General features: G+C 72.6%; 144 protein-coding genes and 3 pseudogenes (1 of these 147 cut by a window edge). 62 read left to right on the top strand and 85 right to left on the bottom strand.

Features of this window, described 5'->3' with window-relative positions:
* From ACFZCY_RS25560 to ACFZCY_RS25545, 4 genes are all read left to right on the top strand, one after another.
* A protein-coding gene (locus ACFZCY_RS25560; protein WP_391177627.1) for a glycosyl hydrolase family 28 protein crosses the window boundary here: on the top strand, positions 1 to 996 show its 3' portion. 540 nt of this gene lie to the left of the window's left edge; 996 of the gene's 1536 nt are visible here — the last part of the coding sequence; the start codon falls outside the window, past its left edge; the stop codon is at positions 994 to 996.
* Entirely contained in the window at positions 993 to 4334 is a 3342-nt protein-coding gene (locus ACFZCY_RS25555; RefSeq protein WP_391177625.1) for an alginate lyase family protein, read from the top strand. The genes ACFZCY_RS25560 and ACFZCY_RS25555 overlap by 4 nt, the downstream gene beginning before the upstream one ends.
* Entirely contained in the window at positions 4331 to 5587 is a 1257-nt protein-coding gene (locus ACFZCY_RS25550) for an alginate lyase family protein (protein WP_391177623.1), read from the top strand. The genes ACFZCY_RS25555 and ACFZCY_RS25550 overlap by 4 nt, the downstream gene beginning before the upstream one ends.
* A gap of 144 nt (positions 5588 to 5731) precedes the next feature.
* Positions 5732 to 6937, top strand: a complete 1206-nt coding sequence (locus ACFZCY_RS25545; protein ID WP_391177620.1) for an alpha/beta hydrolase fold domain-containing protein — start codon at positions 5732 to 5734, stop codon at positions 6935 to 6937.
* 36 nt (positions 6938 to 6973) lie between these two features.
* On the opposite strand, the gene ACFZCY_RS25540 is transcribed toward ACFZCY_RS25545, so the two are convergent.
* A complete protein-coding gene (locus tag ACFZCY_RS25540) occupies positions 6974 to 7948 on the bottom strand; it encodes a LysR substrate-binding domain-containing protein (RefSeq protein WP_391177618.1) in 975 nt (324 codons plus the stop codon).
* Positions 7949 to 8058: 110 nt separating this feature from the next.
* Between ACFZCY_RS25540 and ACFZCY_RS25535 the strand changes: the two genes are divergently transcribed.
* Entirely contained in the window at positions 8059 to 8685 is a 627-nt protein-coding gene (locus ACFZCY_RS25535; protein ID WP_391177614.1) for a LysE family transporter, read from the top strand.
* Positions 8686 to 8737: 52 nt separating this feature from the next.
* Positions 8738 to 9526 carry an alpha/beta fold hydrolase gene (locus ACFZCY_RS25530; protein ID WP_391177612.1) on the top strand — a complete coding sequence of 263 codons (789 nt, stop codon included), beginning with the start codon at positions 8738 to 8740 and terminating at the stop codon, positions 9524 to 9526.
* Positions 9527 to 9668: 142 nt separating this feature from the next.
* Here ACFZCY_RS25530 and ACFZCY_RS25525 read toward each other — a convergent pair whose 3' ends face one another.
* Complete coding sequence (locus ACFZCY_RS25525) at positions 9669 to 11177, bottom strand: cryptochrome/photolyase family protein (RefSeq protein ID WP_391177609.1); 1509 nt, start codon at positions 11175 to 11177, stop codon at positions 9669 to 9671.
* 217 nt (positions 11178 to 11394) lie between these two features.
* On the opposite strand from ACFZCY_RS25525, the gene ACFZCY_RS25520 reads away from it, so the two are divergent.
* On the top strand, positions 11395 to 12414 hold the full coding sequence (locus ACFZCY_RS25520) for a DUF5954 family protein (protein WP_391177606.1): 1020 nt from the start codon (positions 11395 to 11397) through the stop codon (positions 12412 to 12414).
* A 12-nt stretch (positions 12415 to 12426) separates the two neighbouring features.
* Here ACFZCY_RS25520 and ACFZCY_RS25515 read toward each other — a convergent pair whose 3' ends face one another.
* From ACFZCY_RS25515 to ACFZCY_RS25495, 5 genes are all read right to left on the bottom strand, one after another.
* Positions 12427 to 13305, bottom strand: a complete 879-nt coding sequence (locus tag ACFZCY_RS25515; RefSeq protein ID WP_391177603.1) for a short-chain dehydrogenase/reductase — start codon at positions 13303 to 13305, stop codon at positions 12427 to 12429.
* Between the two features lie 261 nt (positions 13306 to 13566).
* Positions 13567 to 14865: an MFS transporter gene (locus ACFZCY_RS25510; protein WP_391177600.1), complete on the bottom strand. Its 1299-nt coding sequence runs from the start codon at positions 14863 to 14865 to the stop codon at positions 13567 to 13569.
* Positions 14862 to 16001, bottom strand: a complete 1140-nt coding sequence (locus tag ACFZCY_RS25505) for a pyridoxal-phosphate dependent enzyme (RefSeq protein WP_391177594.1) — start codon at positions 15999 to 16001, stop codon at positions 14862 to 14864. The genes ACFZCY_RS25510 and ACFZCY_RS25505 overlap by 4 nt, the downstream gene beginning before the upstream one ends.
* 131 nt (positions 16002 to 16132) lie before the next feature.
* A complete protein-coding gene (locus ACFZCY_RS25500) occupies positions 16133 to 16558 on the bottom strand; it encodes a hypothetical protein (RefSeq protein ID WP_391177590.1) in 426 nt (141 codons plus the stop codon).
* A gap of 90 nt (positions 16559 to 16648) precedes the next feature.
* Positions 16649 to 17071 (bottom strand): DUF6153 family protein, encoded by a 423-nt coding sequence (locus ACFZCY_RS25495; protein ID WP_391177587.1) that lies wholly within the window; start codon positions 17069 to 17071, stop codon positions 16649 to 16651.
* Between the two features lie 241 nt (positions 17072 to 17312).
* Between ACFZCY_RS25495 and ACFZCY_RS25490 the strand changes: the two genes are divergently transcribed.
* Positions 17313 to 20012, top strand: coding sequence for a SpoIIE family protein phosphatase (locus ACFZCY_RS25490; protein ID WP_391177584.1), 2700 nt, complete (start codon positions 17313 to 17315; stop codon positions 20010 to 20012).
* Between the two features lie 33 nt (positions 20013 to 20045).
* Here ACFZCY_RS25490 and ACFZCY_RS25485 read toward each other — a convergent pair whose 3' ends face one another.
* On the bottom strand, positions 20046 to 21611 hold the full coding sequence (locus ACFZCY_RS25485; protein WP_391177581.1) for a GMC family oxidoreductase N-terminal domain-containing protein: 1566 nt from the start codon (positions 21609 to 21611) through the stop codon (positions 20046 to 20048).
* A gap of 399 nt (positions 21612 to 22010) precedes the next feature.
* Here ACFZCY_RS25485 and ACFZCY_RS25480 point away from each other — a divergent pair, with 399 nt between their 5' ends.
* From ACFZCY_RS25480 to ACFZCY_RS25465, 4 genes are all read left to right on the top strand, one after another.
* Positions 22011 to 23543, top strand: coding sequence for a family 43 glycosylhydrolase (locus ACFZCY_RS25480; RefSeq protein WP_391178310.1), 1533 nt, complete (start codon positions 22011 to 22013; stop codon positions 23541 to 23543).
* A 207-nt stretch (positions 23544 to 23750) separates the two neighbouring features.
* Positions 23751 to 24740 carry an FkbM family methyltransferase gene (locus ACFZCY_RS25475; protein WP_391177577.1) on the top strand — a complete coding sequence of 330 codons (990 nt, stop codon included), beginning with the start codon at positions 23751 to 23753 and terminating at the stop codon, positions 24738 to 24740.
* 109 nt (positions 24741 to 24849) lie between these two features.
* Complete coding sequence (locus ACFZCY_RS25470; RefSeq protein WP_391177574.1) at positions 24850 to 25401, top strand: hypothetical protein; 552 nt, start codon at positions 24850 to 24852, stop codon at positions 25399 to 25401.
* A 39-nt stretch (positions 25402 to 25440) separates the two neighbouring features.
* On the top strand, positions 25441 to 26721 hold the full coding sequence (locus tag ACFZCY_RS25465; RefSeq protein WP_391177571.1) for a DUF1266 domain-containing protein: 1281 nt from the start codon (positions 25441 to 25443) through the stop codon (positions 26719 to 26721).
* 22 nt (positions 26722 to 26743) lie between these two features.
* On the opposite strand, the gene ACFZCY_RS25460 is transcribed toward ACFZCY_RS25465, so the two are convergent.
* The 7 genes from ACFZCY_RS25460 to ACFZCY_RS25430 all read right to left on the bottom strand — a co-directional run bounded on the left by ACFZCY_RS25460 (position 26744) and on the right by ACFZCY_RS25430 (position 35109).
* Positions 26744 to 27472 carry an FCD domain-containing protein gene (locus ACFZCY_RS25460; protein ID WP_391177568.1) on the bottom strand — a complete coding sequence of 243 codons (729 nt, stop codon included), beginning with the start codon at positions 27470 to 27472 and terminating at the stop codon, positions 26744 to 26746.
* 52 nt (positions 27473 to 27524) lie between these two features.
* The gene (locus tag ACFZCY_RS25455) at positions 27525 to 29405 is read right to left on the bottom strand and encodes a TIM barrel protein (RefSeq protein ID WP_391177565.1); all 1881 of its coding nucleotides are present in this window, start codon (positions 29403 to 29405) and stop codon (positions 27525 to 27527) included.
* The gene (locus ACFZCY_RS25450) at positions 29402 to 30421 is read right to left on the bottom strand and encodes an NAD(P)-dependent oxidoreductase (protein ID WP_391177562.1); all 1020 of its coding nucleotides are present in this window, start codon (positions 30419 to 30421) and stop codon (positions 29402 to 29404) included. The genes ACFZCY_RS25455 and ACFZCY_RS25450 overlap by 4 nt, the downstream gene beginning before the upstream one ends.
* Positions 30422 to 30429: 8 nt before the next feature.
* Positions 30430 to 31290 carry an isocitrate lyase/phosphoenolpyruvate mutase family protein gene (locus tag ACFZCY_RS25445; protein WP_391177559.1) on the bottom strand — a complete coding sequence of 287 codons (861 nt, stop codon included), beginning with the start codon at positions 31288 to 31290 and terminating at the stop codon, positions 30430 to 30432.
* A 50-nt stretch (positions 31291 to 31340) separates the two neighbouring features.
* Positions 31341 to 32708: an MFS transporter gene (locus ACFZCY_RS25440; protein ID WP_391177556.1), complete on the bottom strand. Its 1368-nt coding sequence runs from the start codon at positions 32706 to 32708 to the stop codon at positions 31341 to 31343.
* 33 nt (positions 32709 to 32741) lie between these two features.
* Complete coding sequence (locus tag ACFZCY_RS25435) at positions 32742 to 33551, bottom strand: glucose 1-dehydrogenase (protein WP_391177553.1); 810 nt, start codon at positions 33549 to 33551, stop codon at positions 32742 to 32744.
* A 187-nt stretch (positions 33552 to 33738) separates the two neighbouring features.
* Positions 33739 to 35109 carry a hypothetical protein gene (locus ACFZCY_RS25430; protein ID WP_391177550.1) on the bottom strand — a complete coding sequence of 457 codons (1371 nt, stop codon included), beginning with the start codon at positions 35107 to 35109 and terminating at the stop codon, positions 33739 to 33741.
* Positions 35110 to 35278: 169 nt separating this feature from the next.
* On the opposite strand from ACFZCY_RS25430, the gene ACFZCY_RS25425 reads away from it, so the two are divergent.
* The 3 genes from ACFZCY_RS25425 to ACFZCY_RS25415 all read left to right on the top strand — a co-directional run bounded on the left by ACFZCY_RS25425 (position 35279) and on the right by ACFZCY_RS25415 (position 38365).
* Positions 35279 to 36637, top strand: a complete 1359-nt coding sequence (locus tag ACFZCY_RS25425) for an FAD-linked oxidase C-terminal domain-containing protein (RefSeq protein WP_391178306.1) — start codon at positions 35279 to 35281, stop codon at positions 36635 to 36637.
* A gap of 89 nt (positions 36638 to 36726) precedes the next feature.
* Entirely contained in the window at positions 36727 to 36807 is an 81-nt protein-coding gene (locus ACFZCY_RS25420; RefSeq protein WP_391178303.1) for a putative leader peptide, read from the top strand.
* 208 nt (positions 36808 to 37015) lie between these two features.
* The gene (locus tag ACFZCY_RS25415; RefSeq protein ID WP_391177546.1) at positions 37016 to 38365 is read left to right on the top strand and encodes an MFS transporter; all 1350 of its coding nucleotides are present in this window, start codon (positions 37016 to 37018) and stop codon (positions 38363 to 38365) included.
* Between the two features lie 28 nt (positions 38366 to 38393).
* Here the strand turns inward: ACFZCY_RS25415 and ACFZCY_RS25410 are convergent, their stop codons facing one another.
* The 11 genes from ACFZCY_RS25410 to ACFZCY_RS25360 form a co-directional block, all read right to left on the bottom strand.
* The gene (locus ACFZCY_RS25410) at positions 38394 to 40361 is read right to left on the bottom strand and encodes a ricin-type beta-trefoil lectin domain protein (protein ID WP_391177544.1); all 1968 of its coding nucleotides are present in this window, start codon (positions 40359 to 40361) and stop codon (positions 38394 to 38396) included.
* A gap of 218 nt (positions 40362 to 40579) precedes the next feature.
* The gene (locus ACFZCY_RS25405; protein WP_391177542.1) at positions 40580 to 41692 is read right to left on the bottom strand and encodes a methyltransferase domain-containing protein; all 1113 of its coding nucleotides are present in this window, start codon (positions 41690 to 41692) and stop codon (positions 40580 to 40582) included.
* Positions 41689 to 42954: a nucleotide disphospho-sugar-binding domain-containing protein gene (locus ACFZCY_RS25400; RefSeq protein WP_391177540.1), complete on the bottom strand. Its 1266-nt coding sequence runs from the start codon at positions 42952 to 42954 to the stop codon at positions 41689 to 41691. Before ACFZCY_RS25400 ends, ACFZCY_RS25405 begins: the two co-directional genes overlap by 4 nt.
* Positions 42951 to 43817, bottom strand: a complete 867-nt coding sequence (locus tag ACFZCY_RS25395; protein ID WP_391177537.1) for an alpha/beta fold hydrolase — start codon at positions 43815 to 43817, stop codon at positions 42951 to 42953. Before ACFZCY_RS25395 ends, ACFZCY_RS25400 begins: the two co-directional genes overlap by 4 nt.
* 3 nt (positions 43818 to 43820) lie before the next feature.
* A complete protein-coding gene (locus tag ACFZCY_RS25390) occupies positions 43821 to 44156 on the bottom strand; it encodes a phosphopantetheine-binding protein (RefSeq protein WP_391177535.1) in 336 nt (111 codons plus the stop codon).
* On the bottom strand, positions 44153 to 49216 hold the full coding sequence (locus ACFZCY_RS25385; RefSeq protein WP_391177532.1) for a beta-ketoacyl synthase N-terminal-like domain-containing protein: 5064 nt from the start codon (positions 49214 to 49216) through the stop codon (positions 44153 to 44155). The genes ACFZCY_RS25390 and ACFZCY_RS25385 overlap by 4 nt, the downstream gene beginning before the upstream one ends.
* A 2-nt stretch (positions 49217 to 49218) precedes the next feature.
* Entirely contained in the window at positions 49219 to 56175 is a 6957-nt protein-coding gene (locus ACFZCY_RS25380) for an SDR family NAD(P)-dependent oxidoreductase (protein WP_391177529.1), read from the bottom strand.
* A 445-nt stretch (positions 56176 to 56620) separates the two neighbouring features.
* The gene (locus ACFZCY_RS25375) at positions 56621 to 57370 is read right to left on the bottom strand and encodes a DUF1275 family protein (protein WP_391177527.1); all 750 of its coding nucleotides are present in this window, start codon (positions 57368 to 57370) and stop codon (positions 56621 to 56623) included.
* Between the two features lie 72 nt (positions 57371 to 57442).
* On the bottom strand, positions 57443 to 58105 hold the full coding sequence (locus ACFZCY_RS25370) for an isochorismatase family protein (protein WP_391177524.1): 663 nt from the start codon (positions 58103 to 58105) through the stop codon (positions 57443 to 57445).
* A gap of 88 nt (positions 58106 to 58193) precedes the next feature.
* Positions 58194 to 60077, bottom strand: coding sequence for an amidohydrolase family protein (locus ACFZCY_RS25365; RefSeq protein WP_391178301.1), 1884 nt, complete (start codon positions 60075 to 60077; stop codon positions 58194 to 58196).
* Positions 60078 to 60235: 158 nt separating this feature from the next.
* The gene (locus tag ACFZCY_RS25360; RefSeq protein ID WP_391177521.1) at positions 60236 to 63097 is read right to left on the bottom strand and encodes a BTAD domain-containing putative transcriptional regulator; all 2862 of its coding nucleotides are present in this window, start codon (positions 63095 to 63097) and stop codon (positions 60236 to 60238) included.
* A 205-nt stretch (positions 63098 to 63302) separates the two neighbouring features.
* Here ACFZCY_RS25360 and ACFZCY_RS25355 point away from each other — a divergent pair.
* The 3 genes and pseudogenes from ACFZCY_RS25355 to ACFZCY_RS25345 all read left to right on the top strand — a co-directional run.
* Positions 63303 to 63797 (top strand): annotated as a pseudogene (locus tag ACFZCY_RS25355) (hypothetical protein); the annotation flags it as partial.
* A 218-nt stretch (positions 63798 to 64015) separates the two neighbouring features.
* A complete protein-coding gene (locus ACFZCY_RS25350; protein ID WP_391177518.1) occupies positions 64016 to 64372 on the top strand; it encodes a helix-turn-helix domain-containing protein in 357 nt (118 codons plus the stop codon).
* A gap of 118 nt (positions 64373 to 64490) precedes the next feature.
* Positions 64491 to 65459: an alpha/beta hydrolase fold domain-containing protein gene (locus ACFZCY_RS25345; RefSeq protein ID WP_391177516.1), complete on the top strand. Its 969-nt coding sequence runs from the start codon at positions 64491 to 64493 to the stop codon at positions 65457 to 65459.
* Positions 65460 to 65501: 42 nt separating this feature from the next.
* Here the strand turns inward: ACFZCY_RS25345 and ACFZCY_RS25340 are convergent, their stop codons facing one another.
* Both ACFZCY_RS25340 and ACFZCY_RS25335 read right to left on the bottom strand, forming a co-directional pair.
* Complete coding sequence (locus tag ACFZCY_RS25340) at positions 65502 to 65828, bottom strand: AzlD domain-containing protein (protein WP_391177513.1); 327 nt, start codon at positions 65826 to 65828, stop codon at positions 65502 to 65504.
* Positions 65821 to 66582, bottom strand: coding sequence for an AzlC family ABC transporter permease (locus tag ACFZCY_RS25335; RefSeq protein WP_391177510.1), 762 nt, complete (start codon positions 66580 to 66582; stop codon positions 65821 to 65823). Before ACFZCY_RS25335 ends, ACFZCY_RS25340 begins: the two co-directional genes overlap by 8 nt.
* Before the next feature lie 80 nt (positions 66583 to 66662).
* On the opposite strand from ACFZCY_RS25335, the gene ACFZCY_RS25330 reads away from it, so the two are divergent.
* Complete coding sequence (locus ACFZCY_RS25330; RefSeq protein ID WP_391177506.1) at positions 66663 to 67103, top strand: winged helix-turn-helix transcriptional regulator; 441 nt, start codon at positions 66663 to 66665, stop codon at positions 67101 to 67103.
* 8 nt (positions 67104 to 67111) lie between these two features.
* Here ACFZCY_RS25330 and ACFZCY_RS25325 read toward each other — a convergent pair whose 3' ends face one another.
* The 4 genes from ACFZCY_RS25325 to ACFZCY_RS25310 form a co-directional block, all read right to left on the bottom strand.
* Entirely contained in the window at positions 67112 to 67738 is a 627-nt protein-coding gene (locus ACFZCY_RS25325) for an alpha-ketoglutarate-dependent dioxygenase AlkB (protein ID WP_391177503.1), read from the bottom strand.
* 46 nt (positions 67739 to 67784) lie between these two features.
* Positions 67785 to 68888, bottom strand: coding sequence for a glycosyl hydrolase 53 family protein (locus ACFZCY_RS25320; RefSeq protein ID WP_391178298.1), 1104 nt, complete (start codon positions 68886 to 68888; stop codon positions 67785 to 67787).
* A 26-nt stretch (positions 68889 to 68914) separates the two neighbouring features.
* Positions 68915 to 71320 (bottom strand): glycoside hydrolase family 44 protein, encoded by a 2406-nt coding sequence (locus ACFZCY_RS25315; protein WP_391177501.1) that lies wholly within the window; start codon positions 71318 to 71320, stop codon positions 68915 to 68917.
* 237 nt (positions 71321 to 71557) lie between these two features.
* Entirely contained in the window at positions 71558 to 71779 is a 222-nt protein-coding gene (locus ACFZCY_RS25310; RefSeq protein ID WP_391177498.1) for a hypothetical protein, read from the bottom strand.
* 66 nt (positions 71780 to 71845) lie between these two features.
* Here ACFZCY_RS25310 and ACFZCY_RS25305 point away from each other — a divergent pair, with 66 nt between their 5' ends.
* The gene (locus ACFZCY_RS25305; protein ID WP_391177496.1) at positions 71846 to 72964 is read left to right on the top strand and encodes a beta-propeller fold lactonase family protein; all 1119 of its coding nucleotides are present in this window, start codon (positions 71846 to 71848) and stop codon (positions 72962 to 72964) included.
* 60 nt (positions 72965 to 73024) lie between these two features.
* Positions 73025 to 73915, top strand: a complete 891-nt coding sequence (locus ACFZCY_RS25300) for an FCD domain-containing protein (RefSeq protein WP_391177494.1) — start codon at positions 73025 to 73027, stop codon at positions 73913 to 73915.
* Positions 73916 to 73937: 22 nt separating this feature from the next.
* On the opposite strand, the gene ACFZCY_RS25295 is transcribed toward ACFZCY_RS25300, so the two are convergent.
* On the bottom strand, positions 73938 to 74915 hold the full coding sequence (locus ACFZCY_RS25295) for an MFS transporter (protein WP_391177491.1): 978 nt from the start codon (positions 74913 to 74915) through the stop codon (positions 73938 to 73940).
* Positions 74916 to 75089: 174 nt separating this feature from the next.
* On the opposite strand from ACFZCY_RS25295, the gene ACFZCY_RS25290 reads away from it, so the two are divergent.
* Genes ACFZCY_RS25290 through ACFZCY_RS25280 form a run of 3 tightly spaced genes read left to right on the top strand, consistent with a single transcriptional unit; the run spans position 75090 to position 78461 of the window.
* On the top strand, positions 75090 to 76553 hold the full coding sequence (locus tag ACFZCY_RS25290; protein WP_391177488.1) for an aconitase family protein: 1464 nt from the start codon (positions 75090 to 75092) through the stop codon (positions 76551 to 76553).
* Positions 76484 to 77740 carry an aconitase family protein gene (locus ACFZCY_RS25285; protein ID WP_391178295.1) on the top strand — a complete coding sequence of 419 codons (1257 nt, stop codon included), beginning with the start codon at positions 76484 to 76486 and terminating at the stop codon, positions 77738 to 77740. Before ACFZCY_RS25290 ends, ACFZCY_RS25285 begins: the two co-directional genes overlap by 70 nt.
* A 37-nt stretch (positions 77741 to 77777) precedes the next feature.
* Positions 77778 to 78461 (top strand): ANTAR domain-containing protein, encoded by a 684-nt coding sequence (locus ACFZCY_RS25280; protein ID WP_391177485.1) that lies wholly within the window; start codon positions 77778 to 77780, stop codon positions 78459 to 78461.
* A gap of 179 nt (positions 78462 to 78640) precedes the next feature.
* Here ACFZCY_RS25280 and ACFZCY_RS25275 read toward each other — a convergent pair whose 3' ends face one another.
* Positions 78641 to 80617 carry an aconitate hydratase gene (locus tag ACFZCY_RS25275; protein WP_391177482.1) on the bottom strand — a complete coding sequence of 659 codons (1977 nt, stop codon included), beginning with the start codon at positions 80615 to 80617 and terminating at the stop codon, positions 78641 to 78643.
* 138 nt (positions 80618 to 80755) lie between these two features.
* A complete protein-coding gene (locus ACFZCY_RS25270; RefSeq protein WP_391177478.1) occupies positions 80756 to 81688 on the bottom strand; it encodes an EamA family transporter in 933 nt (310 codons plus the stop codon).
* Between the two features lie 68 nt (positions 81689 to 81756).
* Between ACFZCY_RS25270 and ACFZCY_RS25265 the strand changes: the two genes are divergently transcribed.
* A complete protein-coding gene (locus ACFZCY_RS25265) occupies positions 81757 to 82611 on the top strand; it encodes a LysR substrate-binding domain-containing protein (RefSeq protein ID WP_391177475.1) in 855 nt (284 codons plus the stop codon).
* A gap of 98 nt (positions 82612 to 82709) precedes the next feature.
* Positions 82710 to 84260, top strand: a complete 1551-nt coding sequence (locus ACFZCY_RS25260; RefSeq protein ID WP_391177472.1) for a carboxylesterase family protein — start codon at positions 82710 to 82712, stop codon at positions 84258 to 84260.
* Here the strand turns inward: ACFZCY_RS25260 and ACFZCY_RS25255 are convergent.
* On the bottom strand, positions 84253 to 84747 hold the full coding sequence (locus ACFZCY_RS25255) for a MarR family winged helix-turn-helix transcriptional regulator (protein ID WP_391177469.1): 495 nt from the start codon (positions 84745 to 84747) through the stop codon (positions 84253 to 84255). The genes ACFZCY_RS25260 and ACFZCY_RS25255 overlap by 8 nt on opposite strands.
* Positions 84748 to 84861: 114 nt before the next feature.
* Between ACFZCY_RS25255 and ACFZCY_RS25250 the strand changes: the two genes are divergently transcribed.
* Positions 84862 to 85326: a low molecular weight protein-tyrosine-phosphatase gene (locus ACFZCY_RS25250; protein ID WP_391177466.1), complete on the top strand. Its 465-nt coding sequence runs from the start codon at positions 84862 to 84864 to the stop codon at positions 85324 to 85326.
* Positions 85323 to 86183: a fructosamine kinase family protein gene (locus tag ACFZCY_RS25245; protein WP_391177464.1), complete on the top strand. Its 861-nt coding sequence runs from the start codon at positions 85323 to 85325 to the stop codon at positions 86181 to 86183. The genes ACFZCY_RS25250 and ACFZCY_RS25245 overlap by 4 nt, the downstream gene beginning before the upstream one ends.
* Positions 86184 to 86190: 7 nt before the next feature.
* On the opposite strand, the gene ACFZCY_RS25240 is transcribed toward ACFZCY_RS25245, so the two are convergent.
* Positions 86191 to 87183: a WYL domain-containing protein gene (locus ACFZCY_RS25240; protein WP_391177461.1), complete on the bottom strand. Its 993-nt coding sequence runs from the start codon at positions 87181 to 87183 to the stop codon at positions 86191 to 86193.
* A gap of 95 nt (positions 87184 to 87278) precedes the next feature.
* Here ACFZCY_RS25240 and ACFZCY_RS25235 point away from each other — a divergent pair, with 95 nt between their 5' ends.
* On the top strand, positions 87279 to 87659 hold the full coding sequence (locus tag ACFZCY_RS25235) for a VOC family protein (RefSeq protein ID WP_391177458.1): 381 nt from the start codon (positions 87279 to 87281) through the stop codon (positions 87657 to 87659).
* Between the two features lie 2 nt (positions 87660 to 87661).
* Here the strand turns inward: ACFZCY_RS25235 and ACFZCY_RS25230 are convergent, their stop codons facing one another.
* Genes ACFZCY_RS25230 through ACFZCY_RS25220 form a run of 3 tightly spaced genes read right to left on the bottom strand, consistent with a single transcriptional unit; the run spans position 87662 to position 91796 of the window.
* On the bottom strand, positions 87662 to 89191 hold the full coding sequence (locus ACFZCY_RS25230; protein WP_391177455.1) for an aldehyde dehydrogenase family protein: 1530 nt from the start codon (positions 89189 to 89191) through the stop codon (positions 87662 to 87664).
* Positions 89192 to 89237: 46 nt separating this feature from the next.
* The gene (locus tag ACFZCY_RS25225) at positions 89238 to 90641 is read right to left on the bottom strand and encodes a 2-oxoadipate dioxygenase/decarboxylase family protein (RefSeq protein WP_391177452.1); all 1404 of its coding nucleotides are present in this window, start codon (positions 90639 to 90641) and stop codon (positions 89238 to 89240) included.
* A 27-nt stretch (positions 90642 to 90668) separates the two neighbouring features.
* Complete coding sequence (locus tag ACFZCY_RS25220; protein ID WP_391178293.1) at positions 90669 to 91796, bottom strand: FAD-dependent oxidoreductase; 1128 nt, start codon at positions 91794 to 91796, stop codon at positions 90669 to 90671.
* 249 nt (positions 91797 to 92045) lie between these two features.
* Between ACFZCY_RS25220 and ACFZCY_RS25215 the strand changes: the two genes are divergently transcribed.
* From ACFZCY_RS25215 to ACFZCY_RS25200, 4 genes are all read left to right on the top strand, one after another.
* Complete coding sequence (locus ACFZCY_RS25215; protein WP_391177450.1) at positions 92046 to 92960, top strand: LysR substrate-binding domain-containing protein; 915 nt, start codon at positions 92046 to 92048, stop codon at positions 92958 to 92960.
* 118 nt (positions 92961 to 93078) lie between these two features.
* A complete protein-coding gene (locus ACFZCY_RS25210; protein ID WP_391177447.1) occupies positions 93079 to 94224 on the top strand; it encodes a Glu/Leu/Phe/Val dehydrogenase dimerization domain-containing protein in 1146 nt (381 codons plus the stop codon).
* Between the two features lie 353 nt (positions 94225 to 94577).
* Positions 94578 to 95216, top strand: coding sequence for a YceI family protein (locus ACFZCY_RS25205; RefSeq protein ID WP_391177443.1), 639 nt, complete (start codon positions 94578 to 94580; stop codon positions 95214 to 95216).
* Between the two features lie 124 nt (positions 95217 to 95340).
* Entirely contained in the window at positions 95341 to 97299 is a 1959-nt protein-coding gene (locus tag ACFZCY_RS25200; protein WP_391177440.1) for a phosphatase PAP2 family protein, read from the top strand.
* A 9-nt stretch (positions 97300 to 97308) separates the two neighbouring features.
* On the opposite strand, the gene ACFZCY_RS25195 is transcribed toward ACFZCY_RS25200, so the two are convergent.
* The 7 genes from ACFZCY_RS25195 to ACFZCY_RS25165 form a co-directional block, all read right to left on the bottom strand.
* On the bottom strand, positions 97309 to 98652 hold the full coding sequence (locus tag ACFZCY_RS25195) for an NAD-binding protein (protein WP_391177437.1): 1344 nt from the start codon (positions 98650 to 98652) through the stop codon (positions 97309 to 97311).
* A 90-nt stretch (positions 98653 to 98742) separates the two neighbouring features.
* Complete coding sequence (locus ACFZCY_RS25190) at positions 98743 to 100629, bottom strand: glycoside hydrolase family 9 protein (RefSeq protein WP_391177434.1); 1887 nt, start codon at positions 100627 to 100629, stop codon at positions 98743 to 98745.
* A gap of 119 nt (positions 100630 to 100748) precedes the next feature.
* Complete coding sequence (locus ACFZCY_RS25185) at positions 100749 to 102794, bottom strand: RICIN domain-containing protein (protein ID WP_391177431.1); 2046 nt, start codon at positions 102792 to 102794, stop codon at positions 100749 to 100751.
* Between the two features lie 127 nt (positions 102795 to 102921).
* On the bottom strand, positions 102922 to 104985 hold the full coding sequence (locus tag ACFZCY_RS25180; protein WP_391177428.1) for a beta-galactosidase: 2064 nt from the start codon (positions 104983 to 104985) through the stop codon (positions 102922 to 102924).
* A 42-nt stretch (positions 104986 to 105027) separates the two neighbouring features.
* Entirely contained in the window at positions 105028 to 106368 is a 1341-nt protein-coding gene (locus tag ACFZCY_RS25175; RefSeq protein WP_391177424.1) for an extracellular solute-binding protein, read from the bottom strand.
* 40 nt (positions 106369 to 106408) lie between these two features.
* Positions 106409 to 107356 carry an ABC transporter permease subunit gene (locus ACFZCY_RS25170; RefSeq protein ID WP_391177421.1) on the bottom strand — a complete coding sequence of 316 codons (948 nt, stop codon included), beginning with the start codon at positions 107354 to 107356 and terminating at the stop codon, positions 106409 to 106411.
* Positions 107357 to 107360: 4 nt separating this feature from the next.
* Complete coding sequence (locus ACFZCY_RS25165) at positions 107361 to 108287, bottom strand: ABC transporter permease subunit (RefSeq protein ID WP_391177418.1); 927 nt, start codon at positions 108285 to 108287, stop codon at positions 107361 to 107363.
* Positions 108288 to 108572: 285 nt separating this feature from the next.
* Here ACFZCY_RS25165 and ACFZCY_RS25160 point away from each other — a divergent pair, with 285 nt between their 5' ends.
* Entirely contained in the window at positions 108573 to 109562 is a 990-nt protein-coding gene (locus ACFZCY_RS25160; RefSeq protein WP_391178290.1) for a substrate-binding domain-containing protein, read from the top strand.
* Between the two features lie 115 nt (positions 109563 to 109677).
* Here the strand turns inward: ACFZCY_RS25160 and ACFZCY_RS25155 are convergent, their stop codons facing one another.
* Both ACFZCY_RS25155 and ACFZCY_RS25150 read right to left on the bottom strand, forming a co-directional pair.
* Positions 109678 to 111273 carry a cation acetate symporter gene (locus tag ACFZCY_RS25155; protein WP_391177415.1) on the bottom strand — a complete coding sequence of 532 codons (1596 nt, stop codon included), beginning with the start codon at positions 111271 to 111273 and terminating at the stop codon, positions 109678 to 109680.
* Complete coding sequence (locus ACFZCY_RS25150; RefSeq protein ID WP_391177412.1) at positions 111270 to 111665, bottom strand: DUF485 domain-containing protein; 396 nt, start codon at positions 111663 to 111665, stop codon at positions 111270 to 111272. The genes ACFZCY_RS25155 and ACFZCY_RS25150 overlap by 4 nt, the downstream gene beginning before the upstream one ends.
* A gap of 556 nt (positions 111666 to 112221) precedes the next feature.
* Between ACFZCY_RS25150 and ACFZCY_RS25145 the strand changes: the two genes are divergently transcribed.
* The 5 genes from ACFZCY_RS25145 to ACFZCY_RS25125 all read left to right on the top strand — a co-directional run bounded on the left by ACFZCY_RS25145 (position 112222) and on the right by ACFZCY_RS25125 (position 117950).
* Positions 112222 to 113637: an MFS transporter gene (locus tag ACFZCY_RS25145; RefSeq protein ID WP_391177409.1), complete on the top strand. Its 1416-nt coding sequence runs from the start codon at positions 112222 to 112224 to the stop codon at positions 113635 to 113637.
* A complete protein-coding gene (locus ACFZCY_RS25140; protein ID WP_391177406.1) occupies positions 113637 to 113780 on the top strand; it encodes a hypothetical protein in 144 nt (47 codons plus the stop codon). The genes ACFZCY_RS25145 and ACFZCY_RS25140 overlap by 1 nt, the downstream gene beginning before the upstream one ends.
* Before the next feature lie 228 nt (positions 113781 to 114008).
* A complete protein-coding gene (locus ACFZCY_RS25135) occupies positions 114009 to 116837 on the top strand; it encodes a nitrate- and nitrite sensing domain-containing protein (RefSeq protein ID WP_391177404.1) in 2829 nt (942 codons plus the stop codon).
* 32 nt (positions 116838 to 116869) lie between these two features.
* A complete protein-coding gene (locus ACFZCY_RS25130; RefSeq protein WP_391177400.1) occupies positions 116870 to 117313 on the top strand; it encodes a roadblock/LC7 domain-containing protein in 444 nt (147 codons plus the stop codon).
* Between the two features lie 7 nt (positions 117314 to 117320).
* Positions 117321 to 117950 carry a DUF742 domain-containing protein gene (locus ACFZCY_RS25125; RefSeq protein WP_391177397.1) on the top strand — a complete coding sequence of 210 codons (630 nt, stop codon included), beginning with the start codon at positions 117321 to 117323 and terminating at the stop codon, positions 117948 to 117950.
* Here ACFZCY_RS25125 and ACFZCY_RS25120 read toward each other — a convergent pair.
* From ACFZCY_RS25120 to ACFZCY_RS25105, 4 genes are all read right to left on the bottom strand, one after another.
* Positions 117947 to 119341: an alpha/beta hydrolase family protein gene (locus ACFZCY_RS25120; RefSeq protein ID WP_391177394.1), complete on the bottom strand. Its 1395-nt coding sequence runs from the start codon at positions 119339 to 119341 to the stop codon at positions 117947 to 117949. The two genes, ACFZCY_RS25125 and ACFZCY_RS25120, sit on opposite strands and share 4 nt — an antisense overlap.
* Positions 119338 to 120723, bottom strand: coding sequence for an MFS transporter (locus ACFZCY_RS25115; RefSeq protein ID WP_391177391.1), 1386 nt, complete (start codon positions 120721 to 120723; stop codon positions 119338 to 119340). Before ACFZCY_RS25115 ends, ACFZCY_RS25120 begins: the two co-directional genes overlap by 4 nt.
* Before the next feature lie 207 nt (positions 120724 to 120930).
* Entirely contained in the window at positions 120931 to 121713 is a 783-nt protein-coding gene (locus tag ACFZCY_RS25110) for a PaaX family transcriptional regulator C-terminal domain-containing protein (RefSeq protein ID WP_391178288.1), read from the bottom strand.
* 125 nt (positions 121714 to 121838) lie between these two features.
* Complete coding sequence (locus tag ACFZCY_RS25105) at positions 121839 to 122822, bottom strand: zinc-binding dehydrogenase (protein WP_391177388.1); 984 nt, start codon at positions 122820 to 122822, stop codon at positions 121839 to 121841.
* A 236-nt stretch (positions 122823 to 123058) separates the two neighbouring features.
* Between ACFZCY_RS25105 and ACFZCY_RS25100 the strand changes: the two genes are divergently transcribed.
* Positions 123059 to 125284: a family 43 glycosylhydrolase gene (locus tag ACFZCY_RS25100; RefSeq protein ID WP_391177384.1), complete on the top strand. Its 2226-nt coding sequence runs from the start codon at positions 123059 to 123061 to the stop codon at positions 125282 to 125284.
* 87 nt (positions 125285 to 125371) lie between these two features.
* A complete protein-coding gene (locus ACFZCY_RS25095; RefSeq protein ID WP_391177382.1) occupies positions 125372 to 128479 on the top strand; it encodes a glycoside hydrolase family 2 TIM barrel-domain containing protein in 3108 nt (1035 codons plus the stop codon).
* 15 nt (positions 128480 to 128494) lie between these two features.
* Here ACFZCY_RS25095 and ACFZCY_RS25090 read toward each other — a convergent pair whose 3' ends face one another.
* Positions 128495 to 129949, bottom strand: coding sequence for a glyceraldehyde-3-phosphate dehydrogenase (locus ACFZCY_RS25090; RefSeq protein WP_391177379.1), 1455 nt, complete (start codon positions 129947 to 129949; stop codon positions 128495 to 128497).
* A 206-nt stretch (positions 129950 to 130155) separates the two neighbouring features.
* Between ACFZCY_RS25090 and ACFZCY_RS25085 the strand changes: the two genes are divergently transcribed.
* A complete protein-coding gene (locus ACFZCY_RS25085; protein ID WP_391177376.1) occupies positions 130156 to 130488 on the top strand; it encodes a YciI family protein in 333 nt (110 codons plus the stop codon).
* A 126-nt stretch (positions 130489 to 130614) separates the two neighbouring features.
* Here ACFZCY_RS25085 and ACFZCY_RS25080 read toward each other — a convergent pair whose 3' ends face one another.
* The gene (locus tag ACFZCY_RS25080) at positions 130615 to 131079 is read right to left on the bottom strand and encodes a DUF6194 family protein (protein ID WP_391177374.1); all 465 of its coding nucleotides are present in this window, start codon (positions 131077 to 131079) and stop codon (positions 130615 to 130617) included.
* A gap of 87 nt (positions 131080 to 131166) precedes the next feature.
* Here ACFZCY_RS25080 and ACFZCY_RS25075 point away from each other — a divergent pair, with 87 nt between their 5' ends.
* The gene (locus ACFZCY_RS25075) at positions 131167 to 131868 is read left to right on the top strand and encodes a MerR family transcriptional regulator (protein ID WP_391177371.1); all 702 of its coding nucleotides are present in this window, start codon (positions 131167 to 131169) and stop codon (positions 131866 to 131868) included.
* Positions 131869 to 131938: 70 nt separating this feature from the next.
* Here the strand turns inward: ACFZCY_RS25075 and ACFZCY_RS25070 are convergent, their stop codons facing one another.
* Together ACFZCY_RS25070 and ACFZCY_RS25065 are read right to left on the bottom strand one after the other, a co-directional pair.
* Complete coding sequence (locus ACFZCY_RS25070; RefSeq protein WP_391177369.1) at positions 131939 to 133108, bottom strand: M20/M25/M40 family metallo-hydrolase; 1170 nt, start codon at positions 133106 to 133108, stop codon at positions 131939 to 131941.
* Between the two features lie 32 nt (positions 133109 to 133140).
* The gene (locus ACFZCY_RS25065) at positions 133141 to 134703 is read right to left on the bottom strand and encodes an AbgT family transporter (protein WP_391177366.1); all 1563 of its coding nucleotides are present in this window, start codon (positions 134701 to 134703) and stop codon (positions 133141 to 133143) included.
* A 141-nt stretch (positions 134704 to 134844) separates the two neighbouring features.
* Here ACFZCY_RS25065 and ACFZCY_RS25060 point away from each other — a divergent pair, with 141 nt between their 5' ends.
* A complete protein-coding gene (locus ACFZCY_RS25060; protein WP_391177363.1) occupies positions 134845 to 135909 on the top strand; it encodes an AsnC family transcriptional regulator in 1065 nt (354 codons plus the stop codon).
* Between the two features lie 107 nt (positions 135910 to 136016).
* Here the strand turns inward: ACFZCY_RS25060 and ACFZCY_RS25055 are convergent, their stop codons facing one another.
* The 4 genes from ACFZCY_RS25055 to ACFZCY_RS25040 all read right to left on the bottom strand — a co-directional run bounded on the left by ACFZCY_RS25055 (position 136017) and on the right by ACFZCY_RS25040 (position 151135).
* Positions 136017 to 136583 (bottom strand): cupin domain-containing protein, encoded by a 567-nt coding sequence (locus tag ACFZCY_RS25055; RefSeq protein ID WP_391177361.1) that lies wholly within the window; start codon positions 136581 to 136583, stop codon positions 136017 to 136019.
* A gap of 1 nt (position 136584) precedes the next feature.
* Complete coding sequence (locus ACFZCY_RS25050) at positions 136585 to 138552, bottom strand: AMP-binding protein (RefSeq protein WP_391177358.1); 1968 nt, start codon at positions 138550 to 138552, stop codon at positions 136585 to 136587.
* Positions 138549 to 150233, bottom strand: a complete 11685-nt coding sequence (locus ACFZCY_RS25045) for an amino acid adenylation domain-containing protein (RefSeq protein WP_391177355.1) — start codon at positions 150231 to 150233, stop codon at positions 138549 to 138551. The genes ACFZCY_RS25050 and ACFZCY_RS25045 overlap by 4 nt, the downstream gene beginning before the upstream one ends.
* A gap of 419 nt (positions 150234 to 150652) precedes the next feature.
* A complete protein-coding gene (locus ACFZCY_RS25040; protein WP_391177352.1) occupies positions 150653 to 151135 on the bottom strand; it encodes a hypothetical protein in 483 nt (160 codons plus the stop codon).
* Positions 151136 to 151366: 231 nt separating this feature from the next.
* On the opposite strand from ACFZCY_RS25040, the gene ACFZCY_RS25035 reads away from it, so the two are divergent.
* Positions 151367 to 151900, top strand: coding sequence for an EF-hand domain-containing protein (locus tag ACFZCY_RS25035; RefSeq protein WP_391177349.1), 534 nt, complete (start codon positions 151367 to 151369; stop codon positions 151898 to 151900).
* A gap of 51 nt (positions 151901 to 151951) precedes the next feature.
* Positions 151952 to 152857, top strand: a complete 906-nt coding sequence (locus ACFZCY_RS25030; RefSeq protein ID WP_391177346.1) for an SAM-dependent methyltransferase — start codon at positions 151952 to 151954, stop codon at positions 152855 to 152857.
* 29 nt (positions 152858 to 152886) lie between these two features.
* On the opposite strand, the gene ACFZCY_RS25025 is transcribed toward ACFZCY_RS25030, so the two are convergent.
* The 5 genes from ACFZCY_RS25025 to ACFZCY_RS25005 are packed head-to-tail and all read right to left on the bottom strand — an operon-like array spanning position 152887 to position 155703.
* Positions 152887 to 153753 (bottom strand): GyrI-like domain-containing protein, encoded by an 867-nt coding sequence (locus tag ACFZCY_RS25025; protein ID WP_391177344.1) that lies wholly within the window; start codon positions 153751 to 153753, stop codon positions 152887 to 152889.
* A gap of 29 nt (positions 153754 to 153782) precedes the next feature.
* Positions 153783 to 154229, bottom strand: coding sequence for a DUF6010 family protein (locus ACFZCY_RS25020; protein ID WP_391178286.1), 447 nt, complete (start codon positions 154227 to 154229; stop codon positions 153783 to 153785).
* Positions 154229 to 154531: a hypothetical protein gene (locus ACFZCY_RS25015; protein WP_391177341.1), complete on the bottom strand. Its 303-nt coding sequence runs from the start codon at positions 154529 to 154531 to the stop codon at positions 154229 to 154231. Before ACFZCY_RS25015 ends, ACFZCY_RS25020 begins: the two co-directional genes overlap by 1 nt.
* On the bottom strand, positions 154528 to 154989 hold the full coding sequence (locus ACFZCY_RS25010) for a hypothetical protein (protein WP_391177339.1): 462 nt from the start codon (positions 154987 to 154989) through the stop codon (positions 154528 to 154530). The genes ACFZCY_RS25015 and ACFZCY_RS25010 overlap by 4 nt, the downstream gene beginning before the upstream one ends.
* A 24-nt stretch (positions 154990 to 155013) precedes the next feature.
* Positions 155014 to 155703: a DJ-1/PfpI family protein gene (locus ACFZCY_RS25005; RefSeq protein WP_391177336.1), complete on the bottom strand. Its 690-nt coding sequence runs from the start codon at positions 155701 to 155703 to the stop codon at positions 155014 to 155016.
* Positions 155704 to 155924: 221 nt separating this feature from the next.
* On the opposite strand from ACFZCY_RS25005, the gene ACFZCY_RS25000 reads away from it, so the two are divergent.
* The 3 genes from ACFZCY_RS25000 to ACFZCY_RS24990 all read left to right on the top strand — a co-directional run bounded on the left by ACFZCY_RS25000 (position 155925) and on the right by ACFZCY_RS24990 (position 158078).
* Positions 155925 to 156863 carry a helix-turn-helix domain-containing protein gene (locus tag ACFZCY_RS25000; RefSeq protein ID WP_391177333.1) on the top strand — a complete coding sequence of 313 codons (939 nt, stop codon included), beginning with the start codon at positions 155925 to 155927 and terminating at the stop codon, positions 156861 to 156863.
* 292 nt (positions 156864 to 157155) lie between these two features.
* Positions 157156 to 157500: a helix-turn-helix domain-containing protein gene (locus ACFZCY_RS24995; protein ID WP_391178283.1), complete on the top strand. Its 345-nt coding sequence runs from the start codon at positions 157156 to 157158 to the stop codon at positions 157498 to 157500.
* Positions 157497 to 158078, top strand: coding sequence for a toxin (locus ACFZCY_RS24990; protein WP_391177330.1), 582 nt, complete (start codon positions 157497 to 157499; stop codon positions 158076 to 158078). The genes ACFZCY_RS24995 and ACFZCY_RS24990 overlap by 4 nt, the downstream gene beginning before the upstream one ends.
* A gap of 33 nt (positions 158079 to 158111) precedes the next feature.
* On the opposite strand, the gene ACFZCY_RS24985 is transcribed toward ACFZCY_RS24990, so the two are convergent.
* Entirely contained in the window at positions 158112 to 159392 is a 1281-nt protein-coding gene (locus tag ACFZCY_RS24985; protein ID WP_391177327.1) for a YeeE/YedE thiosulfate transporter family protein, read from the bottom strand.
* Positions 159393 to 159765: 373 nt separating this feature from the next.
* Between ACFZCY_RS24985 and ACFZCY_RS24980 the strand changes: the two genes are divergently transcribed.
* On the top strand, positions 159766 to 161322 hold the full coding sequence (locus tag ACFZCY_RS24980) for an amidase (RefSeq protein WP_391178281.1): 1557 nt from the start codon (positions 159766 to 159768) through the stop codon (positions 161320 to 161322).
* A 16-nt stretch (positions 161323 to 161338) separates the two neighbouring features.
* Here the strand turns inward: ACFZCY_RS24980 and ACFZCY_RS24975 are convergent, their stop codons facing one another.
* The 5 genes from ACFZCY_RS24975 to ACFZCY_RS24955 are packed head-to-tail and all read right to left on the bottom strand — an operon-like array spanning position 161339 to position 166773.
* The gene (locus tag ACFZCY_RS24975; protein ID WP_391177325.1) at positions 161339 to 161803 is read right to left on the bottom strand and encodes a ribose-5-phosphate isomerase; all 465 of its coding nucleotides are present in this window, start codon (positions 161801 to 161803) and stop codon (positions 161339 to 161341) included.
* Positions 161800 to 163575, bottom strand: a complete 1776-nt coding sequence (locus tag ACFZCY_RS24970; RefSeq protein WP_391177322.1) for a dihydroxyacetone kinase family protein — start codon at positions 163573 to 163575, stop codon at positions 161800 to 161802. The genes ACFZCY_RS24975 and ACFZCY_RS24970 overlap by 4 nt, the downstream gene beginning before the upstream one ends.
* Positions 163572 to 165032 carry an FGGY family carbohydrate kinase gene (locus ACFZCY_RS24965; RefSeq protein ID WP_391177319.1) on the bottom strand — a complete coding sequence of 487 codons (1461 nt, stop codon included), beginning with the start codon at positions 165030 to 165032 and terminating at the stop codon, positions 163572 to 163574. Before ACFZCY_RS24965 ends, ACFZCY_RS24970 begins: the two co-directional genes overlap by 4 nt.
* Complete coding sequence (locus ACFZCY_RS24960; RefSeq protein WP_391177317.1) at positions 165029 to 166099, bottom strand: NAD(P)-dependent oxidoreductase; 1071 nt, start codon at positions 166097 to 166099, stop codon at positions 165029 to 165031. The genes ACFZCY_RS24965 and ACFZCY_RS24960 overlap by 4 nt, the downstream gene beginning before the upstream one ends.
* A gap of 5 nt (positions 166100 to 166104) precedes the next feature.
* The gene (locus ACFZCY_RS24955; RefSeq protein ID WP_391177314.1) at positions 166105 to 166773 is read right to left on the bottom strand and encodes an HAD-IA family hydrolase; all 669 of its coding nucleotides are present in this window, start codon (positions 166771 to 166773) and stop codon (positions 166105 to 166107) included.
* Between the two features lie 107 nt (positions 166774 to 166880).
* Between ACFZCY_RS24955 and ACFZCY_RS24950 the strand changes: the two genes are divergently transcribed.
* Both ACFZCY_RS24950 and ACFZCY_RS24945 read left to right on the top strand, forming a co-directional pair.
* On the top strand, positions 166881 to 167666 hold the full coding sequence (locus tag ACFZCY_RS24950; protein ID WP_391177312.1) for a DeoR family transcriptional regulator: 786 nt from the start codon (positions 166881 to 166883) through the stop codon (positions 167664 to 167666).
* 114 nt (positions 167667 to 167780) lie between these two features.
* Positions 167781 to 169043, top strand: coding sequence for an RbtT/DalT/CsbX family MFS transporter (locus ACFZCY_RS24945; protein ID WP_391177311.1), 1263 nt, complete (start codon positions 167781 to 167783; stop codon positions 169041 to 169043).
* Positions 169044 to 169126: 83 nt separating this feature from the next.
* Here the strand turns inward: ACFZCY_RS24945 and ACFZCY_RS24940 are convergent, their stop codons facing one another.
* Entirely contained in the window at positions 169127 to 170062 is a 936-nt protein-coding gene (locus ACFZCY_RS24940) for a serine hydrolase (RefSeq protein ID WP_391177308.1), read from the bottom strand.
* Positions 170063 to 170252: 190 nt separating this feature from the next.
* Between ACFZCY_RS24940 and ACFZCY_RS24935 the strand changes: the two genes are divergently transcribed.
* Entirely contained in the window at positions 170253 to 171125 is an 873-nt protein-coding gene (locus ACFZCY_RS24935) for an SAM-dependent methyltransferase (protein ID WP_391177305.1), read from the top strand.
* 5 nt (positions 171126 to 171130) lie between these two features.
* On the opposite strand, the gene ACFZCY_RS24930 is transcribed toward ACFZCY_RS24935, so the two are convergent.
* Positions 171131 to 172000 (bottom strand): 4Fe-4S domain-containing protein, encoded by an 870-nt coding sequence (locus tag ACFZCY_RS24930; protein ID WP_391177302.1) that lies wholly within the window; start codon positions 171998 to 172000, stop codon positions 171131 to 171133.
* A gap of 231 nt (positions 172001 to 172231) precedes the next feature.
* Between ACFZCY_RS24930 and ACFZCY_RS24925 the strand changes: the two genes are divergently transcribed.
* Positions 172232 to 172924 carry a haloacid dehalogenase type II gene (locus ACFZCY_RS24925; RefSeq protein WP_391177298.1) on the top strand — a complete coding sequence of 231 codons (693 nt, stop codon included), beginning with the start codon at positions 172232 to 172234 and terminating at the stop codon, positions 172922 to 172924.
* An 8-nt stretch (positions 172925 to 172932) separates the two neighbouring features.
* Here the strand turns inward: ACFZCY_RS24925 and ACFZCY_RS24920 are convergent, their stop codons facing one another.
* Entirely contained in the window at positions 172933 to 173925 is a 993-nt protein-coding gene (locus ACFZCY_RS24920; RefSeq protein ID WP_391178278.1) for a substrate-binding domain-containing protein, read from the bottom strand.
* A 221-nt stretch (positions 173926 to 174146) separates the two neighbouring features.
* On the opposite strand from ACFZCY_RS24920, the gene ACFZCY_RS24915 reads away from it, so the two are divergent.
* The gene (locus ACFZCY_RS24915; RefSeq protein WP_391177295.1) at positions 174147 to 175601 is read left to right on the top strand and encodes a sugar porter family MFS transporter; all 1455 of its coding nucleotides are present in this window, start codon (positions 174147 to 174149) and stop codon (positions 175599 to 175601) included.
* Here the strand turns inward: ACFZCY_RS24915 and ACFZCY_RS24910 are convergent.
* Positions 175586 to 177991, bottom strand: a complete 2406-nt coding sequence (locus ACFZCY_RS24910) for an ATP-binding cassette domain-containing protein (protein ID WP_391177292.1) — start codon at positions 177989 to 177991, stop codon at positions 175586 to 175588. The two genes, ACFZCY_RS24915 and ACFZCY_RS24910, sit on opposite strands and share 16 nt — an antisense overlap.
* Positions 177992 to 178291: 300 nt before the next feature.
* Between ACFZCY_RS24910 and ACFZCY_RS24905 the strand changes: the two genes are divergently transcribed.
* The 4 genes and pseudogenes from ACFZCY_RS24905 to ACFZCY_RS24890 form a co-directional block, all read left to right on the top strand.
* Positions 178292 to 179164 carry a calcium-binding protein gene (locus tag ACFZCY_RS24905; RefSeq protein WP_391177290.1) on the top strand — a complete coding sequence of 291 codons (873 nt, stop codon included), beginning with the start codon at positions 178292 to 178294 and terminating at the stop codon, positions 179162 to 179164.
* Positions 179165 to 179578: 414 nt separating this feature from the next.
* Positions 179579 to 182377, top strand: coding sequence for an AAA family ATPase (locus ACFZCY_RS24900; protein WP_391177287.1), 2799 nt, complete (start codon positions 179579 to 179581; stop codon positions 182375 to 182377).
* A gap of 224 nt (positions 182378 to 182601) precedes the next feature.
* The gene (locus ACFZCY_RS24895; RefSeq protein WP_391177283.1) at positions 182602 to 201627 is read left to right on the top strand and encodes an SDR family NAD(P)-dependent oxidoreductase; all 19026 of its coding nucleotides are present in this window, start codon (positions 182602 to 182604) and stop codon (positions 201625 to 201627) included.
* Between the two features lie 70 nt (positions 201628 to 201697).
* Positions 201698 to 204805: pseudogene (locus tag ACFZCY_RS24890) on the top strand (type I polyketide synthase); the annotation flags it as partial.
* 58 nt (positions 204806 to 204863) lie between these two features.
* Here ACFZCY_RS24890 and thiO read toward each other — a convergent pair.
* The 5 genes and pseudogenes from thiO to ACFZCY_RS24865 form a co-directional block, all read right to left on the bottom strand.
* Positions 204864 to 205952, bottom strand: a complete 1089-nt coding sequence (thiO, locus tag ACFZCY_RS24885) for a glycine oxidase ThiO (protein WP_391177281.1) — start codon at positions 205950 to 205952, stop codon at positions 204864 to 204866.
* Positions 205949 to 208045, bottom strand: coding sequence for an SDR family NAD(P)-dependent oxidoreductase (locus ACFZCY_RS24880; RefSeq protein WP_391177279.1), 2097 nt, complete (start codon positions 208043 to 208045; stop codon positions 205949 to 205951). The genes thiO and ACFZCY_RS24880 overlap by 4 nt, the downstream gene beginning before the upstream one ends.
* A gap of 28 nt (positions 208046 to 208073) precedes the next feature.
* Positions 208074 to 208649, bottom strand: coding sequence for an FcoT family thioesterase (locus tag ACFZCY_RS24875; RefSeq protein WP_391177277.1), 576 nt, complete (start codon positions 208647 to 208649; stop codon positions 208074 to 208076).
* Positions 208646 to 219265: pseudogene (locus ACFZCY_RS24870) on the bottom strand (SDR family NAD(P)-dependent oxidoreductase); the annotation flags it as partial. The gene ACFZCY_RS24875 and the pseudogene ACFZCY_RS24870, both read right to left, overlap by 4 nt.
* A gap of 56 nt (positions 219266 to 219321) precedes the next feature.
* A complete protein-coding gene (locus ACFZCY_RS24865) occupies positions 219322 to 220920 on the bottom strand; it encodes an AMP-binding protein (protein WP_391177274.1) in 1599 nt (532 codons plus the stop codon).
* Between the two features lie 249 nt (positions 220921 to 221169).
* On the opposite strand from ACFZCY_RS24865, the gene ACFZCY_RS24860 reads away from it, so the two are divergent.
* Positions 221170 to 222111, top strand: coding sequence for an ACP S-malonyltransferase (locus ACFZCY_RS24860; RefSeq protein WP_391177272.1), 942 nt, complete (start codon positions 221170 to 221172; stop codon positions 222109 to 222111).
* 57 nt (positions 222112 to 222168) lie between these two features.
* On the opposite strand, the gene ACFZCY_RS24855 is transcribed toward ACFZCY_RS24860, so the two are convergent.
* Positions 222169 to 222405: a phosphopantetheine-binding protein gene (locus ACFZCY_RS24855; RefSeq protein ID WP_391177268.1), complete on the bottom strand. Its 237-nt coding sequence runs from the start codon at positions 222403 to 222405 to the stop codon at positions 222169 to 222171.
* Positions 222406 to 222549: 144 nt separating this feature from the next.
* Between ACFZCY_RS24855 and ACFZCY_RS24850 the strand changes: the two genes are divergently transcribed.
* Entirely contained in the window at positions 222550 to 224073 is a 1524-nt protein-coding gene (locus tag ACFZCY_RS24850; protein ID WP_391177265.1) for an AMP-binding protein, read from the top strand.
* A gap of 8 nt (positions 224074 to 224081) precedes the next feature.
* Here ACFZCY_RS24850 and ACFZCY_RS24845 read toward each other — a convergent pair whose 3' ends face one another.
* Positions 224082 to 224678, bottom strand: coding sequence for a TetR family transcriptional regulator (locus ACFZCY_RS24845; protein WP_391177261.1), 597 nt, complete (start codon positions 224676 to 224678; stop codon positions 224082 to 224084).
* Between the two features lie 85 nt (positions 224679 to 224763).
* Between ACFZCY_RS24845 and ACFZCY_RS24840 the strand changes: the two genes are divergently transcribed.
* Positions 224764 to 226356 (top strand): MFS transporter, encoded by a 1593-nt coding sequence (locus ACFZCY_RS24840; RefSeq protein ID WP_391177258.1) that lies wholly within the window; start codon positions 224764 to 224766, stop codon positions 226354 to 226356.
* Between the two features lie 104 nt (positions 226357 to 226460).
* Here ACFZCY_RS24840 and ACFZCY_RS24835 read toward each other — a convergent pair whose 3' ends face one another.
* Positions 226461 to 227699: a cytochrome P450 gene (locus ACFZCY_RS24835; RefSeq protein WP_391177255.1), complete on the bottom strand. Its 1239-nt coding sequence runs from the start codon at positions 227697 to 227699 to the stop codon at positions 226461 to 226463.
* A gap of 80 nt (positions 227700 to 227779) precedes the next feature.
* Positions 227780 to 230686, bottom strand: a 2907-nt coding sequence (locus tag ACFZCY_RS24830; RefSeq protein ID WP_391177252.1) for an SDR family NAD(P)-dependent oxidoreductase, incomplete at its 5' end; no start/stop codon positions are given.

The raw sequence follows: 230686 nt of genomic DNA, 5'->3' as shown, positions 1-230686 counted from the left end.
GATCCGGACGTCCTCCACTTCGGCCCCGGAGTGCACACCACCCCCGGCGGCACCCTGACCGTGCCGTCCGGCAAGACCGTCCATCTGGACGGCGGTGCCGTCCTGAAGTCCCGGGTGATCTTCAAGGACGTCGAGAACGCGGGGCTCACCGGGCGCGGTGTCATCCACGCGGCGCCCGGCGGCGGCGCCACCGTGGAGGGGTCGAAGAACATCACCATCGGCGCCGTGACGATGCTCAACCCGGGCGGATACGCCGTCACCGTCGGCGAGTCCGAGCACATCACCCTCAGCGGCATGGCCGCCTTCAGCTCCAAGGGCAACGGCGACGGCATCGATGTCTTCTCCAGCTCCGACGTCACGATCGACGGGGTCTTCATGCGCAACGCCGACGACTGCGTGGCCATCTACGCCCACCGCTGGGACTACTACGGCGACACCCGGAACATCACCGTCAAGAACTCCACCCTGTGGGCGGACGTCGCCCATCCCATCAACGTGGGCACGCACGGCAACACCGACGCGCCCGAGGTCCTGGAGAACCTGACCTTCAGCAACCTCGACATCTGCGACCACCGCGAACCCCAGACGGGCTACCAGGGCTGTATCGCCCTCAACCCCGGCGACAGCAACCTCATCAGGAACGTGCGCGTCGACGGCGTCCGGGTCGAGGACTTCCGGCAGGGCCAGCTGATCCATATGCGGGTCATGTACAACACGAAGTACAACACCTCGGTCGGCCGCGGCATCGAGAACGTGTACATCAAGGACCTCAGCTACACCGGCACCCACGGCAGCCCGTGTCTGCTGCTCGGTTACGACGCCGAACACGCCATCAAAGACGTGACCTTCGAAAACCTCGTGGTGGGCGGCAGGACAATCGCCGACAGCATGAAGAAACCGGCCTGGTACCTGGCCGCGGACTTCGTTCCCATGCACGTGAACGAGCATGTGACGAACCTCAGGTTCCTCACCACCGCCGAGGCCACCGCGTCATGACCGCGCCGAACCGCCGGGGCTTCCTCGGCGGCGCCGCGGCCCTGGTGCTCGCCTCGGGCGGCCCGGCCATGAGCGGGGTGGCGCGTGCCGCGGGAAACCGCGGCGGCAGCCGGGCCTTCACCCACCCCGGGCTGCTGCACGGCGCCGCCGACCTGGCCCGGATGAAGGCCGCGGTCGCCGCCGGGGAATCCCCCGCCCACGACGGCTATCTGGCGCTCGCGGCAAGCCCCCGCGCGTCGTCCGCGTACACCGTGCGCAACACCGGCCAGATCACCTCCTGGGGCCGCGGTCCGGCACGTTTCATGAACGAGGCCGTCGCCGACTCCGCCGCCGCCTACCAGAACGCCCTCATGTGGTGTGTCACCGGCGACCGCGCCCACGCCGACACCGCCCGCGACATCCTGGACGCCTGGTCGGCGTCGCTCACCGCCGTCACCGGAGCGGACGGACCGCTCGGCGCCGGGCTGCAGGCGTTCCTGTTCGTCAACGCGGCCGAGCTGCTGCGGCACACCGGCTACGACGGCTGGGGCCCGGCGGCCATCGCGCGCTGCGAGGAGTCCTTTCTGCGCGTCTGGTATCCGGCAGTGTCCGGCTACATGCTCTACGCCAACGGCAACTGGGACCTCACGGCGATCCAGACCATCCTGGCCATCGGGGTGTTCTGCGAGGAACCGACGCTCTTCGAGGACGCGCTGCGGTTCGCCGCGGCAGGCGCGGGCAACGGCAGCGTCCGGCACCGCATCGTCACCGATGCGGGCCAGGGCCAGGAGAGCGGCCGTGACCAGGGCCATGAGCAGCTCGCGGTCGGCCTGCTCGGCAACGCCGCCCAGGTGGCCTGGAACCAGGGTGTCGACCTGTGGGGCTTCGACGGCAACCGGATCCTGGCGAACGTCGAGTACGCCGCCCGCTACAACCTCGGCGGCGACGTGCCCTTCTCCCCCGACCTGGACCGCACCGGCAAGTACCTCAGGACATCGGTGTCGGCCAAGGCGCGCGGCGCCCTGCCACCCCTTTACGAGATGGCGTACGCGCACTACGCGGGCGTACGCGGCCTCGACCTCCCGGACGCCCGGCGCGCGGTCTTCCGCGGCACCGGCGGCGCCCGCGCCGTCGAGGGCGGCAACGACGACCTGCCGGGCTGGGGCACGCTCACCTACGCCGGGGCGAAGGCAGCGCCCGCCGCGCCGACGGCGCCCGCCGGGCTCACCGCGACCGGCGCCCGCCACGCCGTCACCATGTCCTGGCTGCCGTCCGCGTGGGCGACCGGCTACACGGTGCGACGTGCCACCAGTCCCGACGGGCCGTACGAGCCGATCGCCTCCGGGATCGGGGCACCCGCGTACACGGACCGCGCCGTGCGCACCGGCCGGACCTACTACTACACGGTCAGCGCCGCCAACCGGCTTGGCATCAGCGGGAGTTCGGGCTGGGTGGCGGCGACGGCCGGGCTGCCCGGGCCCTGGTCGACCCGGGACGTGGGGGCACCGGCGGTCCCCGGCTCCGCCACCTTCGACGGTGAGCGCTTCGTCCTGGAGGCGGGCGGCAGCGCGGACATCTGCCGCCTGGTGCATCTGCCCCTGCACGGCGACGGCACGGTCACCGCGCGGATCGTGTGGCCGCTCAGCTCGCAGTACTCCACGATCGGCGTCACGGTCCGCGGCTCGCTCGCCCCGGACGCCCCGTACGCCGCGATGCTGATCCAGGGGCTGCCGCTGCACACCTGGAGCGGTGTGTGGACCGTACGGCCGTCGGCCGGGGCGCCCGTCTCGGCCACCGGCAGCACCCCCGTGCCACCGTCCCAGCGGCAGGCGATCACCACCGCCGCGGCGTTCCCCCTCTCCGACCTCGGCACCCTGCCCGCGTCGGCCACGCCACTGGAGGCCCCCTACGTCGAGGGCGCGGGCGACGGCTACCGGCTGCGGGCCCCGTGCTGGGTGCGGGTGACCCGCCGGGGCGGCCGCTGCACCGGCGCCATCTCGCCGGACGGCGTCCGGTGGACCGAGGTGGGCTCCACCGAGGTCCGGCTCGGGCGCACCGCGTACGCGGGCCTCGCCCTGACCTCCTGCCTGGGCGCCGGCGAGGCGTACGCCGAGACCGGCACCGGCGCCTTCGACAACGTCACCGTGACCTCCCCGGCCGGACCGCTGTGGACCGTGCCCCGCCCGGTGCGCACCGCCACGGACCTGCGGGCGCGGACCGCGGCCGACGCCGTCGAGCTGGCCTGGACCGATCCGGACCCCGCCGCCCGGTACACGGTGCTGCGGGCCGTACGCGCCCGGGGCCCGTACGAGACGGTCGCCGCCGGTGTCGGCCCGGTCGGCTTCGGCACCCGCGTGCGGTACGCGGACGCCACCGGGACACCCGGGTGGACGTACCACTACGCCGTCGCGAAGACGAACAGCGGCGGGCGCGGGCCGCGTTCATCGCCCGCGAGCGCCCGCATGCCCACGCCTTCGGTGCCTCGACTCACTTCCGCCGACACGGTGTTCGCGAACCGCGGTGTCCCGTTCCGCCATCTCCTGCGCGCCACGCACGAACCGGTGCGGTTCAGCGCGACCGGCCTGCCCGGGGGCTTGCGCATCGACGAGCGCACCGGGTGGATCTCCGGACGGCCGTCGGCGACCGGCACGTTCACGGTCGCCACCGGCGCGGGCAACGCGGCCGGGACCGCCACCGGCACCCTCACGCTCGACGTCGGCACACCGCCGCCCGCGCCCTGGTCGTACGGCGACCTCGGCGATGTGATCCTCGACGAGCGCCCCTTCGGGACGTACGGCGTGGTGGCCGTCCCCACACCCGGGAGCACCGCGTACGACGCGGGGACGTTCACCGTGCGCGGCGCCGGGACCGATCTCACCGTCAACGGCCAGGGGATGACGGGCCAGTTCGTGCGCAGGGACGTCAGCGGGGACTGCGAGATCACCGCCCGGCTGGTGTCGCGGACCGGTGCCACGGCCGCCGACCGGGTCGGGCTGCTGATGGCCAAGTCCCTGTCGCCGTTCGACCAGGCGGCCGGGGCGATCGTCACCGGCGGGACCACCGGGCAGCTCATGCTGCGCCCGGTCGTGGCGGGCGCGTCCGCCTTCACCGGCTCCGCCCACCTCACACTGCCCTGCCTGCTGCGGCTGAGGCGCACCGGGAGCGTCTTCGCCGCGGCCGCGTCCACCGACGACGGCACCACCTGGACGCCGCTGGCCGAGGGCGCCGTCCCCGGCTTCGGTGACGCCCCGTACCACGTGGGCCTCGTGGTCTGCTCCCGCGACCCGCTGGCCCGGACCACCACGCGATTCGACCGCGTGCACCTCACCCCCACCCAGAGCGGAGACCCCCAGCGATGAGCCGCGAACACTCCCCCACGCCACCGCCCGCGCACCGCCCGACCCGCCGCGCCCTGCTGCGGTCCGCGGGCGGCCTCACCGCCGCCCTCGCCACCGGTGCCGGGGTGGCCGCCGCCACCGGCGGCAGCGCGGGCGCCGCGCCCGCCGCCTTCACCCACCCGGGCATGCTGCACGCCTACGGCGAACTCAACCGCGCCAAGGTACGGGTCGCCGCGGGCACCGAACCGTGGCTGTCCGGGTGGAACCGCCTGACCGCCAACCGCCACTCCGCGAGCACCTGGGTTCCCAACCCGCAGAAGACCATCATCCGCGGCGGGACCGGCGAGAACTACGGCATCCTCTACAACGACATCCACGCCGCCTACCAGAACGCCCTGCGCTGGAAGATCGCGGGCACCACCGCGAACGGCGACACCGCCGTCAAGATCCTCAACGCCTGGTCGGCCACCCTCACCACGCTCACCGGCAACGCGGACCGCTTCCTGGCCGCCGGACTCTACGGCTACCAGTTCGCCAACGCCGCCGAACTCATGCGCGGCTACGGCGGATTCGACCTCGGCCGCTTCCAGACGATGATGCGGAACGTGTTCTACCCGCTCAACAACCAGTTCCTCACCGGCCACAACGACGCCTGCGTCACCAACTACTGGGCCAACTGGGACCTGTGCACCATGAACTCGATCCTCGCCATCGGGATCCTGTGCGACGACGCCGCCAAGTACGACCAGGCCGTCACCTACTTCAAGAGCGGCGCGGGCAACGGCTCCATCCGCCACGCCGTCCCGTATCTGTACGACAACGTCGACGGCTACGCCCTCGGCCAGTGGCAGGAGTCCGGCCGGGACCAGGGCCACACCATGATGGGCATGGGCCAGCTGGGCGCCTTCTGCGAAATGGCCTGGTCCCAGGGCGACGACCTGTACGGCTACGACGGCAACCGCTTCATGAAAGCCGCCCAGTACGTCGCCAAGTACAACCTCGGCCACGATGTGCCCTTCACCACCTACACCTGGGGCACCGGCCAGAACTGCGCCCAGCAGTCGCACACCGTGATCTCCGCCGCGAGCCGGGGCCAGGTCCGGCCGGTCTGGGACCTGCTGTACTACCACTACGGCCGCCGGCGCGGCCTGGACGTGCCGTACATCAAGGCCATCGCCGAGAGCGTCCGCCCCGAGGGCGGCGGCGGTGACTACGGCTCGACCAGCGGCGGCTTCGACCAGACCGGCTTCGGCACCCTGCTGTACGCCAAGTAGCCACCTGCGCCGGGACCCGGCCCGGCCACCCTCGTGGCCGGTCCGGTTCACCTCGTGGCTACCCTGAATCCCCGAGCTGGGCCCTCCTCACTGCTGACGGCGCCTGAGCCACACCGACGACAGCGAACAGGAGAACGGCCCGACATGAACGCCCGTGTCCGCATCCCCTCCCCCGGCGCCCTGCCCCGCTGGGCGCGCCGCACGGCGCTCGCCCTGGGGCTGGTGGCCTCGGGGCTGGCGGCGCTCGTCACCCTCGGTGCGATCATCCCGGCCGTTCCCGTGCTCGGGTACTACGCGACCACCTGGGTCGGGCCCCGGCCGCTGTGGTACGTGGTCTTCGGCCTGGTCATCGCCGCGGGCGCGGTGGTGGCGTGGCGGCGCGGGAAGCGCAGAACGACGGTGTGGACGACCGTCACCTCGGCGGTCACCGCCATCGGCGCGGCCACCGTGCTGATCACCCAGCTGCTCTACGCCCACTCCCAGAACGTGCCGCTGTCCGCCGCCGACGTGCTGGCCGTCGACCAGCCCACGGCGCCGCCGGACCATGTGATCGCCTACGACCGGGTCGAGGGCCGCACGCTCAAGGCCGGGCTGTGGGCGCCGCGCGCGGCACACCGCCAAGGGGACAAGCCCATGGTGATATGGATCCACGGCGGCGGATTCGCCACCGGCAGCAGGGACCAGCGGGCGGGCGACTACCGCTGGCTCGCGAACCACGGCTACCCCGTCCTGTCCATCGACTACCGGCTCACACCGCCACCGCGCTGGAAGGACGCCTCCGACGACGTCGTCTGCGCCATGTCCCGGCTGGCCAGGATGGCCCGCCCGTACGGCGTCGACACCTCCCGCACCGTGCTGGTGGGCGGCTCCGCGGGCGGAAGCCTCGCGTTGAACGTCGCGTACGGGCTGAAAAGCGGCCACATCGCCAGTAGCTGCACCGCGCTGCTGCCCGCCCCGCCGGTCGCCGTCGCCGGGTTCTACCCCGCCTCGGACCTCAAGGGCACCTGGCAGGACAACGGCCTCATGGGCTTCGGCCGCGAGATCACCGAGGCCTACACCGGCGGCACCCCGGCCCAGCACCCCGAGCGCTACCGCTACGCCTCCGCCACCAGCCGTGTCCGGCCCGGCCTGATGCCGTCCCTCCTGGTCACCGGCGCCTCCGACCACCTCATCCGGCAGTCCCGGGTCCGCGGGCTCGCCGACCGGCTGCGGCAGGCACACGACCCGGTGCGGTTCAACGCCATCCCCTACAGCGACCACGCCTTCGACGACACGTACCACAGCATCGCCGGCGCGGTCGGCCGCAACCTCCTCCTGCGCTTCCTGAACGGCACGGCACCCGGCGCCTGAGCGCGAGGTCCTGCCGGACCAGTCCGCGGGGGCTTTTCAGGCTCCGTGCGGTGAGTTCGATGAGCGTTGTTCTTCTTGCAGGGGAGCCTCCCAGGTGGCGGTGATGTCGCGGGCGACATCACGTAGGAGGTCGATGAGCATGTCCGCGAGTGGTGTGAGGCCGGCGTCGGTCCTGGTCACGGCGTAGAGCTGGCGGTAGGGCCTGGGGTGGGCCAGTTCGCGATGGGTGGTGCCGGGCGCGTGGGCCAGGGCCAGGCGCGAGACCAGGGCCACGGCGATGCCTGTGCCGACGAGGGCCTGGGCGACGTCGTAGGACTCGGTCTCGAACCGCACCGTGGGAGTGAAGCCGGCCTCGCGGGCAGCGTCGTGGAACTGTTCGCGGGCGGCATGGCCGGCCAGGATGGAAACCCACGACTCGTCGCGCAGTTGTTCCAGGTGAAGTTCGGTGTCCGCGGGCTGCCCGGTGGCCAGTGGATGGTCATCGGGGAGAACCACGACCATCGGGTCCAACAGGAGCGAGTGGGCCCGTACGTGTGGGGGCGGCGCGAGCGGCGTGCCCCAGGACGCGACGATGGCCACGTCCAGGCGCCCCGCGCTGATCTCGTCCGCTCCACGTCCGGACACCACGTCCATGACGGAGACGTCGGCGTCCGGATGGCGGTGTCGCAGAGTCGTCAGGGCCGGTGGCAGCAGGTGCAGGGCAGCCGCCTGGAACGTCCCGATCCGCAGACGGAGCGAGAGGTGGCCGAGCAGTGCGGCCAGTTCCGCCTCGGCCCTGTCCGATGCATCCTCCACAGTGCGGCCGTGGGAGGCGAGCAGCGCACCGGCGGCGGTCAGCGTCGCTCCGCGAGGACCACGGATGACCAGGGGCACCTGCCAGTCGCGCTCGGCCTTGGCCACCTGCTGGGTGACCGCCGCGGGCGTGAGCTGGAGTGCGTGTGCCGCCGCCGTCAGGGAACCGTGCCGCTCGATCAACGCGAGAAGCCGCAGCTGTCCCGGATCCACCACCATTCACCAATCCTAACGCTGCACCCTTCTCTTTTAACTTCTCTTAGGGGCGCGGGGCAGGAAGCCTGGTGGTGCACCCATCGGCCGCCATCCCCGGAAGGGGTTCTTTTCCCATGCCCACGCATGTGCCCGTTTTCATCGTCACCACCTTGCTGCTGGCGATGCTGCCAGGCGCGAGTCAAGCCCTGATGATCCGGCAGGTTCTGGAAGGCGGCCAACGGACGCTCCGAGGCACGCTCGCGGGCAATGCCAGCGGCTTCCTGCTGTGGTCCACGGCCGCCGCGGCCGGGCTGTCCGCCGTCCTGCTGGCCAGCCCCACCGCGTACGCGGTGCTCCGGGTCGCAGGCGGCATCGTGCTGATGATCCTCGGGGTGAAGACGCTACGGACCGCGCTCACCACCACCGTCTCCACCCGCCCGCCCGGCGAGGGCGGGCGCAGCACCGGCTTCGCGGGCGGATATCTCACCGGCCTGATCACCAACCTCGGCAACCCCAAAGCGGGCGTGTTCGCCGTCTCGGTGCTGCCCCAGTTCGTGACCGCGAAAGGCCCGGTGTTCCTGTCAACCGTCGCTCTGGGAGCCCTGTGGGCGCTCGTCAGCGCCTCCTGGTACATGTTGCTCACCTGGGCCGTCAGCCGAGGGCGCGCCCTGGTATCGCAGCCGACCGTCCTGCGGGGACTCAGCGTGACCACCGGCGTCGTCCTGCTGGGGCTGGGGGCCGCGGTGGCAGCAGGTGTCTGAGGGCCGGGGCCCCGCGGGTACTCTGCCCGACGGCACGGGAGCGAGGAAGTTGATGACGTACGCCATGACACCGGACGGAACCCGCATCGCCTACCAGCTCCAGGGCCAGGGGGCGCCGCTGGTCCTGCTGGCGGGCCAGGCCAACAACCACCACTGGTGGGATGCGGTTCGTGCCGACTTCCATCCCGCGCGCAGCACCCTCACGCTCGACTACCGCGGCACCGGCGACAGCGACAAGCCCGACACCCCCTACAGCACCGAACTGTTCGCCCAGGACGTCATCGCCGTCCTCGACGAACTCGGCATCGACCGGGCCGACGTCTACGGCACGTCCATGGGCGGACGAGTGGCCCAGCAGATCGCGGCCCGCCACCCTCACCGGGTAGGCGCCCTGGTTCTCGGCTGCACCTCACCCGGCGGCCCGCACAGCGTCGAACGCGGCAACGACGTCCGCCGAGCCCTGACGCAACCTCAGCCCGGAGCCGCGCGACAGGCCCTGCTGGAGCTGATGTACACCCCTCGATGGCTCGCCTCCCACCCCGGCCCGCACCACACCCTCGGCGACCCTCGCATGCCTGCCCACGCCCGGCGCCACCACCTCGTCGCCAGCAACCAGCACAACGCCTGGGACCTCCTGCCGGACATCAGCGCCCCCACCCTGGTCGTCCACGGAAGCGACGACCTGCTCAACCCCACCGCCAACGCACCCCTGCTCGCCGACCGCATCCCCGACGCCCGACTGCACCTGATCCCCCATGGCCGGCACGCCTACTTCGAGGAGTGCCGCACCCACGCCGGCCCCCTCGTCCTGGACTTCCTCACCACCGCGCACAAGCCGTAAAGGGATCACGCCACCCGCCGGGCCGCGTACGGCGGACTCGACCAGCTCGCGGACGCGCGCGGCGGGGACGGTGACGCCGGGGGCTTGCGCGGCCCAGGCCAACCACTCCGCCGGGGCGCCGGATGCCGGGCGACGGCGGCGCTCAGGGCGCGGCGTCGCCCCGCTCCGTGGCCCGTGCGAGCACTTCCGGCAGATCGTTCAGCCGGTCCAGCCCCCGGATGGCCCGGACCATGCGGTGGTTCCCGGACAGGCGCCCCCGGTGGCGGTGCAGAAAGGACCAGTAGCCGGTGGTGTACGGGCAGGCCCGCTCACCGGCCCGGTCGCCGGGACGGTAGGCGCAGGGTCCGCACAGGTCGCTCATCCTGTTGATGTACGCCCCGCCCGAGGTGTACGGCTTGGTGGTCATGAGCCCGCCGTCGGCGTACTGCGACATGCCGACGACGTTCGGCAGCATCACCCAGTCGTATCCGTCGACGAAGCAGCGGTGGAACCAGTCGGTGACCGCCGCCGGGTCCCAGCCGTCCTGCAGCGCGCGGCTGCCGAGCACCATCAGCCGGGGGATGTGGTGGGTCCACCCGGTGTCCCGGACCTGGGCCAGCACCGTGGACAGGCAGCGCGCGGTCACCGCGTCGGCGTCCAGCTCCAGGAACCAGCCGGGCAGCGGGGCGGTGTGCCCCAGGGCGTTGCGGCCGCGGTAGTCCTCGCCGAAGTGCCAGTACAGATGCCACACGTACTCCCGCCAGCCGGCGATCTGCCGTACGAATCCCTCGACGCCGGCCAGCGGCGCGGCGCCCTCGCGCCACGCGCGCTCCGCGCGGTCCACGCACTCGGCCGGATGCAGCAGCCCGAGGTTCAGCGGAGCCGACAGCCGGCTGTGGCACATGACCGGGTCGGCCGCGAGCATCGCGTCCTCGTACGGCCCGAAGCAGGACAGCCGGTGGGTGACGAAGTGACGCAGTGAGGCCAGCGCCTCACGCCGGGTCGCGGGAAAGCGCCGCGGGCCGTCCCGGCCGACGAAGGAGACCGTGCCCTCGCGTTCCCAGCGGTCCAGGTCATGCCGCACCCGGTCGTCGATCTCGTCCTCGTCGGGGCGCCAGGGCCCGGTGGCGTCGAGGGTCCGGGCCCCGCGCGGCGGCGGTTCGCGGTTCCGGTCGTCGAAGTTCCACCGGCCCCCGGCGGGCTCGTCGCCCTCCATCAGCAGGTCGTGTCCGCGGCGCACCCAGCGGTAGAAGTCCTCCATCAGCAGCCGCCCCCGGGCGTGCTCCCCGGCCCATGAGGCGAAGTCCGCCATCGTCACCAGGAAGCCCTTCGCGGGCAGCACCTCGACCCGGTCGAGCGATCCGGCCAGCTCCAGCGCCCGCCGGGAGGTCGGATGGCACACCGTCACCCGGTCCCGGCCCGCGGCCTCGGCCAGCCCCTCGCGGTAGGTCCGGGCCCGGACGTACCGCACCCGGTCACCGAGTTCGGCCGCCCGGTGCCGCATCGCCGACAGCAGCAGATGCGCCTTGGCCCGGTGGAAGCGGCGGCGGCTCAGCACCGACCGCGCCTCGATCATGATCAGTGGGGCCTGGGCGTCGGGGCCGTGGTGGCGGTGGTCGGCGAAGTGCGGGCCGAGCTGATCGCCGAAGAGCCAGTGCTGATGTGCCGCCATCGTTCGAACGCCTCTCCGCGGACACCGGTATGTCAGGCTATGCGCCGCGGCCGTCCCGCCTGCCCAACGACGCGCCACGCACCGCGCCGCCGAACGCCCGGCGACCGGCGACCGCCCGGCGACCGGTGGACAGACAGTAGTGACATCGGATTTAAGGCTTTTGATCACTTGAGGCGTTCCCGCCCGAATGCTGCCAGGGAGCCTCGACAATGTGCCCATGGCCGAACACTGGAAGCGAAAGCTGGACCGGCTCCACGCGGATCTGGTGCGGCGCGACGACCCCGCCGAATGGGTGACCGAAGCCGACGCCGTGGACGCGTCCTCCCGCTATCCGCATCTCGCACTCCGCGGTCCCGTCTTCGGCCTGGCCATACAGGACCCCGCCGCCGGGGCGCACTGGCGGCTGGTGAAGCCCGTGACCAGCGGCGCGCCCCAGGAGGTCCGGGACGAACTGAACTCGCTCCTGTGGTTCAGGGCCAAGGACGACACCGACGACGCCGCCACCCGTCGCAAGCTGCTGGCGGCGGTCGCCCGGCTCGAGAAGGAGCCGCTCAACGAGATGACCGTGCTCGGCGTCCGCTACCGGATCGTGCGCGGGGACGAGTTCGCCCGCACCGGCGAGCACAATCTGGAGCCGCCGCGGCCCACCGACCCGGAACCGTCCCTCATCTCCTGGGACGGACGGCACGAGGCGCGGTCGCCCGACACCGGGTTCGTCCTGGACCCCGAGCGGGACGGGGCCGGGCTGATGGCGAGCGCCATGAAGCTGGCGCTGGCCACCTTCGCCTACACCGGACCGCGGTTCCCCGCCGTCGTGCGCAAGCACTCCGAGCGGGCCGTCACCACTCATCCCGACATCATCCTGCTGCCCGTCGGCTTCGGCGTGGCCGAGCGCTCCGGGCAGCAGTGGCGGCCGCAGGGCGCCCTGATGCCGACCCCGCACGACGCGCGGCGGCTGCTCTACCAGGGCATGGCCGAAATGTGGCCGCTGCTCTACGAGTACAGCGAGGCCAAGCGAGCGGTGTACGCGCGGGCCGCCGAGGAATTCCGGCGCGCCCGCCGGGCCGACGAAGCCCAGGTGGAGGGCCGCCTGTTCCGGATCTGCCGCATCGAGCGGATGGTGCGCAGCGGCCCCGACGGGCCGGAACCGCCACGCCCCTCGGACCTCGACAACTACGGGCCCATGAAGATGCACCCGACCATGGACGAGCACGGCACCATCCTCGACAGCGGCTGACCCCACCGCGTTTCACCCTTCGGCGGCCGCTTGGTCCGCGCGGCCCCCGGCCCCGAGAAGTCCGGTCGCCTCGAAGCGGGTCCGCTCGGCCAGCCGGGGCAGCTCCCGCGCGGAGAACCAGGTGACCAGCGGCGGCAGCAGCGGGCGGACCGGCTGGGCGATGCGCAGCCAGGGCGGTGCGTAGACGGTGGCGGCGCGGCGCTCGACGGCGGTCACCATGCGTGCGGCCACCGTGGCGGCGGGGTGGACACGTCGGGCCGGTGGCGGCATATGGGCACGCAGTTCCCTCAGCACCCCGTACCGGTCCGCGTCGCGGATCATGTCGGTGGCGGTCCAGCTCAGATAGCCGACGCCCACCGCGACCCCTTGGTGGGCGAGTTCGGCGCGCAGGGACTGGGCGAAGGACTCGGCGCCCGCTTTCGAGGCGCAGTACGCGCTCATCATGGGCGCGGAGCCGAAGGCGGCCGTGGAGGCGATCTGGAGGAAGTAGCCGCGGGTGGCGAGCAGACCGGGCAGAAAGGCGCGGGCGGTGTTGGCGCTGCCGATGAGGTTCACCTCGATGACGCGCCGCCAGGTGGCCGGGGGCGACTCCCCGAAGGGCCCGCCCTCGGCCACGCCCGCGTTGGCGACGACGACCGACGGTGTGCCGACGCGGTCGTGGATCTGCCCGGCCACCCGGGTCATCGCCGCGTCGTCGGCCACGTCCGCCGCGTAGCAGTGGGTTTCCGTGGGCAGCGAGTCGGCCACCCGCGCGAGGGTTTCCTCTTCCCGGCCGAGGAGGACGACGCGTGCGCCGCGCCCGGCGAGTTCCCGGACCATGGCCGCGCCCAGTCCGCGGGCGGCACCGGTCACGACGGCGAGGCGTCCGGTCAGGGGGCTGGGGTTCCGCACGGGGCGCTCCGGGGCAGCTGGTCGTCGAGGCGGGGCTCAGCCGACCGTACGGGCTCGGCCCCGGCCCCGGCCGGACCACCGCCGTGGCCGCCGGGCGGCGGCACCTGTTCGGCGGTGGCCCGTCCCCCGCCGGTGACCCCCGCCGGTGACCCCCGCCGGTGGCCGGGCATGGCCACCGGCGGGGCCCCGTCGGGTGTCGCGCGGTAACCCCCCGGCGGGTCCGGCCCGCCGGGTCAGGCCCACCGGGTCAGGCCCACCGGGTCAGGCCGCCGCGGGGCGGGGTTCCGGCACCACCGGCGCCAGGCGGCCCGTACGGTGCAGCCCGAAGAGCGCCGCCGCGCAGGCCAGGCCGAGCGCGAGCAGCACGATCCACGGAACGGCGGGCATGCCCGCTTCGCGTGCCGCGTCCAGCGCCGCGCCGGTGAGCAGGTTCCCGAGGGTGATGCCGACCCCGCAGATGGTGTTGTACAGCCCGTAGTGGGTGGCGACGAGCCGCTCCCCCGAGAGCCGGACGATGGTGTCCATCTCGAACGGGTAGGCGATCATCGTGCCCAGCGCCAGCAGGAACGCGGCGAGCGCGGGCGGCACGGCCGCGAGGACCCATCGGCCGGGCCCGCCGTCCGGCACCGGCAGCGCGGTCGCCACCAGCAGCGGCAGGAACGCCACCCCCATGAGGACCAGCCCCCAGCCCAGCGCCCGGCCGGGCGCCATGCGCGCCTTGCACCACGCGGTCACCCGGGTCTGCCCGACGATGGTGCTCAGCCCGGAGACGGCGAAGAGCAGCGCCACCGCCGCGGTGCCGAACTCCCCTTCGCCGCCGAGCCGTCGTACCTCCAGCGGCAGGGCCAGATAGACCTGGAAGGACAGCACATACGAGCCGATCATGGCGACGGAGAACAGCAGGAACGGCCGGTTGGCCACGATCCCGCGCCACTGGGTCAGCACCCGCTCATGGCCCTCCCGCCCCGGAGCCGGGCCGTCGTCGGCGCGGCGGGGCGGCAGCGACCGGATCTGCACGACGCTCAGCAGGGCGAAGATCCCGGCCGAGACCAGGCAGGTGACCTGGAAGTCGACGCCCGTCAGCACCATGCCCACCAGCGGGCCGAGCAGGATCCCGGCCTGGTAGAAGATGTTGAACAGGGCGAACGCCTCCACCCGGCGCTCCCCCGCGTCCGCGGCCAGATAGGCCCTGACCGCCGGGTTGAACAGGGCCCCGGCGAGTCCGGTGGCCGCGGAGGCGGCCAGCAGCGCGGGCAGCGACTCCACGAGCCCGAGCGTCGCGAAACCGGCGGTGCGCAGCACACACCCCGCCACGATCAGCGGCTTGTAGCCGAACCGGTCGGCCAGGGCGCCGCCGACCAGGAACATGCCCTGCTGGCTGAAGTTCCGTACGCCCAGGACGAGTCCGACCAGCCACCCGGCGAGCCCGAGCGTCCCGGACAGATGCGCGGCCAGGTAGGGCATGAGCATGTAGAAGCCGAGGTTGATGGTGAACTGGTTCACCATCAGCAGCTGGACGCTGCGCTCGTACGACCGCACCTGGGTGAGTGTCGCCTTCATCGGGCGGCCTCCGGAGCGGCCGGGGCGGCGGGCCGCGACGGCCCGGCGGGGGTGCCCGGCTCGCGCGCGGCGAGCGGGTCGACCACGGCGGTGCAGCGGGTCCAGCGGTCCACTTCCCGCTCGCCGGGGTGTCCCATCATGTCCGGTTCGGGCGCGGGCGGCTGGTCCAGCAGGCCGTTGGCGGCGCAGTAGTCGTCGTTGTACACGGTGTCCAGATAGCGCTGCGGGCCGTCCGGGAACACCGCGACGATCCGGGCGTCCGCGGGGTGGGTACGGGCCAGCCACCCGGCGACCAGCGCGACCGCGCCCACGCTCCAGCCGCCGGTGGCGTAGTGCGACGAGGCCAGCCGGCGGCAGGTCCACACCGCCTCGTGCGGGGCGACCCAGTGCACCTCGCTGAAGTTGTCGTAGGCGACGTTGCGGGGGTAGATGCTCGACCCCAGGCCGCGCATCAGGCGGGTGCGGGCGGGCTGTCCGAAGATGGTCGAGCCGATCGTGTCCACTCCCACCACCGTGATCTCGGGGTAGAGCTGGCGCAGCACCCGGGAGATGCCCGCGGAGTGGCCGCCGGTGCCGACGCTGCACACCAGGATGTCGATGTGGCCGAACCGGGAGGCCAGTTCGAGGGCGAGCGGGGTGTAGGCGGCGGTGTTGTCGGGGTTGTTGTACTGGTCGGGGCACCAGGAACCGGCCTGCCGGGCGAGGAGTTCGGTCACCCGGTCGCGGCGGGCCTGCTGCCACCCGCCCTCCGGATGCGGTTCGGTGACCATGTCGACCCAGGCTCCGTAGGCGGTCAGCAGCCGGGTCATCGACGGCTCGAGGCCGGGGTCGGTGACGAGGGTGACGGGATGGCCGTACACCAGTCCGGCCAGGGCGAGGCCGAGCCCCAGCGTGCCGCTGGTCGACTCGACGATCGCGCCGCCGGGGCGCAGGTCGCCTCGGGCGCGCGCCCGTTCGACCATGTGCAGACCGGGCCGGTCCTTGATGCCGCCGGGGTTGAAGCCCTCCAGCTTGGCCCAGAAGCCGCGGTCGGCGGGGGTCAGGGGTTCGGACACCCGCAGGACGGGCGTGTTGCCGACCAGTCCGGACAGGCCGGGGACGGTGGGGGTGGCGTCGTTGAGGATCAGAGATCGCATCTGTCCGCTTTCGGTGGTTGATGGCTCGTCGAATGCTCATCTCGGGCACGGTGCCGCCGGGTGGGCAGGCACCGATCCGCGACCCGGTCGCCGAGGGGCGGCGGCCGGGGCGCGGGCCACGACGGCCGCCTCTATATGCGCCACCGACTGGTCGAGCAGAGGGTGGATCTGACCGTCGGCGCGCGTGGGGAGAGTGTGCGCGGGCGGTCCGGATCCGCCACGGGGACGACGGCCCGGCAGGCCTCGGCCGCGGCGGAGACGGGCAGGGCACGCACCGACGGATGGACGGCCCGGCCGGATGTTTCCCGGGGCGCCGGGGCGCAGTGCTCGGAGCCCGCCGGGTCGTCGGCGGACGGCTGCCCGGCGGTCTCGGCGGCCGGGGGCTGCCGGGAGTCGTCCGCGATCCGCGGACCCTGGGCGTGTTCCGCACCGGCCGCGTGGCCGAGACAGCTGGGTGCGGTCAGCAGCAGTGCGCACAGGACGAAGGCCAGGAGCCGACGTGGCCGCCATGGGTGGCGAGCGGCCCGGGCAAGAGGGCGTGAGGCAGGGAACGGCACGGTTTCTCCGCACGGCGGCCGCCCTCCCGCCGCGTGGCGCGGGAGGTGGCGGACAGGAATCGGCAAGGACGGGTCCGATACCGGTCCGTACTAGATGCGCAGCACCGCGGTCCGCTGGAGATCCGGCGGTGCGGATCCGGCCGCCGTGGTCGCGGCCGGGTACGAGGACGGCGTGTGCCGCTCGGCGCCGGGCGCGCCCTCGGCCGGGAGAGCCGGGCACGGGGCTGTCAGCTCGGGCCCGTGCTCGGGCTGGGCGAGGACGCATTCGTGCGCGGAATGGGCCGACTCGTCGTCGTGATGCCCGGGCCCCTCGGTCTCTCCCGGGGTCTCACCGTGCGTGGCGGAGGCCACCGGGGAGGACATGCAGCCGGTCAGATGGCCGGATACGGCTTCGGCGCTCACCGCGTGCAGGGACACGAAGCCCAGCAGCAGCGCGGCCAGGCACAGCAGACGCAGCGGGCTCGCCACCGAGCGAGCCCACCGGATGCCGAAACGCGACCGGGCCGTGATCATGCGGTGATCCTAAGCGCTTCGTACGGCTACGCTGCGACACCGCCAGGGAACACGTCGTTAACAAGCCAGACACGGCCCGCGCACGACGCCCGGAGCCCGGCGCGGCGGCCGTGGACCCCGGCGGTGATCCGCCGGATGACCAGGCGGATCGCACTCGGCCCCGGATCGGCCGGAACATGATCCCGCGAGCGCGGCGACCGGCCCTGTCGGCTGGCCGAAAGGAGATGTTATAAATGCCGACATGAGCAATTTTGCTCGTATGGTCCGGGGCCGAATACGGGCGCTGTCACAAGTGCCGAGCGTCGCCGGGCAGGTCTTCATCCTGCAGGTCCTCCTGACACTCGCCCTGGTCGCCATGGCGGTGGCGGCGCTTGCGCTGGAGGCCCGCGGCCACGCCACGGACGAAGCCCGCCACCGGTCCCTGGCCGTCGCCAGGACGTTCGCGCAGGCCCCCGGCATCGCCCGGGCCATGACCGGCGCCCATCCGACGTCGCTGCTCCAGCCCCGCGCCGAGGAGACGAGGAAGCGCACCGGCGTCGACAGCGTCGTGGTCTTCGACCGGCACGGGATGCGCCTCACCCACCCCGAGACGGCGCTGATCGGCAAACGGATCATCGGCCCCGAATCGGTGGTACGGCAGGAACTGGCCGGGAAGACGATCGCGCGGACCTTCCCCGCGAGCCAGGGCCCCTCCGTGATCTCGGCGGTGCCCGTCACCACGGCCGACGGCGCCCTGGTCGGCGGGGTGTCGGTCGGGGTCCGGATCGAGAGCGTGAACAACGCGGTGGACCGCGAGCTGCCGCTGCTGCTCGGGTCCGGCGGCGGGGCCCTCGCCCTGGCGACGGCCGGGACGGCGCTGGCCAGCAGGCGGCTGCGGCGACAGACGCACGGCCTGGGGCCCGCCGAGATGACGCGCATGTACGCCCACCACGACGCGGTGCTGCACTCGGTCCGGGAAGGCGTGCTGATCATGGCCGACGACGGGCGGCTGCTGCTGGTCAACGACGAGGCCCGGCGGCTGCTCCAGCTGGCCTCCGACACCGAGGGGCGGCAGGTCACCGAGCTCGGCCTCGAACCGCCGCTGACCCGGCTGCTGGCCGCGGGGCAGCCCGTCACCGACGAGGTGCACGCCGCCGGGAAGCGGCTGCTGGCCGTCAACATCCGGCCCACCGACCGGGCGGGCGGCCCCGCCGGGAGCGTGGCGACGCTGCGGGACACCACCGAGCTGCGCGCCCTGTCCGGCCGGGCCGAGGCGGCGAGCGAGCGGCTGCGGCTGCTGTACGACGCCGGGGTACGGATCGGCTCGACCCTGGAGCTGACCGGCACCGCCGAGGAACTGGTGGCGGTGGCCGTCCCCCGGTTCGCCGACATCGCCACCGTCGAACTGCTGGAGCCGGTGCTGCGGGGCGAGGAGCCGGCAGCGCCGCACGGCGTACTGCACCGCACGGCGGTCGGCGGCGCACCCCCCGAACACCCCCTCTTCCGCTCGGGCGAGAGGGCCGTCCATCCGCCGTCCTCGCCGCAGCGGCAGACGCTGGAGAGCGGGCAGGCCGTCCTGCGCGCCGATCTGAGCGACACCTCCGCGTGGCCCACCGGGTACGAGGCCGAGGCCGGGCGCCTGCTCGACCAGGGGATCCGCTCGCTGATCAGCGTGCCGCTGCGCTTCCGCGGCGTCACCCTGGGCGTGGCCACCTTCTGCCGGACCCGGCCGAGCGGGCCGTTCGACGACGAGGATCTGGTGATCGCCGGGGAGCTGGCCGCGCGCACCGCTGTGTGCGTCGACAACGCGCGCCGCTACACCCGCGAGCACACCATGGTCACCACCCTGCAGCGCAACCTGCTGCCCGGCGCGCTGCCCGACCAGGACGCCGTGGAGGTGGCCTCCCGCTATCTGCCCGCGCGGGCCGGGGTGGGCGGGGACTGGTTCGACGTGCTCCCGCTCCCCGGGGCCCGGGTCGCCCTGGTCGTCGGCGACGTGGCCGGACAGGGGCTGCACGCGGCGGCCACCATGGGCCGGCTGCGCACCGCGGTCCAGAACTTCTCCGCCCTGGACCTGCCTCCCGACGAGGTGCTCGCCCTCCTGGACGAGCTGGTCGCCCGGCTCGACCTGGAGCGCGAGACGGATGCCGACAGCGCGCGCATCACCGGCGCCACCTGCCTGTACGCGATCTACGACCCGGTCTCCGGCCGGTGCAGTGTGGCCCGGGCCGGTCACCCGGGCCCCGTCCTGGCGTGCCCGGACGGCACCGTACACACCCCCGAGGTGCCGGTCTCCCCGCCGCTGGGCCTGGGAGGGGAACCGTTCGAGGCGGCCGACCTGTCGGTGCCCGAGGGCAGCCGGCTGATCCTGTACACCAACGGACTCGTCGCAAGCCACGACCGGGACCATGACACCGGCCTGGACCTGCTGTGCCGCACCCTCGCCGCCGCCCCGGAGCTCGACCCCGCCGCCACCTGCCAGGAGCTGTTCGCGACCGTTCTCCCGTCCCGTCCGACCGATGACACCGCCCTGCTGGTGGCCCGCACCCGCCTGCTCACCCCGGAGAACGTGGCCCACTGGGAGGTCCCCTCCGACCCCGCGGCGGTCGCCCCGCTCCGCGCCGCCTGCGTCCAGCGGATACGCGACTGGGGGCTGGGCGACACCGCCTACGCCGCCGAGCTGGTCATCAGCGAGCTGGTCACCAACGCGCTGCGGTACGGCGCCCCTCCCGTACGGATACGGCTGCTGCGCGGCCGCAGCCTGATCTGCGAGGTGTCCGACGGCAGCAACACCTCGCCCCATCTGCGGCGGGCCGGGGTGACCGACGAGGGCGGCCGGGGGCTGTTCCTGGTCTCCCAGCTCGCCCGGCACTGGGGCACCCGCTACACCGCGCACGGGAAGGTCATCTGGGCCGAGCAGACCCCGCTCGGCCCCGGACACCAGCCGCAAGGATCACCGTGAGAAACCCGTCCCGCACCCCTTGCGGGAGGGTCGTCAGCGGATGGCCGCGGGATAGCCGCGGATGAGGTCGGCGGCCTTCTCCGCGGCCATGATGACGGGGGCGTTGGTGTTCCCCCTCGGCACCGTCGGGAACACCGACGCGTCGACGACCCGCAGCCCCGCCACGTCGAACACCCGCAGCTCGGGGTCGACCACGGAGCCGATGGCGCAGGTCGACGTCGGGTGGTACAGCGTCTGCCCGACCCGCTGGGAGAAGGCGAGCAGGTCCGCGTCGGAGTCGGAGTCCGGCACGTCGAACGGCCCGGTGGTGATCCCGGCCAACGCGTCGTGTGCCGCGATCCGCAGGGCGATGCGGACCCCCTGGACCATGCAGTGCTGGTCCTCGGCCGTCATCAGATAGTTGTGCGTGATCCGGGGTGCGGCGTCCGGGCGCGCGGAGCCGAGCGTCACCCGGCCGCGGCTGGTCGGGGCCAGCACACAGGGGCCCAGCGCGAAACCGTGCTCGGTGGCGGGGCCCAGCCCCTCCTGGTGGAACAGCACCGGCGCCATGTGGAACTGGACATCCGGGGCGTCCAGTCCGGCCCGGCTGCGGAAGAAGCCACCGGCCTCGCCGATGTTGCACGTCAGCGGGCCGCGCCCCTCGTTCGCCAGCAGCGCGGCGTTCTCCGGGCTCGCCGCGGTCATCAGCGATTCGACATCGGTACGGAAGTTCAGCAGCGCCATGTAGTGGTCCTGCAGGCCCTCCCCCACCGGGAGGTCGCGCACCACATCGACACCGAAGGCCGACAGGGTGGCGGCGGGCCCGACCCCGGAGAGCATCAGCAGCTTCGGGGATTCGTACGCGCCCGCGGAAAGGATCACCTCACGCTCGGCGCGGATCGCCTCCACCGTGCCGTCGCGTTCCACCTCCACCCCTCTCGCCCGGCCGCCCTCGATCAGCACGCGGTGGGCCTGGGCGGAGGAGAGCAGGGTGAGGTTCGGCCGGTCCAGGACGGGGTGCAGATAAGCGACGGCCGCGCTGCAGCGCATGCCACCGCGCTGGGTCAGCTGAAACCGTCCGACGCCGAACTGCGTGGCGCCGTTGAAGTCGTCGTTGCGCGGGTGTCCGGCCTGCTCGGCGGCCTCCAGGTACGCGGTGGCGAGCGGGTGGCGGGACCTGCTGTCGCTGACGGTGAGCGGCCCGCCCACCGAGTGGAACGCGTCCTCGCCGCGCTCGTTGTCCTCCGCGCGCCGGAAGTACGGCAGCACATCGGCGTAACCCCAGCCGGTGGCCCCGGCGGCGGCCCAGCCGTCGTAGTCGGCACGGTTGCCGCGCATGTAGATCATCGCGTTCATCGAGCTGGAGCCACCCAGCACCTTGCCGCGGGGCAGATAGGTCCGCCTGCCGCCGAGCCCCGGTTCCGGGCCCGAGTGGAGATCCCAGTCGACCTCGCTCTTGAACAACTGGGCGAAGGCGGCGGGAACATGGATCTCCTCCGCCGTGTCGGGGCCACCCGCCTCTATCAGCGCCACCCGGACCTCGGGGTCCTCCGACAACCGGGCCGCCAGCACACATCCCGCGGATCCGGCGCCGACGATGACGTAGTCGTAAGTGTTCATCCGATTTCCTTCGACCGAGGCTGCGGCGGACCGTGCGCACCCCATTGTTCCTGGTGGGCATCATGTGCCGGTCAACCAGGTGGATCTGACGCCGAATCAGAACGTCCGGGGTTCTTGCCCATAAAGTCCCCCACTGCCACACTCATGCGCGGTAAGCGCTTACTGGACCGAGTACCTGCACTCATCCCCGTTCGAGATACGGAGAAGACAGTGAGCCGACACAGTCGCAGGCACGTGATACGGACCGGTCTCGGCGCGGCGGCCGCGTCGACGGTCCTGGGCGCGGCCGGTGGCACCGCCCGCGCCGAGGCGGCCGCCCGAGGAGCGGTGGCCACAGGTCCGGAGGCCGCGGGGGCGCAGGCCGCCCCGGGGCGGGGACGGCTGCCGTGGGTGGCCGACCTGGGAGACGGCCGCTACCGGAATCCCGTGCTCAACGCCGACTGGTCCGACCCCGACGCGATCCGGGTGGGCGATCACTTCTATCTGGTCGCCTCCACCTTCAACCGCGTCCCCGGACTGCCCGTCCTGCGCTCCACCGACCTGGTCAACTGGACCATCATCGGACACGCCCTGACCGAACTGCTGCCCAAGGACCACTTCAGCGAGCCGCGGCACGGCCAAGGGGTGTGGGCCCCGGCCCTGCGCCACCACGACGGCAAGTTCTGGATCTTCTATCCGGACCCAGACTTCGGGATCTTCGTGGTGACCGCCACCGATCCGCGTGGCCCGTGGAGCACACCGCATCCACTCAAGCCGGGCAAGGGCCTGATCGATCCGTGTCCGCTGTGGGACGACGACGGGCAGGCGTATCTGATCCACGCCTGGGCGAAGAGCCGCAGCGGCATCAACAACCGGCTGACGCTGCACCGGATGAGCCCGGACGGGACCGCCCTGCTGGATGAGGGCCGTGTCGTCGTCAACGGCGACGAGTTGCCCGGCTACACCACCCTGGAGGGGCCGAAGCTCTATAAGCGGGACGGCTGGTACTGGATCTTCGCCCCGGCCGGAGGCGTCACCAGCGGCTGGCAGTCGGCGTTTCGCTCCCGCTCCGTCCAGGGCCCGTACGAGGACCGCGTCGTGCTCGCCCAGGGCGACAGTCCCGTCAACGGGCCGCACCAGGGAGCGTGGGTGAGCACACCGGGCGGCGAGGACTGGTTCCTGCACTTCCAGGACCGCGGGACCTACGGGCGGGTGGTGCACCTCCAGCCGATGCGGTGGCGCTCCGACGGCTGGCCGGTGATGGGCGAGGACGACGGCAGCGGCCGGGGTACCCCGGTGCTGATGCACACCAAGCCACGGGTCCACGGCCGGACGAGAGTGACGGCGCCCGCCACCGGCGACGAGTTCACCGGGCCGGAGCTGGGGAAACAGTGGAGCTGGCAGGCGAACGCCGACCCGGCCTGGTGGTCCTTCCGCCACTTCCCCCGCCGCCTCGCGCTGGCCTGCCACCCCAGCCCGGTCAGCCACGATCTGCGGCTGCTGCCGAATGTGCTGGGCCAGCGGCTGCCCGCCGAATCCTTCACGGCGACGACCTCCATGACGCTGTCCACCACCACCGCGGAAGCCCGCGCCGGGCTGGTCATGCTGGGCGCGACGTACTGCTGGGCGGGGCTGCGCCACGACGGCGACCGGATCGTCCTGGTGTGCCGCACCGCGCAGGAGGACGCCGCCGAGGTGGACGCCGCCCCGCCGGTGCCGCTGGGGAGGATGCGCGCCGCGGTGCGGCTGCGGGTGGCCGTGGGCCCCGGAGCGGTGTGCCGGTTCGCGGCCGACACGGACGGCCGGGGGTTCGCCCCGCTCGGCCCGCCGTTCACGGCGACCGCGGGCACCTGGATCGGGGCGACCGTGGGACTCTTCGCCACCGGACCGGAGGCGGTGACCCGGCGCGGCGCGGCGGAATTCGACTGGTTCCGGGTGGCCCCGGCGCCCTGACCATCACCATCGGTCACGTCTACCCGGTACCGTCCCTTTTCGGCCACCTCCTGTTCACCCGCGTACGGCCCGGTCGTCTCCGGCGGCCGGGCCGCTTGGCACATTTTTCTTCAAAAAGGAGGGGGTCCGGGCCGAGAGGCGGCAGAGAAGTGCACCAATTGGCCGTAAGGGGGAGCCGAGACGGCCGAGACCTGCGAGGCTGTCTTGATGCAAACCCTTTACAGAAGACTGCTGAGTGTGCTCCCCCGGCTCGGAGTGCAGGTGCTCGACCTCGGCTCGGGTACGGCGGTGCTCTCCCGGCGCGGCAAGCGGAACCGCGTCCCCGTGGGCCGGGAGGCCGACCTGGTGACGCGCGGCAGCAGCCGTTTCGCGGTGACCCGGGTGCGGCCGGACACGTGGGTGGTGGCCCGCGGCCGGGGCGACCCCCCGTCCGACGCGTGGACGAATGTCCGGCTCGGCGACACCGGTGCCCATCTCCTCTACGACGCGAAGGCCTCCGACGAACGCTCGCTCCAGCTGGCGGCCGCCACGTATCTGTGCGGCCACCATGTGGCCGGGCTGCTGGAGAAGTACGAGGTGAACTGCGTTTTCGACGTGGGGGCCAACGCCGGTCAGTACGGCAGGCGGCTGCGCGGGCTCGGCTATACGGGAAGAATCGTTTCCTTCGAACCCACCGAGGAGGCGTTCGCGAAGCTGGAGCGGGCCGCCGAGGACGATCCCGAGTGGTGGGTGTTCCCCTTCGCCCTCGGGCGTGAGGAGGCGACCCGGTCCATGCACGTGGGCTGGGCCACCATGAACTCGCTGCTCCCGGCCAGCGACTACGGCAAGGACCGCTACCGGCGGTTCGCGAAGGACCGTACGGAGGAGATCGAGATCCGCAGGCTGGACAGCGTGATGGACAAGGCGCTGGCCGGTCTCACCGACCCCCGCCCCTATCTGAAGATGGACACCCAGGGATACGACCTGGAGGTGTTCGCGGGCGCCGGGGAACGGATCGAGGAGTTCGTGGGGATGCAGTCGGAGGTCGCGCCTCTGCGGCTCTACGAGGGCAGCCCCGGGATGAGCGAGGCCATCGCCGCGTACGAGAAGAGTGGCTTCGGCATCACGGGCATGTACCCGGTGACCCGCGAGGACACGACGGGCCGCGTGGTGGAGTTCGACTGCGTCATGATGCGCGCGGACGCCGCTCCGCGGTGAAGCGATGCCTCACGGGGCCGGTGGTCCGGCCCCGTGAGGCCACGGCGGCCGTGCGGACGCCACGTCGCATAGGGTGTCGCAAACTGGATCGCTTGGGGTGAGGAAGTCCATGTCGCTGCCGACACTGCCCGGCAACCCGTATGGCGCGGTTCCCGGTACGGGGTACGGAACGGCGCAGCCCGTGGCCGATCGGCCGCCGCTGCCGGGGTATCCCCTTCGCCCCGCTCCGTCGGAGCGCCCAGCCGGGCCGGAGGCCCCGTATGCCGCTCCGTGGCAGCTCGCGTGCCAGATGTGCGGCGGGTCGCCCGCGGCCACGATGGCCCTCCGGCACCACCAAGGGCTGTTCTTCATCATGCTGTTCCGCAAACGGAAGGGCCAGTTCTGCCGGACCTGCGGCACGGCGCTCTTCCGGAAGCACACCGCCATGACGATGTGGCAGGGGTGGTGGCATCCGCTGTCCGCGATCCTGTTCAACCCCGTCACCATCATCCTGAATCTGCGGGCCCACTCGAAGATCGAGCGTCTGCCGGGACCCGGCCCCGACCCCTTCCACAGCCGACTCCCCCTGGGCAAACCCCTCTTGCTCCGGCCGGGCGCCCTCTTCGGGCTGCTGCCCGCCGCGGTCGTCCTGCTCTTCCTCGCCATGCTGATCGCGGGGTAGCGGAAGCCCGACCGGCGGCGCTCGGTAGAGTCCTGTGTCATGGGTTACGGGGAGGGAAACGCGGTCGGCCGTACGGAACTTCAGGCGCCGCCCGCATGGCAGGCGCCGGGTGAGGTCGAGCGGAGGCTGTACGAGGCCAAGGTGCGCGGTGACTGGTCCGCGTTCTTCGATGTGCTGGCCGAGGAAGATCTCTTCTTCGCCGACTCCGTGGCCCGGATCGAGGCCGATCCGGGGACGTTTCTGTGCACGCCCTACTGGTACTCCCAGGTCCGGGCCAACTGCCTGCCCCTCCTCACCGATGGCATGCTGCCCCCTCCCGACGCGGAGACCGCCTTCTGCCGCACCGACCTGGACTGGCTCGCGGACGGGTGGCGGGACAGCGACACCTCATGGATCGTGATCAACCCGGGGAGCCCCTGTGAGGTGTTCTTCCCCGCGACACCGGCCCATCGCGCGCTGTGGCAGCAGCATGTGCGGCGCCTCGAGCAACGCGACCGCGGGCGGCCCCACTACCTCATGCGGCTGCGCGCGCTGGAGGGAAGCGGGGCGGCGGCGGGGGCGGTGGCCCACGGCCTGGGGCTGATCGCGCTGCTGTCCGTCAGCAACGGGGATCTGTGGAACGCCATCGACTATCACGGCACGGGCTACAAGGGTGAGAAGAACCGCCTCAAGGAGTGGTGGGGCATCACCAGCCGCGAGGAGTGGCGGCATCACCAGGAGCAGTTGCTCGAAGCGGACCAGGTCGGCGGTGGCGCCTGGGAGTTCGTCCTCGGGATCAGGCGGTCGCTGTCCCGGGAGTTCGGCGGCCCCGTCGAGGTGGGCCAGTGGCGGCAGGCGGCCGAGAAGGTGCTGCGGCGGGGCACCGAGGCCACCGAGTACCGGCTGAGCGCCGACGGGGTGACCAAGGTCGGCCCCCTCGACGGCGCCGAGGTGGCGGCGCAGATCGCGGGAGTGCAGCGGCTCATCGGGCGCATCGCCCGCTACGAGAAGCGTTTCCGCGCCGACGGGCTGCTGGCGGAGGGGAAGTTCGTCCCGTCCGTGGAGGCGTGGGATTACGGGCGGGCCGCCGGAATGGCCCGCTGGGGGCTGGGCGCCCGCTACTGCGACCGGCGGGAGGCCGAGAACGCGATCGCCCGTGCCAGCAGGCTCGGCAGGCTCAACTACCGCTCCTGGGAGGAGTTTTCCGCGTCCTACATCCTCGGCCGGTGTCTGCACTTCGACGAGGAGGAATTCGGCACCTGGTACCAGGACATGCTGGAAGCACACCGCATCCTCACCACCGACCCCGGCAGCCCCTGGCTCACGATCCCCTGGAAATAGGCGCTCAGCCGGACCCGGGCGCTCAGCTGGACAGGCCCAGCTTGCGGCGCAGGCCCGCCGCCTTGGATTCGGCGTCGCGGGCGGCCCGGGCGCGCAGGGCCAGCAGGTAGTTCTCGCGCGTCCGCATGATGTGCGCCTTCAGGATCTCCTCGAGCTCGTCCGTACGGCCCGCGGCGAAGATCTCTACGACCCGCCGGTGTTCCTCGAAGGAGCGCGCCGGTTCCGTGGTGGCGAGAAAGGTGAGGTGCACGCGGAGCGCCGAGACGCGGGCCAGGCTCATCTGGTGGGCGTCGCTGAGGTAGCGGTTGCCGCAGTGGGCGAAGAACGCCTCGTGGAAGGCGGTGTCGGCGCGTCCGTACGCCTTGGTGTCGTTGCCCGCAAGGGCATCGGTCATGGCCTCGACGGCGCGGCGCATGGCGGCGAGGGCGGCGTCGGGGTTGCGTTCGAGGGCCAGCTGGGCCGCGCGGATCTCCAGGGTGGTGCGGTATTCGCACAGCTCGAAGATCTCGTCCTCGGTGGGCTGGAAGACGTACGTCCCGGACTTGGGCACGATCTCGACCAGGCCCTGGAGGCGCAGCATGCGCAGGGCCTCGCGGACCGGTGTGCGGCTCACTCCGAGGGCGGAGGCGAGACCGTCCTCGGACAGCGCCTCGCCAAGGTCGAACTCGCCGTCCACGATCGCCGCGCGGAGACGGCGTGCCACCTCGGAGGCCAGCGACGAGGACCGTCCGCCACCCGTCGTGCGTGCCATGCCCCTCCGTCCATGGGTGTGTCCAGGGGTATGTCCCCGCTTATCCCGAACGCTACCGTAGCCGCCGTATCGCCGGATCCGGCCCGGCCTGGGTGAGGGCGAGGCGGGCGGTGCGGTGGGCGGCCATGCGGACGGGAGCGTTGGCGGCGCCGTAGCCGGCGTACCGGCCGACGCGCTGGACGAGTTCGAAGAAGACCGCACCGCCCAGGATCTCCGTGTAGCAGTGGAGGAACGCGCCGTCGGCATCGCGGTCGTAGAAGATGCCCAGCTCGCGGAGGTCGGTGAGGAGCGCGGGGTCGGGGCCGAGCCGGGCGTCGAGGTCGTCGTAGTAGTTGTCCGGGACGGCCAGCAGAGGCGCCCCGCGGTCGCGTACGGCACGGGCGGTCGCCACGATGTCGTCGGTGGCGAAGGCGATGTGCTGGGGGCTGGTGACCGGTGGCGCCCAGTCGCCCCGGCGCAGCAGGGTGACCGACAGCGCGATGCGGAGCCGCTCGGCGGGGTCGGTGAAGGCCCGGCTGCGGACCAGGCCGAAGGGGGCGGCGTATTCGGCGGTGGGCTGCGAGGTGAGGCCGAGGACGGCGCGGTAGAAGAGGGTGGCCTCGTCGAAGTGGTCGAACGGCTGGGTGAGCGCGATGTGGTCGACGCGGGTGACGCCCGCGCCGGGCCGGTCCGGTGGGTCGGCGGCGGGTGTGAAGTCGGCGAGCCAGTCGTCGCCGGTGCCGCAGAAGAACACCTCGGTGCCGTCCGGGGCCGCGACGGCTGCGAGGTCGGCCTCGGCCGGGCCCCGGGTGCGCGGCAGGACCGGGGCGAGCAGTGCCTCGGCGCGGGCGGCCGAGGCGGCCGGGTCGGCGGTGTGCAGACCCAGGGCGCTGATCGCGCCGCCGGGGCGGGTCGCACCGGTGTTGAGGAGGAGCCGGGCCTCGCCCTGGGTCCACAGCTGGACGGGTTTGGTGCGGTGGTGTCCGGTGTGGGTGAAGCCGAGCGCGGCCAGCGCCTGAGCGATCAGCGGCCCGGACTCCGTATCGACGGCCACCTCGGCGAACGCGACGCCGCTGGGAGCGGACCCCGTCGGCACAGCCGGTACGGTGGGCACGGCGCCCGCCGATGGGGCGTCCGCGCGGCGGGCGGTGGCGTCGCGCAGCGCCAGCAGCGAGCGGTGGGCGTCGATGGCCGTGCGGCCCGGGTCGGCCTGGCGGAAGACGTCGTTGAAGACTTCCAGCGACAGGGGTCCCCGGTAGCCCGCGGCCAGCACATGGCTGAGGAACGCGGACAGGTCCCAGGCGCCCTGGCCGGGGAAGAGCCGGTGGTGGCGGCTCCACTGGAGTACGTCCATGTCCAGGTGGGGCGCGTCGGCGAGCTGGAGGAAGAACAGCTTCTCGGCGGGGATGTCCCGGATGCCCGCGGGGTCCGAGCCGCGGGAGAGGATGTGGAAGCTGTCCAGGCACAGTCCGAGCGCCGGGTGGCCGGCGCGCTCGACCACGTCGAGGGACGCCTCGTAGGTGTCGATGTGGGCGCCCCAGGCGAGGGCTTCGTAGGCGATGCGTATGCCGTGGGCCGCGGCGCGCTCGGCCGCCGTGTGCAGCTGCCCGGCGAGCAGGTCGGGGTCGGGGACCGCGTCCGGGGAGACCGAGGAGCACACCAGCAGGGTGTCTGCGCCCAGCCGCCGCATCACCTCCAGCTTGCGCTCCAGGCGGGTCAGGTTGGCGGCGAAGCGGTCCGGTGAGGTGGAGTCGAGGTCGCGGAAGGGCTGGTAGAGGTCGATGGACAGGCCGAGGTCGGCGCAGCGGGCCCGGATCGCGGCGGGGGCGAGTGGGGAGGCGACGAGGTCGGGTTCGAAGATCTCGACCCCGGCGAAACCGGCGTCCGCCGCGGCGGTGAGCTTGTCGTCCAGGGTTCCCGACAGGCAGACCGTGGCCACCGCTGTACGGGTCATGTGGTGCGTCCTCCTCCGGGGCGGGCGATGCTGCGGGGGGCGGGGATGACGGTGTGCCGCACGCCGTGGTTGACCAGGTAGGTGGGCAGCCGCCCCTGGGCGACTTCTACCACGTTGCGCGCCGTCTTCGTGCGGATCTCGATCTCGGAGTCCTCCGAGTACCAGGCGGTGTGCGGGGTGAGGACCACGTTCTCGCATCGCGCCAGCGGGCTGTCGGGCCCGATGGGTTCGTGCGCGAAGACGTCCAGGGCGGCGCCGCCGATACGTCCCGAGCGCAGCGCCCCGATGAGCGCGGCCTCGTCCACGACCGGGCCGCGCGCGGTGTTGACCAGGCAGGCGGTCGGCTTCATGACGGCGAACTGCCCGGGCCCGATCATCCCTTCGGTCTCCGGCGTCAGCGGGGCGTGCACGGACACCACATCGGCTTCACGGCAGAGCGTGTCGAGGTCCACGAGCCGGATGCCGAGCGCCGCCGCCCGGGAGGTGTCGGGATGGGGGTCGTGGGCGAGGAGTGTCATCCCGAAGCCGCTCATCTTCTCGGCGAGCCGCTGCGGGATGCGGCCGAAGCCGACGAGCCCGAGTGTGCGTCCGCGCAGCCGCCGCAGCGGTTTCGCGACGGTGTAGTCCCAGGTGCCCCGGCGGATCGCGGCGTCGTAGCGGTGCAGGCCCCGGGCGAGGGTGAGGATCTGCGCGGCGGCGTGGTCGGACACCTCCTCCAGGGAGCCGTCCGGCACGTTGGCGACGGCGATGCCCGCTTCGGTCGCCGCGGGGACGTCGATGGTGTTGAGTCCGATGCCGTAGCGGGAGATGACCTGGCAGCGGGTCAGTTTCCGGATGACTTCGGCGGTGACGGGGGCGTACTGGTTGATCACGGCGTCGGCGTCGGCGCAGACCTCGATCAGCTCGTCCTCGGTGCGGGCCTGGGCGGGTACGAGGGTGAGCCCGGCCGCCTCCAGGACCTGCCGCTCGGGCTCCAGGTCGGCGAATTCGTAGTCGGTGACGACCACGGTGAACATGATGGCGCTCAGCTCCCGAAGCGGTGGTCGAGGTCCTGGTGGAAGCCGAGGTCGACCAGGTCGCAGAACTCGGCGTAGGTGTGCTGGGCCGGGCCGCCCGCGGGGGTTCCGGCGGTGCGCAGGTGGTCCAGTGCGTCGGCGACCGCGCGGGTGGCGGTGAACAGCGCGGTGACCGCGTAGAAGACGATTCGGAACCCCAGGTCGGCGAGGTCGGTCGCGGTGAGCCGGGTGGTCTCGTTCCCGTCCACGATGGAGACGACCTTGGGTCCTTCGACGGCCTTGGCGACGGCCTCCACCTCCTCGACGCGTTTGATGCCGTCGACGAAGACGAGGTCGGCTCCGGCGTCCCGGTAGCGGCGGGCGCGGCGTACCGCCTCCTCGATTCCGGCGGCGGGCAGTGCGTCGGTGCGTCCGATGACGAGCAGGTCGTCGCCGCCCCGGGCCTCGACGGCGCAGGCGATCCGGGCGGCGCTCTCGTCCTCGTCCATCAGCCGGATGCCGCTCATCTGGCCGCACCGCTTGGGCGCCACCTGGTCCTCCAGGTGGATGGCCGCCACCTGGGCCTGGACGTACTCGCGCACGGTGCGGTGGATGTTGGAGGGGCCGCCGTATCCGGTGTCGGCGTCCGCGATGACCGGGATGGTCACCGCGCGGGTCATGTTGCGGGCGTGTTCGGTCATCTCGGTCTGGGTGAGCAGCCCGATGTCGGGGGTGCCCAGCCGGCTGGCCGTGGCCCCGAAGCCGGTCATGTAGACGGCCGGGAACCCGGCGGCCTGGACGAGGCGGGCCGTGGCCGAGTCGGGCGCGCCCGGGGCCTGGACGATGCCGGGGCCGTTCAGGAGGGCGTTGAGCGACGTGGCGGCTGACACGGTCGGCTCCTTTCGGTGAGTCGGTGCCAGTGGGTCGGTGTCGCGGGGCGTCAGCGGGCGGTGGCGGGCGCGTCGGCCACCGGCGCCGGACCGGTTTCGGAGCCGGGCTGCCGCGCGGGGCTGCGCCACAGCAGGATCAGCACGACCGAGACGGCCAGGGACACCACGGGGATGAGCAGGCCCGCCGTCACGGTGTCGCCGTCGGTCTCCTTGCCGACGATGTAGGGGCCGAAGAACCCGCCGAGGTTGCCGATGGAGTTGATGGCGGCGATGCCGACGGCGGCGTGCGTCTTGGACAGGCTGTCGGTGGTGAGCGCCCAGAACGGCGGCAGCCAGGCGAAGGCGCCGATCCCGGTCACCGCGAGCGCGACCACCGCGGGCCCGGGGTGGTGCCGCAGTGCGATCACCGCGGCGAGGCCCACGGCCCCGAGCGCGAGCGGCACGGCGACCAGGTATTTGCGCTCGCGGGCGCGCTTGGACAGCTGGGCGGTGAGCAGCAGCGCGAGCGCGGCGCAGAGGTAGGGGACGGCGGCGGTGAAGCCGATGTTGGTGGCCGAGTAGGCGGGGTTGATCTGCTTGATGATCAGCGGCAGGAAGAGGTTGAACCCGTAGGTGCCGATGGCGAGCGCGAGATGGGTGGCGGCCAGGTGCAGCACCCGGCGGTTCCGCAGGGCGGCGAGTTGCACGCGTACGCCCTCGTCGTGGCCGGTGCCCTGTTCGGCCTCCAGGGAGGTGCGCAGCCACTCGCGGTCGGCGGGGGCGAGCCAGCGCGCGGTCGCCGGGGAGTCCGGGAGGAAGAGGAACGTCACGACGGCCATCAGGATCGCCGGTACGCCGGTCAGGATGAACAGCCAGCGCCAGCCCGCCATGCCGAACCAGCCGGTGTGGTCCAGGATCAGGCCGCCGAGGAGCCCGCCGCAGATGAACGAGACCGGCTGGGCCAGCACCAGCCAGCCGAGCGCGACGGCCCGGTCGCCGGAGCGGAACCACAGGGTGAGGTAGACGATGATGCCGGGGAAGAAACCGGCCTCCGCGATGCCGAGCAGGAAGCGCATCACGTACAGCATCTGCACATTGGTGGTGAACCCGGTGATCACGGTGATGATCCCCCAGGTCGCCATGATGCGGGCGAGCCAGGCGCGGGCGCCGAAGCGGCGCAGCAGCAGGTTGCTCGGCACCTCGAAGAAGAAGTACGCGACGAAGAAGATCGAGGCGGCGAGGCCGTAGGCGGCGGCCTTGATGCCCAGTTCGGTGCCCATGCCCAGCTGGGCGAAGCCGATGTTGGTGCGGTCGACGTACGCGATGACATAGCCGACCGCGATGAGCGGAAGGAGGCGCCAGGTGATGCGCGAGACGGCTGCCCGCTGCCCGGCCTCGTCCAAAGGCGTGGCGGGGGTGCCGCTGGGTGCGTGTGTCATGTGCTTCCTCGGTCGTGCGGGGAGGAGGGCGGCTCAGCTCATGATCAGTCCGCCGTCGATGTTGACGGCCTGGCCGGTCATGTAGTCGGAATCGGGTGAGCAGAGATAGAGGGCGAGGCCCGCGACGTCGTCCGGCGTCTGGGGGCGGCCCATCGGCACGACGGCGGTGCGCCGCGCCCACGCCTCGCCCGCGGTCCACCCCTCGGCGGCGGACCACTCCTGGTCGATCTGGCGCCACATGTCGGTTTCGACCAGGCCGGGGCAGATGGCGTTGACGGTGATGTCCGGCGCCAGCGCGTAGGCCGCGCTCTGGGTGAGGCTGATGACGGACGCCTTGCTGGCCCGGTAGTGGGGCGTGAGGGGTGCCATCGGACCGGCGCCGTACCGTCCGGCGATCGAGGACATCGTGATGATCTTCCCGCGCGGACGGGTGCCGTGCGGGGGTTCCTGGGCGCGCATCCGGGCGGCGGCGGCCTGCATGGTCAGGAACGCGCCCTTGACGTTGACGGCGAACGTGGCGTCCCAGTCCTCCTCGGTGATCTCCAGGAAGGGCTTGACCTGCACGATGCCCGCGTTGCAGACCATGACGTCCAGCCGCCCGAGGCCGTCGGCGGTGCGCCGCACCATCTCGGCGCAGTCGGCGGCGCGGGTCACATCGCCCGCCACGGCGAGCGCCGGGCGGCCGAGGTCGGCCACCTCGGCGCGTACGGCCTCGGCGCGGGAGGCGTCGCGGTCGATGACAGCCAGGTGCGCCCCCGCCGAGGCGAGCCGCAGGGCGATGGTCCGTCCGATGCCGCGCCCGGCACCGGTGACCGCGACGCAGAGACCGCTGAGGTCCGCCACCCTCGTCCCTTTCGTCGGTGCGCCCGGCAGCATGGGTGGGCAGGCCGGGCCGTTGAGACTGGGACACTAGAGTTCGGCAATCTGGGATACAAGACATGTGCACAAGATTGCCGCGCGGATGCGGCAGGCCGCGTTCCGGTCTCTCTGGGCGGCTTACGCCCGATACGGGACGCGGGGCGGCGCGGTGTCACCCTCCGCCGAAGTCTCCCCCGCCGAAGCCGCCACCGAAATCGCCACCGCCGAAATCGCCGCCTCCGAAGTCACCCGGGTCGAAGTCACCGCCCGAGTAGTCGCCGCCGGAGTAGTCGCCCGCCGGACCGGCGCCGTAGTAGTCCCCGTAGGCGTAGGGCGAGGCGAGCGAGGCACCGAGCAGGGTGCCCGTCAGCAGGCCCGGCAGCAGCGCGCCGCCGAAGTAGCCGTACGCCCAGGGCGCGTAGACGGGTCCGGCGTCCCAGTACGGGCGCCGCCCCGCGGAGGTGTCGACCTGCCGGGCCATCGGCTCCTCGCCGTCGTCCAGCCGGGCCGCGTCCGCGGCGCAGACCGGAACGGTCCGCTCGGAGGTGCTGCCCGCCGGGGTCCACTGCCGGTCCTCGACCGAGGGGCCGTGCCGCGGGTCGAAGAAGCACGGGGGCCGGCGCTCCGGCAGCGGCCCGCCCGCCAGCCTGGCCTCCAGGGTGGCGAGCGAGAACCGGCCGTCCGCCAGCGTCTCGCTCACGTCCCGCACCTCCCTGGAGCCCCGCGCCTTCTCCATCGTCGTCTTGGCGCGCTCGTAGGAGTCCAGGGCCCGGGTGTAGTCCTCGCGCATCGCGTCGTCCGCCTTCGGGGACGCCGGGTCGAAGGCGACCCGGGTCAGCTCCTCGCCGAAGGCGGTGATGTCCTCGTCCACCAGCGGGCGGAGTTCTTCCAGCCGGACCCGCTCCTGCCGCTGCCGCCGCCTGGTGACGCGCTTGCTCACCAGGTAGGTGCCGCCGACGCCGACGACGAGCAGGATGGCGAGCGTGATGAGAAGCCCCAGCGCGCCGGTGCTTCCCCTGGGGGTGGCGGCGCCGTTCCAGGTGGCGGGCGCGTCGCCCTTGGCCTGCCGCACGGCGTGACCGGCGAAGTCGGTGAGCATGGCCCCGGAGTCGCCGGGGTGGGCCCGTTGCGCGGCGCCGGTCAGGTTCCGCACGGCGTCCCGGGAGAGGACCGAGCGGTCGGCGCCCGCGTCGAAGCGGTTGCCGAGCGCGACCGCGTACACGCCGGTGACGCCGACCTTCGTCCGCAGATCCCGCAGCAGGGTCGACCGGTCGTGCTTCTCGGCGGCGGGGAGCACGACGGCGAAGACCGGCTTGCCCGCCTTCTCGATCTTGTGCGCCAGGGCGTGGGCCTCGGTCCGGGGCAGGATGTTCCGGGCGCGTGGATCGACATGGACGGCCCCGTTGCGCAGGGAGGCCGCGGCGGTGTCCAGGGAGTCGGCGGCCCGTGCGCCGGGAGCCGCGGCGACGGCGGCGAGAAGCAGTGCCGCGATGACCATCGGAAGCACCAGCGCCGACCGGAAGACGCGTCGTACGGTCTCCATGACTACGACGCTAGCCCATATCGCGTAGTTTGCACGGTTTTCCCCCGACGGGAGCGCTCGCGGTCCGGCCAGGGCGGTGATCATCGCCGCTTTCCATGGTGGGTACCGTGGCGGGGACGCGGTACGGGGACGACGACAGGGTTGGGGGCCGGGCGTGCTGATCGAGGAGCTGCGGCGGGAGCTGCCGGACGGGCGGCTGATCGAGGACGAGCGGATCGCGGCCGGGTTCACGCACGACGAGGCGGAGTGGGCGCCGTACGGGACGCCGCGCGTGGTCGTACGGCCGCGTACGGCGTGGGAGGTGCGGTCCGTGGTGCGCGCCTGTCTGCGGCACGGCGTTCCGCTGGTCACCCGGGGCGCCGGAACCGGCCTCTCCGGCGGCGCCAACGCCGTCGAGGGCTGCGTCGTGCTCTCCACGGAGCACATGAACACCGTCCACGAGATCGACCCCGTGGAGCGGCTCGCGGTCGTCGGCCCCGGTGTGATCAACGACGATCTGCGGGCCGCGTGCGCCGAACACGGGCTCTGGTACCCGCCGGACCCGGCCAGCGCTCCCTGGTCCACCATCGGCGGCAACGTGGCCACCAACGCGGGCGGGCTGTGCTGCGTGAAGTACGGCGTCACCCGCGACTACGTCCTCGGCCTGGAGGCGGTGACCGGCACCGGTGAGCTGGTGCGGCTGGGCCGCAGGACGGCGAAGGGTGTCGCCGGGTACGACCTGGCGGGGCTGATGGTCGGTTCCGAGGGCACCCTCGGGGTGATCACCGAGGTCACGGTGCGGCTGCGCCCCCAGCGGGAGGCGGAGCGTACGGTCGCCGGTTACTTCTCGTCGGTGGTGGCCGCGGGCCGCGCCGTCACCGCGGTCGGGGCCGCGGGGCTCACCCCGTCCGCGCTGGAGCTGATCGACCGGCACTGCCTGGCCGCGGTCGACCGGTGGAAGAACATGGGCCTGTCCGTCGACGCGGACGTGGTGCTGCTGGGGCGTACGGACGCGCCCGGCCCGGCCGGGGCGCAGGAGGCCGAGCGCATGCTCGCCTGCTTCGAGGAGGCCGGGGCGACCTGGGCCGCGCAGTCCACGGACCAGGAGGAGGCCGACGCGCTCTTCGCGGCGCGGCGGCTCGCCTATCCGGCGCTGGAGCGGTTGGGCCCGGTGCTCACCGAGGACGTGTGCGTGCCCCGGGCGGCGGTACCGGAGATGCTGGCGCGGATCGAGCGTGCGGCCACCCGGCACGACACGCTCATCGCCAACATCGCCCACGCCGGTGACGGCAACCTCCATCCGCTGCTGATCACCCAGCCGGGCGACACCGCGGCCCGGGAGCGGGCCCAGGCCGCGTTCCGCGACATCATCGCCGACGCCATCGACCTGGGCGGGACGGTCACCGGCGAGCACGGTGTCGGACTGCTGAAGCGGGACGGTCTGGAGCGGGAACTCGCGCCCGCCGTGCTGGAGATGCACCACGCCGTCAAGGCGGCCCTGGACCCGCGCGGGATCCTGAACCCCGGCAAGGTCATCAGCCGCGGCTGAGCGGACACCGGGCCGCGCCCGTCCCAGTCGGTGAGACCTTTCCGGTGACGCCTTGAGCCGGGCGGCGGGGGCCGACCATACTGTCGGCCATGTCGAATGCTGCCGGCCCGCTCGTGGAACGCCTCCACGTCGACCTGTGCCGCCAGTCCAGCGCCTGCTGTCGCCTCTGACCCCGGCGCCCTCCCCGCGGACCACCACGCCTCCGGCCCCGTAGCGCCGCAGGTGTTCTGACGATTCGTCATCAGGCGTCCGCCCGTGGGGCGTTCACTTCACAGCGCTGTCCTTCCCCTCGCACCCCGCCACTGGGGCCGGTGTGCGCGCCGTCGCGCGCTCCCGTCCGCCTCGGCGCCCCGGCATGCAACGAAACGGTAGTCCCCCATGCCCGAAACGTCCCGACGGCCACTTCGCACCGTGGTGCTGTCCAGCCTCCTGGGCACCACGGTGGAGTGGTACGACTTCTTCCTCTACAGCACCGCCGCCGGCCTCGTCTTCGGCGACCTGTTCTTCCCCACCGGCAACGACACCATCGGAACCATCCTCTCCTTCGCCACCTTCGCGGTCGGCTTCCTGGCACGGCCCATCGGCGGTCTGCTCTTCGGGCACATCGGCGACCGCATCGGCCGCAGACGGACCCTCGCCGTCACCATGAGCGTGATGGGCGGCTCCACCACACTCATCGGCCTGCTGCCCACCTATCAGCAGATCGGCGTCTGGGCCCCCGTCCTCCTGCTCATCCTGCGGGTGGCGCAGGGCGTGGCGCTCGGCGGTGAGTGGGCCGGTGCGGTGCTGCTGTCCGTGGAGCACGGCCCGCGCGGCCGCGAGGGCCGCTACGGCAGCTACCCGCAGATCGGCCTGGCCCTCGGACTGGCGCTGGGGACCGGTGTCTTCGCCCTGCTCAGCAATGTGCTCAGCGACAAGGCCTTCCTCAGCTACGGGTGGCGGGTGGCCTTCCTGGTGAGTCTGCTGCTGGTCGTCCTGGGGATCACCGTGCGGCTCAAGGTGGACGAGACCCCGGCCTTCCGCCGGATCGAGCAGCGGCAGTCGGCGTCCCGGGTCCCGCTGGCGCGGCTGCTGAGGGACCCGGGCACCCGGCGGCACACCGTGCTGGGCATGCTGGCCCGGTGGGGCGAGGGCGCCGCGTTCAACACCTGGGGGGTGTTCGCGATTTCCTACGCCACCTCGACACTGCACCTGCCACGGACCCCGGTCCTGCTCGCCGTCACCTTCGCCGCGCTGGTGATGGCCGTACTGATCCCGCTGTCCGGCTCCCTGGTGGACCGGCACGGCGCGCGCCGGATGTACATCATCGGCATGGCACTGTTCGGGCTGAGCGTGTTCCCCGCGTTCTGGCTGTTCCACGCCACCGGGGTCTGGGGGTTCGCCGCGGCGATCGCGCTGACGCTGGGCGTGGTCCACGCCTCCTTCTACGGGGCCCAGGGCACCCTGTTCGCCTCGCTGTTCCCGGCGGAGGTCCGGTACACCGGCATGTCCGTGGTGTACCAGCTGTCCGGTGTCTACGCCTCCGGTATCACGCCGCTGCTGATGACGACCTTCCTCGCGCTGGGCCACGGCACTCCGTGGATCGCCTGCGGATATCTCGCGGCCACCGCCGTCGTCAGCGTCTGGGCGGCCTCGCGTATCCGGCCGTCCGAGACGTACTTCGCGTCGGGGACCGCCGAACGCCCCGCCCGCCCCACGGCCACCCGGTCGGCGGTGGCCGTGAAGTAGCGTCTTCGCGCGCCCTCGCGTCGCGCCGTCAGCGGTAGCCCCCTCGCCCCCATCCGCCGTCGTGTCCGGCCCAGCCCGAGGCCCAGGGCGCCTGCCCGTACTGCCCGTACCCGCCGTATCCGCCGTACCCGTACTGTCCGTGCCATCCGCGCTGTCCGTACTCTCCGCGCGGGCCCTGCCGGCCGTACCAGGAGCCCGCCTGCCGCGGGGGCGGATCCGCCGCCGGGGGCTTGGAGCGGTGCGGTGCTTTGGACGAGGGGCGCGACGGTGGCGGCGCGGACTTCGGGGGCGCCGAGGGTTCGGGGGTGCGCGCCGGCGGCGCGGTGCGGGCGGGCTTCGGGCGGACGACGGACACCTGACGGGGCGCCGCCTCCCGGTCCGGGCGGCCCGTCTCGGTCCGGTACCGGTTGTCGTCCGCCGCGCCACCCGCAAGCCACCGCTGCGACCTCGCGGAGTCGTCACGTGTTTTCAGGACCAGCCCGGCCCCCTTCTCCGTGGAGTCCGGGGTCAGGGCCAGTTCCTGGTTCCAGCGCGGCACCAGGGTGCCCTGGAGGGTGAAGTCGTACCGCACGTTCGCCGCGGCCCGCCGTGACGTGGTGGCGCAGGAGCCCAGTTGAACGGCGAAGCTCAGGCGGGAGTTGAGGCAGAGGTCGGGGTCGGCGCGGCTGCGCAGCAGGCCGTCGGCCTCGTACGACCACTCCTGGGTGACCGCGGAGGTGCACGGCGTGGCCTCGGTCTCGGCGCCCGCCTCGGGCTTGCCGCCGACGATGTCGAGACACAGTCCGTTCGCGGTGTTGCGCAGCCGTCCGCGCAGTGCGTCGTCCGGGCGGCCGTCGGCGCCGATCCAGGAGGGGTCCGAGCCGGGGGCCGTCGTGTCGCCCGCCCCCGCGCCCGGCTGCGAGGAGGGGGTGTCGCGGTCGTACGCGGCGTTCTCGCCACCGCCGGACGGGAGGACCGAGGCCACCGCCACCGACACCAGGACGCAGCCGCTCACGGTGGCCGCCGTCACCACGAGGAGTCGGCCGCGGGTGAGCCTCGGCCGTCTTCTGCGCGCCGCCGCGCGCGCCTTCCACCAGGGGTTCTTGCCCGCGGAGTGGCGGGGGCCCCCGCCACGTGGCGGGACGGAGGGCATGGGAGGGGGAGCCGCGACCGGGCCCGGTTCGGGGATGCGGCCCGGCCGGGAGTCGAGATAGTCCCGCGCGCCCCACCCCAGGACCGCTTCGGCGAGGAGAACGGCCGTCCGGCCGGTGGAGTGGTCCAACTGGTCGGCGGCATGACGGCAGTGCTCGCACCGGACCAGGTGCTGCCGCAAATCGGGGTCGAGCCGGGTGTCGCCGCGGCGGAGCGAAACGTCCAGCAGCCGGCTGTACTGGCGGCACTCCTCCTCGGGGGCCGTGTCGCGGTGGACCTCCAGACAGGCCTGACGCCAGCGCAGCCGGGCCCGCTCCAGCTCGGCGGGGGCATCGTCGGACAACCCCAACAGCCCTGCCGGTACGGCCAGTCGCTCCGCCTCGACCTCCGTGTGCCACAGCAGACAGCGGGCCGTCTCGGGGAGCCGCTGGAACGCGCGGAACACCAGACGTCTGTTCTCCGGCGGACGGAACCGCCCGTCCTCGCGCCCCCGTTCCCTGGGGACGGCCCGCAGGCCGGGATGGAGCAACGCGGCGCGCGGGCCCGCGTTCCACTCCTCCGCTATGCCCCGCACGGTGGCCAGCACCCGTGGCCGCCACGCGGTGGCCGGCGCGTTGCGCCGCAGCGCCTCCGCGAACAGCCTGGTGAACGCGGCGGAGGTGAGGATCCCCGCCGGGTGGGAGCCCGTGGTGCACAGGCTCGCGTAGGAGAAGGCCGCCTCCCAGTGACGGCCCAGCAGTTCCCCGGCGGGCTGTTGCTCGGACGGTTTCCCCGAACACTTCTTCATTTCGGCCGTGAGCTGTTCGTCCGTCACACCGAAGAGGGGGGTGGGGGTTAAGAAGTGCGCCAGGGCGGCATCGTTCACGTCTTTTCCCTTTCACAGGGCAGGGAGAAAAGTCCGTACCAATGAGGAGTGTCGGCCCTGTTGGCGGCGCCGAAAACACCTGACCCAGCTGGCGACACCTGCACCTTTGCACACGGAACCGATGCGGAACAAGGGAGTTCACATTTTTCGGGTTCGGGCGCTACGAAGGGCCACCGAAGTGTCGGTTGACGTTGCGAAATGCAAAGTGGCGAACGAATTCACCCATTGCGCCGGGCTACCAGACGGTAGGCATTGGACACCTTCCCCAGCCCGGCCAGTGGCTTGAGCAGCAGCCGGTCCAGTGCGGTGGCCACGACGAGCGGAGGAATGGCCACCAGCAGGCCCGCGCAGCGCAGCAGCCAGCGCGCGCGACCGGTCGGCCTGGCCAGCCAGGGGGCGTCGTCGGGCGGCAGGACCGCGTTGGCACCCAGCCACACCGCGCCCAGCAGGTCGACGGTGTCCGACGACTCGCGGTGCTGTTCCAGGACCACGGTGAAGCCGAGCGCTTCCAGTTCCTTCCGCAACGCCGCAACGGGGAGGAAGTACAGATGCTGGGGCTGGAGCCAGGGCAGCCAGAAGCGGCCGAAGAGGCGGGCGAACCAGCACTCGGGGTCCGGCACCTCGATGAGCACATGGCCACCGGGACCGAGGGCGCGGTGGGCCGCGCGCAGTTCCGCGCGGGGGTCCGTACTGTGCTCCAGGTAGTGGAACATGCTCACCACGTCGTAGCGCCCGGCCAGCCGCTCCCCGGCCAGCTCCGGGAAGCTGCCCCGGATCCCGTGGTCGATCCGCCCCTCCCGCTCGGCCAGTTCGACGCCCTCGGTGAAGTCCAGCCCGTCGAAGACCGTGCTGGGGAAGACGGTGCGGGCCACTTCGGGGAAGTGGCCGTGGCCGGTGCCGACGTCGAGCCACTTCGCCGGGGAGCCGGCGGAGGGCTTCAGGGCCTCGGCGCGGCCGAGGTACATCTTCCGCCGGCCGGAGAAGACGTTGCCCATGCCCTCCTCCCCCAGCCCGTCGTAGAAGTCGCGGTAGTAGAACTCCAGTCCGTCGGCGTTGAGCCGGGGGTTCTGGAACACCAGGCGGCAGTCCCGGCAGGTGTCCAGCCGGAAGCCGCCCGGCTTGTTCTGGAACCGGTCCCTGGTGCGCAGGCGGCGCTTCAGCCGGGGTGAGCCGCACCACGGGCAGTCCGTGCGGCGCGGCTCGAAGAACCGCTCGGTGCCCTGTTCCAGGTCGGCCCGGTAGCGCGGCCGGAGGGCGGCCACGGCCTCGGCGCGGGACGGGCGCGGGGCTTCCGCCCCGGGTCTGCTGGAGGTGGCGTTGTCCTGGCTCATCGTTCCCCCTCGGGGGTGGTGGTCGGGTGGGTGGTGGCCGTGGTGGCGGCCAGTCGTTCCAGGTGGACGGCGGCCGCGCGGGCGCCGCCCGCCGCACGGAAGGACGCGCCGACGCGCTCGGCGGCGGCGCGGTGGCCCGGTTCGTCCAGTACGGCGTCGACGGCCTCGCCGAGCGCCGCCGCCCGCACCCTGCCGAACCTGACCCGGACGCCCGCGCCCGCGGCCACCACCTGGGCGGCCACCACGGGCTGGTCGTCCCGGATCGGGGCCACCACGAGCGGGACACCGTGCCACAGGGCCTCGCACACGGTGTTGTGTCCCGCGTGGCACACGACCGCCGCCACTCGCTCCAGCAGGCGCAGCTGGGGGATCCGCGGGACCGTCAGCAGGTTCTTGTCGCTCTCCACGGCCACGGGGCCGAGAGTGCCCGCCGGATCGACGATGACCGTCTGGAAGCGGTCGGCCCGGGCGCGTACGGCCTCCCGGGACGCGGCGAGGAAGCGGGCGCCCGCGTCGGTGTTCGCGGTGCCGAGGGTGACCAGGACGGTGGGGCGGGCGGGGTCCAGCCACTCCCACGGGAAGTCCGGTTCGTCCGGGCGCCCGGCGATGGACGGACCCACGTAGCGGATGTGGTCGGCCGCCTTGACGGGCCGCCCGGCCAGTTCCTCGGTGGTGAACGCCAGCACCAGATCGGGCGAGAAACGGGGGTCGGCCGTGCCGCGCGGGTCGCCGATCCGGTCCCGCACCCCGGCCAGCAGCGCGTCCAGCCAGGCGTCGATCTTGGGCATGCCGTCCAGCGCGCCGGTGAACTCCGCCGAGGTGGTGGCGGAGGTGGCCCACCGTACGCCCAGCCGCTCGGCCACCAGGGGGCCCGCCACGGTCTGCTGGTCGGCCACCACCACATCCGGGCGGAACTCCTCGATGGCCCGGGCCACGTCGGGGGCCATGGCCTCGGCGAGCGGCACCAGGAAGTCCTCCCACAGGAACTTCAGCGCGCCCGGGCCGCGCACCTCGGGCGGGCGCTCCGCCCCGCCCTCGCCGATCACCGGCCCGGCGCAGCGGTGGACCGTGGCGCCGGGGCCGACCAGCCGCTGGACGACCTCCGGCAGCCCGGCCCAGGCCACCTGGTGGCCGCGGGCGGTCAGTTCGGCCGCGACGCCGACGGTGGGGTTGACGTGGCCGACGAGCGGCGGCACGACGAAGAGGAAGCGGTGTCCGGGGGACGCGGGTGGCACGGGTGGCACGGGTGGCACCGCGGTCACGAGACATCAGCTCCTTCGACCCCGGCCGCCACCGGGACGGCGGTTCCCTGTTCGCGGATCCAGGACAGCAGCAGCGCGCGTATCCGCGCGGGTGCCTCGGCCAGCACCGAGTGCCCCTCCCCCGGCAGCATGACCGTGCGGGCGCCGGGCGGCAGTGCCTTCAGCCATTCGTCCTCGGCGGCGAGTTCGGAGTCCGCGCCGTACACGGCCAGCGTCGGGCAGCGCAGCGAGCGGACCCGTTCCTCGCTCACCGTCCGGCTCGCCGCCACGTCGTCGGCGATCGTGGTCGTACGCACCAGCCGGGCCGCCGACTTGGCCAGCCGCGCGGTGTGCGCGCCCCGGTGGGCGGTGACCCAGGCGAGCGACTCGGCCTCGTGTGCGACGAGTTCGACGACGATGCGCCGCATGATTCCGCTGATGTCCGTCAGCCAGCTCTCGGTGGCCGGTTTCGCCTCGATCGTCGCGATACCGGCTATCCGTTCCGGGTGGCGCAGGGCGTAGCCGTACGCCACCGTGCCGCCGAAGCAGTTGCCCACGAGGTGAACGGGCGTGGTGATGTCCAGCTGGTCCAGCAGCCGCTCCAGATCGCTGACGAACGTCTCCAGCCGGTAGCCGGATCCGGGGCGCTCGCTGCGGCCGTGCCCCCGCTGGTCGTACATCACCACGTCCAGCCCGGCGGCGGCCAGGTCCGAGGCCACCGTGAAGTACCAGCTGGCCAGGGAGTCGGTGAGCAGGCCGTGGACGAGCACGACGGTGGCGGTGGGCGGCCGGCCGCCCGGCGGGGACAGCCGCTGTACGTGCAGGCGGATACCGTCCGGCCCGTCGCCGGTGCCGGGCGGGCCACCGAGGTGGATCATCGCCATGGGTCAGCTCCCCTCGGCCACTTGGAGGCACCGCACGATGTACTCCACGAGCTGCCCGACGGTGAGGCCGATGATCTCGTCCAGCTCCAGATCCGCCACGAACTCGGCGAAGTTGACCTCCTGCCCGTACCGGTCCTGAAGGGTGCCCGCCAGGGTCACCAGGTCGATGCTCTCCAGCTCCAGGTCATCGGTGAAGCGGGTGTCCATGGCGACCTCGATGTCGTCGAGGCCGTCCTCGTCGAGCATGTCCCGGAGCATTCCGGCGACGTCCGCGAGCACGGCCGGTGCGGCCGGTGTGTCGGGCGCGGGCGCCGGGGCGGTGGGTTCGACGGTGGTCACTGATCGGTCTCCTCGTCCTGATCCCGGTGGCCCGGACCGGTCGTCCAGGCCACGGCGTACTCCCTGCCCGGCAACCCGGACGGGTTGGCGGTCGTCGTGCAGCACACCCGGTAGCGGCGCGGCCGGTGTCCGGTGGCCGTGGCCACCTCGACCGTGAGCCGCGCGCGTTCCGCGTCCTCCGGCTCCACACCGACCACGGCGGCGTCCCGGCCGGTGCCGTCCGCCTTCGCCACCGCCGCCTTGGCGGCGCGGAAGGCCGTGGCCCACCGGGCCGTGTGGCTGGTGTCCGAGGCGGTGACGGAGGCGAGGAGTTCGCACTCGTCCGGGCCGAACGGCTCGTCACGGTCGGCGACTTCCTCGATGCCGATGCCGATGCCGAGGCCAGTGCCGGTGCCGCGTTGCTCGTCCGGGTGTCGCGGCACCACCAGGGCGACCCCGGCCTCGGCCCGGGCCGCCAGCGTCAGTTCCAGCGGGGGCAGGGTCCGGCCGTGGACGCCGACGGCGTACGGGCGGCCGTGTTCGTCGTCGCACACCCGGATCTCGGCCGGGAAGACCGGCCCCTCCCCCTGCTCCCACAGCCACCGCCGTACCGCGTCCTTGGCCGCGATCCGGCCCAGCAGCCACTGCCTGCGGCCGAGCGGCGGCTGCCGCGCGTACTCGGCGCGTTCGGCGCCGCCCAGGTGATTGCGCATGATCAGATCCCGCGAGGCCAGGTCCGGCCAGCGCTCGTACACCAGTGACCAGCCACCCGGCTGTGGCTGCGACAGCGTGTTGCGCTGCGGGAAGCGCTCCACCGGGCGGGTCTGCGGATGGTTGTCGAACCGGCGGTCGTGCCAACCGCGCAGCTCCGCCCACACCTGCCCGTCGGCCAGCAGCTGCACATCGGCCTCAAGCGCCGCATCGGTCAGCGCCACGATCCTGACCAGGCACTCCACCTCGGTGCCCGGCCGAGGCGGCGGACCGTAGAAGCGCATCAGACGCATCCCGACGGGAAAGACGACGGAGCGCTCGGTGTGCGTCGCCATGATCCAGTACCCGAGGAGCTGCCCGACGTTGTCCAGGAGCGCCCCGGGCGCGGCCGGTGTGGTGATCGTGCCGCGCACATGCGTCTCACCGATCGCGGTGAACCGGGTGAGCCCCTGGAACGCCGGACCGTGGAACATCCAGCGCTCGTCGTAGATCTGCGCCGCGGTGTGCTCGGGCACCCGCTCGGTGGCGGGGTCGACACGCCACGGCGCGGGACGGTCGGCCGGGTAGTGGGGCGCGAGCTGAACGGTGCCACGGGCGCTGCGGCCGAACGTGACGGTGTAGTGGGCGGGGTTGGTGGCGGACGGTGTCACGGTGACCGCGACGGTGCTGGGCGGCGTAGCGGTCACCCACTGATCGAAGCGCGCGCCGTGCACGGCCACGGCCACCCCGCCACCGTCCGCCGTGTGCTCCGCCGCGTCGATGAGGTGCTGGACGATCGTGGTGGCCGGAACCACGGGCCACCGATCGGACTCATCGGGCCAGCCGGCACGCTGCGGGAAGAAGCAGTGATCGCGGAGGTAGGGCATGGCCTCGGTGGAGACCCGCACGTCGTAGCGACGCGCACGGACCGAAGCCCGCCCGGCCCGCCCCGCCGCGACCACCTCGACCGCCACATCGGCCGTCTCCCGAAGGAGCGCGTCAAGCTCGGCAGCCCAGGGCGCGGCGGGGGGCGGTTGCGTGGGATGGACGGCGTGGTGGGTGCTGCCCGGGTGTGGGCGCGGCGGCGCGGGGTGGCGCGGCGCGCCCGTCGCCGGAAGTGGCGGCGCGACATGAGCCGAGTCCGCCGACGCCGCGTGCGGAGGTGTGACCTGGGCGGTGCCCGCCGACGCGTGGTGCGGCGCAGCTTGGGCCTGGTCCGCCATCGCCGGGTACGGCGGCACGGCCCGACCCCTGCCCGCCACCGCCGCGTACGGCGGCGTGACCTGGGCGGCGCCCGCCGTCGCCGCGTGCGACGACGCGGCGTACTGCGAGCCCGACGCCGCCGACTGCGGCGCCTCGGCCTGAACCCTTGCCGCCGCCGCGGGCGGCGGCACGGCGTGGTGGGAGCCAGCCACCGGGTGTTGGCGCGGCGGCGCGGGGTGGCGCGGCGCGCCCGTCGCCGGAAGTGGCGGCGCGGCCCGGTCCGTACTCGCCACGGCTGCCGGCGGCGGAAGTGGCGGCGCGGCCTCAACCGGGCCCGGGGGTGGCCAGGTCTGGTGGGGCGCCGGGGGGCGGAGCCCCTCGGTTTCGGGAAGGGGCGGGGTGGGGAAAGACCCCGCCCCCACAGACCTCAGCGCACCGCGCAGCTCACTCAGCCGCGGCTCGCCGAGCGAGATCAGCGCACCGTCCAGGTTCAGCCGCACCGGAGACGGAGGCCGCGCCGGACGCGCCCTCGCGCCGGGGCGCGGGAGGGCGGGGTCCACGGGCGCGCCCTCCGTCCACAGCGCGGTGGCGACGCGGCGCAGCTGGGCGACACCGTCGCGGTGGGGGGAGTTGGCGGCCACCACGAGGTGGTCGCGGCCCTGCAGCGTGTCGCCGATGAGCGAGGCCAGCTGGCCGGTGCCCATCTGTACGAACGCGCGGAAACCCGCGTCGTGCAGCGCCTGGATCAGCAGCCGGAACCGCACCGGCTCGAGGAGGTGCCGTACGAACAGCCGCCGCACCTCGGCCTCGGTGTCCGGATACGGTGCGGCGGTGGTTCCCGACCAGACGGGGACGCGGGGTGGCAGGAGCAGTTCGAAGCGTTCCGCCAGGGTTCTGATGGGGTCGAGGAAGGGGGCCAGCATGGGCGTGTGGAAACCGGATTGGAAGGGCAGGACCTGGGCGATCACGCCCGTGGCGCGCATCGCCCGGACGAACTCCTCGACGTCGTCCCGGGGCCCGCACACCATCGACTGGCTGGGCGCGTTGTCGTGCGAGAGCACGATCCGGCTGTCCGGCCGCTCGGCGAGCGCGGTGAGGACGCGTTCCGCGTCCGTGCCGAGGACGGCGAAGGTCACCCCGGGGACGCGCAGGGCGTCGGGGTCGAAGGAGTCGAGGAAGGCGTCGACGGCCTCGCCCGCGTAGAGTCCGCCCGCGGCCATCGCGGACCACTCGCCGACGCTGTGTCCGGCCACCGCGTCCGGCACGATTCCCATCCGTCCGAGCGCGGCGTTCAGCAGGCGTCCGATGCCGAAGACACCGACGCCGTGGCGGCCGATGTCGCCCGCTCGGGCCGCCTCGCCGTAGCGCTCGCCCGGGCGGCCGCCGGTGTGACGGGACAGGCCGAAGTATTCGGCGATCCCGTCCGTGCGGGGTTCGAACTCGGCTTCCAGGCCGGGGAAGACGAAGGCCAGCTTCCCGGCGGGGCTGCTCAGCAGGGATTCGGGAGTGAACCAGACGTCGTTGCGGCCACGCCATGGGCGGCCCTTGGCCACCACGCGCCGTGCGAGGGCGAGCCGCTTTGCGGTGGGCTCGACGATGCCCAGCCGGGTACGGGCGCCCCGCCCGGAAACGGGGGCGGGCGCGGTGGCCCGTACGGTCGCGTCGTCGGCGGCGAGCAGTTCGGCCAGCCGCTCCGGGGTGTCCACGGCCAGGGCCAGCACCCGCTCGGGTTCGGTCACGACGGTCGCCGGGCGCCGCTTCACCTCCGCGGTCGACTCCTGTTCCAGCACCACATGCGCGTTGATCCCGCCGAACCCGAAGGCGTTGACCGCGGCGCGCCGTACGGGGGCCTCCCAGGGGGTGGCCGCGTCGAGGGTACGGAAGCGGGTGGACGCCAGCCCCGGGTGCGGGTCGTCGCAGTGCAGGGTGGGCAGCAGCCACCCGTGGTGGACGGCGAGGGCGGCCTTGACCAGCCCCGCGACACCGGCGGCCGGCATGGTGTGGCCGATCATCGACTTCACCGAGCCGATGACGGCGGACCCGTCCGGCGCGCCGCCGGGCCCGAACACCTCGGCCAGCGTGGTGAGTTCGGCCGCGTCCCCGGCGGGGGTGGCCGTGCCGTGCGCCTCCAGCAGCCCGATCGAGCCCGCTTCGCGCGGGTCGAGGCCCGCGGCGCGCCAGGCCTGCCGTACGGCGCGGGTCTGGCCGCCCGGGTCGGGGTTGACCAGGCCGGTGGCGCGGCCGTCCGAGGCCACGCCGGTGCCGCGGATGACGGCGTAGACGCGGTCGCCGTCGCGCCGCGCGTCGGCGAGCCGTTTGAGGACGACCACACCGGTGCCCTCCCCGATCAGCAGGCCGTCGGCGGCGCGGTCGAAGGGCCGGATGCGCTGGCTCGGCGACAGGGCGCGCAGCTGCGCGAAGACGCTCCACAGGGTGATGTCGTGGCAGTGGTGGACACCGCCCGCGAGCATCACGTCGCACCGCCCGGAGGCCAGCTCGCCCACCGCCTGGTCGACGGCGACGAGGGAGGACGCGCAGGCGGCGTCCACGGTGTAGGCGGGTCCGCGCAGGTCGAGCCGGTTGGCGATGCGGGAGGCGGCCAGGTTGGGCACCAGGCCGATGGCCGTCTCGGGGCGGTCCGGGCCGAGCTGTTCGGTGAAGGCGTCCCGGATCCGGTCCAGGTGGCCGGGGCCGAGGCCGGGCAGCAGCTCGCGGAGGGTCCGTACGAGCTGATGCGCGGTGCGGACCCGCTGGTCGAGCCGGACCAGCCCGGGGGTGAGGTAGCCGCCCCGGCCCAGGACGACGCCCACCCGCTCCCGGTCGGGCAGATGGTCGTCGCCGCCCGCGTCGGCGATGGCGGCCGCCGCGACGCCGAGAGCGATGAGCTGGTCGGGCTCGGTGCCGGACACCGAGTTCGGCATGATGCCGAAGCGGGCGGCGTCCACGTGCGCGTACGTGTCGACGAAGCCGCCCCGGCGGCAGTACACCCGGTCGGGCGCGGCCGGTGTGCCGGTGCCGCCGCCCCGCGGGTCGTAGAACCCCGCGTCCCACCGCCCGGCCGGGACGTCGGTGATGGCGTCCACGCCACCGGACAGGTTGCGCCAGTAGGTGTCCAGGTCCGGGGAGCCGGGCAGCAGGACCGACATCCCGACGATGGCCACCGGAGACGGATGCGGACGTGCCGTCATGGTCACCAGCCCGAGGCGGTGTAGACGACGGCCTGGTCCGGCTCATCGCCCCAGGCCAGCTCGCGCAGCAGCGCCAGCGCGCCCTCTTCGGGGTCGATGAGGGAGATGCCGCGCCGGGCGTACTCCCGGCCCAGCTCCGGGGTGACCATGCCGCCGTGGGCGCCGGCCGGGGCCCAGGGCCCCCAGTGCACGGTCAGCGCCCGGCGGCCGGTGCGGGCCCGCCACCGCGCGCCGAGGGTTTCCAGGGCGTCGTTGGCCGCGGCGTAGTCCACCTGGCCGCGGTTGCCGAGGGCGGCGGAGATGCTGCCGAACAGCACCGTGAACGCCGGGGGTTCGGGCAGTTCCGCGAGGGCGTCCAGCAGGGTCCGCGCACCGTCCACCTTGGTGCCGAAGACCCGCCCGAAGGACTCGGCGGACTTCTCCGCGATCAGCCGGTCCTCGATGACACCGGCCGCGTACACGGCGCCGTCCAGCCGCCCGTGGTCGGCGTGGATCTGCTTCACGGCCTGCAGCACCGCCGCGTCGTCCAGGACGTCCACCGAGCGGTAGCGCACCCGGCTGCCCAGCGCGCTCAACTCGGCCAGGGTCGCGGCGACTTCGCGTCCCGCGAGGATCCGGGCGGCCTCCCGCTCGATCCCGGCCGGTGTCGCGCCGCCCCGCGCGGCGAGCGCCGCGCGCAGCGCCGTCTCGTCGCGTGCCGCCGCGGTGTCCGGGTCCTCCGGGCCGGTGGGCTCGGGCGTGCGGCCGAGGAGTTCGATCCGGCAGCGGGCGGCGGACGCGAGGGCGAGGGCGCACCGGGCGGTGATGCCGCGCGCCCCGCCGACCAGGACCACCACGGAGTCGCGGTCCAGGCCGAGCGCGGCGGCCTCCGCCGCGCCGTCCCCGGCGGGCCCGGCGCCCGAGGCGGCGAGCGGCCCGAGCGGGGTGTGCGTCAGGTCCAGCCGGTGGCGGCGTCCGTCGGCGTCACGCAGGACGACGGGCGTACGGTCGGTGGCGGACAGCTCGTCGAGCAGCGCACCGGCCACGTCGTCGGCGGACACGGGCCCGTCGGCGGCCAGCTCCACCAGAGTGGCGGCCACGTCCGGGTATTCCCTGGCCACCGTACGGAACACCCCGCGCAGCCCGGCCGGGCGCGGGTCGAGCGGATCGGCGGTACGCACGGCGAGCAGCCGGCGCGGTGCGCGGCGCAGCGCCGCCTGGAGTACGGCGAACGCCTCTGGCAGCAGGGGCGCACCGGACCCGGCCAGTGGGTCGAGCAGCAGCACGCCGTCCACCGGGCCGTCCTCCTCGGCGAGCAGATGGCCCGCGGCGAGGGTGACGGTCTCGGCGCCGTGCCCGGCGAGCCGGGCGGCGACCGCGCCGGCCACGCCTCCCGTGTCCCCGCCGAGCAGGACGAATCGCCGGCCGGTGAGGTCGAGCGGCCCGGTGCCCTCCGGCTCGTCCAGGGGTACGGGCACCAGCCGCATCCGCCGGGGCGCCACGCCCGGCACGGCGGCGGGCTCGACCACAGGCTCGGCAATAGGCGCGGCGGCGGGTGTGGCGGCGGGGGCGAGACGTGCCGTGAGCCAGTCGGTGACGGCCGCCGTCGTACGGGCCTTGGCCAGCTCCTCCAGCTCCTCGTCGCCCAGCGCGGCGGTTCCGGCGCCCGCGACGCCGAGGCGCCGGGCCAGCTCACCGGCGATCTCGGCGCGCTTGATGGAGTCGATGCTGAGGTCGGCTTCGAGGTCGAGATCGGGTTCGATCATGTCGACGGGGTAGCCCGTGCGTTCGCTGATGATCTCGGAGACCGCGCGCAGGACATCGGCCCCGGTGGCGGGCGCGGCGGCCGGTTCCTCCGGAGCGGGTACGACGGTGGCGGGTACGGAAGCGGCCACGGGCTCGGCAGGCATGGGCAGCGCGGCGGCCGGGGCGGCCACGGGCAGCGGGGCGGTGGCGGCCGGGAGTGGCGCCGCGGGCCGCTCGCCCGGCGCCCCGCCGAAGTAGGTGAGCAGGACGTCGCGCTGGGCGGCGATCATCTCCCGGCTGGTTCTCAGGTATTCGGCGATCAGGGCGTCCCGGTCCCCGTATCCGCCGTCGCCATTGCGGTCCGTCTGGCTCACCGTCGCCTCCACGACACGTCGGGCCGGTGCCAGCGCACCGGGGAGAAGGTCACCGTCCGCGGTGCGGACCAGTTGTCCGTCGACCGTCCATCCGGGCCGCTTCGGCGGCGGGGCGGTCGCCGCGTCCACGGCGTCCCGGCCGCGGAACAGCCAGCCCGTGCGCACCGGGACCCCGGCGATCGCCAGCCGGGCGAGGGCGTCGAGGAAGCCACGCGGCCCCTCGAAGCCGCCCGGCCGCGCCTCGGTGGGGGCCCGTCGCGCGTCGCAGGCGACGGTACGGTGCGGTCGGTCGCCCAGGATCTCGGCCACCAGCCGGGTCAGCACGGTGCCCGGCCCGGCCTCGACGAAGATCCGGGCGCCCGCCGCGTACATGGCCTCGATCTGTTCCTGGAAGCGGACGGGGGCGCCGATCTGGGCGGCGAGTTCGGCGCGGATGGCGTCCGGTTCCGCGCCGTGCGGGGCGGCGGTGCGGTTGGCCCAGACGGGGAACTCCGGTGTTGCCACCGCGTGTCCGGCCAGTGCCTCGGCGAAGCGCGGCCCGGCCCCGGCGACCAGCGGGCTGTGGAAGGCACAGGCCACCGGGAGCCGCCGGACGGTGTGTCCGGCCTCCCGCAGCAGCTTGATCGCGTCCGCCACTTCCCGCTCGGGGCCGGAGATCGCGGTCTGCTGGGGTGCGTTGTGGTTGGCTGCCACCACCTGCTCTGCGAGCCCGGCCTCCCGTAGCAACCGCTCGACGGTGTCGGCCGGAGCGGTCACGGCGGCCATGGTGCCCGGTTCGTGTCCGGCGGCCTCGGCGGCGTCCAGGATGGCGGCCGCCCGCTCGGCGCTGAGCCGGGGCAGGGTGCGCGGATCGAGGGCGCCCGCGGCGCACAGCGCGACCAGCTCGCCGTAGCTGTGCCCGGCCGCCATGTCGGGCCGTACTCCGGCCGAGGTGAGCAGGGTGTGGGCGGCGAGCCCCACGATGCCCAGGGCGGGCTGGGCCACCCGGGTGTCGGTGAGGGCGGCGTGTTGCGCGGCCCTCCCGGCGTCGTCGAAGGCGGCCGGGGGGTACAGCGCACCGGCGTGTCCGGGCTCGTCGAGGAGGTGCCGCCGCAGTTCGGGGAAGGCCACGAACACGTCCGCGAACATCCCGGGCCGCTGGCTGCCCTGCCCGGGGAAGAGGAAAGCCACCTTCCCCACCGGCTCCCCGGGCTCGGTGTCCGGGGCGATATGCAGTCCGTCGTCCCCGCCGCCCGGTCTCGGCGGCCCGGCGAGCGACACATCACCCGACAGCACCCGCCGTAACCGCTCGGCCAGGTCGTCCAGGTCCGTGGCCACCACCGCCACCCGCACCGGTTCGTGGCCGGTGTCGGCCCGTCGGGAGGCGGCCAGCGCGAGGTCGCGCAGCCGCCAGGGCCGCCCCGCCGCGTCGTTGGCCTCGGCCTGCCGCAGCGTCTCCTCGACCGCGCGCAGCGCCGCCGCCCGGTCGGCCCCGCGGAAGAGGAAGAGCTCGCAGGGCCAGGCGTCGAGCGTGTGCGCGGGGGGTGGCGCTCCCTTTCCGTGTGCCGCGAGCACCACATGGAAGTTGGTCCCGCCGAAGCCGAACGCGCTGACCCCGGCGACCCGGTGCGCGGGCGCCGTGGCCCAGGGCCGCGCCTCGGTGTGGAAGACGAAGGGTCCGCGCTCCGCGTCCCACGCCGGGCCCGGCCGCGTCAGGTGCAGGGTCGGCGGCTTGACGCCCGTGTACAGCGCCAGCGTGGTCTTCACCAGCCCGGCCAGCCCGGCGGCGCATTTGGTGTGCCCGATCTGGGACTTGACGGAGCCGAGCGCGCAGCCGCCGGGGGCCGCCCCGGCCTCGGCGAACACCTCGCTGAGAACGGTGAGTTCGGTACGGTCCCCCACGACCGTACCGGTGCCGTGCGCCTCGACCAGGCCGACCTCGGCCGGGGTGACCCCGGCGCTCGCATAGGCGCGCTCCAGCGCGGCCCGCTGGCCCTCGGGGCGCGGGGCGGTCAGCCCGAGCGAGCGGCCGTCGCTGGAGGAGCCGACGCCCTTGATGACGCCGTAGATCCGGTCGCCGTCGCGTTCGGCGTCGGCCAGCCGCTTCAGGACGACGCACGCGACGCCCTCGCCGAGCGCGATGCCGTCGGCCGATGCGTCGAACGCCCGGGAACGGCCGGTCGGGGACAGGGCGTGCACGGAGGAGAAGAGCACATAGTCGTTGATGCCGTTGTGCAGGTCGGCGCCGCCGCACAGGACGAGGTCGCTGGTGCCGGCGGTCAGCTCCTTGCAGGCGACGTCGACGGCGGCCAGCGAGGACGCGCACGCCGCGTCCACGGTGTAGTTGGCGCCGCCGAGGTCGAGCCGGTTGGCGATCCGCCCGGAGATGACGTTGGCGAGCATGCCGGGGAACGAGTCCTCGGTGAGCCTGGGCAGCTGCTCGGCCAGGCCCTCGGGCACCTCGCGGAAGTACGACGGCAGGACGGCACGCAGCGTCTGCGCGTTGGACAGGTCGCTCCCCGCCTCGGCGCCGAACACCACGGACGTGCGCGACCGGTCGAAGGCCCGGCGCCCGCCCCCGGGGTCGCCGTACCCGGCGTCGTCCAGCGCCCGGCGGGCGGCCTCCAGGGCCAGCAGCTGGACGGGTTCGATGCTGCCGAGGGAGGCCGGGGGGATGCCGTAGCGCAGCGGGTCGAAGGGGATGCGCGGCAGGAAGCCGCCCCACCGGGAGGCGGAGGCGCCGTCCTCGTCGCCGGTGTAGTGGACGGCGGGGTCCCAGCGCTCGGCGGGCACCTCGGTGATGGCGTCCACGCCGCCCACCACATTGGCCCAGAACGAGGCGAGGTCGGGCGCCTGCGGGAACATGCAGGCCATGCCGACCACGGCCACGTCCAGCGGCGCGGGCGGCGGTGCCGTCGCGGGGGCCGCGTCCACACCCAGCCGTGCGCGCAGCGCCTCGGCCCGCGCGGTGAGGAAGTCCGTCGCGGCCGGGCCCACCGCGTGGTGCAGGGCGGCGATGGTGGTGGTGGCCGAGCGCAGTACCGCGACCTGCCCGGCCATGAACATGCCGTCGGAGAGCTGGCGCTGCTCGTCTGCCTCGGTCAGATGACCATCGGGGCCGCGCTCCAGGCCCTTGCTGGCGATGCGCAGCCGCCCGACGTTCAGCCGCTCCAGCCGCTCCCACAGCTCCCGGTCGGGAACGCCCTCGTCGCGCAGCCGCTCCTTGAGGGTGCGGTAGCTGTCGGTGAAGGGGCTCGGCACACAGCGCGTGGCGTGGCCGGGGGCGGTCTCCAGCAGCGCGGTGCGCTCGGCGGCCAGCACCTGGCGCTGGAAGAGGGGCTGTACGGCGCCGTGGGCGACGGCCTCCTCGGTGAACAGGTACGCGGTGCCCATCAGCAGCCCCGCGGCGACGCCGCGCCGGGTCAGCGGGGCGGCGAGCGCGGCCACCATCGCGGCGGACCGTTCGTCGTGCACCCCGCCGGCGAAGTAGATCTCGATGCCCTCGCCGCCGGACGGGCGCGCGGGGTCGTCGAGGAAGTCCTCGATGACCGCGAGCTGCGCCTCCCACAGCGGGAAGCTCGCGCGCGGACCCACATGGCCGCCGCATTCGGAGCCCTCGAAGACGAACCGCCGCGCCCCGCCCTCCAGGAACTGGCGCAGCAGTCCGGGCGAGGGCACATGGAGATAGGTGGTGATGCCGTCCCGCTCCAGCGCCGCGGCCTGGGACGGCCGCCCGCCCGCGATGATGGCGTGGCTCGGGCGGATCTCCCGTACGGCCTCCAGCTGGGCGCTTCTGATCTCCTCCGGGGCGAAGCCGAGTACGCCGACCCCCCACGGGCGGCCGGTCAGGGCGGCCGCGGCCTCCTCCAGCAGGGTGCGCGCCTGGTCGCGTCCGGCCAGGGCGAGCGCGATGAACGGCAGCGCGCCGTCCGCCGCGACGGCGGAGGCGAACCCCGCCTGGTCGCTGACCCGCGTCATCGGGCCCTGCGCGACCGGCAGTTGGATCGCGGGGTCGTGTGCCGCATCCCGTACGGCGTCCTCCACGGCGCCGCGGATGGCGTCGGTCATGCCCCGGACGGCCCGGCCGGTGTCCCGCCAGCGCTCCGCGAAACGCGCGGCGAGGAACCCGTCCTGACCCACCGGCAGCGGCGGCCCGGGGTGCGGGGAGCGGGCCCTCGGGCGCAGCGCGCGGTGCCCGTCGACGACGGTGGTCTCCGAACCGTCCATCGGCCGGAGCATCGCGGCACGGTCTTCGGGGAGCCCCGATTCGGCGAGCAGGGCCAGCTGGGTGTCCAGGACGACCCCGGCCGCGCCCCCGATCACCGCAGCGGCGGCGGTGCGGGGGCCGATGCCGCCCCAGGCCCACACCGGTACGGACACCCCGGGCTCGGCCAGGAGCCGCTGGAGCAGGACGAAGGTGCTCAGTTCGCCGACCGGGCCGCCGCATTCAGCGCCCCGGGCGATCAGCCCGTGCGCCCCGGCCCGTACCGCCTCCAGGGCCTGGTCCAGGTCGGTGACCTCGGCCAGGACGCGGTGGCGGGCGGCGACGGCGGCGAGCGGCCAGGGCGCGCCGACGCCGAGGACCACGGTGTGCGGTCCGGGCCCGGCGCCGTTCCCCGGGGGTCCGGTGTCCGGTGGTGCGGCGTACCGCAGATCCGCGGGCGTGAGGAGGCAGCCCGCCGTCACGCGCACCCCGTACCGTCCGTCGGGCACCCAGTCGTCGACGCGTTCCCACGCGTCCAGTGCTGTGCGGCGCGTCGTTCCCAGGTCGAGGACGCCGAGACCGCCCGCGCGGCTGACCGCCGCGGCGAGTCGGGGGTGCGGTTCCCCGAACGGAGTGATACCTATAACAAGATCGCCAAGATACGCAACGGATGACATGTTTTCTCCGGATAAATCGCTGGAGCCGCGAAAGGGAGATAATTCTGACATGCACGTCTAACGTACGGCTTGCGCCTTTTACACAGAACGACGCGGAGGCGAAATTAGCGATCCGGTTACTGAGCCGTCAACAAGTTGCGAGCGCCGCACCTGCCATGACGGGCTGGATCTCGCCATAGGCGGGGAGATCGATCGCGGCGCCTTACCTCTCTTCCTTTGTTAAATATTGATGTACCTTTCGTAAGCCGGGGCGGAAGAGAGCGTGCCACCGGCGTCCCTTGTGCCCCTCGAATACACCATTTACCCAGCGGGAATCCCGCTGGGTAAACGGCTGGAGCAGGTGGGTCGAGCTCAATCGGCGGAGCACATTCCGGATTCCGAATTCCATGCGCCTGCGGTGTGTCGCCGGAAAGTGCGACCGGAATCAGCCCGCGGACGCAACCGCTCAGCTTCCCGGCGGCCGGGCCCAGACCGCGTCGTCGGACGAGAGGCGGTGGGTGGCGACGGCGGCGACGGTGGTGACGGCGAGCAGCGCCAGAGCCGGCCCCAGGGTGGCGGAGAGCCCGTGGCGCGGCAGCAGCCAGGCGCCGGTGAGCGCTCCGAGCGACATCGCCAGGACGGACAGCACGCGACGGGCCGTGCCATCGGTCCCGCCGGGGGCGGCGGAGTCGGCGGCGAGGCCGGTCAGGGTCAGGGTGAGCACGGTGGTGGTCAGATCGGGGACGCCCAGGCGCCGTACGACCGCGTTCTGGAGCCCCATGCTCAGGCCGAGCAGCACGATCAGGGCGTAGCGGACCTCCGTGGCGGCCGGGCCACCGGGGGCGAGCGCCGATACGGCGGTGGCGGCCGCGACCAGCGCCGTCTGGGTGCCGGCGGCGACGGCGAGCAACCGCCCCCGGTGCGCGGGCCGTTGGGCACCGACGCGGCCCCCGGCGAACGCGCCGGTGAGAAAGGAGCCCAGGGACACGAGGGCGGCCGGGGCGGACAGGCCGGGGGTGCCCGCGAGGGCGAAGCCGAGGAAGACCACGTTGCCGGTCATGTTGGCGACGAAGACGTGGCCGAGGCCCAGGTAGCTCACGGCGTCGACCAGCCCCGTCACCACGGTCAGCGTCAGCAGCAGCGGCGGCAGCGGGCCATGGCGGTCCGTCGCGCGCGGCCCCAGGGTCCGGGCGGCGTCCGTCAGCAGTCTGCGCATCCTCAACGTCCGCTCCTCGGCGGTCGGTACACCGATGGCGGCGCCATGGCCGCCATCGGTTCTGAACGGGCCTCAGCCGGCGGCGTGCTCGCCGAGCATGGACTGGGCGTACAGCACCCCGAGCCCGTAGGCCCCCGCGTGGCCCTTCACCACGTCCATGACCGGGCCGTACGTCGCCGTACGCGACCAGTCGCGCTGCAGCTCCAGCAGGACCTGCACCCAGGTGACGGGGGCGGCACCGGCCTGCACCATGCGCTGGACGGCGTGCTCGTGGGCCTGCGGGGTGACGCCGCCGGACGCGTCGGTGACCACGTACACCTCGTAGCCCTGGGCGATGGCGGACAGCACCGGCAGGACCAGGCACACCTCGGTCCACAGCCCGGAGACGACGAGCTTCTTGCGGCCGGTCGCCTTGACGGCCTCGACGAACGCCACGTCCTCCCAGGCGTTCATCGAGGTACGGTCGATGACCTTCTGGTCGGGGAAGACATCCGCGAGCGGCGGGAGGAGCGGGCCCGAGAAGGTCTCGGCGGCGACGGTGCTCAGCACGACGGGCACGTCGAACACCTTGGCCGCCTTCGCCAGGCCCACGGCGGAGTTGATGATCGCGGTGCGGTCGTGGCTGCCGGTGCCGAAGAACATCTGCGGCTGGTGGTCGATGAACAGCATCACCGCGTTGTCCGGGGTGAGCAGGGCGGGGCTGGGGGTGGCGGTGACCTCGGCGATGTCGACCATGGTGGGCCCTTTCTCTCTGTGCGGATGGGTGTGGGGTGGGTACGCGCGGTGTGCGAGGGTGGCGGGCCCCGGGCCGCGCCCGCGCCGCTCACAGCACGAAGCAGCTGTCGAACGCCGGGGAGTGGTCCTCGGGCAGGTCGCCGCGCCGGACGCGCCACTGCCGGTGCTGCTCCGACTCGGCGACCGCCTGGCCGAGCGACTCCGCCTGGCGGGCGCCGGAGCCGCCCCGCGCCCCGGTGGCCTGATAGCCGCCGAAGCGTGCCACCGGGCTCCACTCCGGGCTGACCGCCGGGATGTCCTCGTCCAGGCCCTCGTACTCGGCGGCGGCGTACACGATGCGGCCGCCGACGATCGTCAGCACCGATTCGATGTGCGGGATGTCCCGCTCGGGCACGGTGAAATAGTCGTCGGACAGGATCGCCAGATCGCCGTAGAAGCCCGGCCGCAGCGCGCCCTTGACGCCTTCCTCGCCGGTCAGCCGGGCCCCCGCCCGGGTGTACATCGCGAGCGCGGTCTCCCGGCCGACCCGGTTCTGCGGGGGCCGCAGCGCCAGGTCTCCGGCCGAGCGGCCGGAGACCAGCCAGTGCAGGGCGACCCAGGGGTTGTACGAGGACACCCGGGTGGCATCGGTTCCGGCGCCGACGGTCAGCCCCCGGCCGAGCATCGCCCCAAGGGGCGGCGCCTCGGCCGCCGCGCCCGCTCCGTACCGGTGCAGGAACGCCTCGCCCTGGAACGACAGCCGGTTCTGCACGGACAGCGCCCCGCCGAGCGCGGCGATGCGGTCGAGGCTGTCCCGCGAGACGGTCTCCGCGTGGTCGAGCAGCCACCTGTTCCCGGCCGGGAACAGGCCCTCCGCGGCGAGCTTTTCGAAGACGGCGAGGTCGCGCCGAATGGTCTCGTCGTAGGTGGCGTGCAGCCGGAAACTCCAGCCGTCCTCCATGAGCAGGCGTAACGCCTTCTCGAACGCGGCCTCGTAGTCGCCGGTGAGGTACGGGCGCGGCTGCGCGAAGTTCTCGAAGTCGGCCGCGGCCCAGGTCAGGTTCTCGCCCGCCCCGTTGAGCCGCAGCCACGCGTCCCCGTCCCCGGGGCGCACCATTTCGATCCAGCGCGTCAGGTCCTCGATCTCCTGGCCCGCGGTCTGCGGGAACAGGTGGTAGGCGATGCGCAGGGACAGCAGACCGCTCTCGGCCAGCTCGGTCACCGTGCCGTAATCGCCGGGGAAGTTCTGGAAACCTCCGGCGGCGTCGATCGCCGAGGTCAGCCCGAATCGGTTCAGCTCCCGCAGGAAGTGGCGGGTGGAGGTCTTCTTGTCCTCGCCGTGCAGCGTCGGCGCCTTGGCCAGGGTGGAGTAGAGGATCAGGGCGCTGGGCGCGGCCAGCAGCAGGCCGGTCGGCTCCCCGTCCCGGCCCCGCACGATCTGCCCGCCCTTGGGGTCGGGGGTGTCCTTGGTGAATCCCGCGGCCTTGAGGGCCGCCCGGTTCAGCAGGGCCGACTGATAGAGGTGCAGGACGAACACCGGGGTGTCGGGGGCCGCGGCGTTGAGTTCGGCGACGGTCGGCGTTCTCCGTTCGGCGAACTGCTCGGCGGACCAGCCGCCCACCACCCGCACCCACTGGCCCTTCGGGGTGCGCGCCGCCTGTTCGCGCAGCATGGCCAGGGCCTGGCGCAGCGAGCGGACGCCGTCCCAGCGCAGTTCCAGGACGTAGTTGAGCCCGCCGCGGATGACGTGCAGATGGGTGTCGTTGAGTCCGGGGACGACCCGGCGGCCCAGCGCGTCGACCACGCGCGTCCTCGCGCCCAGGTACGGGGCGATGTCGGCGTCCTCCCCGACCGCCCGCACCACACCGTCGCGGATGGCGACCGCACCGGCCTGTGGCCGTGCCGGGTCCTGGGTGTACACCTTCGCGTTGCGGACGATCACGTCCGCGGCCTCGTCGTCGGTGGCGGCGGGAACGAGCCCGCCGACCGGCATCGTGGACACCTCGGCACCCTCCGGGGAACAGCGTGGCTTCGGTGACCGACTCCCGCGGTCACCAGGTGTCCCGAACGCTAGGGCGGTCTGGCCGCAGCGCGTTGTCCGGCAGCGCACCGGGGGTTTCCCCTGCGCGCACGGTGGTGGCCGTAGGGTCCTCAGGCGAGGCCGCGTTCGCGTGTCCGGTCCCGCATCCGGGCGCGGACCTGTTCGGCCTCGTCGGGCCGTCCCAGCTCGGTGAAGAGCGTCAGGGCCTGCTGCCAGGTGTCCCGGGCGGTGGTGTGGTCCCCCGTCGCGTGGTGGGTGTCGCCGAGGCGGGCCAGGGTGTCGGCTTCCTGGTACGGCACCCTGAGTTCCCGGTACACGGTGAGGGCGTTGTGGAAGCCGATGACCGCCTGTTTGTACTGGCCGAGATGGTGGTGTGCGTGGCCGACGCTGTCCCAGGTGGCGGCCTCGCCGTAGCGGTCGCCGGTTTCCCGCATCATGACGAGGGCCCGCTCGCAGTGGGTGAGGGCCTGGTCGTACCGGCCCAGCAGGGACAGGTACCAGCCCACCGCGTTGAGGACACGGGCCTCGGCGGCGCGGTGGCCCGCCGCCCGGAAGAGGTCCAGGGCCCGCTGGTTGTGGGCGAGGGCCGCGGTGAGATCGCCCTGCTGGTCGGAGGTCCAGCCCAGGCTGCGGTGGGTGTTGGCGAGCCGGACGGTGTCGCCCAGCCGGTCGAACGCCTCGGCGGCCCGGTCCAGGCGGGTCCGCGCCTCGGCGTAGTGGCCGAGCCTGCCGTCGACGCGGGCGAGGGAGCGTGTCGCGAAGGCTTCCCACTCCGGGTCTGCCAGCCGTCGGGCCGCGTCCAGCGCGGCGCGCTGGGCGGTGTGCCAGTCGTGCCAGTGTCCGCGCCGGTCGAAGAACGCCTCCAGGGCCCAGGCCAGCCGGCAGAGGTGGGCGTCGAACCCGGACGCGGCGGCCCGTTCCAGCGCCGGGAGCAGCCCGGTGTACTCGGCGGTGAGCCAGTCCAGGGCCTGCCGGTCGCCGGTGAGGGCTTCGGGCGTGACACCGGGCAGCGCCGGGCCCGGCGGTATGAGGTCGGCGTCCGGGGAGAGCAGCAGTGCGGCCGGGTGGGCGGTGTGGACGTAGTGGTCGAGCATCCGGTGCAGCGCGGAGTGGCGGGTGGCGTCGGTGTCCTGGTCCTCGACGAGTTCGGTGGCGTACGCGCGCACCAGGTCGTGGAAGGCGTAGCGGCCCCAGCTGTGTTCGGTGAGGAGATGGGCCCGGGTGAGTTCGGCCAGCAGGGTGCGGGTGCGGCGCGGGGGCAGGCCGGTGAGGCTCGCCGCCGCGGCGGCGGTGAGGTCAGGGCCGGGGTGCAGGGCCAGCAGCCGGAAGGCGCGGGCCGCATCGGCGGACAGGGCGTCGTAGGACCAGGAGAACGCGGCGCGGGCGTCGATGGCGCTCCCGGTGTCGGCGAAGGCGTCGAGGCTGCCGTGGGTGCGGCGGAGTTCGGTGGCGACGGCGGCCAGCGGGAAGCCGGGGTGGAGGGCGGCACGGGCGGCGACGATGGCGAGCGCCAGCGGGAGCCGGCCGCACAGCTCGACGATGTCCTCCACGGCCCGGGGCTCGGCGGCGGCCCGCTCGTGGCCGATGCGCCGCACCAGCGAGGCGCGGGCGTCGTCGGCGGGCGGCAGGCGCAGCGGCACCGGCACGGCCCCGTCCGAGGCGACCAGGCCCGGCAGCTGGCTGCGGCTGGTGACGAGGGCCAGGCAGCCGGGGCCGCCGGGGAGCAGCGGACGGACCTGGTCGTGGTCGCGGGCGTTGTCCAGCACGACGAGGACGCGCCGGCCGGCGAGCAGGCTGCGGTACAGCGCGGCCTGGGCGTCCAGCCCGGTGGGCAGGTGGCGCGGGGGCACGCCCAGGGCGTGCAGCATTCCGGCGATGGCCTCCGCGGGCTGGGTGGGCGGCCCGCCGGGGTCGAAGCCGCGCAGGTTGAGGTACAGCTGTCCGTCGGGGAACCGGTCGGCGATCCGGTGCGCCCAGTGCACCGCCAGGGTGCTCTTGCCGACCCCCGCCATGCCGCTGATGACGGCGGCGGTGGCGGCGCCGGTGGGGTGTCCGGTGCCGGCGGGCTGTCCGGTGCCCGTGGGCTGTCCGGTGCCGGGCAGCATGGCGAGCAGCTGGTCGAGTTCCGCCCGGCGCCCGGAGAACACCGCGAGGTCGGCGGGGAGTTGGGCGGGCCGTACCCAGGGTGGCTGCCGCTCCCTTGCGGGCCTGGAATTTCGTAACGCTGCGCCGGTCGCCCGCTGGTGGGCCGCGCGCAGTTCAGGGCCCGGCGGGACGTCCAGGTCCTCGGCCAGCCGGGTGCGGATGTCGCCGTAGACGGCCAGGGCCTGGGCACGGTGCCCGGAGGCGGCCAGGGCCAGGACGAGCCGGGCGTGCAGCGGTTCGTCCAGCCGATCGAGGGCGACGGCCTGCCGGAGCGGTCCGACCACGCGCTCCGCCCGGTCGCAGCGCAGCGCCACGTCGGCGGCCCCGGCCACGGTGTCCAGGTACTCGCGGTCGAGACCGGTGAACACCGGATGACGGCGCACCCGCTCCGGGACGCCCGTGGCGACCGGGCCCCGCCAGAGGGCGAGGGCGTCCGTGAACAGCCCCAGTGCCGCTTCGAGTTGACCGCTGTCGGCGGCCTGTCCGGCCCGGTGCGCGAGGTCGCGGTGGCGCAGCAGATCCACCGAGTCCGGCGCCACCAGCAGCCGGTAGCCGCCCGCTTCGCGCGGCAGCAGACTGCCCGCCGCCCGGGGCGGCAGCTCCGGCTCCAGCAGCCGCCGCAGCAGGCCGACGTACCGGTGGACCACGTTCACGGCAGTGGCGGGAGGCCGCTCCGCCCACAGTACGTCGACGATCTCGCTCAGCCGCAGCTGTTCCCCGGCCCGTATCAGCAGCAGGCCCAGCAGGGCCCGTTGCTGCGGAACCCCCAGATCCAGCTCGGCCGTCGACCGCCAGGCGCGCATCGGCCCCAGGATCTCGAACCGCAAGGACTCACCCGCCGGGGGCACCGGGACCGGACGCGCCCCCGTTTTCACTCTTCTTTCACCGCATGAACCTACGCTCTCCACACCGACCGCGAACGGTACCCGAGGAGGACTGCGTGGTGTACAAGAATGCGCCAGAGGGCGGGAATTGAACGGCGAACCGCCTGCCGAGCGCAGGTTATCCGCCGGGCACGCCCTGCATTGTCCGGTGACGCTTCCGCCGGACGACAAACGGGCGCATTGGAGCGGCGCCCTGTCGCGCGCTCTTCTCTCCATCGATACGCACCTGGAGAGGCCGGACCGATGGTCGGCCCGCATCACGACCGAAGAACTCGACCCGGTGCGAATAGCCGCGATCGATTCGGATCCGCTCACGATTTCCCGTAATCCGGCGCACATTGCCGCGGACGGCCGCGACTTCCTGATGGCCCGTCTGCAGGAAGACGGGATCTGCACGGTCCATCAGGACGGCCGCGCGGGATCGCTCATGCCCGGAGCCATGGCCTTCTACGACGCCTCGCGCCCCTTCACCCTGGTCATGCCGGAGGCGTACCGGGCGACGGTCATCGCGGTGCCGCGCGGGGCGCTGGGGCTGCCCGAACCCGAGCTGCGCCGCCTCACCGCGCTGCCCATCGGCGCCGACACGGCGCTGTCGGCCATGCTGTTGCCCATCATCTCCCGTCTCGCGGGCGGCGCCGGTCCCCACCCGTGGCACATCCGGCGGCAGATCGCCCGCACCCTGCTGGATCTGCTGGCCACGCTCGCGACGGGCACACTCGACGCGCTCGGCACGCGCGACATGCAGGACCGGCGCGCCGGGGCGGACCGCGCGCATCTGGCCCGCGTGTACGCGTTCATCAACAAACACCTGGCGGATTCCGGGCTTCGCCGGAAACCATCGCGCGGCAGCACGGAATCTCCGTGCGCTATCTGCACAAGCTTTTCCAGGAACAGCGCACCACGGTCGGCCGGTGGATCCGGCAGCGGCGGCTGGAGGAATGCCGGAAAGAGCTGGCGCGCGGCGGCCGGTCGAGCCGGACGGTCGCCGCCGTGGCCCAGCACTGGGGATTCATCAGCCCGGCCCATTTCAGCCGGGTCTTCCGGGCCGCCTACGGAATGTCCCCCCGCGAATGGCAGGCGCTGTGGCGGGAGCCGGTGGGCGCCCACGACCGCGCGATCGATGGGCGCGACCCCGCGGCCCTCGTGGACCCGGCCGGTGCGCTCATGGACGACAAGGCGTGCGCCCCTGGTCAAGGCGGGGCGCGGCATCGCGCCTAGCGTCCTGCCGACGAGTCTTTGTGCCGGGCGACCGCACGAGCCCCCTCCCCCTTCGCCGCCGGAACCACTCTGTCTGGTTTCCACCGGCGTACGACCCCACAGCTTCAAGGAGTGACACATGTCCGACGGCATCAGGCCGGTCCAGCCGGTCCTGGAACCGGCGGCGGCCGCCTTCGCGGAGGCGACCGCCAACCCGCCGTACCTGTTCGACCTCGACCCGGCCGAGGGCCGCAAGGCCGTCGACGAGGTGCAGTCCGGCGAGATCGGCAAACCGGATGTCGAGGAGGAGTGGATCACCGTCACCGGTGGCCCCACCGGCAGCGTCCGGGTCCGTATCGTCAAGCCGTCCGGCGCCGCCGGGACACTGCCGGTGATCCTCTACATCCACGGCGCGGGCTGGGTGTTCGGCAACGCCCACACCCACGACCGCCTGGTGCGCGAACTCGCCGTCGGCGCGGACGCCGCCGTGGTGTTCCCCGAGTACGACCTCTCCCCCGAGGCCCGCTACCCGGTCGCCATCGAGCAGAACTACGCGGTCGCCCGGTGGATCGTCCGGGACGGCGCGGGCAAGGGCCTGGACGGCACCCGGCTGGCGGTGGCCGGGGACTCGGTCGGCGGCAACATGTCCGCCGCGCTGACCCTGATGGCCAAGGAACGCGGCGATGTGCCCCTGCGCCGGCAGGTGCTGTTCTACCCGGTCACGGACGCGGCCTTCGACACCGACTCGTACCACCAGTTCGCCACGGGCTACTTCCTGCGCCGCGACGGCATGCGCTGGTTCTGGGACCAGTACACCACCGACGAGGGCGAACGCGCCGAGATCACCGCCTCCCCGCTACGGGCCACCACCGAGCAGCTCACCGGGCTGCCCGCCGCCCTCGTCATCACCGCGGAGGCCGATGTCCTGCGCGACGAGGGCGAGGCGTACGCGAACAAGCTGCGCGCGGCCGGTGTCCCCGTCACCGCGGTGCGCTTCCAGGGCGTCATCCACGACTTCGTCATGCTCAACGCGCTGCGCGGGACACCCGCCGCGCAGGCGGCCATCACGCTCGCCGCGGACACGCTGCGCACCGCGCTGCACGGCTAGTTTCGGCGAAGCGCCGGGACGGCCCGGGCAACGCCTCGCGGCTCAGAGGGCGTTGACGAGCGCCACGTAGACGGCGGTGCCGATGCCGACGCTCAGGATCGTGCGGCGGCCGAGGGCGAGGTGGACGCCCGCGGTGGCGGCCACTGCGAGCAGCGCATACGGCGTGGTGTGCGGTTCGGCGGCGACGCTGCCGTGCAGGGCCGTCACCGCGAGGATCGCGAGGATGCCCACCGGCATCCACGCCGACAGCCGCCGCACGATCGGCGAGGTGCGCAGGGTGCGCAGCACCGCGAAGGGCACGGCCCGCAGCGCGAGGGTGATCGTGAAGACGATCGCGAGGACGGCGACCAGGTACGAGGTGCTAGGCATCGGCGGTCTCCTCGGCGGGGCGGCGGACGGTGAACATGTGGCGGGCCAGCAGCAGGGCCACGAACAGCAGCAGCGCGGTGAACAGGGCGACGCCCGGGGTGAGAACGAGCGCCACCGTCACACTGGCTCCGGCCAGCAGTACGGAGGGGACCTCCTGGCGTGAGCGGAACGCGTCCAGCGTGAGCACGGTGAACAGGGCGCACAGCGCGAACTCCAGGCCCTTGATCGGCCCGGGCAGGGCCGCCGCCAGGGCGACACCGATCAGCTCGCCGCCGACCCAGTAGATCTCGCAGGCGATCTGCATCGCCAGCAGGCGGGGTGCGGAGCGTTCCGCCTCGGGCAGGGAGGCGCTGACGGCGTACGCCTCGTCGATCATCGCGTAGACGGAGTACGCCTTCGCGAACGGGTTCCTGACCAGGTGGAGGGGGAACGAGAAGGCGTAGAACACGTGGCGGAAGTTGACCACCAGGACGGTCAGGGCGACCGAGGCCAGTGGCGTGACGGTGGCCACCATGCCCACCAGGAGCAGTTCCAGGGACCCGGCGAACGCGGACAGGGACAGCGCGGGGGCGAGCCACCACGGCAGACCGGCCTGGATGACCAGCAGGCCGAGCGCGATGCCCAGCGGGAAGATTCCGAGCCCGGCGGAGAAGGAATCGCGCACCCCGGCGGCGATGCGTTGCCTCTGGGTGGCGGGGTCCGGGTCCGGCAGGGGGTCCGGCACTGCTATCGGGGTGGAAACGTCGTGTCGCACCTGTCGATGATCTCGCGAAACGCACGCCATGTGGTTGCGAACATTGCCAGGCGGACCCGTGATCGTGCAATCTTTACGTCATGGATGCCATGGATCACGCAATCATCGCCGAGCTGGAGCGGGACGGGCGGCTGACCAACGTCGAGCTGGCCCATCGGGTGGGGCTCACCACCGGCCCGTGTCTGAGGCGTGTCCAGCGGCTGGAGGCCGACGGCGTCATCCGTGGTTACCGGGCCGCCATCGACCCCACCGCCGTGGGGCGGTCCTTCGAGGTGCTGCTCGACGTCACTCTCGACTCCCAGGACGCGGAGACCGTCGAATACTTCGAGCGGACCCTCACCCAGGCCGGGGAGGTCCTCGAACTGCGCCGGCTGTTCGGCAGCCCCGACTACTTCGTACGCGTGGCCGTGGCCGATCTGGCCGCCTACGAGGCCTTCCTCAGCCAGCACGTCATGACCATCCCGCGGGTCAAGAACGTCACCTCGCACTTCACGATGAAGAACATCAAGCCGGCCCCATAGCGCCGATGTCAGCTCACGCCGGTGGGCCGGAACTGGATGCTGATCCGCGGTCCGGTCGTCCGCGAGGTCTTGGGGATGGCGTGCTCCCAGGTCCGCTGGCAGGACCCGCCCATCACGATGAGATCCCCGTGTCCGAGCGGCCGCCGCACGGTGGCCCCGCCGCCACGGGGCCGGAGCAGCAGATCACGTGGCGCGCCCACGGACAGGATGGCGACCATGGTGTCCTCGCTGCCGCCGCGGCCGGTCCGGTCGCCGTGCCAGGCCACGCTGTCGTGGCCGTCGCGGTAGTAGCACAGCCCGGCCGTGGTGAACGGCTCCCCCAGTTCGGTGGCGTAGTACGCGGAGAGCGCGTCCCGGGCCTCGGTGAGGACGGGGTGGGGCAGGACGTCGTCGGCGCCGTAGAAGGCGAGCAGCCGCGGAACGTCCACGGTGCGGTCGTACATCCGCCGCCGCTCGGCCTTCCAGGGGACGTCGGCGGCGAGCCGCACGAACAGGTCGTCGGCTCCCCGCAGCCATCCGGTCAGCAGATCGATCCAGGCGCCGTCCCGCAGCTCGGTCCTGCGCACCCCGCGCAGCGGGCCGAGCACGGCGTCGTCGGCCTGGTCGAAGAGCGAGCCCTGGAGATACGCGCCCATACCGGCAGTGTACCCAGGTAATCGATCGTGTGTGCGACCACCTGCGCTATGCCGTCCATCTGATGGTGGGGTTCAGCCGGCCGGTCCAGTTGAAGACGGCCATGTTGTCCCAGCCGTCCCCGCTGTTGTTCATGTCGGCCGGATCCCAGCCGTTGCCGGGGACCGCGTACCAGGTGGGCTCCCAGTAGAAGACACCGATCGCACCGGCGTTGCGGGCGGTGTTCTGGACGTCGGTGAAGTTGGCGGCCTGGCCCGTCCAGGTGAGCGGATAGCCCGAGCAGCCGGAGGTGACCGAGTTGCCGGTGCTGTCGGCGTTCGCCGTGGTGAAGGGATACGCGGTCTCGGCGATGACCACGTCCTTGCCGTACCGGGACCGCATGTCGGCGACGACGTCGTACAGGGTGGACAGCGAGCCGTGCCACATGCAGTAGTACGACAGCCCGGTGATGTCCCAGCTGACGCCCTTCGCCTTGATCCCGTCGTAGAACCACCGCGCATGCGCGTCGCTGTCCGCGTTCGCGGTGTGGATGATCACCTTGGTGGTGCTGTTGCACGCTTTGGTGGCGTTGTAGCCCGCCTTGAGCAGGAGGCTGAGGTTGGTGAAGTCGTTGCTGACCACCTTGCCGTCGTTCCACAGCATCCCGACGTTGATCTCGTTGCCGATCTGCACGCTGTCCGGGGCGGTGCCCTGGGACTTGAGGCTGTTGCACACGTCGTAGGTGTAGTTGTAGACGTCGGTCTGCAGCTGGCCGATGCCGTGGCTCGCCCAGGCGGCGGGCTTGCGCTGATTCCCCGGGTCGGCCCAGGTGTCCGAGTAGTGGAAGTCGACCAGCAGCTTGAGGCCCTTGGCCTTGACCGTCTTCGCGTAGGCGAGCACCTTGGCCTTGTTGTTGTAGCCGCTGGCGGGGTTGTTCCAGACCCGCAGGCGGACGTAGTTCACCCCGGCGCCCTTGAGGATGTCGAGCGGGTCCGCGGCCTTGCCGTTGGCGTCGTAGTACCTGGCGCCGAGATCGAGGGCCCGCTGCGCGGTCGACACATCGGCACCGCGCATGCTGAGCGCGTTCACGGCGGACGCCTTCGTGGGCACGGCGAGCAGGGCCGCCGCCAGGGCGAATACGGCGGCGAGCAGGGCAACCCCGAGCGTGCGCATGCGCCCGGGGCCGGGCCGGTACACGGTCACCGCGCTCTCCTCCGGTCCGGCACCGCGGCCGCGCCGGGCGCGTGGCCGGCCGGGGCCGCGATGTGGGCGGCGGCCGCGGTGCCCGGGGCGGTGCACGGCTTGCCGTTGAGGGTGAAGTCCCGTGGCGCGGGGTTGCCGCCGGTGTAGGAGCCGTTGAAGCCGACCGTGGTGGAGCCGCCGGTGGCCAGGGTGGCGTTCCAGCCCGCGTCGTCGACGGTGACCGCGGTGGCGTTCTGGCGCCAGGTGCCGTTCCAGCCGTTGGTCACCTTCTGGTCGCCGGTGAAGGAGAAGCCGAGACGCCAGCCGTTCAGCGCGGGGCCCTTGTTGGTGATGGTGGCGGTGGCCGTGAAGCCGGTGCCCCAGTCGTTGCCCACCGCGTAGCCGACCGTGCAGGTGGCCGCCGGGGCCGTGGCGGTGGTCACCCGGACCGGGGCCGATGGCGGGGAGCTGCGGCCCGCGGTGTCCTTGGCCACGACGCGGAAGGTGTAGGCGGTGGCCGGGGACAGTCCGGTGACGGTGGCGCTCGTGGCGGGGGCGTCGACCGTGGCGACCGGGGCGCCCGTGGTGTCGCCGGAGTACACCTGGTAGCTCGCCACCGGGGACGACCCGGCAGTGGACGCGCCCCAGGTGAGGGTGGCCCTGTCGGGACCGACGGCGGTGGCGGCCGGGGTGCCGGGCGCGGTGGGCGGCTTCGCCTCGGAGGATCCGGCGGGCAGGACGTACTCGGTGATGGAGTAGGCCGGGAAGGTGGTGGTGAAACCGCCGTCGGTCAGCGGCTGATCGGCCAGGTGCTTGATCGCGGTGACGTCGTCCTGGCCGTAGCGGTAGACCTGCGCCGCGCCATCCGGGGCGGTACCGCCGGTGACGGACACCGGGGCGGTCAGATCACCGGTGGTCTTGTTGACGACGATCACGGTCAGCGCCTTGTCGCCGCTGCGCTGGGCCGCGTAGACCGCGAGCTTGTCCTGGTCGGCGCTGGCGGCGTGGACCGCGGTGTCGCCGAAGGAGCCGCCGTTGCCGTCGTAGTTGCGGAACATGCGGAAGGCGAAGGCGCCCGGCTCGGTGGATGTGGGCGGATCCCACAGGGTGGCGAGGTCCAGCCCCTCCCGGCCGAAGATGCCGAGCACATCGGCCTGGGCGAGGGCCCCGTTGATGTGGTCCAGCGCGCCCCAGTTGTACTCGGTGATGGCGAGCTTGGTGCCCGGGTAGTTCTCGTCGACCAGGGAGCGCATGCGCGGGATGAACTGGACGGGCTGGTTGATCCAGCTCTCGTCCACGTACGTGGGGTCCCACAGCTGCCGTGTGGAGCGCAGCCGCAGGGCCTGGGTGGCCTCGTCCACGTTGCCGCCGAACACCCCGGTCTGCTGGGGGTAGATGTGCTCGTCGAAGTAGTCCAGGACGCGGCGGTCGTGCGTCTGCTCGTACGCCTTCATCTGCTGGAGGTACCAGGGGGCGAACAGCTGCCCGCCGTGGGCCGCCCGGTCGGGCGGGTTGGACCAGCAGTCGCCGCCCTTCTCGTTGCAGGTCTTCTGGTCCAGGCCGGAGTAGATCAGGGAGTTGAAGCCCCAGCCGACCGGGCCGAGGGTCTTCGCCCCCGGGTCGGCGTCCTTGATGGCGGCGGCGGTGGCGTAGGTGCTGTCGCGCATCTCGTCATAGCCCGTGCCCTGCGGGTGGACGTCCCGGTGGGTGCTCCACCACAAATCGGGCTCGTTGTCGAGGTTGTAGAAGCGGACGCCGCCGTCGTCCGCGGTGCCGTAGGTGCGGTTCAGGTACTGCACCCAGCCCTTGGTGAACTCCGGACCGGCGGGGACGCTGGTTTCGGCCGGGTCGTTGCCGGTGACGTTCGTACCGTCGGTCTTCACACCGTTGCCGCAGTCCGGGCGCCACTGGGCGTCGTTCGCCTTCTGCGGGCCGTACTTGGCGATGCTGAAGCCGCAGGCGGCGTTGCGGGCCGCGGTCGTCCAGCCGCTCATCGGCACGGTCAGCACGGTGTCGGTGCCGGTGCGGCGGTTCTGCTCGACGAACTTGTCGGCCTCCGAGCCGTTCGGCAGGTCGGCGGTGCCGTTCTCGTAGTACAGGTTCTCGAAGTACCAGTCGGCGCCCGCGTTGTACGCGTCGAGCTTGTAGTTGTAGCGGGTGGTGGCGTTGCCGCCCCACCGGCGGACCGGCAGGCGCAGTTCCCGGGCCAGCGCCTCGTCGGCGAAGTTGATCCCGTAGATGTGCGGGTCGATCGCCTTGCGGCCGGTGGTGGTGTCGACGCTGAGGGCGGGGCCTTCCGGGGCGGCGGAGGAGGCGGCGGAGCGCGCTCCCCCGCCCGGTAACGCGCTCGCCTGGCCGGGACCGGCCAGACCGGCGGCGGCCACCAGCAGCACCACGGCCGCCGGCGCGGCTCTCGGAGTCATGCGCCTCGGTCTCGGAGTCACGGGCCTGGGTTTCGGAGTCACGGGCCTGGGTTTCGGAGTCATGCGCGTGGGTCTCCTTCGGGGCGGCCGTGCCGACGACAGGGACAGGACGACGGGAGCAGGAGATGGGAGCGCTCCCATCTTGCGCATGGTCAGCGAGCCGCGCGGGAGTGTCAACCGTCTCGACCGAACCCGGCCGTCACCTTTTGAGACGCGGGAGACATCAACGGAACGCGGTCAGGCGGTCGGCAGCAGGACGACTCCGTCCTCGTCGGCGTGGAGGAGGTCGCCAGGGGTGCGCAGGAGTTCGTGCAGCAGGGCGTTGTCCTCGGGACAGGAGACGGTCCGCACGGGACCGGCGAAGGAGCGGACGGCTCCGTAGGAGATGAACTGCGCGTCGCAGACGCGCAGGCGGTCGCCGTACTGGTCGGCGAGATCGGCGGTGACTGCAGCTTTCACTATTGCATCAAACCGCAGGTTGATACAATCCGCCACGTGGAACACCTCCAGGGACGGGGAGCGGATATGACACGGCCTTCCGGCGAGAACACCGTCGCCTACGTGGGGTCGCGGACGACGCCCGGGCGGAACGGCCGGGGCAAGGGCATCGAGGTCTACGACGTCGGTCCGGGCGCGGACCACTGGACACCGCTGCAAACCGTCGAGCTGGACAATCCGGCCTTCCTGGCCGTCGACCACACCCGGCGGTATCTGTACGCGGTGCACGGCGACCTCACCTACGTCAGCGCCTTCCGCGTCGAGCCCGGCACCGGGCGGCTGAGCGCCCTGGGGCGCCAGGAGACGGGCGGCCGCAATCCGGCACACCTCGCGGTGGCCCCGTCGAACCGCTTCCTGGCGGTGGCCAACCACTCCTCGGGCAGCGTGGCCAGCCTGCCGCTGCGGGAGGACGGCCGGCTCGGGCCGGTCACGGACCTGCTGCTCCTGCCCGGCGAGCCGGGCCCGCACCGGACGGAACAGACCGGTTCCAAGCCGCACCAGGTGCCCTTCACTCCGGACGGGCGTTTCCTCGTCGTGCCGGACAAGGGGCTGGACCGCCTCTTCACGCTGGCCCTGGACGCCACGCCCGGGAAGCTGTCCTTCGGCCCCGTTCCCCACACCGCGACGCGCGAGATGGCCGGTCCGCGCCACATCTGCTTCCACCCCCGCCTGCCGTACGCGTACACGATCGACGAGCTGCGCTCGACGGTGACCACCTACCGGTGGGACGCCGCCCGAGGGGCGCTGGAGAGCGTGCAGACACTGCCCAGTACGGCGCCCTCGGCGACCGGGGACAGCCGCGCCGGCGAGATCGCGGTCACCCCGGACGGGCGGTTCGTCTACGCCTCCAACCGGGGCGGCGCCGGGGACAGCACCCCCGGGGGCCCGGAACCGGACACCATCGGCGTCTTCGCGGTCTCGGCGGCGGAGGGCACGCTGCGGCCGGTGGGCCGGCAGTCGACCGGGGGCGTCCGGCCGCGGTTCTTCTGCTTCGGCCCGGACGGCCGCCGGCTGTTCGCCGCCAACGAGCGCAGCCACACCATCATGGCGTTCGACGTGGACGCGGACACCGGTGCGCTCCGGCCGTCCGGCGAGGCGCTGTCCACGGGATCGCCCGTGTGCGTCGTCTTCTCGCGGACACCGTAAGAGGTCCGGACCTCTTAGGATGAAGTGTCCTCGTCCACCACGTGAAGAGCGCAGGGGCTGATGTCGCGGCCGAACCTGACCACCTCCATCGCCACCCGCCTGGTGGACCTCGTCCGCCACAGCGGCCTCGAGGAAGGGGCCCACGTCACCGAGCAGTGGGCTGCCGACGCGCTGGAGGTCTCGCGCACCCCCGTCCGCAAGGCAATGGTCTTCCTCACCGAGGTCGGCATCCTCACCCGGATCCCGAACCGCGGCTTCTTCCTGTCCCGCAGTGCGGCCACCCTGACCCGGCCCGATCTGTCCGAGGACACGGACATCGAGCAGGAGGCGTATTTCCGGATCGCCGACGACTACGTCGGCGGCCGCTTCACCGGCTCGTTCACCGCCGCCGACATCAGCCGCCGCTACCACCTGACACCGCGCCAGGCCGACCGGGTGCTGGCGCGGATGGACGGTGAGGACCTGGTGCGCCGGCGGGCCGGGGGCCGTGGCTGGGAGTTCCAGCATGTGCTGACCACCGTCGAGGCGCACGACCAGAGTTACCGCTTTCGGATGATCATCGAGCCCGCGGCGCTGCTGGAGCCCGGCTTCGCCGTGGACACCGAGGCGTTCGCGCGGCACCGGCGGCAGCAGGAGGCGCTGCTGCGCGGGGACGTCCTGCTGCTGCCCCGGGCCGAACTGTTCCAGGTCAACGCCTCGTTCCACGAGATGCTGGTGGGCTGCTCGGGGAACCAGTTCCTGCTGGACGCCGTACGGCGGCAGAACCGGCTGCGCCGTCTGATCGAGTACCGCCACCAGGTCGACCGCTCCCGGCTGACCCACCAGGCCCGCGAGCATCTGCGCCTGCTGGACCTGGTGGAGAACGGCGACATCGAGGAGGCCTCGGCGTTCCTGCAGGGCCATCTGGACAAGGTCCGCTCCCTCAAGACCGGGATCGGCGGCGAGGCGTAGCGTCCCTCAGTCGCGCGGTCCCTCAGGCGCGCAGCGTGGGGAGCGCCCAGAAAGGCGACTTGAAGCTGTACATGCCGGTCAGGGAGAGGGCGATCAGAGACATGCCCAGCCAGGGCGAGTGGACGAAGCCCGCGGCGCTGATGAAACCGACAGCCGTGTTGCTGAGGCCGGACGAGAAGTCCTTGACGATCTGGGGCAGCCAGTAGCCCACGCCGAGGCTGCCCGCCTGGTAGACGAAGTACACCACGGCGAGGAGCAGCACCTTGGGGTCGGCCATGACCTTGAGCGTGCCGAGCTTCTTGGCCTGGGAGTTGGCCTGCTGCTCCTTGTCCAGCTCGGCGGTCAGCCACTGCCGCTGCCGCTGGGTGAGCCAGGTGGCGTCGGCCGGGCGCTCGGTCAGTACGAAGAAGCAGGCGATCCCGAGCAGTACGACCGGGGCGCCCTCCAGGATGAACATCCAGCGCCAGCCGCTGAGCCCGAACCAGTCCACATGGTCCATGATCAGCGCGCTGAGCGGGGCGGCGAGGACGTAGGACGCGGGGATCGCGGTCAGGAACAGTGCGGTGGCGGTGGCCACCTCCTTCCTGCGGAACCAGTAGGTCAGATAGACGACGATGCCGGGGAAGAATCCCGCCTCGGCCACCCCGAGCAGGAAGCGCAGCACATACAGCTCGGTGGCGGAGTGGGTGAACGCCATGACGGTGGCGAGGATGCCCCAGCTGACGAGGATGCGGGCGATCCAGCGGCGGGCGCCGAAGCGGGCGAGGGCGAGGTTGCTGGGCACTTCGAAGAGGAAGTAGCCCCAGAAGAACAGCCCGGCGGCCAGGCCGAACGCCTGGCTGCTGAGGCCCAGTTCCTTGTCCATCTCCAGGGCGGCGAAGCCGATGTTCGCGCGGTCGATGTAGTTGACGACGTAGAGCACGAAGAGGAACGGGAGGATGCGCCGGGAAACGGTGCGCATCGTCGCGGCGGCCTCGCGCTGATCGACGTTGATCGCCATAAGGGGCTCCAGACGGCTGAGCGATCGAGCGATTGTATCAATGAGCGGCTTGAGACAATATTGAGCGAGCATTCAGCCGCGTCAAGAGACCGAGGCCATGTTTTGAGTTCCTTGACGTTCCGATGGCATCGCGCCGGTACCGCTCCTGGGGTGCCGCCTACGACAGCAGGGATCATGAACGCTGACCGCACCGCCGTGCTCACCGTGGACGGCCACTCGTACCGCTACCAGCCCCTGGACCGCGTCCTGCCGCGCGCGGAGCGGGACACCCTCACGTACGCGGTGCGGATCCTGCTGGAGAACGTCGCCCGGCGCGCTCCCGCCGCGCTGGCGGAGGTGGCCGACCGGGCCCGGACCGGCGGCGGGACCTGCGAGGTGCCGGTGCACCCGAACCGGATCATGCTGCACGACACGACCTGCCTGCCGGCTCTGGCCGACTTCGCGGCCATGCGGGACAGCGTCGCGGAACTGGGCGGCCACCCGGAGCGGCTGCAGCCCGCCATCCCGGTCGACCTCACCGTGGACCACTCCGTCATCGTCGAGGAGTACGGCCACCCCGACGCCGTCGAGCGCAATCTGCTGATCGACTTCCGTCGCAACCAGGAGCGCTACGAGTTCGTCAAATGGGCCGAGCGCAGCGTGCGGAACTTCCGGGTCGTACCCCCCGGCACCGGCATCATCCACCAGGTCAACATGGAGGCGCTGGCACGGGTCGTCTGGCGGCAGGACGCGGACGACGACGGCCCGCCGTGGCTGTACCCGGACGTGCTCGTCGCGACCGACAGCCACACCCCCATGATCAACGCACTGGGCGTCGTCGGCTGGGGTGTCGGCGGTCTGGAGGGCCAGGCGGCCATGCTGGGCGAGCCGGTCACCATCCCGTACCCGACGGTGGTGGGCGTCCGGCTGACCGGTGGCTTGCGGCCCGGCGTCGGCGCCACCGACCTCGCCCTCACCCTGACCGAGCGCTTGCGGGCCAGGGGTGTGGTGGACGCGTTCGTCGAATTCTGCGGCACCGGTGTCACGACGCTGGGCTGGGCGGAACGCGCCGCGGTCGCCAACATGGCGCCCGAGTACGGGGCCACCTGCGTGTTCTTCCCGTACGACGACGAAACCGCCGCGTATCTGCGGCTCAGCGGGCGGGACGAGGCGCACGTCCGGCTGGTCGACGCCTATCTGACCGCCCAGGGCCTCAAGCGCACCGAGGACCGGCCCGAACCCCGCTACGACGATGTCCTCGACCTCGGCACGGTGGAGCCGAGCATGGCCGGGCCGAACCTCCCCCACCAGCGGCTGTCGCTGTCGCGGGTGCCCGCGTCGTACCGTACGGCGACGGCGGACACCGGCCGGGAGACGGCCGCTGCCGATCCGGCCTTCGGTGAACCGCTCCCCGAGGGCCCGGTGGCCATCGCCTCGATCACCAGCTGCACCAACACCGCCAACCCCGCGCTCATGGTGCAGGCGGGGCTGCTCGCCGAGCGGGCCGTCGAGGCCGGGCTGAGCGCCAAGCCCTGGGTGAAGACGTCCCTCTCCCCCTCTCCCCCGGTTCACGGGTCGTCGAGGAGTATCTGCGGGCGGCCGGGCTGCTGCCCGCGCTGGAGAAGACCGGCTTCCACATCGTCGGTTTCGGCTGCATGACCTGCATCGGCAACTCCGGACCGCTGCACCCGGCGATGGAACACCTCGCCGAGCAGGACGCCATCGAGCCCGTCGCCGTCCTGTCCGGCAACCGCAACTTCCCCGGCCGGGTCAACCCCCGCACCGCGCTCTCCTATCTGGCCTCCCCGCCCCTGGTCGTGGCCTACGCCCTGGCCGGGTCGATCCTGCACGACTTCGGCCGCGACCCCCTGGGCACCACCCCCGACGGCCGTCCCGTCCACTTGGCGGACCTCTGGCCCACCGACGAGGAGGTGAGCGCCCGCATCGCCGAGCACGTCCGCCCCGAGCTGTTCCGGGAGAACGCCGCCCGCCTCCACCACGGCACCGACGCCTGGCGCCGCGTCGAGGCTCCGGGCAGCACCCGCTTCCCGTGGAGCCCCGGGTCGACCTACGTCCGCCGCCCGCCGCATCTGACCGGGCTGCCGGCCACCGCCCCGGACCGCGTCACCCTGGGCCGGGCGAAGGTGCTGCTGCGGCTCGGCGACGACGTCACCACCGACCACATCTCCCCCGCGGGCCGGATCCCCGCCGACAGCGCGGCGGGGCACTGGCCGGCCGAACGCCGGGTCGCCCGCCGCGACCTCAACCAGTACTCCACCCGCCGCAGCAACCACGAGGTCATGCTGCGCGGCGCCTTCACCAACCCGGCGGTGACCAATCTGCTGCCCGGCACCCGGCGGGGAGCGGGCGCCCACGCGTACACCGCCGACCGCGCCCAGGTCCTGCCCGTGTACGAGGCCGCGCCCACCTACCGCGACGCGGGATACGACCTGGTCGTCGTCGCGGGCCGCAACTACGGCGCCGGTTCCAGCCGCGACTGGGCGGCCAAGGCCCAGGCCCTGCTGGGAGTGCGCGCGGTGGTCGCCGAGTCGTACGAGCGCATCCACCGCAGCAACCTGATCGGCATGGGCGTCCTGCCCCTGGAGTTCACCGAGGGCGACAGCGCGTCGGCCCACGCGTTCACCGGAGAGGAGGAACTCTCCTTCGAAGGACTCGGCCATCTGCGCGTCGGCGCCAACCAGGTGATCCTCCACCTCCACGGGGACGACGGCCGCCACACCACGGCGGAACTGCGGCTGCGCGTTCACTCCCGGCAGGAGCTCGCCTACCTCCGCCACGGGGGCATCCTGCCGTACGTGGTCCGCCGCTCCCTTCAGGGCCCATGATGGCCGTGCGGGGACGTTGGCGAGAGAGACGGTGCACATGGACTGGGAGAGCTTCGCGGAGCAAATGGCCGTGATGGCGCGGGACCTGCTGGCGCAGGAGTCGGTGGACTCGACGCTGGACCGGATCACCGAATGCGCCGTGGAGATCGTCGAAGGGTGCGACGCGGCCGGAATCCTGATCCTCCATGGCCGGCGCGTGGAGACCCTGGCCCCGACCGACGGTCTGGTGGTCCGCTCCGATCAGTTGCAGGAGCAGACCGGCGAGGGGCCGTGCTTCGACGCCGCGCTCCACAGCGAGCCCGCCTACCGGATCAGGGACCTCGCCGAGCCGCAGGAGAAGTGGCCCGAGTACGGGCGCCGGGCCCACGAACTGGGCATCGGCAGCATGATGGGATTCCTGCTCTACACGAGGGAAGAGGAACTCGGTTCGCTGAATCTGTATTCACGGAGTACGGGCACCTTCACCAAGGGCAGCGAGACCGCCGGCTGGCTGCTGGCCTCGCACGCCGCCGTCGCGTTCTCCAGCGCCCGCACCGCCGGCCAGCTCCAGCAGGCGCTCTCCACCCGGCACACCATCGGCGAGGCCATGGGCATTCTCATGGAACGCCTCAAGATCGGTGAGGACGATGCCTTCAACGTGCTGCGGCGCGTGTCCCAGGAGCGCAACATCAAGCTGCGGGACATCGCCCGGCAGGTCTGTGAGAGCGGCGGTCTCGACTGACCGCCGAGCCGCCGCGGGGCGGCTCCACCGGCCCGCATTCTGGACCGGAAGAGCCTGGCCGTCGCGTTCCCCCGGGGGATCAGCGGACGGCGTGGCGCGCGAGTACCCGACGCCCGGCCCGGTATGCACGCGCGTCGGGCCCGAATGATGGCCGGTCGGCGGGCGGCCCTGTCGGCCGGTCAGCGGGCGAGGGCCGCGATGATCCCGCCCGCGAGGACCGCCTCGCACTGCCGCGGCGAGAGACGGTGGCGCAGCGGGTATTCCTCGTCCCGGGTGGTGTTGCGTACGCGGAGCGTGGGGTCGTCCGGCCGGGCCAGGGCCTCGTGCAGACCGGACAGCCGCAGCCGGTCGCCGGCCTCGACGCGCTCGTAGTCGCCGGGGTCGTCGAATTCGAGGGCGAGGACGCCGAAGTTGGCGAGGTTCTGCCAGTGGATGCGGGCGTACGACTTGGCGATGACCGCTCGTAGCCCTAGGTAGCGCGGGGTGATGGCGGCGTGTTCGCGCGACGAACCCTGGCCGTAGTTCTCCCCGGCCACGATGAGGTGCCCGGTGTCGTCCCGGACCGACGCGGCGCGCCGGGGGTAGTCGGGGTCCAGCCGGGTGAGGGTGAACTCGGCCAGCTTCGGGATGTTGGACCGGTAGGGCAGGGCTTTCGCCCCGGCCGGGGAGATCTCGTCGGTCGAGACATCGTCACCGGCCTTCAGCAGGACCGGGCCTTCGAGGGTGTCCGGCAGCGGATCGAGATCGGGCAGGGCGGAGATGTTGGGGCCGCGCCGCAGCCGGACGCGGCGGGCCTCGTCCGGCGGCAGCGGTGGCTCCAGCATGGCGGCGTTGACCGACGGCGGTTCGGGGGCGTACGGGGTGGGAGGGGAGGCCGACAGCCGGTCGGCCCAGTCGCGCGGATCCGTGATGACGCCGGTCAGCGCGGAGGCCGCGGCGGTCTCCGGGGAACACAGCCACACCGCGTCGTCCTCGGTGCCGGAGCGGCCGGGGAAGTTGCGCGGGAAGGTACGCAGCGAATTGCGCCCCGCCGCGGGCGCTTGGCCCATGCCGATGCAGCCGAGACAGCCCGACTGGTGGATGCGGCCACCGGCGGCGATCAGGTCGAACGTGGCGCCCGAACGCGTCAGGTCCTGAAGGATCTCGCGGGACGTCGGGTTGATGTCGAGGCTCACCCCCGGCGCCGTCTGCCGCCCCGCCACCATGGCCGCCGGTACGGCGAAGTCCCGGAACCCGGGGTTGGCGGAGGAGCCGATGACCGCCTGCCCGATGGGCTCCCCGGCGGCCTCCCGGACCGGCACGACGTTTCCCGGGGAGGTGGGCCGTGCGATCAGGGGCTCCAGGGACGACAGGTCGATCTCCTCGTCGAGGTCGTACGAGGCGTCCTCGTCGGCGGTGATCGGAACGAAGTCCTCGCCGCGCCCCACCCCCTCCAGGAAGCGGCGCACCGCGTCGTCGGAGGGGAAGACGGTGGTGGTGGCGCCGAGTTCCGCCCCCATGTTCGCGATGACGTGCCGGTCCATGGCGGTGAGGGAGGCCAGGCCGGGCCCGTGGTACTCCAGCACGCGGTGGACGCCGCCCTGCACCCCGTGACGGCGCAGCAGCTCCAGGATCACGTCCTTGGCGCTGACCCATGGTGGCAGTTCCCCGGTCAGCCGGATGCCCCAGATCTTCGGCATGGTGAGGTGGAGCGGCCGTCCGGCCATGGCGAGGGCGACTTCCAGGCCGCCGGTGCCGATCGCCAGCATGCCCAGGGAACCGCCCGCGCAGGTGTGCGAGTCGGACCCGGCGAGTGTTCTGCCGGGAGCGCCGAAGTGCTGCATATGGGTCGGGTGGGAGACCCCGTTGCCGGGTTTGGAGAACCACAGGCCGAAGCGGCGGGCGGCCGAGCGCAGAAACTCATGGTCCTCGGCGTTGCGCTCATCGGCCTGCAGGATGTTGTGGTCGACGTACTGGACGCTGACCTGCGTCCGGACCCGGTCCAGCGCCAGCGCCTCCAGCTCCTGCATCACCAGGGTGCCGGTGGCGTCCTGGGTGAGCGTCTGGTCCACGCGCAGCGCGATCTCCTCCCCCGGCATCATGCGGCCGGACACGAGGTGGTCGCCGATCAGCCGCTGCGTCACGGTGCCGTGTGCGTGGCCATGGGGCAGACCCATAGCGGTACCGCCTTCCCGGTGTGGCGCGGCCGGACCGTCCGGGGCGCCACCATGCGGGTTCCCGTTCCGCGGCCGCCGTACGGGGCCCGCCCCGGCACAGTCACCCGGTCGGGCGTCCCGGCCTCGGGGCCGGGGTCATCAGGCGCGTGAGGTGAGGATGCTGAGCGCGTTGGCCGCGACGATGGCGCCGATGCTCGCCCACTCCGTCCACCCCAGGTTCTGGCCGAGGAGGATCCATCCTACGACGGCGGCGAGGACCGGGTTGACGCTCATGAAGAGCCCGAAGGTCTGGGCGGGCACGCGGCGCAGGGTGAACAGGTCGGCGAGGTAGGGCACGGCGGAGGAGAGGACACCGGCGACGATGGCGTACCCGGCCGCCCCCGGGGTCGGCGGGTGCTGCACGGCGATGACGATTCCGACGGGCAGGAACAGCAGGGCGGAGAGTGCGGCGGCGGCCGCCGACCCCTGCGCTCCGGGGACGCGGCTGCCGACGGTGCGGTTGAGCAGGATGTACGACGCCCAGCAGGCGGCGGCCAGCAGCCCGAGGCCCAGGCCCAGGTAGTCGGTGGAGGGCTGGGGGCGCATCAGGGTGACGACGCCCGCCAGGGCGACCAGCGCACAGCACGCGTCCGTGCGGCGGTGGGAGGCGGACAGGGCGATGGTGAGCGGGCCGAGGAATTCCAGGGTCACCGCCAGCCCGAGGCCGATGCGGTCGATGGCGCTGTACAGGGACAGGTTCATGGCGCCGAAGACCAGGGCCAGCAGCAGCACCGGGCCCCACTGTTCCTTGGTGAAGGTCCGCAAACGGGGGCGGCCGACGGCCAGCAGGACGATGGCGGCGACGTACTGGCGTACCGCGACGACGCCGGTGGCTCCGAGCACGGGGAAGGCGAGGGAGCCGATCGCGGCGCCGGTCTGGTTGGACAGGCCGCTGCCGGCCATGGTGAGCACACCGGCCAGCGGACGCCCGGCCGGTTTCCGGCCCGCCGGGTGCGGCACGTCCGGGCCGGTGTGGTGTGAGGAGGCGATCCGCTGGGCGGGGGCGGAAACGGTGGCGTGGGCTGCGTCCATACCCCGATCGTGCGGTGGCGGGACCGTTGCGCAAAATGCGTTGGACGACGTACCTATACGCTTGGGTTATGGATGTGGAGCTGCGGCAGTTGCGCTGTCTCGTCGCGATCGTGGACGAGGGCACGTTCACCGATGCCGCGATCGCGCTCGGGGTCTCCCAGGCGGCCGTGTCCCGCACCCTGGCCTCGCTCGAACGCGCCCTCGGGGTGCGCCTGTTGCGGCGGACCTCGCGGACCGTGGCCCCGACCGCCACCGGACTGCGGGTGGTGGCGCACGCCCGGCGGGTGCTCGGGGAGGTGGACGGTCTGGTGCGGGAGGCCAGGTCGGGCCACACCCGGCTGCGGATCGGCTACGCCTGGTCGGCGCTGGGCAGCCACACCCCCGCCTTCCAGCGCCACTGGGCCGCCGCACATCCGGAGACCGATCTGCACCTCGTGCGGGTCAACGCGACCACGGCCGGTCTGGCGGAAGGCGCCTGCGATCTGGCCGTGCTGCGCAGACCCCTGGAGGACCGCCGCTTCGACTCCGCCATCGTGGGTCTCGAGCGGCGGCTGTGCGCGATGGCGGCGGACGACCCGCTGGCCTCGCGCCGCTCCATCAGGCTCGCCGACATCGGCGACCGCACGCTGCTGGTCGACCGGCGCACCGGCACCACCACGCCCGAGCTGTGGCCGCCCGGCTCCCGCCCGGCCACCGAGGAGACCCAGGACATCGAGGACTGGCTCAACCTGATCTCCACGGGCCGCTGCGTGGGGATGACGGCCGAGTCCACCGCACACCAGTATCCGCGGCCCGGCGTCGTCTACCGGCCGGTGCGCGATGCCGAGCCGATCGCGGTGCGGCTGGGCTGGTGGCGGGACGATCCGCATCCCGCGGGGCAGGCGGTGATCGAGCTGATCACCGCGCTCTACCGCACGGGGTGACCGGTCACCCCCGCCGGGGCGCGCGGATACGGCCCATGCATCGTGGAGGGACGTTGTCCCCTACGGACGTATTCACCAGGAACCGTGAGGAGTCATCGATGACGACAGCCGAGTCCCGCGAGACGGCGGCCGGGGCCGCCGAGCCCGTGGTGCGCGCCGCCGCCGGTGCGGTGCGTGGCCGCCGGGAGGACGGTCTGGCCGTGTTCCGCGGCATCCCGTTCGCCGAGCCGCCGGTGGGGGACGCGCGGTTCCAGGCGCCGCGCCCGGTGCGCGCCTGGGAGGGGACGCGGGACGCGTTCGTCTTCGGCCCGCCGCCCCCGCAGGAGTCGGGGTTCTTGGGGCGCGCCGGTGTGCTGGAGGCGCCGACGGGCGACGACTGGCTGACGGTCAACGTCTGGACGCCCGAACCGGATCCGGCGGCCCGCCGCCCGGTGATGGTGTGGATCTACGGCGGCGCCTACAAGCTCGGCCACTCCGGCAGCCCCGGCTACGACGCCCGGCACATCGCCCGCGACGGCGACGTCGTCGTGGTCACCCTCAACTACCGGGTCGGCGTCGAGGGCTTCGCCCACCTCGACGGGGCGCCCGCCAACCGGGGTCTGCTCGACCAGGTCGCGGCCCTGGAATGGGTGCGGGAGAACATCGCGGCGTTCGGCGGCGACCCCGGCCGGGTCACCGTGTTCGGGGAGTCGGCCGGAGCCGGATCGGTCGCCTCACTGCTGGCCATGCCGAGCGCGGCGGGGCTGTTCCGGCGCGCCATCGCGCAGAGCGTGCCGGGTACGTACTTCTCCGGCGAGCTGGCCCGGGACATCGCGGGCGCGCTCGCCGCCGAGGCGGGCCTGCGGCCGACCGCCGCCGATCTGTCCACGGTGGATCCACGCCAACTGCCCGCCACGGGTGAGGCGCTGGGTCCCACGATGCGCCGGTACGAGCAGCGGTGGGGGCAGGTCGTCCACACCCTGACCCCCTTCGCGCCCGTCGTGGACGGCGAGGTGCTGCCGACCACCCCGTGGCAGGCGCTGGCGGCGGGGACGGCACGCGATGTGGAGCTGATCGCCGGGCACAACCGGGACGAGTACCGGCTGTTCCTCGCCCTCGGCGGGCAGCTCGGCCGGGCCGGTGAGGAGGAAGCAGCGGCGGCACTGCGCGCGTTCGGGCCGGGGCCGGATGGCGAACGGGCCTATCGCGGCGCCTTCCCCGAAGCCTCGCCCGCCGAACTCCACGAACGGGTCCAGTCCGACTGGCTGTTCCACATGCCCTCGCTGCGGCTGGCCGAGGCCCAGGTGGCCGGGGGCGGCCGTGCGCACCTGTACGAGCTGACCTGGCCCGCCCCGGCGGGCGGCGGCGCCATGGGCGCCTGCCACGGCCTGGACATACCGCTGCTGTTCGGCACCTTCGACGCCGACCTCGGCATGCTCCTGTTCGGCGGCTCCGGCCCCTCGCCGGAGGCCGAGGCGCTGTCGTCCCGGTTCCGCACGGCCTGGACCGCGTTCGCCACGACGGGCGACCCGGGCTGGCCCCCGTACGACCCCGGCCGCCGCCTCACCCAGGTCTTCGACGCGACCCCCGAGGTCACCGCCTACCCGGAGGAGGCCTCCCGCCGCCTCTGGCAGGACCACACCTTCCCGGCCCTGCCGCTGCTCACGTAACGCCTTCGGCGCGCTGGACGTTGGCGACCATCGTGCGCAGCACCTTGAGCGCGGCCACGTACTCCTCGTCGCCGACGCCCTCGTGGACGACGGCGCGCACCCCGGTGACCAGCGCGCGCAGCCGGGCGCGGGCGGCTTCGCCCGCGTCGGTGAGGTGCAGACGCTGCCCGGCGTCGGCCCGCAGCCAGTCGCGGTGCAGCAGCTGGTCGACGACGCGCGGGATCTCGTGCGGCCCGTCCGCGAGGGGTGTCAGCCGCGCGGCCACCTCCGCACGGCTCGGCGCGGCCGGCCAGGAGTGCACGCAGTTGAGCACCCAGTACTGCGCCTGGGTGACGTCGATCCTGGCCATCGCGTCGCGCAGATGCCGGGTGACGGTGGTGTGGGCCAGGCCGGTCCAGTAGCCGACGGGCTGGTTCGCCAGCACGTCGTCGGTGGCGGCGGGATCGGCAGGGGCCTGGTCGGTGAGGCCGTTGCGTAACGGATGCATGATCGCGACGCTACCGCCCGGCGGCGGACGTGAACACGGCCCTGTGCCGGAGGCCGTGGCTCCGGGCGCCCCCGGTGCCATCCGGGCACGGCGGGCGGCCGTACGCTGGGGGCCGTGCACATCTGCTTTGTCTGCAGCGGGAACATCTGCCGCTCGCCGTCCGCCGCACTGGTCTTCGCCGAGCATCTGCGCCGCGCGGGGCTCGACGGTGCGGTGCGGGTCACCAGTGCCGGTATCGGTCCCTGGCACGTCGGCGAGGCCGTCGACGAACGGGCCGGTGAGGTGCTGGCCCGGCGGGGCTATCCGGTCGGGCACGTCGCGGCCCAGGTCGGCGCCGAGCATCTGGACGCCGATCTGTTCCTGGCGATGGACGGCGGCCATGAGCGGGCGCTGCGCCGGCTGGTCGACGATCCGTCCCGGGTCCGGATGCTGCGGTCCTTCGACCCGGACGCGACGGGCGACCTGGATGTGCCCGATCCGTACTACGGCGGCCCGGAGGGATTCGACACGGTGCTGGACATGATCGAAGCCGCGACACCCGGCCTGCTCGCCTGGGCGCGCGAGCGCGTGGGCGCATGACCGGCGAAGGCCCGGGAGCGGCAGCGGGCCGCCTCACCGGCCGCCCGGTGACCGGTGAGCGCCCGATGTCCGGGGCGCTCGCCGAAGTCACCCTCGACGGCGGACAGGTGGTGATGGTCAAGCGCGGTGACGACCCCGGAGCGGTGGAGGCCGAGGCGGCCGGGCTGCGCTGGCTGGCCGACAGCGGCACGGTCCGCGTCCCGGCCGTGCACGGCCACGACCCGCGCTGGCTGGTGACCGACCGGGTTCCGTCCGGTCGCCCGAGTGCCGGGGCAGCGGCCCGGTTCGGGCGCGAGCTGGCCGCGCTGCACGCGTCCGGCGCGCCCGCGTTCGGCGCCCCGCCGCCGGGCGGTCCCGAGGACGCGTACATCGGGCTGGCCCCGATGCGCAACGTCACCGGCGAGGACTGGCCGCGCTGGTACGCCGAGCACCGGGTGCTGCCCTATCTGCGCCGCGCGGTGGACGACGGCACGGTGCGTGCCTCCGAGGCGCCCACGATCGAGCGCGTCTGCGAGCGCCTGCCGGATCTGGCGGGCCCCGCCGAGCCGCCCGCCCGGCTACACGGCGACCTGTGGAACGGCAATGTGCTGTGGGCCGCCGACGGCCAGGCCTGGCTGATCGACCCGGCCGCGCACGGCGGTCACCGGGAAACCGATCTGGCGATGCTGCACCTGTTCGGCTGCCCGCATCTGGACCGGGTGCTGGAGGGCTACCAGGAGGCGGCGCCGCTCGCCGAGGGCTGGGCGGACCGCATCGGACTGCACCAGCTCTTCCCGCTGCTGGTGCACGCGGTGCTGTTCGGACGCGGCTACGCCGAGCAGGCACTCGCGGCGGCCCGGGCCGCACTGGCGAACTAGACACCCCTCATGCGCGGGCCGCGCGGGCGAGCCGGTCGGCGAGGGCCGCGACGAGGTCGCGCAGCTCATCGGGGCGTTCGATGACGAACGGCAGGTCCAGCGACGCGAGCACACCGGGCAGCCAGTCGAGCCGTTCCACGCGCAGTTCGACGCGGGACCAGGGCGGGGACGGGGGCCGGGACGGGATCTCCTCGACGATCGCGACACTGGCCGGCAGCCGGGTGTGGATCTGTTCGGCCGTCCCCTGGATCCGCAGGGTCACCCGATGCCGGTACGGCGCGGTGGCGAGCCCTTCCAGGACGCGCCGCGCCGGGTCGGCCCCGGCGGGCGGTTCGAAGGAGCCGGGCAGGGTCCGCGCCTCGGCGACGCGGTCCAGCCGGAACGTACGGTCCTCGCCGATCGCGGGGTCCGCGCCGGTCACGTACCACTTGCCCGCGTGGGCGACGAGCCCGTACGGGTGCAGCGTGCGGTCGCCGCTCCGGCCGTCGGCGGCGGTGTACCGGATCCGGACCGGCCGGTGATGGCGCACCGCGTCGGCGATCGCCAGCAGGACCGGGGCCTGCGGGGCGGCTGGCGCACCCGGCGGCGGGGCCGTGAAGGCGAGGGAGTCGAGCACGGCGTCGAGTCGGCGGCGGAGCCGTTCCGGCAGTACCCGCCGGATCTTGGCGGCCGCGGTCTCGCCCGCGGTGTCCGCGGCCGCCGTGCCCGTGGCCGCCGTCAGGCCGCCGCGCCGACCGGCGGCCAGGCCGAGCAGCACGGCGAGCGCCTCGTCGTCGGTCAGCATGAGCGGGGGCATGCGGTATCCGGGGGCGAGCCGGTAGCCGCCGTAGCGGCCGCGCACCGACTCGACGGGCACGTCGAGGTCGATGAGGTGGTCGGCGTACCTCCGCACCGTGCGCTCGTCCACGCCGAGCCGGTCGGCGAGTTCGGCGACGGTGCGGAGGCCGCCCGACTGCAGAAGCTCCAGCAGGGTGAGCACACGGGCGATGGGTCGCGGCATACGGGCAAGTCTGCCGCGGATACCGGGCGGGTTCTGCCCGGTATCCGCCGTAGCGTGCGCTCCGAAGCACCGGAACCCATGCCAGGAGAGCACCCATGGACTTCGTCTCGATCCGCGTCATCACGGGCGACATCACCCGCCTCGTCGGCTTCTACGAACGCGTCACCGGTGCGCGGGCGCACTGGTCCACCGAGGACTTCGCCGAGCTGAGGACCGCCTCGGCCACCCTGGCGATCGGCAGCACCCGCACCGTCCCGCTGTTCGCGCCCGGCTCGTCCCACCCGGCCGACAACCGCAGCGTCATCCTGGAGTTCCGGGTGGACGACGTGGACGAGGTGTACCGGAACCTGACCGGCTTCCTGGAGGACGTCGTCAAGGAGCCCACCACGATGCCCTGGGGCAACCGGTCGCTGCTGTTCCGTGACCCGGACGGCAACCTCGTCAACTTCTTCACACCAGCCGTCCAGGGACGCTGACGTCAGAGAAAGCTGACGTTCTGGGCGAGGGCCAACTGGCTGGAGTAGTTGATGGTGTTGGTGGCCGGGCGCATATAGGCGCGCCAGGAGTCGGAGCCGGACTCGCGGCCGCCGCCGGTTTCCTTCTCGCCGCCGAAGGCGCCGCCGATCTCGGCGCCGGAGGTGCCGATGTTGACGTTGGCGATGCCGCAGTCGGAGCCCTCGGCGGAGAGGAAGAGCTCGGCTTCCTGCTGGTCGCGGGTGAAGATGCTGGAGGACAGGCCCTGCGGGACGTCGTTGTGCAGGGCGATGGCCTCCTCGAGGGTGTCGTAGGTCATGACGTACAGGATCGGGGCGAAGGTCTCCTCCCGTACGACCTCGCTCTGCTCGTCCACGCGGACGATGACGGGTTCGGCGTAGGCGGCCCGCGGCAGCGCCTCGGCCAGGCGGCGGTTGCCGCCCGCCAGGATCTTGCCGCCCTCGGCCTGGACGCGGGTGAGGGCGTGTCGCATGCCGTCGAGGGCCGCGGTGGAGATGAGCGGGCCGACGAGGGTGTCCTCGTCGAAGGGGTTGCCGATGGGGAGCTTGGTGTAGGCGGCGGTCAGCCGGGCGATGAGGGTGTCGGCGATGTCCCGGTGGACGATGAGACGGCGCAGCGTCGTACAGCGCTGCCCGGCGGTGCCGGCCGCGGCGAACACGATGCCCTGGACGGCGAGGTCGAGGTCGGCGGAGGGGGCGACGATGGCGGCGTTGTTGCCGCCGAGTTCGAGCAGGCTGCGGCCGAAGCGGGCGGCGACGCGGGGGCCGACCTCGCGGCCCATGCGGGTGGAGCCGGTGGCGCTGACGAGGGCGACCCGGGGGTCGTCCACCAGCTTCTCGCCGATGGCGCGGTCGCCGAGCAGCAGCCGGTGGACGTCGCGGGGCGCGCCGACGTCCTCGGCGGCCCGGGCGAGGAGCCGGTCGCAGGCCAGGGAGATCAGCGGGGTGAGGTCGGACGGCTTCCAGATCACGGTGTCGCCGCAGGCCAGGGCGACGGCGGTGTTCCAGGACCAGACGGCGGCGGGGAAGTTGAACGCGGAGATGACGCCGACGACGCCGAGCGGGTGCCAGGTTTCGGCGAGGCGGTGGCCGGGGCGTTCGGAGGCGATGGTGCGTCCGTAGAGCTGGCGGGACAGGCCGACGGCGAAGTCACAGATGTCGATCATTTCCTGGACCTCGCCCAGCGCCTCTGAGCGGATCTTGCCCGCCTCGATGGTGATGAGGTCGGCCAGCTCGCCCTTGTGGTCGCGCAGCAACTCGCCCAGGCGGCGTACGAGTTCGCCGCGCCGGGGCGCGGGAGTGGTGCGCCAGGTGAGGAAGGCCGCGCGGGAGGCGGCGATGGCCTCCTCGGCGCCGGCCGGGGTCGCGGCGGCCAGGCCGAACAGGTCCTCACCGGTGATCGGGGTGCGGGCGGTGAGGCCGCTGCCCTCCGGGACGCTGACGCCGACGCGCTCCAGGGCGGTGCGGGCCCGGCCGCGCAGGTCCTCGGTGGTGGGAAGAGCGGTGCTGGTCATGGATGCTCCCTGGGGAGGTCGGGGGTGGGCGGGGTGCGTCGCGGTGTCAGCCGAGCGCGCCGTCGAGTTCCAGCGCTCGGGCGGCCTCGGTGATGGAGCGGTTCTGCTGCTGCTCGTAGAGGGCGAAGGGGTCGAGGACTTCGCGGCCGATGGCGCCGGACAGCCAGGCGCTGTCGTACGCGGTGCCCGCGTGGTCGTTGTTGCGCGCGCCTTCGCCGGTGAGGTTGGACTGGAAGATCCCGGCGGCGGAGCGGGGCAGGAAGTCCTCGTAGACGATGGGTTCGGCGCGCAGCCAGCCCTGGGCCACCAGGTCGCCGAGGTCGGCGGGCGGGCGGTTGCCGTCCCGTGGCCGGTCGGGCACGGCGTGGTAGGTGAAGTAGCCCAGTTTCCGGTCGGCGAGCTGCTGTTCGGTGGCGGGGACGTGTGCCGCCCACAGCGCGCGGGCGATGTCGCCGCGGTCCGCCTCGGGGTGGGCGGCGGCCTCCTCGTCGATACGGGTCAGCAGCCGGTCGTAGAGGGCGCGGCCCTCACGGGTGAGGGCGATGCCGCGCGCCTCGACCTCGCCGAACCGCACCCGCAGCGCCCCGCTGGTCACGCCGCCGTCGGCGGTGCGCATGGCGCGGGGTTCGGCGAGGGCGCGGAAGGAGGTCTGGCGCAGCAGCAGATCGGGGCCGTCCCAGCGCGGGGGACCCTGGATGGTGTCGATCATTTCGATGCCGCGGTCGGTCATGCGCCGGTACAGCTCGTCGATGTCCAGGACGCGCGGGGTGAGGTGGTTGATGTGGGTGGAGCGGACGCCGCCGATGTCCGCGGCGACGGCGGAGACCCGCTCCAGGGTCGCGTACCAGCCCTGGTCGATCGGCTCGGTCGACAGCTCGAAGGCCCGCACGGCCAGTTGGAGGAAGCGTTCCGTCTCCGCTTCGGGCAGTTCGCCTGTCGCCTCGGCCCGGTCGGCGAGGGCGAGCAGTTCCGGCGGGAACAGCTCGCGGGCGGCGAGGAAGGTTTCCAGCCGGGCGCGCAGGTCGTCGTCGAAGAACCGCGGGTCGGCGGGGGTGAGCATGGAGGTGAAGACGCGGAACGGGTTGCGCGCCAGCTCCTCGCCGTCGGTGGGGCGGAAGGCGGTGGAGACGACGGGCACCGCGCTGGCGGCGGCCTCGCGCAGGTCGTAGAAGCCGGTCGGGTGCATGCCGAGGGCGCCGAAGACGCGCGCGACCTGGCTCATCTCCTGCGGGGTGCCGACCCGGATCGCGCCGTGGCGCTCCGCGGTGACCCGGCCGATGGAGCCCAGCCGCTCGGCGTCGGCGCCCCGGGCGCGCAGCACGTCGTCGTTGACCTCGCGGGAGACGTCCACAAGGGTGGTGTAGGCGGGGACCTCCCGCCCGTACATGTCCGAGAGCCGGGCGGCGAACGCGGCGCGCAGCTGCCACTGGCTGAGTGTCCGGCTGGTCATCGGAAGTGCTGCCTTTCGGTTGGCGGTTCACACCACATGGGCTTCGGGGCGCGCCTCCGCTCCGGTGGTGAAGCGGTCGGCGCTGAACGGCGTGACGTCGAGGAACGGTGTGCGGTCCAGATACAGGTCACGGACGATCTCGCCGACCGCCGGGGCCTGCAGGAAGCCATGCCCGGAAAACCCGGTCGCGTAAAGCACGTTGCCCAATTCGCCGGAGCGGCCGATCAGGGCGTTGTGGTCCGGCGTGATCTCGTAGAGCCCGGCCCAGCCGCCGACCGTCTCCATGTCGGCCAGGGCCGGGGCCTGACGCCGTGCGGCGGCGCGGAACAGCTCCAGCCACTCCGGGGTCCAGGTGGTGTCGTAGCCGTCGGCCTGACCGGGGTCGGCGAGGCCGAACAGCAGTCCGTCGTCGCTGTTGTGGAAGTAGGCCGTGGAGGAGAAGTCGATGGTGAAGGGGATGCGCGGGGCGGGCGGGGTGAGCGGGGCGGTGAAGGCCACCTGACGGCGTACCGGGCGCACCGGGAGACTGATGCCGAGCATGTCCCCGATCCGCGCCGACCAGGCGCCCGCGGTACAGATGACGGTGGCGCAGGAGATCGGCCCGTGGTCGGTGTGCACGGTGGTGGCCCGGTCCCCGGCGGTGTCGATGGCGGTGACGGCGGTGTGCGTGGCGAACGTGACTCCGGCCCGGGCGGCGGCGCGCGCGTAGCCCTGGATGACCAGGCCGGGGCGGGCGTGGCCGTCGGTGGGCGAGTGGACGGCGGCCACGAGTCCGTCGGTGCTGATGTAGGGGCACAGCCGCTGTGCCTCCTGCGGGCCGATCATGCGGCTGGGCACGTCGAGGCTGTTCTGGGTGCGGACGCAGGCTTCGAAGTCCGTGGCCTGCTGCTCGCTGGTGAGCAGGAAGAGGTAGCCGACGCTGTCGAGCCGGATGTCGGCACCGGGCCGGCGCGGGAAGTCCTGGTAGGCACGCAGGCTGCGGCTGCCCAGCTGGATGTTCAGCGGGTCGGAGAACTGGGCCCGGACCCCGCCGATGGGCTTGCCCGAGCTGCCGCAGCCCAGCTCTCCGCGTTCGACGACGACGATGTTCGCCACTCCGGCCTCGGCCAGGTGGAAGGCGGTGCTGGTGCCCATGACGCCGCCGCCGATGATCACGACGTCGGCGGCCGGCGGAACGGTGCGGAAGGAGGATGAGGGGGACGCGGAGGGCGAAGGGTGCGAGGAGGACAAGTGGCCGATCCCTTCCCGAGGCGGGCGCCGGGCCGGAAGGTTCTCCGGCCCCGGGCGCGGCGCGGCTGTCGCAGTGCAGGACGATGCCGATCAGCTGTCTGCCGGTCATCGTGCAGCACCCCGACCGTTGACGTCCATGAACAGTTATTGCTTGTGATCTATTAGGGTCTCTATATGGACTGGACGAGTGCCCAGCTGCGTTCCCTCGTCGAACTGACCCGGCGCGGCACCATCACCGCGGTGGCGGAGTCGCTGGGGTACACCCCCGGCGGGGTCTCGCAGCAGATCGCCGCGCTGGAGAAGGCCACCGGCATGGAGCTGCTGCGGCGGACCGGACGCAGGGTGGAGCTGACCGACGCGGGGATGACGCTGGCCCGGCACGCCGAGCGGATCCTGACCACGGAGGCCGAGGCAGTGGAGGCCCTGGAGCGCACCCGCAACGACGCCTCGGGCACGCTGCTGGTCGGCCTGTTCACCACGGCCGCCGCCGAGATCCTGCCGCCCGCGCTGCGCAAGGTGCGCGAGGACCATCCGGGGCTGGCGGTCCACAGCCGCGACATGGACGTGGACGAGGTGTACGACGCGGTGGCCTCCGGGGCGGTGGACCTCGCGATCGGCCTCGACTATCCGGACGTGCCGATCCCGCGCGATCCCGCGCTGCGGGTGATGCGGCTGCACCGGGAGCGCTTCTCGCTCGCGGTGCCGACCGGTTCGATGGGCCACCGGGAGACCGTCTCCATGGCGCAGGTCCGGGATCTGAAGTGGATCCTGCCGTCCGCCGAGAGCTACTACGGGCGCGCCGTGCGCACCGCCTTCCGCCGGGCGGGCGTCGAGCCCGAGGTGCTGCACGAGGTGACGGACACCGCGGCGACCCTGGCGCTGGTCGAGGCGGGGGTGGGGGTGAGCACGGTGACGGATCTGATGCTCCGGCTGCGGCCCTCCCGCTTCGATGTGGTGCGGCTGCGCGAGACGATCGAGCGGCACATCGTCGTGGTGTTCCGCTGCGCCGCGGAGCGCAGGCCCACCGTGGTGGCCCTCGTCGACGTCCTGCGCGCCGTGACGCGGTCGGGGCTGGGCGGGCGAGCATAAGCGTTCCTTGCTCCTCGGCATCAATTCTGTCGCCCTGCCGGCCCTTGTGGGGCCGGGTCACCGGCCACATCGTGAGGTGGACCACGGATCCATCGATCTACGGAGAAGGACGGCAGACGTGGCTGACGCACTCTCGCTCGTTGACGACTGGGGTCCCGAGAAGATCGTCGTCGTCTCCCACCGGCGCACCGGCATGAAGGGCGTGCTGGTCGTGGACAACACGGCCCGGGGTACGGCCAAGGGCGGCACCCGTATGAGCCCCACGGTGACGGTCGGGGAAGTCGCCCGGCTGGCCCGGGTCATGACCTGGAAGTGGGCCGGTGTCGACCTCTTCTACGGTGGCGCCAAGGCGGGCGTCGTCGCCGATCCCGCGTCCCCCGACAAGGAGGCGATCCTGCGCGCGTTCGCCCGCGCGCTGTCCAACGAGGTGCCCCGCGAGTATGTGATGGGGCTGGACATGGGGCTGACCGAGAGCGACGCGGCCATCATCCAGGACGAGTTGGGAGACCGTGGCGCGGCCGTCGGCACCCCGGAGCACCTGGGCGGCGTCGCCTACGACAAGCTCGGGGTCACGGGCTTCGGCGTCGCCGAGGCCGCCGACGCCGCCGCACAGCGCCGCGGACTGTCCTTGTCCGGCTGCCGGGTGGCCATCCAGGGGTTCGGCGCCGTGGGCGCCGCGGCGGCGGCGCGGTTCGCCGAACTGGGCGCCACCGTGGTGGCCGTGTCCACGGCACGCGGCGCGCTGCATGACCCCGGCGGGCTGGACGTGCCGTCCCTGCTGGCCGCCCGCGAGGAGCACGGCGACGACTTCGTCGTCCGCCACGCCCGGGGCGAGGCGCTCGCCTCCGGTCAGGAACTCACCGTCGACTGCGACATCCTGGTGCCCGCCGCCCTGCAGGACGTCATCGACGACCGGACGGCCCAGCTGATCAAGGCCGGACTGGTGGTCGAAGGCGCCAATCTGCCCACCTCACCGGGGGCTCAGGAGATCCTCGCCGGGCGCGGTGTCACCGTGCTGCCCGACTTCGTGGCCAACGCGGGCGGTGTCGTCGCCGCCGCGTTCGCCATGGACGCCCGCTACTCCGGGTTCGGGCCGGAGACCCGCACCATCTTCGAGACGATCTCCGGTCGGCTGCGCGCGAACGCCGTCACCGTCCTGGACGAGGCCGAGCGCCGTGGCACCACGCCGCACGCGGCCGGGCTGAGGCTGGCCGAGGAGCGCGTCCGCGCCGCCATGCTCAGCAAGGGACGCCTCTCCCGCTGAGCGGGTCACGGCGGGCCGGGGTCCGCACACGATCCACCACGGCCGCACCCGGCCGTGGAGATTTCTTGAAGAAATAAAAGAGAAAGTGACGACAGGTACGCCAAAGTTAAAGCATCGGTGTCCAAATGCGGCACGAAGCCCGGCCCCCAAAGAGCGTTTCGTCCGCTGATTGACCGTCATCCGGCAGTCCGCGCCCGCCGTTTACATGTGAAGACCCGGTGCCGGTCCCACGACCACGGGGCCGGACTTCGCGAGGGAAACCGCAGACCGGGCGGTAGGGTGACGTCGCAGTCCCGGGCCGGTCCAGAACAGCACTTGCAGCGCTCCTCACTCTTGCAGTAACCAGATGCCCCATGAAACTTTTTACTCGCAACTCTTCGTCCCGCTCCGCGGTGACCCAGGACACCCCGGCCTCTTCCGATCGCGACACCCGGCAGGGTCCCGGGCTTTCGGCCCTCACCGGGGAATGGATTATCGACGCGGCGCACAGCAGGATCGGTTTCTCCGTCCGGCACGCCATGGTGACCACGGTGCGCGGCGCCTTCACCGAATATGAAAGCCGCCTCTACTTCGACGGCCACGACCCGTCCCGCTCCCGGGCCGAGATCGTGCTGTCCAGCGGCAGCGTCGACACCGGCGTCGAGCAGCGCGACGCCCATCTGATGAGCCGCGACTTCCTGGACGCCCGGGCCTACCCGCGCATCAGCTTCCGCAGCACCGAGGTGCGGCTCGCCGGCCAGGACGTGTACCGCATGTCCGGTGACCTCACCCTGAGAGACACCACCCGTCCGGTGGTCCTGGAGCTGACCTACATCGGGCATGTCACCGATCCCTTCGGCGACGAGCGGGTCGGCTTCGACGGCACCACCACCATCAACCGTTCCGACTGGGGCCTGACCTACAGCGCCAAACTGGCCCAGGGCGGTGCCATGGTGAGCGAGAAGGTCCGCCTCCAGTTCGACATCGCGGCCATCCGCACCCCCGGCACCTGACCCCGCGTCGTACGCCCCCCCCTGACAACTGCCGCCTCCCGGCGCCCCCGTGCCGTGGAGGCCTCTACACTTCCTTCGCGTCAACGCATCAGCAAGCGCTTACGACGAGAATCGCGAGGGCAGCATGACGGCGCCTACCTCCCCCGGCCGGTCCGCGAGACCCACCCTGGACCGCAGGGGTTTCCTCCGGCGTTCCGCCTCGGTCCCGGCGGGGCTGATCGCCGTTCCGACGGCATCGGCCCTCCTGTCCGGCCCTCCGGCCCGGGCGGCGGAGAGGACGGCCGGGCGGACCCTCACGTCCTTCGTCGACGACTACCGGACCAACACCACCGCCAACCTCACCCCCGAGACCAACGCGGCCCTGCGCATCCTGAGCGGTGTACGGCGGCTCTGGCACACCGGCACGGCCTGGAACAACGGCGCCCCGCTCGCGGCCGCCGTGCTGCGTGCCAACATGCGCTACTCGATCGCCCTCACCGCGCGGCGCAGCGACGCACAGGCCCGGGAATCCTTCATCTACGACCGGCAGGACCAGAGTTACGCGGCCACCGCCGGTCTCGGCCCGCTCACCGAGGTCTACCGCACCGGCGCCAAGGCCGTCACCAGCATCACCAGCGCCCCGGACACCACCCCGGCCACCACGGTCGGCGACGCCGTACCGCCCGGCGCGCCCGCCGGTTCCGCCATCGGAGCCGGGGCCATCGACTCCGACCTCGGCGAGGTCGTCCGGCTCGTGCAGACGCTGCGCGGCCCGTACGCGTCGAGCAACCCCGCCAAGTACGGCTACCAGTACCCGCGGCCGTGGCGGATGACGGAGCACAGCGAGGTCGTGGACACCGGCGCCACGGACGCCTTCGGCTTCCCCGTCTACGCGTCCGAGGTGACCGTCACCCCTCAGCTGCTGCGTCAGCGCGGCGGCAACCCGGCCGAGGACGGCGGTTTCCCGAGCGGTCACACCAACGCGCTCTACCTGGCCGGGCTGGCGCTGGCGTACGCCATACCCGAACGGTTCCAGGAACTGGTGACCCACGCCTCCGCGGCGTCCCACACCCGGATCGTGTCCGGCATGCACTCCGCCCTCGACGTCGTCGGCGGCCGCGTCCTGGCCACCGCGCTGGCCGCCGCCGCGCTGTACGACCCGGCCAACGCCGGGCTCAAGGCCGCCGCGCGCCGGCAGGCCGCCGACTACCTCCGCTCCCGGACCGGCACCACCGCCGACACGCTCTGGGCCTACGCCCACTCGGCGGGCACGGACACCGATCCGTACGCCGATCGCGCCGCCAACGCACGCGCGTTCACCTCACGGCTGACCTACATCCTGCCCAGAAGCGACCGGCACCGCGAGATGACCGTGCCCAAGGGCGCCGAAGTGCTCATCGAGACCCGGCTGCCCTATCTCACCGCGCACCAGCGCCGGGAGGTGCTGCGCACCACCGCGCTGCCCGGCGGATACGCCCTGCTGGAGGGGCCCGAGCAGTGGGGGCGGCTCAACCTCTTCGCCGCCGCGGACGGTTACGGGGCCTTCGACCGCGACGTACGCGTCGAGATGGACGCGGACGACGGCGGCTTCAGCGCGGCCGACGCCTGGAGCAACGACATCACCGGCGACGGCGGCCTCACCAAACGGGGCACCGGCACCCTGACCCTCACCGGCCGCAACCGCTACACCGGCGGCACCCGTGTCGAGGCGGGAACCCTGGTCGCGGGGTCGCCGGAAGCCCTGGGCGCGGGAGATGTCCAGGTGCACGGCGGCACCCTGCGGCTCGCGACGCCCGGTGGCGTACGGGCGCGGCGCGGTGTCGTCGTGGCCCCCGGTGCCACGCTGGAGCTTGCGGCGGACACCGGGGACGGCGGGAAGCCCGCGCTCACCGTCGCCCGGTCCGCCGTGCTCGGCCGCGGCAGTGTCCTCGACATCCACCTGGACGGCCGCCACTCCCCCGCCCTGCACACCCGTATCAGGGTGCTGCACGCCCGCGGCGGGCTGCACGGGCGGTTCGCCGCCATCAGGGTGCGGCGGGGTGGGCACACGTACACCGCCGTACCGTCGTACTCCCGCGACTCGCTCACCGTACGGCTGACGTAGCCCGCCGGGTCAGCGATCGGGGTGGCCGCAGCGCTCCGGCTGCGGCCACGGGACGAACGCCCCGTCCTCCCGCTCCACCAGGAGCCGCTTGTCATGGGCCAGCACCCCGCGCGGGCGGAGCCCGGTCAGGCTCGCCGTGGTGTACGCGGCGCTCAGGCTGCCCAGATCGTGCACCAGGCCGATCTTGAACAGCGAGCGGGTCTCCGCGATCGCCTCGTGGTCCCCGGCCCGCATCACCACACGCAGCTCGGGCGCGACGGCCAGCGCCGCCACCGAGACGGCGATGTTGTCCAGGTCGTCCGAGGCCACCGCGGCCATCGCCTGCGCACGCCCGAGGCGGAGGGTGCGCAGGACGAACCGGTCCGTGGCGTCGGCGACCACGACGGGCACCCCGAGCGCCCTGGCCAGCCGCAGGTTCGGGGCCGCCGGGTTCCGCTCCACCGCGATCACACCGATGCCCAGGGCCTGCAGCTGGGTGCACAGCCGCAGCCCCACCTGCCCGAGCCCGACGACGACCACATGGCCGCCCCGGGGCAGGGCGCGCGGGCCCAGGATGCCGACAGCTCGCGGGGCCAGCAGGCGGTCGACCACACCGGCCGTGAACACGGCGGTGAAGACGATGGTGATGAGCATCGCGAGACCGGAGAACATCAGATACGCGTGCGAGCCGTGGGCGAGCGCCGGGCCGACGGCGGACACGGTGCGCGCCGCCTCGAAGAACGCCTCGACGGGTGTGCGATGGTGCAGGGCCACCAGCCAGGCCCAGTCCGTCAGCAGCACGGTGAGCAGCCCGCCGAGTCCCATCAGCATGATCCGCGAACTGCCGTCGTGCGGCCGCAGCTGCCCCCGGAACTTCCCCAGCCAGGCCCGGTACCGCAGGGAGCGCGGTGGCCGGTACGGCTGGAGGCGCACGGTGTCCCCGTCCCAGCGGGCACCGGCGTGGCCCGAGGACGTCTTGGTGAGCGCGAGCAGATCGGGCTGGAGGCAGCCCGCCAGGAGCACCGGCGCGGCCACATCGGCCGGCGAGGTGACCTGACAGTTCGGGACCACCCGCACCAGCTGCTCGGCCACGGTCCGGTCGAAGATCGTCACCACGAGGGTGACCCTGGGATGGATGTGTTCCACCGCGAGCGCGTAGCGCAGGGACTCGGCGTCGTCCTCCAGCAGGATCGCGACCCCTGCCACCTCCCGGTCCAGCGCCTGCCGCAGATCCTCGTCGGTGGGCTGGGCGAGGTGGCGCACACGGTGTCCGCCCGCCCGCAGGGAGCCGCAGACCTTGCGCGCCACCTCGCCGCCGATCACGACGAAGTACCGCTCACCGACCGCGTCGGGGGTGTGCTGCGCCTCCCGCATGCGGCTCCTCCTCGACGCGTTCGACCGGGGCATGTGACCGCACACGGTAGGCGCGGGGACACCGCGTCACCATGCGCAGATGCCACACGGTCAGCGCCGCTGGTCAGACATATGCTCAACGTCGCCGAGGTAGGAGGCCACCCAGGCCAGCGGCGCGTTCCAGTTGATGGTGATCTCGTTGGTGGAGAACGCCATGAGGTCGTCGGTGTAGCACATCGCCGGGGCGCAGCCCTTCAGCTTCTTGCGCGAGACGGGGTCCTGCAGTCCGGAGTTCGGGCCGCCGGCCAGGGAACCGCGCGCCGGGCTCGGCAGCCTGGGGTCGAGCTGGTGCGCCCAGAAGCGGTGGTGCTGGTGGTGGGAGTTCCGTTCACCGTAGCCCGTGACATAGGACTGGTTGAGCGGATTGCCGCCCAGCAGATAGTCCATGCCGCGCAGCACCGCGTCGCGGTAGCGGGTCTTGCCGGTCAGCTCGTGCGCGGTGGCGAGCACCACCATGTTGTTCAGCACCTGGCTGTTGGAGCCCCACTCGTACGCGCCGCCCTTGGGCGCGTACGGCACCCCGTAGGCCGACTTCGCGGAGTCCGAGACGTAGCGGTCGGCGGCCTTGATCACCGTCGCGCGCACGGCGGCGCGCCGGGTGTGGTCGAGCTTGCTGGGCACGGTGGCCAGGTCGAGCGCTCCGAGGCCCGCGGTCGCGGACCAGGACAGGGCGCCGCCGCGCGGGAAGAGGGCGTCGACGTCGCCGTTGAGCGGTGAGCCGAGGACCGCCGTGCGGTAGGTGTTCTCGCCGGTGGTGAGGAACAGCTCGGCGGCGGCCCAGTAGAACTCGTCGCCGACGTGGCGGTCGCCGTACGCGCCGCCCCCGATGGAGTCCTTGTCACTGGCGAACATCTTCGGATGCTTCTTGGCCGCGGCCCAGGCGGTCCGGGCCGTGTCCAGGCACCGGGCGGCGAAGTGCGGATCGTAGGGCTTGAAGAGGCGGGCGCACTGCGCCGCGGTGGCCGCGAGGTTGAGGGTGGCCGCGGTGGACGGCGGGCGCAGCACCCGCGGCTGCCGGTCCCGGTCCGGTCGCGTCGGGAAGCCGGTCCAGTGCTTGTCGTGCACCTTATGGAAGGCCATACCGGCATACGGCTTGCCCCGGGGCACCTGCATGCGCAGCAGGAAGTCCATCTCCCAGCGCGCCTCGTCGAGGATGTCGGGGACGCCGTTGCCGCGCTCGGGCACCCGCAGCTTGCCGTCACCCAGCGCGTCGCCGCCCGCACCCGGAGTGGTGCGGGTGCGCTCGTACGCGGACATCAGCTGGGCCACGGAGATGCCGCCGTTGACGACGTATTTGCCCTGGTCACCGGCGTCGTACCAGCCGCCGGAGACATTCCGCCGGTAGTCGGACCCGTAGCCCCGGAAGGGGACGTCGGTGTCGCCACGGTGCGGGGCGGCCTCGTCGTGGCCCGCGGGTCGGGCGTACCGGGCCCCGACCAGATCCTTGTCGATCCTGATGCCGCTGCGGTTATGGTAGAAGTACGCCAGCGAGTCGGTGCGCAGCGTGTCGTAGAGGTGGTCACCGATGGTGAACGGCTCGCTCTTCTTCCCGCCGATGGTGACGGTGTAGCCCTCGCCCGCGTCGGTGACCTTACTGAAGTCGAAGGTCTGGACGCGTTGGCGGGAGCTGGGGTCGACGCCCGCGGGGGTGGTGACGCCGCCGGCCCGTTTCGTGCCGTCGGCGGTCCGCAGCGTCCACGTCAAGGGCCTGGTGGCGCTGGTGACGACGGTGCCCTTCTTGGGGCCGTACGTCGGATAGCCGACCTGGTTCACCCGCACCGGCGAGCCGGTGCCGGGCGTGGGGCCGGGCTTCTCGGCACCCGTCCCGGCCCCGTGGTCCGCGGCTCCGGCGGCGGGGGCGGCCAGGGCGCCCAGCGCCAGGCTCGCGGCGACGGCCGCGCCCAGCACACGCGGGCGTCGTTCGACGTGTATAGCCATGCCGCAGAGCCTAGAAAGACGGGTTGACCTGCGGCTTCGTACGCTTAGCCGAAATCCGGCTACCCACATCGACCGAGTCCCGGCTACCTCAATTGAGGTAGCCGGGACTCGGTAAGGGGTCAGCTCACATCGGAGACCTTCCAGCGCTGGTTCGCGCCGGAATTCGGGGTCCATGTGTCGACGGCGGCGCCGTCGTGTGTGGCCTGGCCGCCCACCTCCAGGAGCCGGCCGGTGGCCGCGTTGACCAGGGTCCAGGTGCCGTCACCGGTGGTCGACATGATCCACTGGGTGGCCTTGTCCCGCTTCCCGTGGTCCGCCTCCAGCACCGGGGCGCCGTCGCGGACGGCCAGCCGCTTGCCCGCCACGGGGTTGGTGAACACATACCGCTGCCGGTTGCCGGTGTCGCCGCTGATCTGGCGCAGCTGCCACCGCTGGCCGGGGGTGGCCGCCTCGGCGCCCTTGATGACGAGCTTGGTGCCGTCGTCCGCGACGGTGAGCGCCTTGCCGCTCTGGACACCGGTCAGCTCGTACGTGTGGCCCTTGCGCAACAGCGCGGCGTCCTTGGCCACCCCGGACACGCCCTTGACGAGGAAGGTCGTCACGGACTGGGCGGGCGCGGTGAAGGTGGCCTTCCGGTCGGTCACCTTGATGGCGTCCTGCCGCTGGAGCTTGCCGTCGGCGCTGGTCACCACGGGGGTGACGGTCGCGTGGCGGCCGATCTTGCCGAACTTGGACAGGTCGAGGGTGACGTTGCGCTCACCCGCGCCGCTGTTGACGTGGACGACGGTGGCCGCGTCGCCCTTCCGGGAGACGGCCGCGGCGCTGGAGGTGTCATCGGTCCTGATGAGCCGGTCGCCGGGCTTGATGTAGTGGGTGAAGTTGCGGGCCGTGTCGAACTTGGTGTTCGTCCGGATGGGGCAGGTGTCGAGCGTGTCCTTGGAGGTGCAGCTGAACGGGAGCTGGATGCTGCCCCAGTTCCCGCCCTTGGCCGACTCCCCGCCGGGCTTCATGTTGTCGTAGTCCTCGACGGGCTGCCAGAACACCCAGGCTCGGGGCTCCAGTTCCCGGAGGTCGTCGACCATCTGCTTGGCCAGGCCGAGGCCGGGCCGCATGTCCGTGAAGCTCTGGCCGTCGCCCCAGTCGCCCTCGACCTCGCTCATCCACAGCGGCTTGTCCGCCGCCTTGGCCAGGTCGCGCACGCTGGTGCGGCCGCCGGTGCCGTAGGTGTGGACGTTCATCTGGCCGACGAGGTCGCGCACCGCTTGCGGGTAGGTGTTCCAGTTCTGCGTGAAGATGCTGGGGTTGGTCTCGTCCATCGCGGAGATCTTGGTGCCGGTCCTCGCCTTCTTCAGGGCGGGGGCCAGGGCGTTGATGACCTTCTGCTGGAGTTCGGGGCCGATGTGGGCCCCTTCCTGCCGTCCGCCGACCGGCTCGCCGTCGGCGCCCAGGCGGGTGCTCCAGTAGTTGGTGTTGGGTTCGTTGAACGGGTCGAGGGTGTCGACCTTGATGCCGTGCGCCTTCTCCAGCCGCTTGGTGGCGCCCGCCAGATAGGCGGCGAAGTCGTCGACGGAGTCCGGCTTGAGCTGGTCGTCGGTGGCGTTGAAGCCGCCGGAGACATAGCCGCTCTTCGTCATGAACCAGGGCGGCGAGTTGCTGAACGTCTCCCAGTGGTCGATGTCGCCTCTGATGCGGTCGACCCACCAGCGCTGGGTGGCGTCGGCGTCGGGGTTCCAGTCGGCCTTGTCGTCCGCGTTCCACCAGTCGGTGTCCTCGCGCGTGGTGCCCGCCGGGGCCTTCCACCAGCCCTCGACCGCTCCCCCGGCGCGGAGGTAGTCCTTGACGTCGGGGGCGTTGCCACCGCCGATGTTGTAGCGGGCGATGTTGAGGGCGAGGCCGTCGTCCCCGAAGAGCAGCTTGGCCAGCTTCTCGCGGATCTCCTTGGGGTAGTCGCCGGTGGCGTTGGCGAACCAGACCAGGCTGGTGCCCCAGCCCTCGAATCCCTCCGCCTTGTACGAGGGGTCGGGTGAGACGGTGACGGCGTCGGCCGTCGCCGTCGCCGGGGCCTGCGCGGTCACCGGCGGGGCGGTGATCAGGGCGGCCCCGGTGGCCAGGGCGGTGACTGAGAGGGTTCCCAGGAGTCGTCGTGTGCGGGTACGGCGTGCCAACGTGTGCTCCCAACTCGTGTGCGGACGCTTCGGTGGACCGGCCGCCGTGCCCGCGAGGGCGACGACGGAGTTTCAGGAGGCTTGAGGAGGCTTCAGGAGGCGGTGACGGACGTGGCGGGTCCCGCCGTCAGGTCGCGGGCTGCCGCAGCACTTCGACGCCCCTGGGGGCCAGGATGAGCGCGCCGTCGTCCGCGCCGCCGCCGATCAGGGGTTCCCCGGCGAGTCCGGTCAGCGGCACCGTGGCGTCGGTGCGGTTGACCAGGAACAGATAGCGGCTGCCGCCGCCGTGGCGCACGGCCAGCTCGACGCTTCCGCGTGCGGCGGCCGGCAGTTCGCTGCCCACACCGGCGGGCGCGAGCAGCCCCGGCAGCAGTCCGGTGAGTCCGTCCGGGCCCAGCCGGGTGGAGACGTACGCGGCCGATCCCCCGCCCACGGCGCGGCGGGTGACGGCGGGGCGGCCCGTGTACGTCCCGCTGCGGTAGTGGGCCAGGACCTCCACCTCGGGGTCGGTGACGGTGATCCGGTCGGTCCACAGGGTGCCGGTGGCCGTGCCGTCGGATGCGGACCGGGCCTCGATCTCGACGGCCTCGCCGTCGAGCAGCGGGCCGAACTCCTCGATGCGGATGCCGAGCAGCTCGCTCAGGGCTCCCGGGTAGCCGCCGAGCCAGATGTGGTCGTTCTCGTCAACGACGCCGGAGAAGTAGGTGGCGATGAGGTGGCCGCCCTGCTCGGCGTACCGGGTGAGGTCCTTGGCCAGCGCCGCGGGGACCATGTGCAGCACGGGCGCGATCAGCACCTCGTAGCGGTCGAGGCCGGTCTGCGCGGTGACGACGTCGGCCCGGATGCCGAGGGCAAGGAGGGCGGAGTACCAGTCCAGCGCCTCCTGGCGGTAGTCGAGACGGGAGGTCGGGTGGGAGTCCTGTTCGCTCGCCCACCACGACTCCCAGTCGAAGACGATCCCGACCCGGGCCGGTTCGCGTGTCGTGCCGGCCACCGGGGCCAGGGCGCGCAGGGTCCGGCCGAGGGCGGCCACCGCGCGGAACACCTCGCTGTCGGGCCCGGCGTGCGGCACCATCGCCGAGTGGTACTTCTCGGCTCCGGCCGCCGACTGCCGCCACTGGAAGTAGCACACGGCGTCGGCGCCGTGCGCGACGTGCAGCAGCGCGTCACGGGCCAGCTCGCCCGGCCGCTTGGCCACGTTGACCGGCTGCCAGTTCACGGCGCTGGTGGAGTGCTCCATGAGGAACCAGGGGCGTCCGCCGGAGATGCCGCTGACGAGGTTCGCGGAGAAGGACAGCTCGTCGCGGTCCTGCGGGCCGGGCCTGACGTAGTGGTCGTTGGAGACGAAGTCGACCTCACCGGCCCAGTCGGCGTAGTTCATGCCCTTGGTCTCGCCCATCACCATGAAGTTCGTGGTGACGGGGATGCCGGGGGTGAGCTCGCGCAGGATGTCCCGCTCCGCGCGCAGGTGCTCCTTCAGCGCGTCGGAGGAGAAGCGCTTGAAGTCCAGCTGCTGGGTGGGGTTCGGATGGGACGCGGCCAGCCGGGGCGGGAGGATCTGCTCCCAGGCGCTGTACCGCTGGGACCAGAACGCGGTGCCCCAGGCGTGGTTGAGGGCATCGAGGGTGGTGTAGCGGGCGCGCAGCCAGTCGCGGAAGGCGCGGGCGGCGTCGTCGGAGTAGTCGTAGATGTTGTGGCAGCCCAGCTCGTTGGAGACGTGCCAGGCCACCAGTGCGGGATGACCGGCGTACCGCTCGGCCATCTTCCGCACCAGGCGCAGCGCGTGGGTGCGGAAGACGGGCGAGGTGGGGCGCCAGTGCTGCCGCGCCCCCGGCCACACCGTCTCACCGGAGGCGGTCACCGGGAGGATCTCCGGGTGCGCCGTGGTGAGCCAGGGTGGCGGGGAGGCGGTGGCGGTGGCCAGGTCGACCGCGATGCCACCGGTGTGCAGCAGGTCCATGATCTCGTCGAGCCAGCCGAAGTCCCACTCGTCCTCGGCCGGCTGGATGCGGGCCCAGGAGAAGATCCCCACGGAGACGATGGTGACACCGGCCTCGCGCATGAGCCGGATGTCGTCCTCCCACACCTCGCGCGGCCACTGCTCGGGGTTGTAGTCCGCGCCGTAGCCGAGGCGTGGGGTGGGGTCACCGTCCGGCCCATGCGGAGGCTGGGACTGGAGGGTGGAGATCATGGTGGTCCTTCCGGTGAACCGTACGGGGCGGCGCGGGGGCTGTTACTTCTGGACGGTGAAGCCCTGCTCTTCGCCGTACTTGACGGACGCGTCCTGCCAGGCCTTCAGACCTGCGGCCAGCTTGGTGTTCGAGACGTAGGCCTTGCCGACGGTGTCGTTGAAGATGTTGTTGGCGTAGACCTGGTAGGGCAGGTACGACCAGCCGCGGCCGACGTTCGCGGCCGACTCGGCGAAGATCTTGTTGGCCTTCTGGCCGCCGAAGTACGGGAACGCGGTGTCCTGGAACGCCTTGGACTCCAGGTCCGCGGTGGTCGCCGGGAAGGCGCCCTCCTTGATCCGGGTCTGTACGCCCTTGCCGGCGTTGGCGTACTCGGTGAAGGCGTAGGCGAGTTCCTTGTGCTTGCCCAGGGTGGGCAGGGCCAGGGAGCTTCCGCCGTTCTCCGCGGTGGTCTTGTCCCCCGCCTTCCACTGCGGCAGGGGTGCCACACGCCAGTCGCCGGAGGCGTCCTTCACGCCGGAGGCGAAGTTGGCGGGCATCCAGGCGCCCGCGTTCAGGGTGGCGATGGTGCCGTCGCCGAGGCCCTTGTACCAGTCGTCGGTCCAGCCGGTGATGGGCGCGATCAGCTTCTCGTCGAGGAGCTTCTGCCAGGTGTCGGTGTACCTCTTGGCGCCCGCGTCGGAGAAGTCGATCTTCACCTTGGTGCCGTCGACCTTGTACGGACGGGAGCCGGCCTGCCACAGCATGCTGGTGGCGGTGCCGCCCTCTCCCGTGTCGGCGGTGATGTACGCCTTGGGGTCGGCCTTGTGCAGCTCGCGCGCGGTCTTGACGTAATCGTCCCAGGTGGTGGGCACCTTGAGCTTGTACTTGTCGAAGACCTTCTTGTTGTAGAACATCGCCATGGGCCCGGAGTCCATGGGCAGGGCGTAGACGTCCTTGCCGGACTTCACGGAGTGCCACGGGCCCGGGGAGTACTTGTCGGCGAGCTTGTCGGCGCCGTACGGGCCCAGCTTGTCGAGGGCCTTGGTCAGCGCGTACTCGCCCAGCGCGTAGTACTCGATCTGGGCGACGTCGGGGACGCCCTTCTTCGCGGCGATGGCGTTCTGCAGGGCCTTGTACTGGTCCTTGTTGGTGCCCGCGTTGACGAGGTTGACCTTGACCTTGGGGTGTTCCTTCTCGAAGTCCTTGGCGACCTTCGTGAGCGTGGGCTCCCAGGCCCACACCGTCAGGGTGCCGCCCTTCTTCAGGGCCGCGTCGATGTCCTTGGCGGACACCGGCTTGCTGTCGGCGGCGCTGTCGTCGGAGCCGCCGCAGGCGGTGGCCCCCAGGGTGAGGGCGGAGACCAGGGCTATGCCGCGCAGCAGGCGGCGGGTGTTCTTGCGCATGGGCGTGCTTTCCACTTCTTCGTGCGGCGGGACGGTGGGGCTATTCCTTGACGCTTCCGGCGGCGAGCCCGGACTGCCAGTACTTCTGGAGCAGGAGGAACGCGGCGATCAGCGGCACGATGGTGATCAGGGAGCCGGTGATGACGAGGTTGAACACGGCCTTGCCACCGGCGGTCGCGGCCTGCAGGTTCCAGCTGTTGAGGCCCACGGTGAGCGGATACCAGTCCGGGTCCTTCAGCATGATCAGCGGAAGGAAGTAGTTGTTCCAGGTGGCGACCATCGTGAACAGCAGGACGGTCACGATGCCGGGGGCGAGCAGCGGCAGGACGACCTGGAAGAAGGTACGCACCTCACTGGCGCCGTCGATGCGGGCGGCCTCCAGTAGTTCCTCCGGTACGGCCTCGGTGGCGAAGACCCACATCAGGTAGAGGCCGAACGGCGAGATGAGGGACGGGATGATCACCGCCCAGGGGGTGTCGGTCAGCCCCATCTTGCTGAACATCAGGAAGGTGGGCACGGCCAGCGCGGTGCCGGGCACCGCGACGGCTCCGATGACGACGGCGAACACGGCACGCTTGCCCGGGAAGGTGAACTTCGCCAGGGCGTAGCCGCCGAGGACCGCCAGCAGGGTGGCGCCACCGGCGCCGACCGCCACGTACAGCAGGGTGTTCAGCAGCCAGCGGACGAAGACGCCGTCGTTGTAGGTGAACGTCTCGCGGATGTTGTCCCACAGGGCGAAGTCGCCGCTGAACCACAGCCCGAACGACCGGGCCAGGCCCTCCTGGGTCTTGGTGGCGCTGATGACCAGCCAGGCGAGCGGCACCAGCGAGTACAGCAGGACCAGCCCGGTGAGGACGGTCAGCAGCACGCTGCGGCGCGGGCGGCGCCCCGCGGCGCGCTTCCGGGGCCCGCGCAGCCGGGGCGCGGAGCCCGGGGATCCGGCCGGGGCGGGGGCGGGCCGGGAGACGGTGGTGGCGGGGGTGGACATCGCTTCACGCTCCCTTGCGCATGCCGCGCAGCTGGACGACATAGGCGATGACCATGGTGATGAGCCCCATGATGATGGCGACCGTCGCGGAGTAGTTGTGCTGCTGGCCCGAGAAGGACAGCGAGTACGTGTAGAAGTTCGGGGTGTAGTCGGTGGTGATGGAGTTCGGTGCCAGCTTCTGCAGGATGTTCGGCTCGTTGAACAGCTGGAACGTGCCGATGATCGAGAAGATGGTGGCGATGACCAGGGCGCCGCGGATCGCGGGGAGCTTGATGGCGGTGATGACGCGGATCTGCCCGGCGCCGTCGATCTCCGCGGCCTCGTACAGGGAGTGCGGGATGACGCGGAGCGCGGAGTAGAAGATCAGCATGTTGTAGCCGACGAACTCCCACGTGACGATGTTGCCGATGGACGTCAGCACCAGATCGGGCGACAGCGGGTTCGGCAGCGACACCCCGAGGGCGTCGTTGATGTCGCTCACCAGGCCGAAGCGGGTGCCGTACATGAACCCCCACATGAGGGTGGCGACCACGGCGGGCACCGCGTACGGCAGGAAGATCGAGATCCGGAAGAAGTCCCGCCCGTACAGCCGCCCGCTGTCCAGGGCGAGGGCCACGAGCAGGGCGATGCCCAGCATGATCGGCACCTGCACCAGCAGGAACAGCGACACCCGGGTCAGGGACGTCCAGAACCGGTCGTCCTGCAGGGCCTGCTGGTAGTTGTCCAGGCCGACGAAGGAGGTGCCGCCGATGAGCTGGTCACGGAAGAGGCTGAGGTAGACCGAGTAGGCGATGGGGGCCAGGAAGACGAAGGCGAAGACCACCACGAAGGGCCCGATGAACCCCCACCCCGTCCAGGAGCGGCGGTCCCCCTTCGCCGGAGGCCGGGCCGGGCGCCGTTTCACGGCGGCGGGGGGTTGCAGCGTCGTCATGTCGTTCCTCGCTCGTCCATCGTGGAACCGGCGCCATGCGCCGTCGCGATGTTTGCGTAAACATTTCGGCGCTCAAAGGGAGCGTGGAGGTGTTATGTTTACGTAAACATCTGATGGCGGAATGTCTACACTGCCCCAATGACGGTGGTCAAGAGGCATCTGGCAAAACCGGGACGCGACGTGGCGAGGGAGAAAGTGGAAGCAGCGGACACCCCCTCGGCGGACGGCCCCCCGGCGGTCGGCGGCGCCCGGACGCGGACCCCCGGGCGCGCGCAGCGCGCGTCGATGGCGGACGTGGCCCGGCTCGCCGGTGTCTCCGCGCAGACCGTCTCCCGGGTCTCCAACGGCTACCCCGGTGTCACCGAGGAGACGCGGCGGGAGGTGCTGGCCGCCATGAAGCAGCTCGGCTACCGGCCCAACAGCGCCGCCCGGGCGCTCAAACGCGGCGAGTTCCGCACCATCGGCGTCATCACCTTCACCCTCTCCACCACGGGCAATGTGCGCACGCTCGAAGCGATCGCCACCTCCGCGGCACACGAGGGCTACGCCGTCACCCTGCTCCCCGTCGCCGTCCCCACCCAGGACGAGGTGCGCGGCGCCTTCTCCCGGCTGGGCGAACTCGCCGTCGACGCCGTCATCGTCATCATGGAGGTCCATCTCCTCGACGCGGCGGCGCTCTCCCTGCCGCCCCACGTCCAGGTCGTCGTGGCCGACTCCGACGCCGGTGACCGCTATACGGTGGTCGACACCGACCAGGCGGGCGGCACCCGCGACGCGGTGGACCATCTGCTCGGCCTCGGCCATCGGACCGTGTGGCATCTCGCCGGACCCGAGGGGTCCTTCGCGGCGCAGCGCCGCGCCGACGCCTGGCAGACGGCGCTCACCGAGGCCGGGCGCGTCCCGCCGCCGCTCGTACGGGGCGACTGGTCGGCCGAGTCCGGCTACCGGGCCGGGCTGGCGCTCGCCGCCGAGGAGGACTGCACGGCGGTGTTCGCCGCCAACGACCAGATGGCGCTCGGCCTGCTGCGGGCGCTGCACGAGAAGGGCCGGACGGTGCCGGACGACGTCAGCGTCATCGGCTTCGACGACATCCCCGAGGCCGGGTCGTTCCTGCCGCCGCTGACCACCGTGCACCAGGACTTCGCCGAGGTCGGACGGCGCTGCGTCGAGGGCGTCCTGCGCCAGATGCGGCCGAGCGCCCCGCGCCGTGGCACCACGCTCGTCCCCACCCGGCTCGTGGTGCGCCACAGCACCGCGGCGCCGCCTCCGCGGTAACCGCCGCCGCGGTAGCCGCGCTCGCGGTAATCGTCCTCGCGGCACAACGGGCGCGGCCGGTACGGGGAGACATCTGCTCCTCGTACCGGCCGCGGCGGCGACTCACGCCCGTCGGCTACACCTTGCTGCCGATTCCGGTCAGCGACCGCACTTCCATCTCCGCCTGCTTGGCGGGGTCCGCGGGCTCCTTGCTGAGGACCGTGCCGAGGAATCCGCAGAGGAAGGAGAACGGGATCGACACGATGCCGGGGTTGCTGAGGGGGAACCAGTGGAAGTCGACGCCCTTGAAGATGGACGTCGAGGTGCCCGATATGGCCGGGGAGAAGATGATGAGGATGAGCCCCGACCCCAGGCCGCCGTAGATGCTCCACAGCGTGCCCGTCGTGTTGAACCGCTTCCAGTACAGGGTGTAGAGGATGGTCGACAGGTTGGCGGACGCGGCGAGCGCCAGGGCCAGCGACACCAGGAAGGCGACGTTCTGGCCGTTGGTGACGATGCCGCCGACGATGGCCAGGACGCCGACCGCGATGGCCGTCAGCCGGGCGACCCGGATCTCGGACGCCGCGTCGGCCTTCCCCTCCTTCATGACGTTGGCGTAGACGTCGTGCGCGAACGAGGCGGACGCGGTCAGGGTCAGACCGGCCACCACCGCGAGGATCGTGGCGAAGGCCACCGCGGAGACGATGCCGAGGAGCACCGCGCCGCCGATCTTGAACGCGAGCAGCGGCGCAGCCGAGTTCTCCCCGCCGGGGGCCGCCAGGATCGCGTCCGGGCCGACCAGCGCGGTGGCGCCGTAGCCCACGACCAGGATGCCCAGGTAGAACAGGAACATCGTCCAGGAGCACCACACCACCGACCGGCGCGCCTCCTTGGCGTCCGGCACGGTGTAGAAGCGCATCAGCACGTGCGGCAGGCTGGAGATGCCGAGGACCAGCGCCAGGGACAGCGAGACGAAGTCGAGCTTGTCCATCGCTCCGTCGCCGTACCAGCCGCCCGGTTCGAGCAGGCTCTGCCCCAGTGGGCTGCGCGCCGCCGCCTGGTCGAGGATCGCCGAGAAGCTGAAGCCGAACTTGCCGATGATGAACACACTGATGAAGGTCACGCAGATCAGGAGCAGACCGGCCTTGATGATCTGCACCCAGGTGGTGCCCTTCATGCCGCCCACCAGGACGTAGAAGACCATCACGAGTCCGACGGCCGTGATGACGAGGGCCTGCCCGCCCTTGCTGTGCACGTTCAGCAGGAGGGCGATCAGTCCGCCGGCGCCGGCCATCTGGGCGAGCATGTAGAAGAACGTGATCACCAAGGTGGCGTTGGCCGCCGCCGCGCGCACCGGGCGCTGCTTCATCCGGTAGGCCATCACGTCGCCCACGGTGAACCGGCCGGTGTTGCGCAGCCGTTCGCCGACGAGCAGGAGGGCGACCAGCCAGGCGACGAGCCATCCCACGGAGTAGAGGAAGCCGTCGTAGCCATGGACGGCGATGGCCCCGGAGATCCCGAGGAAGGACGCCGCCGAGAGGAAGTCGCCGGAGAGGGCGATGCCGTTCTGGACGCCGGTGAAGGCGCTTCCCGCGGCGTAGTAATCGGAGGCCGTCTGGTTCCTGGTGGTGGCCTTGTAGACGATGAACAGCGTAATCAGGACGAAGACGACGAATACGCTGACGTTGATGACCGGGCTGCCGGTCGCCTCACCCGCGATCTGCAATGTCATTCCTTGTCGGCCCCCGCCAACTCGCGCACCTTGTCCACCTGCGGGTCGATTTTCCTGTCGGCGAAACCCCGGTACAGCAGGACGATCGTGATCGTCGACACGAACTGCAGCAGACCGAAGAGAGTCCCCATATTGACCGAGCCGAACACCTTACGGCTCATGAAACCATGACCATACGCCGAGAAGAGCGCGAAGGTCATGTACCAGCAGAAGAAGAGCGCACTCATGGGGAAGACGAACCGGCGCAGCCTCTTGCGAAGCCGGTCGAATTCCGGGCTCTGCTGGATCGCGGCGAAGTCGGGCTCGCCGTTTTCATTGCCGCGGTCGGCGAACCCCTGTCCAGTGGCCCGCTCGGATGAGATGGGCGCGGGAGGCCGCACCGCTTTCGTCATGGCCCTCTCCCGGGAGTTTCGGGCAGGAGAATTCGTACGGATCTGCCTGCAGTGGATGGTGGGGAGGAGGAGCAACCCGCAGCCCCATGGCGGGGTCAGTGTAGTAAGGCGCCGGACGCAGTCAACGGCCGGGGATCCCCTAGAGACCGGCCCGGCCCGGGATGCACCGGGAGCACCTGTTTCCGGATGACAGCACGCCACATATCGGGCTAAGAGATGCTTGTGAGCAACTGTCAGAACTTCTCAGGATGTGCGCTTTTCCCGATCCTTCCTCCTTTCGGTCCGCCTGACCAGGTGTCACGCGATGAACGCGAGCCGGCATCACCGGACTTGCGGATTTTTCGTGAACAGAGGATGCACGCGATGTGTTGATGTTGGTGGATCGCCCCATGTATGCGAACGTGTGGGAGGCTGCTCCACTGCGGGGCCCGTGACGATCTCCGGTCGTTGTTGCCGCTGATCAGGGTGCTCTACACTCACCACCGCCTGAGACGTTTGACGTCTCCAGAAATAGAGCCTGCGGCAATGGGTTCCCGAGGACGGAGGTAGGTAATCGGTGGGTTTTCTCGACCGCTCTCGCATTATCGCAGGGCCGGGGTGGAATCGATGGCTGATTCCTCCGGCGGCACTGGCGATTCACTTCTCCATCGGCCAGGCATACGCCTGGAGCGTCTTCAAGACGCCGCTGGAAAAAGCCCTTGACATCTCGGGGACGGCCAGCGCGCTCCCCTTCCAGATCGCCATTCTCGTCCTCGGCCTCTCCGCCGCCTTCGGCGGCACGCTCGTGGAGCACAAGGGGCCGCGGTGGGCGATGTTCGTGTCGCTCGTGACCTTCTCCTCGGGCTTCCTGATCGCCTCGCTCGGGGTGGCCACGCGCCAGTACTGGCTGGTCATCTTCGGATACGGCGTCGTCGGCGGAGTCGGCCTCGGTATCGGTTACATCTCGCCGGTGTCCACGCTGATGAAGTGGTTCCCGGACCGCCCGGGCATGGCCACCGGCACCGCCATCATGGGCTTCGGCGGCGGCGCGCTGATCGCCTCCCCCTGGTCGTCGCAGATGCTGTCCTCCTTCGGCAGCGACACCAGTGGCATCGCCCAGACCTTCCTGGTGCACGGCCTGGCCTACGCCGCGTTCATGACGCTGGGCGTGCTGCTCATCCGGGTACCGGCCGAGGGCTGGCGCCCGGCCGGCTGGGTCCCCCGCGAGGAGACCGGCAAGCAGCTCGTCACGACCGCGAACGTGTCGGCGAAGAACGCGGTGAAGACCCCGCAGTTCTGGCTGCTGTGGATCGTGCTGTGCATGAACGTCACTGCAGGCATCGGGATCCTGCAGAAGGCCGCCCCGATGATCCAGGACTTCTTCCAGGACACCGACGCCCCGGTGAGCGCGACCGCCGCCGCCGGATTCGTCGCCCTGCTGTCCCTGGCCAACATGACCGGCCGTTTCGTCTGGTCGTCGGTCTCCGACTTGATCGGCAGGAAGAACATCTACCGCCTCTACCTGGGCGCGGGTGCTCTGCTCTACCTGACCATCCTGCTCGGGAAGAACAGCAGCACCGTGCTGTTCGTGGTCGCGGCGATGGTGATCCTGTCGTTCTACGGCGGCGGGTTCGCGACCGTACCGGCCTATCTCAAGGACTTGTTCGGCACCTACGAGGTCGGCGCGATCCACGGTCGGCTGCTGACCGCCTGGTCGGTCGCCGGAGTCGCCGGGCCGATCATCGTGGACGCCGTCGCGGACTCGGGGAAGAAGTCCGGGGACTCCGGACCCGGCCTCTACGCGGTCTCCTTCTACCTCATGATCGCGCTTCTGGTCATCGGCTTCGTCGCGAACGAGCTGGTGCGCCCGGTGAACCCGAAGTTCCACGAGCCGGAGCCGGTGGCCGCGGGCGACCGGGCCGTCCAGGACCAGCAGGGCGAGCAGGGGGAAGAGGGCGGCACCGACCGCATCCCGGCCGAGAGGGGCAACTGATGACCCACCAGGACGAACCTTCGCAGAGCGCGGCCGTGAAGTCCTCGCCCGTTCTGCTGGCCGTGGCGTGGCTGTGGGTGGCCATTCCCTTCGCGTACGGCCTCTATGAGCTCGCCATGACGAGCCGAAAGCTGTTCGAGTAGAGGTGGGCGAGCCGGCACATCACCAGTCCGGCCGTGGGCGTTTCCGCCGCCCCCGGCCAGGCCGGTGTGCCGCCGGTCGTTCGACTTCCTCTTCAGGAGAAATCCCAGGAGAAAGCGCATCGTGATACATCGCTGTGGCCAAGCCGCTCCGGGCGCGGAGCGCGTCTCGTGACCCCGGGAAGGCATGCGGCCGAAGTTGCACGCGGCCCGGGGCTGTGGGCCACCATCGTGCAATGGCGAAACTGGCGGCTGCCGGTGAAGCTGGGCGCCGTGCTGGTGGTGCCCGCGCTGCTGGCCGTCGCCCTGGGCGTCGTACAGATCCAACGCGAAGTCGAACGCGCCAACTCGTACGCGGACATGCAGCGGCTGGTCAAGCTGCGCTCCGGGCTGATGCCGCTGCTCGGTGGCCTGCAGACGGAGCGGACCATGGCCGCCGAACAGCTGCGGGGTGCGGCGGACGGCGATTCCGCCATGCGGCGGCAGGCCCGGTCCACCGACCGCGCCCGGACCGTGCTCGTGGGCAGCACGAAGCGGGCGCCCGAGCTCGACGGCGCCGCGCGGAACCGCTACCAGGACGCGGTCAAGGCCCTGGGCGGGCTGACCGACCTGCGCGATCAGGTGGCGTCCGGCGACATCAGCTCCTGGGACGCGGTGAACAAGTACCGCACCGTCATCAACAGCCTGCTCGACCTGGACCAGGCCCTGGGCAGCCGGTTCGGTGAACCCAAGCTGTCCGGCCCGGCGTCCGCGCTGTACGACCTCGAGGCGGTCCAGGAGGAGGTCACTCTCCAGCATGTGACCCTCCTGGAGGCGATGAAGCCCGGCCGGCCCATGGACACCGAGCTCGTCCGGGCGCTGGAGGAGTCCGACATCCGCCTGAAGGACAAGCTCGGCGACTTCCGGGCCGTGGCCACCCCCGCGGAGCAGCAGCTCTATCAGCGGACGGTCACCGGCGACCTGGTGACCCGGCGCGCGAAACTGGTGCGTACCGCGCTGTCCCAGGCACAGGGCGCCGGAGCCCAGCAGGGTGCCACCACGCCGCCGATCCCCGCTTCCCAGTGGAACCGCAGCTCGGAAACGACCGCGAAGCTCCTCGGGAAGGTCGGGACGAACCTCGCCCACAAGCTGCGCGTGAACTCCGCCCAGCTGCAGGACGACACCAGCAACCGGGCCGGCGCGTACTCCGTGGCCCTGCTCGCGGTGTTGCTGCTCGCCCTCTCCATCGGCTTCGCGATCGGCCGGTATCTGCTGCGCTCGCTGACCATCCTCCGCTCCACCGCGCTCGACGTGGCCGAGCACCGGCTCCCGGACGCGGTCTCCAGCATCCGCGAGGGCGAGAAGGCGGACACCTCGGTCAGCGCCGTGCCGGTGCACACCACGGAGGAGTTCGGGCAGCTCGCCCGGGCCTTCGACGCGGTGCACGGACAGGCCGTGCGCCTGGCGTCGGAACAGGCCGCGCTGCGCGGCGACCTGAGGGACACCCTGGTCAACCTCTCCCGGCGCAGCCAGACCCTGGTGGACCGGCTGCTGCGCCTGATGGAGCAGCTCGAACGGCACGAAGAGGACCCGGACCAGCTGGCGAACCTCTTCCAGATGGACCACCTGGCGACCCGGATGCGGCGCAACAACGAGAACCTGATGGTGCTCTGCGGCAGCACGCTCGTCCGCACCCACGGTCATCGCGTGCCGCTGGAGGACGTCCTGCGGGCCGCGGTCTCCGAGATCGAGCACTACCAGCGCGCGGAGGTGCAGCCCTCCGCCTCGGTGGAGGTGACCGGCTACGTCGCCGGTGACCTGGCGCGGATCATCGCCGAACTGCTCGACAACGCCACCGCGTTCTCCCCGCCCGAGACCCAGGTGTTCATCAGCACCACACCGCGCCGCGACGGCTCCGCCCTGATCGAGGTGCGCGACCAGGGCATCGGGATGAGCGGCGCCGAACTGGCCAAGGCGCACCGGCGCCTGGAGGCGACCTCCTCCGAGGAGGCCTCGTCCTCCCGTCAGATGGGTCTGTTCGTCGTCGGCCGTCTGGCCAACCGGCACGGCATCTCGGTGAACCTCAGCTCGGAGTGGGGCGCGGGCCTGCGGGCCAGTGTGCTCGTCCCGGCCAACCTGGTGCCGGCGAACCGGCCCGACGAGGCGCCCCGGGGGAACGCGCCCCGGCGCCCCGCGCCGACGCCGATCGCCGCCAAGGCGTTCGAACCGGCGCGGCCACGGCAGGAGTCGGGCCCCGCCACTGCGGCCCCCGCCGTGCGCGAGTCCCCCAACGGGGCCCGCCCCGCGGCCGCCGCCGACTCCGGTACGCGGACCCCGGGCCGGGGTGCCGCCGAGCCGGGCCGCCCCGACTCCGCCGGGACCGGCGCGGACTCGCCGCTGCCGCGACGGCTGCCGCGGCGGAACCCCGCCGGAGCCGACGGGGCGAACGGGCCCGGGGCGAACGGGATCGGCCGCCCGGGACCGGGTGCCAAGGGCGCGCCCGAGGAGTCCCGCAACGGAGCGCCGGGGCCGTCCGGGCCCGGCCGGGCACCGGCGGACGGACGGGGCGTCCAGGACGCCCAGGACGCCCGTACCTCCGGGCCCGGCCTGGTGCCGCCGCAGCGGTCCGGACCGGAGCAGCAGCGCGAACCCGGAGCGGACGCCCCGCGCGCGCCCCGCGCGTCGTGGTTCGAGCCGCCCGCCTCGGATGACGCGGCGCCGACGTCGGCGGCCCCCCGCCCCCCGTCGGCGAGTCCGCGGCCCCAGGGCTCCTCGCGCCTCTTCACCCCGCCCGGACAGCAGACGGAGCCCCTGCCGGGCCCTGCCGCTCCCCGCGCCGGGGAGAACGCGCCGGACCGCCGCCCGGGCGGCGCCGCCGAGCCCTCGGACGCCCCGGAGGGCGCCGCCCGCACCCAGTCCGGGCTGCCGAAACGGACTCCGCGTACGCCCCGGCCCGGTGAGCGTGCCGAGCCGCGCACCGCCCCCGGCAAGGCGAAGCCGGCCCAGGACGCGGGCCGTACGCACAGCTTCCTCAGCAACTACCAGTCAGGCATCCGTCGGGCCCGCCCCGACGAGCGATAAGATCCCATCGACGAACGGGCAGGAAAGAAGCCATGACCTCACCCCACCCGCGGGAGGTGAGCCAGTTCGGATGGCTGGTCACCAACTTCACCGAACGTGTTCCCAATGTGGCCCACGCCGTGGTGGTATCAGCCGACGGGATTTTGCTCACCGCCTCCAACCGGCTGGCGGACGACTACGCCGAACACCTCGCCACCATCGCCGCAGGTGCCATCAGCTTGATCCAGGGCGCTGCCCGGTGTCTGGACACCGGTGAGGTGAAGAGCACCGTGATCCAGATGGAGTACGGACATATGCTGCTGATGTCGATCAAGGACGGCTCGTGCCTGGTGACCCTGGCCGCGCCGGACTGCGAGATCGGTCAGGTGGCCTATGAGATGACCGTGCTCGTGGACCAGGTCGGCGAGATGCTGACCCCCGAACTGCGCGCGGAGCTGCAGGGAATCCAGCAGACGGCAGCCCACCAGCCCGGATGAGGAGATCATGAGCACCGGTGAAGGCCCTTCCGGGCACACTCGGAGAAATCAGGGAGCGGAGGACGAACAGACCTTCGCCGACGTGCTCAACGCGTTCAGTTTCGGCAAGGCACGGCGGCCGCGGAAGAGGTCCGGTTCCGACTCCGGTTCCGACTCCGGTTCCGGACCGGAGTCCGCGGACCGCAGCCGGCCGGAGGAGGCGCCGCCCCCCGCTTCCCCGGAGCCGTACGCGTATCCGCCGTCGCAGGACGAGCAGCACGCGGCGTGGGAGGACGGACACGAGCAGCAACAGCAGGGCTCGCCCTCGTTCGTGCGCGCCTATACATGGACGGGCGGCCGCACCAGGTCCCAGCATCACTTCGAGCTGGAGACCCTGGTGACGACCACCGAACTGGGGCACCAGTCCGCCGCCTTCACGCACGCGGACCACGTTCCCGTGATCTCGCTGTGCCAGGAGCCGACGTCGGTGGCCGAGGTGTCGGCACGGCTCTCGGTGCCGCTGGGGGTGGCCAGGGTGCTGCTCGGCGACATGGCGGACCGCGGGCTGATCGCCGTCCACCAGACGGAGACCAGCGAGGGCGAGGCCCCGACCGTCGCGCTGATGGAGCGCGTGCTGACCGGGCTTCGCAGGCTTTAGCGTCCCTGGCCGCGGTGGCGCGGGCCGTCCCGGTGCGCCAGGTCGTAGGGGCGCGGGTAGGTGGTGGGCCGGTAGCCGACGTACCGTGGCTCGGCCGCCGGGTCCTCCGCCTTCGCCGCGGAGTTGAGCGCCTCCGGCGAGGTGTCCCAGCTGCCGGTGGCCAGGCGCCGCTCCAGCGTGTGCAGGGCGGCGAGTTGTTCACCGGTGGTGAAGGCGCAGTGGCCGGGCCCGTCGACGTACGCCTGGCGCAGCAGCCCCGCCGATCCGCCGGCGGTGGCGGCGCGGCGGTAGGCGCTCTCGGCCTGTACGGGGATCAGCCCGTCGCCGGTGGTGTGGATGTTCAGCTGCGGGTCGGTCAGCCTGCCGGTGAAGGCGCTGGTGTTCCGCGTCCAGGCCACGGCCCGCGGGTCGGCGGTGATCCGGGGAGCGCGGCCCAGGGCCCTGAGGTCGTCGCGCAGCGTCAGTCCCGCCTCCTTGTACAGCTCGGTGACCTCCTTGTACACGGAGGAGTGCCGCAGCATCGCCGCGTAGTCGACATCGGTGTTCCAGGACGGGTTGCCGCCCGCGCGGGATTCGGCCTCCTGCCGCCAGGAGAACGCGGCGGTCCGGAGCAGGCCGTTGACCGCCGCGTACTGGTTGGCCTGCTGTCCGGTCCAGTCGACCGGGCCGGGCTTCGGCTGCGACGGGTCGTTGTGGCCGGGGATGTTGTGCAGGGCGGCGGCGAGCGCGATCCGGGCCCGGCCCTGCCGGGTCTGCTGGGCCGCCGTCAGCTTGCCCGTGAGGGCGCTCGCGGCGCTCTTGGCGTCCGCCTGGTCGGTGAAGCCGGTGAGGCGGATGCCGGAGTCCGGCGCGAGGAGGGTCCTCAGCGCGAAGACGGGGTCGAGGGTGCTGTTCCAGTTGGCGACCCCGCCCTGGACCAGTCCGCACATCGACAGCGATCCGTCGATCCGGTCGGCGTGCCGTTCGGCGATCGCCGTGGTGACGAACCCGCCGTACGACTGGCCCCAGGCGAGGGTCTGCCGGGCCGCGCCGAACCGCTGCCGGAACAGGTCCAGCGTGGCCAGCTGGTCGGGCACCGCGTCCGTCACGGCCCAGCCGGTCGTGGCGTAGGAGGAGCCGATCAGTGCGTACCCCTGGTCCAGCAGCCGGGCGCGGGTCTGTGAACTCGGCGCGTTCTGGGCGGGGTTGGGGCTGCCCTGCGGGGCGTAGCCGTGGCTGAACAGCAGCACGGTGCCGTTCCACCGCGCGGGCATGTCCATCATGTACGCGGCCCCGGACGCCAGGTGGCCTTCCAGGTGCTCGCCCTCGGCGCTCGCGGCCCGCGCGGGCAGGGCGGTGGCGGCGAGCACGGCGGTCGCGGCGAGGGCGAGGGCGCGGGCGCGGGGCTTCACGGGCGGGCTCCTTCGGCGGCGGGAACGTCTGCGGGGGTGGTGGCGGTGCGGGCGTCGAGCGTGTCGGTGTGGGTCTCGCGCAGCCGCCACACGGTGAGCGCGGTGATGGCCGCACCGCCGCACAGCAGCAGCGAGAGCGGGGTGCTGCCGCCGCCGTGGGCCGCCAGCAGACTGCTCGCGATCATCGGCGAGAAACCGGCCCCGACCAGGGTCGCGAGCTGGTAGCCGAGGGAGGCGCCGGTGTAGCGGACCCGGGTGCCGAACATCTCGCTGAGCAGGGCCCCGAGCGGTCCGTACATGGTGGACTGCGCCAGGCCGTGGCCCAGCGCCAGGGCCAGGATCAGCAGCCCGGGCGATCCGGAGTCGACGAGCGCCAGGACGGGGAAGGCCAGCGCGGCGGATGCCACGGCCCCGGCGAGCACGACCGGGCGGCGGCCCACCCGGTCCGACAGCGCGGAGGCGGCGGGCAGCGCGGCGAGCGCCACGCAGGAGGCGACGGTCACGGCGGTGAGCACCTGCGGCCGGGTGTACCCGTGATCGACGGCGTAGGAGATCATGAAGCTGGTCAGCAGCGCCTGCGCGGTGAACGCGCCGATGCCGACGCACCCGGCGCGCAGCAGCGGCCCGGGGCGGCGCAGTACCTCGGCGAGCGGCGGCCTGTCCCGCGCGGGCTCGCCCGGCTCGTGCGTCCGGGCCTCGGTGAACAGCGGGCTCTCGACCACCCTCAGCCGTACGAACAGCCCGACGGCGAGCAGCGCCACGCTCAGCAGGAACGGCACCCGCCAGCCCCAGGCCCGGAACTCGTCGTCCGGCAGTGTCGAGACGATCGTGACCACGCCCGCGGAGAGCATCGAGCCGAGCGGGGCGCCGAGCTGGGTGAAGCTCGACCACAGGCCGCGGCGCCGCCGGGCGCCTCCGGTGCGCTCGGCGTGCTCGACGACCATGAGCATGGCGCCGCCCCACTCGCCGCCGATCGCGAGGCCCTGCACGACGCGCAGGGCGACCAGCAGCACCGGCGCCCAGACGCCGATCGCGTCGTAGGTCGGGAGGAGTCCGATGAGGAAGCTGCAGGTGCCCATCAGGAGCATCGTGAGGAGCAGCATCGACTTGCGGCCGAGCCGGTCGCCGAAGTGTCCGAAGACGATGCCGCCGAGCGGCCGCGCCAGGTATCCGGCGGCGAAGGTGCCGAAGGCGGCGATGGTGCCGACCGCGGGGTCGGCCCGGGGGAAGAACAGCTCGCCGAAGACGAGCGCGGCGACCGTGCCGTACACGAGGAAGTCGTAGAACTCGACCGCGGTGCCGAGCAGCCCGGACAGTGCGACGCGGCGCAGCTGCCGGTCGTCCGGGGGCGGCGGGGGAACGGGGACGGGGGCTGGCTGCACGGGAGGCTCCCTGGTGCCGTCGGGGGTGGCATCGAGGCGGTGCCGTCGTTCCCGCGAAGGTAGGCAGATATCCGACTGCGGTCAATGTTCTGCACAACATTTGTGCGCGGAGGACAGCACGACGGGCAGCCCGACGGAGAGCGGGCAGGGCTCAGCGGCGTGTTCGTGGAGAGAAGGCAGGGGGCTCGGGGGCCGGCTACGCCCCGGCTATCGCACCGGCACCAGGTCGAGCAGGCGCTCGGCGGCCGCCCGCGCGCCCGGCGCGAGGCGCTCGTGGACCGCGCGGAACGTCTTCTCGGCCTGCTCGGCGGGCCAGTCGTCGGGCAGATGCTCGACCGGGAGGCGCGGGTCCTGCCGGATGATCCGCAGCCACTCGGTGGACAGCCGCAGCCGCGCCACCAGCGCTTCGTCGTCCCCGGCGGACGTGTGCTCCTGGGGCTGCCAGCGGCGTACGAACTCCTCGTACCGCCCGGCCAGCGCGGGCAGGTCCCAGGTCTCCTCGATCATCGTGCCGATGTCCATGCCCGCGTCGGCGTGGGCGCGGAACACCTTCACATGCGCGGCCAGGCCCAGCTCGGCGAGGAGCGGGCCCACCTCGACCTCGCCCTGCGCGATCCACAGCCCGCTGAACAGCGGCCCGAAGCCGCTCCAGGTGAGCTGCGAGCGCAGGTCGTGGCGCTGGCGCTGCCAGGACTCGGGCAGCGAGAAGCCGAGCAGGGTCCAGGTGCCGTCCCAGTTCCGGTTGACCGCGCCGGTCTGCCAGATGCGGCTTTCGCCGTCCCGCAGCACCGCCTCCGAGCGCTCGGTGAGCCCGAAGTACATGCGCCGACCCTCGCGCTGCCGCCGCAGCAGGCCACGCCCCACCATGCGGGTGAGCGTCGAGCGGGTCGCGTGTTCGCCGACACCGGCGCGGCCGAAGAGGTCGATGACGCTCCCCGAGTACACGCACACGTCCCGGCCCATCACCCAGTCCCCCAGGAACGTGAGCATCAGCGACTGGGGCCGAGGGGCGGCATCAGCAGTGGTCACGCAGCCAACGGTACGCGCAGCCCCCGGATGCCGGTGCCGCGGCTCCCGGCAGGAACTGGGAGAGGGGGGGCGTCACCGCGAGCAGGTCACTCCTGCTCCATCGCCAGCACCAGCTTGCCCGTGGTGCGGCCGCTCTCGATGCGGCGGTGGGCCTCGGCGGCGTCGCGCAGCGGCAGCACCTCGCCGACGTCCACGCGCAGTTCGCCGTCGAGGACGGCGCCGACGGCCTGCCGCAACACGCCGGACACGGCTTCGGGACGCTCGCCGCTCAGCGCGCCGAGGTTGAAGCCGAGGACGCCCTTGCCGCTGAACCACAACTCGTTCGCGTTGAACGGGACGTCGTCCGCACCCGAGGCGTTGCCCATGGCGACCAGGCGCCCGCCCCGTGCCAGCGCGTCGAGGCTCGCCCGGCGGGCCGCACCGCCGACCGGGTCGATGGCCACGTCGAAGCCCCGCCCGTCGGTGAGGGCGGCCACGGCCCCGGGGAGGTCGTCGCGCAGGACGACCTTGTCGTAGCCGAAGGCGGTCGCGGTCTCGATCTTGTCCGGCGAGCCCACCGTGCCCACGATCCGGCCCGCGCCCAGCAGCCGGGCCACCTGACCGAGCTGGCTGCCCACGCCACCGGCCGCGGCGTGCACCAGCACCCGCTCCCCCTTCCGCAGCCGGGCCACCTCGCCCAGGACCAGCCAGGCCGTGGTGCTGTTGGAGGGGACGGCGGCCATCAGCGCCCGGTCGGCGTCATCCGGCAGCGGGGCGACCAGGTGTGCGTCGGTCACCGCGACCGAGCCGTAGCCGCCGCCCATGGTCATGGTCAGGGCCGTGACCGGCTGACCCACCCGCAACCCGGTGACCCCGTCGCCGAGGGCACGGATCCGCCCCGCGGCCTCGATGCCGGGTACGTACGGCAGCGGAACGTCCACCGCGCCCTGCCGGAAGAGGATTTCGGCGTAGTTCACCCCGGCGTGGGTCACATCGATGGCGACCTGACCGGGACCGGGCTCCGGCGCCTCGACCTCGGTGTACTCCAGCACCCCGGCTCCGCCGAAGCGGGGGATGGTCACAGCGCGCATGGCACGTCACTCCTCAACAGGCAACACGGGAACATCAGGAAAAACGAACAGAATTAAATCAGGCGGCCGTTCCGGTTCCTTCACCTCGCGGCGGCGGCCTCGGGAGCGCGCACCGATCCGTCGAAAACTTTCGCTGGGCATGAGGGGCGACACACCGTTGACGCACCGGGCCCCCGCTGGACACACTCCGGTGCAACCAGCTCAACAGAACCCACCAGACTCCCACAGGATGTGTCATGGGTCCCCGCACAACCCGCATGCTCTTCCTGCCGCTGCTCGCCGCCCTGCTCACGCTGGTGACGAGCATCTTCGCCGCTCCGCCCAGCCCCGCGCTGAGCGGAGCGCCGTCCACGGCCCCGCACAAGACGAAGTACGCCGGGTATCTCTTCACCTACTTCACCGGTGAGGGCACCGCCGACGGCGAACAGATACGGATGGCGCTCAGCCGGGGCAACGACCCCCTGCACTGGCGGGAGTTGAACGCCGGGAAGCCCGTCCTCACCTCCAGCCTCGGCGAAAAGGGCCTGCGCGACCCCTTCGTCATCCGCTCCCCCGAGGGCGACAAGTTCTATCTGATCGCCACCGATCTGCGGATGTACAAGAACAGCAGCGGCACCTGGGACCAGGTGCAGCGCACCGGCAGCAAGTCGATCATGGTGTGGGAGTCGAAGGACCTCGTCAACTGGACCGACCAGCGCCTCGTGAAGGTCTCCCCGGACACCGCGGGCAACACCTGGGCGCCCGAGGCGTACTACGACGAGAAGCTCGGCGAGTACGTCGTCTTCTGGGCCTCGAAGCTCTACGGCCAAGACGACCCGCAGCACACGGGCTCGACGTACAACAAGATGATGTACGCGACGACGAAGGACTTCCGCACCTTCAGCGAGCCCAAGGTGTGGAACGACCCCGGCTACTCGGTCATCGACTCCACCGTCATCAAGGACAAGGGCTCCTACTACCGCTTCACCAAGGACGAGCGCGACCCGTCCTCCGGTACGCCCTGCTCGAAGTTCATCACGGCCGAGAAGTCCACGTCGCTGACGGACACCTCGTACGACTTCGTCTCCGACTGCATCGGCAAGGGCGCGATCGACCGCGGCGAGGGCCCGACCATCTTCAAGTCGAACACCGAGAACAAGTGGTACCTGTTCATCGACGAGTTCGGCGGCCGTGGCTACATCCCCTTCGAGACCACCGACCTCGCCTCCGGCAAGTGGACCCCGTCCCAGAACTACCAGCTGCCCGCCAGCCCCCGGCACGGCACGGTGCTCCCCGTGACGCAGGCCGAGTACGACCGGCTGCTGCGCACGTACCCCGCGTCCCAGGCCGCGCCCGCCGATGTCACGGCGCAGGGCCAGAAGGGGTACGCGATCGTCACGGAGGCGGCAGCCAAGGCCGTGCTGCCGATGGCCCCGAAGGCCGATCTGCGGCGGCTGGCGCCCCGCTTCGCGCTCCCGGCGGGCGCCACCATCAGCCCGCCCTCCGGCACCCGGCGCGACTTCCGCAAGGCCCAGACGTACACGCTGAAGTCCGCCGACGGGACGGCCCGTGAGTGGACCGTCGAGGCCGTGCCGATGCGCAGCCCCATCCTGCCCGGTCTGAACGCCGACCCGGACATCTCATACGCCGACGGCCGCTACTGGATCTATCCCACGACGGACGGCTTCCCCGGCTGGGGCGGGACCAAGTTCAAGGCGTACTCCTCGAAGGACCTGGTCCACTGGAAGGACCACGGCGTGATCCTGGACCTCGGTCCGGACGTGAGCTGGGCCGACAAGTACGCCTGGGCGCCCGCGATGGCCGAGCGGAACGGCAAGTACTACTTCTACTTCTGCGCCGAACAGCAGGTCGGTGTCGCGGTCGCCGACTCCCCCGCGGGTCCCTTCAAGGACGCGCTGGGCAAGCCGCTGGTGCCCAAGGGCCAGCTGGAAGGCCAGATGATCGACCCGTCGGTGTTCACCGACGACGACGGCCAGGCCTATCTGTACTGGGGCAACGGCCAGGCGTACGGTGTGCCGCTCAACGACGACATGACGTCCTTCGACTCCTCGAAGATGCGCAAGTTCACCCCGGACAACTTCCGGGAGGGCTCCTTCGTGGTCAAGCGCAAGGGCACCTACTACTTCATGTGGTCCGAGGACGACACCGGCAGCGAGAACTACCACGTCGCCTACGCCACCGGCTCGTCGCCGATGGGGCCGTGGACCAAGCGGGGCACGATCCTCTCCAAGCGCACCGACTACGGGATCAAGGGGCCCGGCCACCACTCGGTGGTGAACGTTCCCGGCACGGACGAGTGGTACATGGCCTACCACCGGTTCGCCGTCAACGGCCCCGGCAAGGCGGGCGGCGACGGTACGCACCGGGAAACCACCATCGACCGCATGGAGTTCGCGGCCGACGGGACGATCAAGCCGGTGGTGCCCACCCTGGAGTCGATCGACCCGGTCCGCCACCGCTGACGCGGACATGCGCCGGGCCCCGCACTCTGACGGGGCCCGGCGCACACTGACCTGTTTGCGCCTCACCATCGAGGAGAGGAGATCGCCGTGGCGGTCACCCGAAGATCGTTACTGATCGCAGGCACCGCCGCCCCCGTGGCCGGGGCGCTCGTCACCGCCACCCCGGCGTCCGGCGCGGCACCGTCCCGCGCCCTCGGCGGCCGGACCCTTCCGCTCTCCGACGGCTGGCGCTTCGCCCTCGTCACCCCGGACGGGAACGCCGACCCGACCGGCGACTACGAGAACGCCCACGAACCCGGCTACGACGACTCCGCATGGCGCGAGGTCGCCATTCCGCACGACTGGAGCATCGAGCTCACGCCGACCACCGAGCACGGCACGACGGGCGGCACCGGCTTCCTGCCCGGCGGGCTCGGCTGGTACCGCAAGTCCTTCACGCTGCCGTCCAAGCTCGCGGGCAAGCGGATCTCCGTCGAGTTCGACGGCGTGTACATGGATGCGTACGTGTACTGCAACGGCAAGCTCATCGGCAACCACCCCTACGGCTACACCGGCTTCGCCCTCGACCTCACCGACGTGGTCCACACCGACGGCACCACCCCCAACGTCCTCGCCGTCAGGGTCCGCAACCAGCTGCCCAGCAGCCGCTGGTACTCCGGCAGCGGCATCTACCGCCACGCCCGCCTCGTCGTCACCGACCCCGTCCACGTGGCCCGCTGGGGCACATACGTCACCACCCCCACCCTGAGCGAAAGCCACGCCACCGTGCGGGTACGCACCAGCGTCGTCAACGCGTCGGGCGACGAGAAGTCCATCACCGTCCTCTCCACGGTCAAGGACCCCGACGGCCGAACGGTCGCCCACACCCGCTCCACCCTCACCGTCGCCGCGGACACCACCCGCGACGCCACCCAGGAACTGACCGTCGAGAAGCCACGGCTGTGGTCCTTCGACACACCCCATCGGTACACCCTGGAGACCGAGCTACGGGTCGGGGACCAGACCACCGACCGCTACCGCACCCCCTTCGGCATCCGCCACGTCACCATCGACCCCGACCACGGCCTCACCCTCAACGGCCAATACACCAAGCTCCAGGGCGTCAATCTCCATCACGACCTGGGGGCGCTCGGCGCCGCGTTCAGCACCGACGCGTTTGTGCGCCAGCTGACCATCATGAAGAGCATGGGCGTCAATGCCCTGCGCACCTCGCACAATCCGCCCGCGCCCGAGGTGGTCGAGGTGTGCGAACGGCTCGGCGTCGTCATGATGGTCGAGGCCTTCGACTGCTGGCGCACCGGCAAGACCGCCCATGACTACGGGCGCTTCTTCGACGAGTACTGCGAGGCGGACACCGCCGAGATGGTCGGCGCGGCCCGCAACTCCCCCGCGGTCATCATGTGGTCCATCGGCAACGAGATCACCGATTCGACCAGCACGCCCGGTCTCGCCATGGCGCAGCGCATCATCGACGCCATCAAGAGGACCGATGACACCCGGCCGATCGTGATCGGCTCCAACAAGTACCGTGGCGGTCCGCCCGCGCCCGGCTCCCCCGCCGACCTGATGCTCGCCAAGGTCGACGGCCTGGGTCTCAACTACAACATCGCCTCCTCGGTGGACGCCCTGCACGCCCGCTATCCGCACCTTTTCCTCTTCGAGTCCGAGACGTCCTCCGCGACCTCCTCCCGCGGCGCCTACCAAGAGCCTCAGCATCTCAACACGGCCGAGAACCAGACCCCGGGCAAGCGCGAGGCCTCGAGTTACGACAACAACATCGTCAATTGGGCGGCGAGCGGCGAGTACGAGCTGAAGAAGGAGCGGGACCGCCCCTTCCTGGCTGGGCAGTTCCTGTGGTCCGGCATCGACTACATCGGTGAGCCCACCCCGTACAAGGTGTTCCCGGTGAAGTCCTCCTTCTTCGGCGCCGTGGACACGGCCGGGTTCCCCAAGGACGCGTACTACCTCTTCAAGAGCCAGTGGACCAGCGAGCCCATGGTGCATCTGGTGCCGATGAACTGGACCGATCACCGGCCGGGCGAGACCGTCGAGGTCTGGGCCTACGCCAACGTGGAAACCGTAGAACTGTTCCTCAACGGCCACTCCCTCGGCGTACGCCACTTCGACACCAAGAAGACCACCGACGGCCGCACCTACCTGGAAACCACCGAAGCCACCGGCGACGACAAAACCGTCACCTCCGGCCCCTACCCCGGCAGCTACACCAGCCCCAACGGCAGCGCCGGCAAACTCCACCTCACCTGGAAAGTCCCCTTCGCACCCGGTGAGCTCAAAGCCGTGGCACGGCGAGGCGGCCGGGTGGTCGCCACCGACATCCTGCGCACGGCCGGACGCCCCCACGCTATCCGGCTCACCCCCGACCGCACCACCGTCAACGCCGACGGCCGCTCACTGTGCTTCATCACCGCCGAAGTAATCGACGCCCACGGCGTGACAGTCCCCGACGCCGACCACCTCATCTCCTTCGACGTAACCGGCGGCACCCTGGCCGGTGTCGACAACGGCCGCCAGGAGAGCGCCGAGCGCTACCATGCCGGCACCCGCACCGCCTACCACGGCAAAGCCCTGGCCATCATCCGCACCGGCACCAAACCCGGACCCCTCACCCTCACCGCCCGCTCCACGGGACTGCGCAAAGCCGCCACCACCGTCCGCGCCACCGGCGGCACCACCACCCGGGTCACCCCCACCCCGCCCTTCGCCCCCGACCCGGGACCGGCCGCACCGACGTATCCGCTGGCCGACGCCGGCTACTCGGGCTCGCTCTCCACGCTGCCCGCCGCCATGCTGGACGGCGATCCGGCCACCGGCTGGTCCAACGCCGTCGCCAAGGCCGCCACTTCCCTGCTCCCGGCCTTCAACGGGGCCCGCGAGAGCGACTGGGTCTCGGTGACGTGGGCCAGGAAACGCCGAGTGCGCCGCGTCGAGGTGTCCTTCACCCTCGACGCGACGCACTCCCTGCCCGCTTCGGTCACGGTCTCCGCCTGGGACGGCCGCGCCTATGTGCCCGTGTCCGGAGCGAAGGTGGCCTGGGCCACCTCCTCCGACGCCGCGAGCGTCATCACCTTCGACCCGGTGCGCACCTCACGGCTGCGGCTGGATCTGGTGAGCGCGCGCCCCGGGACCGTGGACGGCGCCCAGCGGATCAGTGCGCTGGAGGTCCCGGACGCGTAGCGGACGGCTTGCCGATCAGGCCACCGGGGCGGGGTAGGTCGGGTACTCCACCCCGGACACATACTGGACGACGCGGATGACCTGGCAGGAGTAGCCGAACTCGTTGTCGTACCAGAGGTAGAGGATCGCGTTGTCGCCGTCGACCTTGGTGGCACCGGCGTCGATGATCGAGGCGTGGCGCGAGCCGATGAAGTCGCTCGACACCGCGTCGGGGGCGCTGATGAAGTCGATCTGGCGCTTGAGCGGCGAGGTCAGCGACACATCGCGAAGGTGGTCGAGGACCTCCTCGCGGGTGGTCTCGCGCGCGAGCTGGAGGTTGAGGATCGCGATCGAGACGTTCGGCACCGGGACCCGGATCGAGCTGCCGGTGATCTTCGCCTTGAGGTCGGGCAGCGCCTTGGCGACGGCGGACGCGGCACCGGTCTCGGTGATGACCATGTTGAGCGGCGCCGATCGGCCACGGCGGTCGGAGTTGTGGTGGTTGTCCAGCAGGTTCTGGTCGTTGGTGAACGAGTGGACGGTCTCCACGTGGCCGCGCAGGACGCCGTACTCGTCCTCCATCGCCTTCAGCGGCGGGACAATGGCGTTGGTGGTGCAGGACGCGCAGGACAGGATCTGCTCGTCCGGCTTGATGGTGTCGTGGTTGACGCCATGGACGATGTTGGGCACGTCGCCCTTGCCCGGCGCGGTGAGGACGACCTTGGAAACGCCGGGGCGCAGGTGCTTGGACAGGCCCTCGCGGTCGCGCCACTTGCCGGTGTTGTCGATGAGGATGGCGTCCTTGATGCCGTACGCCGTGTAGTCCACCGACGTCGGGTCGTCGGCGTAGATCACCTTGATCTCGTTGCCATTGGCGACGATCTTGCTGTTCGCCTCGTCGACGGTGATCGTGCCCTGGAACTGGCCGTGGATGGAGTCACGGCGCAGCAGCGAGGCGCGCTTGACCAGATCGTCGGCGGCCCGGCTGCCGCCTCCGCGGACGACGATGGCGCGCAGCCGCAGGCCGTTGCCGGACCCGGCCTTCTCGATGAGCAGACGGGCCACGAGCCGCCCGATGCGGCCGAACCCGTAGAGGACGACGTCACGCCCCTCGCGGCGCTCGATCTTGTTGGCACCGGTGGCACCGGCCACGGCCTCGGCCGTGAACTCCTCCACCGACAGACCGCGGTCGTCGGTCTTGTACGTGGCGGCGAGCATGCCGATGTCGATCTGGGACGGGCCGAGATCGAGCGTGGTGAGGGCCTGCAGGAACGGCAGCGTCTCGGTGACCGACAGTTCGTCGCCGGCGATCTGCCGGGCGAACCGGTGGGTCTTGAGGATGCTGACCACCGACTTGTTCACCAGGGAGCGGCTGTGAAGCAGGACGGTGACGTCCCGCTCCCGGTGCAGCTTCCCGATGATCGGGATCATCGACTCCGCGATCTCCTCGCGGGTGTTCCAGTTGGTGAACGAGTCCTCGTTGGCAGTCACAGTTCATCTTTCGAGCTAGGCGGTGCTCATATGGTAACCCGCCTGCACCTTTGATCAGTCCGGTGGTCCCGCCGAGGGCCCCGGCGGCTTGCTGGGGCACGGCCTGCGGCGGTGTTTTGATCCTCAGGCGCAACGATGAGTTTGGGCGGAGGCGAGGGTCAGTACTGGGGTGAGCGTTCCGCACGACCGAGAGGAAGGGTTCTGCTGTGGCGAAATTTGTGACCGTCGGGTACGGGGACCAAGAGGGCTACGACCGTACCGAGGCGGCGGTCCGGAACGAGGCCCATGCCCATGACGCCCGCCTGCTCGAGGCGGGAGCCGTTGCGGGCATCGCCGGCTCGCCCGTCCAGGTGCGCAACCACGACGATGCCGGCATGACCGTGGAGAGTGGCCCCTTCATGTCCTCGACTCTCCCGGTGGCCGGGTTCGGGATCATCGAAGCCGCGACCATCGAGGAGGCCGTCCAGCTCGTGTCGAAGACCCCGTGCGCGGTCGCACATGGTGTGGTCGAGGTCTGGCCGTTGCAGGAGTCGCCGTAGACAGGGGGGAGCCGCGGCCGGGTTGGTCTTCGGATCGCTTACGTCGCTATCGCAGAAACACGGTGGCCCTCCTCGGGAGTGCTGGTAGCCGAAACCGAGGAGGGCGTCGCCGGAATCAGCGGTGGTCTATTCAGCGCGTCGCTCGTGGCGTGAGCGTGCGAGGTGATGCGCCGCGCGCAGCAGCTCACGGGTTGCCGCTTGAGTGCGCTCGCCCGGGTTCACCACTGCCAGCCAGCCGGCGGTGCCGTAGACGGGGTGCGCGATCACGGTGTCGGTGGCGCTGGGATCGACCTCGGCGGAGGCTGGTTCGCGTGGCGCGTGACCGGTCCACCGGGTGAACGCCTCCTTCCCAGCGGCGATGTTCACACGGAAGGTGTCCGGCCGGTCCAGCCGCGATGCCTCGTCGCCAGGGTAGTTCTTGGTCACGACAGTCGCGAACGGTTGGGCCGTCGGCGGGGTGGCGCCGTCGGGTGCGTAGGAGAAGAACGTGTCCCCCCAGCTGATGTCCGGCGTGCCGTCGCCGGGCGCGGGCCTGATGGTCAGTACACCGCCGAGGCCGCCCACGAAGCTGATGATCTCGTCCATGGTCATGTGCTCTAGCGTTGCATTGAAGTGCTTGTGGAGACTTTGAGGCCGGGATGGAGGGATGCCAGGGTGCCAGGTCTCAAATCAGGGGATATGCGTACCGCAGATGTCGCGCGGCGCGTCGGGTACTCCGCTCAGCAAGTTCGCAATCTTGAGCGCGACGGTGTGCTTCCGCCTGCGACGCGCACGGCCACGGGCTATCGGATCTATGGAGAGGTACATCTGCAGTCCGCACGGGCCTACCGGGCCCTCGCCAGGGGCGCGGGACCGGTTGAGGCCAAGAAGATCGTTCGAGCCTTCCACCAGTTCCCTCCCTCGCGGGCGCTCGCCCTTCTCGACGCGGCGCATGCCCGGCTCGATGCGGAGCGCACCGAACTGAGGCAGGCCGAGGAGGCCGCCCATGCGATCTCCAGCGAGCCGATCGAAGACGTGCGCACGTCGGACTCGATGAGCGTCTCCGAACTCGCCGCCGCCCTCGGGGTGCGCCCTTCGACGTTGCGGCATTGGCATGCGGAGGCTCTCGTCGTTCCGGATCGCGACCCCGTGCGTGGAACGCGGCGATACACACCGACCCGGGTGCGGGACGCGCGGATCGTTCACCAACTGCGCAAGGCCGGATACCGCATCCCGCCCCTTCGGGCCCTCATGCCGGAGCTGCGGCGCACCCGCCGATCGGAGGATGTCGCCTCGGCGCTGGCTGCCAGGGACGCCGGCATCACTGCTCGGTCCGAAGCCCTCCTCGACGGTGCCGCCGCGCTCAGTGCTGTGCTCTCCCTTCACAGGCAAACGGCCTGACCGCCGGCCCGTCAAAAAGGCCCCGGCGACCGGCCTTGCGTTCCAGGAGTCGCCGGGGCCGCGCGGTGTCCTACGCCCCGGCCAGGCGCAGCAGGGTGCCGGCGGTGAGGGCGGTGCGGTCGGGCACGTCGTCGAGGAGCACGTGTTCGTGCCGGGCGTGCGCGCCGTCGCCCGTGGCGCCCATGCCGCACAGCACCGGGCGGCCGAGGGCGGCCACGAAGTTGGCGTCGCTGCCGCCGCCGACGTGGAGCTGTGCGAGCGGGGCGCGGAGGTGGGCGGCCACTTCGTCGGCGACGGCGAACAGGCGGCCACCGGCGGCGTCGGGGTGCATCGGCGGCCGGGACCAGTGGCCCTCGACGGCGATGGCCACCCGCGGGTCGGTGGCGTGCAGCCCGGCCAGGACCCGGTCCATCCGGTCGGTCTCGGCCTGGGTGCTCACGCGGAGGTCGATCAGGCAGGACGCCTCGCCCGCGGCGACGTTGCGCGCGGTGCCGCCGCTGATGCGGCCGACGTTGACCGTCGTCCCGCGGGAGAGGTCCGCGGCGGCGGTGAGCTGCTGGATGACGTCGGACAGCCCGTGGATGGCGCTGGCGCCCTTGGTCGGGTCCAGACCGGCGTGGGCCTCTATGCCGGTCGCGGTGACGGTGAAGATCCCGACGCCCTTGCGGCCCGCCTTGACGCCCCACTCCCCGCCGGGTTCCAGGACGAGCGTGGCGTTCGCGTCGCCGGTCGCCCGTTCGATGTACGGCCGGGACGTGACGCTGCCGGTCTCCTCGTCGCCGTTGAACACGAAGCGCACGGTGGGCCGGGGCAGCCCGAGTTCGCGCAGGGCGCGCAGGGCCCAGATGCCCTGGGCCAGACCGGCCTTCATGTCGAAGACGCCGGGTCCGCCGGCCCGGCCGCCGTCGACGGTGAACGGCCACCCGGCGAGGGTCCCGGCCGGCCAGACGGTGTCGTAGTGGCCGACGACGGTGACCAGGGCGCCGGGAGCGCCCGCGTACTCGGCCTCGATGACGTCGCCGAGGTCCGGGTTCCGGTGACGTACCGTACGGCTCGGCGGGCCCAGCCGCTCGGCCAGCAGCTCCTCGAGCAGGCCGGCGGTGGCGTCGAGCAGCTCCTTGTCGTCGCTGGGCGACTCCTGCTCGACCAGGCGCCGCAGATCGGCGAGTTGCGCGTCCTGGTGGCGCTGGTCGCGGCACCAGGAGGCGATCCGGGACAGGTCGTCCGCGGGTGAGGGCATGATGATCCGTTCTCTTCGGTGGGTGGGGGGTGTCAGCGGCCGGGTGCGCCGGGGCCGAAGGGCAGGCCGACCGCGAACCAGGCCAGATACAGCGCCGTCCAGATCACGAGCATCGACAGCGCCACCGGCAGCGTCAGCGACATCAGGGTGCCGATCCCGGCCTGGGGCCGGTACCGGCGCACGAAGCCGAGACAGAGCAGGAAGTACGGGCTCATGGGGGTGATGGCGTTGGTGCAGGAGTCGGCTATCCGGAACAGCGCCCACGTCGTCTCCGGGGCCACGCGCAGCAGCATCAGCATGGGTACGAAGACCGGACCGATCAGCGCCCACATCGCGGAGCCGCTGGTGAGCGCCAGGTTCATGACGCTGACGACGAGGATGACGCCGACGAGGACGAGCGCGAGCGGCACACCGGAGGAGTCGAGGAGTTCGGCCCCGTGGATGGCCATGACCTCACCGATGCCGGTCCACTTGAAGTAGGCGAGGAACTGGGAGATCGCGAAGAACAGCACCAGGACCGGGGAGAGTTCGGAGATCCCCTGCGCCATGACGCCGGGGATGTCCTTGGCCCGGCGCACCGTCCCCACCGCGCGCCCGTAGGCGACGCCGGAGGCGAAGAACAGCAGAGAAAGGAAGACGGCGATGTCGTGGACGAGCGGCGAGTCGATGACGGCGCCGTGCTCCCCGCGCAGCGGTGAGCCGGCCGGCAGGGCGGCCAGGGCGATGGCGGCGACGAGGGCGGCGGTGACAACGGCGGCGGCGCGCAGCCCGCGCCGTTCGATGGTGGTCAGCGACAGATCGGGCAGCTCCTCGGTTCCGTCGCCACCCTCCCCTGAGCCGTCCGCATCCGTGATCATCTTCATCCGGCGGCTGAGCAGGGTCTCCGCGAGGACGGTGATCACCAGGGAGAGGACGACGGAGGAGACGAGGGAGAAGTAGTAGTTGGCGACCGGTGTGACCGTGTACCCGGAGTCGATGGTGTGTGCCGCCGCCGCGGTGAGCGCGGCCAGCGTGGCGTCCGACGGTGTCACCAGCGGGCTCGCGGCGTGCCCGGCCGAAACGGAGATGTACGCGATGACGGCGCCCAGGACGGGGCTGCGCCCGATGGAACGGTAGGCGATCGCGCCCAGGGGGATCATCACCACGTACGCGGCGTCGGAGGCGACGTGGGCGACCATCCCGGTAAAGGCGATCATGAAGGTGACGGCCCGGGTCGGCACCTTCGCCAGAGCGGCCCGCAGCACCGCGGTGAGCAGCCCCGCCTTGTCGGCGACCGCCACGCCGAGCATCACGACCAGCACCACGCCCAGCGGCGGGAAGGTCGCGTAGTTGTCGATCAGCCCGTCGAGCATCATCGTCAGGCCGTCGCCGGACAGCAGGCTCTTCACGTCGACGGCCTTGCCGTCCGCGGGCGAGGTCGCCGAGACGTCCAGGCCGTGCAGGCCCCAGCTCAGCACCATGAGGACCCCGCTGAGGATCACGAAGAGCCAGAAGGGGTGCGGCAGCCTGTTGCCGACCCGCTCGATGACTCCCAGCAGCCGCAGCGTCAGCGCCACGGAGCCCGTGGGGCGGTCCACGGTCGTCGTCTTGGTCACAACATCCGGCCCTTCTCTTTCCAGCTCGGCGTATTGGCCCCCCATGAGACGACGTTGCGGTGAATTGTGTCAATACTCGAACAGTCAGCGGCGATATCATCCGCGTAACCATCTGCTCGTGAAGCGGCTAGGATCGACCGCATGTCCGCAACCACCGTCACCACGCGGCGGTCGTCGAAGCGCCCGGAAGAACAGCTGCTCGACGACGTCGACCTGGATCTCGTCGCGGCGCTCCAGATCGCCCCCCGCACCCCGGTCAACGCCCTCGCCGAAATCCTGGACAGCTCTCCGAGCACGATCGCCCGCCGCCTGACCCGGCTGCGCGAGGAGCGGCTGCTGCGGGTGGTCGGGCGCGTGGACTGGCCACTGATCACGACCGAGAACCCGCGCCAGGTGTGGATCCGGTGCGCCCCCGGCCGCTCGCGGGAAGTGGCCCACCACATCCTGGAACTCGCCGAAGTACAGACCCTGCTGCTCACGACCGGACACGCGGACATCTACTGCACGGTCTATCCGCTCGCCGGGACGGACATCTTCGACCTGCTCACCAACCGGCTCCCCGGCATCCCGGGCATCGTCTCCACCGAATCCCAACTCGTCCTGCGCGCCCACACGATGGGCCAGAGCTGGCGCCTCCACCGGCTCACGGACGCGCGATCCGACCGGCTGCGCGAGCACACCGACCCCGTCACCAGGGAGCGGCCGACCTCGTACGACCAGCTGACCGAGCTGGAGCGGCGAGCGCTGGAGCTGATGGCGGCCAACGGCCGGATCACGGCCGCGGACATCGCCCGCGAACTCGGCATCAGCCGCTCCACGGCCTACCGCACCTCACAGGCCCTGCTCGAAAGCGGCGCGATCTGGCCCCGCGTCGAGATCGAGCCGACGCTGCTGGGCTACCCGCTGAACGCGCTGATGTCCCTGACCGTGCTCCCCCACGCGATCCCGGCCGTGCTCGACACGCTCGGGTCCCACCCCTCCGCCCGCTACGTCTCGATGGTGGCCGGCTCCGTATCGATGAACCACTACGGGGTCTTCCGCGACGAGGAGGACCTGGCCCGCTTCATCACCACCGACCTCGGCGCGCACCCCGAGATCGTGACCGTCAACACCTGCGTGGCGGTCCGCGTCCTGCGCCGCCACTGGACGGACCGCGACGGCGTCCACCTCGGCCGCATGCACGACGGCTTCCTCCGCCACGGGTGAGGCCGGAGCGGGCCCCGATGCCCGACCCGCCGGGCACGGCGGGTCGGGAGGGCCTGCTCCGTCTTCTTCTCGGTCAGCTCCTTCGCTGATCGCATCCGGCGCGCTGCCTAGCCGTTCTCGCCGGGCATGCCCGCGCACGCCCGGCAGGGACAGTGCGGACAGCCCACGGAGTGCAGGAAGCGCGGCGGACCGGCCGTACACAGGCAGATCATGCAGGTCAGCTCGCCGTCGTCGGCGACCACTTCCTCGTACGCCACCGGGGTCATCCGGTCGTCCGCGCCGATCCGCTTGTGCGGCGAGCCGACGGCGAGGATCAGGTGGTCGGTGATCGCGCCGACCGCGTGCGGGATGCCGCCTTCGATCAGCAGGGTCTGCCCGGCCTGGGTCTCATGGATGCGGCCGTCGTAGGTGATGGTGCCGATACCGGCCACCACGGTCAGGATGTGGTGGCCGGGGTGGGTGTGCGGGACGAACCCGGCGCCCGCGGGCAGCCGGATCAGGTCGGCGCCGATGGCTCCGTTGGTCACCAGTTCGCGCCCGCTGGCGTTCGCTGTGCCGTGCACCGGGACCGGCAGCGGGGCGTGCTCCACGTGCAGTCCGGTGTGGTCGGGGCGTATCGACTTCTCCGCCCATGTGGCGATCTTCAGCGCGGACTTGGTGTCCTGCTCCTGCATGTCACTCCCTCGGTTGTGATTCCCATACGACGCCGCCCAGGTCATGGCGGCCGGATCGCAGCGCGGAGAAGCCCACCGTGGCCGGGTGGCCGGTGCGCGCCCGCCCAGCCCAGGTCCAGCGGTCGGCACGGGCGGTCCCGTGGTCGTCCGCGAGACAGCGCCACAGGTAGTCGAGCGCCCATGGCACGCCGTCGGTGGTGGCGGCCGGGGCATGGGGCAGCAGTCGCAGCCCGCCGTCCCCGGACTCCCACCACGTGCCGAACCGCGGTTCATCGGACATCTCGGGTGTCATGCCTTCGGTGGCGCAGATCTCGGCGGCGAGGGCGGCGTATTCCGTCAGGGGCCACTGGGACCGCAGCCGCTCGCGCCACCGCGCCTTCTCGGCTTCCGGCAGCGGCTCCCACAACCCGTGTGCGCGCATGTGGTCGCGCAGGAAGTCGAAGGCGGCGAAGACGGGCTCCTCACCGGTGGGGACCAGCTCGTACACGGCGTACGGCGCGATCGCGCGCAGCGCGCGGTGCAGATCGCCCGAGGGCAGGCCCGGGGAGGGCGCGGGGCCGGTGCCGAGCAGGGTGCGGGCGGTGACGGCGGCGTAGCGCAGCAGCCGTTCGTAGCGGACGGCGGAGATCCGCCGTACGGCCAGGGTGCGGCCCATCGCGGTGCGCTGCGGTTTGCCGGTGGCGGTGGCGAGGAAGCCGCCCCACCGGACGGCGGCGGGGCGCACTGCGGCCCGCTCGCACACGGTGCGCGCCGCGTCGAGGGTGTCGGCGGGAGGGCCGTCGGTGACGAGGCCGACCTCATGGCCGAGGGCGGCCTCGGCCACGGGGACGGCGGCGAACCGGCCGCGCAGACCCGCGTCGTGCCAGGTGCGCTCCACGTCCAGCGGGTAATGCTTCTCGCCGCCGCGGTCGATGCGCTCCTTGGCGCGGCCCCTGAGCACGAGCAGGCCGTCGCGCAGCTCTCCCAGGTCGCCGGTGCGCAGCCAGCCGCCGGGGGCGAAAGCCTGGGCGGTGGCGGCCGGGTCGCGCCAGTAGCCGTTCATCAGGTCCGGTGTTCTGATCCACACCTCGCCGGATTCGAGCCGCACCTCGGTGTCGGGCAGCGGGAGTCCGACCGGCGGGAAGCGGTCGAGGTACTGCGCGGTGAAGTCCTCTCCGGTCAGCTCGGGCATGGTGAGGCTGAAGTTGACCGCTTCGGTGAGCCCGTACCCCTGGCGGAGCCTGGGCCCGTAGCGCTGGTGGAAGCGCCGGGCGAGGTCGCCGGTGAGCGGGGCGGCCGCGGTGATCAGGTAGTCCAGGCCGTCCGGCCAGGTGGGGGCGGCCTCCACCAGCTCCGTGAGCAGGGCGGGGACGATCGAGGCGGTGCGGGCGCCACCCGCCGCGAGGTCGCGCAGATAGCGTTCGGGATCGAAGGCGGTGTGCAGGATCAGCGGGGTGTGCGTGATGTGGGCGCCGATGAGCGACATCACGAGCGCGTTGCAGTGGTACAGCGGCAGGCAGGTGCCGTGCGGGCGGTCGGGTGCGAAGCGGTGCAGCCGCGCCGTCTTGGCGGCGTTGCCGAGGACGGCGCGGCGGCTGAGCATCACGCCCTTGGGGATGCCGGTGGACCCGGAGGTGAACATGATGAACGCCAGCTCCGCCGCCCCGGGATCGGGCTCCGCGGGCGCCCCGGGAAGGATCCGCAGTCCGATCGGGTGCGTGTGGTCGGCTGGGGCGTCGATGACGGCCGAGGCGTCCACGCGCCGTACGGTGGCCGCCAGTTCCGCGTCGGAGGTGCGCGGGTGTTGCGGTACGGCGACGAGCCGCAGGTCGAAGCAGGTGAGCAGGGCCCCGGCCAGTGGTTCGCCGTGCGGGAGCCGGATGACGACGCGGGCGCCTGCCGGAAGGGTGTCCAGGCCCAGCAGCTCCGCTCGGAAGCGTTGCGCCAGTTCCGTCGTGTCCAGCGGGGCGCGGTGCGCCACGGATGTCATGGGTTCTCCGTCCCTCGGGCGGTGCGGGTGGTGCGGTCGTGGCGGTCGTGGCGCCGCAGTTCTTCGGTGAGGATCCGGCCGAAGTCGCCGATGTGCCGGCGCTGCATGATCCGCTCGTGGTCGCCGGCCACTTCGTGGAGCGTGAGCGCGCCGGTGACCAGCGGACGCCACGCCTTCTCCAGCGCCGTGCGGTTTCCGGCCCCGGCCACGTGGACGGCGTCGCCGTCCAGGACGGGGGGCCGGTAGCCGCGCAGCAGCCGGGCGTTGTTCTTCGCCACCGCGACGATGCGGCCGATATCGTCTTCGGTCAGGGTCGAGAGCGCACTGCCCTCGGTGCGGAGCAGGGCGGTGACGGTGGCGAAGTCCAGTCCGCCGGGCGGGAAGCGCCCCTCGTCGTGTCCCGCGGCGGTCACCAGGATGCGGTAAATCCGTTCCTCGTCGATGCGTTCACCGGCTCCGTCGCCGTCGTCGCCGGGCGGCAGGGTGTCGACGACGCACACCAGCCCCGGCGCGACGCCCAGCTCCCGCAGCCGTACGGCCATGGCGTGGGCGACGAGTCCGCCGAAGGACCAGCCGATCAGGTGGTACGGCCCGTGCGGGCGTACCGACCGCAGCTCGTCCACGTACCGCGCGGCCATCTCCTCGACGGTGGACGGCAGTTCGCGGACGCCACCGGGGCCCTCTCCCCGGAACGCGTAGAGCGGATGGGCGCGGTCGAGGTGGTGCAGCAGCCCCGCGTACAGCCAGCCGATGCCGCTCAGGGGGTGCACACAGAACACCGGCGCCGCCTCGCCGGTGGCGCGGTACGCGATGAGGTGACCCCGGGCGGTGGGGGTGCCGTCGTCGAGGCGCGCGGCGAGCGCGGCCGGGGTGGCCGCCTCGAACAGGTCGCGGACGGTGGGCCGCAGACCGAGTACGTCACGGATGCGGGTGGCGAGCCGGGTGGCGCTCAGCGAGTGGCCGCCCAGGGCGAAGAAGCTGTCCGTGGCGCCGACCCGGGGCACGCCCAGCACCTCGGCGAACAACCGGCACAGCGTCTCCTCCCGCAGCGTGCCCGGCGCCCGGCCACCGGTGCCGCTCCCCCAGTCCGGCTCGGGCAGGGCACGCCGGTCCACCTTGCCGTTGCGGGTCAGCGGGAGGCGGTCGAGCGGGTGGAGGTGGGCCGGGAGCATATAGCCGGGCAGCCGCGCGGCCAGGTGGTCGCGTACGGAGTCGAGGTCGGCCCGGGCCGAGTGGCATACGACGTACCCGGCCAGCCGACGGTCGTCCGGGCCCAGGTCCCACACCGCCGCGGCGGCGGCCCGCACCTGGGGATGCGTGGCCAACGCCGCTTCGACCTCGCCGAGTTCGACGCGGTGGCCGCGCAGTTTGATCTGGTCGTCGTCGCGGCCGTGGAAGCGCAGCGTGCCATCCGCCCGCCATGAGGCCAGGTCGCCGGTGCGGTACATGAGGGCGCCGGGCGGGCCGAAGGGGTCGGGGACGAAGCGCCGCGCGGTGAGCGACGGGCGGTGCAGATAGCCGTGGGCGACGCCCGCGCCCGCCAGATACAGATCGCCGATGGCGCCGGGCGGCACGGGCCGCAGCCGGGGGCCCAGGACGTACGCGCGCGTGTTGGCGACGGGCCGGCCCAGCGGCACGCCGGGCTCCTGCGGGCCGCCGACCGGGTGGCAGGCGGACCAGACGGTGGTCTCAGTGGGGCCGTAATAGGCGAACAGGCGGCAGCCGAGGCCGGTGAGGGTTTCGGCGAGCGGACCGGGGACGGCCTCGCCGCCGATCACCGCACGCATGCCGCGCAGCACGCCGGGCCGCCGGTCGGCCAGGATCCGCCAGCGCGAGGGGGTGGCCTGCATGACGGTGACGCGGTGCCGGGCCAGGAGGGCGAGCAGGGCGTCCGGGTCGCGGAGCGTCGCGGCGTCGGCGACCACCGTGGCGGCGCCGGTGACGGGACCGAGGAACAGCTCGGGCACCGACATGTCGAAGTTGGCGGGCGCGGCCGCAAGGACACGGTCGCCTTCGTGGACCCCGAGGCGGTGGCGCATGGCCGCCAGCAGGTTGGCCAGCGCGGCGTGCGGGACGACGACGGCCTTCGGGTGGCCGGTGGAGCCGGAGGTGTGGATCGCGTACGCGGCGTCGTCGGGCAGCAGGGCCGGACCGGGTGGCGTCGCAGCCGGTCCGGCGGTGAGCGTCCACGGCTCACCTCCGGTGTCGCCGGTGACCGGGGCGCGCAGGACGAGGGCGGGGCGGGCGTCGGCGAGCAGGGCGGCGGTCCGGTCGGGCGGCAGCTCGGGGTCGAACGGCAGATAGGCGGCCCCGGTGGACAGCACGGCCAGGCACGCCGTGATCAGAGCCGTGTCGCGCGGCAGGCCGACGGCGACCAGTCGGCCCGGGCCCGCGCCGCGCGCCCGTAGCGTCCGGGCCAGGTCCGCGACCCGTTCGGCGAGCTGCCGGAAGTCCAGCGTCTCCGTGGCCCCGATCACGGCGGGCGCGTGCGGGGTACGGCGGGCCCGGGCGGCGAACAGCTCGGCCACGCCCGCCCCGGCCACGTCCTCCACGGTGTCGTTCCAGGTGGTGACGGTCCGTCGCTCCTCGTCCGCCGTGAGCAGCGGCAGGTCCGCGACGGCCCGGCCGGGGTCGGCCACGGCGGCGCGCAGCAGTCGGGCCAGCCGCTCGTTCAGCGCGTCCGCCGTGCGCCGGGTGAACAGGTCGGCGTTGAACTCCAGCACCCCGGCCAGGCCCGCGGGCGCGCCCGTCGCGTCGTACTCCTGCCGCAGGCTCCACAGCAGGTCCAGCCGGGCCCGGTCGCCGTGCACCGGCACCGGCCGCGCGGTGATCCCGGGCAGGTCGAGGTCGGTGGGAGGCGTGTCCTGGAAGGCCAGCATCACCTGGAAGACGGGGTGGTGGGCGGTGGACCGCGGCGGGTTGAGGATCTCCACCAGCCGCTCGAACGGCAGCTCCTGGTGGTCGAAGGCGTCCAGGTCGGCCGTGCGCACCCGGCGCAGCAGCTCGGTGAAGGTCGGCGTGCCGGACAGGTCGGTGCGCAGCACCAGCGTGTTGACGAAGCAGCCGACGGTGTCGTGCAGCGCCGCGTCGTGGCGGCCCGCGACCGGGGTGCCGACCGGGATGTCCTCGCCCGCGCCGAGCCCGGACAGCAGGGCGGCGATCGCGGCGTGCAGCACCATGAACACGCTCGCCCCGTGCGCGTGGGCGAGGTCGGCGAGCCCCCGGTGCAGTGCGGCGTCCAGGGTCACCGGGACGGTGCCGCCGCGGTGTGAGAGGGCGGGCGGGCGTGGGTGGTCGGCGGGCAGGGGCAGCACCTGCGGGATGCCGCTCAGGGCGCGCGTCCAGTACGCGACGTCGTCGTCGGTGGGCAGGTCCCGCTGCCAGAGGGTGAAGTCCGCGTACTGCGCGGGCAGCGGCTCCCACCGCGGGGCCTGCCCCGCGGCCCTGGCCCGGTAGGCGGCCGAGAGGTCGCGGGTGAGCGGGGCCAGCGACCAGCCGTCGGCCGCGATGTGGTGGAGCAGCAGCATCAGGACGTGGCGGTGGGGGCCCAGCCCGTACAGCGTGGCCCGCAGGGGCGGTTCGGCGGCCAGGTCGAAGGGGCGGGCGGCGTCGGCGGCGAGCCGCCCGGCCAGGCCCGCCTCAGCTGCCTCGTCCATCTCCACCGTCTCGAAGGGCAGCGCGGCGGGGGTGGTCGGGCGCTGCCGGGGTTCGCCGTCGTGGACGTCCACGACGGTGCGCAGGCTCTCGTGCCGCGTCATCACGTCCAGGAGCGCGGCGCGCAGCGCCTCGGTGTCCAGCGGTCCGTCGAGCGCCACTGCGAACGGCATGTGGTACGTCGGGCCCGCGTCCTCGAACTGGTGGAGGAACCACAGGCGGGCCTGGGCGTACGACAGCGGTACGCGGTCCGGGCGCGGGCCGGGGCGCAGCGGCGGCCGGACCGCCCCGGGTGAGGGGGTGACGCGCGGGGCGAGCGCGGCGACGGTGGGCGCGTCGAACAGCGTGCGGATGCCGAGGTCGGCGCCGAGACCCGCGCGGATCTTGTTGATGAGCTGGGTGGCCAGCAGCGAATGGCCGCCGAGGTCGAAGAAGCCGTCGTCCACGCCGACTTCGGGCACGCCGAGCGTGTCGGCGAAGGCGCGGCACAGGAACCGCTCCACGTCGGTGGCGGGCGCCCGCCCGGCCCCGGCCCGCAGGCCCTCGGTGGGGGCGGGCAGGGCGTGCCGGTCGAGTTTGCCGTTGCGGGTCAGCGGCAGCCGGGCGATCGGCACCACGAAGCCGGGCACCATGTAGCCGGGCAGGTGGGTGGCCACGTGGTGGCGCAGCGCGGCGGGGTCGAGTGGGGTGTCCTCCGCCGCGGGCACGGCGTACGCCACGAGCCGGGCGCCACTGTTCTCGGCGGGCAGGGCGAGGACGGCGGCGCGGGCGACATCGGGGTGGCGCTCCAGGACGGCCTCGATCTCGCCCGGTTCGATCCGGAAACCGCGGATCTTCACCTGGTGGTCGGTGCGGCCCAGGTACTCCAGCGTGCCGTCCGGCCACCGGCGCGCCAGGTCTCCCGAGCGGTACATCCGGGCGCCGGGCGGGCCGAAGGGGTCGGCCACGAAGCGGGTCGCGGTCAGCGCCGGGCGGCCGAGGTAGCCGCGCGCCACGCCGGGGCCGGAGAGGTGGATCTCGCCGGGGCAACCGGGCGGTACGGGCCGCAGCGCGTGGTCGAGCAGATGAAGCCGCAGGTCGGCGAGCGGTTCCCCGATGGCGCTGCGGGTGTCGGCCGGGTCGGTCAGCTCGGCGTACGTGGAGTGCACGGTGGTCTCGGTGATGCCGTACATGTTCACGAGCCGGGGACTGCCGGGCGCGCCGGGGCCCTCGGGGTACCAGGCGCGGATCCGGCGCGGATCCAGGGCCTCTCCGGCGAAGACCACGACGCGCAGCGCGTGCCGCAGCGGTGCGCGGGTCTCCCGCTCCACGCCGGCCGCCGCCTCGGCGAGTTGGTAGAACGCCGACGGCGTCTGGCACAGGGCGGTGACCCGCTCGCGGACCAGCAGCCGCCACAGGTCGCGCGGCGTCCGGCTGACCGCATGCGGTACGACGACGAGCCGCCCGCCACGGCCGAGGGCCGCCCACAGCTCCCATACGGACACGTCGAAGGCGTACGAGTGGAACAGGGCGTGCACATCGCCCGGCCCGAAGCCGAACCGCTCATCGGTGGTGTCCAGCAGCCGTACGACGTTGTCGTGCGTGACCACGACGCCCTTGGGGGTGCCGGTCGAACCGGAGGTGTGGATCACATACGCGGTGGTGCGCGGGTCGGTGCACCGGGCGAGGTCACCGGCCGGGCCCGTGGCCAGGGCGGCGGCCACCTCCGGGTCGTCCAGCAGCAACCGGTCCCGGCCGGGCGGCAGCAGGGCCGCGGTGTCCTTCATCGCCACGGCCAGGGGCGGGTCCACCTCGTCGAGCACATGGCGGACGCGCTCGGGCGGGGTGGCCGGGTCCAGCGGCAGATAGCCTGCGCCGGACTTGAGCACGGCGAGGATCGCGGTCACCAGGTCGGCGCCGCGCGGCAGGGCGAGGGCGACGAGCCGGCCGGGGCCCGCACCGCGGGTCACGAGCAGCCGGGCGAGGCGGTTGGCCCGCTCGTTCACCTGCCGGTAGGTGAGGGTGAGTTCGCCGTCGGTCAGCGCGGGGGCGTCGGGTCGCGCCGCCGCCTGCGCCTCGAACAGCGCGGGCAGGGTGGGCCCCGGTGTCCGCGCGACAGCCGGACGTCCGGGGGGCCGCGCGACGGCCGGGGGCCGGGGTGTCCGCTCATCCGGCAGCAGCAGGCCGATGTCGGCGAGCCGGGCGCCGGGCGCGGCGGCGATACGGCGCAGCAGCGCGCCGAACCGGTCGAGGAGCCGCCGGGCGGTGTCCCCGTCCAGGACCGTGGTGCGGTGGTCGAGCTGGAGCCGCAGCCGCTCCTGGTCGCCGGGCAGGACGGCGAGCGTCAGCGGGTAGTGCGTGCTGTCCAGCACCCGCAGCCCGGTGATCTCGATGCCGGGCGCGACGTCCCGCAGGGTGCCGGCGTCGAGGGGGTAGTTCTCGAACACGACCAGGGTGTCGAACAGTTCCCCGTATCCGGCGAGGCGCTGCAGCCGGGTGAGGTCGGCGTGCTGGTGCTCGACGACGGCGAGCTGCTGGTCGCGCAGCGCGCGCAGCGTCTCCTCGACGGTGCGGGAGGGGTCGAGGCGGACCCGGACCGGGATGGTGTTGATCAGCAGGCCGACGATGTTCTCCACGCCGGGCAGCTCGGGCGGGCGGCCGGAGACCGTGGTGCCGAACACCACGTCGTCGCGGCCGGTGTGGGCGCCCAGCAGCATCGCCCAGCCCAGCCGCACGAGCGTGCTGACGGTCAGCCCGTGCGCGCGGGCCGCCCGCCGCAGCTCGCCCGTCGCCTCGGCGTCCAGCTCGGCGTGGACCCGGGCGTGGCCGATGGCGCCGGTGGCGCCGGTCGCGTCGGTGGTGCCGGTGGTGTCGGTCGTGTCCCGGTCGGCGGCCCGGCTCCGGTCCCCGGCGATCAGGGTGGGGCCGTCCAGACCGGACAGCACGGCGCGCCACGCGGCCTCATCGGCGTCGGCATCGCGGCCGCCGAGCCAGTCCAGGAAGGTGCGGTACGGGGTGACGGCGGGCGGCGTCCCGCCCGCGTAGAGGGTGAAGAGCTCCCGTACGGCGATCGGCCAGGACCAGCCGTCCAGCAGGATGTGGTGTGCCGTCAGCACGAGTACGTGCCGCCCTGGTGTGCCGGTACGCAGCAGGGTCGCGCGCAGCGCCGGTGGCCGGGCCAGGTCGAACCGCAGCCGCCGGTCCCGGTCGAGGAAGGCCGCCTCTTCCCGGGCCGACGCCACCTGTTCCTCCCGCCACGCGACGTCGATCCGCTCCGGCCACATCTGCACGGGCCGCCCGTCGGCGTCCGGCCGGAACCCGGCGGCCAGATTCGGATGCCTGCGCAGCAGCGCGTGCAAGGCCTCCCGCAGGGCGGTGACGTCGAGCGCGCCGGTCAGCTCGAAGACGAACTGGACCAGATACGGGTCGGCGCCGCCGCTCTCGCCGTGCTCGTACTGCGAGTGGAACAACAGCCCCTGGGCGAGGGGCGGCAGCTGCAGCACCTCGCCCTCGCGGTCGGCCACGGGCACCGGGACGGGGCCGTCCGCATGGGCGGCCAGGGCGGTGAGGTGGGTGAACCAGCGGTCGGCCAGGGGTACCAGGCGGGCGTCGTCCAGCAGCTTCCCGGCCCAGGACCACATGGCGGTGAGCCGGGGGCCCTCGGGGTGGTCGGCGATCACGGCGTCGAGTTCGATGGCGTGGGCCAGCGGCAGGTCGCTCGGCGCGCTGGACGCGAGGACGCCGTCCTGCGGGCTCCAGTCGCGCTCGCCGCCCGCGTCGAAGCGGCCGAGGTAGTTGAAGGCGATCCGCGGCGGGGCGGGGGCGGCCAGCCGGGCGGCGGTCCGCGGGTTGAGGTGGCGCAGCAGTCCGTGGCCGAGGCCGTGGGCCGGTACGGCGCTCAGTGCCGTACGGACCTGGTCCACGGCGCGGTCCCAGGGCGTGTCCCCGTCACCGGCGTCGAGCAGGGCGGGGTGGAAGGTGGTGAACCAGCCGACCGTGCGGGACAGTTCGAGGCCGTCGGCGAACTCCTCCCGGCCGTGGCCCTCCACCTCCAGCCCGACGGCCGACTCGCCGCTCCCCCGCCACTCCGCCACGGCCCGGACGAACGCGGTCAGCAGCAGGTCGTTGAGCGAGGCGCCGAAGGCGGTGGGGGCGCGCTCGGTCAGGGCCGCGGTGACGGCGGCCGGGAGGGTGCGGGTGTGCCGCCGTCGCGTGGCCTCGGTGTCCCGCGCCGGATCCAGCCGCAGGTCCGCCTCGAGGCGGCCCGCCGCGTCGGCGACCCGGGTCCAGTACGGGAGTTCGGCCAGCACCCGCGCGTCCCGCGCGTGCGCCGCGAGCGCGCGGCTCCACGCCGCGAAGGACGTGCCGTCCGGTGGCGCCGTGGGGGCCCGGCCGTCCCGTACCGCACACCAGGCGTCCCGCAGGTCGTCGAGGAGCACGCGCCACGACACCCCGTCGACGGCGAGGTGGTGCACGGCGAGGACGAGGGTGCCGGGCCGGTCCGCCCCGGCGTCGAACCACTCCGCGTGCACGACGCGCCCCGCCGTGGGGTCCAGCCGCTCCCGGGCCCGCGCGGCGCGTTCCCGTACGAAGGCCCGCAGCGCCTCCCCGTCCAGCCGGCCCGCGTCGTGCCGGACCAGGCCGGGCCGGCCGCGGGGTTCGGTGCGAAGCTCCCAGGCGGAGCCGCGCGGGGACAGCCGGAGACGCAGCATGGCGTGGCGGTCGAGCAGCGCTTCGAGGAGGCCGCGCAGCCTCGGGGTGTCCAGCCCGGCGGGGGTGCGCAGGCTCACGGACTGCGCGAACCCGGCCACGGGGCCGCCGCGTTCGCGCAGCCAGTGCATCACCGGAGTCGGCTCCACCATCGGGTCGTCGTCGGCGTCGGTGCCGCTCGGCGGGACACCCGGCGGGGCGGAGCGATCGGACAGGGTCGCGGCCAGCGCGGCGACCGTGGGGTGGCGGAAGACGTCCTGGGAGGTGAGCGGGAGGCCCGCCCGCCTGGCCCGGCTGACCAGGTGGATCGCCAGGATGCTGTCGCCGCCCAGGGTGAAGAAGCCGGTCTCCGGCGGGATGTCCTGCTCGCCCAGCACCTCGCGGAACAGCGCGGTGAGCGTTTCCTCGGCGGGCGTGCGGGGCCGCCGGTCCGCATCCCCGCCGTGCGTGCCGTCGCGTCGCGGGGTGGGCGGCGCGGGCAGCGCGGCGCGGTCGAGCTTGCCGTTGCGGGTGAGGGGGAGCCGTTCGACGGGGACGATCGCCGAGGGCACCATGAACGCCGGAAGGTGCTCGGCGGCGTGGCGCTTCAGCTCGTCCACGTCGACCTCATGGGTGACGACGTACGATACGAGCCCGCGCTCGCCGGGCCGGTCCTCGCGGAGCACGGTGGCGGCCCGGGTCACGTCGGGGTGGCGGCACAGGGCGGCGTCGATCTCACCGGGTTCGACGCGGTAGCCGCGCAGTTTGACCTGGCTGTCGGCGCGGCCCGCGAAGTCGAGGGTCCGGTCCGGGTTCCAGCGGGCGAGGTCTCCGGTGCGGTACATCCGGGCGCCGGGCGGGCCGAACGGGCAGGCCACGAAGCGCTCCGCGGTCCGGCGCGGCGCGCCGAGGTAGCCGCGGGCGAGCCCGGTGCCGGAGAGGTAGACCTCGCCGGTGACACCGGGCGGGACGGGGCGCAGCGCGTCGTCGAGGAGGTGCACCCCGGTCCCGTCGAGCGGGCCGCCGATGGGCACCGATGCGGTGTGATCGGGGAGGCGGTCCACCGGGTGCCGGGTGGCGAAGACGGTGGTCTCGGTGGGTCCGTAGCCGTTGACGACGGCGGGGGCCCGGTGCGCGGCGCGGACGCGCCGTACGGCCTCGGGCGCGACCACGTCGCCGCCGGTCCACACCTGGCGGACACCGTCCAGGCAGCCGGGATCCTCCTCGGCGACCGCCGCGAACAGGCCCGCCGTCAGCCACAGTCCGGTGACGCGGTGCGCGGCGATGACCTCGCGCAGCACGCCGAGGTCCGTACGGCCCGGTGGGGCGATGACGATCTCTCCGCCGGTGAGCAGCGGCACCCACAGCTCCAGGGTGAGCGCGTCGAAGGCGTGCGGGGAGTGCAGCAGCACACGCTCCGCGCCGCCTTCGCTCCACCAGCGGTCGGAGGCGAGCCGTACGAGGTTGCCGTGGGTGATCGCGACGCCCTTCGGGGCGCCGGTCGAGCCCGAGGTGTACATCACGCACGCGAGTTGATCCGGGTGCACGGTCGGCGGGTGATACGGCGGGGCGGACGGCTCGTCGCCGACGACGAGGGTGTGGTGTCCCCGGTCGCGGAACCACGCGGCGATGTCGTCGTCCCGGGTCGTGGTGTCGGTGATCAGGAACCGCGCCCCGGCTCCGGCGGCGATCGCGGCCAGGCGGCTCGGGCCGTCCGCACGGTGCAGCGGCAGATACGCGGCGCCCGCCTTGACCACGCCCAGTGCGGCGACGACGAGGTCGGGCGAGCGCTCGAGGAGGAGGCCCACCGGCGTCTCGGCGGTGACGCCCGCCGCGGCCAGCCGGGCCGCGAGGGCGGTGGCGCGGGCGTCGAGCTGACGGTAGGTGAGCCGCTCGCCGGTGGCGGCCGAGCGCACGGCGAACGCCTCGGGTGTGGCGGCGACATGGGCCTGGAACCGCGCGAGCGCCGTCCGCGACGGGCCGGTGTGCCGCTGTGGCCGCCCGCTGCCCGCCGCCCCGATCCGGTCGCGCTCGGCGGCCGAGGTGACGGCGTAACGCGCCACCGGGGTCCGGCCCGGGCGGGTGGCGGCCTGGCGCAGCACGCGCAGGAAGCGGTCGGCGGCGTCGCGCAGCAGCTCCGGGGAGTGGTTGGCCGGGTTGGCGTCGGCGTCGATGGTGAGCGGGCCGTCCCCCCGGTCGTACGCCACCAGGGACAGGTCCTCCGAAGGCGGCGCCTGGACGTTGTGCACGGTGGCGGTGGCGGGCCCGAAGCGCAGACCGTAGGCGAAGCGCTGGATGTTGAGGACGGGTCCGAAGAAGCGCCGTCCGTCCTGGGGGTAGCCCAGGTCGCGGCGCAGTTGTTCGCCCCGGTAGCGCTGGTGCCGCTGGACGTGGGCGATCGCCTCGTCGGCCCGGGCCGCCAGGTCCGTGAAGGGGGCGGCGGGGTCGACGTACAGGCGCAGCGGCAGCACGTTGGCCGCCATGCCGGGCACCTGTCGGCTCCGCTCGCTGACCCGCCCGGTGACCGGCAGGCTGAGGACGATGTCCCGGCTGCCGGTCATCGCGTGGACGAAGACGGCGGTCGCCGCGATGACGAGCCGCGACCAGCGCTGCCCCATGTCCCGGGCGGCCGAGCGCAGTCGGGCGAACTCAGCTTCGGACAGGGTGCTGGTCAGCCGCAGCGACGCGGCCGGTACCGGGGCCGGGCGCGGGGCCAGGCTGAGGAACCCCGGATGGCCTTCCATATGGTCGAGCCACCACCGCCGGTCAGCCTTCCAGTCCGGTGAGGCGCGGTAGGCCCGGTCCTCGTCGAGGACGGCCCTGAGCGGACTCCAGCCGGTTCCCGGTATCGGACCGTTGTCGAGCAGGCTGCCGTAGAGGTCGGCGACGCGGCGCGAGAAGAGCGTCATGCCGAAGCCGTCGAGGACGATGTGATGCACCCGCGTGAACAGCAGATGCCGGTGGTCGCCGATGCGCAGGACCGCGCCGTCGAACAGCTCGCCCCCGGCCAGGTCGACGGGCCGGGACAGCTCCTCGCGCATCCAGTCGAGGGCCGTCGCGCACGGGTCGGGCTCGTGCCGCAGGTCGCGCACCGGAAAGGGGACGGAGCGCGGGCGCGCCACGCGCTGGACCGGCCGTCCGTCGGGCGCCTCGGTGAAGCGGACGTGGAGGGCTTCGGTCTCGCGCACGGCCTGCCGGAGGGCGGCCACGAGGACATCGGTGTCGAGCGGGCCGGTGATGTCGGTGTACTCGCCCCAGAGGTAGGGCGAGGTCAGGTCGGGCCGGGACCGCTCGGCCAGCCACACGCCTGACTGCGCCTCGGAAAGGGGGAGTTCGGTGCCGGTTTCGTCCAGGGCCATGAGGTTCCCGCCCGGCCGCCGTGTGGACGACCTCAACGTCGAAGTGGCTTCGCAGGGCGATGTGCGTCAGTCGTCGGGGTGTGCGGGCACGGGGCCGCTCGGCGGTGGTCCGATCTTGTCCGGTTCACCGGAAGACTAACAGGCCAGTAAAGGCATCGCAAAGAGATGGCAATGAATAGGATCATCACTCCGCATCGCCGGAGCGCGCCACAACGCGGCGGAACCAGCCGGAACATGGCGGATCGCGGCGGCGCACGCCCCTGAAGCACCAACGCGCGCACCCGTCCCATCCGCAAACGCGGGCGCGGGGCGCGTACACACGAAGCCGCCCGCCGAAGACCGCATCAGGGCGGTCTTCGGCGGGCGGTGGGCAGGTCGGGCGGTTCGGGCGGTTCGGGCGGTTCGGGCGGGCGGGCCGGTCAGATACGGCCGCCCGTCATCCGCGTGACGGGACCATGGCCGCTGCGCTCCGCATGGCGGCCCACGGCATAGGAGGCCGCGGTGAGGGCGGTGACACCGGCCGCGGCACCGGCCGCGATGAGCTTGCGATTCTTCAGCACGGTCCAGGCGGTCGCCGCGGCAGAGGTCATCTGCCCGGCCGCCGAGGTCACCCCCTTCAGCGTCGCCGTCATGGCGGTACCGGCGGACTCGGCCGCCTTGCCCGCCGTGGCCCCCGCCGACGTCACGGCGTTGCCGACGGCACTGCCCGCGCCGGCCGCGGTGCGCGCCGCGCCGGCCCCGGCGGACTTCGCGGCATCGGCGGTCGCCTGGCCTGCGGACTCCGCCTTCGACGCCGTCTTCTCCGCCGCCTTCGCGGAGGTCTCCTTGGCCTTGGCGGCTGTCGCCTTCGTGGCCTTGGTGGCGCGGTCGGTCGATTCGTTGTTCGCTCCTGCGTTAGCCATGGTGTGCGAATTGCCCGATCCGGCCGATGCAAACAAGGCATGGAGATTCCGGTGAGGTCCCGTGGCCCTCGGGCCTGCACAACCGTGGCCTGACGGGTGCTCTATCGGCACACTTCCATCCCTTCGAGTGAACGGCGCTCGGTTGCTGCCGCATGCGCGGGGCGTCGACCGGATAGTGATCCGGCGGCCGGACACGGAGTTCCGGTCACGGACCGGAAGGGGACACGGTTGATGCGCACAGAGGCCACCAAGCGGGTCGCGCTCGTCTTCTCCCTGCTCGACGCCGATGGCAACGGCGTCCTGGAAGCCGAGGACTTCGAGCTCATGGCGGGCCGCGTCGTCGAGGCGGCGCCCGACGCGGACGAGGCGGCCAAGGACGCGATGCGCGCGGCCTTCCGTCAGTACTGGACGACCCTGCGCAGGGAAGCGGACACCGACGGGGACGACGAGATCACCTTCGAGGAGTACACCGGCTGCGTGCTCTCGCCCGAGCGTTTCGACGCGACGATCGACGCGTTCGCCCAGGCGCTGGCCGCGCTCGGGGAGCAGGACGGCGACGGGACGGTCGAACGCCCCAGGTTCGTGGCGCTGATGACGGCGATCGGCTTCGAGCGCGCGAACATCGACGCCCTCTTCGACGCCTTCGGCCCCTCGGACGCGGACCGGATCCGGGCGGCGACCTGGGTCGACGGGATCAAGGACTACTACGCCCCGGGCAAGGCCGGCATCCCCGGCGACCATCTGGTCGGGGGCACGGCGGTCTGACCATGGGTCACGGCGGCCGCGTGGTCGCAACGCCTTGGGGAAGGAGGAGAGATGCCCGAGGCGACCCGGGAGAGCACCGGGGAAGGAGTGGAAGGGGGCGTCGGGCAGACCGCTCTCATGGTCGCCGCGGCGCGGGCGATCGAGGCCCACCGCCCCGACGCGCTCGCGCGGGACTCGTACGCGGAGCACTTCGTACGCGCCGCGGGGCGGGCGTCCGCACACTGGCCGGTGCGGCCCCAGCAGGTGCCGGGCGGGGACGCCGATCCCCTCTGGGGGCGGCTGGGGCGCTACTTCGGCCTGCGGACCCGGGTCCTCGACGACTTCCTCCTGACCCGGGCGCGCGCGGGCACCCGCCAGGTGGTCCTGCTGGGGGCGGGCCTCGATTCCCGGGCGTACCGGCTCGACTGGCCGCCCGGCCGCACGGTCTTCGAGATCGACCAGGGCTCGATACTCACGTTCAAGCGCAAGGTCCTCGACGGGCTGGGCGCCGTGCCCCGGGCTGAGCGCGTCACGATCGCGGCCGATCTGCGGCTCGACTGGGCCGGGGCGCTCACCGCCGCGGGCTTCGATCCGGCCCAGCCGACCGCCTGGCTGGCGGAGGGGCTCCTGCTCTACCTGCCCCGCGCCGCCGAGCAGGGACTCATCGACACGGTGGACGGGCTGAGCGCGGCGGGGAGCGCCCTCGCGTACGAGGTGAAGCTCGGCACGGAGTCGGCCGCGATCCGCGACAGCCCCGTCTACTCCGCGGCACGGCACCGGATCGGCGTCGACCTGCTCACCCTGTTCGACGGCGAGCCGCGGCCCGACTCCGCCGGGGACCTGACCGCGCGGGGCTGGACCACGGCGGTCCGCACCCCGTTCGACTTCACCCGCCGCTACGGACGCGGCCCGCGCCCCGAGCCGTACGACGCCCTGGCCGCCAACCGGTGGGTGTTCGCCCACCGTCCGGGCGCGTGACGCCCAGCCCTACCACCGCGCGTCACCGCTCAGACGGCGGTCCGCTCCACGGGGATCCACAGCTCCGCGTCCGCCTCCGACCCGTCCTGCGACAGCCGCGTGCGCAGGATCTCGGGCCCCGGCCTGCTCCGGTACGGATTGGACGGGAACCACTGGGTGAACACATCGCGCCACAGGAACTGGAGCGCCTGCGGGAACGGCCCGGAGTTCTCGAAGACGGCCCAGGCCCCCGCCGGGACGGTGAGCGTGTCCAGGTCCTTTGGACCTGCGGACCCGGTCACCACGCCGTGGTAGTAGTCGAGTTCGGTCCCCTCCGCCCGGCTCGGGTCGAGGTCGTCACTGACCCCGACGATCCCCTCCGGCTCCTGATCGGACAGTGCGGCGACGCGCCGCATCGTCTCCTCGTCGATGCCGCGGATGAACTCGGCGATCGCCGGGTTCACCCCCACATGAACGAGCGGGACCCGGGCCTTCTTGCCGACCACATGGAACCGCTCCCTCTCCACCACCCGGTATCGCATGGTGCTCCTCCCTTCGACGATGAGGCGGAAGGACATCCGTGGCTGGGAGTTCAGCGCGGCACCGCCGCGCCGGGCCTCGCCCGGGCCCACGCCGTGCAGAGCGCGGAACGCCCGTGCGAACGCCTCCCCCGAGCCGTAGCCGTAGCGCACCGCGATCTCCAGCAGCGTCCGCTCTCCGGCGATCACCTCGGCCCCGGCGACGGTGAGCCGTCTGCGCCGGATGTAGTCCGACAGCGAGATCCCCGCCAGCGCGGAGAACATCCGGCGGAAGTGGTACTCCGACGTCACCGCGATCCGCGCCAGTTCGGTCACCTCGATCCGCTGATCGAGATGCGACTCGATGTGGTCCAGGGCCTCGTTCAGCCGCTCCAGCACCTCGGTCTCCTTCCCTTACGACCCTCACGTCAGGAAGACCGCACCCTGCCGGACCCGACATCCTGTGCCCGCTCCGATCGGGTGGGCCCGGCCCGGCTGCGGACGAAGTCGATCAGCGAGGGGCCGCCCCGGAAACACCACAGGGCGATGACGGGGTCGCAGATGGCGCAGCCGAGGGAGGAGTCATGGGCGAAGGGGATGATCGGGTTGCCTTTGGCATGGTGTACCACGTCCCAGGCGGTGTGCATGAGCCACGCGATGCCGACGAACGTCCATGACTCCAGTCCGCGGTAGGCGACGTAGGTGATGGCGGCGGCGGCGAGGAATTCCCAGCCCCCCAAGCCACCGCCACTGAGGTAGGCCGCTCCCGCGCCCGCCACCATGATCGCGTTGAAGCGGCGTCGGTGCGGTTCGCGGATCAGCGACATCACCAGGGCGTAGACGACGCCGACCAGGATCGGCGCGAGGTAGGTCATCATGGCTGCGTTGCCCTTTCGGGGTGTCCGGGGCGCGGAAGGGCTGTTCCGGCGCGGCTGAGTCGCCGCAGTGCGAGGAGGCCGCCGACACCGGGGATGACGGCAATGGCCTTGGTGGCGTTCGTGGCCTGCCGAAGGCACCAGGTCGCGCCGACGACGAACAGATAGGCGCAGCCGTGGGTGGGGCCCATCAGGGAGGAGATGGGCCCCAGATGGGCGGTGGCGAGGTTGGCCAGCATGATGATCAGTGAGACGAGTTCGGCGTGTGCCGCGATACGCAAGGACCGTACGTGCACGGTCATACCCCCGTGGTGGAGCCGGGGCGGATGATCATCAGGATGGTGACCGTGGCCCACAGCAGGTTGAAGACGCCGGTGAGCATGGCGAGGCGGCCAGGGGCCCGGGCGACCGCGCCGGGAGCCCCGGCCGCGGTGAGGTCCCCCTCCTGGGCGGGCAGTATCAGCAGGGCCAGGACGGCTGCGGCCGCGGCGGTCAGGACGATCGAGGCGATCAGCCATGCGCTGCCGAGGACGCCGAGGCTGCCGGCGGTGGCGAATCCGAAGAGCGGTACGGCGATGCCGACGGCGGCGTAGACGCGGCAGATGCGGTGCAGCGTCCGCAGCGTGGCGAACGCCTCGTGGTCATCCGGATCGCTGTGGGCGCGGCGCAGGGCGGGCGGGAACATGCTCGCGGCGACGGTGACCGGGCCGATGGCCACCACGGCGGCCAGTACGTGGAGGCAGAGGAAGAGTTTCGTCATGGTCCAGTGGTTTGTGGTGGGTGGTCAGAGGCCGGCGGGCGCCAGGCCCCGATCGCGCCAGACGATGCCGCGGCGCTCATGCGCGAACAGCTCTTCGACGGCGTGCGCGATCCGCGGGCCCACCTCGCGCTCCAGCAGATACAGGCCCAGGTCGAGTCCGGAGGTGACACCGGCGCCGGTGACGAGGTCGCCGTCGTCGACGACGCGGGCGCTCACCGCGTGGGCGCCGCTCGCGCCGAGCGCGTCCAGACCCGTGTGGTGGGTGGTGGCGTGGCGCCCTTCCAGCAGACCGGCCATGGCCAGGACGAGCGACCCGCCGCACACCGTGGCGACCGTCACCTCCGGGTGCTCCATCGCCGCCTTCACCAGCGCGGGCAGCCCGGTCGCCGCGGCGCGCCCGAGAATGACGGAGATGAACTCGTCCGGCTGCCACGTCCCCTCCCCCGCCCCCTGCCCGGGCACCTCACCCGGCTCGCCGAGGCGGCCCGCGGCGCCGGGGACCAGGATCACACCGGCGCGCTCGGGGTCGAGGGCGGCGGTGGCCCGCAGGGTCAGGCTCCCGGCGCCGCTGGGCACCTCGCGAGGCCCTTCGGCGGACACCAGTTCCACGCTCACCGCGCCCGCCGAGGCGGCGCCACCTGCGTACAGCACCTCGTAGGGGGCGATGACATCGAGCGGGTCGAAGCCGTCGAACAGAACAACCTGGACATGCATGGAGGGCTCTCTTTCACAAGGCTCGCGGTGGCGGGAAGTCCGGCCTGCGCCGGGAACGCCCCGAAGTTAACCGGCTGCCGCCCCTCCTCCCAGTGGCATGAGTGCCACCTTTCAACGGGATAGTGCCATCATCGGCGGGAACGCTCCTGAACTGCGGCGAAGCAGAGAACTCGGCGCTCCGGGCCGCTTCGGGCCATCCGGCGAGGGGGTATCTTCCGGCCATGCACACCGTCGCCGTTCTCGCCCTGGACCAGGTGATCCCGTTCGACCTGTCCACGCCGATCGAGGTCTTCACCCGCACCCGGCTGCCGGACGGGCGCCCCGGCTACCAGATCCGGGTGTGCGCCGAACGCCAGGAAATCGACGCCGGGACCTTCGCCCTGCGCGCGCCCTGGGGCCTCGACGGGCTGAGAGGGGCGGACACCGTCATCGTGCCCGGCACCGCCGATCCCTCGGCCCCGCTCGCGCCCGAGGTCCGCGACGCCCTGCGGGCGGCGGCCGCGGACGGCACACGGATCGCCTCCATCTGTTCGGGCACCTTCATCCTGGCCGCCACCGGTCTGCTCGACGGGCTGCGGGCCACCACCCACTGGATCGCGGCCGGCCTCCTGGCCACCGCCTACCCGGACATCGAGGTGGACCCGGACGTCCTGTACGTCGACAACGGCCAGTTCCTCACCTCCGCGGGCGCCGCCGCGGGCCTGGACCTGTGCCTGCACATGATCCGCCGCGACTACGGCTCGGCCGTCGCCGCCCACGCCGCCCGGCTGTCCGTCATGCCGCTGGAACGCGAAGGCGGGCAGGCGCAGTTCATCGTCCACGACTACGCACCCACCCCGCAGGGCTCGGTCCTCGAACCCCTGCTCGCCTGGCTGCAGGACAACCTGGGCCGCGACCTCACCCTCGCCGACATCGCCGCCCACGCCGGGACCAGCACCCGGACCCTGATACGCCGCTTCCGCGAGCAGACCGGCACCACCCCGCTCCAGTGGCTGCACCGCGCCCGCATCCGCCAGGCCCAGCACCTTCTGGAGACCACACCCCACTCCGTCGAACGCATCGGCGCCCAGGTCGGCTTCGGCTCCCCCACCGCCTTCCGTGACCGCTTCAAGCGCACCACCGGCGTCAGCCCGCACACCTACCGCCGCACCTTCAGCTGATATGTGACCGGGATCACGGCGCCTGCCCGCACGGCTCCGGCGACTGCCCGATGACCGTTGCAGTCGACAGGTATCGTCCGGCCATGGACGTTTCCGGAATGAGGGACACCGGGGAGAACGCCATCAACACGCTCTGCTTCGCCATCGCGGCGCTCGCGTCGTATGCCGCGCTCGTCTACCGGCTGTGCCAGGCCAGGCGCAGCCGGCGGGACAACGTCCACCGCGTCCTGGTCGTCACGCTGCTGCACCAGTGCCTTACCTTCACGAGGGCAAGCACTGGACCAACGCCGAGATGGCGGAGGAGCTGAAGCGGGCCAACCCCGAGCTGAAGGTCGGGGGTGTGTATCTGTCGCAGTTGCGGACGGGGAAGCGCTCCAACCCCTCACCGGATCTCCTGGCCGCCCTGGCGCGCTTCTTCGGCGTGTCGGTGGCCTACTTCTTCGACGACGAGGTCGCCGAGTCGGTGCTCAGCGAGGTCGCCGCCATCGAGGCGCTGCGGCAGGCGGGGGTCCGGGCCGTGGCGATGCGGGCGGCCGGGATGAAGAAGGAGAACCTGCGGGCCATCACGACCATCATGGATCAGTACCGGCAGATGCAGGGCCTTCCGCCCGTCACCGACGCCGTGGACCCCGAGTGAGGGGCCTGAGAGGGGTGCGGCCGGCCGGTCAGGACCGCCGCAGCCAGCTCAAGCGGCTCCGGAAGGCCGGTGCCCGGCGGATCGCCGAGCTCGATCTGCCGGAAGTGGCCGATGTCGCCGGACTCTGCCGCTGTCTCGGCGAGATCCGCGAACGTCCGATCACGCTGGTCCCGATGCGGATCCCCACGTCGCACCCCTGCGGCATGTGGGTCGCCGCACGCGACGAGGACCTCATCTTCTGCGACGCCAACACGACCAGCGTGCACCAGGAGCACATCGTCCTGCACGAGCTGGGCCACATCATCTGCCGCCATCGCGGGGCGGGCCGGCTGGACGAGGCGAGCTCCCGCCTCCTCTTCTCCAACCTCGACCCCGACCTCGTACGTGACATGCTCCTGCGCGCCACCTATGACGACGTCCAGGAACAGGAAGCGGAGATCATCGCCTATCTGCTCTCCCAGCGGGTGGGCGGCACCGTGGAAGCGCATGGCGTGCCGACCGCGGAGGAAGCCGGTGACGGCGCCGCGCGGGGGCGGGACGACTCCGCGCTCAGCAGGATCGAGCGCACCCTGATCTGACCGGCGCGCGTCCCCGCGACGCGCGCGGCACCCTCAGCAGACGCCGTCGCCCGGCTTCGGGTTCCCGAGCCCGAACAGCGGGCGCAGCTTCAGCCCGGCCCAGGTGCCGAGGAGCGCGAAGGCTCCCCAGAGCCAGCCGTGCAGGCTGCCCGAGGCGATGCCCGCGAGATACGCGCCGATGTTGCAGCCGCCCGCCAGCCGGGCACCGATGCCCATCAGCACCCCGCCGAGCACCGCCGCGACCGCCGTCCGCCACGGCACGCCGCGGTGGAGCGTCCACGTGCCGCCGAGCGCCGCGGCGGCCGCCGCGCCGATCATGATGCCGATGTCGGTGAGGCTGGTCTTGTCGCCGAGCACGGGCCCGGCGAGCATCTCCTTGTTCCCGGGCTGCTGCCACCAGCTCCAGCTCTCCGGGTGGCCGCCGAGGGCTCGTACCAGCTCCGAACCCCACAGGCTGAAGGCGCTGGTGACGCCCCACGCGCCACCGGACACCAGCAGCACTCCGGCCCCCAGCACGGCCAGCGCCAGGGCGCCGACGGCCAGCGGCCACGAGCCGCGCAGCACCCGGGCGGCGGCACCGCGCGCGGAGGGCACCGGGCCGATCGGCGGCGGGGTGCGGCGGGCCTGCACCCGACGGCTGACCAGGACGATGGCGGCGAGCACGAGGATCGTCACCGCCCAGGAGCCGAACCAGCCGATGTGGTCGGCCATGACGACCGGCTCCAGCGCGGGCAGGTCCTTCCACAGGTCGAACTGCCAGGCGGCGAGGGTCGCACCGGCGATGAAGCCGCCGAGGGTCAGGATGATCGACGTCTGCCCCGAGCCGACCGCGAAGAGCGTGCCGGACGCGCAGGCGCCGCCGAGCTGCATACCGACGGCGAAGACGAACGAGCCGATCAGCAGTCCCAGTCCGAGCGGTCCGGCCGACGGCGCCGGAACGGACCCGAACAGTCCGGTCCCCGTGCCGATGAGCAGGGCGAACAGCGTGGCCGTGGTGCCGAGCAGCAGGGTGTGGGCGCGCAGCCCGGTGCCATTGCCGACGGCCACCAACTGCCGCCAGGCGGAGGTGAAGCCGAAGCGGGAGTGGAAGAGGGCGATGCCCAGGCCGAGCCCGAGCAGCAGCAGGACGCCGGGCTTGGCCCCCTGGGCGGACCACACGTACGCGGTCAGCGCCACGGCGAGCAGCCCGGACACGGCGAGCGGCACCCGGCGCACCGGCGGCGCGGCGGGCGCCTCCGGCCGGGGCGCGGAGGTGGGTGAGGGGGACAGCAGGGCGGCGGTCTTCGCCGCCTGAGCGGGCGGGGCGGTGGTCACGGGCGGGCTCCGGGGCGTTCGGGGAGGCGAGCGGGGGGGGCGGGGTACGGCGCCGGGCCGGACGACCCGGCCGGGGCGCGGCACCACTGGGTGCGGCGGCGCGCCGGGGACCGGCCGGTTCCGGCTCAGCGGCGACAGAGGCCGTCGTCGACGCACCACGCCGAGTTCGCGAACAGCGCGAGACACAGCAGACGGGCGGGTGCGGACATGCCTTCGAGGATACGTTCCCCCGGCAACCATCCGGAACCGCAGGTCACCAGCCGGGTTTGTGGAGTGAGCCACAGCGTGGAGACGGCGGCGCGAAAGGGCCTTGCGCCGGGCACCGGCCTATAGTCCGCTGACCCTCATGAGGAGCACGAGGGCCATGAAAGCCATGAGGACTGTGCGGAAGCGGAGCACTGCCACGGTGGTCGCCACCCTGGTCGTGGGATCCCTGTGCGCGGGGGCGCCGCATCCGCGTGCGGAAGCCGCCGGAGCCGGGGTCGACCTCGATACGGTGACGATCCCGGAGTTACAGGCGCGCATGGCGGGCGGTTCGCTGACCTCGTCCACCCTGACCACCGCCTATCTGCGGCGGATCAGGGCCATCGACCCCACGATCCACGCGGTGTTGCGCACCGACCCGACGGCCCTGCGCCAGGCCGCCGCCAGCGACGCCAGGCACCGTCGGGGCGACATCCGTGGCCCGCTCGACGGGATCCCCGTCCTGCTGAAGGACAACGTGAACACCAGGGGCATGGCCACCACGGCCGGGTCGCTGGCCTTGGCCGGCGGCCCGCCGGACACCGACGCCGCTCTGGTGACCCGGCTGCGCGACGCGGGCGCGGTGATCCTCGGCAAGACCAATCTGTCCGAGTGGGCGAACTTCCGTGCCGAGAAGCCGACGTCGGGGTGGTCGGCGGTGGGCGGGCAGACCAGCAACCCGTACGTGCTGGACCGCAATCCATGCGGGTCCTCCTCCGGTTCGGCCGCCGCGCTCGCCGCGTCGCTGGCGCAGGTGGCGATCGGCACCGAGACGGACGGCTCCATCGTGTGCCCGGCCGGGATGAACGGGGTGGTCGGGCACAAGCCCAGCCTCGGCCTGGTCAGCCGGGACGGAGTGGTCCCGATCTCCGCCGAGCAGGACACCGCGGGGCCCATGGCACGCAACGTGACCGACACCGCGCTCACCCTGTCGGTGCTCAGCGGCGGCGCCACCGCTGAGCACCGACCGGACGAGCCGGCGCGGCCCGGCGGCATGCGCGGCAAGCGGATCGGCTTGTGGCGGCTGCCCTCGCTCGGCGCGGAGGTGGACGCCGTGATGACCCGTACCGCGGAACAGCTGCGGCGCGCGGGAGCCGAGGTCGTGGAGGTGACGCCCCCGTACCAGAAGCGGCTCGCCGAGCTCGAATTCCCGGCGCTGCTGAGCGAGTTCCACCGGGACATCGACGCCTACCTCGCCACCCGCGAGGGGCCGCGGAACCTCGCCGAGCTGGTCGCGTTCAACCGCGCCCACCCGGCGGAGCGCACCTGCTTCGCCGGTCAGGAGCTGTTCGAGCGGGCCCTCGCCGCGCCGTCCACCACCGACCCCGGTTACCGGGCCATGCGCGCCGAGTTGACGGACCTCTCCCGGCGTTCCATCGACGAGACCATGGCCGCCCACCGGCTGGACGCCATCGCCTCGCCGGCGAACCCGCCCGCCTGGACGACGGACTGCGCACGGGGCGACAACGATATGATCCCGTCCTCTACCCCCGCGGCCGTGGCCGGATACCCGTCCCTGTCGGTTCCCGCCGGGTCGGTGAACGAGCTGCCGGTGGGCCTGCTCCTGATGGCCGGTGACCACCAGGACGGCCCGCTGCTCTCGCTGGGGGCCGCGGTGGAGCGGCGGTTGCACGCCTGGCGGGCGCCGCGCTATCTGCCGTCGGTGGGCCCCGGCGCCTCCCGGTGACCGGCCGGTCGCCGGGTCAGTTCTCGTAGGCGCGGATGGCGGCCACCTTCTCCGCCGAGGGGGAGGTTTCGTCGAACCGCTGGGCGAGCCAGTCGTCGGTGAGCGCGCGGGCGAGTTCGAGGCCGATGACGCGCTGGCCGAAGCAGAGGACCTGGGCGTTGTTGCTGAGGACGGAGCGGCGTACGGAGTAGCTGTCGTGGGCGGTGACCGCGCGGATGCCGGGGACCTTGTTGGCGCTGATGGCCACGCCGAGGCCGGTGCCGCACACCAGGAGGGCGCGGTCGGCGGTGCCGTCGGCGATGCGACGGGCCGCCTCGACCGCGACGTGCGGGTAGGCGGTGTGCTCGTCGCTGTCCACGCCGACGTCGATGACCTCGGCCACCCGGGGGTCGGCCAGCAGGTCCTGCTTGAGGGCTTCCTTGTAGCCGTAACCGGCGTCGTCACAGCCGACGACGATCCGGAACGGAGTCGCGGTGGTCATACGGCATCGCTTCCTGTCGTCGTGGGAGTCGCGGGAATCGTGGGGAGGGTGGCGACCGCGGTCAGCACCGCGGCGAGGGAGGTGGCTCCGGGGTCGGGGGTGCCCACACTGCGCTCGGCGAGGGGGCGGGCCCGGCCGAGGCGGGGGCGCAGGTCGGCGGTCTGCTCGGCGGCCGTACGGGCCTCGGCCGCGGCGGACGCGTACGCGTCGGCCACCGGGGCCCCGGCGCGCAACTGTCCGGCGAAGTCGGTGGCGAACGGGGCGAGGGCGTCGACCAGGGTCTTGTCGCCCACCTCGGCCCCGCCGAGCGAGGTGACGGCGGTGAGCGCCTCCATGGCGGCGGACGCCAGCTCCTCGCGCGCGGGCGCCCGGTCCGCCGGGAGTACGGCGCCGAGGGCGCGCAGCGCCGCGCCCCACAGGGCGCCCGAGGTGCCCCCGGCCTCCGCCGCCCAGGCGTCCCCGGCGGCGGCGAGCACGACCGCCGGGGCGAGGCGTTCGGCGTGTGCCTTCTCGGCGGCCGCCAGCGCCGCGCCGACGCCCTTGCACATGCCGCGGCCGTGGTCGCCGTCGCCCGCGACCGCGTCCAGCCGCCCCAGGGCGTCCGCGTCCCGGTGCAGCGCGTCGCGGGCGGCGCGCAGGGCGTGGACGGCCCGTTCGGCGACCCCGGCCGCCGCGCCGGACGCGGTGGCGGCGGGCCGGTCCCGGCGGCGCGGGGCGGCTGCGGGCCGTACGGCGGCGGCCTGGGCCGGGACTTCGGCCGGGGGTGCGGGCGGGGCGCCCCGGCGGAAGGCCGGGGTGTCGGCGGGGGCGCGCCACAGCCGCTCCAGCTCGTCGTCCAGCCAGCTCAACGTGAGGGAGCAACCGGCCATGTCGAGGCTGGTGACGAGTTCGCCGACCTCGGGGCGTACGGGGGTGAGCCCGGCCTCGCGCAGCAACCGGGACACCGCGCCCCACAGCACGTACAGCTCCTCGTACTTGGTGGCGCCGAGGCCGTTGAGGACGACGGCGACGCGCCCGCGGTCGCCCGCGTCGGCGGGCCGGTCCGCCAGCACCCCGGTGACCAGGGTGCGGGCCAGCTCCTCCGCCGTGCCCAGGGTGTCCTCGCTCACGCCCGGTTCGCCGTGGATGCCGAGGCCGAGGCCGAGGCGGCCCTCGGGGACGGTGAACAGGGGCGCCTCGCCGCCCGGCAGGGTGCAGCCGTCGAAGGCCACGCCGAGGGTGCTGGTCCGGGCGTTGGTGTGCTCGGCGACGCGGACGACCTCCGCCAGCGGGGCACCCTCCTCGGCCGCCGCCGACGCGGTCTTGAAGACGACGAAGCCGCCCGCGATGCCGCGGCGCCGCGCCGTCTGGTCCGCGGGCGCGGAGGCGATGTCGTCGGTGACGGCGAAGCAGCGGGCGGGTATCCCGTCACCCTCCAACTGCCGCGCCGCGAGGCCGAAGTTCATCACGTCACCGGCGTAGTTGCCGAAGAGGAAGAGGACACCGCCGCCCGCCTCCGCCGCCTCGGCGACCGAGCGGGCGCGGGCGGTTGACGGGGAGGTGAACACGTCGCCGATGACCGAGCCGTCGGCGAATCCGGGGCCGACGACCCCGCAGAAGGCGGGGTAGTGGCCGGAGCCGCCGCCGGTGAGGACGGCCACCTTCCCCTCGGGGGTGGGGCGGGCGCGCACCACGCCGCCGGGCACGGCGCGTACGTGCTCGGGATGGGCGGCGGCGAACCCGGTGATCATGTCGTCGGTGAACCGGGCGGGGTCGTTGAAGAGCCTGGTCATCGTGTGCTCCAGCCGTCGCGTGCGGCATCGAGGGCGAGGCGGTAGTCGGCGTAGCCCTCGGCGTAGTGGTCGATCAGCCCGCGCTCGGCGGGCACGGTGCGGCGGGGGGCGCGCCAGGCGGCGGGGTCGACGGGCGTGCCGAGGGAGTGCCAGGCGGTCTGGGCCGCGCCGCGGATGCCCACGGCGTCGTCGCAGACCTCCAGGTCGCGGCCGAGGACTCCGGCGAAGACGCGCGCCCACTCCCCGGAGCGCGCGCCGCCGCCGCACGCGGTGACGGGGCCGCAGACGCCGAGGGTTTCCATGCAGTGCCGGGCCGAGTAGGCGACGGCCTCGCACAGCGCCCGTATCAGGTCGGCGCGTCCGGTCAGCGGGGAGAGGCCGTCGAACCGGCCGCGGGCCCGGGCGTCGACGAAGGGGGCGCGCTCGCCGCTGGCGGACAGGAACGGCAGCGCGGTGACGCCCGAGGCGCCGGGCGGGGACTGGACGAGCAGCGCGTCCAGCGCCTCGATCTTCACGTCGAGCAGTTTCAGCAGCCAGTCCAGGCCCGCGGTGCCGATCATGGCGGGCATGACGCGCAGGAACCGGCCCTCGTACGGGGTGGCCAGGACCATTCCGGCCGGTTCGTCGGCGGCGGCCGGGCGCGGTTCGCTGTCGAGGGTCTGGGCGGCGAGGGTGGTGCCGATGATGAGGTTGCCCTCGCCGGGTTCGGCGACTCCCGAGCCGAAGGCGCAGGCAGGGATGTCGAACGGACCGGCGGAGACCGGCAGTCCGGCGGGCAGGCCCAGCCGCCGGGCGGCGTCGGGCAGGAGCGGGTGCAGGGTGCCGGGCGGCGCCGGGTCCGGCAGCAGCCTGCGGTGGTCGGTCAGTCCGCACAGGTCGAGCGCGGTCTCGTCGTACGTACGGGTGGCGACGTCGAGGAACGGCTGCGAGGCGTCGGAGGCGTCGACGGTCACGGCGCCGGTCAGCCGCTGTACGACGGCGTCCACGCAGTACCCGGCGACGTGAGCCGCCGCCAGCCGCTCCGGTTCGTGTTCGGCGAGGTGGGCCAGCAGGGGCGCGGCGGAGCCGGGGAACAGGCCGACGCCGGTGCGCCGGTGCAGGGCGCGCAGGGTGCCGTCGTCGGTCCACTTGCCGAGCCGATCCGCGGCCCGGCCGTCCATCCAGGACAGCGCGCGGCCGACGGGGGCGCCGGTGGCGTCGCGCAGCCACAGCCCGTCGCCCTGCCCGGTGAGGGCCAGGGCCTCGACCGGTTCGCCGTCCATGTCCGCGGCGTCGGCGAGGGCGGCCCGTACGACGGTCTCCACGGTGCCCACGACGTCGTCCAGGTCCTGTTCGACGCGCTGGCCGGGCAGGGTGTAGACGGTGCTGCGGGCCTCGTGGGCGGGGGTGGTGCGGCCGTCGCGGGAGATCAGCTGGGCCTTGGTGACCGACGTACCGATGTCCACTCCGACGATCATGATCGGCCTCCGGTCAGCACCTCCGGGTTGGCGACGTGCCGCAGTGGTTCGCCGCGCAGGAAGCGGGCGGCCTCGGCGGTGGTGATCGCGGCGGCCCGGTCGGCGGTCTGCCGGGTGGCGCCCGCCAGATGGGGCGTGGTGATGACGTTGGGGGCGTGGTGCAGCGGCCAGTCGGCCGGGGGCGGTTCCACGTCGTAGACGTCGAGCGCGAGCGCGCCGAGGCGGCCGGACTCCAGCAGCCCGGGCAGTGGGGCGTAGTCGAGCAGGTCGCCGCGGGCGGAGTTGACGAGGACGGCGCCCTCGGGCAGCAGGGCGAGGTTGCCGGCGTTGAGCAGATGCCGCGTCTCGGGGGTGACCCGGGCGTGCAGGCTCACCACCGAGCTGCGCCGCAACAGGTCGTCCAAGGCGGTGAGTTCGACGCCGTCGGCCTTCGCCCGGTCCGGGTCCGCGTACGGGTCGGACACGAGGACGTGGGCGCCGAAGGCGCGCAGCACGCGGGCGACGATCGCGCCGATGGCCCCGTAGCCGACGAGGCCGACGGTGGCGCCGTCGAGTTCGAGACCGGCGTTCTCGTAGGCGTAGTAGTCGCCGCGCCACACGCCCTGCTTGAGGGCGGCGTCGGCGAAGGTGATGCGGCGCAGGGCCGCCAGGATCAGGCCGACGGCGAACTCGGCAGCCGCGGCGGCGTTGCGCCCGGGGGTGAACGTGACGGGGATCCCGGCGGCGGTGGCGGCGGCCACGTCCACGTTGACGGGGCCGCCGCGGGCCACGCCGATGAACCTCAGCCGCGGTGCCTCGCGGATGATCCGGGCGGTGAAGGGGGCCATCTGGGTGAGGGCGACACTGGCGTCGCCGAGCGCCTCCAGCACCTGTTCCTCGGTGCCGCTGGCCTCCTTGACACCGCCGTTCCCCCGCTCGTCGGCCCCCACCGGGCCGAAGGGCTCGTTCGGCCAGCGGGTGCGCAGCGTACGGAAGTCGAGCCCGGCGGAGGGCAGGGCCTCGCTCAGGGCGGCGGAGAAGAGTTCGGGGGCGATGAAGTCGTCACCGGCTACCAGGACCGTGGTCATGTCGGTCACTCCCCTCGGGCGTCGAGCCGCTTGAGCAGGAACTCGGTCACGGCGCCATGGTCCGGGGAGCGGAAGGCGGCGGCCGCGAGGGCGTCCTCGGCGGGTGGGTACTGCGGATTGGGGATGGCCACGACCGTCATCCCGGCGGCCGCGGCGGCGCGCAGTCCGTTGCTGGAGTCCTCGACCGCGAGACAGCGCTCCGGGGCCACGCCGAGTGCGCTCGCGGCGGCGAGATAGACGTCCGGGCTGGGCTTGCCGCGTTCCACCTCCGCGCTGGAGACGGTCGCCTTGAAGTGGTGGTCGACGCCGTGGTGGACGAGGACGGCGTCGATGACGCGGCGGGGCGCGGAGGAGGCGAGCGCGACGGGTCCGCGCTCGGCGGTGGCGGTGATCATCTCGCGGGCGCCGGGCAGCAGCTCGATGCGCCCGTCGGCCAGCGCCCGGACCATGCCGTCGACGACGGTTCGTTCGGTGTCCTCGGCGGAGCCGCCCGCCCCGCAGAACCGGGTGAGGTACGCGGCCCACTCGGGGGCGCTCATCCCCTGGACGTCACGGGTCTGTTCCGGGCCCCACGCACGGCTGTGCGCGGCGGCGTACGCGGTCCACAGCTCCTCCCACAGATGCTCGCTCTCCACCAGTACGCCGTCCATGTCGAAGACCACTGCGTCGGCCATGCGTACCCCTGATCTGCTGGCTGGTGATGCTGTCCCAGCGAAATTAACAGTGAAGGTGTGAGTTGTCACCGGTTACATGTGAGAAATTGGCACGGCAGGATGGAGTCATGACTCTCCCGTCTTCGCGCGGTGCGCGGCAACAGCGACACCAACTGATCGTCGACCACGTCCTGGCCCGGGGGGACGCCACCGTGGCCGAGCTGGCCGAGCTGACCGGCGTCAGCCTGATGACGGTCCACCGGGACATCGCCGAGCTGGCGGACCGCGGCATCCTGCGCAAATACCACGGCGGGGTCTCCGCGCAGCCCTCGATGGTGTTCGAGTCCAGTTCGGACTTCCGGCTGCACGCACACACCGAGGAGAAGCGGGCGCTGGCCCGCGCCGCGCTGTCGTTCGTGGCGCCGGGGATGTCGGTGATGCTGGACGACTCGACCTCGGCGCTGGCCCTGGCGCGGCTGTTGCCCGAGGTGGGGCCGCTGACCGTGGTGACGAACTACCGGCTGATCACGGAGGAGCTGCGGGGTGTCGAGGGCATCCGGCTGATCTGCGTGGGCGGCGAGTACTCGCGCACCCACGACTCGTGGATCGGGCTGCCGGCGATCGACATGATCAGCGGCGTCTCCGTCGATCTGACCGTGCTGTCCACCTCCGGGATGACCGCGGGCATGACGTTCCATCAGGAGCAGGAGATCGTCAGCATCAAGCGGGCGGCCCGGCAGGCGGGCGCGACGAGCGTGCTGCTCATGGACCACAGCAAGGTGGGCCGCCGGGCGCTGCACCGGCTGGAGAGCGTGGACTCCTTCGACCATGTGCTGCTGACCGGCCCGGTGGACGAGGAGCTGCTGCGGGAGATGCGGGAGCAGACGGATGTGCGGGTGGTCGACGCGGGATAGTTAACATCGAACCTCGTTAGCCTTACCAAGGCTCTTGATATTTCTCTCGGCGCGCTTGAGTATCTGCGGTCGTACTCCGTCACACCGCAGACACACCTCAGAGTGGAGGCAGCGATGCCGAAAGCCTTGGTCCTGGGCTATGTGGGCGTGCTCCTGTTCATGATCGGCGATGGTGTCGAATCCGGCTTCATCGCCCCGTACATGGCCGACCACGGCGCCGCGACGGACGTACGGGCCGGGTATGTCATCACGGTGTACGGCATCGCCGTCATGCTGGCGTCCTGGTTCTCCGGCGCGCTCTGCCAGGTGTGGGGGCCGCGCCGGGTGATGTGGACGGGCCTGGTGATCTGGGCCGTCTTCGACGCCGCGTATCTGCTGTTCGCGCTGGGCACCGAGAACTACCCGCTGATGCTGCTCTTCTACGGCATCCGCGGCTTCGGCTACCCGCTCTTCGCGTTCGGCTTCCTCGTATGGATCACCAACACGGCGCCGAAGGCCCGGCTGGGCACCGCTGTCGGCTGGTTCTACTTCGCCTTCACCGGGGGCCTGCCCACCCTCGGCTCGCTGTGGTCGAGCCTGACCATCCCGTGGTTCGGCCGCCTGGGCACGCTGTGGTCCGCCCTCGCCCTCATCCTCCTCGGCGGCGCCATCGCCCTGGTCGGCGCGCGCCGCAGGCCCGGCGGCGACCGGATGGCACCGCCGGAGGTCACCACCCGGCAGAGCCTGCTCAACTCCGTCTCCATCATCTGGACCCATCCGCGCGTCCTGGTGGGCTGCCTGGTCCGGGTCATCAACACCGCCCCCGAGTTCGGCATGCTGGTGTACCTGCCGCGGATCTTCTCCGACGACATCGGGTTCGGCGAGGACAAGTGGCTCCAGCTGCTGGCGATCATCTACGGCACGAACATCTTCTTCAACCTCATCTTCGGTGTCCTCTCCGACCGGATCGGCTGGCGCACCACCATCGCCGGTTTCGGCGCCCTGGGCTGCGCGATCAGCGTCACGACGCTGTACTTCGTACCGGTGTGGCTCGGCCCGGACTACTTCTGGGTCGCGGTGCTCGCGGGCATGTTCTACGGGGCCACCCTCGCGGGCTTCGTCCCCATCTCGGCGCTCATCCCCTCGATGGCCCCGGAGAACAAGGGCGGTTCGATGGCCCTGCTCAACCTGGGCGCGGGCGGCGCGGCCTTCGTCGGCCCGGCGCTCGCCAGCCTCTTCTTCCCCCTGGTCGGCGCGGGTGGCGTCACGCTCGTCTTCCTCGCCCTGTACCTGGTGGCCTTCGTGCTGACGCTGCTGCTGAAGCTGCCGGAGGAGCGGGACGGCGAGGCGGCGGCGCCGGACACGTCCCGGAAGGACGCGGCCACGACATCGTCATAGGGCCGGGCCAAAAACACCGGTGCCCCGGCCGGGATCGTCTCCGGCCGGGGCACCGCGCTCTCACCCCGAAGGGGCTCCACGGGTCAGTCCCGCTGAGCGTCCTTGGGAAGCTTGCGCCACTTCACCTGGGTGTCGGTGTCGTACGCGAAGTCGAGCATCTTCTGCGCGTCCGGGTAACGGTCCGTCGCGTCGTTGAGGATGACTCCCACGACCGTACGGCCATCGCGCTCGGCGGCGAACACCAGACAGGGACCGGCGGGGGTGGTGGTCCCGGTCTTGACCCCGATGGCGCCCTTGTAGGAGCCCAGGAGACGGTTGGTGTTGTCCCAGGAGTAGTACCGGGTGCGGCCGTTGGCAGCCGGTGCCTCCTGCTTGGTGGACACCGACTTGACGACGGTCTGGAAGGTGGAGTTCTCCATCGCCCGCTGCGTCAGCTCGGCCATGTCACGGGGCGTCGAGTAGTTGTCACTGCTCGCCGAGACACCGTCGAAGGAGTCGTAGTGGGTGTTGGTGAGGCCCAGGTCCTTCGCCTTGGCGTTCATCTTGGAGACGAACGACTTGGTACGGTCGGCCACGGTGTCACCGGTGCCGAACGTGTCGGCCAGCGCCATCGCCGCGTCACAGCCCGACGGGAGCATCATCCCGTACAGCAGCTGGTTGACGGTCAGCTTGTCGCCGATCTGCAGGTCCGCCGTGCTGGCTTCCGTCTGGGTGACGTAGTCACGGTAGTCCTGCTTGACGGTGATCTGCTTGTCGAGATCCACGTTCTTGGACTCGAGTACCACGAGCGCGGCCATGATCTTCGTAGTGCTCGCCATCGGACGCCGGGTGTCGGCCTCCTTGGCCATCAGCTCCTCGTCGGAACCGGTGTCGAGCAGATACGCGCCCTTGGCGCCGACCTTCGGTGGTTCGGGCGAGGCCTGGGCCACCGCCACCGGGACCGCGATCGCCACGGCCACCGTGGACGCGACCGCCGCCACCCTCCAGCGGCGGGTCACGGTTCCACGACGTTTATGCATTCGCCCTCCGTTTCGGTAAAAAATCGTTTCGGCGGGCGCATCGTCTCACTGTGTGCAGGGCGAACTCCCCTCGGGGGCCTCGCTACGCGCAGGTGTAGGGAATCAACTGGCCGCAGCTCAGGGGTGCTCGCGAACCGCATACCCTACGCGGGACCGCACCGTCCGCCCTGCCCCGTCGAGGAGAGCGCCCATGCCCGCCGATGGCCAGAACCCGCAGACACTCGGCTTCCCGCCCGAGCAGATCAACACGGACCGGCCGCACCCCGCCCGCATGTACGACTACTACCTCGGCGGCAAGGACCACTACGCGGTCGACGCGGCGGCCGCCGAGGAGGTGTTACGCCGCACGCCGCAGGTGCGGGACAGCACGCGGGGGAACCGGGCGTGGATGCATCGGGCGGTGCGGTACCTGGCGGAAACGGCGGGGGTGCGGCAGTTCCTCGACCTGGGCACCGGGGTGCCCACGTCACCGAATCTGCACGAGGTCGCGCAGCGGGTGGATCCGGCCTGCCGGGTGCTGTACATGGACAACGATCCCATCGTCCTGGCCCACGCCGGCGCCCTGCTGACGTCCGGACCGGCGGGCCGCGTGGCCTACCGCCACGGTGACCTGCGGCAGCCCGCCGCGGTGCTCGGCGAGGCGCGCGCGGCGGGCATCTTCGACTGGGACCGGCCCATCGCGCTGATCCTCTCCGCGATCCTTCACTTCGTCCCCGACGAGGCGGACCCGGCCGGTGTCCTCCGCACGTACTGCGACGCCCTGCCGGACGGCAGCTATCTGGCGATGTCACACGCGACCGGCGACTACTCCCCCACCACGTCCGCCGGGGCCGCCGTCTACGCCGAGCGCAACGTCGCCGCCCCCTTGGTGCTGCGCGGCTACGCCGACGTCCTGCGGCTGTTCGGCGGAACGCGGCCGGTGGAGCCCGGAGTCGTACGGCTGCCGGAGTGGCATCCCGAACTCGGCCCCGCGCCACGGCCGGAGGACGGGCTGGGCTACGACCCCGACCGGGTGTGGACCTACGGCGGGGTCGCCAGGATCGAGCCGCGAGGGCTCTGCTGACCCACTCACCAGCGGACGGCGGTGAAGTCGACCGGCCGGGGCCGCAGCAGCCGCGTGCGCTCCGCCAGCGCCCGCAGCCGCTGGGACATCTGGTCGGCAGTCAGGCGGTGGCGGTCGCCGTGGCCCGGCAGCACCCACTCGAAGCGCAGCCGCCCGGCCACCCTGGCCAGGGAGCGGGCCAGTTCCTCGATGGAGTACCAGGTCACGCTGTCGGCGACGGCCAGATCACCCGTCGTGCGTGACCAGTAGAAGCTGTCGCCGCTGAAGCAGTACCGGCCATCCGCGAGGTAGAGCACACTGCCTCGGGTGTGGCCGGGCAGCGGATGGGCGGTGACCCCCTCGCCGATCTCCAGCGGTTCGAGCCCCCGGATCACCTGGTCCGCGTCCGGTGCCGCGTCGAGGTCGCCCTCGTGGATCCACAACCGGGCGCCGAAATGGTCCGCGTAGCGGCGGCCGTGCGCGACGTGATCGCGATGGGTGAGCAGCACATCGGTGACCGGGCCCGACGCCGTGTAGCGGGCGGCGAGTTCACGGCTCCAGCGAGGCGTGTCGATCATCATGGCCGTGCCGGACGGCCGCAGGAGCAGATAGGAGTTGGCCCCGGCGGTGTGCGGGGAATTGTGCCCGCAGAACATGACGCCGTCGTCCAGGGCCATCGGAAAGGGGTCCAGCGTCCGGTCCGGCCGCCCGGACGCCGGGCGGATCGAGCGGGTGGGGCAGGCGAACGCGGCGGCATGGAGGCTCCGGGTCTCGGCCGCGTCCTCCGGCTGCCGCAGGACCCGCGACTTGCCCTCGACCTCGCCGATCAGGCCGGGCGCGAGCTGCCGGGCCACGTCGCAGTTCGTGCAGCGGTCGTCCACGTACCAACCGTCCATGGCGGGGCTCCTTCCGGAGGCGGTCAAGGGAGGCACGGCCCGGAGCGGGGCCGCCCGTCCTTCAGAGGTATCCCACCGGGCGGCAAAACCAATAGCCCCTGCAAATCTTGTGTTTCGACCCCCCGGCCTCTCCGACCCGCGTCACCGCCTTGACCGGTGACGGATCCGATGACAGGCTCATCACCGGTTGAACCAGTGACACTGGTAGGCGCACGCATCGCGGGAGGACGCATGGACGGGATCCACGGCATCGAGGTGGTCGTCTTCGACGTCCTCGGAACACTGGTCGACGAGCCCGAGGGGCTCCGCGCAGCCCTGCGCGACGCACTGCCCACGGCGGACGACGCGTCCGTCGACGCGCTGCTCACCGTGTGGCAGCGGCACGTCGAGCGCGAGCAGCGACGCATCGCGCAAGGGCACCGCGCGTATGCCACCACCGAGACCATCGACGCGGAGGCCGCCGCGCGCGTGGCCGACCACGCCGGGCTCAGCGACCCGGCGGCCATCGCCCGGCTGGCCACGGCGGGGCAGCGCCTGCCTCCCTGGGGCGACTCCGCCGCCGGTCTGGACACACTCGCGCGGCACTTCCCCGTCCTCGGCCTCTCCAACGCCGGCCGCACCGCGCTGCCGCGGCTCAACGCACACGCCGGACTGCGCTGGCACCAAGCCCTGTCCGCCGAGGCCGCCCAGGCGTACAAACCGGCGCCGGAGGTCTATCGGCTCGCCCTCGACGCCGCCGGATGTCCGCCGGAGCGCGTGCTCATGGTGGCCGCCCACGCCTGGGACCTCAGCGGCGCCCAGGCGACGGGCATGCGCACCGCCTACGTCCGACGGCCGGTCGGCGATCCGCCGACCGGCTCCGATGTCTTCGACGGGCAGTTCGGCGGGCTGGACGAGTTGGTCACCGCCCTGACGGCGCGCTAAGGGGTGTCCTACGACCGGGGTGGAGCGCTGGTGTCCCGTACGACCAGCTTCGGGTCCAGTACCGCCTTCCGCGGCTCCAACGCGTCGTCCTCCAGCCGCTCCACGGCGAACCGCACCGCGTACCGGGCCATGCTCACGGCGTCCTGACGGACCGTCGTCAGGCCCACCGGCATCACATGCGACAGATGGCTGTCGTCGTAGCCCACCACCGACACCTCGCCGGGGACGTCGGCGCCCGCCCGCGTCAGTGTCATCAACAGGCCCATCGCACACCGGTCGTTGCCCGCGAGCACCGCTGTCGGCAGGGGGTGGCCGCGGTCGCGCTCGGCCAGCAGCAGGTGGCCCGCCGCGAAGCCCGACTCCTCCGTATGGGCGCCGGGGATCACTCGCGTCCCGGCCGCGAGGCCGTGGCGGCGCATCGCGGCGCGGTAGGCGCGGCGGCGTTCCGCCGAGCCCGGCCCGCGGCCGCCGTCGATGTGCACGATGTGGCGATGGCCGAGTGCCACCAGATGGTCCATGGCCTGGCGGACACCCTTGCCCTCGGAGGTCTGGACACTGTCGACCCGGGTGCCCGGCACGCGGCGGCCGACGGAGACGGCGACCGTACGCCGCCCCAGCGCGTCCAGGTCGGCGGCCGGCGAGTCCGGGCCGAGCAGGATCACCGCTTCGCAGCGGTGGCCGATCAGGGATTCGATCGCCTGGGACTCGCCGCGGCCCTGAGCGGTCGCGGCGAGCAGGACGTCGTAGCCGAGCCGCTCGGCCTCGGGGTGGATGGCCGTGACGAGGTCCGCGTGGAAGGCGTTGTGGACGGTGAGCATCACACCGAGGGTCCGGCTGCGGCCCCGGGCGAGGAGCCGGGCCGCGTTGTCGGGGCGGTAGCCGATCTCGTCGGCGACGCGCAGCACCCGGTCACGGGTCGCCCGGCTCGCCCCCGGCTGATCGCGGAAGACGATCGAGACCAGCGCCCGGGACACCCCCGCCTCCGCGGCGACGTCCGCCATCGTGGGGCGCCGCTTGCCTGTTCCGTCCACCGTTCGACCCCGCTCTCCCCGCGCCCCGCGTGTCATGTCGTTCCCGCTCGCCTCGGTCCGCGCACCTGGAAACTTACGGCAACCCTCTATTGACATGACATTTGGACAAGCGCCATCGTACTCCTACTGGAGCGCGCTAGTAGAGCGCGGCAGATGCCCCCACCCTCACGCCGTTCGGCAAAGGACTGACCATGGACGTCAGGGACGACGCAGCACGCCCCGCCCCCGCCCCGCCCATCGACGACGCGCCGTCGGCGGTGACCCGGCGGTTGCGGGTCATCACGATCATCGCCACGTTCGGCGGGCTCCTCTTCGGCTACGACACCGGTGTCATCAACGGCGCGCTGCCCTATATGACCGACGATCTGGGCCTGACCCCCGTCACCGAGGGCATGGTCACCAGCTCGCTGCTGCTGGGCGCGGCGCTGGGCGCGGTCGTCGGAGGGCGGCTCTCGGACGCGCGGGGGCGGCGGCGCAACATCCTGCTGCTGGCCGTGGTGTTCTTCCTGGCCACGCTCGGCTGTACGCTCGCCCCGAACACCGAGGTCATGATCGTGGCACGGTTCGCGCTCGGCCTCGCGGTCGGTGGCGCCTCGGTGACCGTGCCGGTCTACCTCGCGGAGGTCTCGCCCGCCGAGCGGCGCGGCGCGCTGGTCACCCGCAATGAACTCATGATCGTCAGCGGTCAGCTGCTGGCCTTCACCTCCAACGCGGTCATCGCGCGGGTGGGCGGCGAGTCCGGTGGCGTCTGGCGCTGGATGCTGGTCATCGCGACCGTCCCGGCCGTGGTGCTCTGGTTCGGCATGCTGGTGATGCCGGAGAGCCCCCGCTGGCTGGCCTCCCAGGGCCGTTTCAACCAGGCGTTCGAGGTGCTCAAGCAGATCAGGTCGCGGGCGCGGGCCGAGGCCGAGCTGAGCGAGGTGTCCGCGCTCGCCGTCAAGGACGAGCAGGCGAAGCTCGGCGGCTGGCAGGACATGAAGGCCACCCCGTGGATGCGCAAGCTGATGTTCGTGGGTTTCGGCATCGCGATCGTCCAGCAGATCACCGGCGTCAACACGATCATGTACTACGGGACGCAGATCCTCACCGACGCCGGTTTCACCTCGGACAGCGCCCTCACCGCGAACATCGCCAACGGCGTGATCTCGGTGCTCGCCACCTTCGTCGGCATCTGGCTGCTCGGCCGGGTCGACCGCCGCCCCATGCTGATGACCGGCCAGCTCGGCACGACCACCGCCCTGCTGCTCATCGGCGTGTTCTCGATCGTCCTGCCCGAGGGCACGGTCCGCGCCTTCGCGGTGCTGGCCATGACGGTGACGTTCCTCGCCTTCCAGCAGGGCGCGATCTCGCCGGTCACCTGGCTGATGCTCTCCGAGATCTTCCCGACCCGCATGCGCGGGTTCGGGATGGGCATCGCGGCCGTGGTGCTGTGGCTGACCAACTTCCTGATCGGCCTGGTCTTCCCGTCGCTGGTGTCCGCGATGGGGATCTCCAACACCTTCTTCCTCTTCGTGGCGGCGGGCGTCTGCGCGCTCGCGTTCGTGAAGGCCTACGTCCCCGAGACCCGGGGGCGCACCCTCGAAGTCCTCGAGGCGGAGCTGCGCGCCCGGTTCTCCCGAAGTGACGCCGGTCAGGCGCCGACGTAGGCCGCCAGGTGTTCGCCGGTGAGGGTGGAACGGGCGGCGACGAGGTCGGCGGGGGTGCCCTCGAAGACGATCCGCCCTCCGTCGTGGCCGGCGCCGGGACCGAGGTCGATGATCCAGTCGGCATGCGCCATGACCGCCTGGTGGTGCTCGATGACGATGACCGACTTGCCGGAGTCGACGAGCCGGTCGAGCAGGCCGAGCAGATGCTCGACATCGGCGAGGTGCAGACCGGTCGTCGGCTCGTCGAGGACGTAGACGCCGCCCTTCTCTCCCATGTGTGTGGCCAGCTTGAGCCGCTGCCGCTCGCCGCCGGACAGGGTGGTGAGCGGCTGGCCCAGGCTGAGGTAGCCGAGCCCGACGTCGGCGAGGCGGCCGAGGATGCGGTGCGCGGCCGGGGTGCGCGCCTCTCCGGCGCCGAAGAACTCCTCGGCCTCGGCCACCGGCATCGCCAGCACCTCGCTGATGTCGCGGCCGCCGAGGCGGTGGTCCAGCACCGAGGGCTGGAACCGCTTCCCGTCGCACTCCTCGCAGGTGGTGGAGACCCCGGCCATCATCGCCAGGTCGGTGAAGATGACACCGGCGCCGTTGCAGTGGGGGCAGGCGCCCTCGGAGTTGGCGCTGAACAGCGCCGGCTTCACGCCATTGGCCTTGGCGAACGCCTTGCGGATCGGGTCGAGCAGTCCGGTGTATGTCGCCGGGTTGCTCCGCCGGGAGCCGCGGATCGCGCTCTGGTCGACCGCCACCACTCCCGCCTCGACGGCATCCGGCCGGCCCACCAGCGAGCCGTGCAGGAGCGAGCTCTTGCCGGAACCGGCCACGCCGGTGACGGCGACCAGCACCCCGAGCGGGATGTCGACGTCGACGTCGCGCAGGTTGTGCGCGGTCGCGCCGCGGATCGGCAGCGTGCCGGTGGGCTTCCGTACCGTCTCCTTGAGCGCGGCCCGGTCGTCGAAGTGGCGGCCGGTGATGGTGCCGCCGGTCCGCAGCCCCTCGACGGTGCCCTCGAAGCAGACGCCGCCGCCCGCCGTACCGGCGCCCGGGCCGAGGTCGACGACATGGTCGGCGATCGCGATCGTCTCCGGCTTGTGCTCCACCACCAGCACCGTGTTGCCCTTGTCCCGCAGCCGCAGCAGCAGGTTGTTCATCCGCTGGATGTCATGGGGGTGCAGTCCGATGGTGGGCTCATCGAAGACGTACGTGACGTCGGTGAGCGAGGATCCGAGGTGGCGGATCATCTTGACGCGCTGCGCCTCGCCGCCCGACAGCGTGCCCGACGGCCGGTCGAGCGCGAGATAGCCGAGGCCGATCTCCACGAACGAGTCGAGGGTGTGCCGCAGCGCGGCGAGCAGCGGCGCCACCGACGGCTCGGCCAGGCCGCGAACCCAGGCGGCCAGGTCGCTGATCTGCATCGCGCAGGCGTCGGCGATGCTGATTCCGCCGATGCGGGAGGACCGGGCGCCCTCGGTGAGCCGGGTGCCGTCGCACTCGGGGCAGACGGTGAAGGTGACGGCCCGGTCCACGAACGCCCGGATGTGCGGCTGCATCGCCTCCCGGTCCTTGGCCAGGAACGACTTCTGGATCTTGGGGATCAGCCCCTCATAGGTGAGGTTGACGCCGTTGACCTTCACCTTGGTCGGCTCGCCGTAGAGGAAGTCCCGCATTTCCTTCTTGGTGTACTCGCGGATCGGCTTGTCCGGATCGAGGAAGCCCGACTGTGCGTAGAGCCCGACGGTCCACACGTTGTCCGACTTCCAGCCGGGGATGGTGAACGCGCCCTCGGCGATCGACTTGGAGTCGTCGTAGAGCTGGGTGAGGTCGATGTCGGAGACCGTGCCCCGGCCCTCGCAGCGCGGGCACATGCCGCCGGTGCGGCTGAAGGTCGCCTTGACGGTCTTGCTGTTGCCGCGTTCGACGGTGATCGCGCCGCTCGCCCGGACCGAGGGGACATTGAAGGCGAACGCGCCGGGCGGGCCGAAGTGGGGCTGCCCGAGCCGGCTGAAGAGGATGCGCAGCATCGCGTTGGCGTCGGTGGCGGTGCCGACCGTGGAGCGGGGGTCGGCGCCCATGCGCTGCTGGTCGACGATGATCGCGGTCGTCAGCCCGTCGAGCACGTCGACCTCGGGCCGGGCCAGTGTCGGCATGAAGCCCTGCACGAAGGTGCTGTAGGTCTCGTTGATCATGCGCTGGGACTCGGCGGCGATCGTGTCGAACACCAGCGAGCTCTTCCCCGAGCCGGAGACACCGGTGAACACCGTCAGCCTGCGCTTGGGGATCTCGATGCTGACGTCCTTGAGGTTGTTCTCGCGCGCGCCGTGCACGCGGATCAGGTCGTGGCTGTCGGCAACGTGCGGCGCAGGCGACTGCGTGTCCGTCTTCATGGTCATGCTCATCCTGTCTCCCTGGTAGGGGACGGGCCCGCCCTCGCGGTCCCGCGTCGGCGTCGCCCGGCTCGGCCCGACCGGCTTCGAGCAGTATGTCTCGCCCCCGGCGACCGCGCTTCTCCATCTCTGACCGGTCCGGCCGGCCGCCTCCGGGGTTGCCGTCCGGTGCCCTTCGGGAGAACGCCGGGAAGCCCCGGGGTGACATGTTCGGCACAGGCGACTGACAGGGGGTTTTCCCGCACAACCCCCTCCCCCGGCCTGCTGTCTGAGCGGGTGATCGTCTACCCGTTCCCCGAAGGGCACCTCCGCATGGCTCAGCACAGAATTCTCGCCTCCACCGCCACCGCCACCGCCACCGCCGCACTCGCCGTCGCCTTAGGCGGGGCCCTGCTCTGGGCGCCCACCGCACAGGCGGACACCTCGGCCGCGGCGGCCCAGGCCACCCTGTCCCACGACGACGGTGTGCTCTCGTACGTGGCCGCCGACGGACAGACGAACAAGCCGACGGTCTCCACCGAGATCACCGATGTCGACCCCTCCCAGTTCGGCAGCGACTTCCTCATCACCTTCCGCGACCGGTCCGGCATGTCCATCGCCGCGTCGGCGGCGCAGTGGGACTCGTGCGCCTACCCCTCGGCGGCCGATCACTCCGTCGTGCAGTGCGTCGTCCCCGAGCCGCTGGGCTCCGACGACTCGACCACCTTCGAGCTCTTCCTCGGCGACGGCGACGACACCGCGTCGGTCGACGGCGGAGCGGGCACGATCGCCGCGATCCGCGGCGGCTCCGGCGACGACGTCCTCAAGGGCACCGGCCAGAACGAGTTCCTGGGCGAGGACGGCGACGACCACATTGACGGCGGCAACGGCATGGGCGCCCGCGGCGGCGAGGGCGACGACACCATCACCGGCGCCTGCTCCTACGAGTGCCGCGGCGACGCCGGGAACGACACCATCACCGGAACCGGCGAAGCGGACAACCTGTACGGCGACGACGGCAACGACATCCTGCGCGCCGGGGCCGACAACGACTACGTGTACGGCGGTAAGGGCAACGACACGCTGTACGGCGAAGACGGCAACGACACCATGTACGGCAACAGCGGCAACGACACGCTGTACGGCGGCAAGGGCCAGGACACGCTGTCCGGCGGCCCGGGCACCAACAAGGTGTACCAGGACTGACGGCCGGCCCGTCACCCGAGGCCGCGGCGGTCACCGCCGCGGCCTTCGCCGTGCCGCACCACTGCCCGTGACCATGCCTTCTGGTCTCGATGCGTGACAGGTGTCTACAACAAAATACCCTGTTTCTCTACGGCTTTGGCATTTGCATGACTCACGGCGCACACAAGGAATTCATCGCTCCGGAAAGACCCGGCCGAGCCTCCTTCCCGGAAACCGTGTGCCCTCGGACTAAGATTTCCCTAGGAACACCTCCAAAGGGTGTTCCGCGGCGTCGCGCCGAATATCCTACCGCCCGGATAGTGGCTGATTGAAGGCCGCGAACTTCCAGCATTGACGAGTCCGTTCCGTTTCCGGGCGTGCTGGAAATCGGAACCCGCTTCGCGATCAAAGATGCCGACAGGGGGAAGCTCAGCAGTGTTGGTGGAACGAAGAAAATTACTGGAACAGCTCGATGATCTACTGACGCAGTCCGCGCGGGGCAGGGGGACCATCGCGGCGGTCAGCGGTTCGACGGCGATGGGCAAGACCACGGTGCTCAACGCGCTGGCGGAGCGAGCCACCGTGGCGGGCAGCACGGTGCTCGGCGTGGTGAGTTCGCCCCACGAGCGCGACGTCCCGTACAGCGCGCTCACCCAGCTCCTGCACGCGGTGCAGGCGGTGCGGAATCCGCGGGCGGATGGGCCCGCCACGCCGGTCCCGCCCGTGGCGGAGGACGACTCCGTGGCCGTCGCACGGCACACGTACCAGATCATCGCCGACCTGGCGGCCCGGCATCCGCTGCTGATCACAGTGGACGACATCCAGCACACCGACACGGCCAGCCTCTCGTGCCTGCGCTACCTGGCGCAGCGGCTGAACCGGCTCCCCCTCGCGCTGGTGTTCACGCGCGGTGTCTCCGTGGAGGAGCAGCCGCCGCGCATCCTCCATGACCTGCTGTACCGGACGAGCGTGCGCCGTTTCCACCTGGGGCCGCTCTCGCGGGTGGGCATGAGGGAGCTGGCCGCGAACCTGCCCTCGCCTTCTCCCTCGGACCGGTTCCTCGCCGAGGTCCACACCCTGAGCGGCGGCAATCCGCTGCTGGCCCAGGCGCTCATCGAGGAGCACCGGCTGCGCGCCGCGCCCGAATCCGCCACGGGGACGGCCCCGTCGGACAGCGACGGGACCGCGCCGCTCCCCGAGGGCGGGGTGTCGATCGGGCCCGTCTTCCATCAGGCGGTCCTCGCCTATCTGCACCGGATCGGCCCGCGCGCGGTCCTGCTCGCCCGGTGTGTCGCGCTGCTGGACGAGGCGGCCACGCCACTGCTGCTGAGCCGGTTGAGCGGCATCGACACCGAACTGCTGAAACGCTACCTCCGGTTGCTCACCGGCATCGGCGTGCTGGGCGGCGCGCGGCTGCGGCACGCGGGCGTACGGCAGGCGGTCCTCGGCGAGATGCCGCACGACGAGGCCACGCATCTGCGGTATCGCGCCGCCCGTCTGCTGTACGACAGCGGGGCGCCGCCGCAGGCGGTCGCCGCGCATCTGCTCGGCGTCGGTCCGCTGTACGAGGACTGGGTGCTGGGCGTGCTGCGCGAGGCCGCCTGCCAGGCCCTGGACGACGGCGACGTACAGCGCGGCATCCGGTGCCTGGAGCTGGCCCGCGAATGCTGTGTGGACGAGACGCAGCGCCTGTCGGTGAAGTCGCAGTTCGCCTGCGGCCAGTGGCAGCTGCGGCCCGCCGACTCGGCCCCGCACTTTCTCGCGCTCAAGGGCCCCATCGTCGAAGGCAAGCTGACGGGTGACGACGCGCTGTGGGCCGCCGAGGGCATGCTGTTCCACCTCGGTTTCGACGAGGCGCTGGAGGCCGTCGACCAACTCAACGACGGCGCCGAGGAGATGGCGACCGCGCTGCACGGCACGCGGATGCTGATGGCCTCGGAGGTCCCCGGCGTGCTCGACCGGCTGAGCCGTCCGCTGCCGGCCTCCGCCGCCCCGGCCACGTCCCACTCCGAGCTGCGGGCCCGGCACGCGCTCGCCCTGGTCCTGGAGCGGGGTGCCGACGAGTACGCCATCGCCCTGGCCGAGCAGGTGCTCCAGAGCCGTGAGAACGCGGCGACCTCGCAGCTCAGCAGCCTGCCGAAGGCGCTGCTCGCCCTGTGCTACGCGGACCGGATCGACGCCGCCGCCACGTGGCACGACCTTCTGGCGGGCGACGCGGGACGCCATGACGCCCCCGCCTGGCGGGCGCAGATCGCCTGCGTCGGCGCACTCGTCTCGCTGCGCCGCGGCCGGCTGGCCGACGCCGTACGCCAGGCGGAGGCGGCGTACGCCCGGCTGTCCGGGCCGCGGTGGAACGTCAGCAGCGCGCTGGCGCTCGCCATACTGATCGAGGCGCACACCGCGATGGGCGATCACCAGGCCGCGGCCGGGTATCTGACGCCGGAGCCGCCGCCCGAGCTGTTCCTCACCCGCGCCGGACTGCACTATCTGTACGCACGCGGGCGCCACCATCTGGCCACCGGCAACACGTATCTGGCGCTGTCCGACTTCCAGGGGTGCGGCAGCCTGATGCGGCGCTGGAACGTCGACACGCCCGCCGTGGCGCCGTGGCGGCTGGGCGAGGCGGAGGCGTGGCTGCGGCTGGGCGACCGGGAGCGGGCGGCCCGGCTCGTCGAGAAGCAGCTCGCCAGGCCCGACTCCGGGCTCACCCGGTCGCGTGGAATGGCGCTGCACGGCCTGGCCCTGGTCCAGCCGGTCACCCAGCAACCGCCCATCCTGCGGGACGCGTTCCGCCTGCTGGAGGGCAGTGGCGCACGGTACGAGGCGGCCGCCGTGCTGGCCGATCTCAGCCGCGCGTACCAGCAGCTGGGCGACAAGCGGGCCCGGCCGACCGCGCGGCGGGCGTGGCGGCTCGCCAAGAGCTGCCAGGCGGAGCCCCTGTGCCAGGAGTTGCTTCCGACGTCCACGCCGCGGAGCATCGGCCCCCGGGGCAGCGCGGGGTCCCGCGGTGGCGAGGGTGCCGACCACGACAGCTTCGGCGGGCTGAGCGAATCCGAGCGGCGCGTCGCCATGCTGGCCGCCCAGGGGTACGCCAACCGTGAGATCGCCGACCGGCTGTTCATCACGGTCAGCACCGTGGAGCAGCATCTGACCCGCGTCTACCGCAAGATGGGCATCAGGAACCGCGAGCAGCTGTTGCAGGGGGCCCACGCGGTCAGCTACGAGTCCGCCTGACCCGTTCCGCCATGCCTCCGCGAGGGGGTGTCGTCCGCCCGTCCCGTTTTCCGACGGGGCGGGCGGACGCGCTGTTTCCGGCGGCGCTTCCGCCGCGTGAGACACGGCCTCCTAGGGGGCTCTACGGGTAGCTAGGGGCGGGTGGCGAAGCCGACGATCGTGCCTCAGGACGAACGCCAGCCCGGCGTTTTCGACAGCGCGCGATGAGGGAGGCACTCGCCACCATGACGAGTGATCTTGTTCACGGTACTGATGCCATCGCAATCACCGGCGTGTCGTGCCGCCTCCCCCAGGCGCCCGACCCCGATGCCTTCTGGGAGTTGCTGCGCGCGGGCCGCAGTGCGATCACCGAGGTGCCGCCGGACCGCTGGGATCCGGACGCTGTGCTGCCGGACGAGGGGAAACGGCATCGGGCCGGGCTGCGCCACGGAGGGTTCCTCGACCGGGTGGACGCGTTCGACGCGGCGTTCTTCGGCATCTCGCCGCGCGAGGCGGTGGCGATCGACCCGCAGCAGCGGCTGTTCGCCGAACTCGCCTGGGAGGCGCTGGAGGACGCGGGCATCGTCCCGGAGACGCTGCGCTCCACCGCGACGGGCGTCATGGTCGGGGCGATCGCCAGTGACTACGCGGCGCTGGCGCAGCGCGGCGGCGCGATCACCCAGCACTCGCTGCCCGGGCTGAACCGCGGTGTCATCGCCAACCGCGTGTCGTACGCGCTGGGTCTGCGCGGCCCGAGCCTGGCGGTGGACACCGCGCAGTCGTCGTCGCTGGTGGCGGTGCACCTCGCGGTGGAGAGCCTGCGCAAGGGCGAGTGCACCCTGGCGCTGGCGGGCGGTGTGGCGCTCAACTTCGCGCCCGAGAGCGCCGAGGTCGCCGGCCGGTTCGGCGGACTGTCGCCGGACGGGCGCTGCTTCACCTTCGACGCGCGGGCCAACGGCTACGTACGCGGCGAGGGCGGCGGCGTCGTCGTGCTGAAACCGCTGGCGGACGCGGTACGCGACGGGGACACGGTGTACGGGGTGATCCTCGGCAGCGCGGTCAACAACGACGGCGCCACCGACGGGCTCACCGTGCCCAGCGCCGAGGCCCAGGCGGCGGTGGCGCGGCGGGCGTGCGAGGACGCGCGGGTGGATCCGGCGCGGGTGCGCTATGTGGAGTTGCACGGGACGGGTACGCCGACGGGGGATCCGCTGGAGGCGGAGGGCGTGGGCGCCGCGTACGGCAGCGCGCGGCCCGCGGGCTCGCCGGTTCTCGTCGGCTCGGCCAAGACCAACGTCGGGCATCTGGAGGGCGCGGCGGGGATCGTCGGGCTGATCAAGACGGCGCTGAGCATCCGGCACCGGGAGATTCCGGCGAGCCTGAACTACGAGGCGCCGCATCCGCGCATCGACCCCGAGGCGCTGAACCTGCGCGTCCAGACCGCGTGCGGCCCGTGGCCGGACGCGCCGCTGCTGGCCGGGGTGAGCTCGTTCGGTGTGGGCGGGACGAACTGCCACGTCGTGCTGGGCGAGGGGCCGGAGCGGGCCGCGCCGGACGCTTCGGAGAGCGGCGAGCCGGTGATCCCGCTGGCGCCGTGGCTGGTGTCGGGGCGTACGGAGGCGGCCCTGCGCACCCAGGCCGGACGGCTGCTGGAGCGGCGTACCCCTGACGGCGGCTCGGATCCGTACGACGTCGGCTGGTCGCTGGCCCGCACCCGCACCCACTTCGAGCACCGGGCGGTGGCTCTCGGGCTCGACCACGACGCGCAGCTGGCGGCGTTGCGGGCCGGGGCGGAGCTGCCGGGGCTGGTCACGGGTGTCACGGGCGACCACGGCAAGGTGGCGCTGGTGTTCCCGGGGCAGGGGTCGCAGTGGGAGGGCATGGCGCGCGAGTTGCTGCGTACGTCGGCGGTCTTCCGCGCGTCGATCGAGGCGTGCGACTCGGCGCTCGCCCCGTACGTCGGCTGGTCGCTGCTGGACACGCTGACCGCCGAGACCGGCGCGCCGTCCCTCGACCGCGCGGATGTCGTGCAGCCCGTGCTGTTCGCGGTGATGGTGTCGCTCGCCCGGGTGTGGGAGTCGCTGGGCGTGCGGCCGGACGCGGTGGTGGGGCATTCGCAGGGCGAGGTGGCCGCGGCGCACATCGCGGGAGCGCTCAGCCTGGAGGACGCCGCCCGGGTGGTGGCGCTGCGCAGCCGGACCATCATGACGCTGGCGGGCACCGGGGCCATGGCGTCGGTGCCGCTCCCGGCCGACCGGGTCGCCGACTACATCGCCGACTTCGGCGAGGGCCTGAGCATCGCCGCGGTCAACGGGCCCGGCACCACGGTGGTGGCCGGGGCCCCGGAGGTGGTGGCCGCGCTGCTGGCCCGCTGCGAGGCGGACGGGATCCGGGCGAAGGCCGTCCCCGCAGTGGACTTCGCCTCGCACTCGCCGCATATGGAGGCCATCCGGGAGCGGTTGCTGGAGCAGCTCGCGGAGGTGACACCGCGCTCGTGTGACATCGCGTTCTATTCGACGGTCACGGCAAGCGCCATCGACACGGCCGGGCTGGACGCCGCGTACTGGTACACCAACCTCCGTCAGCCCGTCCTCTTCGAGACGACGCTCCGGGCCATGGCGGAGGCGGGCTTCGGCACATATGTGGAGTCGAGCCCGCATCCCGTGCTCACCCTCGGACTGCGCGAGACGCTGCCGGAGGCGCTGGTCGTGGGGTCGCTGCGGCGCAACGAGGCGCCGTGGCCGCCGCTGCTGACCTCCCTGGCGGAGCTTCATGTGCGCGGCCTGCCCGTGGACTGGTCCGCCGTCTTCGCGGGGCGGACGCCGCACCGGGTGACGCTGCCCACGTACGCCTTCCAGCGCGAGCGCCACTGGCCGGAGGTGTCCACCGCGTTCGAGCCCGCCGCACCGGTTCCCCATCGGGAGACCGAGCGCGCGGAGGACCCCGCGGCGAGCTCCGGAACGAGGACGTGGCCGGAGCAGCTTGCCCGGCTGGCGGAGGACGAGCGGCACCGTACGGCGCTGGAGCTGGTGCGGCTGCGCACGGCCATCGTTCTCGGCCACCTGAGCACGGACACGGTGGAGGTGGAGCGGGCGTTCCGTGAGCTGGGCATGGACTCCACGATGGCGGTCCAGCTGCGGCAGAACCTGGTGGACGCCACCGGGCTGACGCTGCCGGAGACCGTCGTCTTCGACCACCCGAGCCCGTCCCGGCTGGCGCGGAAGCTGTGCGAACTGGCCCTGGGCGAGGACACGTCGCCCGCCACGTCCGTACCGCGCGCGGTGGACACCGACGACCCGATCGTGGTCGTCGGCATGGCCTGCCGCTTCCCCGGTGGCGCCGGTTCGCCCGAAGAGCTGTGGCGGCTGGTCGACGACGGTGTGGACGCCATCTCGGGCTTCCCCACGGACCGGGGCTGGGACCTGGACGCCCTGTACGATCCCGAGCCGGGGGTGCGGGGCAAGACCTACACCCGGCACGGCGGGTTCCTGGACGACGCCGCCGGGTTCGACGCGGAGTTCTTCGGCATCAGCCCGCGCGAGGCCACCGCGATGGACCCGCAGCAGCGGGTGTTGCTGCAGGTCACCTGGGAGGCGTTCGAACGCGCCGGGATCGATCCGGGCACGCTGAACGGCAGCGGCACCGGGGTGTTCGTGGGCGCCATGTCCCAGGAGTACGGACCGCGGCTGCACGAGGGCGACGACGGGCTGGGGGGCTATCTGCTCACCGGCAACACCGCGAGCGTCGCGTCGGGACGGCTCGCCTACACCTTCGGCCTCGAGGGCCCGGCGGTGACGATCGACACGGCCTGCTCTTCGTCGCTCGTCGCGATGCACCAGGCGGTGCAGGCGCTGCGCGTCGGGGACTGTGGACTGGCGGTGGCGGGTGGGGTCACGGTGATGGCGACCCCGGGCATGTTCGTGGAGTTCGGGCAGCAGCGCGGGCTGGCAGCGGACGGCCGGTGCAAGTCGTTCGCGGCCGGTGCCGACGGCACGATCTGGGCCGAGGGCGCGGGCATGGTCCTGCTGGAACGCCTGTCGGACGCCCGGGCCAACGGACACCCGGTCCTGGCCGTCATCCGCGGTTCGGCGGTCAACCAGGACGGTGCCAGCAACGGCCTGACCGCGCCGAACGGACCGTCGCAGCAGCGCGTCATCCACGCCGCGCTGACCGCCGCCGGGCTCACCCCGGACCAGGTGGACGCCGTGGAGGGCCATGGCACCGGCACCACCCTGGGCGACCCCATCGAGGCGCAGGCCCTGCTCGCCACCTACGGTCAGGGGCGCGAGGAGCCGCTGTGGCTTGGCTCGCTGAAGTCCAACATCGGCCACGCGCAGGCGGCGGCCGGCATCGGTGGCGTCATCAAGATGATCCAGGCCATGCACCACGCCACCCTGCCCAGAACCCTCCACGTCGACGAGCCCAGCCCGCACATCGACTGGACCACCGGCAACATCCGGCTGCTCACCGAGGCCCGGCCCTGGCCCGAGAACGGCCACCCCCGCCGCGCCGCCGTCTCCTCCTTCGGCATCAGCGGCACCAACGCCCATCTCATCCTCGAAGCCCCGCCCACGCCCGAGGACGCGGAGGAGCAGCAGGGCTCGGACGCTCCCCAGGGGGCCGTGCTCCCGTGGGTGCTCTCCGCCAAGTCCGAGCAGGCCCTCCGCGACCAGGCCCGGCGGCTGCGCGGCCACCTGGCCGGCCACCCCGGCGTCACGCCCGCCGCCATCGGCCACTCCCTGGCCACCACCCGCGCCCACTTCGCCCACCGGGCCGCGGTGGTGGCGGCCGACCGCGAGGCGTTCGACCAGGCCCTCGACGCCCTCACCCGCGGCGAACCGTCGCCGGCCCTGCTGCGCGGCACCGCCCGTCCCGGCAGGACCGCCTTCCTGTTCACCGGGCAGGGCAGCCAGCGGCTGGGGATGGGCCGGGGGCTGTATGAGGCGTTCCCGGTGTTCGCGCGTGCCTTCGACGCGGTGTGCGCCGTGCTCGACCCGGCGGTGCGCGAGGTGATGTGGGGCGACGAGGAGGCGCTTCACCGTACGGAGTTCACCCAGCCCGCGATCTTCGCGGTGGAGGTGGCGCTGTTCCGGCTGCTGGAGTCCTGGGGTGTACGGCCCGATTTCGTCGCCGGTCACTCGATCGGGGAGCTGGCCGCCGCGCAGGTCGCCGGGGTGTTCTCGCTGGAGGACGCCGCCGCGCTGGTCACCGCGCGGGGGCGGCTGATGGGGGCGCTGCCGCCCGGTGGTGCGATGGTGGCGGTCGAGGCCACCGAGGACGAGGTGGCCCCGTATCTGACGGAGCGGGTGGCCCTCGCCGCCGTCAACGGCCCCACCTCCGTGGTGCTCTCGGGTACCGAGGACGCCGTCGCCGCCGTCCTCGAACGGCTCGGTGAGCGCCGTACGAACCGCCTCACGGTGTCCCACGCGTTCCACTCGCCGTTGATGGACCCGATGCTGGAGGACTTCCGCGCGGTCGCCGAGGGCGTGACGTACGCCGAGCCGCGCGTTCCGGTGGTGGCGGATGGCGATGTGGCCACCGCGGAGTACTGGGTGCGGCATGTGCGCGGAACCGTCCGGTTCGCCGACGCGGTGACCCGGCTGGAGGCCGAAGGCGCCATCCACTACGTGGAGTTGGGGCCGGACCGCGTCCTCACCGCCATGGTCCGCCACAGCCTCACCGACCCCGACGCCGCCACCGTCGTCCCCACCCTCCACCGCGACCGCGACGAGCCGCGGGCGATGATGGGCGCCCTCGGCCGGCTGCACACCCACGGCATCGCCGTCGACTGGGCCCGCCTGTTCGGCGACACCCCGCCGCCGGCCGTCGACCTGCCCACGTACCCGTTCCAGAGCGAGCGCTACTGGCTGGACACGCCGAAGCCCACCGTGGGCGCCGGCGGCCTGGGGCTGACCGCGACCGGCCACCCGATCCTGACCACCGCGGCCGAACTGCCCGACCCGGGCGGGCTGCTCCTGACCGGCCGGGTGAACGCCGCCACCCCCGGCTGGGCGGCCGACCACGCCGTCTTCGGCACGCCCGTCATGCCCGGCGTTGCGTTCGTGGACATGCTGCTGCACGCCGCGGCGCGGGCCGGGTGCGCCCGCGTCGAGGAACTCACCCACCACGTCTTCCTGGCCCTCCCCGAGCACGGCGCCCTCCAGCTGCGGGTCCTGGTGCGGACGGCGGACGACACGGGGCGGCGGGCCTTCGCCGTCCACTCACGGCCCGAGGACGCCCCGCCGGGCACCGACTGGACCTGCCACGCCACCGGCGCGCTCGGCGCCGCCACGGAGGAAACCGGCGCGCCCGCCGACCCGGCCTGGCCCCCGGCCTCCGCCGAACCCCTCGACACCGACGGCTTCTACCGGCGGATCGCCGACGCCGGTTTCGGCTACGGCCCGGTCTTCCAGGGGCTCAAGGCCGCCTGGCGGGACGGCGACGCGCTGTACGCCGACGTCGCCCTGCCCTCGGGAACCGCGCCCGGCCAGTACGGTGTCCACCCCGGGCTGCTCGACTCCGCGCTCCACCCGATCGCCCTGGCCGCGGGCGACTCCGAGGACGGCACGCTCCAGGTGCCGTTCTCCTGGAGCGGCGTGACCCTCCACACGACCGGCGCACGCGCCCTGCGGGTCCGGCTCACGCGTCTCGCGCCGGATTCGGTCGCGCTGCGCATCATGGACGCGGCCGGGGCGCCGGTCCTGACCGCCGACTCCCTCGCCCTGCGCGCGGTCGGCCCCGAGCAGCTCGCCGCGGCCCGGCCCGACCGCGACGGCGCGCTCCACGAGGTCACCTGGCGCGCGGTGGCCACGCCACCGGACGCCGCCGTATCCGCCGAGGGGGCGGGGTGGGCCGTGGTCGGGGACGCGGGCGACCGGCTGGTGGCCGCGGCGCTGGCCGCGCTCGGCCCCGCGACCGAGACGTACCCGGAGGCCGAAGGCCTGCGCACCGCGCTGCGGTCCGGCGCGGCCCGGCCGGAGGCCGTCGTCGCCCGGTGCGGCGGGGCCGCCGAAGACGGCGCCAACCCGGCCGAGGCGGCACACGCCGCGACCCACCACGCCCTGGAGCTGCTGCGGACGGTCCTGGCCGACGCGGGGCCGGGCGCCCGCCTGGTGGTCTTCACCGAGGGCGCGGTGTCCACCGACGCGGACCGGACCGGCGCCGATCCGGCCGCCGCGTCGGTGTGGGGTCTGATCCGCTCGGCCCAGACCGAGCACCCGGACCGGTTCACCCTCCTCGACGTCGACGGCTCACGGGCCTCCGAAGAGGCCATCGAGGCGGCCCTGGCCACCGGAGAACCACAACTGGCCGTACGCGATGGGCAGTTACTCGTGCCCCGCCTCGCGCGTCTGGCACCGGAACCGCCCGCCTCCCCTGCCACCGCGTTCGACGCGCGACGCACGGTGCTCATCACCGGCGGCACCGGCGCCCTCGGCGCTCTCCTCGCGCGCCACCTGGTCACCCGGCACGGGGTCAGGAGGCTGCTGCTGACCAGCCGGAGCGGACCCGGCGCGGCGGGCGCCCTCACCGAGGAGCTGACCGCTCTCGGCGCCGAGGTCACCGTCGCCGCCTGCGACGTCGGCGACCGCGAGGCCCTGGCCGCGCTGCTGGCGGCCCTGCCCGAGGAACACCCGCTCGGCGCGGTGGTGCACTGCGCGGGTGTCCTGGACGACGGCGTGGTCACCGAACTCGACCGGGACCGGCTGGGTACGGTGCTGCGTCCCAAGGCGGACGGGGCGTGGAACCTCCACCTGGCGACCCGGGACGCGGACCTGAGCGCGTTCGTGCTGTTCTCCTCCGTGGCCGGCACCCTGGGCACTGCCGGGCAGGCCAACTACGCCGCCGCCAACGCCTTCCTCGACGCGCTCGCCCACCACCGCCACGGGCACGGTCTGCCCGCCACCTCCCTCGCCTGGGGTCTGTGGGCCGAGGACGGCGGCATGGGCGGCACCCTGGACCGGCGGGGCCTGGCCCGTATGAGCCGCGAGGGGCTGGCTCCGATGCCCACCGCGCGGGCGCTCGCGCTGTTCGACGCGGCCCTCGCGGCCGGGCGCACGCTGCTCGTGCCCACCGGGCTCGATGTCGCCGGCGCACGCGCGCAGCGGGCGTCGAGCCCGCTGTCCCCGCTGCTCGCCGATCTGCTTCCCGCCCAGGCCGTCGCGCCCTCCGGCCGGGAGAGCGACACCGGGCAGGACTCGTCCCTGCGCGGGCGGCTCGCCGGGCTGCCCGAGGCCGAACAGCGGGATCTGCTGCTGGACGTCCTCCGCATGCACATCGCCACCGTCCTGGGCCACAGCTCGCCGCCCGCCATCGACCCCGGAACCTCGTTCAAGGACCTGGGATTCGACTCGCTCGCGGGCATCGAACTGCTCATCGTCCTGGGCGAGGCCCTGGGGCTGCATCTGCCCTCCACCATGCTGTTCGACCACCCCACACCGGCCGCCCTGATCACCTACCTCAGGGACGAACTGGCCGGTGACGCCCCCCTGCCGGAGGTCCCCGCCGTGGCGGCGGACACCGCGAGCACCCCACGCGCCGCCGGCGCCGGGACCGCCGAGGCCGCCGCGCCCACCACGCACGACGACGAACCGATCGCGGTCATCGGCATGGGGTGCCGTTTCCCAGGTGGCGCCGGCACACCGGAGGAGCTGTGGCGGCTGGTGGCCGAGGGCCGCGACGCGGTGGGGGCGTTCCCCGACAACCGCGGCTGGGACCTCGACGACCTGTACGACCCCGACCCCGATGTGCGCGGCAAGACCTACGCCCGCGAGGGCGGCTTCCTCTACGATGCGGCCGAGTTCGACGCCGAGTTCTTCGGCATCAGCCCCCGCGAAGCCCTCGCGCTCGACCCCCAGCAGCGGCTGCTTCTGGAAACCGCCTGGGAGACGTTCGAGGACGCGGGACTCCGGCCCGACACTCTGGACGGCAGCGCCACCGGAGTCTTCGCCGGAGTCGTCACCCAGGAGTACGGCTCCCTCGTCCACCAGGGCAGCGAGCCCGTCGACGGCTTCCTGCTGACGGGGACGACGGCGAGCGTGGCGTCCGGCCGCGTGGCGTACACCTTCGGTTTCGAGGGCCCGGCGGTCACCGTCGACACCGCCTGCTCCTCCTCGCTGGTGGCACTCCACATGGCCTGCCAGTCGCTGCGGAGCGACGAATGCTCCATGGCGCTGGCCGGTGGCGCCACCGTGATGGCGAATGCCGGGATGTTCCTGGAGTTCAGCCGCCAGCGCGGGCTGGCCCCGGACGGCCGCTGCAAGTCCTTCTCGGCCGCGGCCGACGGCACCATCTGGGCCGAGGGCGCGGGCATGGTCCTGCTGGAACGCCTCTCCGACGCCCAGGCCAACGGACACCGTGTTCTGGCCGTCATACGAGGCTCGGCCGTCAACCAGGACGGCGCGTCCAACGGCCTGACCGCGCCGAACGGACCGTCGCAGCAGCGCGTCATCAACGCCGCGCTGGCGAACGCCGGGCTCACCCCGGACCAGGTGGACGCGGTGGAGGGCCACGGCACCGGCACCACCCTCGGCGACCCCATCGAGGCGAAAGCCCTGCTCGCCACCTACGGCCAGAACCGCGAGGAGCCGCTGTGGCTCGGCTCCTTCAAGTCCAACATCGGCCACGCCCAGGCGGCGGCCGGCATCGGCGGCGTCATCAAGATGATCCAGGCCATGCGCCACGCCACCCTGCCCAAGACGCTCCACGTCGACGAGCCCAGCCCGCACATCGACTGGACCACGGGCAGCGTGCGACTGCTCACCGAGGCCCGGCCCTGGCCCGAGAACGGCCACCCCCGCCGGGCAGCCGTGTCCGCCTTCGGCATCAGCGGCACCAACGCCCACCTGATCCTGGAACAAGCGCCCGCTCCCGCGCACCCCGAACCGACGGCCCCGGACACCGCTCCGCAGCCGGCCACGGTCCCCTGGATCCTGTCCGCCAAGACCGAGCAGGCCCTCCGGGCCCAGGCCCAGCAGTTGCGCACCCACCTCGAGCTGAGCCCCGAGCTGCGCCCGGATCGAGTCGCCTACGCACTCGCCACCACACGGTCCCTCTTCCACCACCGGGCGGTGGTGGTGGCGGATGAGCGCGAGTCCTTCGACCACGCGCTCAACGCCCTCACCCGCGGCGAGCCGTCCCCGGCCGTCGTGCGCGGCACCACCCACCCGGGCAAGACCGCGTTCCTGTTCACCGGCCAGGGCGCCCAACGGGCAGGCATGGGACGTCGGCTCTACGACACCCACGCCACCTTCCGCGACGCGTTCGACGAGGTCTGCACCACCTTGGACCAGTACCTGGAAGCCGAACAGCCGCTCAAGGACGTCATCTTCGCCGAGGACCAGGGCCCGCTGAACCAGACCCGCTACACCCAGGCCGCCCTGTTCGCCCTGGAAACCGCCCTCTACCGCCTCGTGGAATCCTTCGGCATCACCCCCGACTACGTCACCGGACACTCCATCGGCGAACTCACCGCCGCCCACATCGCCGGAGTCCTCACCCTGGACGACGCCTGCTATCTGGTGGCCGCCCGCGGCTCACTGATGCAGGCGCTCCCCGCCGGGGGTGCCATGATCTCCGTACGGGCCACCGAGGAGCGGCTACGACCGCTGCTGGAAGGCCGCGAACACGAAGTGGCCATCGCCGCCGTCAACGGCCCCACCTCCCTGGTCATCTCCGGCGACGAACACGCCACCACCGACATCGCCGCCGCCCTCGCCGAAGACGGCATCAAGACCCGCCGCCTCACCGTCTCCCACGCCTTCCACTCCCCCCACATGGACCCCATGCTGGAGGAATTCGCCCGCGTCGCCGCAGAACTCACCTACCACTCCCCCACCATCCCCCTCGTCTCCAACCTCACCGGCGAGCTGGCCGACCCCGACGAGATCACCACCCCCGGCTACTGGGTCCGCCACGTCCGCGAAGCCGTCCGCTTCGCCGACGGCATCACCACCCTCCACACCCACGGCGTCCGCCACTACCTCGAACTCGGCCCCGACGCCACCCTCACCACCATGGCCCAGGACTCCCTGCCCGAAGACACCGACGACACCACCCTCGTCCCCGTCCTGCACCGCGACCGGGACGAGAACCACACCCTCCTCACCGCCCTGGCCACCGCACACGCCCACGGCCTCCACGTCGGCTGGACGCCCCTGATCGGCGACACCAGCACCCCCACCGCTCTCCCCACCTACCCCTTCCAACGCCGGCGCTACTGGCTGGAAAGGTCCAGGCCCACCGCGGGTGCCGACGGTCTGGGGCTGACGGCGACCGGCCATCCGGTGCTGACCACCATGGCCGAACTCCCCAACGGGGGCGGGCACCTCTTCACCGGTCGTGTCTCCGGATCCGACCCCGCCTGGGTGGCCGAGCATGCCATCTTCGGGGCGATGATCGTGCCCGGTGTGGCGTTCGTCGATCTCCTCCTCCACGCGGCACGCCACCTCGACTGCGGCCACATCGAGGAACTCACGCACCATGTGTTCTTCGCCGTGCCGGAACGCGGCGCTCTCCAGCTCCGGGTCCTCGTCGAAGCGGCGGACGACTCCGGGCGGCGCTCCCTCGCGGTCTACTCCCGGCCGGAGGGCGCCCCGGCCGAGAACGAGTGGACCTGCCATGCCACGGGGGTGCTCGCGGCCGAGGAGAGGGAAGCGCCCGCGACGGCGGGTGTGCTGACGGATGATGTCTGGCCCCCGGCCGCCTCGGTCCCCATGGACACGGAGGAGTTCTACCGGCGGGTCACCGGTGCGGGCTTCGGCTACGGGCCGCTGTTCCGGGGGATGCGCGCGGCCTGGCGGGACGGGGACACCACGTACGCGGAAGTGTCTCTCCCCGCCGACGCCGATCCCGGCGCGTACGGCATCCATCCCGGTCTGCTCGACTCGGCCCTCCAGCCCGCGGCGCTCGTCGCCGGACGTGAGGCGGCGGACGACACCATCAGGGTGCCGTTCTCGTGGAGCGGTGTCTCCCTCCACGCGACGGGGGCGAGGGCCCTGCGGATCCGCCTCATGTGGCCCACACCGGACACGGTGTCGCTGGTCATCGCGGATCAAACGGGTGCGCCGGTGATGACGATCGACGCCCTCATCATGCGGTCGGTCGGCCCCGACCAACTCGCCGCCGCGCGAGCGGCCGACGCCGGAGAGCTGTACGAGGTCGACTGGCTCGCCGTCCCGACGCCCGAGGACGGGATACAGGACACGGTCGAGGTCCCGCAGGACGCGGTGGCGCTCCCGACCGCGCAGCGGGACGACGACGACACCACCGGGCCCGAGGTGTTCGTCACGTGGTGCGTCTCCGAGAACGACGCCGACCCGGCGCAGTCGACCCGCTCCCTCACCCATCGCGTGCTCGCTCTCGTCCAGGCGGTCGTGTCCGACGACCGGCCGGACTCCCGTCTGGTGATCCTCACCAGGGGCGCGATGTCCACCGGAACCGGCACCGGCGACGAGCCGGCCGATCTGGCCGGAGCGGCGGTCTGGGGACTGATCCGCACCGCTCAGTCGGAGCACCCGGACCGGTTCACCCTGATCGACCTCGACGGCTCGGATTCCTCACTGAGCGCCGTCCCGGCCGCCCTCGCCACGACGGAACCGCAACTCGCCGTGCGCGACGGCGCGCTTCTGGTCCCTCGCCTCGCCCGCCCCGCCCCCGAGACCGGCACGCCGGGCACCGCTCCGGCGCCGTTCGATCCGGACAAGACGGTGCTCATCACCGGTGGCACCGGCGCCCTGGGCACGCTCCTCGCCCGCCACCTGGTCAGCACGTACGGCGTCAGGCGGCTGCTGCTCATCAGCCGGAGCGGCCCGCGGGCGGAGAGCAGCCTCGCCACGGAACTCGCCGAACTCGGCGCCGAGGCCACGATCGTGGCCTGTGACGCCGCCGACCGGCCGTCGCTGGAAGCCCTGCTGGCGAGCCTGCCGGAGGAGCATCCGCTCGGCGCGGTGGTGCACTGCGCCGGGACGCTGGACGACGGCATCGTGACGGCGCTCAGCCCTGAGCGGTTCGACGGGGTGCTTCGCCCGAAGGTGGACGCCGCGTGGAACCTCCACCTCCTGACCCGCGACCTGGACCTGGACGCGTTCGTCCTGTTCTCGTCGGCGGTCGGTGTCCTCGGCTCGCCCGGACAGGCCAACTACGCGGCAGCCAACAGCTTCCTGGACGGCCTCGCCCAGCACCGCCGTACGTACGGACTGCCCGCCACGTCACTCGCCTGGGGGCTGTGGGACCAGGGCGGCGGCATGGCCGGAACCCTCGATGAGCAGGACCGGGCGCGCATGAGCCGCAACGGGCTGCTGCCGATGCCCGCCGACCAGGCGCTCGCACACTTCGACGCGGCGCTCCGGGCCGACCCGGCGGTGGTGGTCCCGGCCAAGCTCGACCTCGCGGGACTGCGGGCCCGCGCCACGTCCGTCCCCGTGGCGCCGATCTTCCGCGGACTGGTCCGTACGCCCCTGCGCAGCGCCTCCCAGACGGTCGCGACCGGAGGGGACGCCGGAGGCCTGCGGCAGTCGCTCGCGGGGCACCCCGAGCCCGAGCAGGACCGGATCGTCCTGGACTTCCTGCGCGGTCATGTGGCCACCGTCCTCGGACACGGCTCGCCCGACGCGATCGACCCCGCTCATTCGTTCAAGGATCTCGGCTTCGACTCGCTCAGCTCGGTGGAGCTGCGCAACTCGCTCAACAAGGCGTCGGGGATGCGTCTCCCGTCCACCCTGTTGTTCGACTACCCCACCCCCACGGTGCTGGCGAGCTACATTCGCGGCGAGCTGATGGGCAGTGGCCAGGCGGAGGCCGGTGGCGCCCAGGTGGCCCGGCGTACCGCCCGTACCGCACCGGCGTCGACCGACACGGCCGAGCCGATCGCCATCGTGGGCATGGGCTGCCGTTTCCCCGGTGGCGCCAGTACGCCGGACGAGCTGTGGCGGCTGGTCGCGGAGGGCCGTGACGCGGTGGGCGACTTCCCGGACAACCGTGGCTGGGACGTCGAAGACCTCTACGACCCCGACCCCGATGTGCGCGGCAAGACCTACGTCCAAAAGGGCGGCTTCCTCTACGACGCCGACCGCTTCGACCCCGAGTTCTTCGGCATCACCCCGCGCGAAGCCCTCGCGCTCGACCCCCAGCAGCGTTTCCTCCTGGAGACGGCTTGGGAGACGTTCGAGGACGCCGGTATCCGGCCCGACACCCTGCGCGGCAGCGCCACGGGCGTCTTCGCCGGAGTGGCCGCCCAGGAGTACGTCTCGCTGACGCATCACGGCGGCGAACCCGTCGAGGGCTATCTGCTGACGGGGACGACGGCGAGCGTGGCGTCCGGTCGGGTGGCGTACACGTTCGGCTTCGAGGGCCCGGCGGTCACGGTCGACACCGCCTGCTCGTCCTCGCTGGTGGCACTCCACTTGGCCTGCCAGTCGCTGCGCAGTGGCGAGTGCTCCATGGCGCTGGCCGGTGGCACCACGATCATGGCGAATGCCGGAATGTTCCTGGAGTTCAGCCGCCAGCGCGGGCTGGCGCCCGACGGCCGCTGCAAGTCGTTCTCGGCCGCCGCCGACGGCACGATCTGGGCCGAGGGCGCGGGCATGGTCCTGCTCGAACGCCTCTCCGACGCCCAGGCCAACGGACACCCCGTCCTGGCCATCGTCCGAGGCTCTGCGGTCAACCAGGACGGTGCCAGCAACGGCCTGACCGCCCCCAACGGACCGTCGCAACAGCGCGTCATCAACGCCGCCCTGGCGAACGCCGGGCTCACCCCGGACCAGGTGGACGCAGTGGAGGGCCACGGTACCGGCACCACCCTCGGCGACCCCATCGAGGCACAGGCCCTGCTCGCCACCTACGGCCAGGATCGTGACGAGCCGCTGTGGCTGGGCTCCTTCAAGTCCAACATCGGCCACGCGCAGGCGGCGGCCGGCATCGGTGGCGTCATCAAGATGATCCAGGCCATGCGCCACGCCACCCTGCCCAAGACACTCCACGTCGACGAGCCCAGCCCGCACATCGACTGGGCCTCGGGCAAGGTTCAGCTGCTCACCGAGGCCCGTGCCTGGCCCGAGACGGATCATCCCCGCCGGGCCGCCGTGTCCTCCTTCGGCATCAGCGGCACCAACGCCCACCTCATCCTCGAACAAGCCCCCGACACCCCCGCCCCGGAGCCCATAACCGACCCGGCCACGGTCCCCTGGCTCCTCTCCGCCAAGACCGAACAAGCCCTGCGCGACCAGGCCCAGCGCCTCATCGGCCACACCGCCGAACACCCCGCCCACATCGCCCACGCCCTGGCCACCACCCGCACCACCTTCGACCACCGGGCGGTGGTGGTGGCGGATGAGCGCGAGGCGTTCGACCGCGCGCTGGAGGCACTGACCCGGGGCGAACCGTCCCCGGCGGTGGTTCGCGGCACGCCGCACCCGGGCAAGACCGCGTTCCTGTTCACCGGTCAGGGCGCCCAACGGGCAGGCATGGGACGTCGGCTCTACGACGCCCACGCCACCTTCCGCGACGCGTTCGACGAGGTCTGCACCACCTTGGACCAGTACCTGGAAGCCGAACAGCCGCTCAAGGACATCGTCTTCGCCGAGGACCAGGGCCCGCTGAACCAGACCCGCTACACCCAGGCCGCCCTGTTCGCCCTGGAAACCGCCCTCTACCACCTCGTGGAATCCTTCGGCATCACCCCCGACTACGTCACCGGACACTCCATCGGCGAACTCACCGCCGCCCACATCGCCGGAGTCCTCACCCTGGACGACGCCTGCCGCCTGGTCGCCGCCCGCGGCACCCTCATGCAGGCGCTTCCGTCCAGCGGGGCGCTGATCTCCCTTCGCGCCACCGAAGACGACGTTCGCCCTCTGCTCGAAGGCCGCGAACACGAAGTCACCATCGCCGCCATCAACGGCCCCACCTCTCTGGTCATCTCCGGCGACGAACACGCCACCACCGGCATCGCCGCCGCCCTGACCGAACGCGGCATCAAGACCCGCAGGCTGACCGTCTCCCACGCCTTCCACTCCCCCCACATGGACCCCATGCTGGAGGAGTTCGCCCGCGTCGCCGCAGAACTCACCTACCGCTCCCCCACCATCCCCCTCGTCTCCAACCTCACCGGACAGCTCGCCGACCCCGACGAGCTCACCACCCCCGGCTACTGGGTCCGCCACGTCCGCGAAGCCGTCCGCTTCGCCGACGGCATCACCACCCTCCACACCCACGGCGTCCGCCATTACCTCGAACTCGGCCCCGACGCCACCCTCACCACCATGGCCCAGGACTCCCTGCCCGAAGACACCGACGACACCACTCTCATCCCCGTCCTGCACCGGGAGCGGGACGAGAACCACACCTTCCTCACCGCCCTGGCCACCGCACACACCCACGGCGCCCGCGTCGACTGGACTCCCCTGATCGGCGACACCAGCACCCCCACCGCTCTCCCCACCTACCCCTTCCAACGCCGGCGCTACTGGCTGGAGACATCGAAGCCCAGCGCCCCGAACACCTCCACCCACCCCCTCCTCACCGCGGCGATCACCCTCCCCGACGGGGAAGGCGCCGTGTTCACCGGCGAGGTGTCGCTCAAGGCCCAGCCGTGGCTGAGCGATCACGTCGTCCACGGGACGGTCGTGCTGCCGGGCGTGGCCTTCGTGGATCTGCTGCTGCACGCGGCCGGGTACGTCGGATGCGATCAGATCGAAGAGCTGACCCACCATGCCTTCCTGGCCGTGCCGGAGCGGGGCGCCCGGCAGCTGCGGCTCACCGTGGGCGCCGCAGACGAGACCGGGCGGCGGTCGTTCTCCCTGTTCTCGTCGGAGAGCGAGGCGGCCGAGGAGACGGCCGAGTGGACCCGCCATGCCAGTGGCTTCCTCGCCGATTCGGCGCCGGAGCCCGCGTTCGACCTCACGGCGTGGCCGCCCCCCGAGGGCGAGCCGGTCGACGTCGAGGAGTTCTACCGCGGGTTCATCGGGCGCGGATACGAGTACGGGCCGCTGTTCCGGGGCTTCCGGGCGGGCTGGCGGGTCGGTGACACCCTCTACGCGGAGATCGCGCTCCCGGACGGCACGGACCCGGAGGCGTACGGCGTTCACCCCGCGCTGCTGGACTCGGCGCTGCACCCGCTGATGCTGTTCTGGTACGAGTCGGACCGCGTACGGCTGCCGTTCTCCTGGAGCGGTGCGGCATTGCACGCCGTCGGACCGACCCGGTTGCGGGTGCGGCTGACCCGTTCGGAGCGGGACGTGATGTCCCTCTCCGTGGCCGACGCGACCGGCGCTCCCGTGCTCACCATCGCCGGACTGGCCATGCGCGAGGTGGCCCCGGATCAGCTGGCCGCCGCACGGACCCGGCAGAGCGACGCGCTGTACGAGCCGAGCTGGCTCCCCGTACCCGCGCCCGCGTCACAGAGCGGTGGCCCGTGGGCGGTGGTCGGCGTGACGGAGGTGGCCGCGGCGCTCCGTACCGCCGGGATCGACGCGGTGGATCACCCCCATCTCGCCGCGCTCGGCGCGGAGGGCGCCAAGCCGCCGCAGATCGTGGTGGCCGGGCCCGCCCGCTCCGATGGCACCGACCTGGCGGCGGACGCGCACACCGCGGCCGCCGAACTCCTCGCCCTGGTACAGGACTTCGCCTCCGACGAAGCCCTCGCCGACGCGCGGCTGGTGGTGCTGACCCGAGGAGCGGTGGCCGCGGAGGACGGTGAGCCGGTGGCCGACCCGGCGGCGGCCACGGTGTGGGGGCTGATGCGCACCGCGGACGCGGAGTATCCCGGCCGGTTCGTGCTCGTCGACCTGGACGGGTCGGACGCCTCGTACCGCGCGCTCCCGGCGGCCCTCGCCACGGGCGAGCCGCAGCTGGCCATCCGCGGCGGCGAGCTGCGCGTGCCCCGGCTGGTGCGGGCGACGCTGCCCACACCGGAGACGGACGACGACGGGAACGGCGCCGGGCTCGACCCCGAGGGGACCGTGCTCATCACCGGCGGCACCGGCACCCTCGGCGGCCTGCTGGCCCGGCACCTCGTGGAGCGGCACGGCGTACGGCATCTGCTGCTGGCCAGCCGGCGCGGGCCGGCGGCGGACGGCGCGGCGGAGCTGGCCGGGGAGCTGAAGGCGCTGGGCGCCGACGTGTCCCTCGCGGCCTGCGACACCGCAGACGTAGAGGCGCTGGCCGGACTGTTGCGGTCGGTTTCCGGCGCCCATCCGCTGACCGGGGTGTTCCACACGGCCGGGGTGCTGGACGACGCCGCCATCGCGTCGCTGACGCCGGAACGGCTGTCGGCGGTGCTGCGGCCCAAGGTCGACGCCGCCTGGCATCTGCACCGGCTGACGGAGGACCTGGATCTGGCCGCGTTCGTGCTGTTCTCCTCCGCGGCCGGGGCGATCGGCAATGCCGGACAGGCCAACTACGCCGCCGCGAACACCTTCCTGGACGGGCTCGCCGCCCACCGCAGGGCGCGGGGATTGCCGGGCCTGTCGCTGGCGTGGGGCCTGTGGGCGCAGACCAGCGAACTGACCTCGGGTCTTGACCCGGTCGGCCGGGCGCGGCTGGGCCGCGGTGGCATCGCCGCGATGCCGACGGCGCAGGCGCTCGGCCTGCTCGACCTCGCGCTGGGCTCGCCCCGGGCGCTCCTGGTGCCCGCGAAGCTGGACCTGGCCCGGCTGGGCGAGGGCGATGCCCCGGTCCCGCCGGTGTTGCAGGGGCTGGTCCGCTCCAGGGCCCGGCGGGCCGCCGCCACGGGCGGTGCGGCGGACCCGAACACGCTGCGGAAGCGGCTCGCCCCGCACGACGAGGCCACGCAGCTGGACATCCTGCTCACCTATATCCGTGGGCAGGTGGCCGCGGTCCTCGGGCACGGCTCGCCGGACGCCATCGACGCCGACAGCGGATTCCTGGAGATGGGGCTCGACTCGCTGACCACCGTCGAGTTCCGCAACAACCTCAACCACGCCACCGGCCTGCGGCTGCCGCCCACCACCCTGTTCGACTACCCCACCCCGGTGCAGCTGGCCACCATGCTGCGGGCCGAGCTGGCGCCCGAGCGGGCCCCGGAGGAGGTTCCGCAGTCGCTGGTGGCCGAGTTGGACCGGCTGGAGAGCGGTCTGCGCACGGCCGTCCCCGGTGTCCGTACGGCGGTGGCCGTGCGCATGCGGGCCCTGCTGCTGACGCTGGGCGGCTCGGAGGACGCCGCACCGGAGCAGCCGGGGCCGGAGGGCGTGACGATCGAATCCGCGACGGACGACGAGATCTTCGACTTCATCGACAACGAGCTGGGGCTCTCATGACCCGGTCAGGGGCCCGCCGACGGGCTCGGCAACTCAGGAGGAGCGGCGTCGCATCATGAACGAGGACAAGCTGCGCGACTATCTGAAGCGGGTGACCGCCGACCTCCAGCGCACCCGCCAGCGGCTGGCCGAGGCGGAGTCACGGGCCCGCGAGCCGATCGCGGTCGTGGGCATGGCCTGCCGGTTCCCCGGCGGCGCCACCACACCCGAGGGGCTGTGGGAGCTGGTGTCCGAGGGGCGTGACGCGGTGGGGCCGTTCCCGGACAACCGCGGCTGGGATCTGGACGGCCTGTACGACCCGGATCCCAACGCCACGGGAAAGACCTACGCCCGCGAGGGCGGCTTCCTCTACGACGCCGACCGCTTCGACCCCGAGTTCTTCGGCATCAGCCCCCGCGAGGCCCTCGCGCTCGACCCCCAGCAGCGGCTGCTCCTGGAAACCAGCTGGGAGTGTGTGGAGAGCGCCGGGCTGTCCCCGGGTGAGCTGCGCGGCAGCCGTACCGGGGTGTTCAGCGGGGTGTCCGGGCACGAGTACGCCTCGCTCATCCACCGGGGCCCGGAGGATGTCGAGGGTCATCTGCTGACGGGCACCACCCTGAGCGTGGCCTCCGGGCGGATCGCGTACACACTCGGTCTGGAGGGCCCGGCGGTCACCGTGGACACCGCGTGCTCCTCGTCGCTGGTGGCTCTCCATATGGCCTGCCAGTCGCTGCGGAACGACGAGTCGGCCATGGCGCTGGCCGGTGGCGCGGCGGTGATGCCGACGCCGGGCATGTTCGTGGAGTTCAGCCGCCAGCGCGGGCTGGCCGCCGACGGCCGGTGCAAGTCGTTCGCGGCCGCCGCCGACGGCACCACCTGGGCCGAGGGCGCGGGCACGATCCTGCTGGAACGGCTCTCCGACGCCCAGGCCAACGGCCACCCCATCCTGGCCGTCATACGGGGCTCGGCGGTCAACCAGGACGGCAAGAGCAGCCAGTTGAGCGCGCCCAACGGCCCCGCTCAGCAGCGGGTCATCCACGCCGCCCTCGCAAGCGCCGGGCTCACCCCCGACCAGGTGGACGCCGTGGAGGGCCACGGCACCGGCACCACCCTCGGCGACCCCATCGAGGCACAGGCCCTGCTCGCCACCTACGGCCAGGACCGCGAGGAGCCGCTGTGGCTGGGCTCCTTCAAGTCCAACATCGGCCACGCACAGGCGGCGGCCGGCATCGGCGGCGTCATCAAGATGATCCAGGCCATGCGCCACGCCACCCTGCCCAAAACCCTCCACGTCGATCAGCCCAGCCCGCACATCGACTGGACCACCGGCAGCGTCCAGCTGCTCACCGAACCCCGGCCGTGGCCCGAGACCGACCACCCCCGCCGCGCCGCCGTGTCCTCCTTCGGCATCAGCGGCACCAACGCCCACCTCATCCTCGAACAAGCCCCCGCCACGCCCACGCCGGAGCCCACGGCGAACACCACCACGGTCCCCTGGCTGCTCTCCGCCAAGACCGAACAGGCCCTCCGCGACCAGGCCCAGCGCCTCTTCGACCACATCACCGAACACCCCACCCTCCACCCCACCGACATCGCCCGCACCCTGGCCACCGCCCGTGCCACCTTCGAGCACCAGGCCGCCGTGGTCGGTGCCACGCGCGACGAACTCCTCGCCCATCTCCACACCCTCGCCCAGGACCCCGCCCCCGCCACCCTCCCCACCCGGCCCCGCACGACGAAGGTGGCCTTCCTCTTCACCGGCCAGGGCGCCCAGCACCCGGGCATGGGCCGACAGCTCTACGACACCTACCCCGTCTTCCGCGAGGCGTTCGACGCGGTCTGCGCCACCCTCGACCGCCACCTCGGCGCCGAACGGCCCCTCAAGGACGTCGTCTTCGCGGACGACCCCACGCTCCTGAACCAGACCCGCTACACCCAGCCCGGCCTGTTCGCGCTCCAGACCGCCCTCACCCGGCTCCTCGCCGAGGACTTCGGCATCACCCCCAGCCACCTCATCGGCCACTCCATCGGTGAGATCGCCGCCGCCCACACCGCGGGCATCCTCTCCCTGGACGACGCCTGCCGCCTGGTGGCGGCCCGTGGCACCCTGATGCAGGCCCTGCCCCCGGGCGGCGCCATGGTCGCCGTCGAGGCGACCGAGGACGAGGTCACTCCTCATCTCACCGAACGTGTCGGCATCGCGGCCGTCAACGGGCCCCGATCGGTCGTCGTCTCCGGCGACGAGACCGACGTCACCGCCATCGCCGAGGAGTTCTCCGGCCAAGGGCGGCGCACCCGCCGCCTCACCGTCAGCCACGCCTTCCACTCGCCCCATATGGAGCCCATCCTCGACGACTTCCGCCAGGTCGCCGAGACTCTGCGGTACGACGCGCCCCGCATCCCCCTCATCTCCACCGTCACCGGCCGCGCCGCCACCGGCTCCGACACCACCGGCGCCGCCTACTGGACCGAGCACATCCGCGGCACCACCCGCTTCCACGACGGCCTCACCTCGCTCCACGACCTCGGCGTCACCACCTATCTGGAGATCGGCCCCGACGCCGTCCTCACCGCGCTCACCCGCGAGGCGCTGCCCGAGGCGGCCGCCGTAACCCTGCTGCGCCCCCGTCACCACGAGCCGACCAGCCTGGTCACCGGGCTGGCCCAGGCCCACGCCTGCGGGGTCGCCGTCGACTGGAAGGGGTTCCTGGCCGGGCACGGGGCCCGGGCCGTCCCCCTGCCCACGTACGCCTTCCAGCGGCGCCGCTACTGGCTCGACACCCCCGACCCCGCCGGTTCACCCGCGGGCCTCGGCCTGGAGCCCGCCACGCATCCGCTGCTGGCCACGGCCACCGAACTCCCCGACGGCAGCCATCTGTTCACGGGCCGGGTGACGCTGGCCGACCACGCCTGGCTCGGCGACCACATCGTCATGGGGACCGTCATCCTCCCCGGCACCGCCTTCGTCGAGCTGGCGTTCCACGCCGCGCAGACCGTGGGGATCGACGAGATAGCGGAACTCGTCCTGAACGCCCCCGTCACCTTCGGCGCCCGGGGCGCCGCACTGCTGCAGGTCATCGTCGGGCCCGAGGACCCGGCCACGGGCCGCACCCTGACCATCAGGTCCCGCTCGGAGGAGGACCACTCCTGGACCGAGAACGCCACCGGCCACCTGAGCGCGCCCGTGCCGGTCTCCTGACGGTCAGCACAAGGGCCGGACACCTTGCGAGGTGTCCGGCCCTTGTGCTGTGTCCCGGTCAGGACAGGCGGAGCGGGGTGAACGGCGCCGCCGAGGCGTGCGGGGCGGTGTCGGTGAGGTAGGCGGCCATGACCTCGGCCGTGATGGGCGCGAGCTGGACGCCCATGCGGAAGTGGCCGGCAGCCAGGTAGACGTCGGGGACGGAGGTCGGGCCGATCAGCGGGAGTTCGTCGGGCGAGGCGGGGCGCAGGCCCGCGGTGATCTCGGCGAAGCGCAGGGCGCCGACGCCGGGGATGACCTCGGCGGCGCGGGCCAGCAGGCCGCGGGTGCCGTCGGCGGTCACGGTCTCGTCGTAGCCCCGCTCCTCGTAGGTGGCGCCGACGACGAGTTCGCCGTCCAGCCGGGGCACCAGGTAGAGCGACCCGCCCTTGGAGAGGGCGCGGGACGTCACCCCCAGCAGCGGTGGGTCGGAGTGCAGCCGCAGGATCTGGCCCTTGACGGGACGGATCACCGGGATGGCCTCCTCGGGGAGGCCCCCGATGTGGTGTGTCCAGCAGCCGGCGGCCAGGACGACGCGGTCGAAGGTGACCGCGTCGCCGTTGTCGAGGGTGACGGTGTGGTTCGCGACCCGGATGGCGCGGCGGCGGATGACGGTGCCGCCGAGCGCTTCGATGGCCGTGAGCAGCGCCGCGTTGAAGGTGCGCGGGTCGACGGCGCCGTCGTCGGGGGCCAGCAGGCCGCCGAGGGCGGGGGCGAAGGCGGGCTGGACGGTGCCGCACTCCTCGGGCGTGAGGCGTTCGGAGCGGATGCCCAGCGACTCCCGGAAGGACTCCTGGAAGTCGAGGACGCGGAGCGCGTCGTCGTCGAAGGCGGCGTCCAGGACGCCGTCGCGCCGGAAACCGGAGGGGGCGAACTCCTCCAGTTCGGCGGCGTAGGACGGCCAGAGGTCCCGGGAGGCCAGGCACAGCCGCAGCAGGTCGTTCTCGCCGTCGATCTGCTCGCTGCTGGGCGGGAGCATGCCCGCCGACGCGTGGGATGCCTTGGTGGCGGGGGCCGGGTCGATCACGGTGACGGTGGCACCGTGGCGCAGGGTCCGCCAGGCGGTGGCGAGGCCGATGATGCCTCCGCCGATGACAACGGTGTTCATGATGCGCTCTCCTGGAGGAGTCGCCGCAGATGGGAGGCGAGGTCTGCGGGGGTCGGATGGTCGAAGGTGAGGGTCGCGGGCAGCCGCCGCAGACCGGTGCCGGCCGACAGTCGGCGGCTGAGTTCGAGGTTGCCGATGGAGTCCAGGCCGACGGTGTGGAACTCCCGGTCGGGGTCGATGTCGTCGGGGCTGTCGTAGCCGAGGACGGCGGCGGCCGCGTTACGGACGAACTCCAGGGCGGCGGCGTCGTGTTCGGCCTCGGGCAGGTTCGCCAGCCGGGCCCGCAGGGTGTCGGTCGCGGTGGGCCGGGGCGCCGAGGCGGGCGCCAGGTCGGCCAGGACGGGCGGGACGTCCCCGGTGAGGGCCGACTCGTTCAGCCGTACGGGCGCGAGAACGGCCTCGTCCCCGGCGAGAGCGGCGTCGAAGAGGGTCAGGCCCTGGTCGTGGCCGAGCGGGGCGAAGCCGGAGCGCTTGATGCGGGTGAGGTCGGCGGTGGACAGCTCGGAGCCCATGCCGTCCTCGCTCTCCCACAGGCCCCAGGCGAGGGAGACGCCGTGCAGGCCGAGGGTGCGGCGGTGGTGGGCGAGCCCGTCGAGGACGGCGTTGGCGGCGGCGTAGTTGCCCTGTCCCGCGTTGCCGGTCAGCCCGGCGACGGACGAGAACACCACGAACGCGCAGTCAGGGTCCCGGATGAGGTCGTGCAGATGGAGCGCGGCGTCGACCTTGGGGCGCAGGACCGTGTCGAGCCTGCGCGGCGTGAGGGTGTCGACCGTGGCGTCGGACAGCACGCCCGCGGTGTGGATGACGGCGGAGGGTGCGGGGATGTCCGCCAGGGCGCGTTCCAGTGCCGGGCGGTCGGCGGTGTCGCAGGCGATCACGTCGACGCGGGCGCCGAGCGCGGTGAGGTCGGCGGTCAGGCCGTCGGCGCCGGGCGCGTCCGGGCCGCGGCGGCTGAGCAGCACGAGGTGGCGCACGGCGTGTCGGGTGACCAGGTGCCGGGCGATCAGGCGGCCCAGCGCGCCGGTGCCGCCGGTGATGACGACGGTGCCCGTGAGGCTGTTGCGGCCGGGCGGTGGCGGGCAGCGGACGAGGCGCGGCCGGAACAGGGCGCCGTGGCGCACGGCGAGTTGCGGTTCGCCGGAGGCCACGGCGGCGAGGAGGGCGCGGCCCGAGTCCTCGGGGTCGTCGACGTCGACGAGGACGAAGCGGCCGGCGTGTTCGGACTGGGCGCTGCGCAGCAGCCCCCACACGGCCGCGCCGGGCAGGTCGGACAGGTCTTCCTGGGGGCGGGTCGCGAGGGCGCCGCTGCTGACCAGGACGAGGCGGGCGTCGGCGAGGCGTTCGTCGGCCGACCACTCCTGGACGAGCATCAGGGCGCGCTGGGCGGCCGAGCGGACCGGGGAGTCCTGGTCGGTGCAGGAGACCACGACCACGTCGGGTACGCGGGCGCCTTCGCGGAGCGCGGAGTCGAGGGCGGCCAGCGAGGGGTAGGAGTCGAAGGAGCGGCGGATGGACTTCAGGGCGCCGGTGACGCCGATGTGGTCGGTGCCCAGGAACGCCCAGCGCCGCTGGTCGGCGGCGGCCGACGGCTGCTCGACGGACTTCCAGGCGACGCGCAGCAGCTGGGTGCGCTGCGCGGCGGCGTCGAGCTGGTCGGCGGTGACGGGACGTCTGACGAGGCTCTTGACCGTGACGACCGGTTCGCCGTCGTCACCGGTGAGGGCGAGGGACACGCCGCCCTCACCGGGCCGGGCGTGGACGCCCAGCCGCCGCGCGCCCGGCTTGTGGATGCGCACCCCGCGCAGGGCGAAGGGCAGGAAGGTGCTGTCGTCGCGGTCGAGGCCGGGGACCAGCGCGGCCTGCAGGGCGGCGTCGAACAGCGCCGGGTGCAGGTGGTAGTCGCTCTCGCCGCCGGACGCGGCGCCGTCGAGCCGGGCCTCGGCGTAGACCTCGTCGCCGTCCGCCCACACGGCGCGCAGGCCCCGGAAGGCGGGCCCGTACGGGAGGCCGCGGTCGGCGAGACGGCGGTAGATGTGTGCGATGTCGACCTGCCGGGCTTCCTGGGGAAGCTCCGGCCGTTCCGGGTTGCTCATGGTCGCTTCCTCCGCGGGGCCGGGCGGGTCAGTTTTCGGGCGGGTTGGTGATGGCGGCGGCGATCTCACCGTGGCTCTCGCCGCCCTGCTCGTCCCAGTAGCGGCAGCGGGTCCGCAGCATCACCAGGGCGTCGCGCAGATCGTTGGCGTCCCATTCGGCGATGTCGGCGATCTCGATCTCGCCGCGGAAGTGGCGGCCGCTCATGGCGGTGCGGAAGGTGCTCTTGAAGTCGGTGATGAACACGTCCGCGAGCTGCCGGGTCCAGAACTGCTCCAGCGTCCACCGCGAGAAGGGCGCGACGAGCGATTCCTTCACCGACTTGGCCATCAGGTAGTAGGCCATCTGGTTGAAGCAGATGTTGAACTCGACGGAGTTGAAGTGTCCGGTGTCGTCGATGTAGCAGGACTCGGGGATCAGGAAGGTGCAGGCGGCGCCGAGCCGCCCGCCGTCGAGGGGGTCGCCCGCCACCGTGACCGTGGCCGAGGTGAGGTATTCGCACCGCTTGGCCCGGTAGGGGGTGAGCACGCGGTGCAGCAGTTCCTCGTCGGTGGGGTAGACGCGCTGGTCGGTGTCGTCGAGCGGGTCGTCGAGCAGCCGGGTCATGTCGGGTCTCCTGATCGTTGCGCGGTGCGGAGGAGTTCGGCGAGGCTCATGTTCTGGATGGCCGCGGTGCGGTCCTCGGTGTCCCGGCCGGGCTCCGGGCCGTCCGGTGTGGATTCCGGTGTGGATTCCGGCTCGCTCAAGCCCAGTTCGTCCAGCAGGTGGCGGGTGAGGACGAGCGCGGTCGGGTGGTCGAAGACGAGCGTCGCGGACAGGCGTTCCCCGACGGCCTCGCCGAGGGCGTTGCGGAACCGCACGGCGGCGAGGGAGTCGAAGCCCATGTCGCGGAACGACCGCTCGGCGTCGACCTCGTCGGCGTCGGCGAAGCCGAGGGTGGCGGCGGCCTGGGTGCGGACCACGTCGAGCAGCGCCTGTTCCCGGCGGGCGGGCGTCAGCCGGGCCAGCCGGTCGCGCAGGCTCTCGGCGGGTTCGGGGAGGGACGCGGCGGGGTCGACGGTACGGCGCGCCGGGCCGCGTACCAGGTCGCGCATCAGGTACGGCACCTCGGGACGGCGCTGGCCTGTCAGGTCGAGCCGTACGGGCGCCAGGAACGCCCGGTCGAGCGCCCCGGCGGCGTCCAGCAGCGCCATGCCCTCGTCGGAGGCGATGGGCAGCACGCCGTCGCGCCGCATGCCCGCGATGTCGGCGGCGTCCAGCGCGCCGGTCATGCCGCTGGCCTCCTCCCACAGTCCCCAGGCCAGCGACTGTGCGGGCAGCTCGTGGGCGCGGCGGTGTGCGGCGAGGCCGTCGAGGAAGGCGTTGGCGGCGGCGTAGTTGCCCTGCCCGGCGCCTCCTGTCACGCCCGCGGCGGACGAGAACAGCACGAACGCCGAGAGGTCCTGGCCCGCGGTGAGTTCATGGAGGTTCAGCGCGGCGTCGACCTTGGGGCGCATCACCGCGGCCAGCCTCTCCGGCGTCAATGAGGAGATGATCCCGTCGTCGAGGACGCCCGCGGTGTGCACGACTCCGGCGAGCGTACGGCCCGCCAGCACGGCCGTCAGCGCGTCGCGGTCGGCGGCGTCGCAGGCGGCCACCTCGACACGGGCGCCGAGCGCGATGAGGTCGGCGGCCAGTGCGCCGGCGCCGGGCGCGGCGGGGCCTCGGCGGCTGGTGAGCAGCAGATCGGTGACGCCGTGGGCGGTGACCAGGTGGCGGGCGACCAGGCCACCCAGGGTGCCGGTGCCGCCGGTGATCAGCACGGTGCCGGGCCGGTCGCCGAAGACGGTGGCGGGAGCGCCGGGCCGGTCCACCGTGACACGGGTCAGGCGCGGCCGGTGGAGGGTGCCGGAGCGCAGCGCGAGCTGCGCCTCACCGGTGGCCACCGCCGCGCCGAGGTCGGCCTCGGAGGGCTCGACGGCCGTCTCGGTGGGGTCGAGGTCGATGAGGACGACGCGCCCCGGGTTCTCCGTCTGCGCGCTGCGGACCAACCCCCAGACCGCGGCTCCGGCGAGGTCGGTGACGTCCTCGCCGTCCACGGACACCGCACCCCGGGTGACGACCGCCAGCGTGGCGTCGTCGTCCCGTTCCTCCTCCAGCCAGGACTGGAGCACACTCAGCGCCGCCGCGACCTGAGCGTGTACGGCCTCGGTGGTCGTGCCGCCCGCGCAGCGGTGCACGACCGTCCGGGACGGGGCGGCCTCATTGGACACGGCGGGCGCCCAGGCGAGTTCGAACAGCGCGTCGTGGGACGCGGCCGCCGGTGCAAGGCCGGTGGCCATCGGGCGCAGTACGAGCGAGTCGACGGACGCGACGGGGCGGCCCGCGGTGTCGGTGAGGCGCAGCGCCACCTCGTCCTCGCCCAGCCGGGTCATCCGCAGCCGGAGCGCGGCGGCCCCCGAGGCGTGCAGGTCGACCCGCGTCCAGGCGAACGGAAGGGTGACCCGCTCGGCGTCGGTGGCGAGCAGCGCGGTGGCGTGCAGGGCCGCGTCGAGCGCGGCCGGGTGCAGCCCGAACCGCGGGGCCTCGGCGGCGGCCTGCTCGGGCAGCGCGATGTCCGCGTACACCGCGTCGCCGGACCGCCAGGCGGCGCGCAGCCCCCGGAAGACGGGTCCGTAGACGGGTCCGTCGACTGGGCCGTCAACCGGGCCGCCGGCGGAGGGCGGCTCGTAGAAGCCGGTCAGGTCGACCGGTTCGGCGCCCGGCGGCGGCCAGGGCGCGGGGTCGGGCGCCGGTTCCGGTGCCGCGTCGGCGAGTGTGCCCTGCGCGTGGCGGGTCCAGGCGGCGTCGGCGGGTGCGTCGTCGGGCCGCGAGTGGATGGACACGGTGCGCAGATCCGGGCCGACGACGACCTGGATGGCCACGCCGCCGCGCTCCGGGAGGGCGAGGGGGGCCTCCAGCGTCAGCTCCTCCACGCGTCCCCGGCCGACCTCGTCCCCGGCGCGGACGGCCAGTTCCACGAAGCCCGAGCCGGGGAAGAGGACGGTGCCGGCGACGGCGTGGTCCGCCAGCCACGGCTGGGCGGAGCGCGACAGCCGTCCGGTGAGCAGCACTCCCCCGGCCCCGGCGACCGGCACCGCCGCGCCCAGCAGCGGGTGGTCGGCGGGCAGCTGGCCGATGCCCCGCGCGTCGCCGGTGGGCTCGGGCACCGGCAGCCAGTACCGCTTGCGCTGGAAGGGGTACGTGGGCAGGTCGACGCGCCGGGCTCCGGTCCCGGCGAACTGGGTTTCCCAGTCGACGGTGGCGCCCCGTACGTACGCCTCGGCCAGCGAGGTGAGGAATTCGCGCGGGCCCCCCGCGTCGCGGCGCAGGGTGCCGACGAGGGTGGCGGGCACCGCTGCCGATTCGGCGGTCTCGCCGAGCCCGGCCAGCAGGCCCGGGTGCGAACTGGATTCGACGAAGATCTCGAAGCCGTCGGCCAGCAGCGCGCGCGTCGTCTCCTCGAACCGGACGGTCTGCCGCAGGTTGGTGTACCAGTACGCGGCGTCCAGACCCTCGGTGTCCAGCTGCCCGGCGGTGACGGTGGAGTAGAACGGGATGGCCGAGGTGCGCGGGGTCAGGCCGGTCAGCTCGGTGAGCAGCCGGTCGCGGATCTCCTCCACGAACACCGAGTGGGAGGCGTAGTCCACGCGGATGCGGCGGGTCTGGACGCCCTCGGCGTCCAGCCGCTCCCGCAGCTCGTCCAGGGCCCCCGGGTCGCCGCAGACGACGACGGAGGCGGGGCCGTTGACGACGGCGAGCTGGAGGCGGCCGTCCCAGTCGGCCAGATACCCGGCCGTACGGTCGGCGGACAGGGCCACCGACATCATGCCGCCCCGGCCCGCCAGGTCCTGGCGGATGATCCGGCTGCGCAGGGCGACGACGCGCGCGCCGTCCTCCAGCGACAGCGCGCCGGCGACGCAGGCGGCGGCGATCTCGCCCTGGGAGTGGCCGACGACGGCGGCCGGTTCGACACCGGCGGCGCGCCACGCCTCGGCCAGCGACACCATCAGCGCCCACAGCGCGGGCTGTACGACGTCGACGGCCTCCAGGGGCGGTGCGCCGGGCGCGCCGTGCAGCACGTCGAGCAGGTCCCATTCGACGTACGGTTCGAGGGCCTTGGCACATTCGCCGAGGCGGGTCGCGAAGGCCGGTGAGTGCTCCAGCAGGTCCACGCCCATGCCGGGCCACTGCGAGCCCTGTCCGGGGAAGACGAACACGGCGCGCGGGTCGCCGCGCCGCACGCCCTGGACGACGGAGGCGGGCGTCTTCCCGGCCGCCACCGCGTCGAGTCCGGCGAGCAGTCCGGCGCGGTCGGCGTCCACGATCACGGCCCGGTGTTCCAGGGCGGCGCGGCCTCGGGCGAGCGAGGCGGCGACGTCGAGGGGGCCGGTGTCCTCGTGTTCACGCAGATGGGCGGCGATGCGGGCGGCCTGGGCGCGCAGCGCCTCGGCGGACGCCGCGGACACGGTGAGCGGCACGATCGGCGGCGCGGCCGGGGGCCGCTCGCCGCGCGGTTCGCGCGCGGCGATCGGCGGCGCCTCCTCCAGGACCACATGGGCGTTGGTGCCGCTGACGCCGAACGAGGACACCGCGGCGCGCCGCGGGCGGCCGTTCCCCGGCCACTGCCTCGCCTCGGTGAGGAGTTCGACGGCGCCCTCGGTCCAGTCGATGTGCGGGGAGGGGGTGTCGGCGTGCAGGGTGCGGGGCAGCAGCCCGTGCCGCATCGCCATCACCATCTTGATCACACCGGCGACTCCGGCGGCGGCCTGGGTGTGCCCCAGGTTGGACTTGACCGACCCCAGCCACAGCGGTTCGCCGTCCGCGCGCTCCTGACCGTAGGTGGCCATCAGCGCCTGGGCCTCGATCGGGTCGCCGAGGGTGGTGCCGGTGCCGTGGCCCTCGACCGCGTCGATGTCGGCGGGGGTGAGGCCCGCGGCGGCCACGGCCTGCCGGATCACCCGTTGCTGGGCGGGGCCGTTGGGCGCGGACAGGCCGTTGGAGGCGCCGTCCTGGTTGACGGCCGATCCGCGGATCACGGCGAGCACGGGGTGTCCGGCGCGGCGCGCGTCCGACAGCCGTTCCAGCAGCAGCAGTCCCGCGCCCTCGCCCCAGCCGGTGCCGTCGGCGGAGGCGCCGTACGCCTTGCAGCGGCCGTCGGCGGCGAGTCCCCGCTGCAGGCTCATCCCGATGAACGTCTCTGGCGTGGCCATCACGGTGACGCCACCGGCCAGCGCGAGGGTGCACTCGCCCTGCCGCAGCGCCTGTATCGCCCAGTGCATCGCCACCAGGGAGGAGGAGCAGGCGGTGTCGATGGTGACCGCCGGGCCCTGGAGGCCGAGGGTGTACGCGATGCGGCCGGACGCGACGCTGCCGAGGCCGCCGCCCGCGGTGAAGCCCGCGAGGTCTTCGGGGACGGAGCCTGAGGGCGGCGCCCAGTCGTGGTACATGACCCCGGCGAACACCCCGGTGGCGCTGCCCTTCAGGGACAGCGGGTCGATGCCGCCGCGCTCCAGGGTCTCCCACGCGGTTTCCAGCAGCAGGCGGTGCTGCGGGTCCATCGCCTGGGCCTCCTTCGGGCTGATGCCGAAGAAGGCGGGGTCGAAGTCGGCGGCGTCGTAGAGGAAACCGCCCTCGCGGGTGGCGGTGGTGCCGTGTCTGCCGGGCTCGGGGTGGTAGATCTCCTCCAGGTTCCAGCCCCGGTCCTCGGGGAAGCCGGCGATCGCGTCGGTGCCGTCGGCGACCAGCCGCCACAGCTCCTCGGGAGAGGTCACGCCGCCCGGGTAGCGGCAGGCCATCGCCACGATCGCGACGGGCTCCTCGGCCGGGGCCCGCACGGCGGTCCGCGCCGGGGTGGTGGCGGGCGCGGCGCCGCGCACCTTGTCGAGCACGTGGTCGGCCAGGGCGCTCGGGGTCGGGTGGTCGAAGATCAGGGTGGAGGTGAGCCGCAGCCCGGTGGCCTCGCCGAGCGCGTTGCGCAGCTCGACGGCGGCCAGGGAGTCGAAGCCCAGCTCGGTGAAGGCGCGGCGGGGGTCGATGGCGGTGCCGCTGTCGTGGCCGAGGACGACCGCGATCTGCGCGCGCACCAGGTCCAGGACGATCCGGGCCCGTTCCGCGTCCGGTTTCCCGGCCAGCCGGTCGGCCAGCGCCCCGCCCGGGGCGCCCGTGGCCACGGTGGCGGCGGCACGGCGGGCGGGGGTACGGACCAGGCCGCGCAGCATCGGCGGGATGCCGTCGGGGCGGGCCCGCAGCGCGGGGACGTCGAGGCGCAGCGGCACCAGGGCGGGTGCGCCGGTGGTGAGTGCCTGGTCGAAGAGGGCGAGGTTCTCCTCGGAGCCGAGGGCGGGGAGCCCGGACCGTGCGGCGCGGCGGAGGGTCACCTCGTCCAGGCGGGCGCCCATGCCCGCGTCGCCCGCCCACAGGTTCCACGCCAGGGACGTGGCGGTGAGGCCGTGGGCGGCCCGGTGCTCGGCGAGGGCGTCGAGGAAGGCGTTGGCGGCGGCGTAGTTGCCCTGCCCGGCGGACTCCAGGGTCCCGGCCGCGGAGGAGAACAGCACGAACGCGGCCAGCGGACGGTCCCGGGTGAGCTCGTGCAGATGCCAGGCGCCGTCCGCCTTGCCGTGGAAGACGGTACGGACCTGCTCGGGGGTGAGCGATCCGGCCAGCCCGTCGTCGATGACTCCGGCGGCGTGGATGACGGCCGTCAGCGGATGCTCGTCGGGGATGGCCTCCAGCAGCGCCGCCAGGGCGGCGCGGTCGGCCACATCGCAGGCGGCCACGGTCGCCTCGGCGCCCGACGCGGCCAGTTCGGCGACGAGTTCGGCGGCTCCGGGGCCGTCCGGGCCGCGCCGCCCGGTGAGCAGCAGGCGCTTCACCCCGTACCGGCGGACGAGGTGGCGGGCGACCAGGCCACCGAGCCCCCCGGTGCCGCCGGTGATCAGCACCGTGCCGTCAGGGTCCCACGCGGCGCGCGGCGGGGCGTCCGGCAGAGGGGTGCGCACCAGGCGCGGTACGAGCACCGTGCCGTCGCGCAGGGCGAGTTGGGGCTCGCCGGTGGCCAGGGCGGCGCGCAGCTCGGTTTCGGGTACGTCCCGGTCGGTGCCGACGAGGACGAACCGGCCGGGGTTCTCGGCCTGGGCGGAGCGCACCAGCGCCCACAGGGGCGCGAGCGTCAGGTCACCCCGCGCCTCACGGGTGACGATGGCCAGCCGGGTGTCGTCGCGCAGCGCGTTCTCGATGAGCTTCAGGCCGTACAGCGTGGCTTCCCGCGCCGCCTCGGCGGGGGCGCCGGGGAAGGTGGCGGGCACGTACGCGAGCTGGAATTCCCCGGCCGTGGCGTCCGGCTGCGGCGGGGCCTGGGCCTCGGTCCATTCGACGCGCAGCAGCGCCCCGTCCCGTGCCCCGGACAACACGCCGTTCAGCGGCACGGGCCGCTGGACGAGCGACCGTACGGTGGCGACCGGTGCCCCGGTGGTGTCGGCCAGCTCGACCGCGACCTCGTCCGCGGCGGTCCGGAGCAGGTGGACACGTACGGCCGTGGCGCCGGCGGCGTGCAATTCCAGGCCGAGCCAGGCGAACGGGAGCCGCACCTGGCCGTCGTCCTCCGGCCCTTCGGCGGCGTGCAGGCTGGCGTCGAGCAGCGCCGGATGCAGCCCGAACCGTTCGGCGCCCGGTTCGTCGAGGGCGACCTCGGCGAACACCTCGTCCCCGCGGCGCCACGCGGCGCGCACACCCTGGAACGCGGGCCCGTAGCCGTACCCTTGCGCGGCCTGGCGCTCGTAGAGGCCGTCGATGTCGATGGGCTCCGCGCCGTCCGGTGGCCACCGGGCGAACGCGGCCCCATCGGCGGCCGCGCCCTCGCCGTGTTCGGCCAGCACGCCACTGGCGTGCCGGGTCCAGTTCTCCTCGCTGCGCGCGGGGCGCGAGTAGATCTCGACGGTGCGGCGGCCCGCCGCGTCGGGCGCGCCGACGACGACCTGCACCTCCACCGCCGCGTCCCCGGTCAGCGACAGCGGCGTCTCCAGGGTGAGTTCCTCCACCACGCCGCAGCCCGCCTCGTCCCCGGCCCGCACGGCCAGCTCGACCAGGGCGGTGCCGGGTACGAGGACGACCCCGGCGATGACGTGGTCGGCCAGCCACGGCTGCGACCGGGTGGACAGCAGGCCCGTCAGGACCAGCCCGTCGACGCCCGCGAGGCTGACGGCGGTGTCCAGCAGCGGATGCCCGATGGTGCCCGGGCCGCTTCCGGCGTCCAGCCAGTACCGCTTGCGCTGGAACGCGTAGGTGGGCAGCGCGGTCCGGCGGGCGCCGCGGCCCGCGAAGAAGCGGTCCCAGTCGACGGTCACGCCGTGGGCGTGCGCCGTGCCGAGCGCGGTGACGGCCTGGCGCTCCTCGTCGTGCCCGTCGCGCAGCAGCGCGGCGAACGCGGTGTCGGGGCCGCCATCGGCGAGGCAGTCGCGCCCCATCGCCGACAGCACGGCGTCGGGGCCCAGCTCCAGATAGGTGGTGACGCCGTGGGCCTCCAGCCGGTGCATGCCGTCGGCGAACCGCACCGGCTCGCGGACGTGGCGCACCCAGTAGTCGGCGTCGAGCGCGGTGCCGACCTCCCCGGTCAGGGCGGACACCAGGGGGATGCGGGGCGGCGCGTACGTCAGGGTTTCGGCGACCCGGCGGAAGCCGTCGAGCATCGGGTCCATCAGCGGCGAGTGGAACGCGTGCGAGACGCGCAGCCGTCGCGTCTTGCGGCCCTGTTCGGCGAAGCGGGCGGCGACGGCCAGCACGGCGTCGGCCTCACCGGACAGCACCACGGCGGCCGGGCCGTTGACGGCGGCGAGGCCGACCCGCTCGGTCAGATACGGGGCGACCTCCGCCTCCTCGGCCTGGACGGCCACCATGGCGCCGCCGACGGGAAGTTCGTCCATCAGCGTGCCGCGCGCGCCGACGAGCAGGGCCGCGTCGGCCAGGGTCATGACCCCGGCGGCGTGTGCGGCGGCGATCTCGCCGATGGAGTGCCCGGCGACGAGGCCGGGGGTGACGCCCCACGACTCCAGCAGCCGGAACAGGGCGGTCTCGACGGCGAAGAGCGCGGCCTGCGCGTACCGGGTCCGGTGGAGGAGTTCGGCCCGCGGCGAGCCGGGCTCGGCGAACAGCACCTCGCCCAGCGGCTCGTCGAGGTGGAGGTCGAGGTGGTCGGCGGCCTCCTGGAGGGCTCGCGCGAACACCGGGAAGGCCCGGACCAGTTCGCGCCCCATGCCGACGCGCTGGCTGCCCTGGCCGGTGAACAGGAACGCGGTCCGGCCCGTCGCCCGCGTCGTTCCGGTGAGCAGCCCGGACGCGGTCTCCCCCTCGGCGAGGGCGGTCAGGGCGCGGCGCAGCTGGACGCGGTCGGTGGCGACGACCGTGGCGCGGTGGCGCAGCGCGGCGCGCGTGGTGGCGGCCGAGTACGCGATGTCCAGCGGCGACGCGTCGTCCAGGGCCATCAGGAGCCGGGCGGCCTGGCCACGCAGGGCGTCCTCACCCTGCGCGGACAGGACGACGGGGACGGGGCGATCGGCCGCGGGGGCCTCGGGGGTTTCCGGGGCGGGGGCGGGCGGTTCTTCGATGATGACGTGGGCGTTGGTGCCGCTCGCGCCGAACGAGGAGATCCCGGCCCGGCGCGGGGTGTCCGTGGCCTCCCACGGGACGGGCTCGGTGAGGAGCCGCACGGTGCCGCCGGACCAGTCGACGTGCGGGGTCGGCGCGTCCACGTGCAGGGTGCGCGGCAGCGTACGGTTGCGCATCGCCTGGACCATCTTGATGACCCCGGCGGCGCCCGCCGCCGCGCCGGTGTGCCCGATGTTGGACTTCACCGAGCCCAGCCACAGGGGCTTGCCGGGTGTGCGCCCGCCTCCGTAGGCGGCGACCAGGGCCTGACCTTCGATGGGGTCGCCGAGGGTGGTGCCGGTGCCGTGCGCCTCGACCGCGTCGACCTCGTCGGGGGTGAGGCCCGCGTCGGCGAGCGCCTGGCGGATGACGCGCTGCTGGGCGAGGCCGTTGGGCGCGGCGAGGCCGTTGCTGGCGCCGTCCTGGTTGATGGCGGTGCCGCGGATCACGGCCAGCACCGGGTGCCCGTCGCGCAGCGCGTCGTCGAGGCGGGCCAGGACGAACACGCCCGCGCCCTCGGCGAAGGAGGTGCCGTCAGCCGCCGCGGCGAACGCCTTGATCCGCCCGTCCGGGGCCAGGCCGCGCTGGCGGCTGAACGTGGTGAACGTACCGGGGCTGGAGATGACGGTGACGCCGCCCGCCAGCGCCAGCCCGCACTCCCCGCGCTGGAGGGACCGTACGGCCAGGTGGAGGGCGGTGAGCGAGCCCGAGCAGGCGGTGTCGACGGTGAGCGTGGGCCCTTCGAGGCCGAGCGTGTAGGCGACGCGGCCGGACACGACGCTGGGCAGGCTGCCGCCCAGGACATAGCCGTCGAGGCCGTCCGGCGCCTCGTGGGTACGGGGCCCGTACTCGTGCGGCTCCACTCCGATGAACACCCCCGACGGGGTGCCGCGCAGCCGGCCCGGGTCGATGCCCGCGCGCTCCAGCGCCTCCCAGGTGGTCTCCAGCAGCAGCCGCTGCTGGGGGTCCATGGCCAGCGCCTCTTTGGGGTTGATCTGGAAGAAGTCGGCGTCGAAGTCGGCGGCGTCCGGCAGGAACCCGCCGCGCCGCACATAGCTGGTACCGGTGGCGGAGGGGTCGGGGTCGTAGAGGCGGTCGAGGTCCCAGCCCCGGTCGGCGGGGAAGTCGGTGAGCACATGGGTGCCGTCGGCCAGGATCCGCCACAGGTCCTCGGGCGAGGTCACCCCGCCGGGGTAGCGGCAGCCGATGCCGACGATGGCGATCGGCTCGTCGGACACCGCGGGCGCGGCGGTGGCGGCGGGCTCGTGGTGGTCTTCAGGCACGGTGGTGCCGTGCACCACGGCCACCAGGTGGCGGGCGAGGGCGGCCGGTGTCGGGTGGTCGAAGCCGATGGTGACGGGCAGGTCCACCCCCAGTTCGGCGGTGAGCCGCCGGTGCAGCTGGACCAGGCCGAGCGAGTCCAGGCCCTCCGCCAGGAACGGGCGGTCGGCCGCCACGTCGGTGGGTCCGTCCCCGTAGGTGTCGGGGTCGGCGGCCCGCAGCACGGCAGCGGCCTGCGCCAGCACCAGTTCCAGCATCGCGGCCTGTGACTGCTCGGTCATGTGCATACTCCGCAACGAAGAAGAGGCATGGAGGCGATCGGGGTGGTCAGGGGTGCTCAGGCCGCCGCGAGGGCGGCCAGGGCGGTGCGGTCGACCTTGCCGTTGACGGTCAGCGGGAACTCGTCCACCACGTGCAGGCCCTGCGGGATCATGTACGCGGGCAGCGCGGCGCGGCAGAACGCGATGACGTCCTTGGCGTCCGGCGCGGGGCCGCCGGGGGCGCGGGTGACGAACGCGTGCAGCACCGGGTCGCCGTCGTCGCGCGGCAGGAGCATCGCGACCGCGCCGGTGACGCCGGTGAACTCGCCGATGCGGCGCTCCACCTCGCCCAGTTCGACGCGGTTGCCGCGGATCTGCACCTGGGAGTCGGCGCGGCCGTGGAAGTACAGCTCGCCGTCCGGGCCCCGGGTGGCCAGGTCGCCGGTCTTGAACACCCGCTGTCCCGACCGGGGGTCGAGCGGGTCGGGGACGACGACGGCGCTGGTGGCCTCCGGGTCGTTCCAGTAACCGGAGAACAGCGACGGGCTGCGGAGATAGATCTCGCCGAGCACCCCGGGCTCGTCCACGGGACGGCCGTCGGGCCCGATGAGCATCATCTCCGCGCCCGCGACCGCGTAGCCGATCGACAGGCGCTCGGTGCCGGGCGGCAGCGGGTTGGGCACCTCGGTGATGGACGCGGCCATCGTCTCGGTGGCCCCGTAGCCGTTGGTGAACCGCACCTTCGGCAACAGCTCCTGGAGGGCGCGCAGTTCCTCCAGAGGAAAGTCCTCCCCGGAGAACGCGATGCGCCGCAGCACGCCCTGCTCGCCCAGCTCGGCCAGCAGGTCGGGCTCGTGGCGCAGCACCGGACGCCACGCCGACGGAACGGCGTCGACCTGTGTCGTGCCGGTGTCGCGCAGGAACGACAGGAAGCGGCGGGGCCAGTTGAGCCGGTCGCGCGGTACGGGCACCAGCGCGGCGCCGTGGCTGAGGGCGAACCCGATGTCGAACAGCGCGAAGTCGAACTGCAGCGGCGCGGTGCCCGCCACCCGGTCCTCGGCCGTGATCAGCTCAGCGGCCTCCGCGCCCCGCAGGAACGCGATGACGCCACGGTGGCTCATGACGACACCCTTGGGCCGTCCCGTCGTGCCCGAGGTGAAGGTGATGTACGCGGTGTCGACCGGAGTGACCACGCGGCGGCGGCGCACGCGCGGCGCGGGCGGCCGCTCCACGGTGAGGCCGTCCGCGCCGAACCGGGCCGTGCCGACCGTCTCGGGAATGCCGGTGCGGCCGCCGCGCACGGACTGCAGGTACAGCGCGGGCCGGGCGCTGTCGATGATCGTCAGGAGCCGTTCGTCCGGGGTCTCGGGGCTGGCCGGGATGAAGGGCAGCCCGAGGGTGGCGCAGGCGAGGAGGGCGGCGATGGCGTCGGCGTCGGTGTCGGACTCCAGGATGACGCGGTCGCCGACGTCGAGGCCGAGCGCGTCGAGCGCCTCGGCGCAGCGGTCGGTGCGGCGCCGCAGTTCGCCGTAGGTGACCGTCTCCAGACCGCCGTCCGCCGCGGCCTGGATCACGGCGGGCCGGTCGGGGTCCTCACCCGCGGCGGCCAGCAGATATGTCCGCAGGTTGTCCACCGATGCGTGCGCCCGGGCTGGACGCGCTCCATTCCGGCTCATGCGCCACCCTCCGATTCGGGCCTTCCCAGCAAATACCAGGCTGTTTCTAACAGGGTGCTTTTACGGCCCACAAGAACTCTCGCCCGCCCGCCCCTGAACTAGGGGGCGTTAGGGGTTATGCCGCTACCAGGGGCCAACAAGACTGGCGGAAACAATAAGATCGAAGTGCGCGGATCGAAGTGCATGCATCGAACTGCCGGGCTTTCAGAATGCACACGCGACGAGCGTGACAAAAGGGAGAGCGAGAATATGTCGGCGATTGTCTTTCCTGGAATCGGCCCGACGCGGTTCGCCGACTCGAGCCGGTTCCTGGCGGTCCATCCGGTGGCCCGCCGGCTCGTCGCCGAGGCGGACGGGGCCCTGGGCTACTCCCTGCTCGACCGGTACCGGGAGGCGGAGGCGCGCGGCGACCAGGGGGCGTTCCCCGAACCGGCCCGGATCGCGTTCCTGGTCTCCTGCCTGGCGCTGGCCGAATGGACGGTCGCCGAGCACGAGCCGGCGCCGGTGGCGTGCGCCGGGGCCAGCTTCGGGGGCACGGCGGCGGCGGTGTTCGCCGGGGCGCTGCCGTTCACGGAGGCCGTGGCGATGACGGCGGCGTGGGGACGTCTCGTGGACGCGTACTTCGCGCGCGAGCACCGCGACCTCGTCGCCCAGTCGTTCGCCCGCGTCCCGGCCGGCCAACTGGACGAGATCCGGGCCGAGCTGGACGCCCTCGGCGAGTGGAACGAGGTGGCCTGCCACGTCGACCACGACTTCCACATGCTGTCGGTGCGCGAGGAGATGGTGGACTGGCTGCAGCGGCGGCTCAAGGCCGTGGGCGGCCTGCCGCTGTACGTCATGCGGCCGCCGATGCACTCCGCCGTGTTCAGTGCGCTGCGGGAGGAGGTCGAGGCGGAGGTCGCCGCGACCGTCCCGTTCCGCGATCCCCGGATCCCCGTGGTGTCCGACCACGACGGCTCGCTGGTGCGGACGGCCGCGGGGGTGCGGACGCTGCTGCTGGACGCGGTGACCCGTACGGTGCGCTGGCCCTCCGTCGTCGACACGCTCAAGGGGCTGGGCGTCGAGCGGGTGCACGTCACCGGGCAGGACGGACTGTGGGGCCGGGTGGACGTGATGACCGAGGCGTTCGAGGTGGTGGCGGTGCGGCCGGAGACGGCCATGCGACCGCGCCGGCGCAGCGCGATCGCATGAGCGGAAAAAGCGGACGGACATCGCGTCAGCGGACGGAACCAGCGGACGGAAGCCGGGTCAGCGCATGGCCGCCAGGGTCTTCCACAGCGTGGCGGGGGTGGCGAAGTTGTCGTCGTTGAGCGCGTCGTCGACGAAACGGACGCCGTACATGTCCTCCAGCGAGGACAGCAGCGCGACCATTCCCATGGAATCGAGGCCGAAGTCACGCAGGCTCAGCTCGGCGGTGAGTTCGTCCCCCGTTTCCAGCAAAGGAAGATGTTTGCGGAGCAGTTGCCCGAAAGACTCGTCCCACATGCGCGCTCCCCTGTTTTCCCTGGCCTCAATAGCAGGTGCCCGAATTACCGGCTGCCGAATAGTCGGCGTCGCGGCCAACGTAAGCCCTGCCTCCAGTGAGTCGGCACCCCTATCCACCCCTTTTCTCTCCCCGGAGGAAGGACAATGATCGAGACACCCGTCCCCGGACACGGTCTGCACGAACGGTTTCTGCGCGGTCTGGCGCTGTCGCCCCGCCGGGCCGCGATCCGTGTGGACGACGAGACCCTCACGTACGAGGCGATGCACGAACTGGCGTTGCGCCGGGCCGGGGCGCTGCTGGCCCGGGCTCCGCAGCGGCAGCGGGGGCCGCACAGGGTCGCCGTCCTGGCGGACAAGAGCCTCACCGCGTATGTGGGGATGCTGGCGGCGCTGTACTCGGGCGCCACCATCGTGCCGCTCAATCCGCGGTTCCCCGCCGAACGCACCCGTCGCATGCTCACCGCGGCGGAGGTGTCGACGGTGATCGCCGATCCGATCGGCCGGGCCGCGCTGGCCGAAACCGAACTGGACCTGCCCGTCCTGGCCGAGGCCGCCGCCGCTCCCCCGCTGGACGCGCCGGTGGCCGTCCGGCCGTCGGACATCGCGTACGTCCTGTTCACCTCGGGGTCGACGGGCCGCCCCAAGGGCGTGCCGATGACGCACGGCGCCAACGACCACTACTTCACCCTGCTGGACCGGCGCTACGACTTCGGGCCCGCCGATGTGTTCTGCCAGAACGTGGGCCTCAACTTCGACTGCGCGATGTTCGAGCTGTTCTGCGCCTGGGGCCGCGGCGCCCCGGTGCACGCCATTCCCCCCGCGGCCCACCGGGACCTGCCCGCGTTCCTCGCCGAGCGGCGCATGACCGTGTGGTTCTCCACCCCGAGCGGCACGTCGTTCATCCGGCGGATGGGCGGCCTGACCCCCGGGGCGATGCCCACGCTGCGGTGGAGCTTCTTCGCGGGCGAGGCGCTGCTGTGCGAGGACGCCGCGGCCTGGCAGGCCGCCGCGCCCAACTCGCGGATCGAGAATCTCTACGGGCCGACCGAGCTGACCGTCACCATCACCGGGCACCGCTGGTCGCCGGAGACCTCACCGGGCCGGGCGGTGAACGGCGTCGTCCCGATCGGCACGGTGCACCCCGGCCATGACCATCTGCTGCTCGACGGGGACACCGAGTCGGCGGTCGAGGGCGAACTGTGCGTCACCGGACCGCAGATGACACCCGGCTACCTGGACGCCGCGGACAACCAGGGCCGGTTCCTGGAGCGCCACGGCCGCCGCTGGTACCGGACGGGCGACCGGGTGCGGCGGCTGGACGACGGCGAGCTGGTCTACCTCGGCCGCCTGGACACCCAGGTGCAGATCCAGGGCTTCCGGGTCGAACTGGCAGAGGTGGACCATGTCGTACGGCGGTGCGCGGGCGTACAGAACGCCGCAACCGTGACCCGCCCGGCGCCGGGCGGCGGGCTGGAACTCGTCCTCTACTACACCGGCGACCGCGTGCACCCGGTGACGCTGCGCCGCGAGCTGGCGGCGCATCTGCCCGAGCCCATGGTGCCCAAGGTGTTCCGGCATGTGGCGGAGTTCCCGCTGAACGCGAACCACAAGGTCGACCGGGGGCGGCTGGCCCGCGAGGCGGCCGCGATGTCGGACGGCCCGTCCTGAGCCGAGGCTCAGACGGCCATCCCCGACCCGAAGCGCCGGGCGTCCTCCACGACCGTGCGCAGCGCCTCGGCGAGCGACGCGCCCGTCGAGGCGTGCTCGGGGTCGATGACCCACTGCATCATCACGCCGCTGAGCAGCGCGTGGTAGAACTGCCCGACCGCGGCCCGGGTGTGCGGGGGCGACTCCTCGCCGCCGAGGAGGAGTTCGACCAGACCCTTCTGGGCCTGCTGCTGCGCCTCGACGATGAAGCTGCGGACCTCGGGCACATGCTCGATCTGGGAGATCGCGTCGAACTGTGCGGCCCACACCGGGCGATGCCGCTCGAACAGCTCGATCACCCGCGTCCAGGCCCGCTCGAACCGCCCGATCGGATCGTCGGGCAGATCCCCCACATCGGCCAGGGCCCGCTTCAGCTCCGCGGCCCACTCCTCCAACGCCTCCATGATGGCGGCGTTGAGCAGGGCCTCCTTGGTGCCGTAGTGGTAGCCGATCGAGGCCAGGTTGGCGCCGGACGCCTCCACGATGTCCCGCGCGGTGGTGCGGGCGTAGCCCTTCTCATACAGGCAGCGCTTCGCCCCGACCAGCAGGTCCTCCCGGTGTCCCATGCGCCGAAGTCTAACCACCGCGCCTGAGATATGTCTTAGACAAGCGTCCTAGACAGATTACTTACACAAATCTATAGTCCCGCCCATGAGTGAGCCCTTAAGTGATCCCGTGAGCCCCCGACAAGCGAGCCGGAAGGACTGGATCGGCCTTGCCGTCCTCGTCATCCCGGTCGTGCTGATGTCGATGGACATGACCGTCCTGTACTTCGCGCTGCCGTTCCTCAGCGCGTCCCTGGAACCGAGTGCCACGCAGCAGCTGTGGATCGTGGACATCTACGCGTTCATGCTCGCCGGGCTGCTCATCACCATGGGCACCCTCGGCGACCACATCGGCCGCCGGCTGCTGCTCATGCTCGGCGCCGTGGTGTTCGGCGGGGCGTCGTTGGCCGCCGCCTACGCGGGCAGCGCCGAACTGCTGATCGCCGCACGCGCCGTCCTGGGCATCGCCGGGGCCGTGCTCGCGCCGTCCACCCTCGCGCTGATCCGCAACATCTTCCACGACCCCACCGAGCGCCGTACCGCCATCGCGATCTGGACCGCCGGGCTCTCCGGCGGCGCCGCGCTGGGCCCGATCGTGTCGGGGCTCCTGCTGGAGAAGTTCTGGTGGGGCTCGGTCTTCCTGATCAACATCCCGGTCATGGCCCTGATCCTGCTGCTGAGCCCGCTTCTGCTGCCCGAGTACCGCGCCCCACGGCCCGGCCGCTTCGACCTCCTGGGCGCCGCCCTGTCGCTGGGCACCGTGCTCCCGGTCATCTACGGCATCAAGGAACTCGCCAACGACGGCTTCGCCTGGAAGTACGCGGCCATCACGGCCGCCGGGGTCGTCGTCGGCGTGCTGTTCTACCTCCGCCAGCGCTCGGCCGCCAACCCACTGATCGACCTGAGCCTGTTCCGCGACCGGGGATTCAGCGCGTCCATCGGCGTCAACCTGGTGGCGCTGTTCGCGATGGTCGGCTTCCTGCTGTTCTCCACCCAGTGGATCCAGCTGGTCTACGGGCTGAGCCCGCTGGAGGCCGGGTTGTGGACGCTGCCCGCGCCGGTGGCGGTGGCGGTGACGACCTCGATCGCCGCCGTGCTGGCCAAGTCGATCCGCCCGGGCTACATCATCGGCGTCGGCATGGTCGTCTCCACGGCCGGATTCGTCATCATGACGCAGCTGCGCGCCGATTCGAACCTGGCGGTCGCGGTGACCGGCGCCACGGTGATCTCGGCCGGGGTCGGCATGGCGATCCCCCTGACCGCCGATCTGATCGTCTCGGCGGCGCCACCGGAGCGCGTGGGCGCGGCCTCGGCGCTGCCGGAGACCAGCAACCAGCTCGGCGGGGCGCTCGGGGTGGCCATCCTGGGCAGCATCGGTTCCGCCGTCTACACCCGCGATGTCTCCGACGCGACGGCCGGTCTTCCGCACCAGGCCGCCGACGCCGCGCAGGGTTCGCTCGGCGGCGCCGCGGAGGTGGCCAAGCATCTGCCCGACCGTGCGAGCGAACCGCTCCTCCAGGTCGCCGGGGAGGCGTTCACCCGCGGCATGAACATCAGCGCCGTGGTCGCCGGGGCCGTCATGCTGGTGGGCGCCGCGGGCGCCGCGCTGCTCATGCGCCACGTCACGACTCCTGCCGGCGCACCGGCGGCGGCCGCCCCTTCGGCGGCCGAGCCCGCACCCGCCCCCAGCCCGGAGTGAGGATCCGAGGATTCTCCGCGTCTCCACGGAAAGGGTCCCCGCGCGACGGTCGCGCGGGGACCCTTTCCGCGCGGGGACCCTTTCGGCGGAAATGCGCCGCCCGGTCAGCGACCGAGGGTCACGGGGAGCGTGGTGTACCCGGTCAGGCCCATGACGGCGCGGCGCTCGGGCGTCCCGGCCGGCTCGATCTTCGCGAAGGTGTCGATGAGCTTCGGGAAGAGTTCGGCACCCTCGATGCGCGCGAGGCTGCCGCCGAAGCAGTAGTGGGCTCCGGCGCTGAAGCTCAGGTGGGGGCCGTTGTCGCGGGTCAGGTCCAGGCGGTGCGGGTCGGGGAACCGGCGCGGGTCGCGGTTGGCGGCGGCGAGCAGGGTCAGGACGAGCACCCCCTCGGGGATCTCGGCACCGGCGATGGTGACCGGTCGGGTGGTGACCCGGCTCGCCGCGGTGGTGTGGGTGGTGTGGCGCAGCAACTCCTCCACGGCGGACGGCGTGATGCTCTTGTCCGCGCGCCAGCGGTTCAGCTCGTCGGGGTGGTCGAGGAGCGCGAGCACACCGGTCGCGACGAGGTTGGTGGTGGCCGCGAAGCCCGCGGTGAACAGGAACAGGATGAGCGCCATCAGCTCGTCCTCGTCGAGACGGCCGTTGGTGGCCTCCTGGACGAGCGAGGACATCAGGTCGTCGCGCGGTGCGGCACGGCGGTTCTTGATCACCTCACGGAAGTACCCGGCCAGTTCCTCGGCGGAGGCGTCGGCACGCACCAGGTCTTCGTCCGTGTAGAGGCCGGAGAAGACGTGTGACCAGTCGTCGGCCAGCTTCCACAGGTGTTTGCCGTCCTCGTACGGAAGGCCGAGCATGTCGCTGATGACCGCGACCGGGAAGGGCACCGCCAGCAGGTCCACGAGGTCGACCGGCTCACCGCCGTCGGACCGCTCGATCAGGCCGTCGATGAGTCCGGCGGTCAGCCGCTCCACCGCGGGCTGCATCGTCTTGATCTTGTTGGGGGTGAAGACGCGGGCGGCCAGGCCGCGGATACGGCCGTGGTCGGGCTGGTTGAGGGTGACCATCGAGTTCAGGTACATGCGCAGGGAGAGGTGGTCGGCCCAGTCCTCGCGCATCTGGGTGGCGGCGCGGGCGCCGCTCTGGACGTCGGGCAGCCGCAGGAACTCGGTGACCTCCTCGTACCCGGACATCACCCACACGCCGAGCGCGGAGGCGTTGTGGACCCGGTTCACCGACTGCAGTGTCTCGTACAGGGGGAAGGGGTCGGCGGGAAAGGGCGGCGAGATCAGCGTGATCAACGCTTCGTCGGCCTGCTGGGCAGTCGGGGTCGTTTCGGTGGTCATGTGGGGTCGCTCTCCTCGGTGTGGTGCCTTGGTGTGGTGCTCGGGTGTCGTGCCTGGTGGTGGTCCGGTCCGGCGCGTGGCTACGGCGCGGACCGCGTGTCCAGTTCGCCGTCGAGGACGTCGAACAGTTCGTCGGCGGAGAGCGATGCGAGATCGGTCTCCTCGCTCTGGTCCGGGCGGTGGGTCTCCAGCCACCCGGTCGTCAGGGCCCGCAGCCGGTCGGCGACGCGGCCGTAGGCCTCCTCGTCCGGTGTCGCCGACGCCAACACCGCCTCCAGCCGGGCCAGTTCCGCTTCCAGCGGGGACGCGGTGGGCGTCGGCTCCTGGTCGCCGCCGCTCAGCTGGTCGCGCAGCTCGTCGGCGACGGCGGCGGGCGTCGGGTGGTCGAACACCAGGGTGGCGGGCAGCTTCAGCCCGGTCGCCGCACGCAGGCCGTTGCGCAGCTCCACGGCGGTGAGCGAGTCGAAGCCCAAATCCTTGAACGCCCGGTCGGACCGGATGGCGTCGGCCCCGTCGTGGCCGAGCACCGCGGCGACCTGCGTCCGCACCAGGTCCAGCAGCAGGCCGTCGCGTTCGGCGTCGTCGGTCAGGGCCGCCAGCCTCCGCCGCAACCCCGCGCCACCGTCGCCGCCCCCCGCCACGCCCGGGCCCCCGACGCGGCGGCGCGGGGTGGGCACCAGGCCGCGCAGCATCCCCGGAAGCCGGTCGGCGGGGCGTTCCCGCAGGGCTGCCGTATCCAGGCGGAACGGCGCCAGCGCCGGTTCCCGCGTACGCAACGCGTCGTCCAGCAGCGCCAGCCCCTCCGGCTGCGACAGCGCGGGCAGGCCCATGCGCAGCATGCGCTTCCGGTCGGCCTCGGCCAGCTCGCCGAGCCCGGTGTCGGCCTCCCACAGCCCGAACGCCAGCGAGGTCACCGGCAGTCCGGCGCGGTGGCGACGGCGGGCGAGCGCGTCCAGGAACACGTTCGCCGCGGCGTAGTTGCCCTGCCCAGCGGCCAGCACGAGCCCGGCGAGCGAGGAGAACAGGACGAACGCCGACAGGTCGCGGCCGGCCGTCAGCTCGTGCAGGTTCCAGGCCCCGTCCACCTTGGGCCGCAGAACCGCGTCCATGCGTTCCGGCGTCAGCCCTCGGACCAGCCCGTTGTCCACGACACCGGCCGCGTGGACGACCGCGCCGACCGGATGCCGGGCCAGCACTCCGGCGAGCGCGGCACGATCGGACACATCGCACGCCTCGATCGCCACCTGCGCGCCGTGAGCCGCCAGTTCGGCGCGCAGGTCCACCGCGCCCGGCGCGCTCTCGCCCCGGCGGCTGGTCAGGACGAGCCGCCGGACGCCGTGTGCCGTCACCAGATGGCGGGCGACCAGGGCGCCAAGGCCACTGATCCCGCCGGTGATCAGCACCGTGGAGGCCGGATCCCACGGGGTGTGGGACTCATCCACCGCGGCGGCGGGAACGCGGGCGAACTGGGGAACCAGAAGCTCACCGCCGCGGACCGCCGCCTCGGGCGCGTCGATCACGTCGACCAGGTCCGGCACAGTGGCCTCGTCGTCGAGGTCCAGCAGCAGGAACCGGCCGGGGTTCTCCGCCGCGGCCGCCCGCACCAGACCCCACACGGGCGCCTGGCCCAGATCGACGTTCTCGCCCTCGACCGCCACCGCCCGGCGGGTGACGACCGCGAGCCTCGCCTCGTCCTTGCCGTGGTCGGCCAGCCACTCCTGGATGCGCGCCAGCACCTCGCCCAGGACCAGGCGTACGGCCTCGGGCGCGTCCCCCGCCGCGCGCGGGACCTCGTACACCTCGACCGGTGCCTCCGGGCGGGGGCGGCCCGTGGCCTTGGTCCAGGTGAGCGCGAACAGCGACTCGCGGTGGTCACCGCTCCCCCGCAGCTGCTCGGCCGACACGGGCCTCGACGCCAGGTTCGCCACGGACAGGACGGGCGCCCCGGTCTCGTCGGCGACCAGCACCTCCGTACCGTCGCCCCCGCCCCGGTGCGACAGCCGGACGCGCAGCGCCGAGGCACCGGCCCGGTGGAGCGAGACGCCGCCCCAGGAGAACGGCAACTCCGGCGCCCCGTCAGCGTCGCCTTCGACCAGCCCGATGTGCATCGCCGCGTCCAGCAGCGCCGGATGCACACCGAACCGGGACGCCTCCGCCCCTTCGGGCAGCGCGACCTCGGCGAACACGACGTCATCGCCGCGCCGCCAGGCCGCCCTGAGCCCCTGGAAGACCGGACCGTAGTCATAACCGCGGGCGAGCAGGGCCTCATACGCGCCGTCCACCGGCAGCGGTGTCGCGTCGGCCGGCGGCCAGACGCTGAGGTCGGACGATGGTGGTGTGGCGGACGGGACGATGCCGCCGGTGGCGTTACGGGTCCACGTCTCGTCGTCGAGGGACGAGTAGATCTCGAGGGTGCGCGCGCCGGATGCCTCCGGGCCACCCACGACGACCCGTACCGCTACGCCGCCCTTCTCGGGAACGACGAGGGGCGCTTCGAGAGTCAGCTCGTCGATCGCCTCGCACCCCACCTGGTGAGCGGCTTGCAACGCCAGCTCGACCAGCCCGGTGCCGGGCAGCAGCAGGGTGCCCAGCACATCGTGATCGGCGAGCCACGGCTGGGAGTCGAGGGAGAGCCGCCCCGTGAACACGGCCCCACCGGTGTCCGGCAGCACGACCCGCGCGCCCAGCAGCGGATGGTCGACGGAGTCGGCCCCGGCGAGGGTCTTCGGCTGCTCGATCAGCCAGTAGCGCTTGCGCTGGAAGGCATACGTGGGCAGCTCCACCCGCCGCGCACCACGCCCCGCGAACACCGCACCCCAGTCCACCGCCACACCCGCCACAAACAACCGCCCCACCCCGGCGAACACACCCTCCACCTCAGGACGATCCCGACGCAGCGTGGCCGCCATCGTGCCCTCGACGGACTGCTGCGCCATCGCCGTCAGCACACCATCCGGCCCCACCTCCAGGAACCGGGTCACACCTTC

The sequence above is a fragment of the Streptomyces sp. NPDC007983 genome (assembly GCF_042958345.1).
In the GTDB taxonomy this organism is placed as follows: Bacteria; Actinomycetota; Actinomycetes; order Streptomycetales; family Streptomycetaceae; genus Streptomyces.
The sequence above is the reverse complement of the archived record's forward strand: the minus strand, read 5'-3'. Positions and strand labels throughout refer to the sequence as shown.

Coding starts and splice junctions, on each gene's coding strand:
- ACFZCY_RS25555 (WP_391177625.1), top strand. CDS start 993: ATGACCGCGCCGAACCGCCGGGGCTTCCTCGGCGGCGCCGCGGCCCTG.
- ACFZCY_RS25550 (WP_391177623.1), top strand. CDS start 4,331: ATGAGCCGCGAACACTCCCCCACGCCACCGCCCGCGCACCGCCCGACC.
- ACFZCY_RS25545 (WP_391177620.1), top strand. CDS start 5,732: ATGAACGCCCGTGTCCGCATCCCCTCCCCCGGCGCCCTGCCCCGCTGG.
- ACFZCY_RS25540 (WP_391177618.1), bottom strand. CDS start 7,948: ATGGTGGTGGATCCGGGACAGCTGCGGCTTCTCGCGTTGATCGAGCGG.
- ACFZCY_RS25535 (WP_391177614.1), top strand. CDS start 8,059: ATGCCCACGCATGTGCCCGTTTTCATCGTCACCACCTTGCTGCTGGCG.
- ACFZCY_RS25530 (WP_391177612.1), top strand. CDS start 8,738: ATGACGTACGCCATGACACCGGACGGAACCCGCATCGCCTACCAGCTC.
- ACFZCY_RS25525 (WP_391177609.1), bottom strand. CDS start 11,177: ATGGCGGCACATCAGCACTGGCTCTTCGGCGATCAGCTCGGCCCGCAC.
- ACFZCY_RS25520 (WP_391177606.1), top strand. CDS start 11,395: ATGGCCGAACACTGGAAGCGAAAGCTGGACCGGCTCCACGCGGATCTG.
- ACFZCY_RS25510 (WP_391177600.1), bottom strand. CDS start 14,865: ATGAAGGCGACACTCACCCAGGTGCGGTCGTACGAGCGCAGCGTCCAG.
- ACFZCY_RS25505 (WP_391177594.1), bottom strand. CDS start 16,001: ATGCGATCTCTGATCCTCAACGACGCCACCCCCACCGTCCCCGGCCTG.
- ACFZCY_RS25495 (WP_391177587.1), bottom strand. CDS start 17,071: ATGATCACGGCCCGGTCGCGTTTCGGCATCCGGTGGGCTCGCTCGGTG.
- ACFZCY_RS25490 (WP_391177584.1), top strand. CDS start 17,313: ATGAGCAATTTTGCTCGTATGGTCCGGGGCCGAATACGGGCGCTGTCA.
- ACFZCY_RS25485 (WP_391177581.1), bottom strand. CDS start 21,611: ATGAACACTTACGACTACGTCATCGTCGGCGCCGGATCCGCGGGATGT.
- ACFZCY_RS25475 (WP_391177577.1), top strand. CDS start 23,751: ATGCAAACCCTTTACAGAAGACTGCTGAGTGTGCTCCCCCGGCTCGGA.
- ACFZCY_RS25470 (WP_391177574.1), top strand. CDS start 24,850: ATGTCGCTGCCGACACTGCCCGGCAACCCGTATGGCGCGGTTCCCGGT.
- ACFZCY_RS25465 (WP_391177571.1), top strand. CDS start 25,441: ATGGGTTACGGGGAGGGAAACGCGGTCGGCCGTACGGAACTTCAGGCG.
- ACFZCY_RS25460 (WP_391177568.1), bottom strand. CDS start 27,472: ATGGCACGCACGACGGGTGGCGGACGGTCCTCGTCGCTGGCCTCCGAG.
- ACFZCY_RS25455 (WP_391177565.1), bottom strand. CDS start 29,405: ATGACCCGTACAGCGGTGGCCACGGTCTGCCTGTCGGGAACCCTGGAC.
- ACFZCY_RS25450 (WP_391177562.1), bottom strand. CDS start 30,421: ATGTTCACCGTGGTCGTCACCGACTACGAATTCGCCGACCTGGAGCCC.
- ACFZCY_RS25440 (WP_391177556.1), bottom strand. CDS start 32,708: ATGACACACGCACCCAGCGGCACCCCCGCCACGCCTTTGGACGAGGCC.
- ACFZCY_RS25430 (WP_391177550.1), bottom strand. CDS start 35,109: ATGGAGACCGTACGACGCGTCTTCCGGTCGGCGCTGGTGCTTCCGATG.
- ACFZCY_RS25420 (WP_391178303.1), top strand. CDS start 36,727: ATGTCGAATGCTGCCGGCCCGCTCGTGGAACGCCTCCACGTCGACCTG.
- ACFZCY_RS25415 (WP_391177546.1), top strand. CDS start 37,016: ATGCCCGAAACGTCCCGACGGCCACTTCGCACCGTGGTGCTGTCCAGC.
- ACFZCY_RS25405 (WP_391177542.1), bottom strand. CDS start 41,692: ATGAGCCAGGACAACGCCACCTCCAGCAGACCCGGGGCGGAAGCCCCG.
- ACFZCY_RS25395 (WP_391177537.1), bottom strand. CDS start 43,817: ATGGCGATGATCCACCTCGGTGGCCCGCCCGGCACCGGCGACGGGCCG.
- ACFZCY_RS25385 (WP_391177532.1), bottom strand. CDS start 49,216: ATGACGGCACGTCCGCATCCGTCTCCGGTGGCCATCGTCGGGATGTCG.
- ACFZCY_RS25380 (WP_391177529.1), bottom strand. CDS start 56,175: ATGTCATCCGTTGCGTATCTTGGCGATCTTGTTATAGGTATCACTCCG.
- ACFZCY_RS25375 (WP_391177527.1), bottom strand. CDS start 57,370: ATGCGCAGACTGCTGACGGACGCCGCCCGGACCCTGGGGCCGCGCGCG.
- ACFZCY_RS25370 (WP_391177524.1), bottom strand. CDS start 58,105: ATGGTCGACATCGCCGAGGTCACCGCCACCCCCAGCCCCGCCCTGCTC.
- ACFZCY_RS25365 (WP_391178301.1), bottom strand. CDS start 60,077: ATGCCGGTCGGCGGGCTCGTTCCCGCCGCCACCGACGACGAGGCCGCG.
- ACFZCY_RS25345 (WP_391177516.1), top strand. CDS start 64,491: ATGTCCGACGGCATCAGGCCGGTCCAGCCGGTCCTGGAACCGGCGGCG.
- ACFZCY_RS25340 (WP_391177513.1), bottom strand. CDS start 65,828: ATGCCTAGCACCTCGTACCTGGTCGCCGTCCTCGCGATCGTCTTCACG.
- ACFZCY_RS25330 (WP_391177506.1), top strand. CDS start 66,663: ATGGATGCCATGGATCACGCAATCATCGCCGAGCTGGAGCGGGACGGG.
- ACFZCY_RS25325 (WP_391177503.1), bottom strand. CDS start 67,738: ATGGGCGCGTATCTCCAGGGCTCGCTCTTCGACCAGGCCGACGACGCC.
- ACFZCY_RS25320 (WP_391178298.1), bottom strand. CDS start 68,888: ATGCGCACGCTCGGGGTTGCCCTGCTCGCCGCCGTATTCGCCCTGGCG.
- ACFZCY_RS25315 (WP_391177501.1), bottom strand. CDS start 71,320: ATGACTCCGAGAGCCGCGCCGGCGGCCGTGGTGCTGCTGGTGGCCGCC.
- ACFZCY_RS25305 (WP_391177496.1), top strand. CDS start 71,846: ATGACACGGCCTTCCGGCGAGAACACCGTCGCCTACGTGGGGTCGCGG.
- ACFZCY_RS25300 (WP_391177494.1), top strand. CDS start 73,025: ATGTCGCGGCCGAACCTGACCACCTCCATCGCCACCCGCCTGGTGGAC.
- ACFZCY_RS25295 (WP_391177491.1), bottom strand. CDS start 74,915: ATGGCGATCAACGTCGATCAGCGCGAGGCCGCCGCGACGATGCGCACC.
- ACFZCY_RS25290 (WP_391177488.1), top strand. CDS start 75,090: ATGAACGCTGACCGCACCGCCGTGCTCACCGTGGACGGCCACTCGTAC.
- ACFZCY_RS25280 (WP_391177485.1), top strand. CDS start 77,778: ATGGACTGGGAGAGCTTCGCGGAGCAAATGGCCGTGATGGCGCGGGAC.
- ACFZCY_RS25275 (WP_391177482.1), bottom strand. CDS start 80,617: ATGGGTCTGCCCCATGGCCACGCACACGGCACCGTGACGCAGCGGCTG.
- ACFZCY_RS25270 (WP_391177478.1), bottom strand. CDS start 81,688: ATGGACGCAGCCCACGCCACCGTTTCCGCCCCCGCCCAGCGGATCGCC.
- ACFZCY_RS25265 (WP_391177475.1), top strand. CDS start 81,757: ATGGATGTGGAGCTGCGGCAGTTGCGCTGTCTCGTCGCGATCGTGGAC.
- ACFZCY_RS25260 (WP_391177472.1), top strand. CDS start 82,710: ATGACGACAGCCGAGTCCCGCGAGACGGCGGCCGGGGCCGCCGAGCCC.
- ACFZCY_RS25255 (WP_391177469.1), bottom strand. CDS start 84,747: ATGCATCCGTTACGCAACGGCCTCACCGACCAGGCCCCTGCCGATCCC.
- ACFZCY_RS25245 (WP_391177464.1), top strand. CDS start 85,323: ATGACCGGCGAAGGCCCGGGAGCGGCAGCGGGCCGCCTCACCGGCCGC.
- ACFZCY_RS25240 (WP_391177461.1), bottom strand. CDS start 87,183: ATGCCGCGACCCATCGCCCGTGTGCTCACCCTGCTGGAGCTTCTGCAG.
- ACFZCY_RS25235 (WP_391177458.1), top strand. CDS start 87,279: ATGGACTTCGTCTCGATCCGCGTCATCACGGGCGACATCACCCGCCTC.
- ACFZCY_RS25230 (WP_391177455.1), bottom strand. CDS start 89,191: ATGACCAGCACCGCTCTTCCCACCACCGAGGACCTGCGCGGCCGGGCC.
- ACFZCY_RS25225 (WP_391177452.1), bottom strand. CDS start 90,641: ATGACCAGCCGGACACTCAGCCAGTGGCAGCTGCGCGCCGCGTTCGCC.
- ACFZCY_RS25215 (WP_391177450.1), top strand. CDS start 92,046: ATGGACTGGACGAGTGCCCAGCTGCGTTCCCTCGTCGAACTGACCCGG.
- ACFZCY_RS25205 (WP_391177443.1), top strand. CDS start 94,578: ATGAAACTTTTTACTCGCAACTCTTCGTCCCGCTCCGCGGTGACCCAG.
- ACFZCY_RS25200 (WP_391177440.1), top strand. CDS start 95,341: ATGACGGCGCCTACCTCCCCCGGCCGGTCCGCGAGACCCACCCTGGAC.
- ACFZCY_RS25195 (WP_391177437.1), bottom strand. CDS start 98,652: ATGCGGGAGGCGCAGCACACCCCCGACGCGGTCGGTGAGCGGTACTTC.
- ACFZCY_RS25190 (WP_391177434.1), bottom strand. CDS start 100,629: ATGGCTATACACGTCGAACGACGCCCGCGTGTGCTGGGCGCGGCCGTC.
- ACFZCY_RS25180 (WP_391177428.1), bottom strand. CDS start 104,985: ATGATCTCCACCCTCCAGTCCCAGCCTCCGCATGGGCCGGACGGTGAC.
- ACFZCY_RS25175 (WP_391177424.1), bottom strand. CDS start 106,368: ATGCGCAAGAACACCCGCCGCCTGCTGCGCGGCATAGCCCTGGTCTCC.
- ACFZCY_RS25170 (WP_391177421.1), bottom strand. CDS start 107,356: ATGTCCACCCCCGCCACCACCGTCTCCCGGCCCGCCCCCGCCCCGGCC.
- ACFZCY_RS25165 (WP_391177418.1), bottom strand. CDS start 108,287: ATGACGACGCTGCAACCCCCCGCCGCCGTGAAACGGCGCCCGGCCCGG.
- ACFZCY_RS25160 (WP_391178290.1), top strand. CDS start 108,573: ATGGCGGACGTGGCCCGGCTCGCCGGTGTCTCCGCGCAGACCGTCTCC.
- ACFZCY_RS25155 (WP_391177415.1), bottom strand. CDS start 111,273: ATGACATTGCAGATCGCGGGTGAGGCGACCGGCAGCCCGGTCATCAAC.
- ACFZCY_RS25150 (WP_391177412.1), bottom strand. CDS start 111,665: ATGACGAAAGCGGTGCGGCCTCCCGCGCCCATCTCATCCGAGCGGGCC.
- ACFZCY_RS25140 (WP_391177406.1), top strand. CDS start 113,637: ATGACCCACCAGGACGAACCTTCGCAGAGCGCGGCCGTGAAGTCCTCG.
- ACFZCY_RS25130 (WP_391177400.1), top strand. CDS start 116,870: ATGACCTCACCCCACCCGCGGGAGGTGAGCCAGTTCGGATGGCTGGTC.
- ACFZCY_RS25125 (WP_391177397.1), top strand. CDS start 117,321: ATGAGCACCGGTGAAGGCCCTTCCGGGCACACTCGGAGAAATCAGGGA.
- ACFZCY_RS25110 (WP_391178288.1), bottom strand. CDS start 121,713: ATGCTCACGTTCCTGGGGGACTGGGTGATGGGCCGGGACGTGTGCGTG.
- ACFZCY_RS25105 (WP_391177388.1), bottom strand. CDS start 122,822: ATGCGCGCTGTGACCATCCCCCGCTTCGGCGGAGCCGGGGTGCTGGAG.
- ACFZCY_RS25100 (WP_391177384.1), top strand. CDS start 123,059: ATGGGTCCCCGCACAACCCGCATGCTCTTCCTGCCGCTGCTCGCCGCC.
- ACFZCY_RS25080 (WP_391177374.1), bottom strand. CDS start 131,079: ATGACCATGGACGAGATCATCAGCTTCGTGGGCGGCCTCGGCGGTGTA.
- ACFZCY_RS25075 (WP_391177371.1), top strand. CDS start 131,167: ATGCGTACCGCAGATGTCGCGCGGCGCGTCGGGTACTCCGCTCAGCAA.
- ACFZCY_RS25070 (WP_391177369.1), bottom strand. CDS start 133,108: ATGCCCTCACCCGCGGACGACCTGTCCCGGATCGCCTCCTGGTGCCGC.
- ACFZCY_RS25060 (WP_391177363.1), top strand. CDS start 134,845: ATGTCCGCAACCACCGTCACCACGCGGCGGTCGTCGAAGCGCCCGGAA.
- ACFZCY_RS25055 (WP_391177361.1), bottom strand. CDS start 136,583: ATGCAGGAGCAGGACACCAAGTCCGCGCTGAAGATCGCCACATGGGCG.
- ACFZCY_RS25050 (WP_391177358.1), bottom strand. CDS start 138,552: ATGACATCCGTGGCGCACCGCGCCCCGCTGGACACGACGGAACTGGCG.
- ACFZCY_RS25045 (WP_391177355.1), bottom strand. CDS start 150,233: ATGGCCCTGGACGAAACCGGCACCGAACTCCCCCTTTCCGAGGCGCAG.
- ACFZCY_RS25040 (WP_391177352.1), bottom strand. CDS start 151,135: ATGGCTAACGCAGGAGCGAACAACGAATCGACCGACCGCGCCACCAAG.
- ACFZCY_RS25035 (WP_391177349.1), top strand. CDS start 151,367: ATGCGCACAGAGGCCACCAAGCGGGTCGCGCTCGTCTTCTCCCTGCTC.
- ACFZCY_RS25030 (WP_391177346.1), top strand. CDS start 151,952: ATGCCCGAGGCGACCCGGGAGAGCACCGGGGAAGGAGTGGAAGGGGGC.
- ACFZCY_RS25020 (WP_391178286.1), bottom strand. CDS start 154,229: ATGACCTACCTCGCGCCGATCCTGGTCGGCGTCGTCTACGCCCTGGTG.
- ACFZCY_RS25015 (WP_391177341.1), bottom strand. CDS start 154,531: ATGACCGTGCACGTACGGTCCTTGCGTATCGCGGCACACGCCGAACTC.
- ACFZCY_RS25010 (WP_391177339.1), bottom strand. CDS start 154,989: ATGACGAAACTCTTCCTCTGCCTCCACGTACTGGCCGCCGTGGTGGCC.
- ACFZCY_RS25005 (WP_391177336.1), bottom strand. CDS start 155,703: ATGCATGTCCAGGTTGTTCTGTTCGACGGCTTCGACCCGCTCGATGTC.
- ACFZCY_RS25000 (WP_391177333.1), top strand. CDS start 155,925: ATGCACACCGTCGCCGTTCTCGCCCTGGACCAGGTGATCCCGTTCGAC.
- ACFZCY_RS24995 (WP_391178283.1), top strand. CDS start 157,156: ATGGCGGAGGAGCTGAAGCGGGCCAACCCCGAGCTGAAGGTCGGGGGT.
- ACFZCY_RS24980 (WP_391178281.1), top strand. CDS start 159,766: ATGAGGACTGTGCGGAAGCGGAGCACTGCCACGGTGGTCGCCACCCTG.
- ACFZCY_RS24975 (WP_391177325.1), bottom strand. CDS start 161,803: ATGACCACCGCGACTCCGTTCCGGATCGTCGTCGGCTGTGACGACGCC.
- ACFZCY_RS24970 (WP_391177322.1), bottom strand. CDS start 163,575: ATGACCAGGCTCTTCAACGACCCCGCCCGGTTCACCGACGACATGATC.
- ACFZCY_RS24965 (WP_391177319.1), bottom strand. CDS start 165,032: ATGATCGTCGGAGTGGACATCGGTACGTCGGTCACCAAGGCCCAGCTG.
- ACFZCY_RS24960 (WP_391177317.1), bottom strand. CDS start 166,099: ATGACCACGGTCCTGGTAGCCGGTGACGACTTCATCGCCCCCGAACTC.
- ACFZCY_RS24955 (WP_391177314.1), bottom strand. CDS start 166,773: ATGGCCGACGCAGTGGTCTTCGACATGGACGGCGTACTGGTGGAGAGC.
- ACFZCY_RS24950 (WP_391177312.1), top strand. CDS start 166,881: ATGACTCTCCCGTCTTCGCGCGGTGCGCGGCAACAGCGACACCAACTG.
- ACFZCY_RS24945 (WP_391177311.1), top strand. CDS start 167,781: ATGCCGAAAGCCTTGGTCCTGGGCTATGTGGGCGTGCTCCTGTTCATG.
- ACFZCY_RS24940 (WP_391177308.1), bottom strand. CDS start 170,062: ATGCATAAACGTCGTGGAACCGTGACCCGCCGCTGGAGGGTGGCGGCG.
- ACFZCY_RS24935 (WP_391177305.1), top strand. CDS start 170,253: ATGCCCGCCGATGGCCAGAACCCGCAGACACTCGGCTTCCCGCCCGAG.
- ACFZCY_RS24930 (WP_391177302.1), bottom strand. CDS start 172,000: ATGGACGGTTGGTACGTGGACGACCGCTGCACGAACTGCGACGTGGCC.
- ACFZCY_RS24925 (WP_391177298.1), top strand. CDS start 172,232: ATGGACGGGATCCACGGCATCGAGGTGGTCGTCTTCGACGTCCTCGGA.
- ACFZCY_RS24920 (WP_391178278.1), bottom strand. CDS start 173,925: ATGGCGGACGTCGCCGCGGAGGCGGGGGTGTCCCGGGCGCTGGTCTCG.
- ACFZCY_RS24915 (WP_391177295.1), top strand. CDS start 174,147: ATGGACGTCAGGGACGACGCAGCACGCCCCGCCCCCGCCCCGCCCATC.
- ACFZCY_RS24910 (WP_391177292.1), bottom strand. CDS start 177,991: ATGAGCATGACCATGAAGACGGACACGCAGTCGCCTGCGCCGCACGTT.
- ACFZCY_RS24905 (WP_391177290.1), top strand. CDS start 178,292: ATGGCTCAGCACAGAATTCTCGCCTCCACCGCCACCGCCACCGCCACC.
- ACFZCY_RS24895 (WP_391177283.1), top strand. CDS start 182,602: ATGACGAGTGATCTTGTTCACGGTACTGATGCCATCGCAATCACCGGC.
- thiO (WP_391177281.1), bottom strand. CDS start 205,952: ATGAACACCGTTGTCATCGGCGGAGGCATCATCGGCCTCGCCACCGCC.
- ACFZCY_RS24880 (WP_391177279.1), bottom strand. CDS start 208,045: ATGAGCAACCCGGAACGGCCGGAGCTTCCCCAGGAAGCCCGGCAGGTC.
- ACFZCY_RS24875 (WP_391177277.1), bottom strand. CDS start 208,649: ATGACCCGGCTGCTCGACGACCCGCTCGACGACACCGACCAGCGCGTC.
- ACFZCY_RS24865 (WP_391177274.1), bottom strand. CDS start 220,920: ATGAGCCGGAATGGAGCGCGTCCAGCCCGGGCGCACGCATCGGTGGAC.
- ACFZCY_RS24860 (WP_391177272.1), top strand. CDS start 221,170: ATGTCGGCGATTGTCTTTCCTGGAATCGGCCCGACGCGGTTCGCCGAC.
- ACFZCY_RS24855 (WP_391177268.1), bottom strand. CDS start 222,405: ATGTGGGACGAGTCTTTCGGGCAACTGCTCCGCAAACATCTTCCTTTG.
- ACFZCY_RS24850 (WP_391177265.1), top strand. CDS start 222,550: ATGATCGAGACACCCGTCCCCGGACACGGTCTGCACGAACGGTTTCTG.
- ACFZCY_RS24845 (WP_391177261.1), bottom strand. CDS start 224,678: ATGGGACACCGGGAGGACCTGCTGGTCGGGGCGAAGCGCTGCCTGTAT.
- ACFZCY_RS24840 (WP_391177258.1), top strand. CDS start 224,764: ATGAGTGAGCCCTTAAGTGATCCCGTGAGCCCCCGACAAGCGAGCCGG.
- ACFZCY_RS24835 (WP_391177255.1), bottom strand. CDS start 227,699: ATGACCACCGAAACGACCCCGACTGCCCAGCAGGCCGACGAAGCGTTG.